Here is a 226450-nt window from a genome sequence, read left to right as displayed (position 1 = left end):
CGTCGATCAGAATACGGCCGCCTTCTACATCGTAAAAGCGCAGCAGGAGATTGACGAGCGTGGATTTCCCGGCGCCGGACCGGCCGACGATACCGACCTTCTCGCCCGGTCGGATCGTCAGCGAAAGGTGATCGATGACGCCCTTGTCCCGACCATAGTGGAAGCTGACATCCTCGAAGCGGATTTCCGGTGCATTGATGGTCAGTGCCGGTGCGTTCGGGCGGTCCACGAGGCCGATCGGCTGCGAGATCAGCTCGGCGGCGTTCTGCACCGTGCCGAAATTGCGCATGATGCCGTTGAACTGGGTCATCAGGCGGCCGAGCAGGAAGTTCAGCCGCAGCACCAGCGCCAGTGTGAAGGCCACCGCGCCTGCGCTGATGCGGCCGGACAGCCAAAGATGAATGCAGAGCGCCGCCATGGTGGTGATCATCACGCCGGACAACAGCGCCAGCGATGCCCGGACCCCGGTGATGAAGCGGGTGAACATCATGGTGGCCGACTGGAAGATGTCGAACCCTTCCCGCATGTAGCGGTCGTTGACATCGTCGCGGCCGAACAGGCGCAGCGTCTGGATGTTGCTGTAGGCATCCACCATGCGTCCGCTCAGCATCGAGGCGGCTTCCGCCGTTTCGCGGGAGTGATAGCGGATGCGCGGCACGAAGAAGCGGGCGAGGAAGGAGAAGATGACGACCCAGACGAGCACGACAAGGGCGAGGCGCCAGTCCAGCCCGCCGATCAGCGCCATCATGGAGATGGAATAGACGGCGACGAACCACACGCTTTCCATCAGCGAGGTCACGAGGTCGCCCGCGGCCTGGCCGCCGGACCAGACTTTTGTGACGATGCGACCGGCGAAATCGTTCTGGAAGAAGGAAATCGATTGGCGCGCCACGTGCTGGTAGGATTGCCAGCGCACCAGATTGTAGAAGCCGGGCGTGATCACCTGCTGGTCGATGAGGGCAGTCGCCATGGTGACTAGAAAGCGCACGAGGCCGATCAGCACCAGCATGCCGGCGAGTTCCCAGCCATGCGCCGCCAGCAGGCCGGACCAGCCGGCCGCCCGCTCGACCGAGGCAAGGATATCGACGAGCCGGCCGACAAACCAGAAGAGCGCCGCCTCGATGGCTGCCGTCAGGCCGCCCAGCACCAGCATGGCGAAGAAGGGGGCTCTCGCCTGGCGCACATAGAACCAGATGAAGGCGATCGTGCCATTCGGCGGGCGCAGATCCCGCCGGGCGGCGAAGGGGTCGATACGGGTTTCGAAGAAGCGGAACAGGGCGTCGATCATGCCCTTGGGTGTAGGCTCTTTCGCGGGCGCAACAAGGCTGCCTCTGCGTTAAATCTTGGCAATCTTCGGCCGCGCGGCTACGGTCGGCAGGGCAGCCGGCTGGTCCTGACGGGTGCAGGACCCGTTACTGCATGCGCCTGCCATAGAGCGCGTCATAGCGACGGTCGACTTTCAACGGGCCAGAGAGGTCGTTGATGACCAGCCGATCGTCATCGGCAAATTCCGCACGCTGCAACGCCAGCTTGGCGCTGCTGTAAAGCTGGCCGGGCGACACGGGCCCGAAGGCGCTGGCGCAACCGATGTGGCAGCGAAGGTCCGGCAGGCCCGAGACAGTGCGACGCGCATGCCGTACGGATCCCGTCACAATACGCCGGAGCTTCTGGCTGATGTCGGTCAGCAGCAGATCATTGTTGGCATCCAGCAGCAGGCCGAGTTCCTCCGGCGACATCCAGCAGGCAAGATCCCCCTCTCCCATCAGCCTTTGTGTCTGGTGACCAAGCGTGTCCAACACGAAATCACGGGCCTTCAGCATGTCCGGCCCGCGATAACCGTCGAGCCCCTTCAGATGGCAGAGCATCAGACTGGAGCCGTCGAGCTTCTGCCCGCCGGTATGCAGGTCCTGCAGGCGGCCCATCAGCACCGAACGCTCGGCAAGACCGTGCAGCGTCACAGGGCTGGAAACGGCGCCCCCAACGGAGGCCGCGACCGGCATGGAGGCGCCCGGCGTTTCCGACGTTGCCACGTGCGATGCGCCAGGCGCAACGCCGTCGGCGGACGGGGCATCTGCGACATCCGGCTTCGACACCGCCAGCCAGCGGGCCAGCGTTTTGAGAAGGTCCGTCAGCCGCTCGCCGGCCCGGCTGTTGACGCCGACCATTCCGACCGCCACATGGGCCAGCTGCGCCTGCGACATGCCGGCACTGGCAGCGAGCAGCGTCTTACTCTTGTCAAGCGCGCGCCCGTCCTCCGCGAAGGCTGTCTCGGCGCGGCTCAGCGCAGCACACACGTCCTGCAGGGAGCGCAACAAGGAAAGCCCCGCCTGCAGGTCGGCGGCCGCGACGAAATGCTGCGGCAGGAACTGGCGGGCAAGCCCCTCCCAATCCTCGGCGGCGATGGGTCGCTTGAGGGCGGCAAAGGCAAGCCGCAGGTCGGCGCGCCGTCCGTCCAGCAGCAGCGTCATCAGTTCGAAATTGACCGGCGTGAGGTCGAGGCCAAGGCGCGTCAGCATGGTCACGGCGTGATGACCGGGACTCGTCACCTCTGGCGGCATCTGCGGGATCATCGGCATTGCGGCATTCTCCCAGACCAGCATGGTCCAGAGCATAGGCGCAAAACCGTTCCAGGAGTTTAAAGGCGTTTGCTAAAATGCGGGATGCAGGCGCATCCTGCGTGATGAGAGGCGGAGGCTATTCCGCCGCCGCCTCCGTTTCCGGTGTCACCTGATCGGCGAGGAAGCCGCCGGACTGGCGCGTCCACAGGTCGGCATAGATGCCGCCTTGACCGACCAGTTCACCATGCGTCCCCTGCTCGACGATCCGCCCCTTGTCGAGTACGATCAGCCGGTCCATCTGCGTCAGTGTCGAGAGGCGGTGGGCGATCGCGATCACCGTCTTGTTCTCGATCAGCTTGAACAGGCTTTCCTGGATGGCCGCTTCCACTTCGGAATCGAGCGCGGAGGTCGCCTCATCGAGGATCAGAACCGGCGCATCCTTCAGGAACACGCGCGCAATCGCGATACGCTGCCGCTGGCCACCGGACAGCTTGACGCCGCGCTCGCCCACATGCGCATCAAGGCCGGTACGCCCCTGCTGGTCGGCAAGGCTCTGGATGAACTCCCAGGCATTTGCGCGCTTGGCCGCCTCGATCACCTCGGCATCGCTTGCCTCCGGACGACCATAGGCGATGTTGTCGCGGATCGAGCGATGCAGAAGCGAGGTATCCTGCGTCACCACGCCGACCAGCGCCCGCAGACTGTCCTGCGAGACCTGCGAGATATCCTGGCCATCGATCAGGATGCGGCCCTTCTCCACATCGTAGAAGCGCAACAAGAGGTTCATCAGCGTGGTCTTGCCGGCGCCTGAGCGACCGACGAGGCCGACCTTTTCCCCCGCCTTGATGGTGAGCGAGAAATTGTCGATGACGCCCTTCTGCTTGCCGTAATGGAAGCGCACATCGTCATAGACGATCTCGCCCTTCGGCGCGGTGAGCGCCTTTGCGGAAGGACGGTCGATGATGTCGTGCGGCTTGGTCATCATGCCCATGCCGTCATAGACCGTGCCGATGCTTTCGAAGAGGGCTGCCACTTCCCACATGATCCAGTTGGACATGCCGTTGACGCGCATGGACAGGCCGATCGCGACCGCCAGCGCGCCGATGCTGACGCTGCCGCCCAGCCAGAACCAGATGCCGAGCGCCGCCACAGAAAACTGCACCAGCACATTGTTGAGGTCGACGGCGACATTCAGCAGCGTGATCTGACGCATCTGCCGATTCACAGTGCCGAGAAACTGGTCCATGCCCTCCCGGGCATAGCGCTCCTCGCGCCCCGCATGGGAAAACAGCTTGACGGTGGCGATATTGGTATAGCTATCCACGATGCGGCCGGTCATCAGCGACCGGGCATCCGCCTGCTCGCTGGAGAGCGTGCGCAGCTTCGGAATGAAGTGGCGGAGAATCAGCAGGTAGATGATCAGCCAGACGAGCAGCGGCAAGCCAAGACGCCAGTCGATGGCCGCCACCAGCGCCAGCATCGAGATGAAGAAGCTGGCGGCATAGACGAAGACGTCGATGATCTTCATGGCCGCATCGCGCACGGCAAGCGCCGTCTGCATGACCTTGGTCGAGACACGACCGGCAAACTCGTTGGCGAAGAATGTCATTGAGTGGCGCAGCAGGAAACGGTGCATCTGCCAGCGCGCAATCATCGGAAAGCTGCCGGCCAGCACCTGGTGCATGGTCAGCGTATGGAAAAGCCCGATCACCGGCAGGCCAACCAGCAGGAGAGCGGCCATGCCGATCAGCCGGCCACTCTCCTGCTGCAGGAAGGTGGCTGGGTCGGCATGGCTCAGCCAGTCCACGATATTGCCGAGGAACTGGTAAAGGAACACCTCGATGACCGCGATGCCCATCGAGCAGAAGCCCAGCACCAGAAGCCACGGCCAGACAGGCTTTGTATAGTACCAGCAGAAGGAGACCAGCCCCTTGGGCGGCAGTTCCGGCTCGCCGGCGGGATAGGGGTTCACACGGGATTCGAACCAGGCAAACATGAATTGGCTCCGTCAATCGGCTCGGTCGCGGCCCACCGCACGCACTGCGCGGGTTAAGATGGTCAGGGCACGACGAAATTCAAACGCTGAGGCCGGGAACCGGCCGCAAAATGGGAATGGGAAGGGGGTTTGCGGAAACCGCGAACGCCGTTTGCCTAGGCTCGGACAATCCAAGCTGGGAGGCGTGTCATCACGGTCATGTCCATGTCTGCCTCCTTTGGCTGGCGTTGAAGATGAAATGCCTGTAGCAGCAAAGGGCGGGCTTGGAAAGCCGAAATCCGACATCTGCCCGGATGGTTCGGCGGCTGTGACGGTTGCGTAACACAGCCTGTGGATGAACCCCGCCCATCAGAGACGGAAGACCATGACGACGCTGCGCATCGCCCTCTACCAGCCCGACATTCCCGGCAATACCGGCACGATTCTGCGGCTCGCCGCCTGTCTCGGCCTTCAGGTCGACATCATCGAGCCGGCTGGCTTCGTGCTCTCGGACAAGAACCTGCGACGCGCCGGCATGGATTATCTGGCAAGCGTCACCATGACCCGCCATGTCAACTGGCAGCAGTTCGAGGACTGGCGGCGGGCAGAAGGCCGCCGCCTCGTGCTCGCCTCCACCAGGGCCGCAGAACGCTACACGGATTTCCGCTTCGCGGATGGCGACATCCTGCTGTTCGGCCGGGAAAGCGCGGGAGTTCCCGATTCGGTGCACGAGACGGCCGATCACCGCGTGATCATTCCGATGGTCGACGGGCAACGCTCCATCAATGTCGCGGTCTCGGCAGCCATGATTGCGGGAGAGGCCATGCGGCAAATCGCCTGGAGCGGGAACCACAGCCCGTAGTGGTATTGGCGGCGAGACCGGTTTGTGAGAGGCTGTTACAGAGAATGCTCATAATGAACAGTATAATCGGTCGCCAGCCTTGGAGAGACATCACATGTTCCCCACCGCATTCACGCACAGCATCACCCAGTTTGCCAGGACTCTCAGCCTTCCCGAGCGCGTGCAGCACTCCCCTCTGCGCAATCTCACGCTGGAAGGCTTTCGGCAGCGCAACACCACGCTGGACTCGCTTTTCTACGACGTAAAATCCATTTCCGCCGAGGAGGCCTTCTATATCAGCAGTTGTCTGGCGGCTGAAGGCGCGATCCTGATCGTGCACCCGAGCGGCGGCCAGCCACTGACGCTCTGCGACACCATTGACGATTTCGTGTTCGGCGGTGGCGTTGGCGTCGATACGCTGGCCGTGGCCGGTGTCGGCAGCTCCGCTCTCGGCTCGGCAGCACTTGCCCGCAACATTGCCGATGCGCTGGGCAAGCCCGTGGCCGTTGTGGTCTCCGGCTATGGCCTCGCCGACGTGGTGACGGAAGCGCTCGGCGGTCATTTCCTGTTCGGCTATCTCAACGGGTTCCGCCATACCTTCGAACGGCTGGACGAGTTCTTCGGACGCCCGCAATTCGGCGTGGCACCCAAGCTCAGTGCGGAAAAGCTGCTGGAGGCGAGCCTCGACATGCAGACGGTCAAGGCGCTGCTGACCGATCCGCGTCTCTCGTTCAACCTTGTCGTCGGCCATTCCAAGGGCAACCTGGTCATCTCGGAAGCACTCTACGCTATCGCCCATAGCGATCTGTCGACGGCCGAGGCACTGGCCAGGACCATGCGGATCATCACGCTGAGCGCCCGCATCGCCATGCCGCGCCCCTTCCGCAACATTGTCGACGTGATGGGCGAATGGGACTGGTTCGGCGAGATCAATTCCCGCCACAGCATCGAATCCGACGAGATCGTGCCGCAGGCAGGGCATCACACCAATACCGAACTGCCGAACCATCTGCCGGTCACCGAGGTGATCCGAAAGATCGTCGGGCTCAGCCCCGCTGAACCTCGCCCCCAGATCGATGCCACCATCCTGCCGTTGCCCTTCAGGATTGCGGCCGCTGCGCCCGCGCTGGAAACGAGCCTTGCGGAACCGGAGGCGGTGGCAGAGACCATGCCTGCCCTGCCCGTCCGCGAAGAAACCCCTGCGGAGGAACCGGCTGTCGAGGCGCAGGCTGTCGCCGCACCCGAAGAGCCCGCGCCGGAGATTGCCACCCCCACGCTCCCGGCGGAAAACACCGAGTCTGCTGCAACGGAAGCAACGGCCGAAACAGACGCGATGACCACACGGCCCCTCGCGGCGGAGTTGGAAGCCGGGAGCCAGACCCTCGAGGCCGTGTCTTCACCGGAAGAGGCGCCGATTGCCGACGCGAAACCGATTGCGGCCGATCCCGTCGAACTGGAGGCCGTCGCAGCCGTCGAACCGGTGGCGGAACCTGAACCGGACAGCCCGCCCCCTGCCCCCGCTCCAGCACGCGCAGCCGGCAGGCCTACCGGCCGCGCCGCACCTCGCAAGACGGGCCGCGGTCGCAAGGGCTGACATGATCGCATGCCGCTGAGGCATGGATCCAGCGCGGCGTCACGCCGGTCACGACGGTGGGCCGCGCAACACATCTGCAAAACGTAAAAGTGCCGATGGCGGCGGAAGCCATCGGCACTTTCCTTCGGACGGACGAGGTGGAACCGACAAGGGGACAGTTCCCGACGTCATCGTCCTGAAGCGGTTTGCGCCTGCGGTCTTTTGCAGGTGCGTTGTTCTTTATCTTCACACCGTTGCGGCAGCACGGCCGCACAGGCGTAACGCCTGCCCACCGGGGCCGTTCTCTCGGCGATCCAGCCGCTCAGAGGAAAAGCGCCAGCGATTGCCCCATGGACGCATTGGTGATGTTGAGACCAATGGTCTGCAACTGCTGCCGGGCGGACTGCGAAGACAGGCGCGCCGCCTCTTCCCCCATGTTGGCATCCACCAGGCGACCGATGCCGGTCTGGGTCACATCCTGAAGCTTCTGCAGAAAATCGGTGTTCGAGGCGATGCGGCGGCTGGTGGAGCCGATCTCCGCTCCGCCATCGATCATGCGCGACATCATGCTGTTCATCGAGGAGATCATACCGTCGATCTCCTCGTTGGTCGTGGTCGAGGACAGCGCGATCTCCTTGGCGCCGGGACCGTTCGGCGTCGTGGAGCCGGCATTCAGCAGGTAGTAGTCATAGGCAGCGCCGGACTGGGTGATGCCGGAATAGGTGCGTGTCAGAACGCCGTCGGCCGCATTGCCCTTGGCGACGAGCGTCGACTTGCCCTTGTCGAAATCGATGACGTTGATCGATACGTCGCCGCTCTTGTCGCTGGTGACGGAGCCAACCATGGACTGCACCTTCGGCGTTTCGCCCGCACCCGTCTTCAGCCAGTTCTGGCCGTTGAAGGAACTGCTGTCGACGACCGTGTTCAGTTGTTCCTTCAACTGGCTGATCTCCTTGTTGACGACCGACTTGTCGACACCGGGGCTCTTCGCCAGGATCAGCTTGGACTGGATCTCGGACATGATGTCGGTGGCCGCCTGCATGCCGACGGATGCGGTGTCGGCAATCGCCGCGGAAAAGGCCTGTGCATCCTCGGCGCTCGACAGCGACAGATTGCTGGACTTCATCGTGGTGGCGATAGACCAGTAGGCAGCATTGTCGGCGGCCTTCTGCACCTCGCGGCCCGACGCCACGCGGCTTGCGGTGTCCGTCACCGCCCGGCTTGTACCGCCCAGAAGCGAAAGCGCCGACGACGCCGTGGGGTTGAGAGAGGTGGAAAACATCAGATCTCCGCTATCCGTTCTTCGTCCGGGGACCTTGCCGGTTCCCGATGCCTGCTACGAATAAAGCAAGAGGCCTTGCCGTCGCGTTTAACGGAAACTTAGAATTTTAGCATACGCAAAATTGCGAATATCCGCTCAGTCGGCGGTGGGCAGGCGACGCATGGTGAACTCGATCCGGTCGCCCTCCAAGGGGCGCCAGCTCTCCACCTCGGTCCAGTAGGCGGCTTTCGGGAAGGTATCGAACCATTCACGGGCCTTCCGGCGCGCGTCCTCGCGGCTGAGACAATAGGTTTCGCGGATGAAATGGCCCTGCTGGTCGCGGCCGGCCGCGGTTTCGGCGCGGTGCCGGCTGATCCTGCGCTTCAAGCCGTCGAGCGGCGGGGATGTGAATTTCGCCATGCGTTCACCCTCCGTGGAAACAAGGTAAGCCGCGCAAGCGCAGATGGCGAGTCGATTCTTGCGGTGCGCCATCGGCGGCGCTGCCTCGCCTGCCGTCACGTCGCGGCATTTGCACGGTTGCCTGCGGCAGAACGGAGGGGTAAGTCGCAAGATGCAGGCCGCGACATGCGCCGAAGCGACCCGAGGAGGCACCAACGCCATGGAAAGACCGCAGATCCCCGCCGGCCTGCCGGATGGCATCGAGGAGAAGAAGGACAAGGCCCGCCAGTGGTTCGAGGCGCTGCGCGACGGCATCTGTTCCGATTTCGAGGCGCTCGAGGACGAACTGACCGGCCCCCTGTCGGATCGCACGCCCGGACGCTTCCAGCCGAAGGACTGGCTGCGCGAGGAGGGACACGGCGGCGGCGGACGCATGTCGATGATGAGCGGACGCGTGTTCGAAAAGGTCGGCGTCCACACCTCGACAGTGCATGGCGAGTTTTCCGAGGAATTCCGCAAGCAGATGCCGGGCGCTTCCGACGATCCGCGCTTCTGGGCCTCCGGCATTTCGCTGATCGCCCACCCCGTCAATCCCAATGTGCCGGCCGTGCACATGAACACCCGCATGGTGGTCACCTCCAGCCAGTGGTTCGGCGGCGGGGCGGACCTGACACCCGTACTCGACCGGCGCCGCACGCAGGATGATCCGGATACGCAGGCCTTTCACCGGGCCATGGAAGAGCCGTGCCGCACCCACGCCGGCGTTGCCGACTACACACGATACAAGGCCTGGTGCGACGAGTATTTCTTCCTGAAGCACCGCAACGAGGCGCGCGGTATCGGCGGCATCTTCTTCGACTGGCTCTACCCGCAGGCGGACAAGGGCGGCTGGGAGGCGAACTTCGCCTTCGTGCAGGATGTCGGCCGGGCCTTCCGCGCGATCTATCCGAAACTGGTGCGCGCCAATTTCAACACGCCCTGGAGCGAGGCTGACCGCGAGGAGCAGCTGGTGCGCCGCGGACGCTATGTGGAGTTCAATCTTCTGTACGACCGCGGCACCATCTTCGGGCTGAAGACGGGCGGTAATGTGGAATCGATTCTGTCCTCCCTGCCGCCGATGGTGCGCTGGCCCTGAGCCGGCGCTGGCGGACGCCACCATTTCGAGGCGGAGCGGGGTAGACGGGACCTTCCGCCGGTTGTGCCTGCGACAAAACACATCACAGCTGCGTTTAGGATACATTCAGGAATTGACAAATACGCGCGTGGCTTCATGCTGCTGATGCCAGATATGGCAGGACTGCATCGGAGGAGGATCGTCATGATCATATCAAAGAGCGTAGCAGTACCCCAGAAGGCCGAAGACGCCCGCAATCTCGACACAACCGAAATGATCGACCGCATGGCAGCGGAGCTTCGTGCCCGCAGCGACACGGACCTGCCGCATTCGTTCTATGTGGCGCAGGTGCGTGGCCAGCTGGCCGGTCGCAAGCAGACTGTAGCGGCTGCCGCACCCGATTCCGCATCGTGGAAGAAGCGGGCGGGCGAAGCGCATCCGTCGGTCTTCCACGCCTGGGCGCTTTCCGAATAGGAGTCCGCGCTCCTCTGCGGCGTTGCCGCAGCTGCCATCCGCTGCCATAGAACACACTTCGGCTCCTGACCTGAGGGCAGTTATGTTGTTTTCGTCTGCGGCGAGAGGCTGGGCGCGAATGGCGAACAGGAGGATCGCCATTCGCATGGCAGAGATGGAACGGCATGGCCTTCCACTTCGTTCAAACGGCAGGCCGGATGCGGCAAGAACCGCATTTCCGGAGCAAACCTTGAATGGAGGATGCCATGAGACTGTTCGAGTGCGGCACGCTGGTGCCGGGTTGTGACTGGCACACGCGCGCCGGCGAGGATGCCGAAGTGGTGCGCCGGACTGTGGACCACATGCGCACGGTCCACGGGGAAACCGTGATCCGCGAGACCATGATCGATAACATCAAGGCGCGCATCCGCGACGACCACACGGCCGGTCAGACGGCATGAGCCGTTCAGCCGTATAAAGCATAGAGGCATCAAACCTTGAAACTGCAGGGCACCCCATGTCCTGCAGTTCCGAGACAGCGCAAATGCGGCGGCAGACGGCGCTCGTGTCAGTCTGCCGGTTTGTCTGCGAGATCCTTGAGCCGGGCCGTCAGCGCTGTCTTGTCCGGCGCAAAATTCCGCTCAAGCCAGAAGGCTTCCAGATCCTGCAACAGCTGGCCGACGCGCGGTCCGGCGGATATTCCAAGCGCCATCACGTCGCCGCCGGTCAGCGGAAAGACGGGCCTGGCGAAAGCGTCCGCGCGGGCCAGCAGCGCCGAAAGTCTGGCGGCCTTGGCCATGGCCTCGGGACTCCCCTCGGCCGCGCGGCGCGCGCTCGCCAGCGACAGGCGCAGCCGCATTATCATCCCGCTCTTTCCATCCCGGTAGAGCATGCGGTCAAGTGCGGTGTGGGCGAGGTCGGCGGAAGGTTCCGGCACGCGTGCCCATTGCAACAGATGTTCGGCCTCCGCATTGGAGAGCCTCCAGCGACGGGCCAGCATTGCGAGACGTTCCACATCCGGCGGCACGATCGCGGCCAGCCTGAGCAGCGGATCGGGCGTCCAGCCCAGCGCCTGCTCGGTTGCGACAAGGCCGTGGATGGCATCGATGCCCCATTTCTCGCTTTCCGGCAGAACGGCGCCCAGCACGCCGGAAGTGCGCATCCACAACAGCGCGCGCGACGGATCGGGAGCCGAGAGAAGCTTCTTCATTTCCGCCCAGATGCGCTCGGCCGATAGCGTGGCGAGCTTGTCCTTGGCGCGGGCCGAGGCCTTCAGCCCCTCGGCATCCGGCCGGCCGTTGCCATACCAGGCAAAGAAACGGAAAAAGCGCAGCACGCGCAGATAATCCTCGGCAATGCGGGTTTCGGCATTGCCGATGAAGCGAAGGCTGCGGCTTTCGATGTCGGGAAGACCGTCGACCAGATCGATCACCGTTCCATCTGCCGTCACATAAAGCGCATTGATGGTGAAGTCCCGCCGGTCGGCATCCACCTGCCAATCGGTCCCGAAGGCAACCGTCGCCCGGCGGCCGTCTGTCTCCACGTCGCGGCGCAGCGTCGTCACCTCGAAGGGACGGCCCTCCACCACCAGCGTCACCGTGCCATGGTCGATGCCGGTCGGCACCGCCTTGATGCCGGCGGCCTTCGCGCGCGCGATCACCACCTGCGGCAGGTTGGTGGTGGCGAAATCGAGATCGCTGATCGGATGGCCCATCAGCGCGTTGCGTACTGCACCGCCCACGATGCGGCCTTCACCGCCCTCGGCATTGAGGAGCGCAAACACCCGTTGCGTCACCGGATCGGTCAGCCAGCTCTGGCCGGCAAGGCTTGTCATGCATACAACCTTTCGTAAAGCGTGCGCAGAATGCCCGCCGTGATGCCCCAGATGTTCCAGTCGCCATAGGGCATGCGGTAGAAATGGCGCACCGTGCCGTTCCATTCGCGGCTGCCGGTCTCGTGGTTGGCGGGATCCATCAGAAAGGCGAGCGGCACCTCGAAGACCTCCGCCACCTCGCCCGGATTAGGCTTCAGTTCAAAACCCCGCTGCACGACGGACAGCACCGGCGTGATCCGGAAACCGGTTGCGGCAAAATAATCCGGCAGGCGGCCGACCGGCTCGACGAAGCGGCGCGCAAGCCCGATCTCCTCCTCCGCCTCGCGCAACGCCGCCATTTCGACGCTGCCATCCTCGGGATCGACGCCGCCGCCCGGAAAGGCGATCTGGCCGGAATGCTTGCGCAGCGACGCGGTGCGCTGGGTGAGGATCACCTTGGCGCCATCGGCATCATCGACCACCGGCACCAGCACCGCCGCATCCTTCAACCTCAACCCCTGCACATGGGTGAGAATGCCGGGATTCAGCCGATGATCGCCATGGTCGGCCGAGGCGATCTCGATGGGGTCGCCGTTCTGGTGGCCGGCGCGACGGCGAAATTCATCGGCGGAATAGAAGGCCGGATTGAGAAGAAGGTCGGTCATTGCGAGAGGCGGTCCAGTTCGTCGGCGGGCATCACGGGAAAGATCGCACCGCCCGAGCGCACCGCAAACATGGCACGCCCCTCGACCGAAACATTCTCGCCCAGAGCCACCAGATCATACATCACGGCGCGCGAGACAAGCGCCTCCAGCCGTCCGCGCACCAGGAGATAGGGTTTGAGCTGCCCCTCCTCCCCTTCCGTCACGAAGCGCAAGGGGTTTTCCGCTCCCGCCTCGACCACATCGCCGACATTGGTGCGGAAGGTGAGAACCGGCTCCCCCTCCCGCTCCGCGACCGTCATCTCCACGGCAAGGAACGGCGCGTCCTCGACGCGGATACCGACTTTTTCCACAGGCGTGACGAGATAGGTGCGACCGTCCTCGTCCTTGCGCAAAACAGTGGAAAACAGGCGCACCAGCGCCGGGCGACCAATCGGCGTGCCGAGGTAGAACCAGGTGCCGTCAGCGCGGATTTCCATGTCCAGATCGCCGCAGAAGGGCGGATTCCAGCGCTCCACCGGGGGCAGGCCCCTCGCTCGGCCACCAGTCTGCTCGGCCGCGCGGGCAATCATTGCCGCAAGGCCCGCGGCATCGCCGGCCGCATGAAAAGTCTCGCCTGCCATAATTTAAGTCACGCTTCCGGTTTATGCGTCCTGTCTCACGAGATAGTCATTCATAACGTGCTTGTCAGCCGCCACCGCGCGAATAAGTTGGTTAGTATGGACAGATCGTGCAACCACGATGATTCCCCGGCCCGGCGCTTTCGGGCATGAGAGCCTGATGGAGACCAGCATGGGCCTGATGACTTCCACCGACGCAGCGCTTGACGAAAAGGCGATCGTCGCCGCCGCCGAACGGGCGCTCGCCGATATCGCCAGCATCCGCGCCGAAGTCTCCAAGGTGATTTTCGGCCAGGAACATGTGGTGGAAAACACGCTGATCGCCGTGCTGTCCGGCGGCCATGCGCTTCTGGTCGGCGTGCCGGGTCTGGCAAAGACCAAGCTCGTCTCGACGCTCGGCACCGTGCTCGGCCTTGATGCCAGCCGCATCCAGTTCACGCCGGACCTGATGCCGTCCGACATTCTGGGCACCGAGGTGATGGACCAGGACGAGACCGGCCGCCGGTCGTTCCGTTTCGTCAAGGGGCCGGTCTTCGCGCAGCTTCTGATGGCCGACGAAATCAACCGCGCCTCGCCGCGCACCCAGTCGGCGCTGCTGCAATCCATGCAGGAATATCACATCACGGTGGCCGGCCAGCGCTATGACCTGCCGGCTCCCTTCCATGTGCTGGCGACCCAGAACCCGCTGGAGCAGGAAGGCACCTATCCGCTGCCGGAAGCGCAGCTGGACCGCTTCCTGTTGCAGGTCGATGTGCTCTATCCCGAACTCGAGGCCGAGCGGCGCATCCTGCTCGAAACCACCGGCCTGTCCGAGGCGAAGGCGAGCGGCGTCATCGATGCGGCGCGTCTGCAGGACATCCAGGCGCTGATCCGCCAGATGCCGGTCAGCGACACGGTGGTGGATGCGATCCTCGCGCTGGTGCGCTCCGCCCGCCCCGGCCAGGGCAACACGATGACCGACCGGCATGTGGCCTGGGGCCCCGGCCCGCGCGCCGGCCAGGCATTGATGCTGTGCGCCCGAGCGCGCGCGCTCTACGAGGGACGGCTCGCGCCTTCGCTCGACGACGTGCATGCGCTGGCCGAGCCGGTGCTGCAGCACCGCATGGCGCTGACCTTCTCGGCCCGCGCGGAAGGCATGACCGTCCGCGACGTGATCGCCGGTCTGGTGAAGCAGGCACGCGGCTGACCGGCGCGTCCTGACGTAAGGCAACAGGAGCAAGAGTGATCGCGTGGCATCCATCGGCCAGATCGTTCCGCAGACCCCCGGCAGCGAAGTTCTGGCACGCGCAAGGCAGCGTGCCATTCTCGTGCCCGATTGCATGGTGGAGGCACGCCGCATCGCCAACACGGTGATTGCCGGCTGGCACGGGCGCCGCAAGCGTGGCATCGGCGAAAACTTCTGGCAGTTCCGCCCCTATAGCGAGGGCGAGAGCCTGTCACGCATCGACTGGCGCCGCTCGGCCCGCGACGACCATACCTATGTGCGCGACCGCGAATGGGAGGCGGCGCATACCGTCTGGCTGTGGGCCGACATGTCGCCCTCCATGATGTACAAATCCACCCTCGGCAGCGTGTCGAAGGAAAGCCGCGCGCTGGTGCTGATGCTGGCACTGGCGGAAATTCTGGCGCGCTCGGGCGAGCGCATCGGCTGCCCCGGCATCATGGAACCGGTCGCGGCCCGCAATGCCGCCGAACGGCTGGCCAGCGCCATCATGCTCTCGCCGCCGCCGGAAGGCCTGCCGGATACGCAGATGATCCGCGGCGCCAGCGACATCGTGCTGATCGGCGATTTTCTCGACGATGCCGACCGGATCATGGCGCGCATCGCGCCGCTTGCCCGCCGCAACCTGCGCGGCCATGTGGTGGAGATCGCCGATCCGGCCGAAGAGACGTTCCCCTATAGCGGCCGTACCGAATTCACCGATCCCGAAACGGGCGAAAAGCTGGTCTCAGGCCGTGCCGAGACGCTGCGCGAGGATTACCAGCGCGCCTATCTGGCGCGGCGCGATCACCTTGGCCAGTCGCTCCGGCGCATGGGCTGGAGCTTCGTCTTCCATCGCACCGATCATCTTGCTTCGGAGGCACTTGCCGCGCTGCACGGCCATCTCTCCGGCAATCCGCCGCAGCTGTCGGGGGCGCGCTGATGGGTCTGCTTGCCTTCGCCAATCCCGCCATCCTGTTCGGACTGATCGCGCTTCCGGCCATCTGGTGGCTGCTGCGGCTCACCCCGCCGCGCCCGAAGGCAGAGGTGTTTCCGCCGCTCGCGATTCTCGCCACGGTTCTGAAGCGGCAGGAAACGCCCTCGAAAAGCCCGTGGTGGCTGACGCTGCTGCGCATGGCCTTAGCGGCGGCCGTCATTCTCGCCATCGCCGACCCCGTGATGAACCCGCGCAGCGCGGCGATTTCCGGTGGCGGGCCGCTGGTGCTTGTCGTCGACAACAGCTGGTCGGCCGCGCCCGACTGGGGACGGAGGGTGGAGACGGCCGATCAGCTGATCGGCGATGCCGAACAGGCCGATCTGCCGGTCTCGATCGTCTTCACGGCGGATGCCACCCACGATGCCGTGCCCGGCAGCGCTTCCAGTGCGCGCGAAAAACTGCGCGCGGCGCGGCCGAAGCCGCTCGTTCCCCAGCGGGCCCTCGCCGTGGACGCCGTGGCCGCGGCGCTGAACGGCACGCGCCCCGGTACGGTCGCATTTCTGTCGGACGGTGTCGCGACGCCGGACGACGGAGCCATGATGACCAGGCTTGCCGGCCTTTCACCGCAGCAGCTCAACCTGATCCAGGGCGACGGCGATGGCGCGGTGGCGCTGACGGACGCCGTGAACACCGCCGCGTCGATGACGGTGACGGCCGCGCGCCTCAGCCGCGAGCATCCGGAAACGCTGAAGGTCAATGCGCTGGACCAGCAGGGCCGTTCGCTCGCCTCTGCCGATCTCACCTTCGCCGCCGGGGCTGCGACCGCGCGTGCCGATATTTCCGCGCCTTTCGAACTGCGCAACGATTTTGCCCGCCTCGCCATCGACGGCAAGGCGACGGCCGGGGCAGCGCATCTGCTGGATGACGGCTTCAAGCGCCGGCGCGTGGCATTGCTGGCGGGTGACGGCGGCAATGACATGCAGCCGCTGCTGCTGCCGCTCTATTACATCAGCCGCGCGCTGCAGCCCTATGCCGACCTGATCGAGCCGCGTGGTGCCGACCTCTCCACCTCACTGCCGGACATCCTGCAGCAGAACCCCTCTGCCATCATCATGGCCGATATCGGCCGCCTTCCGGCGGAAACCTATGAGCCGCTGCAGCAATGGATCGCACGCGGCGGCACGCTGATCCGCTTTGCCGGCCCGCGCCTTGCGGCGGCCCCGGCCGATGATCCGCTGGTACCGGTCATCCTGCGCCGCGGCGAACGCACGCTCGGCGGCGCGCTCTCCTGGGCCGAGCCGCAGCCACTTGCCGACTTCCCGAATTTCGGCCCCTTTGCCGGCATGCCGCGCGCCGAGGATGTGCGCGTGAACCGTCAGGTGCTCGCCGAGCCGACACCCGATCTCGCGGAACGGACCTGGGCAAGCCTTGGCGATGGCACGCCGCTCGTCACCACACGGCAGGTCAACAACGGCCGCATCGTCCTCTTCCACGTCAGCGCGGAAGCAACCTGGTCGAACCTGCCGATATCAGGCACCTTCGTCGAGATGCTGCGCCGTCTCGTGCAGATGGCACGGGCAGGCGGCGCGGTGACGGCAACCGGCGGCCCTGCCGCCGTCGCCGGTGCGGCCCCGGCGGAGACGGTTCTGCCGCCCTTCCGCCTTCTGACGGCTGATGGCGCGCTGACCACCGAGACCGGCACGGCAAAACCCCTGACGCTTGCCGCCGGCCGGACCCCGGGCGCCAGCCCCGACCATCCGCCCGGCCTTTATGGCAGCGAGGACGGCTTTACGGCGCTGAACCTCTTGCCGGCGGGCACGGAGCTGAACCCGGTGGATCTTTCTGCCGCCGGAAGCCTCACTGTGACGCGCGCGGGCCTGATCGGCCGCGAGGCCTGGTCGCTGCGCCCTGCCCTCTTCACGATCGCCTTCCTGCTGCTACTGCTCGACAGCCTGATCGTGCTCGCCATGAACGGCGCGTTTTCGCGTCTGCCGCGCGCGGGCCGCGCGACGGCGGCGCTGCTGATGATCGCGCTTTTGCCCTTTACGCTTGCGACCGGCGAAAGCCGCGCCCAGGCGCCGGGCCAGGACGCCCGCCCCGGCGACGAACAGGCGCTGGAGCGGCTGGACACCACCCATCTCGCCTATGTCGTGACGGGCGAGGCGGATGTGGACAGGCTGTCGGAACAGGGGCTGGAAGGGCTCAGCCAGTTTCTGACCTATCGCACGACGCTGGAACCCGGCGCCCCTGTGGGCCTCGACATTTCGAAGGACGAGCTTTCCTTCTACCCGATCATCTACTGGCCGATTTCGGCCAGCGCGCCGATGCCGACCCAGGCGGCGATTTCCCGCATCGACGCCTACATGCGCAATGGCGGCACGGTGCTGTTCGATACGCGCGACCAGTTTACCGCGCTCGACGCCGGCGGCGGCACCAGCGCCAACAGCCGGCGCCTGCAGGAAATTCTTGCCAATATCGACATTCCGCCGCTCGAGCCGACGCCGGAAAACCATGTGCTGACCCGCACCTTCTACCTGCTCTCCAGCTTCCCCGGCCGTTACACCGGAAGCCCTTTGTGGGTGGAGGCGCGGCAGGATTCGCGCAATTCCGGCAGCAATCTTTCGTCTACGGGTGACGGCGTGACGCCGATCCTGATCACGGGCAACGATTTCGCCGGCGCCTGGGCAATCGATGCCAATGGCGCACCGGTTCTGCCCACCGTTCCGCCGGACGAGATGCAGCGCGAATATGCCTACCGGGCCGGGGTCAACATCATGATGTACATGCTGACCGGCAACTACAAGGCCGACCAGGTGCATGTGCCGGCCCTTCTCGAACGGCTCGGACAGTAGGAGGCAGGACCGATGGAGATTCAGTTCGCCCCCTTCCTGCCCTGGCAAGTGCTGGCCCTGCTTGGCCTGTTTGCCGCCTGTCTCGTGGTCTTCTCGCTGTGGCGCGGGCTGCGCGGCGCGCTGCTGCGAGCGCTTGCCCTTGCCGCCCTTTTGCTGGCGCTCGCCAATCCGACGCTGCTGCAGGAAGAGCGTGCGCCGCTCTCCACCATCGTGCCGGTGGTCGTGGACCGCTCGCAGAGCCAGGACACGGCCGAGCGGCGTGCCCAGACCGATGCGGCACTCGCGCAACTGCGCGACCGGCTGGCCCGTTTCCCGCGACTTGAACCGCGCATTGTCGAGGTGCGCGACGATGCCAGCTCCGACACGCCCTCCACCCGCCTGTTTTCAGCGCTGACCTCGGCGATTTCCGACGTCCCGCCGAGCCGGATCGGTGCGGCCATCTTCATCACCGACGGTCAGATCCACGATCTGCCCGGCATCAATCAGGAACTGGGCTTCAACGCGCCGATCCACGGCCTGATCACCGGCCATGCCGACGAGTTCGATCGCCGTGTCGAAGTGGTGCGCGCGCCGCGTTTCGGCATCGTCGGCGAAGAGCAGGACATGACGCTGCGCGTCTTCGACGACGGCCGCGCCCAGGGCGGCACGGCAACCGTGACGGTGCGCATGAACGGCGAGGTGATTGCCAATCTGCAGGCGACACCTGGCGCCCCGACGCCCTTCCGCTTCACCGTGCCGCGCGGCGGCAACAACATCATGGAATTCTCGGTAGCGGAGCTGCCGGGCGAAGTGACGACCGCCAACAACCGTGCCGTCCATGTGATCGACGGCATCCGCCAGAATCTGCGCGTTCTGCTGGTGTCCGGCGAGCCGCATGCCGGCGAGCGCGCCTGGCGCAACCTGTTGAAATCCGATGCCTCCGTGGATCTCGTCCACTTCACCATTCTGCGCCCGCCGGAAAAGCAGGACGGCACACCGATCAACGAATTGTCGCTGATCGCGTTTCCCACCCGCGAACTCTTCGTCGAGAAGATCAACGATTTCGACCTGATCATCTTCGACCGCTACCAGCATCGCGGCGTGCTGCCGATCCTCTATTACGACTATATCGCGCAATATGTGGAAAATGGCGGCGCCTTGCTCATTGCCGCCGGCCCGGAACATGCAGGTCCGGATTCCATTGCCTCGACGCCGCTGGCGACCGTGTTGCCGGCAGCGCCGACCGGCGACATTCATCAGGCGGGCTTCTTCCCGCGCCTCTCCGAGCTTGGCAAGAAACACCCCGTGACCCGTGGCCTCGACGGTTCGGGAAGCGAGCCACCGGCCTGGGGCCGCTGGTTCCGCACCATCGACGTCGGTCCCGCGCGCGGCGAAACCGTGATGCAGGGCGATGGCGGACGCCCGTTGCTGATCCTCAACCGGCAGGGCCAGGGCCGCGTCGCCATGTTCCTGTCCGATCAGGGCTGGCTCTGGGCCCGCGGCTTCGAAGGTGGCGGCCCGCATGTGGCGCTCTATCGCCGCATCGCCCACTGGCTGATGAAGGAGCCGGAACTGGAGGAAGAGGCGCTGACGGCGCGCGCCGTCGGCCGCACGCTGGAGGCGACCCGTCAGACGATCGGCAACGATCCGGGCCCGGCCACCATCCGCTATCCCTCCGGCCGCACCGCCCAGGTGCCGTTTACCGCTGCCGGCCCCGGTCTCTACCGCATCGAGCAGCGGATGGACGAAACCGGCCTGTTCGAGGTGCGCAACGGGCAGTTTTCGACGCTGGTGCATATCGGCGCGGTGGATGCGCCGGAGTTCAAGGCGATGATTTCGACCACCGCCACCCTTGCTCCCTATGCCGCCAGGACGCGCGGCCTCGTCGCCCGCGTCGAAAGCGGCAGCGGCATCCGCCTGCCGGACCTTCTGCCGGTGCGCGGCGAGGTGCGCATCAGCGACCAGAGCCGCATGGTCATCCGCATGACCGACGAGACGGTGTTGAAGGGCATCGACACGACGCCGCTGTTTGCCGGCTTTGCGGGTCTTGCCGCCCTGCTCGCCGCCATTTCCGCCATGTGGTGGCGCGAGGGGCGCTGACCCCCTCCTCCTCGCCACGGCCTGCCCCATCTGATAGAGCCCCAGGGCAAGACAGAGGAGACAGGCATGGGTTACGAACTGACCGTCACCGACAGCATTTCGCCGGAGGAGGAGAAGGCTGTCGAGGCGCCGCTTGTCGCCTACAACCTCGAAACCTTCGGCCAGAGCGGCAAGCGCGATCTCTCCATTCTGCTGCGCGATGCGGACGGCAAGGTCGAGGGTGGACTGATCGGCTATACGGCGCGCGGCTGGCTCTATGTGCGGCTGCTGTTCATTCCCGAAAACGCGCGTGGCGAGGGGCTCGGCCCACGCCTGCTGACGCTTGCGGAAGAGGAAGCGCGCCGCCGCGGCTGCATCGGCGCCTATCTCGACACCATGAACCCGAAGGCGCGGCGGAGCTATCTCGCATGCGGCTATACGGTGATCGGCGAACACGGGCCGCTGGCGGGCGGCATGTCGATCACCTGGCTCAGCAAACGCTTTGCGAAGGAAGGAGACGGCGATGACCGATGAGAACGGCTGGGACATGTCCGCATCGGCCTGGGTCACCGCACAGGGCGAGAACGGCGACTTCACGCGGCAATTCGTGCTGGACCCCGTCATCGACGCCTGGCTTGCCGGCCGCTCCTTCGCCTCGGCGCTCGATGTCGGCTGCGGCGAAGGCCGCTTCTGCAGACGGCTGAAGGCACGCCACGGCATTGTCGCCGTGACCGGCATCGACCCCACCGAACCGTTGCTTGCCACTGCTCGCGCCAAGGACCCCGCAGGCGATTATCGGCTGGCATCAGCAGAAAACCTGCCCTTCGAGGATCACCGCTTCGATCTCACCGTCAGCTACCTGACGCTGATCGACATTCCCGACATCGAACGCGCCATTGCGGAAATGGCCCGCGTGACGGCACCCGGAGGCACGTTGCTGATCGCCAATCTCAACCCGTTCATCACGGCCTCGGGCGGCACCGCCTGGGTGAAGGACGATTCCGGTGCCAAGCGCTTCGTCAAGGTCGATCGCTATCTGCAGGAGCATTCCGACTGGCAGGCCTGGCGGGGCATCCGCATTCTCAACCACCACCGGCCGCTGAGCCGCTACATGACGCTGCTTCTCGCGGCCGGCCTCAGACTGACGCGCTTCGACGAACCACCGGCCATCGGCGGCCCGACAGAAGCGCGGGCTGCCTATAACCGCGTGCCTTATGCGCATGTGATGGAGTGGACGAAGGCTTGAAACCCGCGCCCTTATTCGGCGGCCGCCGCCAGAGCCTGCGGCTGCCAGTCCTGCCAGGCAATTGAGCCCTTCAGCCGCGCATGCACGCCATCTGTAAGCGGCACCACCAGCACGCGGCCGGGATCGACCGGCCCGGGAAAGGTCAAGGCGCCATAAGCCACCTTCTCGAAGCCGAGCGGCATGTAATAGGGCGGGTCGCCGACGAGGATGACGGCCTCGGAGCCCTTGCGGCGCGCCGCCTCGATGGCGATCCGCACCAGTTCACGACCGATACCGCGGTTCTTGTGGCTGGGGCGAACCGCAAGCGGTCCGAGCAGATGACCGTCCACATCGCCGGCCCGCACGGGGGTCATGCGCACGGAAGCGATGGTTTCGCCGCTGTCGGCGCAGATGAACGACAGCGACCGGTCATGCGGCCCCTGCTCACGGATACGGGCTGAGGATTTGACAAACCGACCGGGGCCGAAGGCTTCAGCATTGATGATGTCGATGATCGCGTCGTGAGACGCATCTTCGGTCAGGTAGACGAGGTCATGGCTGGGCATGAGGAGAAGACACCGGAAAGACGGACAGAACAACGGTTCGGCGCGGCGCCCATGGCAAGGCACCGTGTCAGGCTCGATCAGCGTCGTCGAAGCGTCCGGGTTTCGATCATGTCTTGCTGTTCCTCAATTGGCGCAAGCGAGTAGCAACAAAACCCCATTCCGTCCATCGAAAACACACTGTCTACCGCGGGAGGGGTCGAAATTCCGCATCCGGAATGCCAGATTGTCGACAAGAGAAAAGACAGGGAAGGATAGGCCATGGGCAGGCTGGTGGATGGCGTCTGGCAGGACGTCTGGTACGACACGACATCGACGGGCGGGCATTTCAAGCGATCCGAATCGCAGTTCCGCAACTGGGTGACGGCCGATGGCGCGGCGGGTCCGAGCGGGCGCGCCGGCTTCAAGGCGGAGGCCGGGCGCTATCATCTCTATGTGTCGCTTGCCTGTCCCTGGGCGCATCGTACGCTGATCTTCCGCACGCTGAAGAAGCTGGAGGACCTGATCAGTGTGTCGATCGTTCATCCGCTGATGGTGGAAAACGGCTGGGAATTCCGTCCTGACGACGACCGCGATGCGACGCCGGACCATCTGTTCGACGCGTCGACGCTCTGGCAGATCTATGTAAAGGCCGATCCTCACTACAGCGGCCGCGTCACCGTGCCGGTGCTGTGGGACAAGCGGGAGAACACCATCGTCTCCAATGAATCGGCCGACATCATCCGCATGTTCAATACCGCGTTTAACGGCCTGACCGGCTCGACGGATGATTTCTGTCCGCCGGCGCTGATCGATGAGATCGACCGGATCAACGCGCATGTCTACGACACCGTCAACAATGGCGTCTACAAGGCAGGCTTTGCCACCACGCAGGCAGCCTATTCCGACAGCGTCACACGGCTGTTTGCGACCCTGGACGAGCTGGAAGCGCGCCTCGGCCGGCAGCGTTATCTCGTCGGCGACCGGTTGACGGAGGCGGACTGGCGCCTGTTCACCACGCTGGTGCGCTTCGATGCGGTCTATGTCGGCCACTTCAAGTGCAACATCCGCCGCATCGCCGACTTTCCGAACCTGTCGGCCTATCTGCGCGAGCTTTATCAGGTGGCGGGCGTGGCGGAGACGGTGAACCTGCGTCACATCAAGGAGCATTACTACCGCAGCCACAAGACCATCAATCCGACCGGCGTCGTGCCGCTGGGTCCCGAACTCGATTTCACCACACCGCATGGCCGCGAGCGGCTGGGCACGACCACGTGATCGTCACGCTCACCAGTTGGCGGGCTTCTCCGCTTCGCCGGACAGTTCCGCCAGTCGCCTCAGTGTTGCGGTCGTCACCGCCTCCGGAAGGGCATCGAGCGCAAAGAAGCCGCTCTCGACAATCTCCCGATCCGGCAGGCGGGGCGCCGTCTGGCGCACGGTGGCGCGGTAGAAAACCACATGATCGCGGGGGCTGGCATTGAGGTTGCGGTAGACGTGAAAAAGTTCCGGCTCGCCGATGATTTCCAGATTGCCCTCCTCCCGCAGTTCCTTGGCAAGCGCCGCCTGCACGGTCTCGCCGCGCTCCACGCCGCCGCCCGGCATGTACCAGCCGGGCACATAGGAATGGCGAACGAGGAAGATGCGGCCCTCTTCGTCAAAGCAGGCCGCCCGCACGCCAAGCGTCATGCCGCGGGTGACGGCAAACACCTTGTGCATGAGGAAGACGACGGCGCGGGTGGGAAAACCGGCAATTTCCGGAATGCCCCTCTCACGACCGGCAGGGCTTGCGGGCCGGTTTTCGCCGCTCATCGGTCCCACTCCGGCAATGCGCCTTGCCCGCAGGCCGTGTTGGCTCTATGTCTCCAGACATGTTCACGTTTGCGCATATTTCCGACATCCATCTGGGGCCGCTTCCCCGCCTCACGCTGCGCGAACTGGCTTCGAAGCGCATTACCGGCTTTGTGAACTGGCATCGCAACCGCCGCAAGCATCTTCTGGTCAACACGCTGGATCTTCTGCTGAGCGACATGCGCCAGCGCCAGCCCGACCACCTGATGATCACCGGCGATCTCGTCAATCTTGCGACGTCCATTGAAATCCGGCTGGCCGGCGAGTGGCTGGAAAGCGTCGGCGATCCCCGCGAGACGACGCTGGTGCCCGGCAACCATGATGCCTATGTGCCGGGCGCGCATGATCGCTCGGTACGTCAGTGGTATCCCTTCATTGCCGGCGACGAGAGCCCGGACGACTGGCCGGACGAGGAACACGTCTTCCCGACCTATCGGCGTCGCGGGCCGGTTGCCATCATCGGCTGCTCCACCTCCAATGCCACGCCGCCCTTTTCGGCCGGCGGCTATTTCAGCGCCCGCCAGGCGCGCGAAACGGCAAACCTGCTGCGCCGCGCCGGAGAAGAAGGCCTGTTTCGCGTGGTGATGATCCACCATCCGCCGATCCGGGGCGCCGCCCCCTCGCACAAGCGCATGATCGGCATCCGCCGCTTTGCCGCAGCCCTCTCGCTCGGCGGCGCCGAACTCGTGCTGCACGGCCACACGCATCTCAACACGGTCTATCCGTTGAAGACGCATCATGGCGACGTGCCGGTGGTGGGTATTGCCTCTGCCTCGCAGGGCCCGGGCGGGCACAAACCGCCCGCCGCCTACAACCTCTTTTCCCTATCGGGAGAACCCGGCGCCTGGAACCTGATGTGCGAGCGCTACGGCCTCACCCCCGATGCCGATGCCATTGCGCTCGAACAACGGCGACTATTTTACGGCACCGAAGCGGGACTTGCGCAACGTCCCTCAATTGCGGCACAATTCTGAGCCAGCCTGACGAAAGCCCCACCTGATCTCATTGCGGATCTGATTGATTCGCACCCAGAATCACCACCAGGGACGTTGCACTGTTCTCATGAACGAAATGCCTGCGCAGACCGATATCCGACGCGACCTCGTGGGGCTTCTGCCCCAGCTTCGCCGCTTTGCGGCCGTGCTGGTGCGCGATGCCAACAGTGTCGATCCTCTGGTGGTGCGAACCTGCGAGGCAGCTGTCGAAAAGGCAGCTCAGCCGAAACCCGGCCAGGAACTGCTGCCCTGGGCCTTTACCCTGATGCGTGTGCTGTGGACGGAAGAGACACGCCGGCGCAAGAACCAGGCGGAGCGCGACGACAATGGCCGCCGCGCCGAACCGGGACGCATGTCGCTCGGAAAGCCGGTGCTCGATGCGCTCTCGCGCAGCAGCGCACCGGTGTTCCTGCTGTGCAGCGTCGAAGGTATGAGCTATGCGCAAGCCGCGAGCATCATGGGCATCACGCCCGACGCCGTCGCCGTGCGCATGCTGCTGGCCCGGCGCGAACTGGGCGCCGAGGACAGCAACACCAGCGAACGGAGAGCGTAAGCCGATGGACAGCCTGCGCAACGCGCCCCTCGACATGCGCCTTTCGGCCTTCATCGACGAGGAACTCAATGAAGCCGAGCGGCAGGAGGTGGAGGCGCTTCTCATCGCGGATGTCAACGCCCGTACACTGCGCGATACCCTTGAGAGTGCCGACCGCCTCGGCCGCGATGCCTTCGATGCCATGCTGAAGGCGCCGGTTTCGCTGGATCTCGTGCGCTCGATCAAGACTGCCGCCCCGCCACGGCGTGCGATCAGCCTTCCCGAACCGGCGCGTGCCTCCTGGCGGCCGCAGCCGAGTTTCGGTGTCGCCATGGTCACCTCGCTGCTGATGTTCGGCCTCGGCGCAGGCGCAGGCTACATGGCCGCCGAGCGACCGAACATGACGACCTACGCGGACATGGCGGGCGACCCGACGAAGGCCTGGCTGGACGATGTTGCCTCCTACTACCGGCTCTATTCCCGCCAGTCACGCCATCTGGTGGAAATCCCCGCCAACGAATCGGCCCATATCGTCGAATGGCTGATGGCAACGACCGGGGTTTCCTTCCGGATTCCGGATCTTTCCGCACAGAATCTGGAGTTCATGGGCGCGCGGCTGTTTTCTGCCGGCGGCCGGCCGGTGGGCCAGCTTCTCTATCGCAACACCGAGGGCGAGGTGATCGCGATCGCGTTCACCAAGCTCATTGCGCCACAGGCGCCGGACGCGCAGATGCGCCAGATCATCCGCGACGACATCGGCCTGATCACCTGGCAGGGTCTTCAGGCCAATTACGTCTTGACCGGGCCCTCCTCCGAGGCCACGCTCGATACGCTTGCGCGCACGGTCGCCGGCATCATCTGACGCGAAACACACCTCGTTTGCCCAAACGAAAAGGGCGACCCGAAGGCCGCCCCGTCATCCGTCTCACTTGCCGGCCAGCACCCGGTTCGCGGCGGAGACGATCGCCTCCAGCGAGGCCGTCACGATGTTCTTGTTGATGCCGGCGCCGAACAGCTTTCCACCGGCATGCTCGACCTCGACATAGGCAATGGCCGCGGCATTGGAACCGTGCTGCAGCGAATGCTCCGAATAGTCGGCAACGGAGAGATCGACGCCGAGATAGATCGACAGCGCATTGATGAAGCCGTCGATCGGTCCGGTGCCCTTGCCTTCGATGCGCTTCGTCTCGCCGTTATCGGTGATTTCGGCGGCGACGATACGGATCCCCTTCTGGTCGATGCCGGCCGGATAGGTGTGGTGATCGACGAACTTGATGCGGCCTTCCGGCTGCTCGACGTAGCGCTCGATGAAGCGCTCGTAGATGCGCTTCGAGGGCAGTTCCTTGCCTTCCTCATCGGTAATGCGCTGGATGTCCTCGCGGAACTCCACCTGCAGGTTGCGCGGCAGGTTGATGCCGTAATCCTGCTGCAGAATATAGGCGATGCCGCCCTTGCCGGACTGCGAGTTGATGCGGATGATCGCCTCGTAGGTGCGACCCACGTCCTGTGGATCGATCGGCAGATACGGCACTTCCCACAGCGGCGAGTTCGCCGACTTGATCGCCTTCATGCCCTTGTTAATCGCATCCTGGTGCGAGCCGGAGAAGGCGGTGTAGACCAGTTCGCCGACATAAGGATGGCGCTCCGGAATGGTCATCTCGTTGGAATATTCGTAGACGGCTTTGATGCGCTCGATGTCCGTGCAGTCCAGTTCGGGATCGACGCCTTGCGTGAACATGTTGAGCGCCAGCGTCACCACATCGACATTGCCGGTGCGCTCGCCATTGCCGAACAGCGTGCCTTCCACGCGATCCGCACCCGCCATCAGGCCGAGTTCGGTGGCGGCGATACCGGTGCCGCGGTCATTGTGCGGATGCAGAGAGATGATGACGTTCTCGCGGTTGTCGATGTTGCGGCACATCCATTCGATCTGGTCGGCATAAATGTTCGGCGTCGCCATTTCCACGGTCGACGGCAGGTTGAGGATCAGCTTGTTCTCGGCTGTCGGCTTCACTTCGGCAATCACCGCGTTGCAGATCTCCAGCGCCACCTCGAGTTCCGTGCCGGTAAAGCTTTCCGGCGAATATTCGAAGCGATAGCCGCCGCCGGCTTTCGCCGACATGTCCATGATCATCTTGGCCGCATCGACGGCGATCTGCTTGATGCCCGGCACATCCTTGGCAAACACCACGCGGCGCTGCAGTTCCGACGTGGAATTGTAGAAGTGGATGATCGGCTTGTGCGCGCCTTCCAGCGATTCAAACGTGCGGGTGATCAGCTCCGGCCGGCACTGCACCAGCACCTGCAGGGAAACATCCTCCGGCACGCCCCCCTCTTCCACGCACCAGCGGGCAAAATCGAAATCGGTCTGCGAGGCGGATGGAAAGCCGATCTCGATTTCCTTGAAGCCCATGTCGAGCAGCAGCTTGAACATGCGCGCCTTGCGGTCATGCCCCATCGGGTTGACCAGCGACTGGTTGCCGTCGCGCAGGTCGACCGAGCACCAGATCGGCGCCTTGTCGATCACCTTGGACGGCCAGGTGCGATCCGGAATGTTGATGGTGGGATAGGCCCGGTACTTGCGGGCGGCATCGGGCATGCCCTTCTTGCCGGAAGCGGTGTCGGCGGCAGCGGAAATCTTGGCATCCATGGTCTCTTCTCCTTCGCGTCCAGCGTCGGCGCTTGTGGCCCAAGGCTGTTACAGCGCCGTGACGGTGGATCAAGGCCTCATGCGAGGCTTTTGGTCTTCAAACGGGGATTTTGTGCGAGGAGCTTTTGCCGGCAGGCTCTATCGGCCGCCGGGCGCTCCTCAAAGGACCCGGCAACCGCGGATAAGGCCGAGGAGAAGAAGCGAGTTTAGGGCAAACGACGACGCGCGGTCAGCCATCTGGCCCGCGGCGTATGAAGCAGAAATGGTTTCGCCCGAAATCTTCATGGGCCGAGACATAACGCGAGAAGAATGGCAGCGCAAGGGTGTTATTCGGCGGCGTCCTTACGATGTTGCGCCAGCCTCTCTTCGACCCACCGTTCAATCAATCGGTCGATACCCAGCCCCAGCCGCCCCGCTTCCGCCGCCATTTCGACGGCAGCCGTTTCAGACAATTTGACGAGGAACAGGTCGCGCCCAATGTCACCTGTCTTGGCCGTGGCCCCATCGAGATAATCATCGATGTCGTCACCATCATCGAATTTTCTGTCGAATTCATCAGCCGAGATCTTGCTCATAGATCAACCTTTCCGATTTACGCACCCGCCTCACGGAGATGATTCGGATCCTCTGACCGCGCCAGGTAAAAATACCGGCCCACAGAGCAGGCCCGATTTTGCCTATGCAAATGAACCGGGGCTCTCCCTCGAAGGAGAGCGGAAGCGTCTTCTTCGATCGATCATACCACAAAGCCTGAGCCTCCACGAAATCGATTCCGTGTTTGGCCCTGTTCATCTCGCTTTTGGCTGGGTCGAATTCGAACTGCATCTCATCATCAAATCACAACCATGCAGTGAAATCGAGAAGTTCAGCCCTTCGTCGCCACCCGCTTCAACCCCAGCATCGCAGCGCCGGCCAGAAGCCCCCAGAAGGCGCCGGAGACGCCGGCAAAAGCGGTGCCGGAGGCGGTGACGAGGAAGGTGATGGCGGCGGCTTCACGGGTATCGGCGTCGCGGAAGGCGGCCTGTGCGGCGCTGGAAAAGGCGCCGATCAGGGCGAGCCCCGCCACCGCCTGCAACAGGATCGGCGGCGACAGGGCGACGAAGGCGATGATGCCGGAAGCGAGCAGGCCGAAGAAGATATAGGCGATGCCCGCAACGATCGCTGACCAGTAGCGCCGCTTGGGATCGTGATGCGCCTCTTCGCTGGCGCACATTGCCGCCGTGATCGCCGCAAGGTTCACCGGCACGGCACCGAAGGCCGCGCCAATGGCGGAAAACAGGCCGGAGGCGACGAAAAGCGGGTTCGGCGGCGGCTCGTAGCCGTTCACCTTGAGAATGGCGATGCCCGGAATGTTCTGCGAGGCCATGGTGACGATGAAAAGCGGCACGGCCACCGAGATGAAGCCATGCAGGGTAAAGACGGGGACCACCAGCAGAAGCTGCGGATGAATGGACTGGCCAAGCCTTGACAGCACATCCGGCGGCAGATCCACGCCGAACACCAGCACCAGCGCAAAGGCGAGCAGTGCCGCCGGCACGGCCCAGAGACGCTTCCAGATCACCACCAGCATCCAGGTCGCGACGATCGGCAGGCCGAGCCAGGGATTGAAGGCAACCGCCTTGACCGGCGCCAGGCACAGATTGACGAGAATGCCTGACAGCATGGCATTGGCCAGCGGCGCGGGGATCATCCGGATCGCGCGGCCGAGCGGCGAAAACAGGCCCGACAGCACGATCAGCCCGCCGCAGAGAACAAAGGCGCCAGCCGCCGCCGGAAATCCGCCCTCGATCATGCCGACGCTGCTCAAAAGCGCCGCCCCCGGCGTCGACCAGGCCACGCTGATCGGCATGCGAAGCCAGAGCGGCAGGAGGATGCCGAGCACACCCATCAGCACCGACAGCACCAGCAGCGCGGAGGCCACCTGGTCCGGCCCGGCCCCCATGGCGCTCAGCCCCTGCATGATGACGGCAAAGGAGCTGACGAAGCCGACAAAGGCCGCAAGCAGGCCCATGACCATGGCTTGGATGGAAAAATCTCTGAGCATCGGCACAGTCCGGCTGATTTGAATGTGGGTCGGAGAGCCGAAGCAAATTCCCCGCCGGCTGGCAAGGCGAAAGGGCGTCGACTGCGGTTCCTCACCACAGGCAAGCTGGAGATTTTTCGCGGGACATGGTGAGGTGCGCGTCTATCAGGCACTCATCCGGTCCGGCGCCTGGCCGTCCGGCATCTGCGGTGCGCCGTCGCCGGAAACGGCGTTGCGGAAGCAGACGACGCGGTTGCGCCCGCCCCGCTTGGCGGCATAAAGCGCTTCGTCGGCCTTGGCCATCAGCGCGGTCAGCGAGGTATCCCGGCTGGCCATGCCGAGCCCGAGGCTGATCGTCACGGGTATGCGCTCTTCGTGGAAGACAACGGGCAGCACAGCCACCGCCTGGCGCAGCGTCTCCGCAATCACGCCGGGCTTCACATCCACGTGGCGCGGCAGGAACAGCCCGAACTCCTCGCCCCCCATGCGCGCAAACAGCGCATCGCGGGACAGAAGACCGGCCATGGTCTGCGCGACCATCGTCAGCACATGATCGCCGGCGGCGTGCCCATGGCGATCGTTGACAGCCTTGAAGTGATCGATGTCGATCACCACGAAGGCATCGCCCGGCACGGCGCGCTGCGGCAGGCGGTCATGCAGCCAGCGACGATTGTGGACCCGCGTCAGCGCATCGGTCTCCGACAACCGTATCAATCGACGCTCGACGCGTTCCTGGACAAGGATCACCACGAACATCGAGGTGGCAAACTGGCAGAGGATGAGAACGGAAAAGGTCTGGGCCATCGTCATCAACGCCAGATCCGGATTGATGAGACCGATCGCCATGACAAGCCCGATCAGCGGCTTGATGCAGAGCACCACCGCCAGTGCATGGCGGCTGGAGAGACGCTCCTCCAGCGGATCAGACATCACCACCCAGGCACCGGCCAGCGCAAAGCCGGACATGACGGAGATGTAGGCGATGGCACGATAGATGCCCACCAGATAGAATCCGGTCAAGGCGGCCAGAAGAACCAACACTGCCGGCAACAGAAGAAGCAGCAACCACCGGCCGGCCGGTCGCTCATGCACGAGATTGCGCAGGCTGATCCAGAACAGGGTGTAGGCGAATGGCACGCTGGCGAAACTGAACAGCGTCCAGATGCCACTCCCCCACTGATGCCGCTCGCTGATGCCCGCAAGAAGCGCCCCGGCCGCAACGATGAGAAAGGCAGCCGCCATATTGCCCAGCCCGCGATGCTGAGGGGCGTGCCAGCGCAGGTAAAGCAGACAGATCGCACCGACGATCAGAGACAGAGGATGCAGGACAAGAACGGTCGCAAAATCAAGATGCATGACAACTTCCGGAAACAACCACGTTTCATCCCCATAAGCGACAAAAGTGACATATGGCTAAATGACCGCTTCATTTTCCCGCCTCTCGATCAAGGACAGACGGCTTGCGGGACAGCACAGAGAGATTTTGCCGCACCTGCGCGGCCGCCGGAGCCTTGCCGGATGATGCGCCCCGAGATGGTCGCGACCCGCATCGACGCGTAGCAGCGGAACACGCAGACCGCGGCGCAAAGGCCGGAGAAGCAAGAAAATAACCGTATAGCCACGCCGCATCCGCTGAGGCTCTTGCCTTCCTCCCCCCTTTTGCATAGGACCCCCTCCGACGCATTCGGGGCGTCCCGTTCACTTCCGCCGGAAACGGCTGGGTTCACGAAGGATGAAGCCTTGATCCAGACTCCCTATTATCTCATCGACAAGTCGAAGCTGCTCCGGAACATGGAGAAGATCGCGTTGCTGCGCGAACATTCCGGCGCCAAAGCGCTTCTGGCGCTGAAATGCTTTGCCACCTGGGGCGTGTTCGACTTCATGCGCGACTACATGGACGGCACCACCTCGTCCTCGCTCAACGAAGTGCGCCTTGGCCACGAGCGTTTCGGCAAGGAGACGCACGCCTATTCGGTCGCCTATGCCGATTACGAGATCGATGAGGTGGTTTCGCACGCCGACAAGATCATCTTCAACTCGATCGGCCAGTTGCAGCGCTTCGAAAAACAGTCGGCCGGCATCATCCGCGGCCTGCGGCTGAACCCCGGCGTGTCGTCCTCCACCTTCGACCTGGCAGACCCCGCCCGCCCCTTCTCTCGGCTCGGCGAGTGGGATATCAAACAGGTCGAACCGGTGATGGATCTGATCTCCGGCTTCATGATCCACAACAACTGCGAAAACGGCAATTTCGACCTGTTCGATACCATGCTCGGCCAGATCGAAGAGAAATTTTCGCCCCTTCTGAAGAAGGCCGAATGGGTCAGCCTCGGCGGCGGCATCCATTTCACCGGCGACGCCTATCCGCTCGAACGCTTTGCCGAACGGCTGAAGCGGTTTGCCGGCGACTACGGCGTGCAGGTCTATCTCGAGCCGGGCGAAGCCTCGATCACCCGATCGACCACGCTGGAAGTCACCGTGCTCGACAAGCTCTACAACGGCAAGGACCTTGTCGTGGTGGATTCATCCATCGAAGCGCACATGCTGGATCTTCTGATCTATCGTGAGAATGCGAAGGTCTCCCCCAACCAGGGACCGCATCGTTACATGGTCTGCGGCAAGTCCTGCCTGGCCGGCGACATTTTCGGCGAGTTCGATTTTCCGAGCGAGCTGAACGTGGGCGACCGGATCTCCATCCAGGACGCCGCAGGTTACACGATGGTCAAGAAAAACTGGTTTAACGGCGTGAAAATGCCGGCAATCGCCATCCGCGAACTGGATGGCAGCCTCAGGACGGTCCGCGAGTTTTCATACACGGACTACGAACAAAGCCTTTCCTGAAATTCCTCAGGGCAAAGGTTTCTGACGATTGGACAAGGAGTTGGTCCCCATCATGAAAAAGAACGTGCTCATCATCGGCGCGGGCGGCGTGGCACAGGTCGTGGCGCACAAATGTGCGCAGAACAACGACGTGCTGGGCGATATCCACATTGCCTCGCGCACCAAGGCCAAGTGCGACGCCATCATTGCCTCGGTTCACGAAAAGAAGGCGATGAAGCAGCCGGGCGTTCTCGAAGCCCATGCGCTCGATGCGCTCGACATCGAAGCTACCAAGGCCCTGATCACCAGGCTGGGCACTGAGATCGTCATCAATGTCGGCACCGCCTTCCTCAACATGTCGGTGCTGCGCGCCTGCATGGACACCGGCGTCGCCTATATCGACACCGCCATCCACGAAGAGCCGAACAAGATTTGCGAGACCCCGCCGTGGTACGGAAACTATGAGTGGAAGCGTGCGGAAGAATGCGCTGAAAAGGGCATCACCGCCATTCTCGGCGCCGGCTTTGATCCGGGCGTCGTCAACGCCTATGCGCGGCTCGCCAAGGACGAGTATCTCGACAAGGTGACCGATGTCGATATCGTCGACATCAATGCTGGCAGCCACGGCAAATATTTCGCCACCAACTTCGACCCGGAAATCAATTTCCGCGAGTTTACCGGCGTTGTCTATTCCTGGCAGAAGGGCCAGTGGCAGGTGAACAAGATGTTCGAGATCGGCAAGGATTATGACCTGCCGGTCGTCGGCACCCGCCGCGCCTATCTCTGCGGCCATGACGAAGTGCACTCGCTGGCGAAGAACATGGATGGCGCCGATGTGCGCTTCTGGATGGGTTTTGGCGATCACTACATCAACGTCTTCACCGTGCTGAAATCGATCGGCCTTCTGTCCGAACAGCCGGTCAAGCTCGCCGACGGTTCCGAAGTGGTCCCGCTCAAGGTGGTGAAGGCCTGCCTGCCCGACCCTGCCTCGCTTGCCCCCAACTACGAAGGCAAGACCTGCATCGGCGACTACGTGAAGGGTTTCAAGGACGGCAAGGAAAAGACCGTCTTCCTGTATAACGTCGCTGACCATAAAGAAGCCTATAACGAAGTGGGCAGCCAGGGCATTTCCTACACCGCCGGTGTTCCCCCGGTCGCCGCCGCCATGCTGGTCGCGACAGGCGAATGGGACGTGAAGAAGATGGCGAACGTGGAAGAACTGCCGCCGAAGCCGTTTATCAATCTGCTCAACAAGATCGGTTTGCCGACGCGCATTCAGGACGAGGACGGCGACCGGGCTGTGGCGTTCTGAGCCAAGTTAGAGATGTATTGAGAGATGGGACCCCGCTGGAGGAATTCGGCGGGGTTTTTGTTTGCACCCCATCCCGCCAAACCGGCAGTTGACACCGTGTTCGTTCAGAGAGCGTTTGAAAGGCTTGAAAGCAGAAAGCGGATTCCTGCGATGTCATTGTTCGTTGAAGAGAAGTTGGACGGCCGGATCAGAGGCACCTTCGTCGCTGCCCTCAAGCCGAACGGGACTGGAGTGGTCGTCCTCGGCGGTTCCAGTGGCAGGGTTGACGTTCCCAGAGCGCACCTTTTCGCACGGACGGGCGTTCACGCACTCGCCCTGCAATGGTTCGGCGGACGCAATCAGGCAGCGGGGATATATGAAATCCCGCTTGAAGTCTTCACGGATGCGATCGACTTCCTGATCTCAAAGGGCTGTCAGCGAGTAATTTTTATAGGAACGTCGAAGGGCGCAGAGGCGGCCCTGTTGGCATCAACGTTTGATCACCGCATTCGCGCTGTGATCGCGATCAGTCCAAGCTCTGTCGTGTGGGGCAATATAGGAGCAGGCATCGATGGCATCGCATGGCCCGAACGGTCATCGTGGTCGTTTCGTGGTCAGCCCTTATCGTTCGTCCCCGCCATACTTGATTGGCAACCGGAAGACCGCGAGCACTTGATCTCCTATCGCTCGTTTTTTCAACAATGCCTGGCGCAGAACAACCACGCTGTGGCCTCCGCACGTATCCTGATCGAAAAGGCTCCCGCCGACATGATCCTGATCGCCGGCTGCGATGATGCTCTCTGGCCATCGGAGGTTTTTGCGACGGAACTATCCGCACAACGACGCAATGACAGCAGATTGACGCTCCTTTTGACGGATGCAGACGCGGGGCACCGCATTCTTCTGCCGGGCGAAAACACCCCGAGATCAGCGTTACACGCCCATGGAGGCAATGACGAAGCAGACGCAAGGCTTGGCCGGAAAGCTTGGCAGGCCATACTTCAGGTCCTCTAGGGAACCACCTGGAGCGGCCCACCAACCAACTCCCTTAAATATAAAGCGGGGCCATCCTTCGCCAGGCGCTGGCGCGGTGGGCGCGGCCGTGCCAGATGTGCATCTGGTGCTGCACGCCGTGTTCCTGCAGCAGGTGGCTGAGGTGGCGGTTGTTGTCAAGAAACGGGTCTTCGGCGCCGATCGTCAGCACGATTTCCATCCGGCGCAGGTGGTCGAGCTGCGGGCCGGCGGGAAGGTTGGCGAGAAAGTGGGTCGGGGTGCGGAAATAGACGTCGGTGTCATAATAGCCGCCCAGCAGATCGTCGAAATGTTCCACCTTGAGGGTGAGGTCGTAGCGGCCGGAAAAGGCAACGAGCTTGCGGAACAGATGCGGGTGGCGGAAGGCGAGGCTGGCGGCCTGGAAGGCGCCGAGGCTGCAGCCCTGGACGATGGTGCAGTCATGGGGGTTGCGGGCATTCATCAGCGGCAGCACTTCTTCCAGCACATAGTCCTCGAAGAGCGCGTGGCGGCGGATGCGATCGGCGGGGTGGCGCCAGTGGCTGTAGAAGGTTTCCCCCGCCAGCCCCTCGATGCAGAAGAGCTGCAACTGCCCCGCCCTCACCTTTTCCGAAAGGCTCGCAACGACACCGAGCTGTTCATATTCGAAGAAGCGGCCCTCCCGGGTCGGGAACATCAGAACCTTGGCGCCGGCATGACCGAAAACAAGAAGCTCCATGTCGCGATGGAGCCGTGGACTGTACCAGCGTAGATATTCCCGGATCATGTCACCCCGAAGAACTGCCTGACCTTCTCGGAGAGAAGGTTATGCTGCACCGCAGCGTCAGGATAGTCGAAGTGCCCCGCGTCGAGAATGAAGGTTTCATTAAATTTTGATTTCGCAAGCGCATTGGCCACCGAAAACTGGCAAGGGGGCGCCACCGCCGGATCGAAGCGCGCCGCCGCCACCAGCATCGGCTGGGTGATGCGGGTGGCAGCGGTCGCCGAATCGAAGAGCCGCAGCATCTCGTCCACCTCCGGATGCGTGCGTCGGTAGGCCTGCACGGAGGCCGCACTGCCGGTGCTCGGCAGGGTCAGCCACAGCGGACGGTTGCCGAAGGTCGGCACTTCCAGAAAGCCGCGATCGATGCGCCGGTCGTACGGCATGGCGAGCGCGCCGATGCCGCCGCCAAAACTGATGCCGCTATAGCCGATGCGCCCGGCAAGCTTCGGAAACAGGGTGGAAAGCGCCGAGACCGCGATCCACAGATCCTCCACGCAACCGCCGATCACATAGCGCTCCGGCTTGTCGATGTGGTGCAGCACATGCCAGACGGCATTGCCGGAAATCGGCGGATGCGGGCTTTTCGACATGCCGCGAAAGCAGGGAAAGAGAAGTGCGGCATCCTTGACAGGATAATCGTAATCCGGTGCATCGCGTCCGCCATAGCCATGGCCGACGACGATGCCACGCCGTGCCTCGCGCCCCTTCGGCGTCAAGAGCCAGCCGCCAATGCGCACCCGGTCGGTGGAGGTGAAGCGGATCTCGCGCACATGCCAGTCGTCATGGTCGCTGGCGCCGGGCAGAAGCTCCGGCTGCGGCTTCACCTTCAGCGCCCGCTCGTAACGCCGCGCCCAGAAGGCATCGAACCCCTCCGGCGCCTCGGGCGGCATCAGCGCCAGCAGCGCCTCCAGGCTGTAACCATAGGTCGGATCGAAGGGATAGGGGTGAACGGTCGGAATGCTCATCGCTGGATCTTGCCTTGCAGAACGGGTCCCGGACGGGCGGAAGGCGCCGCCTCTGTCGGGTGTATCGATACGGAAAACCCCGCCGAATCGCTCCGGCGGGGTGCATGTCGAACAGGTTGCCGCGAAAGGCTCAGCCGATTTCGGACTGGCTTTCGACGATCTTCGAGACCAGGCCATAGGCCACGGCGTCTTCGGCCGACAGCCAGTAGTCGCGGTCGATGTCCTTGGCGATCTTCTCTTCCGTCTGGCCGGTGGCCTTGGAGAAGATCTTGATCAGACGCTGGTTCATCTTGATGATTTCGCGCGCCTGGATCTCGATGTCGGAGGCCATGCCGCGGGTGCCGCCGGACGGTTGATGCAGCAGGAAGCGGGTGTTCGGCAGGCAGATGCGGCGTTCCTTCGGCACCGACACGTAGATCAGCGCGCCAGCCGATGCGACCCAGCCCGTGCCGATGATCCAGACCTTCGGCTTGATGAACTTGATCATGTCATGAATCGAATCGCCCGATTCCACGTGGCCGCCGGGCGAGTTCACGTAGATGCGAATGTCTTCGTCGGAGGCGGCGGCCAGAGCCACCAGCTGGGTGCAGACCTTCTGCGCCAGTTCCTGCGTGATCCCGCCATAGATGAAGATCGAGCGCGACTTGAAAAGGTTCGCCTCCGTTTCCTTGCCGAGCGGCAATTCCTTGCTCTTGTCGTCGTCGTTTTCATCAAGCATCGAGCGCTCTCCAATCTCAGTTCCGTAGCTTCGGACATAATGCGTTCGGCGACGTAAAACAATGAGCGAAACACGAGTAAGGTGAATGCCGCCTTCGTCATTTTGCGGATGGACAGATTTTTGGGCACTGCCTAATCTTGCGGCTGACGATGGGTGCCCGCCTCCCGGCATCCGCTCGCCGCCATTTCAGGGGAACCACCATGTTGAAACGCCTTTCGCTCACCGCCGCCATGCTGGCCGCCGCCGCCGCACCGGCCTTTGCCCATCTCGATCCGCTGGAACACGGCTCGTTTGCCGCCGGCCTTTCGCACCCGATCTTCGGCGCCGACCACGTCCTGGTGATGATTTCCGTCGGCCTCTGGGCAGCGCAGATCGCCGGGGATCCGGAGCGGCGGGCCGCTCTCTGGGCCGTGCCGGCCGCCTTTGTCTCCACCATGGCCTTCGGCTTCCTGCTCGCCGTGCTCGGCGTTCACCTGCCCTTCGTGGAGCCGGCAATCCTCGCTTCCGTCATCGGCCTTGGCCTGCTGGTCGCCGTTGCGGTTCGCCTGCCGGTGGCCGCCTCCGCCGCAGTCGTTGCCGTCTTTGCCCTCTTCCATGGCCATGCGCACGGCACGGAAATCGGCGCGGCCGGCGCGCTGGAATTCGGCCTCGGCTTCGTCCTCTCCACCGCCTTCCTGCATGTCGTCGGCATCGGCCTTGGCATCGTCGCCCAGCGCGTGACGCCCGTCGTCGCCCGCATCGTCGGGGCGCTGACGGCACTTGCCGGCCTGTCGCTCGTCTTCGGCGGCTGACCGCTTTTTCGGGGCCGGTTCGCCGGCCCTGTTTACGCCCTCTCAAGCTTACCGAGATTTAAGATTGCTGCGGCTGAAAAAGCCGGAATCCGGCCCTATTTTATTCTCATGCACGGGGACCTATCCGCCCGTCAGGAGATCGCCATGTCACCGGAAGAACGCCAGCTGCTGAATGATCTGTTCCAACGCATCAGGAGCGCCACCGCGACACCGCGGGATGGCGAGGCCGAGCGCCTGATTGCCGATGCGGTGCGCAACGAACCCTCTGCGCCCTATTATTTGGCGCAGGCCGTAATCGTCCAGGAAAAGGGGCTGGAAGCCGCCTCTCGCCGCATCAACGAACTGGAAGCGCGCGTGCGCGACCTGGAAGCGCAGGCAGCCACGCCTGCCGAGGAGCAGCGCGGCGGCTTCCTGAGCTCCATCTTCGGCTCCGGCCAGCCGCCGCGCCCCGCGCAGCGTCCGCAGCAGCCCGCCTATAATCCCATTCCCTCGGCGGCCCCTTCCGCTGGCCCGTGGGGAAGCACGCAGCCGGCCTATGGGGCACCCCAGGCTTATGCGCCGCCGCAGCAACAGCCGGTTGCCGGCCCGTGGGCGCAGCAGGGCATGCGCGCGCCGTCTGCCGGCAGCAGCTTTCTCACAGGTGCGCTCGGCACGGCAGCCGGTGTTGCCGGCGGCATGCTGCTTGCCAATTCACTCAGCGGCATTTTCGGCAACCACATGTCGGGGCTGGGCCTCGGCAATCCTCTGGGGGAAGGTTTTGGCCACGGCCCGATCGAGGAAACCGTGATCAACAACTATTACGGCGATGCGGGCCAGACCACGGTGGCCGATGTGGGCGACAACCTGCAGCAGGCCGGCTATGACGACAATACCGACTGGAACGCCGACGATACCGACGATGGCAGCGACGACAGCGATTTCGTCTGATCGAGACGCCGCCTGAGCAAACGCACACACGAAAGGCCCGGCCTCCTTCGCGCAGACCGGGCCTTTTCGTATTCAGGATTTGATCAGGTGGACCGGATCAGCCGCGGCCGCGATAGGTCGGCACGCCCTGGTCCGGCAGCCACACGCCCTCGGGTGCCGCACCCGTCTGCCAGAAGACGTCGATCGGAATGCCGCCGCGCGGATACCAGTAGGCACCGATCCGCAGCCACTTCGGCGCCAGGAGATCGACAAGACGCTTGGCGATGTAGACGGAGCAATCCTCGTGGAAGGCACCGTGGTTGCGGAAGGAAAACAAAAACAGCTTCAGCGACTTCGATTCCACCAGAAACTCGCCCGGGATGTAATCGATGACGATATGGGCGAAATCCGGCTGGCCCGTCATCGGGCAGAGCGAAGTAAATTCCGGGGCGGTGAAGCGCACCACGTAATCGGTTCCGGCATTGCTGTTCGGCACACGCTCCAGCACCGCCGTTTCCGGGCTGGTGGGGGCATCCACCTGCTTTCCGAGCTGCGAGAGCCCGCTGACATCCGTCATGCTCATCTTACTGACCTTCTACCTTGACCTTGAGCCCATGGGCGCGTTCGCCCTCCGGCTCCACATGAATGGCGAGAGAGGCGCCGGGAATAGCCTCCTTGATCGCATCTTCCAAGCGATCGCAGATTTCATGCGCCTCGCCGACGGCCATGTTGGCGGGAACGACGAGGTGGAAATCGATGAAGGCGGCCGCTCCCGCGCGACGGGTCCGCAGATCATGCACGCCGAGCACGCCGGATGAATTGGTCCGGATCGCCTCGCGGATCGCCTCTTCCTCTTCCGGCTCCACCGCCTTGTCCATCAGGGCGCCCAGCGAATAGGTGATCACCTTGTAGCCCTGATAGAGAATGTTGAGGGCAACGATGATCGCCATGACCGGGTCGAGAATGGCATAGCCGGTCAGCAGCGCCAGCACGAGGCCGATCAGCACACCGATGGAGGTGACCACATCGGAGAGAATGTGCTGGCCATCGGCCTTCAACGCGGGCGAGCGATGGCTGGTGCCGATGCGGATCAGCACCGTTGCCCAGACGGCATTGATGACGCCGGCCAGCGCATTGATGGCAAGACCGAGCACCGGCGCCTCCGGCAGGTGCGGCTCCATCAGCCCGCCCCAGGCTTCCTTGACGATCAGAAGCGCGGCCACCACGATCAGAACGCCCTCCAGCACAGCCGAGAGATATTCCGCCTTGTGGTGGCCGAACTGGTGGTCCTCGTCGGCCGGACGCTGCGCGTAGCGGATCACGCCATAGGCCACCACGGCAGCCGTGACATTGACGGAGGATTCCAGGCCGTCGGAAAGCAGCGCCACCGAACCGGTGACCCACCAGGCCAGGAGTTTCAGCGCCATGACGCCGACCGACAGGGGAATCCCCCACAGGGCCAGCCGCTGCACCAGTTGTTTCTCGTCGTCGGTCATCGTCTTTCCGTGCGCATGCGAATGATTTGCAAGAGGCCTGAAACAGCGAAACCGCCGAAGCGCTCTTGTAGCGCCCGGCGGTTTCGATTTCGTGGCGTCTATCGCTCGGATTGCGCAAAAAGTCAAAGCGCTTCTCAACCGGGGCCGGAATGCCATAAATAGGCCACGACTCCGACCCTTGTTGGCGCCACAGGCCGACGACCCTCAGCGGGTTCGGGCAGCGGGTTCGGGCGGAACAGAAGAATGATCTACAGACGGATTGCCATGCGTGCGGGCCAGACGGTTCTGGCGCTGTCGCTCTCGTTCGGCACCTATCTGTGCGCTCTCCAATGGACGGGCAATTTCCATGAGGTGATCCCCGGACGCTTCTACCGCTCCGCACAGCTTTCCGGCACGGCGCTGAGCCAGGACATCGAGACATACCATATCCGCACGGTCATCAACCTGCGGGGGGCCCAGCCCGGCGCAGGCTGGTATGAGGACGAACTGGCCGTGGCAAGAGCGCATGGGGTGAACCACGTGGATTTTACCATGTCGGCCGAGCGGGAGCTGACGCCCGCGCAGAGCTTTGCACTGGTGGCACTGATGCGCAACGCGGAGGGGCCGATCCTCGTTCACTGCAAGAGCGGCGCCGACCGCACGGGGCTTGCCTCCGTCATGTATCTGCAGCAGATCGCTGGTGTTGATGAAAAGACAGCCGAATGGCAGCTGACGCCGCTGTTCGGGCATCTCAACATTCCCTTCACCGGTGTCTATGCCATGGACGATACCTGGGAGCAGTTCGAGAAACTGGTGGGATTGCCAAGCTGACCGGTCCGGAGCCTTACGGCACGTCAACCCTGCCTCAGCTCAGCAGCAACCCCATCTGGACCACATCGATGAACCGGCCGTCGATACGCACACCATCGCGCGCGATGCCTTCCTCAACGAAGCCGACCTTTTCGTAGAGTGCCCGGGCGCGCAGGTTGTCTGCATGGACATCGAGATCGATGCGGTGCAGCCCCTGCGCCCGGGCCGCATCGATGGTGGCGGTGATCAGCCGGCGGCCGAGCCCGCGCTCGCGATAGCCGGGGACGATCCCCATGCCGAGCGTACCGCGATGGGCATGCACCTCGCGCGGATGACGACGAATATCGCACCAGCCGACAACCCGCCCCTCAGCGAGCGCCACGAATTGCGGATGGCCGTTGCGGATATTGTCCAGCACGAAATCGCGTGTGCCTTCCAGCGGTGGCGCCTCCAGAAAGGAAAGATATCGACGCTCGCGCGCAACGGTATCGAGGGCCGCATGAAAGCCCTCGACATGCGCTTCCCGGATCGGTTCGATGCCGATCGGCTCCATCTTACGCCGCCTGTTCCTTGGCGCGGCGCGACAGCTTGGCCACCACGTTCTCGATCATCCGCATGCCGGCATCGCCGCCGAGCGTCATGATCGATTCCGGATGGAACTGAACGGCGGCCACCGGCTCCCTGGCATGCTCGATGCCCATGATCGTGCCATCCTCGCTTTCGGCGGTGATGATGAAATCGGGGTGCAGCGTCTTCGGATCGGCAAAGATGGAGTGATAGCGCCCCACTGTCACCTCGCGGCCGAGGCCTGCAAACACGATGCCGGGTTCCAGTACGCGGATGCGCGACGGCTTGCCGTGCATGGGAACCGCGAGATGGCGCAGTTCGCCGCCATAGGCTTCCGCCAGCGCCTGGAGACCAAGGCACACGCCGAAGATCGGCAGCCCCTTGGCGCGGGCCGTCCGGATCGTCGTCTTGCAGTCAAAGTCCTTTGGATTGCCCGGTCCGGGCGAGAGCACCACGAGGTCCGGCTTGATCCGGTCATAGATCTCTTCCGGCACCGGCGTGCGCACCGTGGAAACCTCGGCCCCCGTCTGGCGGAAATAGTTGGCCAGTGTGTGAACGAAACTGTCCTCGTGATCAACGAGCAGGATCTTCACCCCCTGCCCGACCGTCTGCACATCGCGGCTGATCTTGGCGGTATTGCCCGTGCGGGCATCCCGGATGGCGGCAATCATGGCGGAGGCCTTCAGTTCGGTTTCGGCTTCTTCTTCCTGCGGATCGCTGTCGTTCAGCAGGGTTGCGCCGGCGCGCACCTCGGCAATGCCGTCCTTGATGCGGATGGTGCGCAACGTGAGACCCGTATTCATGTCGCCGTTGAAGCCGACCATGCCGATCGCACCGCCATACCAGGCGCGCGGGCTCTTTTCGTGTTTCTCGATGAAGCGCATGGCCCACAATTTTGGCGCACCGGTAACGGTGACGGCCCAGGCGTGGGAGAGGAAGCCATCGAAGGCATCCATGTCCGGGCGCAGGCGTCCCTCGATATGGTCGACCGTGTGGATGAGACGCGAATACATCTCGATCTGCCGGCGGCCGATCACCTTGACGGAACCGGGTTCGCAGACGCGGCTCTTGTCGTTGCGGTCGACGTCCGAGCACATCGTCAGTTCAGACTCGTCCTTCTTGGAATTCAGCAGCTTCAGGATCTGCTCGCTGTCGGAGATCGCATCCTCGCCGCGACGGATCGTACCGGAAATCGGGCAGGTCTCGATACGGCGGCCGGAGACGCGCACGAACATTTCCGGCGAGGCGCCGACCAGATATTCCTGATGACCGAGATTGATGAAGAAGGAATAGGGCGACGGGTTGATCGCCTTCAGCCGGTTGGAGATCTGGGAAGGCTTCGAATCGCAGCGCTCCATGAACTTCTGGCCGGGGACCACCTCGAACAGGTCACCGCGACGGAAGCTTTCCTTCGCCTTGACGACGAGTTCGGCATATTCGCCGGGGCGGTGATCGCCCTTCGGCGGGATCATGTCCGTGGTGCGGAAGGGTTCCGGCGCAATCTCCTCCGCCTTGCCGACAGTGGTCCTGTCCTCGCGGGAAAAGTCGTAGCGGTCGATCCAGGCCTTGGCGGCATGATGGTCCACGACGAGGATTTCATCCGGCAGGAACAGCACCATGTCGCGCTGGTCATCGGGACGGGTGAGCGAAAGGTCGATGGAATCGAACTGGAAGGCGAGATCGTAACCGAAGGCGCCGAACAGGCCGATGGCGCTATCGGCTTCCGAATGGAAGAGATCGACGATGGCGCGCAGCACGGTAAACACCGTCGGCATCTTGGAGCGCTCTTCCTCGGTAAAGGCGCGGGTGGGGGCATTGACGGAAAGATCCAGCCTGCGAGCGGTGCGCGCGCCCAGCGTCAGGTCCGGCTCGTGCGACAGGCGCTCTGCGATGAAATCGAGCAGCACCTCGCCACGGCCGTTATAGGCCTCGATCCAGACAGCGCGGCCAAAGGACGAGACACCGAGCGGCGGGTCGACGATGGCCGTATCCCAGCGGGTATAGCGGCCCGGATATTCGTAGTTGGAGGAAAAGACAGCGCCACGGCGTTCGTCCAGCTTGTCCACATAGCTGGACACCGCATCGGCATAGGGGGTTGGCCGACGCTTGCGGCTAACAGTAATCCCGCCGCGGGTCTCATAGACTTCCGAACCGTCGTCTTCGATGATGGTTACCATGCTGTCACCTCTTCCACTTTCCCTTCGGACCCGGTTCTGGAGGAGGCTTTGCACGAAAAAAGCCGCCTCGGGAGTTTCGGGCGGCTTTGTCTCGTCTCAGGACATGACTGGTCAAGGCCGCTGTCAGCGAGCCCACCACCAGATAACCATGATCAGCGACGTTTTCATGCTGATGTGATAGCGCGACCGGCCGGTGCCTGCAAGTCCTGAAATGCGTGTCATTTTTACGCGAACATAGACAAGGCAATGCAATTAGCGATTAAATAATTTTTGTGTGTATTAGTTAATGCGAAAGATCGGGCATTCGCCCGGCAACGCCTGGTCCGGGGGCCATTCGCATGAACATCACAATCTCGCGGTTTCTGGGGCTCTTCGGCCTCACGCTGCTGCTGAGCCTTGGGCTTGCCATCGGCGTGCTGCTCTATTCTCTGCAGCAACTGAAGGTGGACGGCCCGGAATACGAACGCGTCGTCGATGCCAAGGATCTCATTGCCGATATCCTGCCGCCACCGATGTTTCTGGTGGAAGCTTATCTGACGGCCACGGAAACGGCGCGTCATCCGGATGAGACCGATGCCAATATCGAGATCCTGAAGAAGCTCCGGCAGGATTATGACACGCGGATGGCCGTCTGGGCCGGCAAGGACCTGCCCCCCGAGATCCGCACGCATCTGGACACCAAGGTGAAGCCGGCGGCAGAAGCCTTCTGGGACCTGCTGTTCCGTCGCATCGTGCCGCAGTTTAATCTTGCCAAGAATGACGGACGCGATACCAATCTCGCCCCGCTGCGGCGCCAGTTCCAGGTGCAGCGCGCAGCCGTGGTCGAACTGGTCGCCCTCTCTGAGGCCTATCAGAAGAGCGTGGAAGCGCGGGCACGCAAGGCAGACATCACCTATCGCCTGTCGGCCTATGCGGCAAGCCTGCTGGCGTTTCTGGCGTTGATTGGTGGTCTCTTCCTTTTCCGGCGCATGGCCATCACCCCCATGCGCGACATGGACCGCTACATGACCGCGCTGGCCGGTGGAGACTACCAGACTGCGGTGCCGCATCTTAAGCGACGCGACGAGGTCGGCGAGATGGCCAAGGCCGTCGCCCATTTCCGCAAAGCCGCTCTCGAAAAGCAGGCGCTTGAAGAAGAGGCGCGCCGCCAGGCCGAACAGGCCGCCGCCGAACGCAACAACCGGCTGAGCGCCGAGATCGAGCGGGCGGAGACGCTGAACAAGGTGATCGGCGAACTGGGCGCGGGCCTCGACCGGCTGTCGCGCTTCAACATCCACGATACACTGGACCAGCCCTTCCAGGCTGAGTTCGAGGTTCTGCGGCAGAATTTCAACCGCTCGCTGGCCGTCTTCCAGCAGACGATGCGGCGTGTGCTGGGCAAGGCGGACGAGATCCGCGCCAATGCCGAAAGCCTCGACGGCTCCGCCGACAATCTTGCCCGCCGCACCGAACAGCAGGCGGCGGCACTCGAGGAAACGGCGGCGGCCCTCGACCAGATCACCTCCAAGGTTGCCTCCTCCAACGAACTGACCCGCACCACCCGCGTCAAGAGCAGCCATGCCCGCGGCAATGTCGGTCGCTCGGCCGGCGTGGTCCGCGAGGCGATTGCCGCCATGAGCCGCATCGAGGAGGCGTCGCGGCAGATCGGCTCGATCACCGGCGTGATCGATGAGATTGCCTTCCAGACCAATCTTCTGGCGCTCAATGCCGGCGTCGAGGCCGCCCGCGCCGGCGAGGCCGGCAAGGGCTTTGCCGTTGTGGCCCAGGAAGTCCGTGCGCTGGCCCAGCGCTCGGCTGCTGCCGCCCAGGAAATCAGCACGCTGATTGCCCATTCCAACCGCGAGGTGGCCGGAGGCGTCGATCTTGTCAGCCGCACGGGGCAGTCGCTGCAGGAAATCGAGGGCGACATCGTCTCGATCGCCACGGATATCGAGACGATTTCCCAAAGCACCTCCGAACAGTCCGACGTGCTGCAGGCGATCAATACCTCCGTCAACCAGATGGACCAGATCACCCAGCAGAACGCCGCGATGGTGGAGGAAATGAATGCCGCCTCCCATTCGCTGACCGAAGAGGTGGGCGAGATGGTCAGCCTCGTCGGCCAGTTCATCCGTGATGACAACCGGCCGGGTCAGGCCATGGCACCGCGCGCCGCCTGAGGCACCGGTCGACCACAAGAAGCCATGCGAGGACGCCACCAAATGGCGTCTGGCGCGTTTCCTTCCCGAACCAACAGGGAAGGAAGCGCCATGTTCGCCCGTTTTCTTGCTGCCGCAGCCGCCATGCTGCTTTCGACCGGCATGGATCTGCCCGAGACCGGGCCACGCCCCGCCGAAAGGCCGCAAGCCGCAGAGCATGCCTCTGCGCCCGCCGGGACGGCACCGGCGACCGCGCCCGTTCCCGAGGCAAGGCCAGAACCGCCGCAGGACGCCGACAAGGCTTCGTCCGAACCGGCACCGGCTGCGAACACCGCCCCCAATGCTGCCCCTACGAAAGATGGGGAAGAGACGGAAAAGGGCGCGACCGGCGCCGAAACGGAGCCCCCTCCGCCCGCCGTCGAAAAGGAGGATCCGGTGGCGCTGAAGGCCTGCCTTGCGGATCTCGACAGGCTCGGCACGCGCTACGAAACACGCCCCGCCATCACCGGCGAGGAGCCCGGCTGCGGAATTAACAGCCCGATCGTCGTGCGCGAGATCCTGCCGGACGTTCCCCTCTCCGAGGAAACACCGATGCGATGCGAGACGGCGCTGTCGCTGGCCCGCTGGATGGCGGAGACGGTCAATCCTGCCCTGCACATCGCCTTTCCGGACCGGCGGATCACGTCCGTGAAGAATGCCGCCGCCTATTCCTGTCGCAACCGCAACAGCGCCGAGCGGGGCAAGATTTCCGAGCATGCCCGCGGCAATGCCATCGACATCACCGGCTTCGTGCTGGACGACAGGCAGACGATAGCCATGACCCCGCGACAAGAGGATTCCACGCTGACGGGAGCCTTCCAGCGCACTGCGACCGCCGGGGCCTGCCTGCATTTTTCAACCGTGCTGCCGCCCGGCAGCGACGCGACCCATCAGGATCACCTGCATCTCGACGTGCTGGAGCGAAAGGGCGGCTATCGTTATTGCCGGTAGCGATGGGGCAACGGCGGCACAGGCCGGCAAAACACCGCATTCAGCGCCAGCCGCGGTCAGCCGGCCATTTCGCCGAACAGCGGTCCCGGCTGCGCAGCGATCCGGAAGCAGCCTTTGCCCGCGGCCTTGGCCCTGTAGAGCGCCCGATCGGCATCGAGCGTTGCCTGCCGGAGGTCGGTCGCATCGGCGGGGATCAGGCCGATGCCGATGCTGACGCCGATTGTCGACAGACTGCCAGCCACTGGATAGGGCGTCATGAGCCGCCGGATAAGGCGGCTGGCCAGCGCCTTGGCATCCTCCTCACCGACGCAGGCCGTGAGCAGCAGAAATTCGTCCCCACCCAGACGACAGATGGCGGAGCCGGACGGCGCCTGTTCCCGCAGCCGGTCCGCGACCTGACACAGCAGATCATCGCCGGCCACGTGGCCAAGCCGGTCATTGACGGACTTGAAGCCATCGAGATCCAGACAGAGCAGGGCATTGGCCATGCCGCCAGCCAGCATTTCACGTGCCTGCGCATCGAGACCTCGGCGGTTGAGAAGTCCTGTCAACGGATCGGCGAAGGACTGCTTGCGGCTTTCGATCTCGGCGGCAATGGCCCGCACGGTGGTGGCACGCTGCTGGCGCATGATGCCGATGCAGACGATGACGAACAGCAGGCCCTGCAGGGCCAGCAGCGGGGCGAAATCCGGGTTTCGCAGGGCAAACGGCACCTTGTAGGACAGATCGATGATTGCGACCTGGATCAGCGCATAGCGCATGGCCGCAAAATTGCGCGAGACGATGCCGGCACAGGAGCCGAGCGCAGACGCCACCACGATGATGAACATCGGCATGTCATCGCTGAACCCCACCACCGTCGTCGTCGCTGCAATCAGGCTGGCCCACAGCAGACCGCAGGCAAATACGACGTCCGGGGCAAACCGGGTGAACCTGCCATGCATCACACCTAGCCGTGCCAAAAGCGAGAGAAGATCCAGAGCGGCGATAACCAAGAGAACCGGATGGTCGAGACGCGCATAGGCGACCAGCGTCACGCAGATGGAGTTGACGCTGCCGCAGACGATGGCATGCGTCGAATTGGCGATGGTCGCGCCAAGACGATGGCGCATCTCCTCGCTGACGTCGCTGCCCAGGCTGCCGATCCATCTGAGGACCGGCCATCGTGGCGGATCAATGCCGCCGGCTATTCTGTGTGTCATTCAGGGTCTCCGAATGACAGAAGCCTGCCATTCGAGCCTTGAAATCCCCTTAGCGCACACGCCTTGAGTCCTTGCCTGCCACCGATTTTGCCGCAGCGGTTAACGGGTGGTAGACGCGTGTCAACCAGAACCGGGAGTGTCCATCAGAACAATCCTTCCACATGACCCTCGGCATTCAGCCGGATGCGTTCGGCCGATGGTGAACGCGGCAGGCCGGGCATGGTGCGGATTTCGCCTGTTATCGCCACCACGAAGCCGGCGCCGGCAGAAAGCCGCACCTCGCGCACCGGCACCACATGGCCGCTCGGTGCGCCGAGCAGGTCCGGATTGGTGGAGAAGGAGTATTGCGTCTTGGCAATGCAGACCGGCAGGTGGCCATAGCCCTGCTCCTCGAAGCTGCGCAGCTGCTCCAGCACGGCGCGCTCGGCCGTCACCTCGCCGGCCCGGTAGATCTCGCGGGCAACCTTCTCGATCTTGGAAAACAGGGAGAGATCGTCAGCATAGAGCGGCCTGAAGCGCGCGGTGCCGCCCTCGGCGATCTGCGTCACCCGCCGCGCCAGATCCTCGATGCCGGCCGAGCCGTCCGCCCAGTGGCGGCAGAGGATGGCCTCCACGCCGAGCGCCGCCGCATAGGCTTTCACCGCCGCCACCTCGGCCTCGGTATCGGACGAGAAGTGATTGATCGCGACGACGACCGGCACGCCGAACTTCTGGAGGTTCTCGATATGGCGGCCAAGGTTGACGCAGCCTGCGCGCAGCGCCTCGACGTTTTCCTGCGACAGGTCCGGCTTGGCGACACCGCCGTTCATCTTCAGCGCGCGCACAGTCGCGACGATGACGGCGGCAGAGGGCGAAAGCCCGGCCTTGCGGCACTTGATGTCGAAGAATTTTTCGGCGCCGAGATCGGCACCGAAGCCGGCTTCGGTCACCACGTAATCGGCAAGCTTCAGCGCCGTCCGGGTCGCCACCACCGAATTGCAGCCATGGGCGATGTTGGCGAAGGGGCCGCCATGCACGAAGGCCGGATTGTTTTCCAGGGTCTGCACGAGGTTCGGCTGCATGGCATCCTTCAGCAGCACGGCCATGGCGCCATCGGCCTTCAGGTCGCGGGCAAAGACCGGCGTGCGGTCGCGGCGATAGCCGACGATGATGGCGCCGAGCCGGGCTTCCAGATCCTTGAGGTCGGTGGCAAGGCACAGGATCGCCATGATTTCGGAGGCGACCGTGATGTCGAAGCCGGTCTCGCGGGCAAAACCGTTGGAGACACCACCGAGCGGGCCGACGATCTGGCGCAGCGCCCGGTCGTTCATGTCCATCACCCGCTTCCAGGTGATGCGGCGCAGATCGAGATCCAGCGCATTGCCCCAGTAGATGTGGTTGTCCACCATCGCCGAGAGCAGGTTGTGCGCGGCGGTGATGGCATGGAAATCGCCGGTGAAGTGCAGGTTGATGTCTTCCATCGGCACCACCTGCGCATAGCCGCCGCCGGCAGCCCCGCCCTTCACGCCGAAACAGGGGCCGAGCGAGGGTTCGCGCACGCAGATGATCGCCCGCTTGCCGATGCGGTTCAGGCCATCGCCGAGGCCGACCGTCGTGGTGGTCTTGCCCTCGCCGGCCGGTGTCGGGTTGATCGCCGTGACGAGGATCAGCTTGCCGTCCGGCCTCCCCTTCTGGGCCGCGATGAAATCCGGGCTGATCTTCGCCTTGTCATGGCCGTAGGGGACGAGGCTTTCGGCGGGAATGCCGAGCTTCGCGCCGATCTCGAAGATCGGTTGCTTCCTGGCGGCGCGGGCAATTTCGATATCGGACGGCACGGCTCCCATGATGTTCCTCGCAGCAGTTGTTTTGCCTTTCATAGACCATGGCACGGCTGTGTGGAAATGGAGCCCCACAGCCAAAGCCCGGGACAAACGGAAAAGGCGGCGAGGAAAACCCCACCGCCTTTTCCGCACGCAGCAACCGGAGATCAGAAGCGCTGCGTCAGGGAAATCTTGAAGCTGCGGCCCGGCTCCGAATAGAAGGCACGCGCCTGGCTTGCGGCATTGTCGCGCACCGTCGTGTAGTCATAATACTTCTTGTCGAAGAGGTTGTAGATGCCCGCATTGATGCGCAGGCCCTTCACCTGTTCCGGCTCCCACCAGGCAACGAGATCCGTCAGCCCATAGCCGGGCGTCCTGAAGTAGCTGGTCTGTCCGGCCACCGTGCTGATATCGACGTCGTTCTGATTGCGCGAGGCGGCAACGGCGGTGAAATCCAGCCCGACGCCCCAGTGTTCGGTATCGTAACCGATGCTCGCCACGGCCTTTACCGGCGCCACCGACTTCAGATACTTGTCATTGTCGAGGTTTTTGCCGAGCGAGGCGACGAGGCCGCCGCCGAGGCGGATGCCGTTGTCGAAGGTGCGGTGTGCGGAGAGTTCCACGCCGTAGATTTCGGCGCGCGCGATGTTGCGGTACTGGGTGATGTTGTTGCCGTAGTCGGATAGCGCATAGCCCAGCGCCAGCGCTTCGGCACTACTAAGGCTTCGTACGTCGATGAAATTGCGATACCGGTTATAGAACAGGTTGACGCGCCCGCCGAAGGCCTCGTCTCCCAGATTTGCTCCCAACTCGACACCATTGCTGGTTTCCGATTCGAGATCCGCATTGCCGAGCCGAAGATAGGTGCCGGTTGCGCCATAGGAACTGTACAGTTCTCCGGCGGTCGGCGCGCGGAAGGCCATGGACCATTGGGCGAACAGTTCAACCTGCGGCGCCACATCATAGGCCGCGCGCAGTTTCGGTGACAGCCCCGCATCCTCAAAGCCGTCCGGCAGGCTCGGATTGCTAGCATTGCTGGCGAAGGCCTCGGTCATCTTCGGGTCATGCTTCACCCAGTCGAAGCGAACACCGGGCGTCAGGCGCACGCCGCTTCCGCCAAGCGCAATATCGTCGTCCACGTAAAGCCCGACTCTTTGGGTATCAACCTTGGGCGTATCGGCCTGGTTCGTATGAAGGAAATTGCAGGCGGCGAGCGCACCGGTATAGCTGCCGCTGGAAGGCTTCGGACCGCAATTGTCATAGCCCGACGAGTACTGTTCGATGGTGCTGGTGGCGAGATCGAAGCCGAAGGTGAAGCGGTTGTTGAACCCGCCGATCTCCGCCTCGCGCTGCGCAGCACCGATCAGGCCGAAGGTGCGTTCCTCGTTGTCGTTGACGCGGCCGATCGGGCCGATCACCGACGTGGTGCGATAACCCGTATAGCCATCGGCGGTGCGGGTGCGCATAAAGTAGAGCGAGGCCCAGGCATTGTCGAAGAGGCTGTCGTCGCTCTCGCTTTCGAATTTGTAGTCGAGCGATACGCGGTCGCGCTCATTGTCCTTGTGGCCGATATAGTCGCCCGGGCGATAGTTGCCGGTGGTCGACTGAGAGGTCTTCATGTCGGTGTCGCGATCCTTGCGATAGCGCTCGGCCGTGAGGCCGATGGTATGGCCGCCTTCCAGCTGCTGACGCAGCTTGAACAGCAGGTTGTGCTGATCGTAATCGGACGGGTTCGCCTCGGTACGGGTCGTGGAATAGCCACCGACATCGCCGGCCGTCTTGCGCTCATGGCCCTTGCGATAGCTGCCCTGGAACAGGATCGAGGTGTTTTCGATCCGCTTGGCAATCGCGGCAGACCCCTCCCAGCTGCGATCACTGCTGTCATAGGTCGTTTTCGCCAGTGCCCCCCAGTCACGTCCCTCGCCGATCAGATCCTCCGGCTCCAGCGTGCGGTAGGCGATAACGCCGCCGAGTGCACCGGCACCAGCGCGGCTTGAATCGGCGCCGCGCATCACGTCGACGGCGGAGAGCGAGGAGAAGCTGAAGGTATCGACGCCGCCCGTCGCGCTGCGGGTCGGATCGTTGAAATAGGGAACCGGAATGCCATCGATGGTGGACAGCACACGGTTGCCTTCGAGACCACGGATATTCACCGAACCGGTCGTCTTGTTGACGTTTACCCCCGGCTCCGCCACGCGGCCGAGGTCCTCGAGATTGGTGATCTGCTTGTCGGCCAGTTCACGGGTGGTGGTTTCGGTCGCCAATGGCGTATCGGTTGCGCTGCCCTTGGGAGCCGTGACCCGCTCGCCCTTGATGGCGACACGCGGCAAAACGGTGGCCGTCTCCCCTGAGGCAGCCTCCTGGGCAGACGCCTGCACCGCCAGTGCGGCAACGGACAGCGCCGAGCAGGCGAGAAGCGAAAGTTGAAGACGGCGAAGCATTCGAACCCCTTTCGAAAGGCATGAGCGATCGCGCCGAAGCGCGTGCGCCCGACGTGAGATGGCAAGATGGACGATGACCGGGCCAGAGCCTCGCCCGGTTTCCGCCACTTAAAAAACATGATTTATTATGTCAAGATTAAACATGATAAATTTAATCATGTTTCGCGAGGAGCATCATTCGACATCACACTTGTGACCAAGTCGACACATTGTCATGATTTTGTATAAAACCCCGAAGATTCAGGGGCAGAACCTGTGCAGCAGCACTGGACGGGATACTGCGCATGCGCAAAGGTCACGCCACACAAGGTGCAATTGAATGAGACGCGAATACGGAATCAAGCTCGATGTTAGCGCTATCATCTGCATTTCATGCCGATGACGGTTCTTGAGGGCACCAGCCATGCGTCTCACGAAACGTTACCGGGAACCGCCATTCTTTAAGTGCAGACTTTCGAAAATTATGTTGGTTCCTGACACAGTTTGATATACTTCTTGCAGCAGCGGTATTTGTCACACTTTTACCTCCCGAAATTATGATCACGCTCGAACGCCATTCGCTCCTCAGCCAGTCGATCTCAACCGCGGATAGTCGCGAAGCGCTTGCGCGTGCGATGGCACGATTGCCGGCACAATTCGGCTTCAAATACTTCACGCTGATGAACTCGCCGGCTGCGACCGATACGCTGATCGCGCCCCTGGCCGTCGAGACAACCTTTCCCGCCAATTTTGTCACGGAATTCGACGAACTGAAGCTTCTCAAGGAATGCCCGCTGGCACCGATGATGAAGAACATGGTGCTGCCGCTTTGCTGGAGCTGCCATGAAAGCGTCAAGGAAGGGCGAATCCTGAACTTCTCGCCGCGTCTCCTGGCCTTCCTCGGCCGCCACGAGATCTCGACAGGCGTCGCCATGCCGCTCTATTCGGCGGACGGTTCCGTGTTCATGATGCGGCTCGACGGCGATCGACCGATGCTGACGCTGCCCGAACTGAACGAGGTGGGCATGCTGTTTCTGCACGCCTTCACCATGTTCGACCGGCTGCGCCGACAGGAGCCGGTGCAGCAGAAGCTGCTGACCGTGCGCGAACTGGAAGTTGTACGCTGGACGTCCCAGGGAAAGACATCCTCCGAAATTGCCAGCATCCTGTCGCTCTCAGACCACACAGTTAATGCTTATCTCAATAAGGCAATCAAGAAACTCGATTGCGTGAATCGAACCCAGCTGGTAGCGAAAGCCATACGCTTGCGATTGATCAGCTAACGGATTGGGTTCGGGCGTTTTTTAACGCCGGGGAGTGTGAAGCTTTGCTTCAGACACAGAATACACGCGACGACATTGCATTCGGAGAACAGACATTCGGCATGCTGCTGCCGGATTTCGTGCGGCTGTTCTCCACGTTCAACGCTCTCGGTTTCTGGCGGATCGACATCGACAGCGGGCATTCCTTCTGTGATGAGCGAACCGCCGAGATCTACGGTTTCGACTATCGGGACGGCCCGATCGGCCTCATGGAATTCAGCGCCCGCATCCACCCGGAGGATCTCGGCGTGGTGATGGAAAGTCACGAACTGGCAGCCGTCGATCACTGCAGCTTCCAGAAGATCCACCGGGTTCTCCAGCACGGGAACACCTACAAGTTCATCTGTTGTCTTGGCACCTGGCGTGCGAAATCAGACACCGGCGGCGAAATCGTCGGCGTCGTCTTCGACATGCCGAAACAGGCCACCGATCTGCAGCATTTTCCATGACCAGGCCAACCGACGCCTGCATGCTCTGAAAAAACGCCCCGACGGCGAGGCCGCGGGGCTCCATCAGCATCAGCGGTCCAGCACGGCGCGAATCTCGACAAGATTGGATCGAACCCGCAGGATGTAAAAGCCCATCGTCGCCAGATGCGTCGGCATGATCCAGCCGTCTTCGCGGCCATTGGAGATGATTGCCGGCTGGATGCGCAGCGCTGCGCGGAACTGGGCAAGAGTATCGTTGACGAGCGAGGTCAGATTGCGCTCGCGGACCACCTGGCTGAAATCCGCCTGGGCGGCGGAGAGCACGGCATAGTAGCCGTAAAGCTGACCATAGGCGAACCAGAAGCGGTCATCGGCCCGCGTGTCGAACCAGCCGCCATTATAGTTCTCCGAGCGTTCACGCAGGATCGCCGCCGTCGAGCCGAGGTCACTGGCAATGCGATCGACGAACTGCACCAGATTGTCGGCACGACCGTCGAAGGTGGCCGCGCAGGCGGCAAGATCGGTGTTGAACTTGTGCAGGCTCTTGATGGCAGCGCGATAATAGGCCGGTGTCGGCGTCTTGAAGCCGAACGGATCGAGGCCGAAATACCACGAGAATTCATCGAATTGCAGATTGCCACGCGCATCCTGCAGATCGCCGTTGATGCCGGACGCGCCCCGCACGCGGCCAAGCGTATCGACCAGTTCCGCCGAGGTCCGCCGGACCGCCTGGTTGACGCCCCGCTGGAAGCTTGCCTTGTTGTCGAGGAACAGGGTGTGATCCCAGTCAATGCCGAAGAAGCCAAGGCGGTAAAGCAGCATGGAGGAAATCCATGCGTTCTGGTTGACGTTCTGGTCGGTGAGATCGGCCGCCACCTCCACGATCGCCGAGGTCTGGCACTGCCGCGGGACAACCGCAGCCGCCGTGGTTGCCGGGCTCGCACCGGCGGCAGTGCCGGTCACCTGTGGCACAGAACCCGCCGCAGGAACGGGCCGCTCCTGCCCGGCAGCCTGACGCTCGGCAAGCTTGTAACGGTCGACGAAATTGGGATCAAAACCGGTCCAGACCTGCGTCTGCCAGATGAAATAGCCATAGAAGGCGCCAAGCACCACCAGCACCGCGAGGATCGGCAGCTTCACCATCAGGTGCCGCTGGCGATACCAGCCATGCGCGGCCATGAAGGGCCAGGCAATCGCAACGAAAGCGAGACGCACGGCCCGCCCGGCCGCCGCAAGCACCCGGCTGAAAAACTCCGAAACCATCAAGCACCCTCCTGTTGCGAGGCATGAGGTAGGAAGGCGCCTGCCGCTTGTCGAGATGTCGCCTGCCGCGAAGCCGCATAGCGCTGATGGAAAAGATCGCGCAGATGCGCCCGCCTTGTGCGGATGCCACGCACGGAGATGAGGCCGAGTTCACGTCGCTGCGCCTGTCGGGAAAGCCATGGCAGTTGCGGCTGAAGGACACTCAGCAGCACGGGATCGACGCCGCCGACCAGAAGAACCAGCGCTTCCGCTTCAACGCAAAGCAGATTGGCCAGCACATGCACGCTTTTCGACATGTCGATCAGCAGATCGGCGAAATCAAAGCCCAGGCTGCGCCAGCGCGATTGCACAGAAGCGGCCACATCCTCAGCGGCTTGCTGAACAGAACCCGACCCGGACGGCTCCCGGCGCGGCCCCGCATCCAGCCAGTCCTCGCAGGCTGACAGAAGGCGGGCAAGAACGGCGCGCTGGTCTTCAAGGCTGGCGGTCAATGTCTCCGTGCGGCGCAGAAGGATTGCGGCCTGTCCCCCGAACAGCGGATCAGGGACGTTCTGTCGGTGGCCGCGCGAGCGCGCCCCAAACAGCCGAAACAGTCGGAAGGCCGATCGGCGGCTTGCGTCGGCGGGCTGCAGATAGGGTGTGCCGAGGTGATGGATGTCGGCGGCAAGCTCGGCAATGCGATGGGCAAGGGCACTGTCGGCGGCGCGGAAACGCACGCCAAGATCAGCCAGATCCTGTTCCGCAGCATCCGGCGCGTCGATTGCCACCTCGACAAGGTCTGCCGCCTGGGCAGAGGCTTCGGTCGGGTCCGCACGGTGGCCTGCCGCGATGCGTGATCTCTGAGACTGCAGATGCGCCAGCAGGCTTTCCAGCTGCCGACCGATCTCGGCCATCGCCACGTCCGGATCCGCCGTCTGCTGCCTTTCCCCGCCTGTTGCCATGCCCGCGCCCTTCCATTCCAGACTTCCGTCGCCTGCACGCCGCGCCGCGTTGCCGGCAGGCTGGCACTGTAGCATGCCAGGGCCGAAGACCAGACCTCAATTGACGAGACAGTCCGTTTTCCACGACCCGATCAACACATCCGCCGAATGGCCGGCGAGGCACCGGCCCGCTGCGCGCGCCTGTGCCCGTTCCGGCATGCTGGCAGGATCAGAGGCCAAGCTGGGCAATCGCCGCATCCAGGCGATCGCGCGTCTTCTTCGGCATCTTGGCGGCTTTCACCGCATCGAGATTGGCCGGCTTGCCCTCGCCCACCACGACAAGTGCCACCATGCCCATGCCCCAGTGCGGCGAGCACTTCACGACATAGGCGCCTTCCTTGGCGACGGTGACGACCAGTTCCTGGTTCATCTTGCCTTTGAACTCCTCGACGCCTTCCGGCAGCAGTTCCTTGACGGCCGCTGCATCATGGCCCTTGTCGACAGGCACGAAGTGGATGGTATCGCCGACAGCGGCACGGATGGCCGCCGGCTCGAACACCATGGCCTCGCCATCGGCACCCTTGTTCAGCATCTTCACCTCGATATCGGCGGCAAAGGCGGCCGGTGCGGCAAGGGCCGGCCCGAGCGCGAGGAAGCTGGCGGCAAGAACGGATTTCAGTGTCATGTCAGAGGCTCCTTCCAGATGGCCGTGGATACGGCCGCATGCATGGTTCGATCGCTGCTTTACGCAAGGAATCGCCGCCCCGTCTTGACCGAGGTCAAACCGCATTCTGGACACATTGTCGCAAACACCCCCTGCATTTCGGCGCGAATAGGCGTGCTTGCTTGCCTGTCGGAGATATTGATAATGACCGGGGAACAAAGAAGGAGCAACCTCATGCCGGGAACGACCTCGTTGAAATTCGCACTCGCGGCCAGCCTCGCCGCGCTTGTCACGACACAGGCGCTGGCCGCCGAACCTGCAAGCTGTACCAAGGTCCGTTTCTCGGATGTGGGCTGGACGGACATTACCGCAACCACCGCAACCGCCGCCGTGCTGCTGGACGCCCTCGGCTACAAGCCGAGCATCCAGGTTCTGTCGGTGCCGGTCACCTACCAGTCGCTGAAGAACAAGGACATCGACGTCTATCTCGGCAACTGGATGCCGACGCAGGAAGCCGATGTGCGGCCCTTCCTGACCGACAAGTCGGTTGAATCCTTCGGCCCCAACCTTGTCGGCGCCAAGTACACGCTGGCCACCAATGCCAAGGGCGCCGAACTCGGCATCAAGGATTTCAAGGATATCGCTGCCCACAAGGCCGAACTCGACGGCAAGATCTACGGCATCGAGCCCGGCAATGACGGCAACCGCCTGATCCTCGACATGGTCTCCAAGGACACCTTCGGCCTCAAGGGCTTCGAGGTGGTGGAATCCTCCGAACAGGGCATGCTGGCCCAGGTTGCCCGTGCCGACCGTTCCGGCAAGCCGGTCGTCTTCCTCGGCTGGGAACCCCATCCGATGAACACCAACTTCAAGCTGACCTATCTGACCGGCGGCGACGACGTCTTCGGGCCGAACTTCGGCGGCGCGGAAGTCTTCACCAACATTCGCGCCGGTTTCACCACCGAATGCCCGAACGTCGGCAAGTTCATCACCAACCTCAAGTTCACGCTGCCCATGGAAAACGTGATCATGGGCAAGATCCTGAACGATGGCGAGGAGCCGCAGAAGGCCGCGAGCGCCTGGCTGAAGGCCAACCCCGCCGCCATTACGCCCTGGCTTGCCGGCGTGACGACCGTCGACGGCAAGGACGGCCTTGCCGCCGTCAAGGCGAAGCTCGGCCTCTGAGGCTTCTGCTGCCGCCCGCAAGCCGGCCGGGGCACCCCTGCCCCGGTTTATTCGCGAAAGCCCACGGCATACGAACCGGCGGGCGGCATTTCCGATTGTGTCCATCAGCCGCGGCGGGCCTGACCCCGGCCAGGCCGATGTCGCCGAGAGACCGGCGCGCGCCCGCGATTTCGCGCGCCCTTCGCTCCTGCCGAAACCTGACCAGAACGGGAAGAAGTCCTTGGAACTCCTCACCGAACAACGCATTCCCATCGGCATCTGGGCCAAGACCTTCGTCGATTGGCTGACGCTGAATGGCGCCGCCTTCTTCGACTGGCTCTCCGCCGTCCTCTCCGCCGTCATCAACGCGCTGCTCTTCGTGCTGCAATGGCCCCATCCGCTGGCGGTGGTCGCAGCCTTTACCGTACTCTCCTGGCTTCTGCGCCGCTCGATCGGCATTTCCCTCTTCACCTGTCTCGGGCTGCTGCTGATCATCAACCAGGGCTACTGGAAGGAAACCACGGAGACGCTGGCGCTGGTGATCGCCTCGACCGCCGTCAGCATGGCCGTCGGCATTCCCGTCGGCATCGCGGCGGCGCGCCGACCCTGGCTCTACGAGGGGCTGCGGCCGGTGCTGGACCTGATGCAGACCATCCCGACCTTCGTCTACCTGATCCCGGCCCTCATCCTCTTCGGCCTCGGCATGGTGCCCGGGCTGATCGCCACCGTGATCTTCGCCATTCCGGCTCCGATCCGGCTGACACGGCTCGGCATCATCTCGACACCGGATTCGTTGACGGAAGCGGCAATTGCCTTCGGCGCGACACCATCGCAGGTGTTGCGCAAGGTTGAACTGCCGTTTGCCATGCCGCAGATCATGGCGGGTCTCACGCAGACGATCATGCTGTCGCTCTCCATGGTGGTCATCGCGGCACTGGTTGGCGCCAGCGGCCTCGGCGTGCCGGTGGTGCGCGCGCTCAACACCGTCAACATAGCGCGCGGCTTCGAGGCAGGTCTCTGCATCGTGATCCTCGCGATCATCCTCGACCGCATGTTCCGCACCGATGAAGGAGAAGGCGCATGACGGACGCGATCATTTTCGGCAATGTCGACATCGTCTTCGGTGACCGGCCGGAGCGGGCGCTCCCCTTCATGGACCAGGGACGTTCACGCGAGGAGATCAGCAAGGAGACCGGGCTGGTGCTCGGCGTTTCCAAGGCCTCGCTCTCCATTCAGGAAGGCGAGATCCTGGTGCTGATGGGCCTGTCCGGCTCCGGCAAATCAACCCTGCTGCGTGCCGTCAACGGGCTTGCTCCGGTCGTCCGCGGGTCCGTGACCGTCATGACCAAGACCGGCGCGGTCGATCCCTACAAGTGCTCGCCGAAGATGCTGCGCGATCTGCGCATGCACACGGTGTCCATGGTGTTCCAGCAGTTCGGCCTCCTGCCCTGGCGCAGCGTGGCGGAAAATGTCGGCTTCGGCCTCGAGCTCGCAGGCGTCAGCGAAAAGGACCGCAAGGACCGGGTGGCCGACCAGCTCGCGCTGGTGAACCTCTCCAACTGGGCGGACCGCAAGGTGGGCGAACTCTCGGGCGGCATGCAGCAGCGTGTCGGCCTTGCCCGCGCCTTCGCCACCGGCGCGCCGATCCTTCTGATGGACGAGCCCTTCTCTGCGCTCGATCCTCTGATCCGCACGCGTCTGCAGGACGAACTTCTGGAGTTCCAGAGCCGGCTGAAGAAGACAATCCTCTTTGTCAGCCACGATCTGGACGAGGCCTTCCGCATCGGCAACCGCATCGCCATCATGGAAGGCGGCCGCATCGTCCAGTGCGGTACGCCGCAGCAGATCGTCCAGGCGCCGGCAGACCAGTATGTAGCCGAGTTCGTGCAGAACCTGAACCCGATCAACATGCTGACGGCTGGCGACATCATGCGTCCGGGCGCCTCGACCCTGCCGACGCCGGTCACGGCCACGGCGCGTGCCGACACGCCGCTGACCGACATTCTCGACGCCATGGCCCGCCAGCCGGGCCAGATCGGCATTGTTGACAACGGCCTCATCATCGGCACCATTGGCGCTGACGATGTGATTGCCGGCCTGACCCGGCACAGGCGAAGGGACGCTCACAGCCCATGACGACAGAGCCGAGCTCCCTTCTCAGGGAAACGGACGAGGAGGCGCTGATCGACGCCCGAAAGCTCATCCGCTCGGCACGTCACGTCCCTCTCAGCGTGCTGGAGCCGGAGACCGGGTTTCCGGCCGTCAGCCGCGTTCTGCTCGGCTTCGATTTCGACTGCACGCCGGTAATCCTCGTCTCGGGTCTGGCAGGACATGCCCGCGCGCTTGCCGCGGATGCTCGCTGCTCCTTCCTCGCCGGAGAATCCGGCAAGGGAGATCCGCTTGCCCATGCGCGCATCACGGTGTTCTGTGAGGCGCAAGCCGTGACGCGGGAAGGCGAGCTGCACCAGCGACTGCGTCGACGCTTTCTGAACCGCCACCCCAAGGCCGCCCTCTACGTGGATTTTCCCGACTTCCGTTTCCTCCGGCTTGTGCCAATTCGGGCCGCCATGAATGGCGGTTTTGGCAAAGCCTATACGATGAACGGCAAAGATCTTGTGCTTGACGGAACAGAGGACGCCGCCAGCTGGCAGAGGGCGGAAGAATCGATTATGATCAAGTATCGGAATGCGTCTCGCCTTGCGAAAGCCGCGGGCGCACCCGATGATTCGAATTGCCGTATCAGCGGCGTGGATCCGGCAGGTTTTGACATCGTCTGCGACAATCGCGGGTTTCGGTGGGAGTTTCCCTCGCCGGCCACGACGCCGCAGGCGGCTGAAGATTATGTGCGTACAATATCGGTCGCTACATAACCTCTACGTAAAATTTAGGGATATACAATCCTTTCCGAAACTTGCTAGATTTATGATAGATTGTTACCGACCGTGCGGTCGGTCAGCAATTGCTAGGGGATGACCGAGGGATTTAGAGATGACCCAACTCACTGAGCATTCAGCTGCAGCCGCCAATCTGCTGTCTGCCATGGCCAATCCAAAGCGGCTGATGATTCTGTGTTGCCTGGTCAAGGGCGAAGTGGCCGTTGGTGCGCTGGCAACGAAGGTTGGGCTGAGCCAGTCGGCTCTCTCTCAGCACCTTTCCAAACTGCGTGCGCAGAAGCTTGTTAACACGCGCCGCGATGCGCAGACCATCTACTACTCCAGCTCCGCCGAGGCCGTGATGAAGGTTCTCGAAACGCTGGAGACGCTGTATTGCGAGCCTGAGCAGGCCAAGTCTGCAGCGTGATGACAGCGCTGACATGGCGTTGAGATAATTCAAGACTGCACATGCCCTGGGAGTTGGGCAGGCTCAGGCATGTGCGGGATCGATGGTTGATAGGCGCCGCCCGTCTCGGGCTGCGCCTTTTTAATGGCTGCGACATGGCGCAGCAAAGCCATGCAAGGGCGCTGAACAGCGCTTGACGGCTCGCGCGCGCTTGCTAACCTGCCTCGCATGTCTCGCCCCGGGGAACGGGCGACGACCGGGATATGGCCCCCGTTATGGAAAAGAAGGCCATGGAGATCATGATGTCGAACCGCCTGAATACCGCCCCGAACGACTTGCGGGCGTTCTGGATGCCTTTCACCGCCAATCGCCAGTTCAAGAAAGAACCGCGCCTGTTCGTGTCCGCCAAGGACATGCACTATACGACGCATGACGGCCGCCAGGTTCTGGATGCGACGGCGGGCCTGTGGTGCGTGAATGCCGGCCATTGCCGCCCGAAGATCACCGAGGCGATCCGCGAACAGGCCGGCGAACTGGATTATGCACCCGCCTTCCAGCTGGGCCATCCCAAGGCGTTCGAACTGGCGAATCGTCTGGTCGACATCGCGCCCGAGGGTCTGGAGCACGTGCTCTACACCAATTCCGGCTCCGAATCGGTCGATACCGCCCTGAAGGTCGCGATCGCCTATCATCGCGCCAAGGGCAATGGCGCAAAGTTTCGCCTGATCGGCCGCGAGCGCGGCTATCACGGCGTCAATTTCGGCGGCATTTCCGTTGGTGGCATCGTCGCCAACCGCAAGATGTTCGGCACGCTGCTGACCGGCGTCGACCACATGCCGCACACGCATCTTCCCGGCAAGAACGCGTTCACCCGCGGCGAGCCCGAAGTGGGCGGCGATCTGGCGACCGAGCTGGAGCGCATCGTCACGCTGCATGACGCCTCCACCGTGGCCGCCGTCATTGTCGAACCGGTCGCCGGATCCACCGGCGTGCTCATTCCGCCGAAGGGCTATCTGCAGAAGCTGCGCGAGATCTGCACCAAGCATGGCATCCTGCTGATCTTCGATGAAGTCATCACCGGTTACGGCCGCCTCGGCACCCCCTTCGCCTCGCAGTATTTCGACGTCAAGCCGGACATCATGGTCACCGCCAAGGGCCTGACCAATGGCGTGATCCCGATGGGCGCCGTCTTCGTGACCGCCGAAATCCACGACGCCTTCATGAACGGCCCGGAACATCTGATCGAGTTCTTCCACGGCTACACCTATTCCGGCAACCCGATCGCTTCTGCCGCAGCCCTTGCCACGCTCGACACCTACAAGGAAGAGGGCCTGTTCGAACGCGCCGCCGCCATCTCCTCCTACTGGGAAGACGGCCTGCATTCGCTGAAGGATTGCAAGAATGTCATCGACATCCGCAATCTCGGCCTGATCGGCGCGATCGAACTCGATCCGATCGCCGGCGAACCGACCAAGCGCGCCTTCTCCGCCTTCCTGAAGGCCTATGAGAATGGCCTGTTGATCCGTACCACCGGCGACATCATCGCCATGTCGCCGCCGCTGATCGTCGAAAAGCACCATATCGACGAGATTTTCGGCAAGCTGCGCGAGATTTTGAACGCGAATGTCTGACGATCAACGGGGGCGGCGGCGTCATGCGGCCGCCCCACATCGTGCATCTGCGGGAGAGGAGCCCGCTTGCCGTGAAAGCCCTGCTCACCGTTCTGGCCCTGAGCCTTGCCTGTGCGATGCCAGCCGCAGCGGGCGACACCGCAGTGATCGACTGGGGCAAGGCCGGCAAGGGTGAACTGCCAAAGGCCGAGATGCCCAAGAGATCGGCAGAACCGATCACCCCACCCCCAAAACTTCCGGACAGCGGCTTTGACTGCGGCACCGCCACCCGCATGTCCTGGGATCGGGTCGGAGAAGGCACGCGACGCCTCGGGCCGGAAGAGGTGCGCCGCTGCAGCCGCGACGGCTTTTCCTTCGAGATCACGGCGCCGCCGAACTGAAGCCGGCTAAAGAATGCGCTCACGGTCCTCCGGCGGCGCAACGAAGCAGTTCTCACGCCGTCCGAACAAACGGTAGCGATTGCGCGCCAAAAGCCGATAGACCCGGTCGCGCAAGCCGCGCGGCACAAGGTGCAGACAGCAAAGCAGGCTCCAGGGAAAGCCGAGCCCTGCGGCAATGGCCAGGATCGCGCGACTGTCGCGCAAGGCATCCTCTCCCTGAACGAGCAGGATCGTCTGCGGATCAGCGGGATCGATGCCATGCAGGCGGCAGAGCGCCGCGCCCGCCGGGCTTTGCATCGCCGCCAGCCGGAAGCGTTTGCCGTAATCATGGCGCAGCACGAAGCGGGCGCTGGCCGAGCACAGCACGCAGTCTCCGTCGAAGACGATGATCGGCGTGGCGTTGGTATTGCGGGCAGGCGTGTCGGGCATAGCCCTGACATGGGGATGTAACCGCTTCGCTGCAATGGCGGCCCTTGCAAGAGCACGCCGGAACGAGGCGAGGCCGCCCTCGCCGTGCTGCGATGCGAAAACCAAATACCGCCCTGCCCCTTCCCGCCCCCGACCGGTGCCGGTAATCTCTTTCCATTGAATCAGACCGGGGCAGACGATGAGCGATCTTGAGAGCCGCATAGACCAGGGAACGGGCCGCGAACCCGCCGACATCGTGTTGAAGGGCGGGCGCTTCTTCGATCTCGTGACCGGCGAGCTTGTCGCCTCAGACATCGCCATCTGCGGCGACACCATCGTCGGTACCGGCGAGGCCTATCAGGGCAAGCAGGTGATCGACATTTCCGGCCGCATCGTCGTGCCGGGTTTCATCGACACGCATCTGCACATCGAAAGCTCGCTGGTCACCCCGCACGAATTCGATCGCTGCGTGCTTCCCTACGGCGTCACGACCGTGATCTGCGATCCGCACGAGATCGCCAATGTCATCGGCACCGAGGGTATCCAGTTCTTTCTGGATTCGGCGCTGGAAACCATCATGGATATCCGCGTCCAGCTCTCCTCCTGCGTACCGGCCACGCATCTGGAAACGGCAGGCGCCGATCTGCCCATCGAGCGTCTCCTGCCCTTCCGCCACCACCCGAAGGTGATCGGGCTTGCCGAGTTCATGAATTTTCCGGGTGTCATCCACAAGGACCCCGTCTGCATGGCCAAACTCGAGGCCTTCCAGGGTGGCCATATTGACGGGCATGCACCGCTTCTCTCCGGCCTCGGCCTCAACGGCTATCTCTCCGCCGGCATCCGCACCGAGCACGAGGCGACGAATGCAGCGGAGGCCTTGGAGAAGATCCGCAAGGGCATGCACATTCTGGTGCGCGAGGGCTCCGTCTCCAAGGACCTGCATGCACTGATGCCGATCATCACCGAGCGCCTGTCGCCGCATCTGGCGCTTTGCACGGATGACCGCAATCCTCTCGACATTGCCGAGGAAGGCCATCTGGATTTCATGATCCGCACGGCGATTGCCCATGGTGTCGAACCGCTTGCCATCTATCGCGCCGCCTCCATCTCGGCGGCCCGCGCCTTCGGCTTGCGCGACCGTGGCCTTGTGGCACCCGGCTGGCGGGCCGACCTCGTCGTCATCGACAGCCTGGAAAACTGCAAGGCCGAGATGGTGTTTGCCGCCGGTCGGAAGGTTACCGCAGAACTGTTTGCGACCCGCCGCCCGGTCGCCCCGGTCGGCCTCGACAGCGTCCGGGCGCGCCTGGTCAAGGCCGCGGATTTCGCGGTGCCGGTCAAGGCGGAGGACCAGCCGGTCATCGGCGTGCTGCCGGGAAAAATCATCACCGAGCACCGGCGCTACCGCCTGCCCTCCTCCGGCAACCAGACGACCGTCGATCTCGCAAACGACATCATCAAGGTCGCCGTCATCGAACGGCACGGCAAGAACGGCAACCATGCCAACGGCTTCGTGCAGGGCTTCGGCCTGAAGAAGGGCGCGATCGCCTCCACCGTCGGCCATGACAGCCACAATATCTGCGTGGTCGGCGTCAGCGAAGACGACATGGCGGCCGCGGTCAACCGGCTCTCCGAGATCCAGGGCGGTTTCGTGGTGGTGGAAGACGGACGGGTGACCGGCGAGATTGCCCTGCCGGTGGCCGGCCTGATGAGCCTCGAGCCCTATGAGCGCGTGCGCGACACGCTGGTGGAGCTGCGCAAGGCCGCCTATGCCCTGGGCACAACGCTGGCAGAACCCTTCCTGCAGGTCGCCTTTCTGCCGCTTCCTGTCATTCCGCACCTGAAGATTTCCGACCGCGGCATGGTCGATGTCGACCAGTTCCGGCTCATCGACTGACGGCAGCGCTATTCAACGTGACTAGCCGGCTCGTCGTCGGCCTTCAGCACATGGGCAACGGCACGCGCGGCATTGCTGGCGGAGGTGCGGATCGCATCGGAGATCGCCGCGACACGCTCCTTCTCGCGGTTGAATTCCTCCAGCGCCTTGCCGCGCAGCACGGTGCCGGCCGACATGTGCGCCTTGGTCGGATCGGCATAATGATCGCCGACACGCAGCTCGTAATAGAGATGCGGTCCGGTGGAGAGGCCGGTGGAGCCGACATAGGCGATCACCTGCCCCTGAGATACACGCTGGCCGACCTTCAGATCCTTCGGCGTGCCATCGATATGCGCATAGGTCGTCTCGTAGCCGCCATCGTGGCGAATGCGGATGAACTTGCCGTAGCCGCCTTCCCAGGAGATCTTTTCGACCACGCCATCACCGGCGGCGACGATGGGCGAGCCCTTCGGCGCAGCGAAATCCACGCCATTGTGGAACTTGCGCACCTTCAGGATCGGGTGGACGCGCCAGCCGAATCCGTCGCCCAGCCTGCCGGCCGCCACCGGCTTTTCCATCAGTGTCTTGGAAACGGAATGGCCACCATTGTCGTAGAACTCGGCATGGCCATCCTCGGAGGTGCTGTAGCGATAGAAGCGGCGTTCGGTCTCGCCGTCATTGACGGTGACGGAAACCAGTTCGTCGGCATTGTCTTCCGTCTTGCGATAGACCACGTCGAGCTGCGGCAGGTCATCGGACGAGGACCATTCGAGGCCGTTCGTCTTCATCAGCTGCACCACCTGCAGACAGACGCGCGGCGGCACCTTCGACTGTTTGAGATGGGCGATCAGCTTCGGATAATCTCCCGCAGCACGGTTGAGATCGCGGCTTTCCTGCGGGGTAAGTCGGCCGCGGGCGCCGGAGGCTCCCTCAGCGGCAATCGCCTCGGCCAGCATGCGATCATAGAGATGGCGGTCGGTGACCGTCTGGAAGGTGCCGTTGTCGAGTCTCGCGAGAAAGCGTTCCCCCTTGCGGTGCGACACATGGCGGGCAAACACGATCTGCGGCGCGTTCGGACGCTCGGGCCGCTCTTCCAGCAGGATATCCAGTTCCTCGCCGGGCTTTACACTATCGGCGCCCAATTCGCGGGCGAGGTTGACGAAATCCGACTCGGAGACATCCACCGCGCCTTCGATGTTGCGCAGCAGCTCCTCGCGGGCGGGCAGCGAGACGACGCGGCGAATGTGACCCGAGGGTCGCGCCGGCGCAACGCTGACATTGATCGGCTCGCCGCGCACCGGCAGAGGCCGGGCGCTCTTGGCCACGTGCGGCGCCGGTGCATCCGGGCTGCCGCCGGGCCTCAGCACCAGATTGAAGGGATCGCTGGAGGGCGCTTCATCCTCCTGATAGGCCGCGAGCGTGGATGATCCAGCCGGCTTGCTTTCCTGTTCGTCGGAGGAAAGATCGAGCGACACATCGAAATAAGCGGATTTTGCCATGGAACCATCGCTCATGCGCTCGATGAGATCGAGCTTCGGAGCTGCGGCAGCCACGGTCGGCATCCAGACGCGCGCCTGCTTCGGCGTGCTTTGCGGCTTGCGGCGAGCTGTTCTCAGAACCACGGACTGCTTCGGCACGGGGGCCTTGGCAATCGAGAAGGCCATGCATTCCCCGAGAAGGGCGCTCGCCCCCACCGCCAGCAACACCAACGCACAGCTGACGCGCCAATGGCTGACGAAGGAGAACCGGATGACAGTCTGCGCGGGATGGATGAAACCGAATCCGTCCCTATTGCGCTTCGTCAGCGCGCGCGATGTCATAGCCGTCATGCGTACCTGCCCTCTTGAAGCCCGTGCACGACGTTATGGGACTCCGTGGCAAAAATGTGTCACGCGGGGCAAAAGCGACGGGAAGTGATCACTAACGCACCGGAAAGACTTGCCGGACCTCAGGCGCGCAGCAGCACCATCCCGGCATGGTAGAGCACATCGTTGCGGAACTCGCCATCGGCGGTAAAGCCGGTATCGTCCTTGTAGTCGATGTGATTGCCCTTCACTTCATAGCGCCCCTGATAGGCACGCTCGCGGTTGCCGCGGGCCTCGACATAGCGGCCATTGGGCAGGAGTTCGTGGCGAATGTAGCCGTCCCGGGTCACCCAGAGGCCGGAATAGGGATGGGAAGCCATGGCGGGCATCCTTTCGAATCGATCTGAAACGGGAAAAGGTCACGCGAGGGCGACCAAGGCCGCCCTCTGGAAACGGCGTCAGCCGTTCATATATCTGCGGCGCAGATCCGCCTCACGCCGGCGGGAAAGGGATCTGCGATAGCGTTGGCGGATCGTGTCCATCACGTCCACGAACCACATTGCGGGGCTTTCGAGCAGCCGCTGGAAATTCTGCATCTCCGTCTCCTTTCGTTGAAATCTCTGTCGCCGATGGCAGTGCGTTGCGTTTGCCAGGCCAATATGGCGGCCGCGGACTACGAAGCGGTAGACCAGGAGTCCGGGATGATTGCACAAAAATCCGGAAGTTCGGACAAGGCGCTGGAAGCCTCGATGGAACGCTGGTAGATAAATGGACAGAAACATCGGAAATAGCGGCATTTTTAGCCGATGGAGAGAATGACCATCATGCAGGACCTTTCCAACCTCGCAGAGATGATTGCACGACACACCGATGGTGACGGCGTATTGGCAACCGCCATTCCGCGCCTCTCACTGGTGCGCATGTCGAAACAGACGGAACCGATGCAGGGCCTGCAGCAGCCGGCGCTCTGCATCATTGCGCAAGGGCGCAAGCAGGTGCTGCTGGCAGACGAAATGTTCGAATATGGCCCGGCGCGCCACCTGATCGCCTCCGCCGACCTGCCGATCACCGGACAGGTGGTGGGGGCAAGCCCGGACGAACCCTATCTCAGCCTGAAGCTCGATCTCGATCTTTCGGTGCTGGGGGCCATGATGCTGGAAATCCGGCCGCAACCGATCTCGCTGGTGCCGACCAAGAGCTGCGGCAAGGCGCTGTGCCTCAGCAACACCGATCCGAAGCTGCTGGAGGCCGCGTTGCGGCTTGTCCGGCTGCTGGACCACCCGGACGACATTCCCTTCCTGGCGCCGCTGGCCGAACGCGAAGTTCTGTATCGCCTGCTGCGCGGCGATCAGGGCGAAAAGCTGCGCCGCATGCTGATGCCGGACAGCCGACTGGCTCAGGTGAACCGTGCCATTGCCTGGATCCGCCAGAATTACGACAAGCCGTTCAGCATCGACCGGGTGGCAGAGGAGGCGCGCATGAGCACCTCCTCGCTGCACGAGCATTTCCGCGAAGTGACGGCGATGAGCCCGCTGCAATACCAGAAACAGCTGCGGCTGCAGGAGGCGCGACGCCTCATCCTCTCCGAAGCGCTCGATGCGGCAAGCGCTGCCCACCGGGTGGGCTATGACAGCCCCTCGCAGTTCAGCCGGGAATACCGGCGGCTGTTCGGCGCGCCGCCGATCCAGGATGTGTCACGCCTGAAAACCGGGCCGGCGGCCTATGCGCCGGCCTCGGCCTGAGCGATTTCTGCCCCTCAGAGGCGAGCGCAGAAGGCATCGAGCGGCGAAAGCTTCACCACCTTGCCCTCGACCGCCGGGGCATAACCTGGCATCGGCATCGGCTGTGCATCGGCAAAGGCGCCCGTCAGCGGGAAATCCTTGGCCTCGCGGGTCAGGTTGAAGACGAAGAGCAGCCGTTCGCCGCCCTTTTCGCGGATGAAGGCCAGCACGTCGGCCTGCGTGTCGAGGAAGGTCAGATCGCCATTCAGAAGCGCCGCATGCGCCTTGCGGAAGCCGAGCGTGCGGCGATAGTGGTTGAGCACCGAGCCCTCGTCGGCCTCCTGTGCATCGACCGAAAGCGCCATATGCTCCGGCGGCACCGGAAGCCAGGCCTTGGGGCCTTCGCTGAAGCCGCCGAGCGGCTTGCCTGCCTCCCACACCATCGGCGTGCGGCATCCGTCCCGCCCCTTGAAGGCCGGCCAGAAACGGATGCCGTAGGGGTCGCGCAGATCCTCGAAGGAAAGCTCCGCCTCCGGCAGACCCAGTTCTTCGCCCTGATAGAGGCAGATCGAGCCACGCAGGCTGCTCAGCACGCTGATCGCCAGCCGGGCGATCGCCTCGCGCTCGTCCGGCGTCTCCATGAAGCGGCTGACATGGCGCACCACGTCGTGGTTGGAAAAGGCCCAACAGACCCAGCCATTGGTGACGATCTCCTGGCACTTGGAGACGACGCTTCGAATGTGCTCGGCAGTGAAGCGCGGGCTGAGCAGATCGAAGGTGTAGCACATGTGCAGCTTGTCATTGCCGCTGGTGTAGATCGCGAGCGTCGTCAGCGAACGGTCCGCATCGCCCACCTCTCCCACTGTCGTGCGGCAGTCATAGTCGTCGAGCAGCGACCGCAGCCGTTTCAGGAACTCGATGTTCTCCGGCTGGCTCTTGTCATAGAGATGGTTCTGCATCGAATAGGGATTGGTGTCGGTTTCCAGCCCCGTCGAATCCGGATCGTAGACCATCGGCGGATTGTTGCGCAGTTGCTTGTCGTGGAAATAGTAATTCACGGTGTCCAGACGGAAGCCGTGCACGCCGCGATCCAGCCAGAACTTTACGGTGGCCAGCACCGCATCCTGCACATCCGGATTGTGAAAGTTGAGATCCGGCTGCGAGGCGAGGAAATTGTGCATGTAATACTGCTTGCGCACGCCATCCCATTCCCAGCCCGGCCCGCCGAAGATCGATAGCCAGTTGTTGGGCGCCGTGCCATCCGGTTTGGGATCGGCCCAGACATACCAGTCGGCGCGCGGATTCGTGCGGCTGGCGCGGCTTTCCACGAACCATGGATGCCGGTCGGAGGTGTGCGAGATCACCTGGTCGATGATCACCTTGAGGCCGAGCCGCTCGCATTCGGCCATCATCGCATCGAAATCGGCAAGCGTGCCGAACATCGGATCGACATTGCAGTAATCGGAGACGTCATAGCCCATGTCGGCCATCGGCGAGGTGAAGAAGGGCGACAGCCAGATGGCATCGACACCGAGCGAGGCGATGTGCGGCAGGCGCTGGGTGATGCCCCTGATATCGCCAATGCCGTCGCCGGTCGTGTCCTGGAAGGAGCGCGGATAGACCTGATAGATCACCGCGCCGCGCCACCAGTTCGGATCGCCCTTCTGTGCCGTTACCCTTGCCATCTCTGCGTTGCTCCCTGTCATTCAAATCACAGCCCAACCTAGTGAGCTGACGCCAAAAGACAAAGGAAGATCATGACAGAAATGCGAGCCGATCACGGAAAATAGCGGGCTTTTGCGCCGGCGCCTTGCCTTGCCCGGCACTTCACCTTATGCCCAGCAGGCAGAGAGACGGAGGGGACGGTCGTTCATGGCAAGGCGCATTCTTTCGATCGGCGAGTGCATGGTGGAACTGTCGCAGGCGGGTCAGGGCCTGCTGCGCAAGGGATTTGCCGGCGACACCTTCAACACCGCCTGGTATCTGCGCGCCGCCCTGCCCGATGACTGGCAGGTGGACTACCTGACCGGCCTCGGCGACGATCCGCTCTCCGACGAGATGCAGGCCTTCATGGAGAAGGCGGGCATCGGCACCGGCTTCATCCGCCGCATCGCCGGCCGCACGCCGGGCCTCTACCTCATCACCCTGAAGGACGGCGAGCGCACCTTCAGCTACTGGCGCGACAGCGCCGCCGCCCGCCTGCTGGCCGACGATGGCGACCATCTGCGTGCAGCAGTCGAAAGCGCCGATCTTCTCTATTTTTCGGGCATTACGCTCGCGATCCTATCGCCGATTGCCTGCGACACGCTGCTCGCCGAACTGCGTCGCGCCCGTGCAAGCGGCAAGACGGTGGCCTTCGATCCGAACATCCGTCCTCGGCTCTGGGCCGACAAAGTGCGCATGCTGGACACGATTAGCGACGGCGCCCGCGCCGCCTCCATCGTGCTGCCGAGTTTCGACGACGAGGCGCAGCATTTCGGCGATGTCAATGTCGCTGCCACCATCGAGCGCTATCAGGCGCTCGGCGCGGAAAAGGTTGTCGTCAAGAACGGTGCGCAGGGCGCGACCGTCGCCGAAGGCGGGCAGACCATCTTCGTGCCGGCCGTGCCGCCGGAACGGCTGGTGGATACAACGAGCGCCGGCGACAGCTTCAACGGCGGCTTCCTTGCCCGCCTGATGCAGGGGGCAACGCTGGCAGAGGCGGCCGCGCATGGCGCTGCCGTCGCCTCCGTCGTGATCGGCCATCACGGTGCGCTGATCGAGCCCGCCCTGTTGCCGGAGTGACGCACAGACCGGGGCTAGACGCCCTGCCCCGCCATGCGGGCATCGTCCTGACATCCCCCTGTCACAGAAGTCTTCGATAAGGGCCGGGAAGTCACCTGCGACTGCGCGAGTCGGTTGCGCGATGGCAGAGGGGGCGAGGCCAGCATGACCAGAATCACCATCGTCACCGATGCCTGGTATCCGCAGGTCAACGGTGTCGTGCGGTCGATCGAGAACACCAATCGCGAACTGACGCGGATGGGCATCGAGGTCTCGATGATCACGCCGCAGGATTTTTCCAGCGTCCCCTGCCCCACCTATCCGGAAATTCGCCTGTCGGTGGCAAGCTACAGCGCGGTTGCCCGCGCCATAGAGAAATTCGGCCCGACCTCGGTGCATATCGCAACCGAAGGCCCGCTCGGTCTTCTCGCCCGCCGCTGGTGCCTGAAGAACAAGCTGCCTTTCTCCACCAGCTATCACACCCGCTTTCCGGAATATGTCGCCGCGCGCTTTCCCGTGCCGATCCGCTGGCTGCGTGCCTTCGTGCGCTGGTTTCACAATGCCGGCAATGGCTGCATGGTGGCAACCGCCAGCCTGGAACGCGAACTGTCGAAGCTCGGCCTGAAGAACCTGCTGCGCTGGAGCCGCGGCATCGACCAGACGCTGTTTCACCCGCGCCCGCTGGAAGACAATCCCTTCGGCCTGCCCCGCCCGATCTTCATGACGGTAAGCCGCATTGCAGTGGAAAAGAACCTGCCGGCCTTTCTCGATCTCGATCTGCCGGGTTCGAAAGTGGTGGTGGGCGACGGGCCGGAACGGGCCGAGTTGCAGCGCCGCTATCCGCACGTGCTGTTTACCGGCATGAAGACCGGCGAGGATCTGGCGCGCGCCTATGCCCAGGCCGACGTGTTCGTCTTCCCGTCGAAGACCGACACCTTCGGCAACACCATTCTGGAAGCCTTGGCAAGCGGTGTGCCCGTCGCCGCCTTCCCCGTCACGGGTCCTGTGGACATTCTCGAGGATGGCGCTGGCGCTGGCGCGCTGAACGAGGACCTGCGCCAGGCCTGTCTCGATGCGCTTTCCTGCCCGCGCGACAATGCCCGCCGGCTGGCCCGCAACTTCACCTGGGAAGCGGCCTCGAAACAGTTCCTCAACAATGTGCTGATCGCGCAGGGGCGCAAGGCGCTGCCCGGGCGCAAGGGAAGCTTTCGCGCGCTGACCTCCTGAGACCGGCCCAGCGGACCGGTCGTCGGGACCACAGGGATCAGCGCTTCTTGCGTCTGTTCTCGTAGGGGTTTTCCGCCGCCTTGAAATGGATGCGGATCGGAACGCCCGGCATCTGGAAATCGGCGCGCAAGCCGTTGATCAGATAGCGGACATAGCTTTCCGGCAGCGCATCGGAGCGCGTGCAGGAAATCATGAAGGCCGGCGGGCGCGCCTTGACCTGCGTCATGTATTTCAGGCGGATACGGCGGCCGGAGACGGCCGGTGGCGGATGCTGCACCTGCTGTGCTTCCAGCCAGCGGTTCAGCTTGGCCGTGGAGATGCGCTTGTTCCACACCTTGTCGGTGTCGACGATGTTCTGCATCAGCTTGTCGAGGCTGTAGCCCGTCTGGCCGGAGATCGGGACGGCGCGAATGCCGCGCGCCTGCGGCAGCAGCCGTTCGGTCTTTTCGCGCAGATCCGCCAGAACCGCCTGCGGCTCTTCCACCAGATCCCACTTGTTGAAGGCAAGCACCGCGGCGCGGCCCTCGCGCAGCACCAGATCGACGATCTGCAGGTCCTGCTTCTCGAAGGGAATGGTGGCATCGAAGACGATGACCACGGTTTCGGCAAAGCGGATGGCGCGCAGCGTATCGGCCACCGACAGCTTTTCCAGCTTTTCCTGCACGCGCGCCTTGCGGCGCATGCCGGCGGTATCGAACATCTTGATCATGCGGCCGCGCCATTCCCACTCCACCGAGATGGAATCGCGGGTGATGCCGGCTTCCGGGCCGGTCAGCAGGCGGTCCTCGCCGAGAAAGCGGTTGATGAGCGTGGACTTGCCTGCATTCGGGCGGCCGACGATTGCGACGCGCAGCGGCTTCGTCTCGTCATAGAGGGGCTCGATCTCCTCGTCCTCGCCGCCCTCGATCTCGGCCGCGCTGACATCGACATCGGTGACGGCAACGTCATCCTCGTCGTCACCGAAGGCGCGTTCGGGGCCGATCGCCTCGACGATCGCGTCGCGCAGGTCGATCATGCCCTGGCCGTGTTCGGCAGAGATCGGCACCGGTTCGCCGAGCCCCAGCGTGTAGGCATCGTAGAAACCGCCATCGGAACCGCGCGCTTCCGACTTGTTGGCGACCAGCACCACCGGCTTGCCGCGTCGACGCAGCATTTCCGCCAGCGTCTGGTCGACGGGAGTGAGCCCCATCTTGGCATCCACGACGAAGAGCGACAGATCCGCCTCGTCGATCGCCATCTCCGTCTGGGCGCGCATGCGGCCTTCCAGCGTTTCGGGATCGGCCTCTTCCAGGCCGGCGGTATCGATGATGCGGAAGCGCAGGTCGACCAGCTTGGCATCGCCCGGCCGACGATCACGCGTCACGCCCGGCGTATCGTCCACCAGCGCGAGCTTCTTGCCCACCAGACGGTTGAACAGCGTGGACTTGCCGACATTGGGACGCCCGACAATGGCGACAGTGAAGCTCATGGGTCTGGTGCCTTTCTGGCCTTCTCGTTCCGGAGCATCATGCGAAAACGGCACGATGCTCCGGTTTTTGGTCACGCATCGGACCGAAGACCAGTCTCCGGTCTTTGGTCTGATGCTCTAAATTACGGTGCCTTGCCGGATGCGGCAATGGTATCGAGCATGATCTGCGCGCGGTTGGCGACATTGCGCGGTGCGGTGGCATCGCCGGCAATATCCTGGAACCATTGCTTGGCCTTGGCCATGTCACTAGCCTTGTAGGCGGCAAGACCCAGCGCCTCGCGGGCGGAATTGCGCAGCGCATTGCCCGGAACCGCCATCACCTCGACCTCTGCCGAAACCTGGTCATAGGTGCCGGTATCGATCAGAAGGAAGGCGGCGCGCAGCTTGGCGACATCGCGCATGACGTCCGGAACCGCCTTGTCCTTGGAGACGTCATTGAAGGCTGCAACCGCAGCAGCGACATCGCCCTTCTGGGCGAGAAGCGTCGCGGCCCGCATACGCGCCAGCACCGGATAGGCACCGCTGCCATCGGCTTCAAGAGTCTTGAGGGCGGCGAGCGCCTCGTCCGGCTTGTCCTTTGCAAGGTTCAGGGCCGCCAGGAACTGGTCGCCATAGATCGAGGCATTGTGCGAGTGCCAGTATTCATAACCGCGATAGGCCGCCGTGCCGACAACGATCAGCGCGGCCCCGCCGATGATGAAATAGCGAAACCTGCGCCAGACGCCGCTGATCTGCTCGGAACGCAGTTCCTCATTCACCTCGCGGATAAAGCTGTCGTTATCATGTACCATGCCAAACTCCGGCCAGAAGGCGGCCCCTTGCCTCGAAAGCCTGCCTTCTAACCTATTTTGACCGGGATGTAAGGGGGTGAGTTGCGACGGCTTGGCCGTCAAATCGATCCAGTGGATCGATTTGAGCAACGAACGCCTCGAGCCACAGCGAGAGGCCGGGCCGAGGCCCTTCGCATCGCATGCCCCGGCTTTGCCGCATTCCGTCGCGACAAGGCCCCGACACACACTCAGATCGACAGGATCCGTCTTGCGTTGCATTCCTGCCCTCGTTGCCGCTCTTCTTTGCTGCAGTGCATCCGCAGAGTCCGAGGAGAAGCCGAAGCAACTGCTGCTGATCTCCTTCGATGGCGCAGGCAGCAATGCGCTCTGGGCGAGGAGCCGCCAGATTGCGCAGAATGCCCATGCCCGCTTCACCTATTTTCTGTCCTGTACGCTGGTGATCGAGCGGGCGCGGGCGAAAACCTATCAGGCCCCGAACCAGAAAGCCGGCCGTTCCAATATCGGCTTTGCCCAGACACGCGAGGAGGCGCTGACCCGGCTCGACCACATCTGGCAGGCGCATCAGGAAGGCCACGAAATCGCCAGCCACACCTGCGGCCATTTCGACGGCCGCGACTGGACGGAGAGCGACTGGCGCACGGAGATGCAGAGCTTTCGCCGGGTGCTGACGAATGCCTGGGCCGACCTTGGCGCAGAGGGCAGCGAGCCGTCGGGCTGGCGGAACTTCGTTTCCGACATCAAGGGGTTTCGCGCGCCCTATCTCTCGACGTCGGAACCGCTCAATGCGGCAGAGCATGCCGAAGGGTTCACCTATGACGGCAGCGGCATCGGCAAGGGGCCGGTGCTGCCGGAGAGCCGCGACGGCGTGCTGAATTTCGGCCTGCCGCTGATCCCGGAAGGGCCTGACAATCGCAAGATCATCGCGATGGACTACAACCTCTTCATCCGTCATTCCGCCGGCATCGAGAACCCCAGCCGCGCGCCGGAATTCGAGGAGCGTGCCTATGCCGCCTTCCGCGCCGCCTTCGACCGGCAGTATGCGGGCGAGCGCATTCCGCTGCAGGTCGGCTTTCACTTCGTGGAGATGAATGGCGGCGCCTACTGGCGGGCCATGGAGCGGCTGGTAACCGATGTCTGCGGCCTGCCGGATGTCGGCTGCGTGACCTATGGCGAGGCGATTGCGGCGCTGAAGGATCGGCCGCCTTCGAAGCCGGAGGCCGGTTCCGGCCTCTGATCGTCTCACACGGCATTACAGGACAAAGGCCGCAGCGGAAGGCGTCCGCTGGGGCCTTTGTCTGTTTGGGATCAATCCCCTTTTCAGTAGGGCTTGTCGGCTGCCAGTTCGCCGCCCTCGGCCTCGCGCTCCAGATAGCGCTGGTCGATCTCCGGCAGCGGCTGGCCGTCGATGGCCGCCTCGAAGGCCTTCAGGCGCTTGTGGATCGACAGAAGCTCGATGATCGTCGACCAGTAGCTGACAAGATACTGGAAACTGTCGCTCACCTGACCGAAGGCGGTCGCCACCTGCTGCCACAGGCCCATGGTGAGCTTGCCGGCCACGAAGGTGGGGATCAGGATGGTGGTGAGGAAGATCGCGTCCAGCTGGCCATAGGTGTAGCGGGCCACGTTGAAATAGAGATAGTGCCAGTACATGCGGAAGTAGTTGCGGCGCACATTGCCGAACAGCTCGCCGACCGTCACGGGATCGGCGCGGTCCGGATTGTCCTCGCCATAGACGAGTTCCTTGCGGAAGGCCGCTTCGACGCGCTGGTTGCGGAACTGCAGGCCGGGCAGCTTGATGCCGGCAAAGGCCAGAAGCGCGGTGCCGAACAGCGACCAGCCGATGGCCAGCCAGAACAACGCATGCGGCACGGCCCCGATGATCGGCAGGTCGCCGATATTGTCGGACATGCGAAACAGCAGCGGCAGGAAGACGACGAGCGTCATCACGGAGTTGATCAGCGTGACACCCAGCCCTTCGAGAATGTTGGCGAAGCGCATCGTATCTTCCTGGATACGCTGCGAGGCACCTTCGATGTGGCGCAGCCTGTCCCACTTGGACAGGTAGTAGTCGTTCATCGCCTGGCGCCAGCGGAACACATAGTGGTTCGTGAAGAAGGCCGTGACAACGTTGAGAACGATGCTGAGCACGCCGATTTCAAGGAAGCGCAGCTGGTATTCGTAAAGCAGGCTCGTCGTGACGCCCGGCTCCTTCGACATCGCCTTCTGGATGAGATCCCAGAACGGCCCGCGCCAGTTGTTGACGGCCACCGAAATCTGCACCGCGAAATAGGCGATGAACACGATGAAGGCGGAACCCCAGATCGACCAGTTCGACCAGCGATGATGGCGCTCGATCAGCTTCCACGTGCCGCCGAAGATCAGCACGAAGACCGTGAAGTAGATGTAGAACCAGAGATTGTCGGTGGTGAAGAAGAAGGCAAGCCCGATCGGCGGCTTTTCCCCGGCCGGCAGCGGCGGCAAGCCGATGGCGGTGCCGATCTGCGGCCCAACGGTGTACCAGACCACGATGCAGACCAGCGACCAGAGCGCGGCGGAGGTGAAAAACAGTTTGGGCCGTGGAAAGAATGAATGGAACACGGAAGGCGGTTTCCCTTGCTGCGATGCGGCGCCGAAAGCGGCGCGTGTGGGCGGCGAAGGTAAGCTAGTTGGCAGGGGGCGGCAATGCCCATCCGGTTTGCCTTAAGCAATTGTAATATTGTCCAATAGATCTGCCGGACAAAACTGTCCCGGACGGCGCGGCGGCGTGATCGGCATAGAAGAACAGAAATACCGGCGCCGATGTAACGGGAAATTAACCGACTCCTTGTCAGGTATGATAATTGCCCGGGACTGCCTATGGTCCACGTCGCCTGATGATCAGGCCCCTGTTGCGCAATGTTGCCCGAACAATTTCAGTGCCCGCTCCTGCCTTGCAAACTTCAAGGCCGGGTCATGGGACATGAGGTATTTCCTTGTTTCTGTTAAAGCACGTGACAATTCGCACCAAGATCGTGTCGCTCGTTGCCGTGATCGGCCTGCTCGGACTGGTCGGCATCGGAGTCATGGGCGGCGGCTTCCGGGACACGGTCGCGACCTATGACGATTTTGTCTCCACCGATACCTTCGCCGCCGTGGAAGTGGCGCGCATCTCCACCGCAATGGTGGCGGCCCAGACTGCGGCCTACCAGGTGGCGATGTTCGATCCCGCCATCGAGCAGCGGCTCCAGCCGCTGAAGTCCTTTCAGGACGAAGAGGCGCTGATGGCCCGCCGCTTCGAGATGGCCAAATCGCTGACGCCGGAATATGCGGCCGATCTCGACCGCTTCGCCGAGCGTGCACGCGGGCTGCTGGCGGAATTCCGCCGCGCCATCCGCGCGGACGCGGAGGGGCATTCGCAGGAAGCAGAAGCCATTCTTGCGACCGTCGATCCCCAGGTGATTGCCTGGCGCGCGGATATCCGCGACTGGAACAGTCAGCGCATCGATGGCCTGAAGAAGGAATCCCAGGCCATGCAGCGGAATGCCCATGCGACGATCCGCAATGTGCTGATCACCGGCGGCCTTCTGTTTGCCGGCGTCTTCGCCTTGTCGCTGCTGGTTGCGTCGCACGGCGTGATACGCCCAATCAAGACGCTCTCGGCGCGCATGACCGCGCTTGCTGCCGGCGAGACGCGACAGGAGGTCGATGGCATCGACCGACGTGACGAAATTGGAGCCATGGCCCAGGCGGTGGCGGTGTTCCGCGACAATGCGATTGCACGCACCCGTTTGGAGGAGGAGGCAGAGGCCAATCGCAGCCTGTCCGAGCAGGAACGCCTGCAGCGGGAGGCAGAGGCGGCCCGCGCCACTGGCGATGTGCGCCATGCAGTCGACAACCTCGCCGATGCGCTTTCGCGGTTGGCCGATGGAGACGTCTCGCATCGCATCGCTACCCCCTTTACCGAAAGCCTCGACCAGGTTCGCCACGACTTCAACCAGTCGGCCGAAAAGCTGCAGGCGGCATTGCTCGCCGTATCCCGGAACGCGCAGGGCATCGATGCCGGCGCCAACGAGATCAAGTCGGCGGCCAATGACCTTGCCAAGCGCACCGAACAGCAGGCGGCAGCCGTGGAGGAAACAGCGGCGGCGCTGGAGGAAATCACCACGACGGTGAAGGATTCCACCCGTCGTGCGCAGGAGGCCGGCCAACTGGTGGCCCGCACCCGCGCCAGCGCCGAACAGTCCGGCGAGATCGTGCGTCAGGCCATTGCGGCCATGGGCAAGATCGAGAGTTCCTCGGGCGAGATCGGCAACATCATCGGCGTCATCGACGAAATCGCCTTCCAGACCAACCTGCTGGCACTGAATGCCGGCGTCGAAGCGGCACGCGCCGGCGAAGCTGGCAAGGGTTTTGCGGTCGTGGCGCAGGAGGTGCGTGAACTCGCACAGCGCTCCGCCACAGCCGCCAAGGAAATCAAGAACCTGATTTCCGCCTCCAACGGCCAGGTACGCGAAGGCGTGCAGTTGGTCGGTGACACCGGCCGGGCGCTGGAAAGCATCGTGGCGGAGGTGCGCGAGATCAACCAGCATGTCAGCGCCATCGTGGAGGCGGCGCAGGAACAGTCTTCCGGCCTGCAGCAGATCAACACGGCCGTCAACCAGATGGATCAGGACACCCAGAAGAACGCCGCGATGGTGGAAGAGACCACGGCGGCCAGCCATGGCCTTGCCCGCGAGGTGGCAGCCCTGAACCAGTTGCTGTCGCAGTTCAGGCTTGCGGAGGCCGCTGTGCGAAACGAGCCGGGCCGGCCCGTCGCGGCACCGGCCGTGGCAACCCAGCCGGTGCGGTCACCGGCCCGCGCGCTGGGCCGCAAGCTCGCCGCAGCCTTTTCCGGCAATGCCGCCCGGGCACAGGCGACAGAGAACTGGTCAGAATTCTGATCAGGCTCTGAGACCCGATCCCAGGCAAGGCGCGGGCACATCCCCGCCTTGCCTCATTGCAAGTTCAGGCTACCGGCCCTCTGCGGAGATCATGTCGGTGCTGTGCGGCCAAGCACCGGGCGCAGGCAGATCGCTGCCACCACAAGGACGACGGCGGCCATGACGGAGGCGAGGGTGAAGTTTCCACTTGCCTGTGTGGCCCAGCCCGCCACCAGCGGTCCGACAATCTGCCCCGTGCCGAAGGCCGCCGTCATCATGGCAAGCGCCCGCCGCTGGCTTGCCGGGGCCAGAGCACGGGCAAGCTGAAGTCCATACGCCGTGACCGTCATGAAGGTGAGGCCGAGAAGAAGGCCACCCAGAAGAGCGCCGATGACGGGCGGCATCAGCACGGAGGCCAGGACACCGCAGGCCTCAAGCAGAAGGCAGAGCAGCGTGCTCCATCCAAGCCCGATGCGGGCGGAAAACGGCCGCCAGAGGAACAGCGACACACAGGCCGCAAGCCCGGTGACAAGCCAGGCCCCCGCCTCCACCGCCGGCCCGGCGGCCGCCATCCGCACGATGGCCACGAGGAATGTGGCGGTCACCACATAACCGAAGCCGAACAGACCATAGGAGAGCGTCAGCAGCACAAGCGGACGTGTCCAGCGCATCGGCGGCTCGGCCTCCGCCTTTCGACCAGCCGGCGGGCGCGGCAACTGCTGCGCCACATACATGAGCCCGACGAGGACGATCGCCGCGGCAACGATCCAGTCCATCCGCCAGCCATGGGCCGCATCCCCGGCTGCGCGCTGCACAAGGAAGGCGACGACCGAAGACAGGGCAATGCCCGCGCCGACACCGCCGAAATGGATGGCCTGCACCCCATCGCGGCCAAGCGCGTGCGGCAGCACGATGGAGGTGGTGAAGATCATCGCAAAGGCACTGGCGAGACCCGCAAGGCTCCGGATGAGGATGAAGAGCGGCAGGCTTTCGGTCAGCGCCATGGCCAGAAGCAAAAGCGCCGTGGCCAGAAGACCGCCGAGCGCCAGGCCCCGCTCCTGTCCCGCCGCCCAGGACTGGCTGGCGAGCAACGCACCGGCGAGATAACCGGCAAAATTGCCGGCCGCGATCAGCCCCGCTTCGGAGGCCGACAGCGGCACGCCGCTCATCATGCCGGGCAGCACCGGCGTGAAGAAGAAGCGACCAAAGCCCATGGCCGCCGCCATGGCCACAGCCCCGGCAAAGCCGATGCGCAAGGGCGAGGACGTGGGCAAAATCCGAGACATGCTCCCTTCGTCGCAGCAAAGCGGGGCCGGCGCAATGCAGGATTTGTCAAGGAACCCATCAGAACTTGTGATGCAGGCATTGCGTTCGGCAGACGTAATCAGACCCCCTCTTGTCTCACCTCGGCTCACAATCCTGCCGCCTTGCGCAGCGCCTCGGTCATCCGGCTGCGCCAATCCCTGCCCTGGGCCTGAAAACGCTGCAACACCTCCGGCTCGATACGGATGGTCACGGCCACCTTCGGCGCTTCCACCGGCGGGCGGCCGCGTCCGCGGCGGGCAATTTCCCGATCAATGCTCGCGGCCAAGTCCGGAAAAACCTCGGCGAAAGAACGTGCCTCAGCCATCTCCGCCTCGCTTGCCTCCGGCGCATCCGGATCGGAGGCGATCATCCGCTGGATCTCGGCTTCCTCGTCCTGCGTCAGCGGACGCCCGGCTAAAAACTTGGCCGTCATAGCACTCTCCGTTCCCTAATACTTGCGGGCCGCATCGAGATCACTGACAAGGCTTCGGCTCCGACTGGGCGAAACACCACCGCAATGATGATACGACCATAAAACGCGCCGATCGCCATGAAGCGCCCCGACTTGGCGGGAATGACAACGCAGGCGGCAAAAAACTCGATTGTCAGATCGGCAAAGTCCAGACCGTGCTTATCAAGATTGGACAGCCGCTTGCCTTCGTCATAGATGATTTTCATCGAAATTTCCGTACACGGAAAATCTAGCGCACACTGATATAAAAGTACACTTTAATTGCGCGCAAAAAGCCAGCGCGACGATGGGCGGAAAGTCCGCCGCGCCGCCCACACATCGAACTTATCGATCGACGAACAGACCCTACTCCGCAAGCGTGAGAATCAGCGGGCCGTTGCGGGTCACCACGATAGTGTGTTCGAACTGCACGGTCGGAGCGCGGGGATCGCTGTAGAGCGTCCAGGGATCGCCATTGCCGCCGTCCTCGGCCCATTCGCCGCCGAGCGACAGGAAGGGCTCCACAGTGAAGACGAGGCCCTCCTCCATGATGCGGCTCTCATCCGCATCCGGCCAGGTCGGCACCTCGGTCGGCTCCTCGTGCAGGGAGCGACCGATGCCGTGGCTGGCGAGATTGGTGATCAGCGTATAGCGGTTCTTCTTGGCGAAAACGCCGATGGCATTGCCGATGCCGGCGATCGGCTTGCCGGTTTTCACCTGCTGCAGCCCGGTCCACAGCGCCCGGCGCCCATCGCGCAGCAGTTTTTCCACCTCGCGCGTCACCGGCGGCACGGCAAACGAGGCGCCGGTGTCGCCGAAGAAGCCGTCCTTGACGGCCGACACATCGATGTTCACGAGGTCGCCCGCCGCAATCACCCGGCTGCCCGGAATGCCGTGGGCCACTTCCTCGTTGACGCTGATGCAGGTGGCGCCCGGGAACTGGTAGCAGAATTCCGGCGCCGACTGGGCGCCGTTCTCCTCCAGCACCCTGCGGCCGATCTCATCGAGTTCGAGCGTGGTGATCCCCGGTTCCAGCGCCTTTGCCATCACCTCGACGGCCTGGGCGCAGATGCGCCCGATGGCCTTCAGCTTCTGAAGTTCGTCGTCCGAGGTGATGATCATGGGCAGAAATCCGGCTGGTCGTTTTCAGGCGGCCGGTTTCGCGCCATCCTTCGCAGGCGTCAACGCTTTTCTGACGAGCGGTGCGACGCGGGTGCCGAAAAGCTCGATGCCGCGCATGATCTGGTCATGCGGCATCAGGCCGATCGCCATCTGGATCAGCAGGCGGTCATTGCCGAACACCTTGTGGGCCGCGACGATCTTTTCCGCCACCGTTTCCGGATCGCCGACGAAGAGATTGCCGGGGGCCGAGCGGGCACGGTCGAACTGGGCGCGGTTGGTGGGCGGCCAGCCACGCTCGCGTCCCAGCCGGTCCATGACCGCCGCCTGCGGGCCGTAGAACTGGTCCGCGGCCTTGTCGGTCGTATCGGCAACGAAACCGTGCACATTGATGCTGGTCTTCAGCGTCTTCGGATCGTGGCCGGAGCGGCGGGCGGCCTCGCGGTAAAGATCGAAGAAAGGCGCAAAGCGGGCGTAATCGCCGCCGATGATGGCGACCGCCAGCGGCAGCCCCAGCGCGCCGGCGCGCGCCACCGATTGCGGCGTGCCGCCGACGGCAATCCACACCGGCAGCTTGTCCTGCAGCGGACGCGGATAGACGCCGCGACGATTGATCGGCGCGCGCAGCTCGCCCTCCCACTCGACGATCTCGTTGTCGCGCAGCGTCAGCAGAAGGTCGAGCTTTTCCGAAAACAGCCGGTCGTAATCGTTGAGGTCGTAGCCGAACAGCGGGTAGGACTCGATGAAGGAACCGCGACCGGCCATGATTTCCGCACGGCCGCCGGAGAGAAGATCGACGGTGGAAAACTGCTGGAAGACGCGGATCGGATCATCCGAACTCAGCACCGAAACGGCGCTCGTGAGGCGGATGTTCTTCGTCTTTACCGCCGCCGCCGCCAGCACCGTGGAAGGCGAGGACACGGCATAATCCGGCCGGTGATGCTCGCCGAGACCGAACACATCGAGGCCCACCTGGTCGGCCAGCTCGATCTCCTCCAGAAGATGCTGCAGGCGCGTGGCGGCATCCTGTCCGCGGCTGCCGCTTGCAATGTTCGGATCGACATCCGCAAAGGTGTAAAGGCCAAGTTCCATGACGATCCTTCCGTGTGGTTCAAGCCCGCTAGATAGGGAGGGAAAGGTCCGCGATAAACAGGAAAGTTTCGAAGGGGTTGTTCGAAAAACTGGATAATGGCCGATCGCTAATATGAATCCGTTGCCTGACACTTACACTGATCCGCTGATGATGCAGATCAGCCCCACACCGCAAAGGGCAAAAATACCCTGAAATTAAAGGGGAAATGGATTCAATCTATCAGCAAATGCGACTATCCCTCCCAAAAGATTCAGGGTTTTCGCGCCACCCGCCACTTGGGATGCCTGCCTGCCTCCCCTCTCCCGCCGCCCTCTGGCGCATCGACGGGAGAGCGCTATAGTCCGCCGGCATTTGCCACAGGAGGACCCCCATGGCCGATCTTTCCGCCTTCCCCATCACCCGCCGCTGGCCCGCCGCCAATCCCGACATCCTGCAACTGTATTCGACCCCGACGCCGAACGGCGTGAAGGTTTCGATCATGCTGGAGGAAACCGGGCTCGCCTATGAGCCGCATTTCATCAATATCGGCCAGAACGAAACCTGGGGCGAAGAATTTCTCTCGCTGAACCCGAACGGCAAGATCCCGGCCATCCTCGATCCGAACGGCCCGGACGGCACGCCGCTGGCGCTGTTCGAATCCGGCGCGATCCTGATCTATCTGGCGGAGAAGACCGGGCAGTTCCTGCCGAAGGACGCCGCCGCCCGCTACGAGACGATCCAGTGGGTGATGTTCCAGATGGGCGGCATCGGCCCGATGTTCGGCCAGCTCGGCTTCTTCCACAAGTTCGCCGGCAAGGAGATCGAGGACAAGCGCCCGCGTGACCGCTACCTCAACGAGACCAAGCGCCTGCTCGGCGTGCTCGACCAGCGGCTGGATCGCCGTGCCTTCATGATGGGCGATGCGGTGACGATCGCCGATTTCGCGATCGTCGGCTGGATCCGCTCGCTGATCGGCTTCTATGAAGCGCGCGATCTCGTCGAATACGATAGCCGCCCCCACCTTTCCGCCTGGTTCGACCGCATGATGGCGCGGCCCGGCGTGCAGCGCGGCGTGGAAATCCCGGCGCGGCCCTGAGCCTGCCCCGCACGACACCGACACATCAACCCTTTGTGAGCCTGGGCCGCCAAGGGTTGATCCCCGCCTTAACCTTTCGGTAACTCTCTGCCAGAACAATCGCGCGCTGTCGCACCCGTCGCCGTTTCGCGCACGGGATGTATCCACCCGCCATGATCAGGAGAGCCCGATGTCCCGCAAGACATGCGCCCTAGCCGTTTCCGCCGTCCTCGTATCCGCTGCCACCGCCGGCGCGCAGCCGACCCGCATCAACCAGTTCGAGGCCTGGGGCGTCTACGCGCATGGCAATGGCAGCAACCGAAGCTGCTATGTTCTGTCGGTCCCGGTCGCCCAGCAGCCGGCCGGCGTGAACCACGGCGAGAACTATTTTCTGATCGCACCGCAATCCGGCCCCTCACCGCTGATGCCGCAGGCCATCATGGGTTATACGCTGAAGGCGGATTCCCGCATCACACTGACCATCGGCAATGACAGCTTCACGCTGGTGCCGAAGGACAATGCCGCCTGGGTGCGCGATCCCGCCCGCGAGCCGGCGCTCGTCACCGCCATGCGCGGCGGCGCCGAGATGACGCTGAAGGCCACCTCCGCCCGCGGCACCAGCACTGCCTATACCTATTCGCTGAAGGGGGTTTCGGCCGCCCTGCAGGCGCTTCGCAACTGCCGCTGAGACGGCGATACAAACCATTGCCAGCCAAGCCCCTTTGGGCATAACCTCCCTTGCGGCGCCGCAACATGGCGGCCCTGCAAGGGAGGAAGAAACATGGCAAGAACCGTCGTCGTCACCGGCTCCACCAGCGGCATCGGGCTCGGCATTGCCCGCGCCTTTGCCGCCGATGGCGCCAATGTGGTGATCAACGGCTTCGGGAAACCGGACGAGATCGAGGCGGCCCGCGCCGATCTGGACAGCCTCGGCGACGGCAAAGTGCTCTATCACGGCGCCGACATGACGAAGCCCGACGAGATCGCCGACCTGATTGCGCTCGCCGAAAAGAGCTTCGGCACAGTCGATGTGCTCGTCAACAATGCCGGCATCCAGCATGTGGCAAAGATCGAGGATTTCCCGACGGAAAAATGGGATCAGCTGATCGCCATCCTGCTCTCGTCGGCCTTTCACACCATGCGCAACACCATTCCGCTGATGAAGAAGGCAGGCCATGGCCGCATCATCAACGTGGCCTCTGCGCATGCGCTTGTTGCATCGCCCTTCAAATCGGCTTATGTCGCTGCAAAGCATGGGGTCTTGGGTCTGACCAAGACGGCCGCACTGGAATTGGCCGAATTCGGCATTACGGTGAACGCCATCTGCCCCGGCTACGTGTTGACGCCGCTCGTGGAACGACAGATCCCCGACACAGCGCGCGAACGTGGCATCTCGGAAGAGGCGGTCAAGACGGAGGTCATGCTCCGCCTGCAGGCGACGAAGGAGTTCGTCTCCATAGAGGAAGTTGCCGCCACCGCCCTCTTCCTCGCCAGCGACGCAGCACGACAGATCACCGGAACACATATCTCCATCGATGGCGGCTGGACCGCTCAATAATGGTCACAAGGGAACACGCATGACATCAGCCATCCGCTTTGTCCTCAACGGTGAAGAGGTTTCCCTCGGCGACTTCGCTCCCACGGAAACGCTCCTGGATTATCTGAGGCTGAGACGGCGGCTGACCGGCAGTAAGGAAGGCTGTGCGGAAGGCGATTGCGGCGCCTGCACGGTGCTCGTCGGTCGCCTGATCGGCGGCGCGCTGCGCTATGAAAGCGTCAATGCCTGCATCCGCTTCGTCGGATCGCTGCACGGCACGCATGTGGTGACGGTGGAGCATCTGGCGGCCAGGGACGGCCGCCTCCACCCCGTCCAGCAGGCCATGGTCGACTGTCACGGCTCGCAATGCGGCTTCTGCACGCCGGGCTTCGTGATGTCGCTCTACGGGCTGTGGATGGCCAACGAAAATCCGAGCCGCGCCGAGATCGAGATCGCGCTGCAAGGCAATCTCTGTCGCTGCACCGGTTACGAGCCGATCGTGAAGGCCGCCGAACAGGTAGCGGCCGCCAGACCCAGTGCCCTGTTCGATCCGATCGAGCGCGACCGCGCCGAGATCATGGCAAAGCTCTGGACCATCCGCGCCTCCTCCGACACGATCCGGGTTGAAAAGGACAACCGTCAGGCCATCATTCCCGGCACGCTGCAGGCGCTGGCGGAGGTGCTGTCCGATAATCCCGGCGCGACCATCGTCGCCGGCGCTACCGATGTCGGCCTCTGGGTCACCAAGCAGATGCGGCCGATCAATCCCGTCGTGTTCATCAACCATCTGACCGACCTGCAGACCATCACCGAGGACGAGACGGGCCTCGTGATCGGCGCCGGCGTCACCTATGCCCAGGCATTCGAGGTGCTGGAGGCCTATCATCCGGCGCTTGGCCGACTGATCGACCGTATCGGCGGCCAGCAAGTGCGCAACATGGGCACGATCGGCGGCAATATCGCCAACGGCTCGCCGATCGGCGACACGCCACCAGCGCTGATCGCGCTCGGTGCCACCGTCACGCTGCGTTCGACCGCCGGCAGCCGCACGTTGCCGCTGGAGAACTTCTTCATCGATTATGGCAGGCAGGACCGCCAGCCCGGCGAATTCGTGGAAAAGCTGACGCTGCCGCCGCCGGACGACGAAGCCTTCTTCGCCGTCTACAAGATATCCAAGCGCCGCGACGAGGATATCTCCGCCCTTTGCGGCGCCTTCTACCTGACACTCGATGGCGAAGGCTGTGTCGACACCTGCCGCATCGCTTTCGGCGGCATGGCAGGCATACCGAAGCGCGCCAAGGCCGTGGAGGAGACTCTCACCGGCCGGCCCTGGAGCTGGAATACCGTTGCCTCCGTGCGCGACGCCTTCGACGAGGACTACCAGCCGCTGACCGACTGGCGCGCCACCGCCGAATACCGCGCCATCACGGCCAGAAACCTGCTCACCCGCTTCTTCCTGGAAACCGCCGGCCAACCACAGGAACTGGCACGCTTCGAGCCGGAGGAGGCGTGAGGGATGATGATCTATATTGAAGGTCTGAAGAAGAAAAACCCCTCCCCAACCCCTCCCCACAAGGGGGAGGGGCTCAATCTGCCGCACCCTCAGCGTTCACATTTGGCGAAAGCATTGCCGCGAGTCCTCTCCCCCCTTGTGGGGGAGATGGCGGTAGCCAGAGGGGGTCTTTTCCTGGCCGGACAGTGTCATCGCCGCCAGCCGGTTGCTAAACATGTCGTCATCGAAGGAGCCCGCTGATGGACAACACCACCTTCGAAGCCAAGGGCACGATCACCGGCCCCATGCACGCCTCGCTCAAGCACGATTCCGCGCACAAGCATGTCACCGGCAGCGCCGAATATATCGATGACATGCCGGAGCCGGCCGGAACGCTGCATGCGGCCCTTGGCCTCTCCGAGCGCGCCCATGCCGACATTCTTGCCATCGATCTCTCGGCCGTGAAGGCGGCGCCGGGCGTGGTGGCGGTGATCACGGCGGACGACATTCCGGGCGTCAACGACGTCTCCTCCAACGGCAGCCATGACGAGCCGCTGCTCGCCACCACCAAGGTGGAATTTCACGGCCAGCCGATCTTCGTCGTGATCGGCGAGACGCGCGATCAGGCACGCCGCGCGGCGCGTCTGGCAAGGATCGACTACCAGGACCTGCCGCACTGGACCGATATCGACGGCGCGCTGGAAAACGGCGCGCCTCTGGTCGTCAGCCCGATGACGCTGAAGCGCGGCGAACCGGAAACCGAAATGGGCAATGCCCCGCGCCGCCTGACGGGCCAGATGTATATCGGCGGGCAGGAGCATTTTTATCTGGAGAGCCAGATCGCGCTTGCCATTCCGGGTGAGGATGAGGACGTCACCGTCTGGTCCTCGACCCAGCATCCGACGGAAGTGCAGCACATGGTGGCGCATGTTTTGGCCTGCGCCAGCCACGCCGTCACCGTCAACACCCGCCGCATGGGCGGCGGCTTTGGCGGCAAGGAAACGCAGGGCGCGCATTTCGCCTGTCTCGCCGCGGTCGCCGCCAAGAAGCTGAACCGCACCGTCAAATTCCGCCCCGACCGCGACGAAGACATGATGGTGACCGGCAAGCGGCATGACTTCCGCGTCGATTACGAACTGGGCTTCGATGACGAGGGCCGCATCCATGCGGTGGACGCCACTTTCGCCGCCCGCTGCGGCTTCTCCTCCGATCTCTCCGGCCCGGTGACCGACCGTGCGCTGTTCCATGCGGATTCCAGCTATTTCTATCCGCATGTGCACCTGACCTCGAAGCCGTTGAAGACGCATACCTGCTCCAACACCGCCTTTCGCGGTTTCGGGGGTCCGCAGGGCATGGTTGGCGGCGAACGCTTCATCGAGGAAATCGCCTATGCGGTCGGCAAGGACCCGCTCGATATCCGCAAGCTGAATTTCTACGGAGAGCCCGGCTCCGGCCGCACGCTGACGCCCTACCACCAGGAGGTGGAGGACAATATCCTGCTGCGGCTGGTGGAGGAACTGGAGACCTCCAGCGATTACCGCGCCCGGCGTCAGGCGATCATGGAGTTTAATGCCAACAGCCCCGTCATCCGCAAGGGCATCGCCCTGACACCCGTCAAATTCGGCATCTCCTTCACCATGACCGCCTTCAACCAGGCGGGTGCCTTGGTGCATGTCTATTCCGACGGTTCGATCCACCTGAACCATGGTGGCACCGAAATGGGCCAGGGCCTGTATACCAAGGTGGCGCAGGTGGTGGCGGATACCTTCCAGGTGGATATCGAGCGTGTGAAGATCACCGCGACCTCCACCGGCAAGGTGCCGAACACCTCTGCCACCGCTGCCTCCTCCGGCTCGGATCTGAACGGCATGGCGGCTTACGATGCCGCCCGCCAGATCAAGGAGCGGCTGATCGAGTTTGCCTGCCGCAAATGGCAGGTGGCGGCTTCGGATGTAGAATTCCTGCCGAACCGGGTGCGGATCGGCACGGACACGCTGACCTTCGACGCGCTGGTGAAGGCCGCCTATTTCGACCGCGTGCAGCTTTCCGCCGCCGGCTTCTACAAGACGCCGAAAATCCACTGGGACCGCGCCGCCGGCCGCGGCCGGCCCTTCTACTATTTCGCCTATGGCGCCGCCTGCTCGGAAGTCTCGATCGATACGCTGACCGGCGAATATCTGGTGGACCGTACGGACATTCTGCATGATGTCGGCCGCTCGCTGAACCCGGTCATCGACATCGGCCAGGTGGAAGGCGCCTTCGTGCAGGGCATGGGCTGGCTGACGACGGAGGAACTCTGGTGGGATGGCAAGGGGCGCCTGCGCACGCACGCCCCCTCCACCTACAAGATCCCGCTCGCCTCCGACCGGCCGAAGATCTTCAACGTGAAGCTCGCCGAATGGTCGGAGAACCGCGAACAGACCATCGGCCGTTCCAAGGCCGTCGGCGAGCCGCCCTTCATGCTGGGCATCTCCGTGCTGGAAGCTCTCTCCATGGCCGTCGCCTCGATTGCCGACTACACGGTGTGCCCGCGCCTCGACGCGCCCGCGACGCCGGAGCGCGTGCTGATGGCGGTGGAGCGGTTGAAGGCGATGTGATGCCATGCATTGACCGCCTCGCATCAGGCATCCACAACGCCAGTCCCTGTACGATAGGAGCACGCCCGACGAAAATGCCTGCGGGTTTATCGACCGGGGCGCATTCCCCCTCATCCGCCCTTCGGGCACCTTCTCCCCGCTGGGGAGAAGAGGAAGAGTCGCAGCGCTCGCGGTTCCCCTCTCCCCTCGGGGAGAGGTCCGCCGAGCAAAGCGGAGGCTGGGTGAGGGGGCGAACCCGAACCAGAACAACCTTTTGGAACATTCAACCTCGGGGCACACTTCCAATGCGGAGCATGTCCGGCAGGACAGAGGGGTGTGCCACACGGCACACTGCCAACCATCACGCGCGCAACCGCAAAGGACAGGTCTCAAACCCGCGAGGCCGGTCATGAACGCCCTCTCCGCCTTCCTTGCCCATAATACAGACTGCGTCCTCGTCACCGTCACCGAGGCAAAGGGTTCGACGCCGCGGGAGGAAGGGGCATTCATGCTGGTGTCCGCCACCGCATGCTTCGGCACCATCGGCGGCGGGCAGCTGGAATTCATGGCGATCGACAATGCCCGCGCCCTGCTCGACGGCAAAGGCAAGACCGAGATGGACGTGCCGCTCGGTCCGGACATCGGCCAGTGCTGCGGCGGGCGCACGCGCCTTGCCTTCCAGACGGTCACGCCGGACATGGCAGCCGCGCTCATTGCCCGCATGACCGCGGAAAGCGAGGGCTTTGCTCACGTTGTGCTGTTCGGCGCCGGACATGTGGGCCAGGCGCTGGCCCTGGCGCTTGCACCGCTGCCGTTGCGGGTCAGCGTCGTCGAAACGCGGCCCGAGGCGCTGGCGGGGCTGCCGGAGGGTATCGCGGCCCGCGCGGTCGCTCTGCCGGAAGCGGTGATCGACACCCTGCCCGCCGGCAGCGCGGTGGTGATTCTTACCCATGACCATGCGCTGGATTTTCTCATTGCCCGCGCGGCCCTTGCCCGAGGCGATCTCGCCTATGTCGGCATGATCGGTTCGGCGACCAAGCGCGCCACTTTCCGCCACTGGCTGGCGCGAGAAACGGACGGCACGGTATCCGTCGACCGTCTGGTGCTGCCGATCGGCGGAACGGCGGTACGCGACAAGCGCCCGGCGGTCATCGCAGCGCTGGTCGCCGCCGAACTCATCACCGTGCTAGCCGGCTCTGGCGCATTAACCACCACGCACGGCGGCAAAAGCTGACGCTCCTGCGAGGGATCTTGCCGGCAAGGTGGCGGAGGACCGCGCCCGACCCGGCGTCTGCTCGGTTTCGTTGAATGCGGCATTCTACAGGGAGCGGCGTTGCCAGACATCACGCGCCGCATCGAAGGCTGTCGGCAGGGGGCGACGGCTGCGATCGCTGCGTCCATCCTGCATGCCGATATCTGCCTTGAGCCGGTCAGGCATGACTTCAGCATCAAGCCTGTTGCTGCATCTGCTGGCATCGCGTCTCCTGGAAAGCCACATCAGGCGCGCAAGAAAGGCAGCGCACTCGTCCAGAAATCCCGTGGTAATCATCTGTAATCTTTGCATGTTGCGTTCCTTCCCGAGGAAGTATCTAATCGCAACATGCAGGGATTTTGCGGGGCAATCCAATCGAAGCTTCGTCTGCATGGATGAAGAGGCCTGATGCATGAAGATGTCAAAGCAGTTTCCGCTGAATGCCCTGCGGGTGTTCGAGGCGGTATCGCGCCATCTGAGCTTCACCAAGGCGGGTGAGGAACTCGGCCTGACGCAGACGGCGGTCAGCTATCAGGTGAAGCTGCTGGAAGATATGCTGGGGGAAGCACTGTTCCTGCGCCAGCCGCGCAGGATCCATTTGACGGAGGCCGGCAGCCGGCTGGCGCCCAAGGTGTCGGAGGGGTTCGAACTGCTCCGCGCCGCCGTCAACGAGATGCAGGGCGTGGCCGAGGGAACCCTGATCATCCACTCCACCCACACCTTTGCCAGCCACTGGCTGGCGCGTCATCTCGGCATCTTCCAGCTCGACAATCCGACCATTGCGGTCCGGCTGGAAACCTCGCAGCAGGTGATCGATTTCAGCAAGACGGAAGCGGATGTGGCCATCCGCGTCGGCACCGGCGAATGGCCGGGCCTGAAATCGCATTTCGTCCTGCGCAACCATTTTACCCCGATGCTGAGCCCGACGCTGGCCGAGACCATCGGCGGCGTGCGCGAACCGCTGGACCTTGTGAAGCTCAAGATCATCGATCCGAGCGATCCCTGGTGGCGCATCTGGTTCACAGCGGCCGGTCACCCGGATGCGCCGCTGGAAAGCACCTCGCGCAGCCGCCTCGGCTCGCAGGCCGTGGAGGCCGCCGCCGCGATCGCCGGCCATGGGGTAGCGATCCTACGGCCGGATTTCTATCAGGACGACGTGGCGATGGGCCGCCTGATCCAGCCCTTCCCTCTCACCTGCGAGGACGGCTCGCATTACTGGCTGGCCTATCCCGAAACCCGCCGCCACGTGGGCAAGATCCGCGCCTTCCGGGAGTTCCTCAAGAAGACGCTGCCGAGTTTCGATACGAACCCGACCGGCAAGACCGGTTGACTCAAAGCGGCGGCAGCCTTGCCGTGCGGATGCGCTCCCACACATCGTCCAGATGAGCGGGCGGCCCAGCCGGTGATGCAAGAACATCCCTCCGCAGCGCGTCCGGCATACCCTTCACATGCGGCGTCGCGGGCCGCCCCTGGCGCAAAAGCCGCCGCTTCACCCAGCACCAGAACGTGTTTGTGCTCCGGGCAGAACCAGTGGTCCAGACCGCCATGATGGCCTCCGTCATCTGTTGATTTTTTTGTCGTTTCCGGATCGACAAATGCGCCGGTTTGCGGCGAGATACCAATTCAATCTGACGAGCGATCCAGAAAGAGAACTTATCGATGAAACTGTCGCGCCAATTGCCGCTGAATGCGCTGCGCGTCTTCGAGACGGTTGCGCGACTTCGCAGTTTCACCAAAGCCGGCGAGGAACTGGGCATGACGCAGACGGCCGTCAGCTATCAGGTCAAGCTGCTGGAAGAACATGTCGGCGAGATGCTGTTTCTGCGCCAGGCACGGCGCATCGAGCTGACATCGACGGGCGACCGGATGCTGCCCAAGGTCACGGAAGCATTCGGTCTCCTGACCGAGGCGGTGACCGAGGCTCGCGGCCAGGATGCCGGCATCCTGACCATTCATTCCACACCCACTTTCGCGTCCCATTGGCTCGCCCGCCATATCGGCGCATTCCAGGTGCAGCATCCGGGCTTGGCCATTCGTATTCTCCGCATGAACAGATCGGCCGACTTCTTCAGCGACCACGCCGACATTTCCATTCTGCGCAGTGAAGCACCGCCGCCCAACATGGAAAGCCAGGAACTGTTCCGTCTCAATTTCGCGCCGATGCTCAACCCGAAGCTGGCCGAAACAATCGGCGGCGTGACGACCCCGTCGGATCTTCTGAAACTGCCGCTGATCGGCGCCAGCAGCAAATGGTGGGGAATCTGGTTTCAGTCGAACGGCATCGACACACCCCTGCCCGGCACGATCACGATCGATGCCGACGGTGCGCTGGATCTGGAAGGCAGCGCCGCCGTTGCCGGTCACGGCGTGGCGCTGCTGAGCCCGTTTCTTCACCAGGAAGAACTGGAGGCAGGCCGCCTGATGATGCCCTTCGACGTCTTCAAGAAGGACGACCGGAGCTATTGGCTGATCTCCCCGAAAAGCCGCCGCCAATCGGTCAAGGTGCTGGCCTTTCGCCAGTGGCTGCTGAAGGCCCTGCCGCCCCAGATCTTAGCTCCCTCTGGCGCCGCTCAGTAACTCATGTCGGGCGCGTAGAAGCAGCGCAGCGTATCTTCGTTCGGATACAGACAGAGGTGATATTCCGCATCCTGACTGCGCCGCGCCTGACTCTGCGGCACCTTGAAGTCATGCGAGCGGGTCACCAGCCGGTGGTCGCCCGGCTTCAGCATGACCTCGTAGCCGCCTGCGATGACCTTGACGTTGCGCGTCGAGATCATCTGGCAGTCGCCGGTATGATTGTTTCCATTGCAGCAATAGGCTTCGTACTGCCAGCCCGACTGCGCCTCGTGAGCATTGAGGGCAGCGGGAAACGCATACGCATACGCAATCATCGCAATCGTCAGAATGCTTCGCATGAGCTTCTTCTCCGTTGATGAATGCCTTCACCCCGGTGAACCCGCAGTACTCGCCTTCACCGGCTGTCTTGCGTCTGTCATATTAGCGGAACGCCATAATTCGGCGACGGCAATTTTTCGCGATGCACAAATGGGGATGGGAGACAGCCTCGCGCCAGTCTGGAGACGGCGCCGCTTTCCCGCTTCGACGTGCTGCGGCGCACCCTTTTTCCTTTTCTTCGCTGCAAATTTTTCGCAATGTGCCGAGTCGGGGAACGCGAAGGGAATGCAGGAATGTATGAATATGCCATAGCCTGGGAATGGCTGAGCTTTGCCGCACGCTGGCTGCACGTGATCACCGCGATCGCCTGGATCGGATCGTCGTTCTATTTCATCGCGCTGGATCTCGGCCTGGTGAAGCGTCCGCATCTGCCGCCGGGCGCCTATGGCGAGGAATGGCAGGTGCATGGCGGCGGTTTCTACCACATCCAGAAATATCTGGTGGCGCCCGCGCAGATGCCGGAGCACCTCACCTGGTTCAAGTGGGAAAGCTATGCCACCTGGATGTCCGGCTTCCTCATGCTCGCCATCGTCTATTACGGCGGGGCGGACCTGTTCCTGATCGATCACTCCGTTCTCGAATTGCAGCCCTGGCAGGCCATCTGTCTGTCGCTCGCTTCGCTCTCGGTCGGCTGGCTCATCTATGACCAGCTCTGCAAGTCGCCGATCGGCAACAATACATGGGGCCTGATGGCACTGCTCTACGTGGTGCTGGTGGCCATGGCCTGGGGCTATACGCAGGTCTTTACCGGCCGCGCGGCCTTCCTGCATCTCGGCGCCTTCACCGCCACCATCATGTCGGCCAACGTGTTCTTCATCATCATCCCCAACCAGAAGATCGTGGTGGCGGATCTGATCGCCGGGCGCACGCCGGACCCGAAATATGGCCGCATCGCCAAGCAGCGCTCGCTGCACAACAACTATCTGACGCTGCCCGTCATCTTCTTCATGCTGTCGAACCATTATCCGCTGGCCTTCGGCACCGAGTTCAACTGGGTGATTGCCGCACTGGTGTTCCTGATGGGCGTCACCATCCGTCACTGGTTCAACACCACCCATGCCCGCAAGGGAAAGCCCACCTGGACCTGGCTGGTAACGGTGATCCTGTTCATCCTGATCATGTGGCTTTCCACCGTGCCGAAAGTGCTGACGGGTGAAAAGACCGCCAGCCTCTCGCCCATCCAGCAGCGGTTCGTGGCGGATGCGCATTTCGGCGCGGCGCGCGATGTCGTGCAGGGACGCTGCGCCATGTGCCATGCGGCCGAACCCGCCTGGGACGGCATCACCTTTGCGCCGAAGAACGTGAAGTTCGAAACGGATGCGGAGATCGCCAAGCACGCCCACGAAATCTATGTCCAGGCCGGGCGCAGCCACGCCATGCCGCCCGGCAACATCACCGCCATCACGCCGGAGGAGCGCAAGCTTCTGACGGCCTGGTATGAAAGCGCCACCAGCAGCGCCGGAGCATCCCGCTAAATGACATCCCTTCTTCTTCGCGGTCGCCTTCTCTCCTTCCATCGCGCGCCGGAAAGCCTCGCCGATACCGCAAGCTATCTCTACGAGGAGGATGGCGGCCTGCTGATCGAGGACGGGCGGATCGCGAAAGCGGGGCCCTATGCCGCGGTAAAGGCGGTAGCGGCGGCAGAGGTGACGGAGATCGACCATCGCCCGCACCTGATCCTGCCGGGGCTGATCGACACCCACGTGCATTTTCCGCAGATGCAGGTGATCGCCTCCTATGCCGCCAATCTGCTCGAATGGCTGAACACCTATACCTTCCCGGAGGAATGCCGCTTCGTGGAAACGGCACATGCCGAGCGGATCGCCACGCATTTCTACGACGAATTCCTGCGCCAGGGCACGACGACCGCCGTCGCCTACTGCTCGGTGCACAAAAGCTCGGCCGATGCCTTCTTCGCGGAAGCCATGCGCCGCAACATGCTGATGGTGGGCGGCAAGGTGATGATGGATCGCCATGCGCCGCAGGGTCTGCTCGATACCCCTCAGCTTGGCTATGACGAAACCCGCGCCGTGATCGAGCAATGGCACGGCAAGGGGCGCAACCATGTCGCCATCACGCCGCGCTTCGCGATCACCTCGACGCCGGAGCAGATGCGCGCCGCGCAGGCGCTGGCAGAGGAATATCCGGACCTGCACATCCAGACGCATCTTTCGGAAAATCACGAGGAAATCCGCTTTACCTGCGAACTCTATCCCGACGCCACCGACTATACCGACATCTATGCCCGCCACGGCCTGCTCGGCAAAAAGACGCTGCTCGGCCATGCCATCCATCTGTCCGAACGCGAGGCGGATGTGCTGGCGGAGACCGGATCGGTCGCGGTGCACTGCCCGACCTCAAACCTTTTCCTCGGCTCCGGCCTGTTTCCGCTGAAGGCGCTGGCGCGCCGGGAAAAGCCGGTGCGGATCGGCGTTGCCACCGATATCGGCGGCGGCTCCAGCTATTCCATGTTCAAGACGCTGGACGAGGCCTACAAGATCCAGCAGTTGCTCGGCGAACGCCTCGACCCGCTGGAAAGCTTCTACCGGATGACGCGCGGCAATGCCGAAGCCCTCTCTCTTGTCGATCGCATCGGCACTCTGGAGGAAGGTACGGATGCCGATCTGGTGGTGTTGAACGCCGCCGCCACGCCGGCCATGCGGCTTCGCATGGAAACCGTCAGCACGCTGCCGGAAGAACTCTTCCTGCTTCAGACATTGGGGGATGACCGCGCCGTGGTGGAGACCTATGTGGCGGGGCAGGCAGGGAAAAGCACGCTTGTTGCACCGTCTCAGCGGGAGTGATATTTTCTCAAGGCGAATAGTCTCCCGCCGTGCATTGAGATCGTTTGTCGAAAGCCCCAAGGGGCAAAAAGGTGGTGCTGCGCTGAAGGCGGGATTGGACGCCTGGTATCACGAAGTCAGCAAAGCCAACTGGCTCTCATCCGCTGACATCAAGAAGCGTTATGCGCATGCAAGCATTGTCAATTCGCAACGTGTCGTCTTCAACATCAAAGGCAATGACTATCGACTGATCACAGCAGTGGACTTCCAGCGGGGCACGGTTTGGATCAAGTGGATTGGTACACATCGCGACTATAACGATATCGACGCGGCAACGGTGGAATATGAGTGATTTGAAACCTATTCGCAGTGAAGAGGATTACGACAAGGCAATGACGCTGCTCAAGGCGTTGTGGGGAGCGGAAGCCGGTACGCCGGACGGTGACAGGCTTGATGTGCTGGTGACATTGATCGACGCCTATGAAAATGCCCATTACCCGATTGACTTACCCGATCCCATCGACGCGATTTTATTTCGAATGGAGCAGGAAGGTCTGACGCGACAGGATCTCGTTCCCATTCTGGGAAATCCTGGGAGGGTTGCCGAAATCCTCAATCGGACACACCCTCTGTCTTTGGACATGATTCGCCGGCTGCATGCTGAATTCGATATTCCGGCAGAGGTCTTGATCCAGCCAATTCGCTCTGCAAAAGACGCCGCCTGACCGTCCAAGATGCAACATCGCTCTTTCACGTAGGGCTTCCACCCTGCCGAAGTGATAATCAGCGGCAGGTAGACGAAACACATCCGAGGCGTCGTCAGAGCCCTGATGTTGGTGTGACAAACCCCTCGCAATATTGGTGGTTTTTAACTGGCGACATGGCGCGGATATGCTAGTCCTCTTGTGATAATCCGGAGGAAAGCCTATCCCATGTCCAAGCCGCTGACGATTGCCGACCTGAAAGCCCTTGCCCGTCGGCGCGTACCGAAAATGTTCTTCGACTATGCCGACAGCGGCGCGTGGACGGAAAGCACCTACCGGGCGAACGAGGCGGATTTTGCCGGCATCAAGCTCAGGCAGCGCGTGCTGGTGGACATGACGGACCGTTCGCTGAAGAGCGAGATGATCGGCCAGAAGGTGGCCATGCCGGTGGCACTGGCCCCGACCGGGCTGACCGGCATGCAGCATGCCGATGGCGAGATGCTGGCGGCCAAGGCGGCAGAAGAGTTCGGCGTGCCGTTTACGCTTTCTACCATGAGCATCTGCTCGATCGAGGATGTCGCCTCCGTCACGACCAAGCCCTTCTGGTTCCAGCTTTACGTGATGAAGGATCGCGCCTTCATCGAAAGCCTGATCGAGCGTGCGAAAAAGGCCGGCTGCTCGGCGCTCGTCGTCACCGCAGACCTGCAGATCCTCGGCCAGCGCCACAAGGATCTGCGCAACGGCCTCTCCGCCCCGCCGAAATTCACGCCGAAGCATATCTGGCAGATGGCAACGCGGCCGCAATGGTGCCTCGGCATGGCCCGCACCAAGCGCCACGGCTTCGGCAATATCGTCGGCCATGCCACCAATGTCTCGGATCTCTCTTCGCTCAGCGCCTGGACGGCGGAACAGTTCGATCCGCGCCTCTCCTGGTCGGATGTCGCCTGGATCAAGGAGCGCTGGAAGGGCAAGCTGATCATCAAGGGCATTCTGGACGAGGAGGATGCCCGCGCCGCCGCCGATACCGGCGCCGATGCCATCATCGTCTCCAACCATGGCGGCCGCCAGCTGGATGGCGCCCCCTCCTCGATCAGCATGCTGCCGAAGATCGTCGAGGCCGTCGGCGACCGGATCGAGGTGCATCTGGATGGCGGCATCCGCTCCGGTCAGGATGTGCTGAAAGCCGTGGCACTGGGCGCCAAGGGCACCTATATCGGTCGCCCCTTCCTCTATGGCCTCGGCGCCATGGGCAAGGAGGGCGTCGAACTGGCGCTCAGCATCATCGCCAAGGAGATGGACATCACCATGGCGCTCTGCGGCAAGCGGGATATTCGCACGGTGGACCGCAGCGTGATTGCGCATTGCCCGTATTGAGGGCAGTCAGCTTTCACATGTCGCCGTGAGGAAAGCCCCCTCATCCGCCCTTCGGGCACCTTCTCCCCGAGGGGAGAAGGGATAGGCGGCACCGCCGGCGCACCTCCTGAACAGCTTATCCACCTTGAAAGATCGCAATTTTCGCGTTCAATCTATCAAGCTCTGCGTGCACGTTCGAAGATGCATGAGGCGCTCACGATGCATCCCTTCTCCCCTCGGAGAGAAGGTGCCCGAAGGGCGGATGAGGGGGCCGTGCCGGCTGTTCTCGCCCGGCCTACACCAGCCACCCCGTCGCCAGCCCCGCCTCCCAGCTGGCGCGGCCATTCTGCCCGGCCAGCCGTGACTGGCTCATATGATCATAGGGCACCAGGCGAAAGCTGACGGACCAGTCGCCGCCCTGCCTCTCGCAGATCGCATAGGACGCCATCGGCGTGCCGGCCTCGACCCGGTGGTAATAGGGCGTGTCGTCATCATAGGCCGGGCAGCCGACGCTGCCGGGATTGACCAGCAGCCGCCCGTCCGAGAGGCGCACGGCGCGCGGCAGATGCGAATGGCCGCAGAGGATCAGCGATTGCGAAATGCCATCGGCGAGCTTTTCGATCTCGGCACGCGGTTTCAGGCCGACAACGCCGTTCGGCTCGATCCTTTCCATCCAGTAGAGCTGGTCGTCGGCAGGGGTCGCGTGGCAGAGAAACACCTCCTCGCGCCAGACGCGCGAGACGGGCAGCGCACGCAGCCAGTCGAGATGGGCGGGCGTCAGCTGGCGAAAAGCATCGGCCTCCCAGGAATGCATTTTTCCCGCCTCGTGTTCGATCAGATAGCGGTCATGATTGCCGCGCACCGTCGGCAGGTCGAGCGGGACGAGGATATCGGCCGTGCGCCCGGCCTCCAGCGGCCCGGAGAGGCAATCGCCGAGATTGACGATGCTGTCCGGCGCAATGCCTTGGGCAGCAATATCCGCCAGCACCGCTTCAAGTGCCGCGGCATTTCCGTGTATGTCGGCGATCGCGGCAAGTCGCATGTCCCTCAGCTCCCGCGATAGGTGGAATAGCCGTAGGGAGAGATCAGCAGCGGCACGTGGTAGTGGCCGCTCTCGTCGGCAATGCCGAAGCGGATGGGGATCACGTCGAGAAAGGCCGGCTCCGCCAGGGCCGCACCGGTGCGGCGCAGGTAATCGCCGGCATGGAAGACCAGTTCGTAGATCCCCTTGCGAAAGCTCTCGCCGATCAGGATCGGCCCGCCGTCGACACGACCATCGGCATTGGTGGTGACCGTCTTCAGATGCGACCGGCCTTCCCCCTCCAGGTGATAGAGATCGATCACAAGTCCCTCGGCGGGTTTGCCGAGGGCGGTGTCGAGAACATGGGTGGTCAATCCGGTCATGGCCTACTCGCTGATGAGGGGTGCACTGATGAGGAAAGGATCGTCAAAGAAGAATTCCTCCAGATTGTTGCCCGGCCCGTCGCGATCGACAACCAGAAAATCGGAGGGTGCGTCGAGTGTCATCAGCGGATGGTGCCAGACATTGCGGCGATAGTTCACGCCCTGATTGCCCGCGGCCAGAAAGACCTGCGGCTCCGCCGGCCGGCCACCGTCATCCTCGGAGACAACCACCAGATAAGGCCTGCCGTTCAGCGGCGAAAAGCTCTGGCTGCCGAAGGGGTGCCGCTCCATCATCGTCAATTGGTAAGGAAAGGCGCGGGGCTGGCCGCGAAAGATGTTGAGGATCACGCGGGCACCCTCGCCCGCTGCCTCGGCTTCGGCCAGCGCGTGAAAGCGCTCGGTATTGCCGCCATTGATCAGCCTCATGCGCGCCGGATCGGCTTCGATCACATGACCGAAGGGCGCGAAGGTTTCTTGCCGCAACGGGCGGAGGGGAAGGATTTTGGGCATATGGGATCATTCACCTTGGGCGCGGATCTGGCGCAGCATGCTGAGTTGGGAGAGGAGTTGGGGGATCGTTCGGGTGGCAGCCGTCCAGAGCGCCCCGGGATCGATCGTCGCAAACTCCGCCACGATGTGGTGGCGAAGGTCAAGGAGTTCGCGCCATGCGATGTCCGGATGATCGGCCGCAAAGTCGGGAAAGCGTTTCAGAATCTCGGAGACCGTCTCCCCGAGAAGAACGAGGTTCATGCCGACGGCTCGCTGCGTCAGGCGGTCGCGCCGAAACCTGTCGGCCGTTATCCCCTCCAGGAAGCCGTCGACCTCCAAGGCCAGTTCCCTCATTTGATCAAGAGAATCCAGAAGACGTTCCAGATCGCGGCTCATAGAGCGATTGCCTCGGCCAGAATGCGGTCTCTCACGGTCGGCCTCAGCCCCTTGCTGGTGGCAATATCCACGCGCAGATGCAGCAAATGCTCCAGATCATGCTGCAAACCGCCGAGATCCAGGAGCGTGGTCTCGTCCAGCGTATCGACGAGAATGTCGAGATCGCTGTCTTCGCGGTCCTCCGCCCGCGCCACGGAACCGAAGATGCGCGGGTTGGCAAGACGATGTTGCGCCACAAGGGCGCGGATCGCCTCGCGATGTTCATCCAGCACGTCCGATGGCCGCATGGCACTCTCCTGTCGATCCGGGCCGCGCGCGTCCGCACGGCACCGCCCGTGATCATAATCGATCCTCACGCAGACGGCAGCATGCTTTCCAGCCGCAGCAGCGCAATCCGCTCCACCTGTCCGCAGGCCGTGGCAAACTCCTGGGTGCGGCTGTTGTGGATGCGCTTCTCGAAGGCCGCGAGAATATCCTCCCTGGTCAGCCCCTTCACGGCAATGATGAAGGGAAAGCCGAATTTCTGCGTGTAGCTGGTGTTCAGTTCGGTGAAGCGGGCGTGTTCCTCGGGGCTCAGCCGGTCGAGCCCGGCGCCCGCCTGCTCCTTGCGGCTGTCGTCCGTCAGTTCGCCGGCAATGGCGAGGCGTCCGGCGAGATCCGGATGGGCGCGCAGCACGCCAAGCCGCTCCTCCTCAGATGCCACCCGGAAGACGGCGACGAGGGCCGCATGCACGCGGTCCACCGTCAGGTTCTCGCCACGCACGAGGTCATCGTCATAGGCGCGCTCGGCGATGAAGGGCGAGTGTTCGAAGACGCCGCCGAAGCGGTTGATAAAGTCAATTCGGTTCATCTCAAGATCCTCAATCCAGCTTCGATAGGATCGCATGTTCGACCCATGTGCGGTACTTTTCCGAAGCGTCAATGACGGCGTCCTCGATCTCTTCTCGAGACATATCAAAATCATCTGGGATCGAAAAAATTATTTCATGCCTCAGGAGAGCTTGCACTATGTAGAAATACCCCTCGCTGTCCTCATGAAATTCTATCGCGCTCAAATCAAAGTATTTCTTTAAAATTGGATCGACATTTTTATACAAGAAATCCAAGCTTAGACGCCGCGCCGCTTCCCCATAATTTGCAAATCCACCAGGGTGATAAAAATGCTGAACAGCATTTCTCATTTTACGCATTTCATTGAAGCTGTTCAGATCTGGCAACCGATCTTTAAGAACTGCCCACATTACCTTGGGTAAATTATGAAATTCATGGGTTTTAGCCCTCTGAATGATCCGCTCTATATCCAAGTCTTCGCTATTTGCATCATCCAGATCAAACACGTTCTGGAAAATAAGTAGCGGATGCACGTTAGCTATGGCCGCTTTCATGACCAGTTCGCCTGCTTGCGCTGCATTGAGAACCGACACGTTTCCCCAATGTTCATTTCCAGGATCAAGGAAAATTGCATGCATATTCGCCTGAGCAATCGCACATTTGGCGTTTTCCAAGATCCTGTAAGGAATTTCATCAAATATCGCGTGCATAGCTAATCCGCGTACTTCAGATGACATCCGGCTTGTGATGCGCGTGCCAGTGACGGGCGATCTCGATGCGTTTCGGGATCCACACCTTTTCGTGGCCAAGCACATATTCCATGAAGCGCTTCAGCGCGGCGATACGGCCCGGACGCCCGACAAGGCGGCAGTGCAGGCCGACGGACATCATCTTCGGCGCGCCCTCCCGGCCTTCCTGGTAGAGCGTATCGAACGTGTCCTTCAGGTAAGTATAGAACTGGTCGCCCGCATTGAAACCCTGGGGCGTTGCAAAACGCATGTCATTGGCTTCCAGGGTATAGGGAATGATGAGGAACGGCTTGCCGTCGACGCCCTTCACCCAGTAGGGCAGATCGTCCGCATAGGCATCGGAGGAATAGAGGAAACCGCCCTCTTCCTGCACCAGCCGCAGCGTGTTGATCGAGGGCTTGCCCTGATACATGCCGTAGGGGCGCTCGCCGGCCACCTCCGTGTGCAGGCGCACGGCATCGAGAATATGCTGGCGCTCCAGTTCCTCCGGATAGTCCTTGTATTCGTGCCAGCGATAGCCGTGGCTGGCGATCTCCCAGCCGGCCTCGTTCATGGCGGCCACCGCCTCCGGATTGCGCAGCATGGCAAGTGTCACACCGTAGACGGTGCAGGGAACGTTGAGGCCTGTGAAGAGCCGGTGCAGGCGCCAGAAGCCGGCGCGCGAACCATATTCATAGATGCTTTCCATGTTGAGGTTGCGCTGGCCGGGCCAGGCGGCGGCACCGACGATTTCCGACAGCAGGTTTTCCGAGGCCGGGTCGCCATCCAGAATGCAGCTTTCGCCGCCTTCCTCGTAATTGATGACGAATTGCACGGCCACATGCGCGCCGCCCGGCCACTTCGGATCGGGAATATTGCGGCCATAACCGACGAGATCGCGGGGATAATTGTCTGCCACCATCGAAAATCACCTTCTGAAACAAGGTCCTGACGGTAGCACTCACGCCGCAAATGTCGAGACGTTCCGTTGCGGTGCAAACAGGATCGGTTCAGGCGATCTTGCGCGACATGACGCTGCCGAGCGGATGCAGCGAATGCACGAGGAAGGGAGCACCCGGCTCGTTTTCCACGAAGAGCGCGAGGTTGGCAATCTCCAGCGGCCGCTCCAGGAACGGTTCGAAATGGCGGCGCAGCACCTTTTCGAAGCGGCCAATCTCCTGCGGGCCGAGCGGACCGGTCAGCGTCATGTGGAAACGGAATTCGTCCATCACATGCGGATGGCCGAAGCGGTAGAGATTGGCGAACTGCGCAGCCGAAAGATGGCCGGGATCGGCGCGCTCCAGCTCCGCTTCCGTCAACGGCGCGCGAAACGCATCGAAATGCTGCACGACGGCGCCGGCCAACAGATGCAGCGCCTCGGAATGCTCGCACGGCCCCAGCGCGAACCGGTTGCCGAGACGCACCACCTCCAGCTGCGGCAGTCGCACGCGCTCGTGCTGGCCGGCAAAATGCATGAGATTGCGCAGCAAAAGCGATTCGGCAATACCATCGGCCAGCCGGAACGGCGGCTTCAGCGTGCCATGAAAACCATAGCGGCGCGGCACCGCGGTGTTGAAGGCAATTTCGTGCAGGCCAAGGTCGCGGGTTGCCGGCGGCTCCATGGCCTCGCCGGAAAAGGGGTTGCGGCCGAGCCACTGGGCGGCGGCAAGCGTCAGCGGATCACCCGCCGATGGGGTATAGTTGATGGCGTAGCGCATCCGTCACCTTTCTCTCGCCTTTGCCCCCGCACAGCTTCTTGCGGCAAGCATCTAGGTGATTTGCGTGACAGATTGACGACGCGGGATGGGGGTTACGCTCGCATTCCTGCAACTTGAAGATGGTGCGACAGGGCAAATGACGAGGGAATATCTGCGGGCTGTCCGCTTACGCCGGCAAGCGCGACATCGGCCAGCCGATGGGCCAGACCGAAGCTCACCTTGAAGCCGCCAGTCAAAGCAATCACTTGGGCGTGGTCAGGGTGCGGGCCGACCATAGGATCTCGGTCGACCGCCTTCGGCCGTAACCCGGCCCAGCGTTCGACAACCTCTGCATTCTGAAGATCCGGTGACATGTCCCGCGCCCGCGCGATCAACGCATCCAGCTGGCCGTCGGTGGAAAAACCATCCTCGAACTGGTCCTCGCTGGTGCTTCCGATCGCCACATGCCCCCCCTCATGGGCGACCACGTAAAGCCCGTTGAGAAAGATCACGGGACGGGCGGGATCGACATCGGCCTTGAGCAAGGCGGCCTGCCCCTTGACGGCACTGCCGAGCGGGCGGACCAGCGCTTCCCCGCAGGCACCGCCCAACTGTTCCAGCAGCGGGAAGGAGCCGGTACCTGCCGCGATGATGGCATGACCGAAGCCGATGCGTTCGCCGGTTTCAAGCACGGCGGCCTGCGCCTCCAGCGATAGCACCCTTCGGCCATTGATCCGCTGCACGTGGCGGCTGGATTCGATCGAGGCGAGCAGCGCAGCGGTGAGCGCACGCGGCGACACGCGGGCTGCGAGCGTATCGTGCACGAAGCCGGACGGACCAGTCTGCGGGTGGATCCAGGCGGCATCTGGCGATGCATCGAGCAGGGTCCAGGCAAACTGTCGTTCGCCAGCCCGCCAGTGTTCGGCAGCATCCAGCCCGTGGCGTGCGGCAATCGGGCGCAGATGCGGTTTCGGCAGAGGAATGATGCGCCCGCAACGGCGATAGCCGCAGGACAGGCCGGTTTCGGCCTCCAGCCTCTTCACCTCGTCCTCCAGCGCGATCAGCGCATCGAACTGGAATTTCTTCTTCTCGCCGAAGCGGTCGGGCATATGCGGCATCAGCGCGCCGAGCAGGCCGCCGCTGGCGCCAGACGCCGGACGCAGGGCATCGAGCAGCAGCGTGCGGATGCCCTGCCGTTCCGCCTTCACCGCCGCCCAAAGGCCCATGATGCCGCCGCCGACGATCAGCAAATCGACATGGGCGGGAAGCGAGGCGGATTGACCGGAGACGCGCTGAGCACTATCGCCTGCGGATGAACCAAGCTGGCCGATGACAGATACCAATGGCAGATCCTGACGTTTCCGTTGACCATGCGCCAAGCCCGCTCGAATGGCGCGAGGGCGATATGCCTTACTCGAGCCAGTTTGGCGACCATTTTTATTGCCAGACCGATGGCCGTCTCGAATGCGGTTACGTGTTCCTTGACGGCAACGGCCTGCCGGAGCGCTGGGGCGCGGGCGGCATGTTCCGCATCGGCGAACTCGGCTTCGGCACGGGGCTGAATTTCTGCGAGACATGGCGGCAATGGCGCCTGTGGCGCGCCGCGCACCCGGATCGCGCCGGACACCTGCATATGACCTCCTTCGAGCTTTTTCCGATGGCGGCAGCCGAGATCGACCGCGCGCTGTCCCGGTGGCCGGAGATCGACCGGGAACGACAGGCGCTCGCAGCCCATTGGCCGGACAGGCGGGAGGGCCGGATCACGCTGTCGCTGTCAGACGATGTTACGCTGACCGTGGTCTGCGGCCGTGCCGAGCAGGACGTGCCAGCCTGGGAACATCAGGCCGATGCCTGGTTTCTCGATGGCTTTGCCCCTTCGAAAAATCCGGACATGTGGTCGCTGTCGCTGATGCAGGCCGTCTTCGACCATACGGCAGACGGCGGCAGCTTCGCCACCTATGCCGCAGCCGGCTTCGTGCGCCGCAATCTCCAGGCGGCTGGCTTTGCCGTCAACCGCCGGCCGGGTTTTGCCGGCAAGCGGGAAATGCTGTTTGGCCGCAAGGGCGTAACCTCAGGGGCGTGACGCCTCGCCGGTTCTTGCATTCGCCACGCGCCACTGCCGGATCTTGGCCTCCAGGATTTCCGGGCTGATCGGCTTCGACAGATAATCGTCCATGCCGGCGGCAAGGCAAAGATCGCGGTCGCTGTCGAGCGCATGGGCCGTCACGCCGACGATCGGCACATGTCCGCCCTCTTGCGCCTCGATTTCGCGAATGCGTCGCGTTGCCTGATGGCCGTTCATGACAGGCATCGAGACATCCATCAGGATCAGCGAGGGCCGCTGGTTGCGCCAGGCAGCCACGGCTTCCTCGCCGTTCGGCACGATGTGGAACCTGAGGCCCGTCGCCTGCAGGATCTGGGTAAAGACGATCTGGTTGACCTCGTTGTCCTCCGCCACCAGCACATCGAGCGGGCCGGACGGCAGGTCGGCCACTGCCGGAACGTCGACCGGCGGCCGCGCCACCGGTCCCTCCACCATCCTGGCGGGCGCTCTCTCGCCACGCCGGCGCTTCTGGCGACTGGCGCGGATCACGTCACCGATGGTGGAGCGCAGCAGGTTCGAACGCGCCGGCTTCATCAGATGCGCCTCGATCTGCAACTGCTCGAAGGCCTGCTCGCTGCTCGCAGTATCCATCGAGGTGAGGAAGATGATGGCAATCTGCGTCAGTGCCGGATCGTTACGCATGGCAGCCGCCACCTCAAGGCCGCTCATCTCCGGCATCTGATAATCAAGGATCAGCGCATCGACCTCGACGCCCATCGCCGCAGCAGCCCGCAGCAGGCGCAGGCCTTCCTCGCCACTCTCGACTGCGACACAGTCGAAATCCCACATGGCAAGCTGTTCGGTGAGGATCCGGCGGTTGACGGAATTGTCATCGATCACCACCACGCGCGCGCCGCGAATGTTCGCCACCGGCGCCTCGCGGACAGCGCGCGCACTCGCCATGGCAAAGGGAAGCGTCACCGTGAAGACGGAGCCCTGGCCCAGACGGCTTTCGACGGCAATCCTGCCGCCGAACAGATCGACCAGCCCGGCCGTGATCGCAAGGCCAAGCCCCGTACCCTCGTAGCGGCGGGTGGACGACGTGTCGACCTGCGAAAACTTCTCGAAAATCGTCTTCAGCTTGTCGTCGGGAATGCCGAGGCCGGTGTCCTCGATGCGGATCGTCAGCGTGACGCCTTCATCGCCGGCGGGCTCCGAGGTCACATCGATCAGCACATGGCCGCGCTCGGTGAACTTCACCGCATTGCCGACGAGATTGGTGACAATCTGGCGGAAGCGACCGGGATCGCCGATCACCGTGTGATGGGTCGAGGCGCCTCGCACCAGGAGTTCAATATCCTTTTCCGACGCGGACGACGACAGGAGCGTCGCCACATCCTCGACCGCCTCCACGGGATCGAAGACCGCACGGCGCAACGTCATCTGGCCGGCATCGATCTTGGAGAAATCCAGGATGTCGTTAATGATGGTGAGCAGTGCATTGCCGGATTTCACGATGATATCCGTGAACGTCTTCTGGCGGGTATCGAGATTGGATTTTGCCAGCAGTTCCGCCATGCCGAGCACGCCGTTCATGGGGGTGCGGATCTCGTGGCTCATATTCGCCAGGAATTCGGACTTGGCGCGGTCCGCCGCTTCGGCACGGCCGAGCAGGCGCTGCAATTCCCGCTCGCGCATGCGCACGTCCGTCACGTCATCGAACACGGCCAGCCAGTTGCCATTGGCGCTGAGGTTCATTTCCGCGTCGATGAAAGAGGTATCCTCAATGCACAGAGATGCCGAGAAGCCCTTGCCCTCGGTTTCCATCCTTTGCCAGTAATGGAAAGTTTCCTCCGCCTGTTCGGGCGAGCCGAAATCGCCGCGCGCGGCGCAATAGGCAAACACGGCCCGCCAGGGCTTGCCGGCCTGCACAAGACCCGGCGGCACCTGCAGGATCCTCGACAGCGCCTCGTTGCAGAAGACGATCCTTCCCTCACGCAGGATCAGCAGGCCCTGCGACATGACACTCGTCGCATCGTGCATAATGGCGCCGTGCCGCTCGAGGGCCTCGCGCGCCTCCTGCACTTCCTTCTCGCGCTTCTTCACCGTGGTGATGTCGACGAAGCTCAGCAACATCTTGGCGTCCGCCAGATGCTGGCGGGCCATCAGGATGGTCCGCTGGTCGTTCGTCTGGACCTCGACCGGCGCCATCTCGCCCTCGGCATCGAGCGCCTGCATATGTTGTGCGAGCACACCCTGCGCCTCATCGGGATCAGCGCTGCCCATTTCGAAGATGGCGCGGACAAAGGCGCTATAATCGCGCTTGTCACCGGCCTCAGGGTCGGCATCCGCGTGCTCGCCACAGAACAACTGGCGAAAGGTGCGGTTGGCATATTCGAAGCGACGTGCATCATCGAGGATCACCACGCCGACTGTCAGCGAATCCAGGATGGCCTGCACTTCGCGGTGCAGACGCTCCGCCTCCTGCTGGGCACGGCGGACCATGGTCACATCGGTGATGGAGCCGACGATGTAAGGCTCGCCCGCGGGCGAGGAAATACGCGCAAGACGGGTGATGGCAGCCATGCTGCGGCCATCCGCCAGAGGCACATCCTCGGCCTTCTCCGTCGCACCGCCCTCGGCGAGAAGTCGCTCGTTCTCCTCGCGAAAACGCTCGGCAGCCGCCGGGAACATCATGTCTTCCGTCCGGCCCATGATCTTGCTGCGGCTTTCGCCCACCATGGCCTCATAGGCGCCGTTGGCGTAGATCAGCCGGCGCTGGCTGTCACGCAGGAAGACGGCCACAGGCAGGTCCTCGAAGGCTGCGCGAAAGATCTCCGATTCCTCGATCTTGCGGGCCAGTCGCATTTCCTGGACCTTGTATTCCGTCACATCCAGTCTGAGAACGATCAGCCACCCATTGTCCAGCCGACGGTTGACGCTGCGCATCCAGCGGCCGTCTGCCAGCGGCTCCATGGCCTGCCAGTGACGGGCGTGCAGGGTCTCCATGCGTTCCGCGATCCATTCCTCGCGCTGGCGGAGGATCTCCTCGGTTTCCGGCATGTCCTGTAGCTGGAAGCGATAGACCTGCTCCACGAGTTCGCGCAACGGCATCTGGACGCGCAGCGGCGCGCCGAGGCTTTGAAAATACTGATCAAGCTGGGCGTTGTAGTAGAGCAGTGCATCGCTTTCGCTGAAAATGCCGATCCCGGCATCGAGAAGATCGAGCGCCGTGCCCAGCATCTGCAGGCTGACCTGGCCGCGCGCCAGACCGCCGGCCGCATCCTCTTCCCTGGGGCTGTCGCTGCCGGCTTCGGTCGGGATGGCTTCCTGCTGCCAGGCGACCGGCTCGAACACGGCGAACAGATAGGCCCGGTCGTCGTCAGTCACGAAGCGCTCAACGCGCATGTCATGGCGCAAGACACCTGTCTCGTCGCGGCAGGGAGACGTCTCGTCGCTGCCGAACACCAGCGAGCGACGCTGCTTGTCCAGGCTGGCGTCGTCTTCGAGTGAAAGCGCCATGTCTGCTGCCGTGCGACCGGCAAAGGCCTCCCGCCCGACACCGCAGCGGCGCGCATAGGCATCATTGACCGCGACATACCGCAGGCTGCCATCCTTGATGAAAGCCGGAACGTCGAGATCGTTTATCCTGTCGCAGGCGCGCTGCAGAAGTTCCCTATCGCTGCTCAACAGATCCCCCGGCAGATCCCTATCGCGCATTGGACCACGCATGATTCGTATGATGCCGCATCAAAAAGCATGTCACCATGGCTATGGTTAACAAGTCCTTGCGGCAAGCACGGAACGCCTCACCTCGGCCCGCCACGGGCATTGTTCCAGAAAAGGCGTTTGCGCGTCGCATTTGGGTGTAGCGGGGAAAATCAACCTTTGAGACACTTCCGATGGCGCCGGGAGGACAGAAATGAGCCAGATCACGACAGAGGCCGCCACAGAGATCGAAAGCACCGGCACCGAACGACGGAGGCGCAGCGGCGGCCGCGGCGGCGAGCGGACCCGCAAGCCAGCCGGCGGCGACCGCTATCGCCGGCTAGTCAACCGGCTCGCCCGCACCGAGGTGCTGGATGCCGAGGCGCTGGAGCATATCCATGATGCCTCCCTCACCGTACTGGAAGAGGTCGGCATGGACATCATGCTGCCGGAGGCCCGCGCGCGGATGAAGGCCGCCGGTGCCGACGTGAAGGAGGGATCGGACCGGGTACGCTTCGACCGCGGGCTGATCCTCGACATGATCGCCTCCGTGCCCTCGCAATTCACGCTGCACGCGCGCAATCCGGAGCGGAATCTGGCGATCGGTGGCAACAATCTGGTCTTTGCCCAGATCGCCTCTGCCCCCTTCGTGGCCGATCGGGAGGGCGGTCGGCGAGCCGGCAACCAGGAGGATTACCGCAAGCTCGTCAAGCTTGCCCAATGCTATGATATCGTCCACTGCACCGGCGGCTATCCGGTGGAACCCGTCGATATCCATGCCTCGATCCGCCACCTCGACTGTCTCGCCGATCTTGTGCTGCTGACCGACAAGGTGTTTCACTGCTATTCGCTGGGGCGGCAGCGCAATCTCGACGCGCTGGAGATCGTGCGCATCGGCCGCGGCATTTCGGCCGAGCAGCTGGAGGCGGAGCCCTCCCTGTTTACCGTGATCAACTCCTCCTCGCCACTGCGCCTCGATGGCCCCATGCTGCAAGGCATCATCGAGATGTCCTCGCGCAACCAGGTGGTGATCATGACGCCGTTTACGCTGGCCGGCGCCATGGCGCCGGTCACGGTGGCGGGCGCGCTCGTGCAGCAGAATGCGGAAGCGCTGTGCGGGATTGCCTTTTCCCAGATGGTGCGGCGCGGCGCGCCGGTGATGTATGGCGGCTTCACCTCGAATGTCGACATGAAGACAGGGGCGCCCGCCTTCGGTACGCCGGAATACATGAAGGCGGTGATGGCCGGCGGGCAGCTGGCGCGCCGCTACGGCATTCCCTACCGCACCTCAAACACCAATGCCGCCAACACGCTGGATGCGCAGGCCGCCTACGAATCCATGATGTCGCTCTGGGCGCTGACGCAAGGCGGCGGCAATTTCGTGCTGCATGCCGCCGGCTGGACAGAGGGCGGACTGACCGCCTCCTTCGAGAAATTCATCCTCGACGTCGACATGCTGCAGATGGTGGCGGAATTTCTGACCCCGCTCGATGTCAGCCCCGATGCACTGGCGCTCGACGCCATCCGCGAGGTCGGTCCCGGCGGCCACTACTTCGGCACGGGCCACACGCTCGCCCGCTACGAAAGCGCCTTCTACGCGCCGATCCTGTCCGACTGGCGGAATTTCGAAACCTGGACCGAAGCCGGCCGCCCCACCACCTACGACCACGCCAACCGCATCTTCAAGGAAAAGCTCGCAAGCTACGAACGCCCGCCCATCGACCCCGCCATAGAGGAAGAACTGTCCACCTTCGTTGCCCGTCGCAAACAGGAAGGTGGTGTGCCGACCGATTTTTGAGTGTTCTTCAACATGCTTTGAAATCACCGATTTCATACGTCATCCACAAGACAAGGAACAGATCCATAATCTGAAAGTGCCGCCCTGTTTTGGCCTCATGCTCGTTCGATCCTCGCCAAATTCTGTGGTCGGCCCGCGAAAGGACATTGGATGCCGCAACACGTCTTGCCACTCTCACATTTTCGCACCGCAATACTCGCTGCCTCGATCTCACTTCTGAGTACAGTGACACAGGCTGCGGAGATTTTCTGGGCGACCGATCCAGTGAAGCCGGGTCAGACAGTCCAGATAACGGGCATGGACCTTGATACGATCCGCCAGGCGTCCATCAGCCGGCTGGATGACGCGGCGGACAAAAGCGGGTCGAAGCTGGCTCAGTCCGTGTCCCCCGCACTTCAGTCCGACAAGACCCTCACCTATGTAATCCCGTCAACGCTCGCCAATGGTGTCTATGCGCTCACCCTGCTGGACGCTTCCGGCACAAGCATCACCACCCGCATCAACAGCGCCGATATCTACTGGACGCAAGGCGATGCCGGCGAGAGCGCAACGCCGGGTGGCTGGTTGCGCGTCCAGGGGCGCAACATCGCCCGCACGGCTTCGGCACGTCTTGAACTCACCGCAGAAAATGGCCGGATCACGACCATCAATCCGGATGCGCCAGACATCTGGTCGGCCCGATTTGCCATTCCCGCGGACATGAGGACCGGCACCTATCAGGCGCGTCTGTGGAACGGCAATGGCGACGCCTCGACCTGGCAAGATCTGGGATCGATCACGGTGACGGAGAAGCTGGTGCCTCCGCAGCGCAAGATGGAACTGCGCAGCAATCCCGTCGATGGACCGGCGCTTGATGATACGGCGCGCATCAATGCAGCCCTTGCCGGACTGGCCAATCAGGGCGGCGGAACACTCGTCCTTCGATCCGGCATCTACCATCTCAGCGGCGGCATCACGATCCCGGAGGGCGTCACGCTGAAGGGCCAGTCCCGCGAACTGGTCAACCTGATATGGAATGACATGGACCAGCCACCACCGGCCTTGATCGAAGGTTACCGCAATTTTGCCGTCGAAGACCTGACGATCGATGCGCAGCGCCATTTCGACGTGATCAAGGGCGGCTTTGATGCACAAGGCAAGAGCTGGACGGGCGGCAACTTCATACTTCGTAATCTGCTGGTCAGGGCTTCGGCGTTCATGGGGCACCTCAAGGCTGATGACGCGGCAGGCCGCGACAAGGCCCTGACGCTGCAGGAGCGTGACGGCGTCGCGGGTCTTCGACTTGGAGGCAATAATATCGTCGTCGAAGGGTGCGACGTGATTTCCTCCAATCGCTCATTCGTTCTCAACGAGGTCAAGAATGCGCGCATCGAGGGCAACACCTTCACCAATGGGCGCAACGGCTGGTATCACATCGGCGGCTCCCAGCGGATCCTGATGGAAGGTAACCGGATCGTCGGCGGCGACATGCAATCGACCGGCGGCGGCATCGGCAACCTCGGCGGCTACGCGCTCTCCGCCGATATGCTTCTTCGCAACAATAGCTTCGCACGTTTTCTGTCGGTAGATCGGGAGGCCATGACAACCGATGGACCGGGCGGCTATTATGCTGGAACCCTGAGGATGCTTTCGCCCACGACCTTTCAGATGAGTGGCGAGATGGGACGGCTGAAGGATCGATCCTGGATCAACGCCGGCCTTTTCGTCCTGGGTGGTCGTGGCACGGGTCTGGTGGCAACCGTCGTTTCCCGGAAGGACGATATCGTGACGCTCGACCGCCCCATCAGCGACAGGATTGACGACGCCTCCATCGTGACAATCACGCCCATGCAGGAGAACTATCTGATCATCAACAATGATTTCACCGATGTGGGCGCAGCGCAGATCTACGGCACGGGATATCGCCATGTCTTCGCCGGCAACACGATGACCCGGGGCGCCGGCATCCAGATCTCCGGACGACGCTACCAGCATCCCCAGCCGAATTTCTTCATCCAGTTGCTCGACAACACGATCCGCGAGCCCGACCTGACGGGCAAGAGCGAACTGGCGGTTTATGCCCAGCAGTTCGACGGGAACACCTCGATCCTTTCGCTCGGCAATGTGGTACGCGGCAACACGCTCTCCCAGAACGTGATGCTGCGTGTTGCAGGCAACGCAACCACGATACCGCTTCTGCAGGGTATTCTTGTCGAAGACAATGATATCAGCCAGACCGATATCGGCATCACGATCGGCGCCGGCGTCAAGGATCTGACGCTGCGCAACAACAATATCGCGCAGGTTCGCGTGCCCGTGAAGGGAATGCCGCAGCCATAGCCAGCACCCTTCGGCAACGGCGCCTCATGTCGGCGCCGTTGCCCTGTCCATCCAGACGCGGCGGAACCCTTCCGCGCATCAGACGCCTTCCGCCGCCGTTTCGCCACAAATCTCCCAGATTTTCGCCACATCACCACCTGGTCGTGCCGCCACACACGTTGCCTTCGATCCAGGGCTGTCGCCACATGAACGGATGTTCAGACTTATCCTTTTGTTTTTCCATTATTTTGCCGCCTTCACCGAGCATCTTCATCCCGTACCCTGAAGTTCAAGGGTGAAAGGATGAAGGCCATGACCGTACTGAAGACATCCATCACTGCAGGCCTTGTCGCGCTCACGATGACGAGCGCTCTCGTGGCAACGGCGCCAGTTGCAGAGGCGCGCGATCATTTCTGGGCTGGCGTCGCAGCCGGTGCCGTGGGCGGCATCATTGGCGGGGCGATCGCCAACCAGTCCGGGCCCCGTTATGTCGAGCACCGCTATTATGACGTGGCCCCGCCGCCGCCGACCGTCGTCTACGAGCGGACCTACTATCGGGAAGCGCCGCCGCCGCGTCCGCGCTGCCATTTCGAATGGCGCGAAAACAGCTGGGGCGATTCCTACCGGGTCCGCGTCTGCCCTGATTATTGAAGTTTGAATACAGGCGCCGGGCTCCGCTTCCGGCCGCCAGATTCGCAGGGCCCGCCTCGAAATCGATGCGGGCCCTTGACTTTTTGTGTGCAAAGCAGCACATGCAACGCAGCTTTCAACCTTCCGGCCGCCGCGTGAGCTGGCCGAGCGACGAGAATGGATCGCAAGGAAGGCGTAAAGGCGCACACAAAGCACGGCCGGACAAGGCCTGCGCCGAAAGCAGTTTCCCACTTGCAAGTTCCCAATTCACGCGGGGTTCTTGACGCCACAGGCAGACCGGACGGCATGGTGTCGTCAGGATGCGGTCTCTGGCGCCCCCGAAAGGTATTCGACTTGACGAATTTCCACGAGCTCGGCCTCGACAAGCAGATCGTCGCCACTCTCTCCAATCTCGGCTACGAAACGCCGACTCCGATCCAGTCCCAGGCCATTCCGCTTCTGTTGCAGAGCCGCGACATGATCGGCCTGGCCCAGACCGGCACCGGCAAGACCGCTGCCTTCGGACTGCCGCTGATCCAGATGCTGATGAAGGACCCCAAGCGTCCCGACAACCGCACCACGCGCACCCTCATTCTCGCCCCGACCCGCGAACTGGTGAACCAGATCGCCGTCAACCTGAAGAGCTATGTGCGCGGCACGCCGCTGAAGATCAATTCCGTCGTCGGCGGCGCCTCGATCAACAAGCAGCAGCAGATGCTGGAAAAGGGCACCGACATTCTCGTCGCAACCCCCGGCCGCCTGCTCGATCTTGTCAGCCGCAAGGCGATCGGGCTGACCACCGTTCGCTATCTCGTGCTGGATGAAGCCGACCAGATGCTGGACCTCGGTTTCGTGCATGACCTGCGCAAGATCTCGAAGATGGTTCCGAAGAACCGCCAGACGCTGCTGTTCTCCGCCACCATGCCGAAGGCGATCGCGGAACTTGCCAAGGACTACCTCACCGATCCGGTGAAGGTGGAAGTGACCCCGCCCGGCAAGGCCGCCGACAAGATCGAGCAGTATGTGCATTTCGTGGCCGGCAAGAACGACAAGACGGTGCTTTTGAAGGAATCGCTGCGCGCCAATCCGGATGGCCGCGCCATGGTGTTCCTGCGCACCAAGCACAGCGCCGAAAAGCTCTCCAAGCATCTCGAACAGGTCGAGTTCAAGGTGGCCTCCATCCATGGCAACAAGAGCCAGGGCCAGCGTGAACGCGCGCTCAAGGCCTTCCGGGATGGCGAGATCCGCGTTCTCGTCGCCACCGACGTCGCCGCCCGCGGCATCGACATTCCGGGCGTGACGCATGTCTTCAACTACGACCTGCCGGAAGTGGCAGACGCCTATGTGCACCGCATCGGCCGCACGGCGCGTGCCGGCCGCGATGGCATCGCGATCGCCTTCTGCGCACCGGATGAAACCCGCCTGCTGCGCGACATCGAGCGCCTGATGAACATCGAGATCACGGTCGCTTCCGGCGAACGCCCGTCCGAACTGCGCAGCCCCGAGCGGCCGCAGAAGGCGCGTGGCGGCCAGGGCCGTGGCAATGGCCAGCCACGTGAAAGCGGCGCCCGAGACCATGGTGCGCGCGACGGGGGCAACCGCGATGGCGGCCGCAACGCCCGCCGCAGTGCCGCTCCGCGCCCGCAACGTCCGCGCGAGGATGCCTTCGACAGCGATATCGCCGCGACCTCCGATCTCGGCCAGCCGCGCAAGAAGCCGTTCGGCGCCAAGCCGGCGGCCGGCGACAACCGCAAGCGCGGCAATGGCGGCGAAAACCGCCATGCCCCGCTGGGTGCCCATGAAGCCGGTGCCCAGCGCACCCACCGCAACGGCCCGAAGCCGTCCGGCCATCGTGGCGGTGCAAAGCCCGCCAATGGCGGCCCGGTGAAGTTCGGCGGCAGCGACAATGGCGGCCAGCGCCGCCGCGACCGCGCCTGATATCATCGGCCAGGCTCACACCATTCACACCCGCTTCCGGCAATGGAGGCGGGTGTTTTGTTGTCCGGGTTGGCAGCACGCTCTCCGGCAACCTGAGCTGTCATGAACGGGCTTGCAAGGAGGATGGCGCCCTCTGTCTCCGGCATGCATGTCACGCCGACCGGTTCACCAGATAGACGCCCGCCACCACGATCACCGTGCCGGCGATCATCGGTGCCGTCATGGGTTCGCCGAACACCAGCGTCGCCTCGACGGCCACCAGCGGCGGCATCATGTAGAGCAGCGAGGCGGTGCGGGACACCTCGCCGCGGCGGATGAGATAGAGCATCAGCCCGACGCCGCCCATCGACAGGCAGAGCACCGACCAGGCCATCGAGGCAATGGCCGCAAGCGTGGCATCGAAGCGCAGCGCTTCGAAACCGAGTGCCAGCGGCAGCGTGACGGCAACGGCTCCCAGATATTGCCAGACGGCGATGGTGCGCAGGTCGCCCCCACCGAGATGACGCTTCTGATACAGCGTGCCGAGCGTGGCGGAGACCATGGCGGCCAGATTGATCAGCAGCGGCAGGGCGCTGCCGCTCAGGCCCGTCTCGCGGACGGCGGAAAACTGCGGTGAAATCGCCAGCAGAATGCCGATAAAGCCGAGCAGCAGCCCGAGGATCTGCAGCCGCCGCAACCGCTCCCGGAGCAGCAAGGCCGCAAACAGGGCGGTCAGCAACGGCTGCAGTCCGGCGATGATGCCGGAGAGGCCGGCCGGCACGCCCTGCCCGATCGCCCACCACAGACCGGCGAGATAAAGGCCGTGCAGCAGCACCCCGCAGATGAAGGCATGCAGCATCAGGCGCCGCGAGGCCGGCCACGCGGCGCCTGCCCCTTGCGCAACCAGGGCGAAGGCAAGCGCCGCCAGCGCATGCCGCAGGGCAAGGAAGGTCAGCGGATCGGCATGCATGGCGGCGATCTTGGCAACGATCCAGCCGCTCGACCACAAAACGACGAAAATGGCAGGCGCGAAGCGAGACAGCATGGAAAATTCGGCCCCGTGAATGATGCCGCACAAGCGGGCAAGGCAGCGGTAAAGACTGGCTGAATTTCAGTCAAAGGAGAAAAACTGAAGCCTTCGGACAGAAAAACTGACAGCAAGCGCCTGAAAAGGAAGGAAAGGAAAAAGACCCGTCCTGCGAGCATTTGCACAAGCTTTGTGCGCTTTTCACTGACGTCTGCGAAGGCCGATTCCGCCTTTCCAAAGAAATTGCCGCTTCCTTGCGCAGGGTGCTTGCAATGCTCCAGACCTTGTACTTTTATGGTCGAAAACGGGGAATACACCATTGGCATTTGATGAAATGTTGACTGCGGACAACCATCCGCGCCCACCCTACAAGACCTACCAGGAGTGGTATGACGCCCAGGATCCGGCGCATCTGATCCAGAAATCCCGAGACGCCGAGAACATCTTCCGCAAGACCGGCATTACCTTCGCCGTTTACGGTCACGCCGATTCCTCGGAAAAGCTCATCCCCTTCGACATCATTCCCCGCATCATTTCCGCCCGCGAATGGCGCAAGCTTGCCCAGGGCATCGAACAGCGCGTTCTGGCGCTCAACGCCTTCCTCGACGACATCTACCACAAGCAGGAAATCATCCGGGCCGGGCGCATTCCCCGCGCACTCATCGAGAAGAACGATGCCTTCCTGCCGGAAATGATCGGCTTCAAGCCGCCGGGCGGCGTCTACACCCATATCGTCGGCACCGACATCGTGCGCACCGGCGAGGACCAGTTCTACGTGCTGGAAGACAATGCCCGCACCCCCTCCGGCGTCTCCTACATGCTGGAGAACCGGGAAACCATGATGCAGATGTTCCCGGAACTCTTCACCATGAACAAGGTGCAGCGGGTGGAGGATTACCCCTATCTGCTGCGCCAGTCGCTCGCCTCGCTCGCACCGCCCGGCTGCAAGGGTCGCCCACGCGTGGCTGTGCTTACCCCCGGCATCTACAATTCCGCCTATTACGAACATTCCTTCCTCGCCGACACCATGGGCGTGGAACTGGTGGAAGGCTCGGATCTGCGCGTCATCGACGGCAAGGTGAAGATGCGCACCACCCGCGGCTACGAGGCGATCGACGTGCTCTACCGCCGCGTCGATGACGATTTCCTCGACCCCCTCACCTTCCGCCCGGATTCCGCGCTCGGCATTCCCGGCATCATGGATGTCTACCGCTCCGGCAACATCACCATTGCCAACGCGCCCGGCACCGGTATTTCCGACGACAAGGCGATCTATTCCTACATGCCTGAGATCGTCGAGTTCTATACCGGCCGCAAGCCGATCCTCGAAAACGTGCCGACCTGGCGCTGTTCCGAGGCCGACAGCCTGAAATACGTGCTGGAGCATCTGGAAGAGCTGGTGGTCAAGGAAGTGCACGGCTCCGGCGGCTATGGCATGCTGGTCGGCCCCACCGCCTCCAAGAAGGAGCGCGCCGATTTCGCCGAAAAGCTGAAGGCGAAACCGTCCAACTACATCGCCCAGCCCACACTATCGCTCTCCACCGTGCCGATCCTCGTCAACAAGGGCATCGCGCCGCGCCACGTGGACCTGCGCCCCTATGTGCTGGTATCCGACAAGGTGAAGATCATTCCGGGCGGGCTGACCCGCGTGGCGCTGAAGCAGGGCTCGCTGGTGGTCAATTCCAGCCAGGGCGGCGGCACCAAGGACACCTGGGTACTGGAAGATTGAGGGCGTAAGGCAATGCTGGGAAGAACTGCAAACGGCCTCTACTGGATGTTCCGTTACATCGAGCGCGCCGAAAACATCGCCCGTCTGGTGGATGCGGGCCTGCGCGTCTCGCTGACGCGCACGGGTTCTACCGATGGCGACTGGGACGGCGTGCTGCAAAGTGCGGGCGTGCGCGATGCCTTCGGCGAGGTACATGACACGGTGACGGCGGCCAATGCCATCGATTACCTGCTGCGGGATACCGCCAACCCCTCCAGCGTACTCTCCTGCATCGAGGCGGGGCGCAACAATGCCCGCATGGTACGCACCGCACTGACACGCGAAACCTGGGAAGCCACCAACGAGTGCTGGATCGAGCTGAAGCAGCTGCTCGGTCGCAAGGTGAAGGCTGCCGACCTGCCGGAGGCCATCGACACGATCAAGCGGCGGGCCGGCCTCATCCGCGGCGCCTTCCACGGCTCCATGCTGCGCAACGATCTCTACAATTTCTCGCGCATCGGCACCTTCATCGAACGCGCCGATAACACCAGCCGCATTCTCGACGTGAAATATTACGTGCTGTTGCCGGCTGTCAGCCAGGTCGGCTCCTCGCTCGACAATTTCCAGTGGGAATCGATCCTGCGCTCGGTCTCCGCCCACCGGTCCTATGGCTGGGTCTATGATGCGGAATACCGCCCCTCCAACATTGCCGACTTCCTGATCCTCAACGTGCGCATGCCGCGCTCGCTCGCCTATTGCTACGAGAAGATCGTCAGCAACCTGCATTATCTGGAGGAGGATTACGGCCAGCGTCACCGCGCGCATGATACGGCGGCCGCCATCAAGTCCATGCTCAAGCGCGGCTCGATCTCCGACATCATGGACCAGGGCCTGCACGAGTTCCTGGAGGATTTCATCAGCCGCAACAACCAGCTGAGCGCAGACATTTCAGAAGGCTACCGCTTCTACCAGTGAGCGGACCCGGGGGAACGGACAAGCCGTCATGCATTTGAAGATTACGCATACGACCGAATATCTTTACGACGAGCCGGTGGCCTATGCCCTGCAGCGCCTCAGATTGACGCCGCTGCCCGGCCTTGGCCAGACGGTTCTCAACTGGGCGGTTGCAGTGGACGGCGCCAAGGTGGAGGCCGGCTATCGCGACCAGTTCGACAACTGGGTGGAACTCGTGTCCGTGGAGGGCGGCGAGCACCTGATCCGCGTCACCGCGCGCGGCGAAGTGGAAACCGTGGACCGCACGGGCATTGTCGGCCCGCATACCGGCTTCGTGCCGCTCTGGCTCTATCTCAGGGAAACACCGCGCACGAGACCCGGCAAGCTGGTGCGCGATCTGGCCCGCAGCGTGAAGGGCGACAGCGAGCTGGCGCAGATGCATGCGCTGATGGAGGCGATCCACGAGACGGTGGCCTACCAGCCCGGCAGCACCGATTCCGAGACCACGGCCGAACAGGCGCTGGAGGCGAAATCCGGCGTATGCCAGGACCATGCCCATATCTTCATTGCCGCCGCCCGCCAGCTGCATCTGCCGGCCCGCTATGTTTCCGGCTATCTGCTGATGGACGGCCAGATCGAGCAGGTGGCGACGCATGCCTGGGCGGAAGCGCACATCCCCGGCCTCGGCTGGGTGGGGTTCGATGCCGCCAACAAGATCTGCCCGGACGAGCGCTATGTGCGCGTGGCAACCGGTCTCTGCTACCGCGACGCAGCGCCGGTCTCCGGCATGCGCATCGGCTCGGCCGGCGAAAACCTGAAAGTGTCACTGACAGTCGCAGCCGCCGGCACGCAAAGCCAGAGTCAGGTCGAGAGCGGACAGAGCCAGACACAGGCCTGAGCCTTTCGCCCGTGCGCGCCAGACGTTGGGGCTCGTCCCGGCGCGCCATGGGGAGCCGGGCGTTGCCCATCCTCGGCAGAGGCGACGGCGGCTTGTTACCGGGCGGCCCCGGTCTATCAGGGGGAATTTTGCAATGCAGGCAGATCCAGGGTCAGGCCTGACCGTTCTGGCGATACGCATTATGTGCTTATGTTTATCCCGTGGTGAACAGAGCAGCCGGTCGGACCTCTTCGGTCAGGGCGCAACCGGGTCGAACCTGGAGGCCTTGTCGGGTCGTGGAGTTCGGCGACGCGAGCAGAGCCGAACGCAGGCCTGATTTTCGGCGCCGTCATCACCACTGCTGATGCTCAGCTGGCAACGACCCGGACGGCACGCTGATGAATGTGCTGACCAGAAGCGACGCCCGCGCAATCCCGGCGGCCGGAACGTGTCGGTGAATTCGATGGCGCAAGCCTTGCGCCATATCCGGATGCTCTTCTCCGCCTGATCCGGGTGTTGCCACACGAAGGTTTCTCATTCGTGCGGGGCGCATCCATTCCTTCATTTCGGCGCACGGGAGCCGCGCGGCGGCGGACCTCTGTCCGGTCCGCGCAACCGAATTGCCGCAGGAGAGCACATGCTGTTTGGCCGGTCCGTGTTCCAGACCATCCTGACCCGGCTCGATGCCGAGGAACCGGACGAGGTGCCGGAGCCCAGAACACCGGCCTATCGCATCGCCGGCCTCGGTGCTGGCTTCGTCGTGGAGACAGCAGGCGCCGACCTGTCGGACGAGGCTGGCCACGACCTGCTGGCTGGCTTCGATCTTTCCCGGGACCGCGAAGCCGAACCACCACTGACTGCGCCGTCAGCACCCGCCCTTCCCGTCATGCCGGCCCATCTCGCCCGCCTCTCGGAGGCAGAGGTGGCCGAGGATCTGGCCCTGACACCCAACGACACGGCCGAAGATCTGGCCGAGCGCCGTCGCCGCTTCGCCCGGCTCAACCACCCGGACCTCGTCCATCCCGACTTCCGCGATCAGGCCACGCGCCGCATGATGCTGGCGAACATGCTGATCGACCGGGCACTGCGCTTTCCTGCACGATGAGCCCCCCACACAACTTTCCGCGTTTTCCCGATTGATGCGGACCCCGACCTTTGTTATGAACCCTCCACCGGCAAGAACGTTGGCCTTCCAGCGATTCTCGAAAGCACCCGTAGCTCAGCTGGATAGAGTGTTGGATTCCGATTCCAAAGGTCACAGGTTCGAATCCTGTCGGGTGCGCCATTACACATATTTCCGGCATGCCGCCGTGTTGATGCGCCGAAGGTCGCGCATGTAACCTGCCCAGTTTTCCGCGGATAGCTCTCCCTGTTGCTCCATAGATGTTAAGTCTGTGGCGCCATTCATCTTGTTCGTCATAACGTCAATGATCGCTACAGTTTAATTGCCTTGCTCTGCTCGGAGACGCATCGGACCCACTCGACGAATGCCTGGACCGCCGGGCGCTTCGCCGCAGCCGGGGCAACAGTGGCGAAATAGGCGGTGCCAAGATCGAGGGCGCCGTCGGGCCATGCTTTGAGGCTGCCCTCGGAGACAAGGGCATCCGTGATCGAACGCCAGCCGAGCATCAGGCCGCGACCGTCCAGGGCCGCCTGCACTGCCTGGACGTAGTTGTCAAATATGTGCCCCGGTCCTTTCGGCTTGGGCAGGCCGCGTCTGCCAAGATAATCCGTCCAGCCTTCCCAATGGCGTGCCTCGACGGTGCGAACATGGATGAGCGGGGCGATTTCCAGCCCCTCGCCTCTTGCCAGCAGGCTATCGACCAAAGCAGGCCGACCGACGGGGCAGACGGTCTCGTTGAAGAGGCGCAACGTCGTACCGTCGGTCCAGGTGCCGCGACCGTAACGCAGGACGAGGTCTGTGCCGGGCCACATCTGAGGCAGGTCCGTGGGCGGAACCTGGACATTGACGACATAGCCGGGATGGAGAGCGTAGAAATCGCTGAGGCGCGGCATCAACCAGTGGGTGGCAAGCCCCATGGTGCAGGCGACGGTCAAGCGCTGATCTTCGCGGCCCGTGCTGACGCGGATCTCCTCGATGGTATCGACGATCAGGTCGAGGCCGTCTCTTGTGGCGCGAGCGAGCTGCTGGCCGGTTTCTGTGAGCCTGGCCGGCCGTGTCGTGCGGTCGATCAGGACGGCGCCGACATGATCCTCCAGCGCCTTCAGCGCCTGCGTCACCGCGGGCTGGGTGACGTTCAGCGCTGTCGCAGCCTCGCGCATGGAGCCGAGCCGGGCAAACGTTTCAAACGTGGTGAGGAGACGCAGAGGCGGCAGGCGGATCAACTTAATCTCCAGCTTAACCTAGAATTAGCATAATCGCTCTGGCCTCCCCTGGGAAGGCGAATGATGATCGTCAAAACAGATCCAATTTTCCACCGCCCCAACTTAAGGAAATTGATGATGAACATGCATGTTGCAACAGGCGATGTGACCCTGGCAGAGAAAGGACTTCACCTGCCACTTTCCGAGGGGAAAGTGGCCTATTTCAACTATTACTGGCTGCGCGACAATTGCCCTTCCTCCTTTGACAGCGTCACGCGCGAGCGCAGCTTCGACATCTTCCATCTGTCGGCAGCACCTCGCGCTGAGGGCGCCGAGATCGAGAACGGAACTCTGGTGATCCGCTGGGCGGGCGAGAACCACGTCTCGCGCTTCCCGCTGGCGCTCTTGTCGCAATATGCCGAAGGCAAACACCGGGCCGATCCGGCCGACCTGCCGCGCAAGGCGTGGTTCAGCGACCATTACCCTCATATCGCCCGCTTCTCCCAGCCGGAACTGATGCGCGATCCGGCCAAGGTGGCGCAGTGGCTTGAAGCGATGATCGTCGAGGGGCTGACGATCGTGACCGACATGCCGGACAGCGATCAGGGGCTGACTGACACCGTCAAGCTGATGGGGCATGTGCGGCCGACCTTCTTCGGCGAATATTTCGACGTGAAGACGCACATCAACCCGACGAACACGGCCTATACCGCAAAGGCGCTGGAGCTGCACACCGATACGCCGGCGGAAGAACATGCGCCGGGCATCCAGTTCCTGCATTGCCGGGCCAACAGCGTCGAGGGTGGCCTCAGCATCTATTCGGACGGCGTGGCGGTGGCGAACGCCTTCCGCGAGATCGATCCGGAGGGTTTCAAACTGCTCTCGGAAATCGACATTCCCTTCTATTGCGAACACGACACCTATGACATGCGCTCGCGGCAGCGGGTGATCGAACTCGACAAGCACGGTGAAGTCTCGGGCCTGACGATCAGCCAGCACATGGCCGACCTGTTCGACCTGCCGCAGACCGTGCTCGACGATTATTACCCGGCCTTCTGCCGCTTCGGAAAGATGCTGCAGGACGACAAGTTCATGATGCGCTTCCTGATGAAGGCCGGCGAATGCATGGTGTTCGACAACCACCGCATCGTGCACGGGCGGCTCGCCTATTCGGCCACCAGCGGCGACCGCTATCTGCGCGGCTGCTATGCCGACCGCGAAGAGATGCGCTCGACCTACCGGGCGCTGACGACCGAAGGGCGGTTCAAGGCATGAACATGGCGGCTTCCGGAAACGACATCCTCGACGACGCAGCGCTGAAAACGCTGCGTCAGGACCTCGCCGCCGCCTTCCGCCTCTGTCACCGCTTCGGCTGGAGCGAGTCGGTCGGCAACCATTTCAGCGCGGCCGTTTCGACCAATGGGCGGAAATTCCTGCTCAATCCGCGCTGGCAGCATTTTGCCACGATCAAGGCGAGCGACCTGCTCTTGCTCGATGCCGACGATCCCGAGGTGATGAACGGCCCCGATGCGCCGGACCCGTCGGCATGGACCGTGCACGGCACGCTGCACCGGATGCTGCCGGAGGCGCGCGTCATCCTGCATTGCCACTCGCCCTATGCCGTGGCGCTCTCCTGCCTGAAGGACCCGACGCTTCTGCCGCTCGACAACAACACGGCGCGCTTCTTCGGGCGGATCGGCTATGACCTGTCCTTCGGCGGGATCGCCGATGCGACGGAAGAAGGCGAGCGTCTGGCAGAGATGATCCGCGGCAAGGCGGTGCTTGTGATGGGCAATCATGGCGTCTCCATCGCCGGCGAGACGGTGGCCGATGCCTTCGAGGACCTCTATTTCTTCGAGAAGGCAGCGCAGACGATGGTGCTGGCGCTGTCGACCGGCAAACCGCTGGCGGTGCTGTCAGACGAGATCGCGCAAGGGACGGCGGACGGCTGGGTTCCCTATCGCGGCATGGCGGAGAAGCACTTCGCCTATCTGAAATCCTGCCTCGACAAGGACGATCCGGCATGGCGGGACTGACAACAGTAGATCCTGTCATTGCGGTTCCAGGTGGGTCCTGTCCCTCGGACTAGTGTCGCGGGATGAAATCAGCCTGAATCGGATTCTCACTTCCGGCCGTAATGCCAATCGGTCGTCACTTTCGACTGCATCCGGCATCATGTCGCAAATGGCCGAAGCCGGAGGATACCTAACCCGGAAAAACAAGGCGGAAGCGGATCTCTCCCGCCTGCGGGCAGCTCACCTCGGCGGAGCCGCCATGCAGGCGCATGATCGCGTCAACGATGGCGAGCCCCAGCCCATGCGAGGCTGAATTGCCGCTGCGCGCCTGGTCGGCCTGGTAGAAGCGGTCGAACAGGCGATGCAGTTGAACGGAGGAAAGATCGTCCACGGCATTGATGACGTGCACCGTCGCCTGACCTTCGGAGGCATCGGCCCGTATCCGGATAGTGGTGCCTTCCCGGCCATGCCGGATCGCATTGACGATCAGATTGCCGATGGCGCGCCGGAACAGATCTGCACTGGCGCTGGCGGTGCCGGATGCCTCCAGGCTGAACGCCATGTCGCGCTCCAGCGCCAAACCCTCGAAGTAATCGAGGATCTTGCCGAGTTCGCGATCGAGATCGATCGCGGAGCGCTCCACCTGCTGGCGCCCCTCATCGGCGCGCGCCAGAAACAGCATGTTTTCCGAGAGCCTGTTCAGGCTCTCGAATTCCTCGAGGTTCGATTCCAGAATGGCCCGATATTCCTCTGGCGATCGCGGCTGGACGAGCGTGACCTGCGTCTGCCCGATGAGAATGCCGAGCGGCGTGCGGATTTCATGCGCAAGATCGGCCGAGAACTGCGACAGCCGCTGATAGCCATCCGCGAGCCGGTCCAGCATGGCGTTGAAGGCCGCGGCAAGCGCCCGCAGTTCGCTCGGTGCGGTCTTCACGTCCAGCCGCACATGCAACTGGCCCGGATGCACCTCCGCCGCCCGGGTCGCCATCTGGTGTACGGGCTGCAGGCCGCGTTTCAGAAGGCAGAAGGCAATGGCCGCGGCCATCGCCACGCCCGCAAGGGTTGCCATGAAGAAACGGTCGCGAAAGGTGGCCAGCATGGCGCGCTCTTCGCTCATGGGATGGCCGACCAGCACGTCGATCGTGTCGTTCGTCGTCAGCGCACGCGTGCGCACGGAGGCCCAGTAGACCTCGACGCCATCTGTCGTCACCGTCTGCCGGATCAGAGGCCTTTCGGCATCCAAGACAGGCGGAAGCGGAAGCCGATCCGGGTTGACCTCGATCACCGGATCCCCGGAGGAATGGCGGAAAGCGAGCACGTCCCGCTCGGCCCCCAGCATCCGCGCCACCAGCAGGGGACGCTCCTTCAGCTCCTCCAGCGGGTACATCTCGCTGACGAGCCTCGCAAAATAGGCTGCGCGGCCGGAGAGAACCGTCTCGATGCGATGCTCCTGCGCCAGCCTGACCGAGTGATAGAAATAGGTGCCGAGCGCGCCGGTCAGAAGACAGAGGACACCGATGCAGGCGAGAAGAAGCCTGACGATCAGCGAGTTCAGGTGAAGCCGCAACCGCATCATGCTCAGGCGCTCAGACTGTATCCGACGCTGCGGATCGTCGAAATGAGCTTCTGCTGAAAGGGGCCGTCGATCTTGGCGCGCAATCGCTTCACCGCGACATCGACGACATTCGTGTCGCTGTCGAAGTTCATGTCCCAGACCTCGGAGGCGATCTGCGTGCGTGACAGCACCTCGCCCTGCCGCTTCATGAGCAGATGCAGCAGCATGAACTCCTTGTTGGTCAGCGCAATCTCGACACCGTCACGCGTTACCTTGCGGCGCAGCACGTCGAGACGCAGATCCGCGGCTTCGAAGACATCGCTTTCGCGCACGATCCCGCGCCTGAGAATGGTACGGATCCTGAGTTCCAGCTCGACAAAGGAGAACGGCTTCACCAGATAGTCATCGGCGCCGAGGCGAAGGCCGCGAATGCGGTCACTGACATCGTCGCGCGCGGAGAGAAACACGACCGGCATATCGCCGCGCTCGCGGATCCGGTGAATGACCTCCCATCCGTCCATGCCGGGAAGCATCACGTCGAGAACCACCAGATCATAGGACTGCTGCATCGCCATGTGCACGCCATCGGTGCCCGTGCGGGCAAGATCGACGGAATAGCCGCATTCCCGCAAGCCTTTACGCAAATAGTCTCCCGTTTTCGGATCGTCTTCGATGATGAGGATCGCCACGTCGCACAAGCCCTATCGCGCGCATTCAGTCTGCCGCATTTTCTAGCAGCCTATCGGGGTCTTTTTGCTGAACCGTGAATGACAAAATTGTCATTCCGGCGTCACGTTCCGGAGCCGGGCAAAGCGCTAGCGTCACGACGTTCCCATCAACAGGAAGCGGAGTTGGCCCCTATGCGCCTGTCCATGAAATCCTCCCTGCAATCCGCCGTCTTGACGCTTGCCCTTTCCGCAGCCGCAGCCGGCGTCGCCAACGCTGCCGATCCCGTCCGCATCCGCGGCGCGATCACCGCCGTCACATCCGATGGCATAGAGGTCAAGACCCGCGACGGCAAGGATGTTGCCGTCAAGCTTTCGGCAGACACCAAGGTCGCCTCGGTGGTGCTGACCGATCTGTCCGCCATCAAGCCGGACAGCTATATCGGCACCGCGGCCGCGCCGCAGCCGGACGGCACGCTGAAGGCGCTGGAAGTGCACATCTTCCCGGCCTCCATGCGCGGCGCGGGCGAAGGCACGCGTCCCTGGGACAGCGGCAAGGACACGTCCATGACGAATGGCGCCGTCGGCAGCATTGTCGGTTCCGATGGCCGCACGCTGACCGTCAAGTACAAGAACGGCGAGAAGAAGGTGTTCGTGCCGGCCGATGTTCCCGTTGTCAGCATCGAGCCGGGCGACCGTTCGCTGATCGCCTCCGGCGCCAAGCTGGTCATCCTGGCGACGAAGGCGGACGATGGATCGCTGACGGCGCTGTCGGTCAGTGTCGGTGCCAACGGCATCGCGCCGCCGATGTGAGGTGTGCGATGCAGAGGGAGAACCGCTGGTCCGGTCGCACGGCACATCCCGGCGTGATCCGCGTCACGCACTGGATCAACGTCTTCGCTATGGTCTGCATGGTCATGAGCGGGATGGGCATCTACAATGCCCATCCCATCCTGCCCTTCAGGTTTCCGGAGGCCGTGACGCTGGGCGGCTGGCTTGGCGGATCGACCGTATGGCACTTCGCCGTGATGTGGCTGCTGATCGGCAACGGGCTTGTCTATCTGCTGTTCGGAAGTGCAAGCGGTTATTTCCGCGCGCGCCTGCTGAAGGTCGGCCCCCGTGACGTGCTGCGCGATCTGCGGCAGGCGCTGGCCTTCAGGCTTCAGCACCAGAGCGGGGACTACAATGCCATCCAGAAGCTGATGTATCTCGGAGCGCTCCTGCTCGGCGTGCTGATGGTGGCGTCCGGTCTCGCGCTTTGGAAGCCTGTCCAATTTCACTGGCTGACGACGCTGTTTGGCGGTTTCGCCACCACGCGCGTGGTGCATTTCGCCGGCATGGCGGGGCTTCTCGGCTTCGTCTTCATTCATGTGGCGATGGTCGCGATCGTCCCCCGCACCCTGCTGTCGATGAGTGTGGGCACATCGATTTTCGACAAGAAGAAGGAGCCGGGCCGCGATGGACAAGCCTGATCCCAAACGTGATCACAAGCCTGCTTCCGAACCTTTTTCCGGCAGCGCGGGCAAGCAGCCGTCCCAGCCTCGCCGCACGCCGCCGGGCATCGTCATGAAGGATCACCGCAGGCAGCTGGAGAATGTCGGCCGCCGCCTCTTCTTCCGCCAGGGCCTGTCGCTCGGGGCGCTGACCATGCTGACCGGCTGCAATCTGCAGGACGATACGGCGGTCGACAGGGCGCTCTGGGCCATGTCACGCTGGAATGACCGCGTCCAGGCCTTCCTGTTCGACCCCCATCGACTGGCCCCCACCTTCCGGCTGGATGATATCACCGACCCCTTCCCGTTCAACGCCTTCTATGCGGAAGACAGCGTTCCAGACATCGACCTTTCGGACTACCGGCTGACCGTGTCCGGACGGGTTGACAACAAGGCTGCCTGGCGCCTGGAGGATCTGCGGCGCCTGCCGCAGGCCGCGCAGATCACCCAGCATATCTGCATCGAGGGCTGGAGCGCCATCGGCCAGTGGAGCGGCGTCCCGCTCGGCCTGTTTCTGCAACGCATCGGCGCGGATCTCACCGCAAACTATGTGGGCTTCAAATGCGCCGACCGCTACTATTCCAGCATCGACATGCCAAGCGCGCTGCATCCGCAGACCATTCTGGCGCTCGACTTCCGCAATGATCCGTTGCCGCTGAAATATGGCTCGCCCGTGAAATTGCGGATCCCGACGAAGCTCGGCTTCAAGAACCCGAAGCATATCGTCGAGATCTTCGTCACCAACGATTATCCCGGCGGCTACTGGGAGGACCAGGGCTACAACTGGTTCAGCGGGCTGTGACCGGCGGATAACAGGCTGGAACGGACCGTCAGCGATGCAGCCTGATGCGCTTAACCCCCTGACACCCCGGAAACCCGCGGAGATGTTGGCAGACATGCAATGACGTAGCGCGCGATTTCCTGTCCCTCTTCTGCTGATCCACTCCCCTCGTCGCCGCGTAATCACAGGCGTGTGATAATGGAGGCAGCATGCCTGCGGGTGTGAAGAAGGCGGATTTGCCGAGCAAGACCTGTGTCGCCTGTCAGCGCCCCTTTGTCTGGCGCAAGAAATGGGAGCGGGACTGGGCAACGGTGAAATATTGCTCGGAGCGCTGCCGCCGAAGCCGGGGGAACGCGCGATGACGAAGCCGTCCGTTGCAATCATCGGCGCCGGCATGGCAGGCCTGACGCTGGCACGGCGGCTGAGCGCGACGGCGCGGGTAACGGTGTTTGACAAAAGCCGCGGAACAGGCGGGCGTCTGGCCACGCGGCGCACGGAAACGACGGCTTTCGATCACGGCGCACAGTATTTCACCATTCGCGACAGCCGGTTCCACACCGCTCTCGAGCCGTATCTCGAGGCCGGTCAGGTGCAGGCCTGGGCGGCAGCCCTGATGCGGATTGGCGCAGATGGGGCGTCGGAGCGGCTGGCCGATCGCGCGCCGCGTTTCGTCGGGGTTCCGGCGATGACGGCGCTGCCGAAGGCGCTGGCCGAGGGGCTCGATCTGCGACTTGGCTGTCAGATCCTCGCGCTTCAGAAGACAGGCGATGGCTGGCACCTGGCGACGAAGGACAGGACCTTCGGCCCCTTCGACCGCGTGGTTGCCACGGCACCTGCCCCGCAGACACGCCAGTTGATGCCCTTTGCCGCGGCGGATCTTGCAGCACTCGACGGCGTGCGGATGAATGGCTGCTTCACCCTGATGCTGACACTGAAAGAGGGCACGCTGCCGCCCGCGGAAGCCGCGCAGGTGGAGCATCCGGTGATCAGCTGGATCGCCGCCAATCATGGCAAGCCGGACCGCGACACCGCACCGGCACTCGTCGTCCATGCCAACAATCGCTGGGCCGACCAGCATCTGGAGACGCCGCTGGAGACGGTGCGCGACAGCATGATGGCCGCGTGCCGGACGCTGTGTGCGGATTTTGACTGGGACGCGGTTCTGGCGATCGACATTCACCGCTGGCGCTATGCGAATGTGGAAACGCCGCTCGGCCAGCCCTTCCTGCTCGACGACAGTCGCGGGCTTGCGGCCTGCGGTGACTGGTGCGTCGGCAACCGGGTGGAAGCCGCCTTCCTCAGCGCCACGGCGCTTGCCGACGTGATGGAACCCCAGCTTGCGAAGGGATGCTGATCATGTCCACTGCCCTCTCCCGACCGCTTACACGAAGCCTCACCTATGCCGGCGCCCTGCCCTTCCTCATTCTTATGGTGCCCGGCCTGCCGTTCTTCGATGCGGCGGCGCGGCTCTCTGCCTTCCTCGCCTATGGCGCGGTGATTGCGGGCTTCATGGCCGGCACGCTGTGGGGTCTGGTTCAGCGGGAGGACGAGGTGCCGGTCGCGCCGCTGATTGCCAGCAATGTGCTCGCACTCGCAGCCTGGGCCTCACTGCTGCTGTCACCCGGCGAGATTGCGCTTGCCGTGCAGTTCTGCGCCTTCCTCGGCCTCCTCGCCGTCGACCGGCACCTCGCCGGTCAGGGTCTGGAACAGTCTTGGTACTGGCAGCTGCGGCTGCGCATCACCGGGATTGTCTGCCTCGCCTATGCCGTCCGCATCGTGCTGGGCTGAGCCTCACCATTCGATCGGCTGACCATCATAGGCGTAGAAGCGCCCCGTCTCCGCAGCCTCGCGGCCATTGAGAACGGACAGCATGGCGCGCGCGCTTTCCACCGGTTCGGTGCGGGCGTGATTGCCGGAGTATTTTTCCGACAGCGAGGTTGCGACCGTACCGGGATGCAGCGCGAGCAGCACCGACAACGGGTGGCTGCGGGCAAGCTCGATGGAGGCGGTGCGGACGATCTGGTTCAGCGCCGCTTTGGAGGCGCGGTAGGACATCCAGCCGCCCAGATGGTTGTCGCCGATCGAGCCGACGCGGGCCGACAGGAAGGCCATCAGCGCCCGCTCCTTGCGCGCAAGCTTCGGCGCAAGATGCTTGGTCACCAGCGCGGTGCCAAGGGCATTCAGCGCAAACTGCTTCATCATGGCGTCGGAGGAAATCTGCCGCAGCGATTTCTCCGGACCGACCCCATCGATGGTGAGTCCGCCGGTCGCGCAGAAGATCAGGTGGAATTCACCCGTCAGACGTTCGGCGGCGGCCGCGACGCTATCCTCCTGCGTCACGTCGAACCCGTCGATTCTGCGCGACAGGCTGAGCAGCTCGCCACAGGCCGTATCGGCCTGCAGCACCGCAGCCACCGCGCTGCCGATACCTCCGCTCGCGCCGATCACCAGTGCGCGGTAGCCTTGCGGAAGGGATGTCATCAGGGTCATCGGTCTCGTCCTCCTGCCTTAATGGAGGGAACTACGCAGTCAGGTGACGAACGGTTTTCCGTCACACCCGCTCGCCGGCATCGAGCCGCGCCAGAAAGCGCGCGGCACTTTGCCGATAGGCCTGTCGCTGCGCCTCGCTCATCCGCCGCCAGGTGGCGTAGGGCTGGGCCAGCCGATGATTGCCGGCCAGCTTCTCGCCATTGCGATCGAGAAAATCCCAGTAGAGGGCGTTGAAGGGACACGCCCCCTCGCCGGTCTTTACCTTCACGTCATAGCGGCAGGTCCGGCAGTAGTCGGACATCTTCGAGATGTAATTGCCGCTTGCCGCATAGGGCTTGGAGCCCAGCACGCCGCCATCGGCAAACAGGCTCATGCCGATGACGTTGGGCAGTTCCACCCATTCATAGGCATCGGCATAGACCTCCAGATACCATTCATGCACGGCCTGCGGCAGAAGCCCGGCCAGAAGCGCAAAATTGCCTGTCACCATCAGACGCTGGATATGGTGCGCATAGGCATGGTCGATGGTCTCGCCGATCACCGTGGAAAGGCAGGCCATGTCGGTTTGCGCCGTCCAGAAGAAGGCCGGCAGCGCACGGCTTGCCTCCAGAAAATTGCTGTCGCGATAGGCGGGCATTTTCAGCCAGTAGACGCCGCGCACATATTCGCGCCAGCCGATGATCTGGCGAATGAAGCCTTCCACCGCATTGAGCGGCGCGCGCCCTTGCAGCCAGACCCGCTCCGCCGCCCGGCAGACCGCCAGCGGATCGAGAAGGCCGATATTGATGTAGAAGGAGAGAAGCGCATGATTGAGGAAGGGATCGCTTGCCAGCATCGCATCCTGGGTCGCGCCGAACTGCGACAGGTGGTTTTCCAGGAAGGCCTCCTGCAGCGCCTCGGCCTCTGCCCGGGTCACGGCAAACCCGAAATGGTCCAGCCGGCCGATGTGATCGGGAAACCGCGCCTCGACCATGGCAAGCACGGCGCGGGTAACGGCATCCGGTTCGATCCGCCGGCGCTTCGGGCGCAAAAGATCGGCGCTGGCCGGCTTGCGGTTTTCCGCGTCGAAATTCCAGCGGCCGCCGGCCGGCTGCTCGCCCTCCATCAGAAGCCCGGTCTTGCGGCGCATCTCGCGATAGAAAAATTCCATCGTCAGTTCGCGGCGGCCCGCGGCCCAGTGTCGGAACTCGGCATGCGAACAGAGGAAGCGGTCATCCGGGCGGATCTCCACCGGCAGTCCGAAGTCCTGCCGCCAGCCCCTCATCTCCTCCATCAGCCGCCATTCGCCGGCTTCGGTGACGATCACCGCCTGCGGCCGAAGCGCCTCGACTGCGCGCACAACCTCCGCGCCGAGCGAGCCGGCATTGTCCGGATCGTCGAGCGTCACGTAACGGACGTCGAACCCCTTGCCACGCAGTTCATCCGCGAAATGGCGCATGGCGGAAAAGATGAAGGCAATCTTCTGCTTGTGGTGACGCACATAGGTCGCCTCCTGCAGCACCTCCGCCATCAGGACGACATCGCGCGCCGGATCGGCATCGGCGAGGCTGGTCAGAGTGAGGCTCAGCTGGTCGCCGAGAACGAGAATGAGATGGCGGGTCGGCATCAGACGGGTCCGGTGCAGGGGATCTTGCCTGCCCTTACGTGGCCGTCGCCTCAACGGATCGGCAGGCCGGCCCGGTTGACCGGCTTCGGGCTGCCCAGCAGCAGACCCTCCGCTGCAAGTTTCGCCGGCCCGAGCGCCTCCACCATCATGCGCGCCTGCCGGCAGAAGGCATCGGCATTGTCGGCAAAAGCCTGGACATTGGCCGCGATATGCGCCTCCGCCTGCTGGCGGATGCGCCGATCCACCCAGCTCATCTGGCCACCGACCACAAACATCGCCTTGTGCAGCCGCCCGGCGCTGAAATGCAGATCCGGACAGTTTGCATTGGCGACCATGAAGACGGCATAGGCGGCGAAGATGCCGCGCGGATCCTGGGGCTCCGCGGCGGGTGCGACCTGCGGTGTCGAAAGGGCTGCGACGAGAAACACGGTTGCCTGCCACATCGGACGGTCCTCCCGAAGAGGAGGCTACGCCGATGCAGCAGGTAATCAACTGGTAGTTTTCATCTACCTAAAATAGACGTTATTTCTTGCATTTAGGATAGGAAATCAGCATATTTCAGGCCGGCCTGCGCAGGGCGATCACCTTGCCTTCGAAGGCGATTTCCGCCTCTCCGTGCGCCTGCCCGGCAGGCCTTGTGCGGCCGATGGGAAAGCGCAGGATGCCATTGCCTTCCGGCAGTTCGTCCGGGCGGCGGGTCAGCAGATCATAAAGTTCCGGCACAAGCCCGTCGCCATTCTGCTGCGCAAGCTTGTGCAGGCCGATGAAAAGGGACCGGTCGGGCTGATCGTCGTTCATCATTCGGCATTCCGTTCGCTCATGGTCTGCAGCGCGCGCTCCAGACTGGATTTGGACCCGTTGCGCAGCGGGATGAAGGCCTTGGAAAACTTCTTGCAGCCGGTCTTCACCCTCAGACACGCATCATGGCTGATACAGTCGATGGGGCAGAACACGCAGTCGACGGAGGGCAGCAGCGTATCGATGCGCGACACCGCTTCGCGCAGACCGCCATCATGGTGGATCAGTTCCGCGCCGAAATTGCTGGCGATCTCGCGCAGATGCGCCACCTGGCAATCGCGCCCACCGACATAGAGAAAGCTTCTCACGCCGCGCTGGCTCTGCGTCCTCGCCGCCTCCTCGCTGGCGCGCGTCTTCTGTTCCGGCTTGCGCTTGTCCTTCTTCGCCACGGCTCGTCTTCCCTGTCGTCCGAGTCATGCCCTTCAAGGGCGGGTTGGCGGGCACCATAATTAACATGACAAATCGAGTAAAGTATAAACTTGAGCATTCTAATCATGAAATTTCAGGCCGGACCTGACGAAGCGCAAGACGAAAATTTGACCGTTTGATAAATATTTATCCCGTGTTACGCTCGGCCAGTTGCATAGAAATCCATAAAAGAGGGAAGCAACATGCACAGACTGGGAAGCGGTATCGCGGGAGGCCGTCTGGCGCCCGCGGAGTACGACACGAATTTTTCAGACCTTCATCCGCGCTTCGACAAGCATGAGGCGCTGGTGGCATCCGACCGATGCTATTTCTGTCATGACGCGCCGTGCATGACGGCCTGTCCGACCGAAATCGACATTCCGCTGTTCATCCGGCAGATCTCGACGGCAAATCCGCTGGGCGCTGCCCGCACCATCTTCTCCCAGAACATTCTGGGCGGCATGTGTGCCCGTGTCTGTCCCACCGAAACGCTGTGCGAGCAGGCCTGCGTGCGCAACACGGCCGAAGACAGGCCCGTCGATATCGGCCGGCTGCAACGCTATGCCACAGACATCGCGATGGAACAGGGCCGCCAGTTTTTCCACCGCGCCGCCGAAACCGGCAAATTGATCGCCGTGGTGGGGGCAGGCCCCGCGGGCCTTGCCTGCGCCCATCGGCTGGCCATGAACGGCCATTCCGTGGTGATCTTCGATGCGCGGGAAAAGGCCGGCGGGCTCAACGAATACGGGATCGCCAGCTACAAGGCGCCGAACGATTTTGCCCAGAAGGAAGTGGATTATCTGCTCGCCATCGGCGGTATCGAAATCCGCAACGGCATGGCGCTCGGACGCGATTTTTCGCTGCAGGATCTCACCACCCAGTATGATGCGGTCTTCCTCGGTATCGGGCTTGCCGGCGTCAATGGCCTCGGCATCGAGGGCGAGGATCTCTCCGGCGTCGAGGATGCGGTGGATTTCATCGCTGCCCTGCGCCAGGCCAGGGACAAGGCGGAGGTGCCGATCGGCCGGCGCGTGGTGGTGCTCGGCGGCGGCATGACCGCCATCGATGCCGCCATCCAGGCAAAACTGCTCGGCGCCGAGGAAGTGACCATCTGCTATCGCCGCGGCAAGGAGCAGATGAACGCCTCCGAATTCGAACAGGATCTCGCCGCCTCGAAAGGCGTCACCATCCGCCACTGGCTGGCACCGAAGCGCATTCTGGAGCGTGACGGCGCGGTTGCCGGCATCGAGCTGGAATACACCGCGCTGCGCGACGGCCATCTGACCGGCACCGGCGAACTCGGCGTGATTGCCGCGGACCAGATCTTCAAGGCAATCGGCCAGTCGTTCCGGGCAAGCGGCCTCGGCGCGCTGTCCATGGAAAAGGGCCGCATCGTGGTGGACGAGCACTGTCGCACCTCCATGGACCGGGTCTATGCCGGTGGCGATTGCGTCAACCGGGGCGAGGACCTCACCGTTTCCGCCGTGGCGCACGGGCGCGATGCCGCCGACGCCATTCATCTTGCCTTTGCTTCCGCCGGTCAGCCGGCTGTGGCCGTCGCTTGAACCGGGAGATGAACCATGGCTGATATCAGAAACAATTTCGTCGGCATCAAATCGCCGAACCCCTTCTGGCTGGCCTCTGCGCCACCGACCGACAAGGCCTATAACGTGGAACGCGCCTTCAAGGCGGGCTGGGGCGGCGTCGTCTGGAAGACGCTCGGTTCCGAAGGCCCGCCGGTCGTCAACGTCAACGGCCCGCGTTACGGCGCGATCTGGGGCGCCGACCGCCGCCTTCTCGGCTTGAACAATATCGAGCTGATCACCGACCGCCCGCTTCAGGTGAACCTGCAGGAAATGAAGCAGGTGAAAATGAACTGGCCGGACCGGGCGCTGGTCGCTTCGATCATGGTGCCCTGCGTGGAGGAAGAGTGGAGGGCCATTCTGCCGCTCGTCGAGGAAACCGGGGCGGATGGCATCGAGCTGAACTTCGGCTGTCCGCACGGCATGAGCGAGCGCGGCATGGGGTCTGCCGTCGGCCAGGTGCCGGAATATATCGAAATGGTCGTGCGCTGGTGCAAGCAATACACCCGCATGCCGGTGATTACCAAGCTGACGCCGAACATCACCGACATCCGCCACCCGGCCCGCGCCGCAAAACGCGGCGGCACCGATGCGGTGTCGCTGATCAACACGATCAACTCCATCACCTCGGTTGATCTCGACAATTTCACGCCGATGCCGACCGTGGGGGGCAAGGGCAGCCATGGCGGCTATTGCGGCCCGGCCGTCAAACCCATCGCGCTCAACATGGTCTCCGAAATCGCCCGCGATGCCGAAACCCATGGCCTGCCGATCTCCGGCATCGGCGGCGTTACCACATGGCGGGATGCGGCGGAATTTCTGGCGCTGGGGGCCGGCAATGTGCAGGTCTGCACCGCCGCCATGACCTATGGCTTCAAGATCGTGCAGGAAATGATCTCCGGCCTCTCCGACTGGATGGACGAGAAGGGCCACCGCTCGCTGGATGACATCTGCGGCCGCGCCGTGCCGAACGTGACCGACTGGAAATACTTGAACCTCAACTATGTGGCGAAAGCCCGTATCGACCAGGATGCCTGCATCAAATGCGGCCGCTGCCACATCGCCTGCGAGGACACCTCGCATCAGGCGATCACCAGCATGGTGAATGGCGTGCGCCACTTCGAGGTGATGGAAGACGAATGCGTGGGCTGCAACCTGTGCGTCAACGTCTGCCCGGTCGAAAACTGCATCACCATGGTGGGGCTGGAGCCCGGCACGCTCGACCAGCGCACCGGCAAGGTGGTGGAGCCGACCTACGCTAATTGGACCACGCACCCGAACAACCCGATGGCCCAGGTGGCTGCGGAGTAAGCTGAGGTCAGAGATTGGGCGGGGCGCTACGAGGCGCCCTGCTTCTTTCGGTAGGATTGACACGGGCGGGTCGGCAGCTTTGCGCCAACAGCTGCCATTGTGCCTGCCGCAAAACTCCCTATTCTGCGACGTCGTAAAAATCAGGAAAACAAGTGTCGCTTTAATTGGGAATTTTGCGACTTTCTATTCCGATTTTTTAATTAGCGGGCCCTGGAATATGCGCCGCATCCGGAAATTCTTCGTTTTTATTATCGCGGTTATCGTTTTTGGATCTTTCGGGATAACCGGATGGCTGATCTTCAGTCCACCCGATCTGCTGCTGGTCGCTACCGGCTATGCAGCCCAAATGGTTTGCGCGAACGTGTTCATTGCCAAACGCGACGCGGATGCGGTTATCGCAACCGACGTGAAGTTTGCGCTATCGGATGCCGTCAAACGTATGAGGATCAACGTCGATACCGGCAGACAACGTGTCGAAGTGGCATATATGGGCCTGTTCGCCAGACGTCGTGCTCGATACGAAGAGGGACGAGGTTGTACGCTGGACTCAACGGAAGGGGTCGGCTCTCGTGCAGCCGCAATTTCCTTGCCGCCAAAGCATCAAATGCGCTCTGGCCGGCGGGCGACGGGGTGGAATTGTCAGACGACAAACGTTTACTGGCTGTGCTGAATGATCCGGCTCTTCAGGGACCTGGGATGCGCGCGATCGTCGTCGTTCATGATGGGCACATTGTTGGTGAAACCTATGGTGCAGGTTTCGCGCCTTCGACGCCATTACTAGGTTGGTCAATGACGAAGACCGTGAACGCGGCACTGGTCGGCTTGGTGATCAAGGACGGAAAGCTGTCGCTCGATCAGAAAAGTCTATTCTCGCAATGGGCCAATGATGCACGCAAGGACATTTCCGTGGCCGATTTGATGTCCATGACAAGCGGCTTAAAATGGAGTGAAGAAGGCAATTTTCCCGATACATACATATTGGAGGATCTCGCCGAAGATGCGGCGGCTTTCGCGAGAGACCGGCCTCTTGTCGCTCTGCCGGGAACAAAATTCAATTATTCGAGTGGCTCGTCGGTTCTGCTGGCGCGGCTTTGGCAAGATGCGGTTGGGGCAGACGCACAAGCTTTTCCGCAGGAACGATTGTTCAAGCCTCTGGGCATGACCAGTGCTGTGCTTGAGACCGATCCTTCTGGCACATTTCTCGGTGAAGCCCATCTCTACGCCAATGCACGTGATTGGGCGCGCTTCGGTGAATTCCTACGTCTGAATGGGGCTTGGAACGGTGAACAGCTTTTACCGAGCGACTTTGTCGACTACATGCGCTCACCTGTGCAAGCCTCCGACGAGGGACATGGTCCCGCTTACGGTCGCGGACAACTTTGGTTAGGACCGGGTCAGGGGTTTCCCCTACCAGACGACGCGTTCATGATGCAGGGGCATCTGCGCCAGGTGATTGCGATCATTCCCTCGCTAAAACTCGTGATCCTACGCATGGGATTAACACGAGAAGATATCGGCTTCAGCAACGCGAAGCTGCTGCATGCGATTGTCGCGGCGTTACGAAGATCCTGACATTTGCGACAGATCGACCTCATTTGAATTTAAACGGAATTTGTATCGCGGAACTCAGTTGCAAAAACCAGAATTTCGCGACCGATTTATGCGACGGCATATTTCCGCTTCGGGCCGAAAGCGACCACTCCAATTGTCGTCACCGCCAACCTTTTCGCGGTCATACGATGCTACACCTGCAGACTGAGTATCGCCACACCTCCCTTCTCCCCAGCGGGGGTCCGAAGGACGGGGCGAGACCCGTGGTTCGTCCCCGGTTAGGTGCCCGGAGGGCGGATGGCGGGGGCAGCAACCAATGACACCGCCTCACCCCACCTCCGCCAAAGCCCGGCGGACCGTCTCCCCGCCGGCAAGAGGGATCACTGGAAACCGTATCCAGACTTCCGGCGATGGATGAGACACCAGGCCCATTCCAGCGCCTGCCGACGAAAGTGACGATCTGGTAAAATAAGACTGAAGAATTGCTTAATGGAAGATTAAGCTTCTGTTCCTATGCTCAAGCTTTATCGGAACGGGTCTGGATCAGCATTCCATGGTGGAGTCGATGCCGAATATCCTGCGATCCTGGCTGGAAACGCACCGGCAGGTTCGGGACGGATCACGGCCAATCCTGCGCAATTCGGCGCCGTCGGAAGATTTTGGAGAGCTGGACATGCTGATCGACCGGTCGTTCAAGGCGGCCCGGGTCGGCATCTGGGAGTGCAGCCTGCCGGATGAGACGCTTCGCTGGACGGATACCGTGTTCGAGCTGTTCGAGATCGAACCGCAATCGAAGATCAGCCGGGATTATATTGTCTCGCTCTATGCCCCGGAATCGCGGCTGGACCTGAAGGCCGTGCGCGACCGCGCGCTCGAGAGCGGCGAAGGCTTTACCCTCGACGCGCGCATCACCACCGCCAAGGGCAATCTGCGCTGGATCCGCATCACCGCGATCGTCGACCGGATAAACGGCCGTTCGGTGCGGTTGTTCGGCATGAAGCAGGACATCACCGCCGAGAAGGTGATGTTCGAGCAGATCCGTCGCATGACCGAGATCGACAGCCTGACGGGGCTGACCTCCCGCGCCAAGTTCGAGGAGCTGTTTCGGAATGTCTGCCAGCACCCCTTGCCCGAGCCGCATGCCCTGCTGCTGATCGATCTCGACGGGTTCAAGGCGGTCAATGACCGGCTGGGGCATCAGGCCGGCGATGCCTTCCTGCGCCTGACCGCGGACCGTCTTGCCGAGGCCACGCCCGACGCACTGACGCGGGCACGCCTCGGCGGCGATGAATTCGCGATCCTGCATGCCTGGCAGACGCCGGAGGATCTGACCGCGCTGACGCGGCGCCTTGCCGACTTGCTCGATGATCAGGTGTCTCTGGCACGCCACGGGCTGGCGGTCAGCGCCTCCATCGGCGTCGCAGCGATTCGGCCGGACAGCACGCCGGAAGCGATTTTCCTGCGTGCCGACCGGGCGCTCTACAGCGTCAAGGCCGGCGGCAAGGCGGCTTTCGCGCTGGATCTCGCGCCCTGACGCAAAACAGGCCGCCACTGCCCGCCATCACCGCTGCGCGGGCTCCGCCGCCTCCCCCAGGATCTCGATCATCGCCCGCATGGCGCGCGTCACGTGCCGCTCGCGGTGAAGCAGCAGAAAGAAGGGGCGTGTCGGCATCGGAAAGTCCGGCATCCGCAACCGCCCTTGTGCCAGATGCGCCTCCACCGCGCGGAAGGAGAGCACGGCAGCACTGGTGCCGGCTTCCACGGCGGCGATCACCGCCTCGTTCGAGGGCAGTTCCAGCGCCACATCGAGGGCAGCCGGCGCAATGCCCAGACGGCGAAGTTCCTCCTCCAGCGCGGCCCGCGTGCCGGATCCCTGTTCGCGATGGATCCAGGCGGTCTGCAGGAGATCGGCAGGAGAAAGCCCCTGCCCCTTCGTCCAGCGGTGCCGCCGCCCCACCACAAGCACAAGCCGGTCTTCCCCCACCCGCGTGACCGAGAGCGCCGGCTGATCGACACGCCCCTCGACGACGGCAAGATCTGCCTGGCCGGCAAGAACCGCGTCGGTTGCCGCCCGCGTGTTACCGACACTCATCGACAGTTCCACCTGCGGGTAGCGCTCGCGGTAGCGCATCAGCCGCGAGGGCAGCCAGTAGCTTGCCACCGTCTGGCTGGCATGCAGCAGCAGATGCCCGGCCGGAGCGCCGGAGAGATCCTTGAGCAGGCGGGCAGCCTCCCCAGCCTTCTCCAGCACGGCCCGCGCCTCCGGCATGAACAACCGTCCGGCCTCCGTCAGTTCGATCCCGCGCCCGATGCGGTTAAACAGTTTCACCGCATGCCGACCTTCCAGCGCGGCGATCGCGGCGCTGACGGAAGACTGCGTCAGATGCAATTGCTCTGCCGCGCGCGTCACGTGGCTGTTCTCGGCCACCGCCAGAAAAATCCGCAATTGCTCGAGCGTCATGATGATTCAATCGGATTTTACGATTGAAATGATCATATCAATCCGTTGGAACGATGGGAAGCGCCGGCGCATATCTCGGACACCCCGAAGACAGATTGCGAGACACGCCATGCCGAACCGCATCCGACACGCTCATCCCGCCGCCCTCGTCCTTCCTCTTCACGCCCTGCCGCAGCACCACCTTTTGCCGGGACTGGCGCTTGCCGGCGCAATTGCCGTTGCCGCCATGGCCCTTCGCGCCTGGACCGGCATCCCGACGATCTCACCGCTGATCCTGTCGATCGTCATCGGCATGGTGATCGGCAATGTCAGGCGCCCGCACGGGCGCTTCCTGCCGGGCATCGGCTTTTCCCTGAAGCGCCTGCTGCGCATGGGCATCGTGCTGCTCGGGCTGCAGATCACCCTGCCGCAACTGCTCTCGCTCGGCCTGCCGGGCCTTGCGGTCGTCACGGCCACCCTCGCCGCAACCTTCGCCGCCGTGATGCTGGCGGGCCGGCTGCTCGGCGTTGACCGTCGCCTGACCGGGCTGATCGCCGCCGGCACCGCCGTCTGCGGGGCATCCGCCGTGATTGCCGCCAATGCCGCCGTGCGCGGGCGCGACGAGGACGTGGCCTATGCGGTCGCCTGCGTCACCATCTTCGGGTCGGTCTCGATGCTGCTGTTTCCGCTGCTGATGATGCCGCTCCATCTCGATGCCGTCGCCTATGGCCTCTGGTCGGGCGCCACGATCCACGAAGTGGCGCAGGTGGTGGCCGCCACCTTTCAGGCGGGAGATAGGGCCGGCCAGTTCGGCACCATTGCCAAGCTCGCCCGCGTGGTGCTGCTGGCCCCGCTGGTGCTGACGCTGGCGCTGACCCTGTTTCGCCCGCAGGCCGGCGTCAGGGGAAAGAGCGGTGCGGCGCCCTTTCCATGGTTCGTGCTGGGTTTTCTGGCGCTGGTGGTTTTGAACAGCGTCGTGACCATTCCGCCTGCCGCCGCACAGGATGCCGGCCTGCTCGGCACCTTCCTTCTCTCCTGCGGGCTTGCCGCCATGGGACTGCAAACCCATTTCAAGCACCTGGCAGCCCAGGGACTGCGGCCGCTGGCGCTTGGCGCCTTCGGCTGGCTGTTCATCTCCGGCTTCGGCTATGCCGCGGTGCGGCTGGCGGGCTTCTGAGCCGGCTTACGCGCCGCCCTTTTCCACGCCCTTTTCCACCTGCAACCCGCGCAGGAACAGGGTTTCCAGAAAGCGGGCCGCATCCTCGAAGCGGCCCTCGCCGGATTTGTCGCCCAGCACCGCCTGCACCTGCACGTCGAAATCGGCATAATGCTGCGTGGTTGACCAGATGGAGAAGATCAGATGGTGTGGATCGCAGGGGGCGATCTTGCCGGCCTTGATCCAGGCGCGGATCACCTTTGCCTTCTCGTCCACCAGTTCCCGCAACGGTCCTCTCAGCTCATCCTCGATATGCGGCGCCCCCTGCAGGATCTCGTTAGCGAACAGCCGGCTTTCGCGGGGAAAATCCCGTGACATTTCGAGCTTGCGGCGAATGTAGGAGCGGATTTCGCTTTCGGGATTGCCCTCCGGATCGAAGGCGCGCAGCGGCTCCAGCCAGGTAAACAGCATGCGGTCCAAAAGCGTGCGGTGGATCGCTTCCTTGGTGCGGAAATAATAGAGCAGGTTCGGCTTCGACATGCCGGCGGCATCCGCGATCTGGTCGATGGTCGCACCGCGGAAGCCATAGGCGGAAAACACGTCGAGCGCCGCCTCGAGGATTTTTTCCTCCTTCTCTTCCTGAATGCGGGTGCGCCGCTGCGTCTTCGCCGCTCTGGGAATCATCTGCCGTCATGTCTCCTTGTCCGTGTCCTAGCACGGAACGCACGTGCACAAAATTTACCCCGGCAAAATGCCTGCCGGAAACTTGTTCATTTTTTCATCGCTTCCACGATTTTGCGCTTGAGTGCCACCGTGGAAATTGTAAGCTTTTACCAATCGGTCAATTTATCGATGACCCATCCGGCGAAGGCAAGCCCAGGGCGGCCCGAAGCCAGAAGAAGATGGCGCGAAGACCCAAGGGAACAGCAGCCGGACATCAGCACACCCGGCTGAAACAGATGAAGGAATGAACGTATGGTGGCGGCACCAGGCGAAAACCTGCGCGTGAACGGCGACAGGCTGTGGGAAACCCTGATGGACATGGCGAAGGTCGGCCCCGGCATTGCCGGCGGCAACAACCGCCAGACGCTGACGGATGCCGATGGCGAGGGCCGCCATTTGTTTCAAAAGTGGTGCGAGGCGGCGGGCCTGACCATGGGCGTCGACAAGATGGGCACCATGTTCGCCACCCGCCCCGGCACCGATCCGGAGGCGCTGCCCGTCTATGTGGGCAGCCATCTCGATACCCAGCCGACCGGCGGCAAGTATGACGGCGTGCTTGGCGTGCTGGCCGGGCTTGAGGTCATCCGCACGATGAACGACCTCGGCATCAAGACGAAGCACCCGATCGTCGTGACCAACTGGGCCAACGAGGAAGGTGCGCGCTTTGCCCCCGCCATGCTGGCCTCCGGCGTGTTCGCCGGCATGCACTCCCTCGATTATGCCTATGGCCGCAAGGATCCCGAGGGCAAGACCTATGGCGAGGAGCTGAAGCGCATCGGCTGGCTGGGCGAGGAAGAGGTCGGCGCGCGCAAGATGCACGCCTATTTCGAGTATCACATCGAGCAGGGCCCGATCCTCGAAGCCGAGCAGAAGCAGATCGGCGTCGTCACCCACTGCCAGGGCCTCTGGTGGCTGGAATTCACCCTCACCGGCAAGGAGGCCCATACCGGCTCCACGCCGATGGCCATGCGGGTGAATGCCGGGCTTGCCCTGTCGCGCATCATCGAGATGGTGCAGGGGGTTGCCATGGAGGAACAGCCGGGCGCCGTTGCCGGCGTCGGCCAGGTGTTCTTCTCGCCCAATTCCCGCAATGTGCTGCCGGGCAAGGTGGTGTTCACCGTCGACCTGCGCACGCCCTCCCAGGAAAAGCTTGATCGCATGCGGGCGAAGATCGAGGCGGAAGCGGCCAACATCTGCGCACCCCTCGGCGTCGGCTGCTCGGTGGAGGCCGTCGGCCATTTCGACCCCGTGACCTTCGATCCGGTGCTCGTGGAGCGAGTGCGCGGTGCTGCCGAAAAGCTCGGCTACAGCCACATGGACATCATTTCCGGCGCCGGCCACGATGCCTGCTGGGCCGCCCGGGTGGCCCCCTCCACCATGATCTTCTGCCCCTGCGTCGGCGGGCTTTCCCACAACGAGGCCGAGGAGATTTCCAAGGAATGGGCCGCCGCCGGCTGCGACGTGCTGTTCCATGCGGTGGTAGAAACGGCGGAGATCGTGGGGTGAGTGTGTTGATGCATCTGGCCCCCTCATCCGCCCTTCGGGCACCTTCTCCCCGGTGGGGCGAAGGGAGGGAGCCTGTTGCACCGGCATCAACACACGTTGAGCGTTCCACCCGCAGAACAATCAGGCCGGATGAAAACGGCAGCGGCAGACATCCCTTCTCCCCCACGGGGAGAAGGTGGCCCGAAGGGTCGGATGAGGGGGCGGCCCGGATGGCCAAGCAAAGCGTCACCAAGCGCCGCCCCGGCAAGACCAAACATGCCCGACATCTTCGGCAGCTGGAAACCGAAGAGGAACATTACCTCTGGAGTGACCTGAGGGGGCGCCGGCTGAACGGCTACAAATTTGCCCGCCAGATCCCCCTCGGCCCCTATGTCGTGGATTTCCTCTGCCGGGAAAAAGGGCTGGTCGTTGAACTGGACGGCAGCCAGCATGCAGAGAGCCTGCATGACATCGTTCGGACCCGCTGGCTGAACAATCAAGGTTATGCCGTCATCCGCTTCTGGAACCATGAAGTGCTGCGAGAGCGTCTTGCCGTGCTGGAAACCATTCTGGCGGTTCTGGACGGGCGGCTGACGGAAGGCTGCAACACTATCCGTTTTTCGCCGGCAGATCGGAGGGCGAAATGATACGACTCGCCCGTACGCCCCCCTCATCCGCCCTTCGGGCACCTTCTCCCCGAGGGGAGAAGGGAGAGCGCACGCCGTCCCGTCAGAGATCACGCTTGACCCCGCGGGTTGCTGACCTTGCGACCCCAGACCCTTTCCCATCGCTCAGGCACGTTACAACGACGCATACCGTGAGAAAGGGAGCGCATGCGGTGCCAAAGATCCCTTCTCCCCTCGGGGAGAAGGGGCCCGAAGGGCGGATGAGGGGGAACGCCCCATGACAAGCCAAGATTATTCCCGGGAGAGACACACATCATGACCACAGTCATCAAGAACGGCACCATTGTCACCGCCGATCTTACCTACAAGGCCGACGTCAAGGTCGATGGCGGGAAGATCATCGAGATCGGTCCAAACCTTGCGGGCGATACGGTTCTCGATGCCACGGGCTGTTACGTCATGCCGGGCGGGATCGATCCGCATGTGCATCTGGAAATGCCGTTCATGGGCACCTATTCCGCCGATGATTTCGAAAGCGGCACGCGGGCGGCGCTGGCCGGCGGCACGACGATGGTGGTGGATTTCTGTCTGCCCGATCCCGGCCAGTCGCTGATCGATGCGTTGAAGCGCTGGGACAACAAGGCGACGCGCGCCAATTGCGATTATTCCTTCCACATGTCCGTCACCTGGTGGGGCGAGCAGGTGTTCAACGACATGAAGACCGTGGTGCAGGAAAAGGGCATCAACACCTTCAAGCACTTCATGGCCTACAAGGGCGCGCTGATGGTGAACGATGACGAGATGTTCGCCTCGTTCTCGCGCTGCGCGGAGCTGGGCGCGCTGCCGCTCGTCCATGCCGAAAACGGCGACGTGGTGGCCGCCATGCAAGCCAAGTTGATGGATGAAGGCAATAATGGCCCCGAAGCCCATGCCTATTCGAGGCCCGCGACCGTGGAAGGCGAAGCGACCAATCGCGCCATCATCATCGCCGATATGGCGGGCGCGCCGCTTTACGTCGTCCACACCTCCTGCGAACAGGCGCATGAAGCGATCCGCCGCGCGCGCCAGAACGGCATGCGCGTCTATGGCGAGCCGCTGATCCAGCACCTGACGCTGGACGAAACCGAATATGCCCATCCGGACTGGGACCATGCGGCGCGCCGCGTCATGTCCCCGCCCTTCCGCAACAAGCAGCATCAGGATTCGCTGTGGGCCGGTCTTGCCGCGGGCTCCCTGCAGGTGGTGGCGACGGATCACTGCGCCTTCACCACCGACCAGAAGCGCTACGGCATCGGCGATTTCCGAAAGATCCCGAACGGCACCGGCGGTCTGGAAGACCGCATGCCGATGCTGTGGACCTATGGCGTGGCGACCGGCCGCATCACCATGAACGAGTTCGTCGCGGTCACCTCCACCAACATCGCGAAAATCCTCAACGTCTATCCGAGAAAGGGCGCAATCCTGGTCGGCGCCGATGCCGATCTCGTCGTCTGGGACCCGGCCAAGGAAAAGACGATCACCGCGAAAAGCCAGCAGTCCGCCATCGATTACAACGTCTTCGAGGGCAAGACCGTCAAGGGCCTGCCGCGCTATACGCTGACCCGCGGCGTGGTCGCCATCGAGGATGGCGCCATCAAGACCCGCGAGGGCCATGGCCAGTTCGTTGCCCGCGAGCCCTATCCGGCCGTCTCCAAGGCGCTGTCCACCTGGAAGGAACTAACGGCGCCGCGCAAGGTGGAACGCACGGGCATTCCGGCTTCGGGCGTGTGAGCGGCTCGATGACGGCGGTGCGCGCGTTACAGATCCCCCTCCGCCCGGTCGGGCATCTTCCGCCGATGGCGGGAGATGGGGTTGGTGCGCGCGCCGTAAAGCCGATCCTGGGGCTTTCGCTCCTGCAGCGAATCCCGGCCTGGCATCCGGCGGTGTCGTGCCGCCGGGTTATGCCCCACCCGCAAACCTCCCCGATCCGGCACCACGCCCCCGCGGCCCTCAAAACCCAAAAATTCTCAGCCCGCCAGCGCATCCAGCTCCGGCAGAAGCACCACGCTTTCCTGCTCGTTGGGGTCCGTGCGGGCAATGATCGCTGTCGCCGGTTCGTCGAAGGAATTGGCGGGAAGGTGCGGCACGCCGGCCGGAATGTAGAAAAGCTCGCCGGCGCTCACCACCACATGGTGCTCCAACCGCTCGCCATACCAGGTGTCGACCCGGCCGGAGAGCATGTAGATCGCCGTTTCGTGGTTCTCGTGCAGATGCGCCTTGGCCCGCGCGCCGGGCGGCATGGTGAGAATGTGCATGCAGATGCCCTTAGCCCCCACCGTCTCGGCTGCAATGCCTTCAAAATAATTGAGCCCCTGCTTGCCGGCATAGGTCGCGCCTGGCTTCACCAGCCGGCAGGTGGGCTTCGATGATACGTCCATGTCAGAAATCCTCCATCCGGCTCTCCGGCGGCGGCTCCCAAGACCTGCCGGTTCGGCCACAGCCACAGAAGATAGCAGATAAAATGCCCCTGACCATTTCCCAGTCCCCGCCGGAGTGTTTTGCATGACAAGCGCCGCCTCCGTCGTTTCAGCCCGCGATCTGGGTCTCACCTTCGACACCAATGACGGGCCGGTGCATGCGCTGACCGGCGTCAATCTCGATATCCGCAAGGGGGACTTCGTCTCCTTCATCGGCCCCTCCGGCTGCGGCAAGACCACGTTTTTGCGTGTCATTGCCGACCTTGAAAAGCACACCACGGGCTCGATCGAGATCAACGGCATGACGCCGGAAAATGCCCGCCTCGCCCGCGCCTATGGCTATGTCTTCCAGGCGGCCGCCCTTTATCCCTGGCGCACCATCGAAAAGAATATCGCGCTGCCGCTCGAAATCATGGGCTACGGCGCAGACGACCAGAAGAGGCGGATCGCTGAGATGCTCGACCTCGTCAACCTCTCGGGCTTCGGCAAGAAATATCCGTGGCAGCTTTCCGGCGGCATGCAGCAGCGCGCCTCGATCGCCCGCGCGCTTGCCTTCGATGCCGACCTGCTGCTGATGGACGAACCTTTTGGCGCGCTGGATGAAATCGTGCGCGATCACCTCAACGAACAGCTGCTGAAGCTGTGGGACAAGACCAACAAGACCATCTGCTTCGTCACCCATTCCATTCCGGAAGCCGTCTATCTCTCCACCCGCATCGTGGTGATGAGCCCGCGCCCCGGCCGCGTCACCGACGTCATCGAATCCACCCTGCCCCGCGATCGCCCTCTGGAAATCCGCGACACGCCAGAATTCCTGGAAATCGCCCACCGCGTGCGCGAGGGGCTGAAGGCGGGGCATAGCTATGAGGAATAGGCTTCAAGATAAGAGCCCCTTGATGAGGGAGCTGGTCCCATGACAGCCCCCTCCCTCTTCCGCGACCGCATTCTGCCGGTCCTCACCGTGATTGCTGCAATCCTCGTTCTCTGGCACGGGGCAGTGATCTATCTCAATGCGCCCTTCGTGCGGGATCAGGCAGCGCGGGCCGGGCAGAGCGTGACGCTCGGCCAGATCGTCAGCCAGACGCTGAACCAGGAGCGGCCGGTGCTGCCGGCGCCGCACCAGATCATGGCCGAACTCTGGGATACGACGGTCGCAAAACCCGTCACCTCCAAGCGCAGCCTCGTCTACCATGCCTGGGTCACGCTGTCGGCCACACTGATGGGCTTTGGCATGGGCAGCCTGCTCGGCATCGTGCTGGCCGTCGGCATCGTGCACAACCGGGCCATGGACAAGTCGCTGATGCCCTGGGTGATCGCCAGCCAGACGATCCCGATCCTTGCCATCGCACCGATGATCATCGTGGTCCTCAACTCCATCGGCATTTCCGGCCTGCTGCCGAAGGCGCTGATCTCCACCTACCTTTCCTTCTTCCCCGTGGTGGTCGGCATGGTGAAGGGCTTGCGCAGCCCCGATACGCTGCTGCTCGACCTGATGCACACCTATAATGCCAGTTCCACCCAGACCTTCTGGAAGCTGCGCTGGCCGGCGGCCATGCCCTATCTCTTCACCTCGCTGAAGGTGGCGATTGCGATTTCGCTGGTCGGCGCCATCGTCGGCGAACTGCCGACAGGCGCCGTCGCCGGCCTCGGCGCCCGCCTGCTCTCCGGCTCCTATTACGGCCAGACGATCCAGATCTGGGCGGCGCTGTTCATGGCGGCGGCGCTGGCGGCCGTGCTCGTCTCCATCGTCGGGGCAGCCCACGGCCTCGTCCTGAAGCGCATGGGGGTGAAGTCATGAACGCCTATCTGTTTACCGCCCTCCTCGTCTGGCTTTGCGCCTGGGCGCTCAACGAATGGCTGGTGCGGCTGAAGCCTGCCACTCCCGCCGGCCAGCGCGCCATCGGTATCGGCGTGCCGCTGATCTTCGGCATCACGCTGCTCATCATCTGGGAATGTGTGGTGCTCGGTTTTTCCATCCCGCCGATCCTGCTTCCGGCCCCGACCGCCATCTGGGTGAAACTCTCGGGCTCCGTGCCGGTGCTCTGGGCGGATTTCCAGCAGACTTTTCTGAAATCGGTGATCACCGGCTATATCGCCGGCTGCGGGCTGGGCTTCATCGTGGCGATCCTGATCGATCGCTCACCCTTCCTGCAGAAAGGCCTGCTGCCAATCGGCAATTTCGTCTCGGCGCTGCCGGTCGTCGGCGTCGCCCCGATCATGGTCATGTGGTTCGGTTTCGACTGGCCCTCCAAGGTCGCCGTCGTGGTGATCATGACCTTTTTCCCGATGCTGGTGAACACGGTGCAGGGGCTTGCCGCCGCCAGCCACATGGAACGCGACCTGATGCGCACCTATGCCGCCAGCTGGTGGCAGACACTCGTCAAGCTGCGCCTGCCGGCCGCCTGGCCCTTCATCTTCAACGCGCTGAAAATCAACTCCACGTTGGCACTGATCGGCGCTATCGTGGCGGAATTCTTCGGCACGCCCATCGTCGGCATGGGCTTTCGCATCTCCACCGAGGTGGGGCGCGCGAACATCGACATGGTCTGGGCCGAAATCGCGGTGGCCGCGGTGGCCGGCTCGGTCTTCTACGGTTTGGTGGCGCTCAGTGAAAGGGCCGTCACCTTCTGGCACCCGTCCGTCCGCGGTGGGCGGCGGTAACGATGAAAAAGAGGGAACTGAAACAATGAAAGCCAAGATCGCATCGCTGATGCTGGCCGCTGCCGTCTCGCTGACGGCGATGTCGGCCGCCGCCGCCGACAAGGTGACGCTGCAGCTGAAATGGGTGACGCAGGCCCAGTTCGCCGGCTATTACGTTGCCAAGGACAAGGGCTTCTACAAAGAGGAAGGCCTCGACGTCGATATCAAGCCCGGCGGTCCGGACATTGCTCCCCCGCAGGTTCTGGCCGGCGGCGGTGCCGACGTCATCGTCGACTGGATGCCGTCCGCGCTTGCCACGCGCGAAAAGGGTGTGCCGCTCGTCAACATCGCCCAGCCCTTCAAAAAGTCTGGCATGATGCTGACCTGCCTCAAGGAAACCGGCATTGCCAAGCCCGCAGACTTCAAGGGCAAGACGCTCGGCGTCTGGTTCTTCGGCAACGAATATCCGTTCCTGTCCTGGATGGCGCATCTCGGCATCAAGACGGATGGATCCGCCGATGGTGTGAAGGTGCTGAAGCAGGGCTTCAACGTCGATCCGCTCCTGCAGAAGCAGGCCGCCTGCATTTCCACCATGACCTACAACGAATACTGGCAGGTCATCGATGCCGGCATCAAGCCGGACCAGCTCGTCACCTTCAAGTACGAGGACGAGGGCGTCGCCACGCTCGAAGACGGTCTCTACGTGCTGGAAGACAAGCTGAAGGACCCGGCCTTCAAGGAAAAGATGGTGAAGTTCGTCCGCGCCTCGATGAAGGGCTGGAAGTGGGCCGAGGCCAATCCGGATGCCGCAGCCGGCATCGTGCTGGAAAACGACGCGTCCGGCGCCCAGACCGAAAAGCACCAGAAGCGGATGATGGGCGAAGTGGCCAAGCTGACCGCCGGATCCAAGGGCGCACTCGACGTGGCCGACTATGAGCGCACCGTCAAGACCCTGCTCGGCGGCGGTTCCGACCCGGTCATCACCAAGGCACCGTCCGGCGCCTATACGCTCGACATCACCAATGCCGCGCTGAAGTAAATCTCGCTCGGCAGGCCAGATTTGTGTAACGCGCAGCCGTCCGGACAGAATCCGCGGCTGCGCGTTTTCCGTTACACCATGTCGCAATCAGCAAAACCGTCGTTATCCGCGATTGAACGCTCAGCGTGCAGCCGTTAGACTTGATCACGTTTTCTTGTCTGGTGACCTTGTGCAGGCACATCTGCGTAACCACCTGACAGCAGGTTGACGGGGGGGGAATGGGAGCCCGGCCGCTGACGCGCATGCAATGTCATGGCGGATCGGCGGTCGTATCGTGGAGGATGATCTGCGCCCGGCCTTTCAACTGCAGTTGGCATGAATGAAGCAATCGGGTCGGACGGAATGATCATTTCTCGCAAATCGATGACTGCAGTTCTTGTGGCCGGCCTGGCAGGCGGCATGATGGTCGCACCGGCTGCGGCGCAGGAGCCCGCCGCAAAGGCCGAGGAAATCCGCCTTCCCTCCATCGTCGTCACCAAGGCGACGGAGCGGGCGCTCGTCGACAGCGTGGTCGCCAGCGGCACAATACGCCCGGTCCAGGACGTTTTCGTGCAGCCTCTCGTGGACGGCCTCTCGATCAAGACCCTGAATGCCGATGTCGGCGACCGGGTTGCCGCAGGTGCCGTGGTTGCGACGCTGAACAGTGACACGCTGATCCTGCAGAAGAGCCAGCTCGAGGCCAACAAGGCCAAGGCCGAAGCCGCCCTCGCCCAGTATCGCGCCCAGGTGATCGAGGCCGAGGCCAATGCCAAGGACGCCGTCCGCCAGCGCGACCGGGCGATCACGCTGAGCCGCAACGGCACCGTGTCGACCTCGCAGGTTGAACAACTGACCGCGACCGCAGACGCCGCCGATGCGCGCCTCAATGCCGCCCGTCAGGCCGTCAGCGTCGGAGAAGCCGACATCAAGGTGGTCGACACCCAGATTGACGATATCAATCTCAAGCTGGCCCGCACGGATGTGAAGGCGCCGGTCGGCGGCATCATTTCGGTACGCGATGCAAAAGTGGGCGCCATCGCCATGGGATCGGGCACGCCGCTCTTCACCATGATCCGCGACGGCGAGATCGAGCTGGTGGCGGATGTGCCGGAAAGCGAGATCGGCCGGATCAAGGCCGGCCAGATGGCACGGGTCACCGTTGCCGGCACCCGAACGGCGCTGCCCGGCAAGGTGCGACTCGTCTCTCCGCTCGTTGACCAGACCACCCGCCTCGGTTCGGTGCGCATCGTGGTGGACGGCAATTCCGGCGCCAAATCGGGCATGTATGCGAGCGCGCAGATCATCATCCGCGAGACGACATCGCTTGCCCTGCCGCAAGCGGCGGTCAACACCGAACGGGCTGGCGCGATCGTGCGCAAGGTCGAGAACAATGTCGTCAAGCAGGTCGTCGTCGAAACCGGCATTCAGGACCGCGGCTATGTCGAGATCCTGAGCGGGCTCGCCAGCGGCGATGTGGTGGTGGCGAAGGCAGGTGCCTTCGTGCGCGACGGAGACCACATTACCCCGGTCTTTGCCGAAACGCTTGCAGCGAACTGACGGGAACGACGCGTCATGAACTTTTCCGCCTGGTCCATCCGCAATCCGGTCGCACCGCTTCTGGCCTTTGCGCTGCTGGTGTTTCTCGGCATCGGCGCCTTAAACAAGCTGCCGATCACCCGCTTTCCGAACATCGACGTGCCGGTGGTGGCCATCACCGTGACCCAGAGTGGCGCCTCGCCCTCCGAACTGGAAATGCAGGTCACCAAGGAAGTGGAAGATGCCGTCGCCTCGATCAGCGGCGTCGACGAGATCGGCTCCACGGTGACCGACGGGAAGTCGCTGACCTCGGTGCTGTTTCGCATCGAGAAGCCGACCGAGGAGGCCGTACAGGACGTCAAGGACGCGATCGACCGCATTCGCGGCAACCTTCCGGCCTCGGTCGATGAACCGATCGTCTCCAAGGTGGATGTGGAAGGCCAGGCGATCCAAACCTTTGCCGTCTCCTCGCCCAACATGACGCTGGAGGAGCTTTCCTGGTTCGTCGACGACACGATCAAGCGCGCCCTGCAGGGCCAGCCCGGGATCGGCCGTATCGACCGCTACGGCGGCGCCGAACGCGAAATCCGGGTGGCGCTCGATCCGGAAAAGCTCAGCGCCTACCGCATCACCGCCCCCGACGTGAATGCGCAGCTGCGCAGCGTCAACATCGACCTCGGCTCCGGCCGCGGCCAGGTGGGTGGCAGCGAACAGGGCATCCGCACGCTCGGCGATGCCCGCAGCGTCGCCGACCTCGCCAATACGACCATTGCCCTGTCGAACGGCCGGTTCGTGAAGCTTTCCGATCTCGGCACCGTCACGGACACCTATGAGGAGCCGAAGTCCTTCGCGCATTTCAACGGCGAACCGACGGTGACCTTCGCCGTGTTCCGCTCCAAGGGCGCGAGCGAGGTTTCGGTTGCGCAGACGGTTGGAACCCAGCTGGACAAGATCCGCACGGCCCATCCCGATGTCAGCATCCAGATGGTGGACGATTCCGTCTACTTCACCTACGGCAATTATGAAGCGGCGATCCACACTCTGATCGAAGGCGCCATTCTGGCCGTCATCGTCGTGCTTCTTTTCCTGCGCAACTGGCGCGCCACGCTGATTTCCGCCATAGCCCTGCCGCTGTCGGCCATTCCCACCTTCTGGATAATGGACCTGCTCGGATTCTCGCTCAATCTCGTCAGCTTCCTGGCCCTGACGCTGGCGACCGGTATTCTCGTCGACGACGCCATCGTCGAGGTGGAGAACATCGCCCGTCACATCAAGATGGGCAAGACGCCCTACCGCGCCGCCCTCGAGGCCGCCGACGAGATCGGCCTTGCTGTTATCGCGACAAGCTTCACCATCATCGCCGTCTTCGTGCCTGTCTCGTTCATGCCGGGCATTCCGGGCCAGTATTTCATCCAGTTTGGTCTGACGGTGGCGATATCGGTCTTCTTCTCGCTCTTGGTGGCGCGCCTCATCACGCCGCTGATGGCCGCCTATCTGATGCGCGCCGAAGACGCGATGGACGACCATCACGACAATGACGGCCGGATCATGAAGGCCTATACCCGCCTTGTCACCGGCACGACGAAGCGCTGGTACATGCGCTATGCGACACTGGTCGGCGCGATTGCCTTCCTCCTCGGCTCGATGTATCTGCTGTCGCAGGTGCCGGGCAGCTTCCTGCCGCCGGAAGATCGCTCGCGGATCACGCTGTCGGTGGAACTGCCCCCAAGTGCGACGCTGGAGGAAACGTCCGCGACCACCAATGCGCTCTATCAGATCATCAAGCCCATCGAAGGCGTGCACAGCGTGTTTGTCCTCGACGGCAGCACACCGAAGGGTGATCTGGAACTGCGCCGCGCGACGATCAACGTCATTCTCGGCAATATCGAGCACTCGCTGATCAAAACCCTGGTCAACAAGGGGCTGGGTTCCATCCCCTTCATCGGTCCGTCCATCCCGAAAATGGCGATCGAGGGCCGCACACGGCCGCAATGGGAGATCGAGAAGGAGATTTTCGCCAAGGTGCATGCGGTTCCGGATGTGCGCATCACCAAGCTCAACGATCGCGGCGAACGCGAACTCTCGTTCAACTTCCTCGCCGATAACAGCGATGAACTGGATGATGCGGTTGCCCAGCTCGAAAGCCGGCTGCGCGCCTCGCCGATTCTCGCCAATGTGTCCTCCGAAGGCGCCCTGCCGCGTCCCGAACTGCAGATCCGTCCGCGCAAGGACGAAGCGGCCCGGCTCGGCATCACACCGCAGCAGATTTCCGAAACCGTGCGCGTCGCCACCATCGGCGACGTGGACGCGGCGCTGCCGAAGATCTCGCTCGACAGCCGTCTGATCCCCATCCGCTCGCAGGCATCCCTCGACGTGCGCCGTGACCTTCAGGCGATCCGCAATCTCAGGATCAAGACGGCGACCGGCGCGACCGTGCCGCTCGCAAGCGTCGCCGACATCGATTATTCGGAAGGCCCGAGTTCGATCAAGCGCAACAACCGCAACCGCGTTGTCTCGATCGGATCCGACGTGCCGCAGGGAACAGCGCTCGATACGGCAACGGACGAATTCAAGCGGATCGTCGCAGAGACCAAGCTGCCGCCCGGCGTGCGCCTGGCCGAAAGCGGCGATGCCAAGATCCAGGCGGAAATGGTGCAGGGCTTTGCCAATGCCATGCTGCTTGGCCTGCTGCTGGTGCTCGTCGTGCTGATCCTGCTGTTCAAGGACGTGATCCAGCCCTTCACCATTCTCTTCTCGCTGCCGCTTGCCATCGGCGGGGTGGCGCTCGGGCTGATCCTCACCAACAATGCGCTCTCCATGCCGGTGCTGATCGGCATCCTGATGCTGATGGGCATCGTTACGAAGAACGCCATTCTGCTGGTGGATTTTGCCATCGAGATGCGTCGCCACGGCATGGAACGGGTGGCGGCCATGGTGGAGGCCGGCCGCAAGCGCGCCCGCCCGATCATCATGACTTCGATCGCCATGTCGGCCGGCATGCTGCCGTCTGCACTCGGTGTCGGCGAAGGCGGCTCCTTCCGTTCGCCGATGGCGATTGCCGTGATCGGCGGCATCATCGTCTCCACGGTGCTGAGCCTTGTGGTGGTGCCGGCCTTCTTCCTGATCATGGATGACCTGTCGGGTCTGCTCGGCCGCGTCTTCAGCCGCTTCGTGGGCAAGAAGGAAGTGGAGGATCCGGTGCTGAGCGACGAGGAATTGTCGCGCACTGCCCGTGAAAACCAGCGGCGTATTGCCGAGTTGCAGCAGCGGCTGGATGCCCTGCAAAGCAGGACCGGCGAGACGGAACGCACCACAACCTCTGCAGGAAACAATGTTTTGCGCCTGCCGCCTCTTGCCGCAGAATAGGTATTGAAAATCAGCAAAAATTCCGTCGCACCCACAAGGCCCGGTTTGATCGACGTCAAATCGGGCCTTGTTTCGAGGTGCTAATCTTCTCCCCGGTTCGCAGTCCGAAGGGCGATGCAGTGCAAGGGGAGCGACGCAAGATGCTGGACAGAAATCACAGAGCCAATCACCGGGAACGCAGCCTGCTTTCCAAGACGGGTTTCATGCGAGCGCTTTCGCCAAGCGCCCTCGCCCGCCTGCTGGACAGCGCGCACATCACCGCGCTTCCCGCACGCGCAACGATCTTCCGCGAAGGCGAGCCAGCCATGGCCTTCTACGCCTTGCTGAGCGGGTACGTGCGCCTTTACCGCGTCAGCCGCGATGGACGTCAGGCGGATATCCGCATCTGCGGGCCGGGCGATATCTTTGCCGAATGCCTGATCTATGGCGGAGACATCTATCGATTCAACGCACAGGCCGCGGAAAATGTCAGCCTGGCGCGGTTCGACATGCAGGATGTGCGCGAGCTTGCCGAACAGGACCCGACCGTTTCGAAGGCGATCATGGCAACGCTCTCCGACCATCTGCTGTCGACGATGGACTGCGTGGTCAATGACCGGCTCCACACCGCTCCGCAGCGGGTGGCAGACTATCTTCTGACCCGTTGCCCGAGCGACAACGGTCCGGCCTCGATCCGCCTGCCCTATCAGAAGAGCCTGCTGGCCGGCATGCTGGGGCTTGCGCCGGAAGCGCTCTCGCGCGCCTTCTCGTCGCTGCGCCGCACCGGCGTCACCGTGCGCGGCCGCGTCATCCAGATCGGCGACGTGGAGGCGTTGAAGGAAATATAGGCCAACCGGCCGCACGCCGATGCCCGGTCGCCGAAGACCGTCAGGCCGGGCTGAACCGCCAGACGTCACCGGCACGTTCAACCTGCACGAAACCGGAGACATGACCGCCGGAAGCCACCCAGTGCTCGCGGCTGGCGCGCGTGAAGATCGACCGGCGGCTCGCCGCTCCTGCGGCGGGATCGGCATCGTAGATGAAGCAGACATCGGGATCGGCAAGTTGCAGGGACGGCACATGGACCAGATCGCCCCAGAGCAGAAGCCGCCCGTCGCCTTCGCCGATGAGATAGCCGAAATGGCCAGGCGTGTGGCCCGGCATCGCAATCGCCTCGATGCCCTGCAGAACCGGGCCTTCCTCCACCGGCTTCACCCGGTCGCCGTAGGTTGCCAGCAACCGTGCCGCAATGTCGAAACCGCCACTGCGATAGGCGGGAACCGTGGCCTTCAGGGCGGCATTGCCGAAGAAATCGAGATCGGGTTTCGGCACATGGACGTCAGCATTCGGAAAATAGCGCCCCGTTTCGCCAAAAAGGCCGAGCGCATGATCGCCATGCAGGTGGGTCAGCAGCACGCGCACGACGTCGGCCGGCTGAATGCCGGCGGCGGCGAGCGCTTCCCGCCCCAGCCCGAGTTGCGGGCCCCAGAACGGTCCCGTTCCCGCATCGACGAGACTGATGCCGTCCGGCCCCTTGAGCACGAACAGGTTGACGTCCATGTCCACCGTCGGCTTTCCCCAAGCTGCGACCGCCGCATCCCGTGCCGCCTGACTGGTGGCATGGGAAAGGTGCTCGATCGGCGCCTGATAAACGCCGTCGACCAACACGCTCACCTCATAGGCGCCGAACCGCCGCGCCTCAGACATGCTGCAAACCGCCATGCGTTTCGAGGAAGCGGACGATGTGATCGACGCCCTCGCCGCGCTTCAGATCGGTGAAGACGAAAGGCATGCCGGCGCGCTGTCTGCTGGCGTCGCGGTCCATCACGTCGAGATCCGCCCCGACATAAGGGGCCAGATCCTTCTTGTTGATGACGAGCAGATCGGAGCGGGTGATGCCCGGGCCGCCCTTGCGGGGAATTTCCTCGCCCTGACAGGTGGAGATCACATAGATGGTGATGTCGGCCAAATCAGGCGAGAAGGTGGCTGCCAGATTGTCGCCGCCCGATTCGATGAAGACGACATCGAGATCCGGAAAGCGCTCGTTCAGCCCGGCAATCGCCTGCAGGTTGATCGTCGCATCCTCGCGGATGGCGGTATGCGGGCAGCCGCCGGTTTCCACGCCAACAATGCGGTCGGAGGAGAGCGCCTGCATGCGCACCAGCGCCTCCGCATCTTCCTTGGTGTAGATGTCATTGGTGACGACGGCGACGGAATACTGTTCGCGCATCGCCTTGCAGAGCTTTTCCGTCAAGGCCGTCTTGCCGGAGCCGACCGGCCCGCCAATGCCGACGCGAAGAGGTCCGTTTGCGGATGTCATGATTGCTATGCCCTTTCGAGTTCTGGGATCGCAGAATAGCGCCGTCGCTGCGGCGCACAAGGCGGCAAATTTCAGGACCGGAACAGACGCGAGACCTGCACCTCGTGCCGGAGCGAGGCGATGTCGGCCTGCACGGTTGCCGTGCCGAGATCGTCAGGACTGGCGCTTGCCGCCCGCGCCGCCACATCGGCCATCACCGGCTCCAGACGGGCCAGAATCGCCACCCCCTGTTGCTGGCCGGCGACCCCGAGGCGGATGCCGGCCGACACCCCTTGCGACAGCGCCGCATGCAGGAAGGCTGCCAGTGCCGGAACGGCGCCAATAGCATGCGCTTCCGCCACGGCACCAACCGCCACCGGATAGGGGCAGTCGCGTGGCAGGGCGGCGAACACGGGATGCGGCCAGGCGGTGGCGGCTGCGATAAAGGCACGGCCGAGCGACAGCGTTTCCAGATGCCGTTCCGCCGAGCCCGCCAGCGCGAGCCCCAGGTCGGCCAGTTCCGTCAGCGCCCCGGCGTCCCCCTTGGCAGCCTGTGCCTCAGCAAACAGAACCGCATCGTTCCACAGCGTTCCATGCGCCAGAAGCGTCGACAGCCACTGTTCCAGACTTGCCGCGTCGGTGACCAGGCGGTCGTGCACGGCCCGCTCCAGCCCCCCGGAATAGGCAAAGCCGCCGACCGGAAAGGCCGGCGAAAGCCAGGCCATCAGCCGCAGCAGGGCCTGCGTTTCCAGCGCTCCCGGCATCACGGCTCAATCGTGGTGATGGTCGTGGCCATGGTCATGGCCGTGCGCGTGATCATGGCTGTGGCCATGCCCATGATAGGCACCGCGGGCCGGCTGGAAGGGTTCTTCCACATCCGTCACCGTGGCGCCCAGCCCTTGCAGCATGGCGCGGATCACGTGATCGCGCAGAATGAGGATGCGGCCTTCTTCGATCTGTGCCGAGAGATGGCGGTTGCCGAGATGCCAGGCAAGTTCGATCAGATGCAGCGGCGAGCGCGCCTTCACCTCGAACAGCTTTTCCGCCGCCGCCTTCACTTCCACCGTATCGCCATTGTCCAGCACCAGCCGGTCGCCATCGTGGAACAGCACGGCCTCCTTCAGGTCCAGCATCACCATGTCACCATTCGAGAGATGCAGAAGCTTGCGGCGCAGGTGGCGCAGATCGTGCGGAAGCGTGACGGTATCGACGGGCGGATCGGACACTTCGCCGGCCGGACGATAGGAATGGACATGCTGCATGGGATTTCTGTTCCTGTGACTTCGCCGCCATCATTGCCAAGCCGGCCGCACCTGACAAGCGGGATTTTGCAATGCACAGGGGATGGACGGGAAGCGGCATCTCGAAGGCCCCCTCATCCGCCCTTCGGGCAATGGACGGGGCAGCGCATCGAAACGCACCGCCCCCACATAGAAACTCAGGCGGCTTCCTTGCGGCGCAGCGTCTCGAGAATGTTCTGCGGCGAGGAGACGCCGTAGGGATCGCTGTCGCAATTGTCGGAGAAGCCTTCCTCCTCGAACCACTGCTCGACCACGCCATTGTTGATGACGGCGGCATAGCGCCAGGAACGCAGGCCGAAGCCGAGATTGTCCTTGGCGACCAGCATGCCCATCTTGCGGGTGAACTCGCCGGAACCGTCAGGGATCAGCTTGACGTTTTCCAGACCCTGCGACTTGCCCCAGGCATTCATGACGAAGGCATCGTTGACGGAGATGCAGTAGATCTCGTCAATGCCTTCCGCCTGGAAGTCCGGATAGAGCTTTTCAAAATCCGGCAGCTGGTAGGTGGAGCAGGTGGGCGTAAACGCGCCCGGCAACGAGAACAGCACGACGCGCTTGCCGGCGAAGTAATCGCTCGACGTTACGTCCTGCCAGCGGAAGGGGTTGGGACCGCCAATCGATTCATCGCGAACGCGCGTGCGGAAGGTAACATCGGGCACCCTGCGGCCAATCAGCATGGTTCATCTCCTTGAAATTGATAGCGCCCCGGCACATGTGCGGGCTTAACCTACCCTTCCCCCTTAGTGAATTTTTGCGTGCAGCGCAGCATGGAAGGCCGATTTCAACAGCGGCGCATGGGAGCCATGCATAACGCGCATGACGTAAAAGGTGACCGACTGCATCGTCGCAGGCTTCCCATCACCGTCCTTGCGGCAAAACGCTCTCACAGCGCCTTGCGGAAATAGACCACCCGCTGGGTCTCCTGAAAGCCCCAGGCAGCATGAGCCTCATGCGAGACAAGGTTCTCAAGTCTCGCATCCGAGCAGAGTTCCACATATCCCTCTGCCTGCAATTCCGCTTGGATGGCGGAGAGAAGTGCCGCGCCGACACCCAGACGCCGCACCGCCGGCTCCACCCATATTCCTTCCAGAAACGGCACCGGGGTCTGCGTACAGCCATTGGCATAATCGCGAATCGAGACCTCGGCAAAACCGTAGGCCTCACCGGTCGACCCGGCGGCAAGATAGGCCCGATGACGGACATTACCGACCATGGTGACGATCTCCGCACGATGGCCGTCGAGATCAAGGCTCTGCCACAGGCAGGCGCGCATGCGGGACCACACGTCCAGATCCGTCCCGGTCATTTTTCGGATTTCGATGGTCATCGTCGTACCGGTCGACAAAAGAAACAAAGGTAGGCGAGGAACGGAAGAAACAGGCGATCTTTGCGTCTCAGTCTCTGCTTTCCCGCCCGTGCCAAATCCGGACCACGATCAGAGTGTCCTGCGCCTCGTCCAATCTGTAACGAAGAACATAGGCGCCATTGCCGAATGGAATGAAGAGCTGGCGGTCGCCCGGCCGCCCCTCCACTTCCACACCAAGCTTCGGAGTGTCCCGGAGACGAAAAAAGCCGCCCCTGATCGCCAGCATAGCTTTTTGCGCCGCAAGAGGATTCCGCACCAAGAGAAAGCTGCGAAGACGGATAAGATCCTCCCTGGCCTCAGGCAGAACAACAATCTTCACGCAGCGCCGGCCGCCTTATGACCTGCCTCGTCAGCCAAAGACTGAAGCTCCACCATCATGTCCTCGAAGGAAATGCATTCGCCGGTCTCCAGATATCTCGCCCATCGGCGATCATCCTCGGCGAACTCAGCCTCCTGGCGCTCCACATCCTCCGCATGATGCCGCAAAACGCTTTCCGCCAGTTCAGACACGGTCGAGCCTTCGCGTTCCGCGATGACCGCGAGACGCTTTTTCAAATCACCGTCGATGCTGACAGTCTCCTTGATGCTCATGCGACATCCTAGCACAGCCCATCGGCGGACCAAAGAGGCTCTCAAAACAGGAAATACCGCTGCGCCATCGGCAGCACGGTAGCGGGCTCGCAGGTCAGCAGCTCGCCGTCGGCGCGCACCTCGTAGGTTTCCGGATCGACTTCCACATGCGGCGTCAGGTCGTTGTGGATCATCGACTTCTTGGAAATGCCGCCGCGGGTGTTCTTCACCGCCACCAGCTGCTTGGCAACGCCAAGACGGTTGGCAAGGCCGGCATCGAGCGCTGCCTGCGAGACGAAGGTGACGGACGAGTTCGTGCGGGCCTTGCCATAGGCGCCGAACATCGGGCGGTAATGCACCGGCTGCGGCGTCGGGATCGAGGCGTTCGGATCGCCCATGGGGGCTGCCGCAATCACGCCACCCATCAGCACCATGTCCGGCTTCACGCCGAAAAAGGCCGGGTTCCAGATCACGAGGTCGGCGCGCTTGCCGACTTCCACCGAGCCGATCTCGTGGGAAACGCCATGGGCGATCGCCGGGTTGATCGTGTATTTCGCCACATAGCGCTTGACGCGGAAATTGTCGTTGTCGCCGGTTTCCTGGGCAAGCGCGCCGCGCTGGCGCTTCATCTTGTCGGCCGTCTGCCAGGTGCGGATGATCACCTCGCCGACGCGGCCCATGGCCTGGCTGTCCGAGGAGATGATCGAGAAGGCGCCGATATCGTGCAGGATGTCTTCCGCCGCAATGGTTTCCTTGCGGATACGGCTTTCGGCAAAGGCGATGTCTTCGGGGATCGACGGCGACAGGTGATGGCAGACCATCAGCATGTCGAGATGTTCCGCGAGCGTGTTGACCGTGTAGGGCCGCGTCGGGTTGGTGGAGGACGGGATGACGTTCAGCTCGCCGCAGATCTTGATAATGTCCGGCGCGTGACCGCCGCCTGCCCCTTCCGTGTGGAAGGCGTGAATGGTGCGGCCCTTGATGGCGCCGACCGTATCTTCCACGAAGCCGCTTTCGTTCAGCGTGTCGGTGTGGATCATCACCTGCACGTCATACTGGTCGGCGACCGAGAGGCAGCAGTCGATGGCGCCCGGCGTCGTGCCCCAGTCCTCATGCAGCTTCAGCGAGGTGGCGCCCGCCAGCACCATTTCCTCCAGCGCGCCGGGCAGCGAGGCATTGCCCTTGCCGGCAAAAGCAAGGTTCATCGGGAAGGCGTCGGCCGCCTCGATCATCCGGGCAATATGCCAGGGGCCGGGCGTGCAGGTGGTGGCAAGCGTGCCATGCGCGGGGCCGGTGCCGCCGCCCAGCATGCAGGTGAGGCCGCTCATCAGCGCTTCCTCGATCTGCTGCGGGCAGATGAAGTGGATATGCGCATCCATGCCGCCGGCGGTCACGATCTTGCCCTCGCCGGCAATCGCTTCGGTGCCGGGGCCGACAATGATGTTGACGCCCGGCTGCGTATCCGGGTTGCCGGCCTTGCCGATCGCGACGATGCGGCCGTCCTTGAGCCCGATATCGGCCTTCACGATGCCGGAATGATCGACGATCACCGCATTGGTGATCACGGTATCGACGGCCCCGTTGGCACGGGTCACCTGGCTCTGGCCCATGCCGTCGCGGATCACCTTGCCGCCGCCGAACTTCACCTCCTCGCCATAGGTGGTGAAATCCTTCTCCACCTCGATGAAGAGTTCGGTATCGGCAAGGCGCACCTTGTCGCCGATGGTCGGGCCGAACATGCTGGCATAGGCGGCGCGGGAAATCTTGTAGGGCATGGGCTTGCTCGCTCCAGTCTCGCAGTCGGGCTGCCGGCGCCCCTCGCGCCGGACAAGCCCCGGTCATTGTTGGCCGATCGTCTCGGCAAGTTGTTTCAGTTCGTCGGTTCGCACTTCGCTGAGTTCCGCCTTGCAGGCGATCACCAGCATGGGTTCCATCGTGCCGCCGCGGGCGGCAAAACCTTCCGCCGTGCACTGGCCGTCGCGATAGGCGATCCAGGCGCGTTGGGCGGCCAGCAAGGCCTGCTCGCCACCGCGTTGCTCGGCACTGAGGCTCGCATCGCGATCGGCCATCGCCTTGCGGGTCAGCATCCACTGGGCATTCAGGCCCGCATCGGCCTTCTCGAAATCCTTCTGCGCGCACAGCGTCATGTCCGCCTGGGTCACGGCCTTGTCGCAGGCAACTGTCGGCTCCTCGGCGGAACTCGGTCCGTCCACCAGCAGCACGCAGCCGCACAGCATGGAGAGAAGGGCCAGTTTCATGCGCGGCGTACCCTTTCGAAGGCTCTAGAGCTTGCCCATCACCTGCTGGCGAAAACCATAGACCTCGCGCTTGCCGGAGAGCGGAATGAGGGTGACCTCCCGCGTCTGCCCCGGCTCGAAACGCACGGCAGTGCCGGCCGGAATGTCGAGCCGCATGCCGCGCGCCTTGTCGCGCTCGAAGGAGAGACCGGCATTGGTCTCGAAGAAATGATAGTGGCTGCCCACCTGCACCGGACGGTCGCCGGTATTGGCGACCGCCAGCGTCACCGTCGGCTGGCCGGCATTCAGTTCGATCTCGCCCTTGGCGGATATGATTTCACCGGGGATCATCGGCGTCTCCTCAAGCCTGTCAGCGGATCGGTTCGTGGACGGTCACCAGCTTGGTGCCATCCGGAAAGGTCGCTTCCACCTGCACGTCGTGGATCATCTCGGCAATGCCTTCCATCACCTGGTCGCGGGTCACCACATGGGCGCCTGCTTCCATCAGGTCGGCCACGGCGCGGCCGTCGCGGGCGCCTTCCACGACGAAATCGGTGATCAGCGCAATGGCTTCCGGATAGTTCAGCTTCACGCCGCGCTCCAGCCGCCGGCGGGCGACGATTGCCGCCATGGAGATCAGGAGCTTGTCTTTTTCTCTCGGGCTGAGGTTCATGGGTTCCCCAAATTTTCTGCTTTACGTGTTCCAGACTTTCGGCACTGGCGCGCCGTTTCGCAAGAGCGAAATGACAGGCACAAGAATTTTTCTCAGGGAGAAACCGTCCTGCGCGGCAAGCCGGACGATCAGCTTGTCCTGCCAATGGCTTGCCCCCGCATAGCCGGCTTCGAGCAGAGGCCGCAGACGCGGCAGGAAGGCCTCGCAGGCGGGGCCGGAATAGAAGACGGTGGCGAAGGCGACCTTGCCGGAGAGAACCGCAGGCTGGTCGCCGAGCGTTGCGATCTCGCCCTCCAGCCGCACCTCCTCGGCATGGATCAGGCGGCCCGCGCGGCGAATGCGCCAGCGATCGCGAAACAGGCCGCGTTCGGTTCGTTCACCCCTTGCGGTGCGGCCGAGAATGATCGCCTCGACGGCGAGAAATTCGGCGCTCGGCGCCAGATCGACGGAGAGTTCGCGCGTCAGCGAGGCGCGGTCGAACAGGATGCTTTCCTGCGGCAGCCAGGCGACCTTCGCCCCCTCGCCGACCTCCACATGGCTGGAGAGAAACGCCGTATCGGCGGCCGCCTTGTAGATCTTCTCGTTGGCCTGCGTGGTCACGGTCACCTCCGTGCCGGGCCCGGCGCTGAGGCTCCAGTTGAGCCGATCCCCGCCGGTCAAGCCGCCGGAACTGTTGATGAGGATCGCCTCAAGCGAATGATCGAAGGTTTCGGGCAGGCGGATCTTGCCGCAGCCTTCCTGGAACAGTTCGGCAAGCCGGGTGCGGCCCGCCAGCTGCTTCGTTACAAGGCGCCCTTTACCCCGAGCCCGCTGCGGCGCGGCTCCGCCGGCTTGCTGTTGCTGCACGTCATCCCCTCGGCCGTCTGGCCCTCGGTATTCTGGTCTATGGTTGCCGCGTCACCGCAGGCCGCCACCGCCTTCAGCGACGGTTGTGCCGGGTTGACGGTTGCGACCACATTCTGCTGGTCGGCCCGGCGGAAGAAGTCCCACATCCGCGCGGCCGGATCAATATTCGGATCGAAACCCGGGCGGCGCACCGCAGAGACCTGTACGACGCCCGCCGCATCGGTCTTGCTGGCAGCCGCCATCATGCCGGCATTCGGCTGTGGCCGCGGCCAGTCATGCGTGCCTTCGGCAAATTCGAAGGTGGCGATGCGCGCGCCCTTGCCACAGGCATCGTAAAGGCTGAAGGTCACGCCGCCTGCCGTCTCCGCCGTCGCCTTGCCCTTGCAGCCGTCCAGTTCCGTCCAGCGCTGCAGTGCCGCATGGAACCCATATTGCCAATAGGCCTTGCCGCCGCCGGCATAGGGATTCGATTCGTCCTTCACCCCGTGAAAGGCCATGATCGAGACCGGGCGGGCCGGCTGGCAGCTGGTGGCATCCGGCACCCAGCGACCGTCGCGCCGCTCGGTCGGAAGCCCGGCGCGCAGGGAATTGACGAAGCCCGCGCCGGCAAAACCCTCGCCGCCTGCGCACAGATAGGCCGAGATCATGCGCCCGCCGCCGGAATAGCCGGAGGCATAGATGCGGTCGGGGTCGACGCAGTAATCCTGCTTCACCTCGGCAAGGGCCGCCTTGATGAAAGCCACCTCATCCAGCCCGCCCTCGCGAAAGGTGACGCCCGGCACGTTCCAGGCAAAGGTGCCGGGGGCCGAGCCGGACAGGCTGCCCTGCGGGGCGAACACGATGAAGCCCTCGCGCTCGGCCACCTTGTCCCAGGAACTGCGCTGCATCTGGGCGCGCGGAAAGCTGTTGCTGCCGTGGAAATCGAAGACCACGGCCATCTTCTTGTCGCCGGTATAGGCGGGGGGCAGATAGGCCACACCCTGGCGCGTCACGCCCTCCACCTGCAGGGACACGTCATGATAGCCGGCCTGCTGCGGCACGCCGCAGGCAGCCGAGGCCACCACGGTGCCGCCCATGAGAAGGCTCCCGGTCAAAACCAGCCGGGCGAAAGCCCGCTGCGGGAACCGTCCCAAGCGAAATCCATATGCCATCAAGCGCCTCGTAGGGGGAAAGGGCGTAAAAACCGACGACCTGTTAGGTTAAACCGCGCTCGATCTATCATATTAGATACTTCTATTGAACGGCCTTTCGAAAGAAGGCAGCCATGCGATAAAATTGCATCACACTGTCAGATGCCGCCTCGCCTCCGCCGTATCCAGCGTCTCGGCCGGCCCCTCATGCACGATTTCCCCACGATCCATGATGTAGACGTGATCCGCAAGCTCCCGGCAGAAATCGAGATACTGTTCCACAAGCAGGATGGCCATGCCAGTGGAATCGCGCAGATATTTGATCGCCCGGCCGATATCCTTGATGATCGAAGGCTGGATGCCCTCGGTCGGCTCGTCGAGCACGAGGATCTTCGGGCGCGTGACCATGGCACGGCCGATGGCGAGCTGCTGCTGCTGGCCGCCGGACAGATCGCCGCCACGCCGCGACAGCATGGAATTCAACACCGGAAACAGGGCGAAGATATCATCAGGGATGAAGCGTTCCTTGCGCGGCAAGGGCGCAAAGCCCGTCTCCAGATTTTCCTTGACCGTCAGCAGCGGAAAGATCTCGCGGCCCTGCGGCACATAGCCGATGCCGTGCTTGGCGCGCGCATAGGGCGCGAGGCCGTTCAGCACCTCGCCGTTGAAGCTGATCGTGCCGGCACTCACGCCATGCTGGCCGGTGATGGCGCGCAGAAGCGAGGACTTGCCCACGCCGTTTCGCCCCAGAACGCAGGTGATCTTGCCCATGGGTGCGGCGATCGATACGCCCCGCAGCGCCTGTGCCGCGCCATAGTGAAGATTGATGGTATCGACTGTCAGCATGCTGCGCCTCCCTTCTTGCTTGAAAGCGAGGGGCTACCCCCCTCTGCCCTGCCGGGCATCTCTGCAACGATGTGAGGCACGGGATTGGGTAAACAGACCCCTCCCCACAAGGAGGAAAGGGGCTTACCCTGCCTCATCGCCTGCGCCCCCATGGGGCCGAGGCGGCACCGCGAAAGGTCTCCCCCCTTGTGGGGGAGATGGCGGCAGCCAGAGGGGGTTAAAGGCAACAGGTTCCGCATCGCCCTCACCGCCCCAGATAGTTTTCGATGACCTTCGGATCGTTCGATACGAAATCGATCGAGCCTTCGGCCAGCACCGAACCTTCGGCAAGACACGTCACCTTCACGCCGAGATCGCGGATGAAGCCCATGTCGTGCTCGACCACCACCACCGAACGGCTTTTGGCGATTTCCTTGAGCAGGATGGCGGTTTCGGCGGTTTCGGCGTCGGTCATGCCGGCCACGGGTTCATCGACCAGCAGGAGCTTCGGCTCCTGCGCCAGAAGCATGCCGATCTCCAGCCATTGCTTCTGGCCGTGGCTGAGGCTTGCCGCCAGCTCGTCGCGACGATGGGTGAGACGGATGGTGGCAAGAATTTCTTCGATGCGGTCGCGATCCTCGGCCGTCAGCCGGTAGAACAGCGTGGCGAACACGCCGCGCTTGCGGTTCAGCGCCAGTTCCAGATTGTCCCAGACGGTGTGGCTTTCGAACACCGTCGGCTTCTGGAACTTGCGGCCGATGCCGAGCTGGGCGATGTCGGCCTCATCCTTCTTGGTGAGATCGATCAGATCCTCGAACACCACCTGTCCGGTGTCAGGCCGGGTCTTGCCGGTGATGATGTCCATCATCGTCGTCTTGCCGGCACCGTTCGGGCCGATGATCGCCCGCAATTCGCCGGGCTCCACGACGAAGGAGAGCGAATTCAGTGCCTTGAAACCATCGAAGGAGACGGAGACGCCATCGAGGTAAAGGAGCGATTTCGGTCGGGTTTCGCTTCTGACGAGGTTCATCGGGTCTACTCCGCAGCCTGGACCTGGGACGGGGCCCGGTCATCGTTTTCACTGGCGTCCCTGCCGGCTGCCGCCTTCACCGCCCGCCGCGCCGCAAGGACGGACTGGACGGTGCCGACGATGCCTTTCGGCAAAAGCAGCGTCACACCGATGAACAGCGCACCCAGCGCATAGAGCCACAGTTCCGGGAAGGCGCCGGTGAAGAAGCTCTTGCCGCCATTGACCAGCACAGCGCCGATGATCGGGCCGATCAGCGTGCCGCGCCCGCCAACCGCCGTCCACACCACCACCTCGATGGAATTGGCCGGCGCGAATTCACCCGGATTGATGATGCCGACCTGCGGCACGAACAGCGCGCCGGCAATGCCCGCCATCATGGCCGAGACGACGAAGGTGAAAAGCTTGATGTCTTCCACGCGAAAGCCCAGGAAGCGCACACGGCTTTCGGCATCGCGCACGCCGACCAGCACCTTGCCGAATTTCGAGCGGGTGATGGCGGAGGCAAGCACCAGGCAGAGCGCCAGCATCAGTGCGGAGAGCGCAAACAGCACGGCGCGCGTACCATCCGCCTGCACGGAGAAGCCGAGGATTTCCTTGTAGTCGGTCAGGCCATTATTGCCACCAAACCCCATGTCGTTGCGGAAGAAGGAGAGCATCAGCGCATAGGTCATCGCCTGGGTGATGATCGAGAGATAGACGCCGTTGACGCGCGAGCGGAAGGCAAACCAGCCGAACACGAAGGCCAGCAGCCCCGGGACGACGACAACCATCAGCATCGCGAACCAGAACATGTCGAAGCCATGCCAGAACCAGGGCAGTTCCTTCCAGTTGAGGAACACCATGAAATCGGGCAGCAGCGGATTGCCATAGACGCCGCGGCTGCCGATCTGGCGCATCAGATACATGCCCATGGCATAGCCGCCGAGGGCAAAAAAGGCGCCGTGGCCGAGCGAGAGAATGCCGCAATAGCCCCAGACCAGATCGAGCGCCAGCGCCAGCAGCGCATAGCACAGATACTTGCCCATCAGCGACATGGCATAGGTTGGGACATGCAGGGCGCTGTCGGGCGAAAGGAGCAGATTGCTGGCCGGAATGGCCAGGGCCACGGCCGCCAGAACAGCAACCGTCATGACGATGCGACCTTCCAGTGCGCGCAAGATGAAGCTGGTGATCATGCTTCCACCGCCCTTCCCTTCAGCGCGAACAGGCCGCGCGGTCTCTTCTGGATGAACAGGATGATCAGAACGAGCACGAGGATCTTGCCGAGCACGGCGCCGGTCCACGGCTCGAGGAACTTGTTGAGCACACCGAGCGACAGCGCGCCGACCAGCGTGCCCCAGAGATTGCCGACGCCACCGAACACCACGACCATGAAGCTGTCGATGATGTAGGACTGGCCGAGGTTGGGGGAGACGTTGTCGATCTGCGACAGCGCCACCCCGGCAATGCCGGCGATGCCGGAACCGAGCGCAAAGGTGAAGGCATCGACCCAGGGCGTGCGGATGCCCATGGAGGAGGCCATGCGGCGGTTCTGGGTGACGGCGCGCATCTGCAGGCCGAAGGCGGAGCGCTTCATCAGCACCAGCAAGCCGATGAAGATCGACAGCGAGAAGACAACGATCCACAGACGGTTCCAGGTGACCTGCATCTCGCCTAGCTGGAAGGCGCCGGACATCCAGGAGGGATTGCCGACCTCGCGGTTCGTCGGCCCAAAGATCGAGCGGACCAGTTGCTGCAGCACGAGGGAAATACCCCAGGTGGCCAGCAGGGTTTCCAGCGGCCGGCCATAGAGGAAGCGGATCACGCCGCGTTCGATGACAAGGCCGACGGCAGCGGTGACGAGGAAGGCGACCGGCAGCGCAATTGCCAGCGACCAGTCGAACAGATGCGGCGCCGAGGTGCGGATCGCCTCCTGCACCACATAGGTGGAATAGGCGCCGAGCATCACCATCTCGCCATGCGCCATGTTGATGATGCCCATCACGCCGAAGGTGATGGCAAGGCCTATGGCCGCCAGCAGCAGCACCGAACCGAGAGACAGGCCGTACCAGACGTTCTGCCCCATGTCCCAGAAGGCAAGCGTCGTCTGGATGCGGGCAACGGCAGCGTTCACGGCGGGCTTGAGGCCCGGATCCATCGTGGCGGATGCGGTCAGCAGCAGGCTGATCGCATCGCGGCCGCCAATCCGGGCGATGGTATCGATGGCGGCATTCTTTTCCTCGATCGAACGGTCGGACACCAGTACGGAGGCGGCGCGCGCCTCTTCCATGCGGGCCTTCACCTCGCGGTCGGCCTCCTTGGCAAGGGCCGTTTCGAGAAGCGCCAGGTTTTCCGCGGATGGCGCGCGCAAGACGGCATCGGCGGCCGAAAGACGCGCCGCACGATCCGGGCTCATCAGCGTCAGGCCGCCGGTGGCCGCCCGAAGGACGCGGCGCAGCGTGTTGTTGATCTTCAGCTTGTTCAGCGCGCCCTTCGGCGCCTCGCCGACACTCTCGCCGCTCAAGGGATCGATCAGCGCCAGATTGGCGCCGGCAGGTTTGGTGATGAAAACAGCGCCATCGGATTTGCGGGCATAAAGATCGCCGTCGCCGAAGGCATTCAGCGCCGGCACCACGCGTGGATCGCCGGTTGCCGCGATCTGGCCGATCAGATCCTCGGCCTGCTTGAAATCAGCCTTGCCGAGCGCATCGATCAACGCCTTCGGATCGGACTGGGCAAGCGAGGGCGCAACAAGCGCGAGGAGGAGGAAAAGGGTTGAAAGGAAAAGTCGCAACATGATCGTAGCCCCTTCTTGCAGCGGACACAGATTGCGCCGCGCGTGGGGCTCACCCCCCTCTGCCCTGCCGGGCATCTCCCCCTCAAGGGGGAGATCGGCAGGGCAGAGGGGGGTAAGCTTGGTCCAGAACGTTCGATGATCTCGCCGACAGGCTTAGATCAGGCCCCTCCCCCCTTTGCGGGGAGGAGGGGCCATTGACCCGATGCAGCTATCAGCTACCCTTGCCGCCGCACTTGCCGGTGGCAACGTTGAAGTTGCCGCAGGACATCGGCTTGCGCCAGTCGGAGATCAGGTTCTTGGAGTCCGGCAGGTAATCGGACCATTCGTCGCCGACAACCTGCGGGGTCTGCTGGACGATTTCGAACTGGCCGTTGGCCTGGATTTCGCCGATCAGCACCGGCTTGGTGATGTGGTGGTTCGGCATCACGGTGGAATAGCCGCCCGACAGGTTCGGGACGGAGACGCCGATGATGGCATCCAGCACCTTGTCGGTATCGGTCGTGCCGGCAGCCTCGACGGCCTTCACCCAGGCATTGAAGCCGATATAGGCAGCTTCCATCGGGTCATTGGTCACGCGCTTGTCGTTCTTGGTGAAGGCATGCCATTCCTTGATGAATTCGGCATTGGCCGGCGAGTCGACGGACTGGAAGTAGTTCCAGGCAGCCAGATGGCCGACGAGCGGCTTGGTGTCGATGCCGGCGAGTTCTTCTTCACCCACCGAGAAGGCGACGACCGGAATGTCCTCGGCCTTGATGCCCTGGTTGGCGAGTTCCTTGTAGAAGGGAACGTTGGCATCGCCGTTGATGGTGGAGACGACGGCAGTCTTCTTGCCGGCCGAGCCGAAGGCCTTGATCTTGGAAACTTCCGTCTGCCAGTCGGAGAAGCCGAACGGCGTGTAGTTGACGATGATGTCCTCGGCCTTGACGCCCTTCGACATCAGGTAGGCCTTGAGGATCTTGTTGGTGGTCTGCGGATAGACGTAGTCGGTGCCTTCCAGAACCCAGCGCTGCACGCCTTCCTTCTCGGCGAGATAATCGACGGCCGGAATGGCCTGCTGGTTCGGGGCAGCACCGGTGTAGAAGATGTTGCGCGAGGATTCCTCGCCCTCATACTGCACCGGGTAGAACAGGATGGAGTTCAGCTCTTCGAAGACCGGCAGCACGGACTTGCGCGAGGAGGACGTCCAGCAGCCGAACACGGCGGCAACCTTGTCCTGGCTGATCAGCTGGCGGGCCTTTTCGGCAAACAGCGGCCAGTCGGAAGCCGGATCGACGACGACGGCTTCGAGCTTCTTGCCGAGCACGCCGCCCTTCTTGTTCTGCTCCTCGACGAGCATCAGCATGGCATCCTTCAGCGTCGTTTCCGAAATCGCCATGGTGCCGGAAAGCGAATGCAGGACGCCGATCTTGATGGTGTCTTCGGCGGCAAAGGCGCCGTGGAACGCCGTCGTGGACATGATGGCGGCGAGCATTGCGCCGCCGAGCCTTGCCTTGAAATTCATGGTGCGAACCCCTCTTCTCGTTCGTTCCGCAACGGGCCTGTGTTCGGCCGTTAACCGTTGCTTCACGAACTATCGGCTGCTGCACCGCAAAACGGCATACGTAAAATGACGTACACGAGGGGGCGAAAGGGGAAGATCAGAAAAAGGGAAAATACGTGTGGTGCATCCGCGCCCATGGAGCAGCGGACAACAAGCGCCGGGCGCCGGGCTCAGCACCCGGCGCAGCGTGTGAAAGGCTCAGTGTGGCCGGTTGCGGAGCTTTTCCGCCTCGGCATAGAACTTCTTTTCCCACTCGTTGTGGTTATCCAGCCCTTCGCGGATGAAGGGCGTGAAGATCGCCAGGTTCATCAGGCACCAGTTGACCAGGCGGGCCGGGAACTTCAGCGGCTTCACGAAATCCACGAACAGCACCACGCGGGTCTGGTCGGAATGGTTCCAGGCCTCATGCTCATAGGCATCGTCGAAGATCAGCACCTTGCCCTCGTCCCAGTGGCAGATCTGGTCCTTGACGCGGATGGCGATCTTGTCTCGCTGCGGCGGCACGATCATGCCGAGATGCAGGCGCAACACGCCGTTATAGGGGCCGCGATGGGCAGGCAAATGCTTGCCGGGCTCGAAGATCGAGAACATCACCGTGGTCAGCCCCGGGATCTTCTGCATCGCCTTCCAGGTTTCCGGGCAGGCCTTGATGTTCTGCTCCGACTTCACGCCGAAGCCGAGCAGGAAGAAGGTCTTCCAGTTGTTGTCGGTGGAAATGGTCTTCACATCGGTGGAGATGTCCTGGAAGCTGGGCAACTCGTCCTTGCGCTTCAGGATCTGGTCCAGTTCCGCACGAATGGCGGGATAGGCCTTCTCGACCTCCGCAGCCCAGGGGAACGTTGCGTTGTCATAGACCGGGGGATTGCCCAGTTTGGCATATTTCAGATTGAGGCCTTCCGCCCAGGCGACGATCGCCATGAAGAAGCGGGTGATGCGGCTCGGGCGATCCATGGGGGCGATGCCCTGGGTGCCAAAGGTCTGTTCATTCGGAGAAGCGCTGACGGTCGAGGGTTCCACGGGTGGCCACACATGAATGAAAGTTGACGGGACCCGAAAGACCCAGCGGGCAAGGCTTCGGGCGTTCTGCTGCACACACTGAGATGGTGAGCCTGCACGCTGTTGCAAGAGCCTGTGTCACAGTTGTGGCAAACGGGAATCCAGCTTGCAAATCCGTCACAAACCCTCGAAACTGCCCAAACGATCATCATGCACAAATGGACGGCAAGGCACGCATGGCAGCCCGGCAACGCATCATTCCGGTCCGGCGCGACTATAACCGCTGGGTCGCGAACCAGACGCTGGAAGACTATGCGCTGCGCTTCACCGCCAAGAGCGCACGCCGCTTTTCCTCGAGCCGCATTTCGCAGACGGCCATCGGCGCCATTTCCTTCCTCGCGCTGGAGGCGATCGGCGGCGCGATCACCCTCTCCTACGGCACCACCAACGCCTTCTTCGCGATCCTCGCGGCGGCTTTGGCCATGCTCGTCGTCGGCCTGCCGATCAGCCGCTATGCCATCCGCCATGGCGTCGACATCGACCTTCTGACGCGCGGCGCAAGCTTTGGCTATATCGGTTCGACCATCACCTCGCTGATCTATGCGAGCTTCACCTTCATGCTGTTTGCGATCGAGGCCTCGATCATGACGGCGGCGCTGAAGATGGCCTTCGGCATTCCGCCCTGGATCGGCTACATCATCAGCGCCGCCGTCGTCATTCCGCTGGTCATCTATGGCGTGCAGCTCATTTCGCGCTTCCAGCTGGCCACGCAGCCCTTCTGGATCATCCTCAACATCCTGCCTTTCCTGTTCATCGCCTTTTCCGACTGGGAGAAATTCAACCTCTGGCGCAGCTTTGCCGGCATCGATCATTCCAATGCGGTGGTCGGCGGCCCCGCCCCCTTCGATCTTCTGGAATTCGGCGCGGCCTCCGCCGTCATCCTGGCGCTGATGCCGCAGATCGGCGAGCAGGTGGATTTTCTGCGCTTCCTGCCGGCGGAGGGGCAGCGCAAGTGGCGCCACAGGCTCGCCGTGTTTCTGGCCGGCCCCGGCTGGGTGGTGGTCGGCGTGCCGAAACTGCTGGCCGGCTCGTTCCTGGCGGTGCTGACGCTCTCGACCGGCGTACCGGCGCTGGAAGCAGGCGATCCGGCCCACATGTATCTGACGGCCTTCGGCTACATGATCCCCAACGATACGGCGGCCCTTCTGCTGATGGCGGCATTCGTCGTGGTCTCGCAGCTGAAGATCAACGTCATGAACGCCTATGCCGGGTCGCTTGCCTGGTCGAACTTCTTCTCGCGCCTCACCCACAGCCACCCGGGCCGCGTCGTGTGGCTGGTGTTCAACGTGGCGATCGCGCTGCTTCTGATGGAAATCGGCATCTACCGGCTGCTGGAAGCGACGCTCGGCATCTTCTCGATCATCGCCATGGCCTGGCTCTGCACCATTTCGGCCGACCTCTTCATCAACAAGCCGCTGGGACTGTCGCCGCCCGGCATCGAGTTCAAGCGCGCCCATCTCTACGACCTGAACCCGGTCGGGCTCGGCGCCATGCTGGGCGCGACCGCGATTGCGCTGTCGGCGCATTTCGGCCTGTTCGGCCTGCTCGCCGCCTCGCTCTCGACCTACCTGACACTGACGGCCTTCCTCCTCTCGCCACTGATCGCCTGGGCCACCAAGGGCCATTTCTATCTGGCCCGCAAGCCGCGGCATGCCTGGAAGAACCTGACCTCCATCACCTGCTCGATCTGCGAGCATCCCTTCGAACCGGAAGACATGGCCTGGTGCCCCGCCTATGCGGCGCCGATCTGCTCGCTCTGCTGCTCGCTGGACAGCCGCTGCCACGACATGTGCAAGCCGAAGGCCGAGATGAAGGCGCAGATCGGCAGCGTTGCCCGCTCGTTCCTGTCCGATCAGGTGGTGGAGCGGCTGATGACCCGGCTCGGCCGCTATGCGATGACGGCCATCCTGTCGATCTCGCTGATCGGGGGCATCATGGCGATGATCGCCTATCAGATCAGTGGCACCATGCCGGCCAATGCCGAGGTGATCTATGGCACGATCCTGATCGTGTTCTTCGTGTTTGCCATCATTGCCGGCATCGTCTCCTGGTTTTTCGTTCTGGCGCATGACAGCCGGGTGGTGGCGGAGGAGGAATCCTCGCGCCAGACCACCCTGCTGCTCAAGGAGATCGCCGCGCACAAGAAGACGGATGCCGCGCTGCAGAAGGCCAAGGAAACCGCCGAGGCCGCCAACCGCGCCAAGAGCCGCTATGTGGTGGGCCTCAGCCACGAGCTGCGCACGCCACTGAATGCGGTGCTCGGCTATGCCCAGATCCTGGAGCGGGACGAGAGCATTCCGCAGCCGCGCCAGTCGGCGATCAAGGTGATCAAGCGCTCGGCCGATCACCTCTCCGGCCTGATCGACGGACTGCTCGACATTTCCAAGATCGAGGCCGGCAAGCTGCAGGTCTATTCCAACGAGATCAACATCCACGACTTTCTCGACCAGATCGTCGAGATGGTGCGCCCGCAGGCACAGGCCAAGGGGCTGGATTTTATCCACGAGCGGGCCCGCAGCCTGCCGCATTACGTGCGCAGCGACGAAAAGCGCCTGCGCCAGATCCTCGTCAACCTGCTGTCGAACGCCATCAAGTTCACCGAGCAGGGCGCGATCCGCTTCGAGGTCGGCTATCGCAGCCAGGTCGCCACCTTCACGATTGCCGATACCGGCTGCGGTATCGCGGAAAAGGATCTCGGCCGCATCTACGAACCCTTCCAGCGCGGCGAGGCGGACAATGTGCGGCCGATGCCGGGCCTCGGCCTAGGCCTCACCATCACACGGCTTCTCACCAACACCATGGGCGGCGAAATCTCCGTCGTCAGCCGCAAGGGCGAAGGCTCCACCTTCCGCGTGCGGCTGATGCTGTCGGCCGTCGATCGCCCGAGCACGATGCCGGCTGCCGCGCGCCGGATCGTCGGCCACACCGGGCCGCGCCGCACGGTGGTGGTGGTGGACGACAACGAGGACCATCGCGACCTGATGCGCGAGGTGCTGACACCGATGGATTTCGTGGTGCTGACGGCAAAGGACGGGCCGGACTGCCTGACGCTGATCGAGGGCGTTAAGCCTGACCTCTTCCTCGTCGATATCCTGATGCCCGGCATGACCGGCTGGCAGCTGGTGGCGCGGCTGCGCGAAAGCGGGCAGACAGCGCCGATCCTGATGCTCTCGGCCAATATCGGCGACGGCGCTTCCGTTCGCCGCGAGGGCGACGGCCACAACGACACGCTGGCCAAGCCCGTCGATATCCGCCAGCTCTCCGACAAGCTCGCCCTGCATCTCGGCCTGACCTGGATCTATGACGACGAAGGCCTGCCGCCGGCCATGGCGCCGTCCACCCTCGCCCCGCCCGCCGCGCCGAAAAACCCGGGTCCGCGCCATGTGGAGGACCTGATCCAGCTCGGCGAGATCGGCTATATCCGCGGCATCGAGGCAAAACTTGCGGAGCTGGCGCGCCTGCCGGAAAACCGACCCTTTACCGAGGCACTCGGCGCCTATGTTCAAGCCTTCGATCTCTCGGGCTATAGGACCTTCCTCAACCGATTCACCGAGGAAAGAGTTGCCGACGATGTCTGACCTGGCCCTGCCCCGCGATATCGTGCTGCTGGTGGACGACAGTCCCGAAGCGCTCGGCTTTCTCACCGAGGCGCTGGAAACCTCGGGCTTTTCCGTGCTGATCGCCACCACGGGTCAGTCGGCGCTCAACATCGTGGAGCGCATCACGCCGGACCTGATCCTGCTCGATGCGGTGATGCCCGGCATGGACGGGTTCGATACCTGCCGCAGGCTGAAGGCCAATCCGGCCGTCTCGCAGGTGCCGGTGATCTTCATGACCGGGCTGACCGAGACCGAACATGTGGTGCACGCGCTGGAGAGCGGCGGCGTCGATTATCTGACCAAGCCGATCAACATCGACGAGCTGCGCGCCCGCATCCGCGTCCACCTTTCGAATGCCCGCTCGGCGCAAAGTGCCCGCGTCGCGCTCGATGCCGCCGGCCGTCACCTCTTAGCGGTGCGCGGCAATGGCGCGCTCCACTGGTCCACTCCGCAGGCCACCCGTCTCATCAACACGGCGGCCGGCAGCGAGGAAGGTCTTGATGGCGTTGTCAGGCAGATCGCCGGCTGGATGGCCGGTCGCGACCGCCCCGGCTTTGCGCGGGAGGCGACCTTCGCCTTTTCGGATCGCGCCGAGGCCCGGCTGCATGTCGTGTTCCTCGGTGCGATCGGCGCCGACGAATACCTGTTCCGCATTACCGGCGGCAGCAGCCGCGCCGACGATGCGGTGCTGCGCGAACATTTTTCGCTGACGCTGCGCGAATCCGAAGTTCTGCTGTGGATCGCCAAGGGCAAGTCGAACAAGGATATCGGCGATATCCTCGGCCTCTCCTCGCGCACGGTGAACAAGCACCTGGAACAGATCTATGTGAAGCTCGGCGTGGAAAACCGCGCGTCCGCCGCCGTCAAGGCTGCAACCGTCCTGCACGAAGTCTGATCTGCCGGGCGGTACGGCAAAGGCCCGGCGCTGATCGCCCGGGCCTTCCATCATTGCGAACCGAATAGCATCCTGGCGCGAGCAGGCTCAGGCAAAGGCCTCGCGGCGGCTGCGGCGGAACAGCAGGACCACCGTGAAGACACCGGTCAGCACGGTCAGCGGCACCAGAGAAAACATCACGTCGGTCGGCGTTGCGCCGCGGGCGACCAGCAGGCCGGTGAACAGAGGGCCGGCGATGGAGCCGAGGCGGCCGACCGCAACGGCAATTCCGACGCCTGTGCCGCGCACCTCGAAGGGATAGCACTGCGGGGCGGTGGCATAGAGGATCGCCTGCATGCACAGGATCGCTGCACCGACCAGCGCACCACCGACGAGCATCAGCGCCAGCGCGACCGGCAGGATGCCCAGCATGATAAGAGCCGCGGCGGAAGCCGCGAAGGCAAGCAGCACGGGGCCAATGGGACGCGCGCTGTCAAAAATCCGTCCGCCGATCAGGCTGCCTGCGACACCGCCGACATTGAACATCAGCTGCACCAGCGAGGCCTCGCTCTTTTCCAGGCCCCGGGCCACCAGCAGCTGCGGCATCCAGTTCAGGAGGACATAAACCACCATCAGGCCGAGGAAGAAGGCGAGCCACAGAAACAGCGTGCCGACCAGCGATTCCGGCGCAACCAGCTTGGCAAAGCCGCCCGTAGCGGACGACACCTTTTGGCGCGCGACGGCAAGCGGCGGCAGCAGGAGCTGCACGAAGGGGGCCAGCACCAGCGGCATCAGGCCGCCGACGAGGAAGATCATGTGCCAGTCCCCGCCATGCAGGCCAAGGGTTGCAACACCGCTGGCGATCGCGCCGCCGAGCGGCACGCCGGCATACATGATCGAGACCGCCCAGCCGCGGCGCCGCGGCTCCACCGATTCCGCGGCGATGTTGATCAGGTTCGGCAGAGCGCCACCGAGGCCGACACCGGTCAGGATGCGCAGGACCAGCAGCTGTTCGAAACTGGTGGCAAAGACGGTCGCCACGGAAAAGACACCGAAGGTCAGAAGCGACAGCACGAGGCCGGCGCGACGGCCCCAGGTATCGGCGATCCAGCCGCCGGACAGCGAGCCGAAGATCAGGCCAAATGTCGCGGACGACAGGAACAGACCGATCTGGGGCGGCGTAAGCCCGAAGGCCGGCGCGAGTTTCGGCACCGCCACCCCGGCCGCCTGCAAGTCAAAACCCTCGATCACAGCAGCCAGAAAGGCGAGCACCAGCGCCCGCCCTCCGCTTGTGCGGAGCGCAGCAGTCTTCGTCATCTTGAAATCTCTCCCATAGACAGGCAGGCTTGGAGCGGCCGCCACCTCCAGCGCTGTCGGTCCATCACCCTTCAGGATCCGACAGAAACTTCCCCGCGCGCCTCCTCCAAGGCGCGATCCGATCCGGCAGATGTCGCGATAACAGCCAGTTCCAGACAAGCGTCAAATTACCGCTATGCACCATAGCAGTCAACACACTTCTGGCGAGCGATACGTCAGATCGTCTCATCCTCCCGCGATCCGGTACCAAGTGTTTCCACCCTCAGGAGAACCCCATCATGAACCGCTTCGTCATCCTTTCAGGCTGTTCCGGCGGCGGGAAATCCACGCTGCTTGCCGAATTGCAGCGGCGCGGTTTCAGAACGGTGCCCGAACCCGGTCGACGCATCGTCACGCAAGAGCAGGCAACGGCGGGCGAGGCCCTGCCCTGGGTCAACCTGGCCGAATTTGCCCGGCGCGCCATTGCGCTTGCCATGGCGGACCGCGCAGGCCTGCCGGACAAGAGCGGCTGGACCTTCTTCGACCGCGGCCTCGTGGATGCGGCCGCCGCCCTCTGGCAGGCGACAGGCGACGCGTCGGCACTTGATCTCTGCAGGAGGCACCGATACCACCCCACCGTGTTTCTCACACCGCCCTGGCCGGAGATCTACGTGATGGATGGGGAGCGCCGGCACGCCCTTGCGGGAGCGCTTGCGGAATATGACCGTCTGGTCGATCTCTATCCGAGGCTTGGTTACACGATCGTGGTCCTGCCGAAGGTCAGCGTGGCGGAGCGGGCGGATTTTGTGCTGGCCCGGATCGGTGCGGAGGCTGCGGTTTGACCGTCTCCCATGCAAAAAGCCCGGCGCGAGGCCGGGCTTTCCGAAGAGAGGCGAAGATCAGGGATCTTCTGCCGGATCTTACATCTGGAAGTAGCTGTACTTGCCGTCCGGGCCCTTCTTCCACTCGTACATGACATAGTCCGGACGGGTGATGTCGCCCTTGGCATCGAAGCCGATGTCGCCGATGGCGGTCTTGAACGGACCCTTGGCCTTCATCGCTTCGGCCACCTTCTGCGGGTCGTTCGACTTCGCGGCCTTGGCGGCGTCAGCGAAGATCTGCATCGCGGCATAGGAGTAGAGCGTGTAGGCTTCCGGCTCGAAACCAGCCTTGCGGAACTTCTCGACGAGGTCCTTGGCGTTCGGGTTCTGGCGCGGATCCGGCGGGAAGGTCATCAGCGTGCCATTGACAGCGTCGCCGGCGATCGACGCCAGTTCGTTGGAGGTGATGCCATCACCCGACATCAGCGGCGCCTTGACGCCCTGGTCGGCCATCTGGCGCATCAGCAGGCCGGCCTCGGTGTGCAGGCCGCCGAAATAGACGATGCCGACGCCGGCATTCTTCATCTTGGAGATCAGCGCCGAGAAGTCCTTGTCGCCGACGGTGATGCCTTCGTAGATGACTTCCTTGATGCCAAGCTTGTTCATGGCCTTCTTGGTTTCATCAGCAAGACCCTGACCATAGGTGGTCTTGTCATGCACGACGGCGACCGGAACGCCCTTGAACTTTTCAGCAATATACTGGCCGGCAACGGCACCCTGCTGGTCGTCACGGCCGCAGGTGCGGAAGGTGTTCCACAGGCCGCGATCGGTGAACTTCGGGTTGGTGGAGGCCGGCGTGATCTGCACGATGCCGTTTTCGGCGTAAACTTCAGAAGCCGGGATCGAAACCGACGAGTTGAAGTGACCGACAACGAATTTCACGCCATCCGCGACGAACTTGTTGGCAACGGAAACGCCCTGCTTCGGGTCAGACACGTCGTCGCCGAGCACGATCTTGATCTTTTCGCCGTTGATGCCACCAGCTGCGTTGATGTCCGCTGCCGCCTGCTCCGCACCCTTCTGGAGCTGAGCGCCGAAGGCTGCGTTCGGGCCTGTCAGCGGGCCGGCAACGCCGACGAGGACATCAGCCCAGGCAGAACCGCCGAAAGCCATGACGGCCGTCAGCGCCACTGCCGAGAGAAGAGACTTCTTCATAATGTTACTCCCAGTTTTTTGAGCGGGTCGGTGTAAGAACCGTGCGCAAGACCCACCACCCCTGCGCCGGTAACTGGTTCCCTTTTCACAACAATCTGAAGCCGAAAGCCTCAGCCTGTCAATTCTTCTTCTTCCAGGAAAAGGTGCCTGCGCGCTCGTAGAGCCAGTAGTAGTTTTCCACCATCTGGCTCGTGCGGCGCTGCCGGAAACCGGCAATCGCAAAGATCAGCAGCAGCACCACATCCAGCACGTAATAGCCGGCCGCCAGGAACGGTCCCTGGAACAGCGCGAAGTGCAGGAAGCGCATCATCACCCCAAGCAGCAGCACGTAGACGAAGACGAGCGGAAGCTCCTTCCAGCCTTCGGCCACGGCACGCCCCGTGCGCCAGGCCGTCCACAGGCCGATCAGCAGCACGATGAAGCGCAGCACGTAGCGGGCGCCGGTATCGCTTTCAAAGAAAAGCCCTTGCATATCCAGTCTCCCCCATGCGCCTCAGTGGCGCCCGCCTTCCAGATAGGCGGCGCGCACTTCCGGATTGGCCAGCAGTTCCCTGCCGGTCCCGCTCATGGTCACCTTGCCGTTCACCATCACATAGGCGCGGTGCGACAGCTTGAGTGCCGCAAACGCATTCTGCTCGACGAGGAACACCGTCAGGCCTTCCTTCTCGTTCAGCATCCGGATCGCCTCGAAGATCTGCTTGACGATCAGCGGGGCGAGACCGAGAGAGGGCTCGTCCAGCAGCAGAAGCTTGGGACGCGCCATCAGCGCGCGGCCGATGGAGAGCATCTGCTGCTCCCCGCCCGAGAGCGTCCCGCCGCGCTGGCTCTGACGCTCTTTCAGGCGCGGGAAGAGCGCAAAGATCTTCTCCACGTCCTCATCGAAATATTTCAGGTTGTCGAGGCCAGCCCCCATCTGCAGGTTTTCATAGACCGTCATGCGCGGAAAAATGCGACGGCCTTCCGGCGACTGGGCAATGCGGCGGCGCGCGATCAGATGCGTTGGCATCTTGGTGATGTCGGTGCCATCGAACACGACGGAGCCATTGCGGGCCTGCGGGCTGCCACAGATCGTCATCATCAGCGTCGACTTGCCGGCGCCGTTGGCGCCGATCAGGCTGACGATCTCGCCCTGATTCACATGCACGTCGACGCCCGAGAGCGCGCGGATGCTGCCATAATAGGTCTCGACGCCGCTGACCTTCAGAAGCGGTTCGGCTGCGGGATTAACGTTGACCGACATCAGAGCGAGCCCCCGTCGAGTTCTTCATGCATGACCTCTTCCAGCTCGTCATCATCCACGCCGAGATAGGCGGCAATGACCTTCGGGTCGTTCTTCACATGGTCCGGCGTACCGTCGGAGATCTTCTGGCCGTATTCCAGCACCACCACGTGGTCGGAAATCTCCATGACGACAGACATGTCGTGCTCGATCAGCAGGATGGAGGTGCCCGTTTCGTCGCGGATGCTGTTGAGCAGCGTGTTGAGCGCCAGCGATTCCTTCGGATTGAGGCCGGCGGCCGGCTCGTCGAGGCACAAAAGCTCCGGCCCCGTGCACATGGCGCGCGCGATCTCCAGACGACGCTGCGCGCCATAGGGCAGATCGCCGGCCGGATCGTCGGCGCGATCGATGAGATCGGCCTTTTCCAGCCACTGGCGGGCAAGCTCGATCGAACCTTCCGCCTCGCGCTTGTAGGAGCCGATGCCGAGCAGGCCCATCACGGTATAGCCGGACGCCTTCATCAGCTTGTTGTGCTGCGCCACCAAAAGGTTTTCCAGCACCGTCAGGCCCGAAAACAGGCGGATGTTCTGGAAGGTGCGGGCAACCTTGGCCTTCTTGGTGATCTCGAAATCCGAGAGGCGTTCGAGAAGGTGCTGCTCGCCGTTGCGCCGGTTCATGGTGATCATGCCCATGGTCGGCTTGTAGAACCCGGTGATGCAGTTGAAGACCGTGGTCTTGCCGGCGCCGTTCGGGCCGATCAGCGCCGTGATCTCGCCACGCTTGGCTTCGAGCGACAGGTCGTTGATGGCCATCAGGCCACCGAAGCGCATCGACAGATGCTCGACCTTGAGAATGGTATCGCGTGTCATGGTCGTGTTTCCGGAGGTCATCAGCCGTGACCCTCCTTGGTGAAGCTACCCGAGACGGACTTGCGCTCCTTGAGGAAGGCCGTCGGCTGGCGCGAGCCAACGAAGCCGCGCGGCTTGAACAGCATGACGGCGACCATGGCCAGGCCGAAGAGCAGCATGCGGTAAAGTTCCGGCGTGAAATCCTCACCGAACACATGCTTCAGGAATTCCATCTCGCGCAAAAGTTCGGTGCCGCCGACCATCACGATCGCGGCGACCGCGATGCCCGTCAGCGAGCCCATGCCGCCGAGGACGACGATCGCCAGGATGACGGCCGATTCCAGGAAGACGAAGCTTTCCGGCGAGACAAAGCCCTGACGCGCCGCGAAGAAGGAGCCTGCGAAACCGCCGAACATGGCGCCGATGGCAAAGGCCGTCAGCTTGGTCTTGACGGTGTCGATGCCGAGCGAACGGCAGGCGATCTCGTCCTCGCGCAGCGCTTCCCAGGCACGGCCGATCGGCATGCTGCGCAGCTTGATCGTCACGTAGGCGGTAATCAGGCAGAGCGCCAGAATGACGTAGAACAGGAAGATCTTGTAGTAAGCCGAGGACATCGGCAGGCCGAAGGATCTTGCAAAATTGTTCGACGCGCCGACATCGAAGGACCAGATGCCGAAGATCGATGCCTTGGCGATGCCGGAAATGCCTGCCGTGCCGCCGGTCACCTCGGTCCAGTTCATCAGCACGAGGCGGATGATTTCACCAAAGGCGAGCGTCACGATGGCCAGATAATCGCCGCGCAGACGCAGGACCGGGAAACCGAGAATGATGCCCCAGAACGCGGCCAGGATGCCAGCCATGGGCAGAAGCACCCAGAAGGACAGGCCGAAGGTCTGCGACAGAAGGGCGTAGGAATAGGCACCCACCGCATAGAAGGCGACGTAGCCGAGGTCGAGCAGGCCGGCGAGCCCGACGACGACGTTGAGGCCCCAGGCGAGCATCACGTAGATCAGGATCTGGATGCCGAAATTGTCGACGAATTTCAGCGAACCCTGCACACCGTAAAGGCTGACGACCACCGGCGGATAGAGAACCAGCGCCAGCATAGCGATCTTCAGGAAGTTCCTGTGAAAGAACCCCTTGTCGTCGGACACTTCGGGAATGCCGGCTTTGGCCTTGGCGAGCTTGCGCCGGTCAATCCGCGGCTTGAAGAAACCGACGACGAGAAAGCGGCCGATGGCGGAAACCGCCACGAAGATGGCGAGAAGCCCCCAGCGGGTGCGCCAGACCAGCGCGTTGTCGATGTTCTGGTAGGTTTCGATGCCGACATAGAGAAGGAACATGCCGAAGGCCAGAATGCCGGCAAAGAGGCCTTCCTTAACGGCCTGGGCCATCACGCCCGGCGCCGCTTCCTTGGCAGGAGACTGTGCATTGGTCATGGAGTTACACCTTCTCCACTTCGGGACGCCCGAGGATGCCCGTCGGCTTGAAGATCAAGACGAAGGCGAGAATGGCAAAGGTTGCCACATCCTTGTAGGCGATGGAGAAATAAGCGGACCACAGGGATTCGATGAGGCCGATCAGGAGGCCGCCGAGAACGGCGCCGGGAAGCGACCCGATGCCGCCGAGAACAGCCGCTGTGAAGGCCTTGACGCCCGGAATGAAGCCATCGGCGAACGAGGCGACCCCGTAATACATCAGGTACATGGTGCCGGCGACGGCCGCGAGCGATGCACCCATGATGAAGGTGATCGAGATGGTGCGGTCGACATCGACGCCCAGCAGCGCCGCCATCTTGCGGTCCTGCTCGGTCGCACGCTGCGCACGCCCTAGCGGCGTCTTGTTCACGATATACCAGAAGATGGTGAGCAGCACGGCCGTGACGACCACGATGACCATCTGCTTCAGCGACACCGTGACGTCACCGAAGTGGAAGACATCGTTGACCAGCGGCGGGATCGGCTTGTTGCGCGGACCCTGCGTCACCTGGATGAAGTTGGACAGCACGATCGACATTCCGATCGCCGTGATCAGCGGCGCCAGCCGGAACGAACCGCGCAACGGCCGGTAGGCGACCCGTTCGATCGTCCAGTTCCACAGGCTGGTCACCAGCATGGCGACGACCATCATGATGAGCAGCGCGAGCGCCACCGGAATGCCGGCAATGAAGGATGTCAGGATCAGGAAGACGATCAGGGCGGCGAAACCGCCAAGCATGAAGATGTCACCATGGGCAAAGTTGATCATGCCGATGATGCCATAGACCATCGTATAGCCGATCGCGACCAAGCCATAGATAGATCCAAGAGTCAGCCCGTTCAGGAGCTGCTGGATGAAATACTCCATCAATTTTCCCCCGGACGCGATCCATGAAAACAGACGGCCGCGTCTCTTGTATGTGTGGCCCTTACGGGTTCTTCGCTTTTTAAAATTTCATACTGCTTTCCCTCGAAAAGGGAAGTCAAAATGATGGAGCAACGCCAATTACCCCCAACCGGCCCGTTATCTGGCGTCAAACAGGCCAAACGACCTAGAAAATAAGCAGGAAATGACCAAAAAACCGGCCGGTCACCCCTGCCGCATATGCAGGCCGTCAGGGTCGAAGAGCGGCGCCGGCTGCAGAGTCGCCTCGAGCATTTCGCCGAGTACCTCGATCTGCCAGCCGTCGCGCACCTGCGCGTGTGCCTTGGGCACATAGCCCATGGCCACCGAGCAACCCGCCGCATGGGCATAACCGCCGGAGGTGGCCCAGCCGACAACCTCCCCGTTCAGCGAGATCGGCTCGTCGCCCAGCACATCCGCATCGCGGGCCTTTACCACGAGGGTGACGAGCCTGAGCGAACCACCCGACAGCTTTTCCTCGATGGCCGCGGTCTTGCCGATGAAATTCGCCTCCTTCTTGAGCGCCACGAAGCGGCCGAGGCCTGCCTCCAGCGGCCCGTAGAGCGGGCGATATTCCCGCGACCAGCTGCCATAGGATTTTTCAAGCCGCAGCGCGTTCAGGGCACGCAGGCCGAACAGGCGGATACCAAAGGGCTTTCCCGCCTCCATCAGCGTCTCGAACACATAGCGCTGGTATTCCGGCCGCATCCAGATCTCATAGCCGAGATCGCCGGTATAGCTGACGCGGCCGATCAGCACGGGTGCCATGCCAAGCTCCAGTTCGCGGATCGCCATGAACGGGAAGGCTTCGGACGAGAGGTCGAGATGCGTCAGGCTCTGCAGCACCGCGCGCGCCTTCGGTCCCGCGACCGCCAGCCCGACAAGGCTGAGGCCCAGCGCGTCGATCTCCACCGAGCCGTCCTCCGGCAGGTGGCTTTCGAACCAGCGCATGTGGTAATCCTCGGCGATGCCGGAGCCGATCAGCAGGAAATCCTCGTCATCGAGATTGGCGAGCGTGAAATCGCCGATCAGCTTGCCGGCCTCGTTCAGCATCGGGCAAAGCGCCATCCTGCCGACCGGCGGCACCTTGCCGGCCAGCATGTGATCGAGCCACACGGCCGCCCCCTCCCCGCTGACGGAATACTTGGCAAAGCCCGAGGTTTCCATCAGGCCGACGCTCTCGCGCACCGCCCGCGCCTCGGCGCCGACATGGTCGAAATCTGTGGAACGGCGCCAGGAGAAGCGATCCTCCACACCCTCAGGCGCGAACCACAGCGGCGTTTCCAGCCCGTAGGACGCGCCGAATACCGCGCCCTCCGCCTTCAGCCGGTCATAGACCGGCGTCGTCAGCAGCGGGCGCGCGGCCGGCAGTTCCTCGTTGGGATAACGGATCGAGAAGCGGCGCGAATAATTTTCGCGCACCTTCGCATTGGTATAGGCAAGCGTCGCATAATCGCCGTAGCGGCAGACATCCATGGCAAACACGTCAAAACCCGGATCGCCCTCGATGATCCAGTTGGCGAGCGCAAGACCCACGCCGCCGCCCTGGCTGAAGCCGGCCATCACCGCGCAGGCGGACCAGAAATTCGTCATGCCGCGCACCGGCCCGACCAGCGGATTGCCATCCGGCGAGAAGGTGAAGGGCCCGTTGATGATCTTCTTGATACCGGCATTGTTGAAGGCCGGGAAGTGGCGGAAACCGACTTCCAGCTCATTGGTGATGCGCTCCAGATCCTCCGCCAGAAGTTCATGGCCGAAGCTCCACGGCGTCTCGATCGGCGACCAGGGACGGCAATCCTTCTCGTAGGTGCCCATCAGCATGCCGTTGCGCTCCTGGCGGATATAGATCTCGCCGTCGAAATCCACGCAGTGCATCAGTTCCTTGCCGGTCGTACGGTTGAAATCGATGACCTCAGGCATATCCTCGGTGATCAGGTACATGTGCTCCATGGCCAGCACCGGCAGCTCCAGTCCCACCATGCGGCCCACCTCGCGCGCCCAGAGCCCGGCGGCGTTCACCACATGCTCGGCGCGGATCTCGCCCTTGTCGGTAACTACCCGCCAGGTGCCGTCCGGCGTCTGCAGCAGTTCTTCCACTTTGGTGTGCAGATAGATCTCCGCACCGTTCTTCTTCGCGGATTTGGCATAGGCATGGGTGGTGCCGTAAGGATCAAGATGGCCCTCATGCGGATCGAAGACGGCGCCGACGAACTGCTTGGGATCGAGCAGCGGCATCATCTCATAGGCTTCCTCGGCGGAAATCAGCCGCGCCTCGCCGCCGGCATATTTGCCCTTGGCGAGCAGCGACTTCATCCAGTCGAAGCGCTCCGGCGTTGCCGCCAGCATCAGGCCGGAGGTCATGTGCAGGCCGATGTCCTGCCCGGAATATTCCTCGATCTCCTTGTAGAGTTCGACCGTGTATTTCTGCAGCTTGGCAACGTTCGGATCGCCGTTGATCGTGTGCATGCCGCCCGCCGCATGCCAGGTGGAGCCGGAGGTGAGTTCGGAGCGCTCGACCAGCACCACATCCGTCCAGCCGAACTTGGTGAGGTGATAGAGCACCGAACAGCCGACGACCCCACCGCCGATGACGACAACCCTGGCATGATTCTTCATTGCGGACGCTCCCCTTGGCCAAGACGGTTTCGAGGGAGCCTAGAGACAGGCCGCGAGCGGCAATAGTCGTTTTCGCGAAACAAATTGTGCCGTTTGCGGCATGGTGGGACCGGGCACAAGGCCGGCGAACTGCCCCCATAACTTGCTCCGCCCTTCCCCCTCCCATCACAGGGGTGTATCACACCGCCCTTCACCAACCAGCGGAGCGAAAGCCTTGAGCGTTGCCTTCACCAAGGAAGAAAGTGCGGAAACCGCGGCGGAAACCATCCTGCCGGACCGGGTGATTTCGCCGCATCCCAATCTGGTGACGCAGAGTGGGCTTGCTGCGCTGGAGCGGGAACTGGCCGCGGCGCGAGACGCCTATGAGGCGGCAAATGCCATCGAGGATGTGAACGAACGCCGCCGCCAGACGGCCGGCCCGGCACGTGATATCCGGTATTTCGCGGAGCGCCTGCGCACCGCCGATGTGAGGCCAGACCCCGTTTCGACGGCTACCATTGCCTTCGGCAGCACGGTGCGCTTCGCGCGCGACGACGGGCGCGTGCAGACCTATCGCATCGTCGGGGAGGACGAGGCCGACCCCAAGGCCGGCACCGTCTCGCATGTCTCGCCGGTCGCGCGTGCTCTGGTCGGCAAGGCGGTGGGCGATGTGGTGAAGCTTGGCGGGCAGGAACTGGAAGTGCTGGCCATTTCCTGAGCGGCCCGGCCTTCTGCCCCCGTCAACCGGTCCGCACGAAGATCCGGGCGATCATGTCCGTGGCAAAGGCGATGCGCGCGGCCAGTTCGGTCTCAAGCTCCGCCTTGCGCATGTTCAGCATCAGGGCGCGCAGATGGACGGTGCCCAGCACGGTGGACACGAACATGTCCGCGACGATGCGTGGATCGACCCCTTCGGGCAGCCGAAGCGCGGAATCCTGAGCCAGCGCCTGCGTCACATGCCCGAGTGTCTTTTCCACGCAGTCGCGGTGAAACCGCCGCGCCAATTCCGGATATTTGATCGATTCGGCAATGACCAGGCGCGTCAGCGTGATCTGTCGCGGCGACAGGACGAGGGCTGCCAGTTCCTCCAGCATGCGGACCAGCCGGCCGCGCGGATCGCCAAGCGGAGAGACCGAGCGAACCTCGCTCAACGCTATGTCATCATGGCTTTCGACCAGCGCACCAAACAGCGAGGCCTTGTCCGGATAGAACTTGTAAACCGTCTTCTTAGCCATGCCACAGACGCGGGCCACCTCTTCCATGGTTGCATCGCCATAGCCGAATTGCTCGAACACAGACTCCGCTGCCTTCAAAATCAATGTTTTACGCTCGTCGTCCGATAGGCTTGGCGGACGTTTGGCGGCTGCTTGCACCGATGCCATGGCACTCCTTCCCGAGAAACGGCGGTTGACAACAGGAAACGATTGCGTTTCCCTTATTCTGCAAGGAAACGCTATCGTTTCCAGATCATTCTTGCAATCCGTCTTCTGTCCGGAAACCTCGCCAATGCAAACCCATAACCGTGCACTCGCCATCGCCCTGGGCGCCATCTGCGCGCTTGGCCCCTTCGCCACAGACATGTATGTGGCCGCCATGCCGCGCATGGCGGAGGATCTGGCCTCCACTCCGTCCCATATCCAGCTGAGCATGATGACCTACTTCATCGGGTTCACCATCGGCCAGCTGTTCTACGGGCCCGTGTCCGACCGCACCGGGCGCAAGCCGATGATCTACCTGGCGCTGACGATCTTCGTCATGGCCTCGATTGGCTGCCTGCTCAGCGCAACTTCCGGCCAGTTGCTCGGCTTCCGCTTCCTGCAGGGGATCGGCGGCTCGATCGGCATGGTGATAGCCACCGCCTCCATCCGCGACGTGCATACGGGACAGGCGGCAGCAAAGCTGATGTCGGCCGTCGTGCTGGTGCTGAGCATCGCGCCGGTGCTCGCGCCGCTCGCTGGGGGCCTCATCCTGCAAGGGAGCAGTTGGCGCATCATTTTCGCGGCCCTTGCGGGGCTCGGCCTGCTGGTGGCCGTCATCACGGCCGCCATGCTGCCGGAAACCCGCATGGCGGAACTGCGCGCTGCCAGCCGGCCAAGCGCGGCGCTGCACTGGTATGCCCGCCTGCTGGTGACGCGCAGCTTCATTCCCTATGCCGGGGCCCTCGCGCTCGCCCAGGGCGGCTTCTTTGCCTATATCGCCGGCTCCTCCTTCGTGCTGATCAATGTCTATGGCCTCTCGCCGCTGGCCTATGCGGTGATCTTCAGCCTGAACGCGGTCGGCATCGGCATCGGCACCCAGGTCTCGGCGAAACTGGCAACGCAGATCGGCATCCGCGCCATGGTGAAGGTCAGCGCCTCGGTCTCTGCCGCTGCGGGCCTTCTTCTGCTGATGCTGCAGCTTGCCGGCCTGTCCGGTCTGGTCTCAACCTGCGTGCTGGTGTTCGTGATGGTGATGGCGGTCGGCGGCATCATGCCGAGCTGCAATGTTCTCGCCATGGAGGCGCATGGGGCGATTGCCGGCACGGCCGCCGCCCTGATGGGAGCGCTCGGATTTGGCGCCGGAGCGCTCGGCAGCTTTGCCATCGGCATTCTCGATGATGGCACGGCGCTGCCGCTGATCATGGTCATGACGGTTTGCGCGGTGGCCACGGCACTTGTCGCGGTCCTGACCTTTGGCAGGGCCGGTCACCTGCAGAGGGCCGCGGCCTGATTATTCCGGAGAAAACGCCGCCGTCAGCGCAAATTCGCGGCCCATCTCCTTCACCTCCTCAAACAGCGTGCCGGCATAGGAGCGCGGCACGATGATCTCGAAGGCATCCTCGCCCGTGCGGGCGAGATTGCCGGCGACATGGGCGATCTGCATGCTGGCGGACGCGCCGATCGGGAAACGGTCACGGTCAATGTCCACGGCAAGGCACTTGGACAGGATCTTGCGGACATTCGGCCCGGTGATCTGCATCAGCACCCGGCCATCGCTGTGATCGAAAGCGGAGACGCCCTCGATGGCACGAACCAGCCGCAGAAGCGCCTCCGGCCCCACCGAATGGGACACCGCCAGCCATTCGGCCGGACCGCAGATGCGAACGGAGACGCCCTCCAGCGCCTGAAGCGCGGCCTTCACACCGGCCTCGAAGCCGGCATGGGACAGCACGGACAGGATCGTCGGGCGGCGCGCGACCGCCAGATGGTGCGGGTTGGGCTTCGTCTCAAACCCGACGATATGATCTTCCAGAACGTGACGGTGCGCGAAGGAAAGGGTCATGGGCAGCGTCACCTCACACATGCAGGTTCTTGTTGTCGGGATCGACGAAGACCGGCGGGCAGACCTCCGCCAGCACCTCGCTGCCGCGCAGCGCATCCCAGACGACGATCTTCTCGCCATAGCGTTCGCGGCCGGATTTCAGCATGGCAAGCGCGATGAAGGCGTTCAGCGTCGGCGAATAGCAGGCAGAGGACACGAAACCCTGGTCGTTCACCATCGAGGGCTTGGCGTTCTCCTTGAGCAGATGCGCGCCGGCCTTGATCTCGGCATCCGCCTCCACCGGCTTCAGGCCCACCATCTGCAGCCGGTCGGCGGCCGTCAGGCCAAAGCGGGTCGACAGATGCTTGCCGATGAAATCCGGCTTCTGCATCGCCATCATGCGGCCAAGGCCCACATCGTCGGCGGTGGTGCGGCCGTCGAGTTCGTTATGAGTGACATGCCCCTTCTCGATGCGCAGCACGTTGAGCGCCTCCACGCCATAGGCGCAGATGCCCTCCTCATAGCCCGCCTCCATGATCGCATCCGCAACTGCCTCGCCATAGCCGGCGGGCACGGCCAGTTCATAGGCCAGTTCCCCGGAAAACGAGATGCGGAACAGGCGCGCGGCAAGCCCGCCCTTCAGCATCACCTCGCGCGCCGACAGGAAGGGGAAAGCCGCATCGGAGAGATCGTCCTCCACCACCCGCTGCAGGATGATGCGAGCCTTCGGGCCGGCAATCGACATCTGCGCCCACTGGTCGGAGGAGGAGGCGAAGCGCACGTCGAGATGCGGCCAGAGCGCCTGCGCGGCAAATTCCAGATGCGCCATCACGTCCGTCGCATAGGCCGTGGTGGTGGTCAGCACGTAATGGTTTTCCGAAAGGCGGCTGGTGGTGCCGTCGTCATAAACGATGCCGTCCTCGCGCAGCATCAGGCCATAGCGGGCCTTGCCGACGGGAAGTTTCAGGAAGGCATTGCTGTAGACACGGTTGAGGAATTCCGCAGCGCCAAGCCCAAAAATCTCGATCTTGCCGAGCGTCGAGACATCGCAGAGGCCGGCGCTGGCACGCACGGTCCGCACCTCGCGATCCACCGCCTCGCGCCAGGTCTTCTCGCCCTCGCGCGGGAACCAGGAGGAGCGATACCACAGCCCCGCCTCGACGAAGACGGCACCGTTGCGGGCCGCCCAGCCATGCAGCGGCGAGCGGTGCACCGGCCGTGAATGCTCGCCGCGCGCCGTCCCCGCCATCGCGCCGAAGGAAACCGGCGTGTAGAACGGACGGAAGGTGGTGGTGCCGATCTCGGCCGGGGAAACGCCGCGCATGCCGGCCACGATGCCGATGGTGTTGACATTGCCGAGCTTGCCCTGGTCGGTCGCCATTCCGCCGGTGGTGTAGCGCTTGGTCATTTCCACATGCGAATAGGCCTCGCGCTGCGAAAGCCCGAGATCGGCCACCGTCACGTCGTTCTGGAAATCGACGAAGGCCTTGCCCTTCGACCCCGGCACATACCAGAGCGGCGCAAAGGCCGGATCGTAATCTCCGGCGACATCGGGAATTTCGGTCTCGTAGGCGGCAAAGCCGAGATCGCGGGCAAGCACCGTCGCCTTGTCGGCGCCGTCGCGCAGACAGGCGGAGAGACGATCGAGCCCTGCCGCACTGCCGGCCGCCACGAAGGCCGCGCCGACTTCCGGCGCGAGAAAGGCCTGCCGCTCCTCCGACCAGACGGGCCTGGCGCCGCGCTGGCACATCAGATGCACGACCGGCGACCAGCCGCCGGACATGGCGAGCGCATCGCAGGCAATCTCCTCCTCGAAACCGGAGCGGTCGGCGATGATGCTTTTCAGCGCCCGCGTTCCGCGGGTCGAGGTCACGGCTCCGCCGCGGATCAGCCGCACGCTCTCCGGCGCGATGTCGGCGCTCTCCCTGCGGGCGTCGATCAGCGCAGTCACCTCGACGCCGCTGTCGGTGAGGTCGCGCGCCAGGCCGTAGCCGGAGCCACCATTGGTGAAGATCGCCACGCGCTGGCCGACGGCCACGCCGTAGCGGTTGAGATAGGTGCGCGCCGCACCCGCCGTCATGACACCCGGGCGGTCATTTCCGCCGAACACCAGCGGCCGTTCCTCGGCACCGGCGGCGAGGATCGCGCGCTTCGCCACGATGCGCCACAGCCGTTCGACAGGAAGATCCGGCGTCGGGTGCGCCACGTGCTTCTGCACCTTCTCCACCGCGCCAAACACCATGTCGTCATACCAGCCGAACACCGTGGTGCGCGCCATCAGCGTGACGTTCGAAAGCGTCGCGAGTTCCGCCAGAACTTGCCCGGCGAAATCCGCAGCCGGCAGACCGCCAACCACGGCGCTGTCCGACAGCAGCGAACCGCCGAGGCGAAAACCTTCGTCGACAAGGATGACGCGCGCACCGGCGCGACCGGCGGCAAGGGCCGCCATCAGCCCGGCGGGGCCGGAGCCGATCACCAGGAGGTCGCAATGCGCCCAGGCCTTCTCGTAGCGGTCTGGATCTGCCTCGGTGACGAGGCGACCAAGACCGGCCGCCCGGCGGATCAGCGGCTCATACACCTTCTCCCAGAAGGCGGCCGGCCACATGAAGGTCTTGTAGTAGAAGCCCGCCGACAGGAAGGGCGACAACAGGCTGTTGACGGCGCCGATATCGAAGGCCAGCGACGGCCAGCGGTTCTGGCTGGCCGCAGCAAGGCCGTCATACAGCTCGGCCACGGTTGCCCGCGTATTGGGTTCGGAGCGCGCGCCGGCGCCGATGGTGACCAGCGCATTCGGCTCGGCGGATCCCGCCGTCACGATGCCGCGCGGGCGGTGATACTTGAAGCTGCGACCGACCAGCAATTCGCCGTTCGCCAGCAACGCCGAGGCCAGCGTATCGCCCTGCAGGCCGCGATAGATCTTGCCGTCGAAGGTGAAGGAGAGCGCATTGCCGCGGTTGACGAGGCCGCCGGCCGCGAGACGATAGGACACCATCAGGCAACCTCCCCGCTGCGGGCCTTCGCAACATCGGCGGCATCGCGAACGGAGAACACCGTATGGGTGACGTTGTCGCGCTCCACCACCAGCCAGCGGCGGCAGCCGGCGGCATGGTGCCAGTGCTCCTCTATGCGGCCCTTCGGGTTATCGCGCACATAGACATAGGCATACCACGCCTCGGCACCGGCATTCGGCGCGGGGCGGACAGGCACCGCATCGCCGCGGATCGAAAACTCTTCCTTGGGGCGCACCCCGCAATGGGGACAGGTGATCAGGCTTGCCATGGGTTCTTCGTCTCGTCAGTGCAGGTTCGGCTGCGGGCCCTTGCCGCCCTCGTCCACCAGGAAGCCGCGCTGGAAGCGGTCGAGGCGCAGCAGGCGGGCGGTGTAATGCGGCTCGTCCTTCGCGATCAGATGGGCGAAGCAGAAGCCGGAGGCAGGCGTCGCCTTGAAGCCGCCATAGCACCAGCCGCAGTTGAGATAGAGATTGTCGATCGGTGTCCTGTCGATGATCGGCGAGCCGTCCATCGACATGTCCATCACCCCGCCCCAGGCACGCAGCACGCGGGCGCGCGACAGGCCGGGGATCAGCGACACACCCTCCTCGATCGTATGCTCCACGGTCGCCAGATTGCCGCGCTGGGCATAGGAGGAATAGTAGTCGATATCGGCACCAAACACCAAGCCGCCCTTGTCGGACTGCGAGATGTAGAAATGGCCGGCGCCATAGGTGATGACATTGTGGATCACGGGCTTCAGCCCCTCGGAGACGAAGGCCTGGAGCACATGCGTCTCGATCGGCAGATCGAGTCCCGCCATCTTGCCCGTGACCGATGTATGACCAGCGGTGGCGAGCGCCAGCTTGTTGCAGCCGATGAAGCCCTTCGAGGTCTCGACGCCGAGCACCCGGCCGGTCTCGTCGCGGCGAATACCTGTCACCTCGCACTGCTGGATCAGATCGACGCCGCGGCTGTCGGCGCCGCGCGCATAGCCCCAGGCCACCGCATCGTGGCGTGCCGTGCCGGCCCGCTTCTGGTAGAGCCCGCCGAGGATCGGGAAGCGCGCATGGTCGAAATTCAGGTAGGGCATCATCTTGCGCACGCCCTCCCGGTCCAGCAGTTCGGCATCGACGCCGTGCATCTTCATGGCATTGCCGCGCCGCGCATACTGATCGCGCTGGCCGTCGGAATGGAAGAGATTGACGATGCCGCGCTGCGAGACCATCGCATTGTAATTGAAGTCCTGCTCCAGCCCTTCCCAGAGCTTCAGAGAGAATTCATAGAAGGGCTCGTTGCCTTCCAGGAGATAGTTGGAGCGGATGATCGTGGTGTTGCGCCCGACATTGCCGGAGCCGAGATAGCCCTTTTCCAGCACCGCGACATTGGTGACGCCGAATTCCTTGGCCAGGTAATAGGCGGTGGATAGCCCGTGTCCGCCTCCCCCGACGATGATCACGTCGTAATGCGGCTTGGGTTGCGGCTCCCGCCAGGCCGGCTTCCAGTGCCGGTTGCCGGAAAAAGCCTGTTTGACGATCTCGAAAGCGGAATAGCGCATGCGGATATCCTGGAACACTCGCCTCACCTTCGCACATGCACTGCAAAGAACAAGGCCCATCCGCCTCACCTCCTGTCTCTTTTCATGGCGACGCCCACGAAAAGGGCAGCCGTGGCCTCGCGGCCACGCCGCAGCGGCCGGCGCAGCCGAAACACCACCGCCAACAGGGGGATGATCTGAGAGAGTAGTCACGCGATTTCAGTTACTTGGGGTCGTTTTCATCCGCCCCCCTCCGCGCGCGCCTAGACTTGGGGGCAGACGCAAGCGGAGATGAACCATGGCTGATACGACGCCCAATCTGACACTGCCCTACATCCTGCCTTCGCAGGCCCAGAAACACGTGACCCACAACGAGGCGCTGCTGCGCCTCGACCAGCTTGTCCACCTGACCATCGAAGCTGAAACGGCAAGCCCGCCGGCAACGCCGACGGAGGCCAGCCGCTATGCGGTGGCCAGCGGCGCCACCGGCGCCTGGGCAGGCCGCGCCGGCACGATCGCCATCTGGCAGGATGGCGGCTGGAGCTTTCTCGCCCCCCGCGCGGGCTTTCTCGCCTGGTTCCGGTCAACGGGAAAAATCATGGCCTATGGCGGCAGCGGCTGGGTGGAGCCCGGCCTGCCCGATACGCTGACACCGGCCCGGCTCGGCATCGGCGCGACACCTGACAGCAGCAACCGGCTGGCAGTCTCCTCTCCTGCCATCCTTCTGAACCACGCAGGTGCGGGCCATCAGCTGAAGATCAACAAGGCGAATGCCAGCGACACCGCCTCGCTCTTGTTCCAGAGCAACTGGTCCGGCCGCGCCGAAATGGGGCTTGCCGGCAATGACATGTTTTCGGTCAAGGTCAGCGCCGATGGCGCCACCTGGCGCACCGGCCTCAGCATCGATGGGCAGGGACGCGTGACGCTGCCGGCGCGGCCGATGGCGCGCGCCCACCGCGCAGCCGGCACTTCCAGCCCTGCGAGCGGCGCCTCCACAGGATTTTCGACGCTGGCGCTGGAACAGGGCGGGGTGACACTGGGGGCAGCCCTTGCCGGCGGCGGCAATACGCTGGTGGTGCCGGCCACCGGCCTCTACGCACTCGGCCTCACCGTATCGGCAGCCTCGTCTTCCGGTCACACGGTCACCCTGCGCCGCAATGGCAGCAGCACGCTGCTTGGCCTCTCCATCCCCTCGGCGGCTCCGGCAACCACCAGCGGCACGACGCTGGCCAGCCTGACCCAGGGGGATGCACTCAGCCTGACGCATGCCGGGACCGCCGTTCTCGACGAGGGACCGGGACGGACGGAAGTCTGGTTGATGCTCGTCTAGCAACATGCCTGCTGAACCGGCCGGGAGAACGCATTTTCTCTTGGCCGGCGGCCTTCAAACCTTGGAAAAGAACATTCTAATCTTACGAAAGGCAAAACGGGCGGCAGATTCCTTCGAAAAATGTGAGGTGAAATGCATTTCGTCAGCGATTTCCGACAAAACCGTGTTCCCGTTTAGCCAAATGTTAAAATCTGCGTGAGTACGGTCGCTGCCGTGGTCTTGTGTAGTGTAGAGAGTCCAATGACCGAAATGATCCGTCCACGAGTGAAATATGTCATCGGTCCCGATGGCAGCCCCCTGACCATTGCGGATCTGCCGCCGGCCAATACGCGCCGCTGGGTGATCCGCCGCAAGGCAGAGGTGGTTGCAGCGGTGCGCGGTGGCCTGTTGAGCCTCGAGGAAGCCTGCGAGCGCTATACCCTGACGGTGGAAGAATTCCTGTCCTGGCAGTCGTCGATCAACGACCATGGCCTTCCGGGCCTGAGAACGACGCGCATACAGCAGTATCGCCACTAGACGGCAGCTTGCGAGCGGAACATGCCTCTCCCCCGGACGAAGGTCCAGGGGCTTGTTGTCGTTGAGCCGCACGCACCTTTCAATGCATCGACGGCAGGCAGACTGACGGGGCAATGGCCGCCCCGCCGCCACCGGGCAGGCAAGGCTGAGCGAGGACCACCGCCAGCCAGACGCAAGCCCACCGCCGGGCAGAACCGCCGGATCGTGCAAGACGCGCGACAGATTGCGACCTTCCTTTCCCGATCGTGTGCGCTAGCTGTCGGCAGACAGCAGACCGAAAGGGAGATCGCGATGCAGATCATTGAAGACAACGACGCCTCCGGCGGGCGCTACCACGCCACCATCGACGGCTCGACCGCCGAGATGACATTCTCGCGCACCTCGCCGAGCCTCATCATCATCGACCATACGCTGGTACCGGATGCCTTGCGCGGCAAGGGCGTCGGCCAGGCGCTTGCACTGCATGCAGTCGAGGCCGCCCGCGCCGGGGGATGGAAGATCATTCCGCTCTGCCCCTTCTTCAAGGCACAGCTTGAACGGCATCCGGACTGGCAGGATATCCTGAAAAGCTAGGCCCCCTCGCCTGCATCCGTTCGGTTGCCGAATGGCTCGCCGCATGACCGGTGCATGCATCTAGGCGTTGCAAACGGCAAGAAGCGCGCACGCCCCCTCGCGTGCACGCTTCCAAATCCCGTCACGATAACGACATCAGGCGCGGGCGCGCTGATGCCCGTCGCGTTCTTCCAGGGCAGTTGCCTTGGCAAGTTCCGCCTGTGCCTCTTCCAGCGCCAGTTCGGCGCTTTCCTGCTGCACGCGCAATTCGCGAATCGACACCTGCAAGTTATCGGCACGCTGACGCGCCGCCTTGGCGAAGGTTGGATAGGCGAAGTGATTCGGGTCCGTGATGCCCGATTTCTTCTCTTCCAGCGAAATCTGGTGTTCCAGCTCTTTCGCCATGCGTTCGAATTCCGCCATCATCAGCTGTAACTGCTGCAACTGGCGGCGCTTTTCATTCACCTGAAATTCTTTCAGGCGCACAAGGCTGTCACGCGTCTTCATACGCAATACTCCCGTGGATAGCGAGACCCCGGCTCCTTTTCCAATTCCCCCTGAGTCCGAGCTGCAACACTTCGGACTGAAAAATTGCCGCGGCGTTAATGAAAACCCCGTCCGCGGTAACCTTTCATTTACGGGCATCGTTAATGATAGGGACGATCGTTTAAGGGTCCGTAAATGCCATGGCCGATTTCGGCAGACGACAATGATGAGTCGTATGAATCACTTACGAGGAATTCCTCACGAGAAGATTCAGGTATGGCGCTGGCAGATTCACAAGAGAAATCAGGCGAATACCAAGTTTGTTTAACGAATTCCTGTGCCTTGCCAAAGGGAGTCAGAGTTTGTTAACCAATTGGTGTCAGCTTCCAAATCAGGCAACGTCTGGATCCGTCTCGCGTAGGGGGCCATTCATACCTTCGCGGCGGTAAAGGGGAAAATTATGCGGGTTCTACTCATCGAAGATGACAGCGCGACTGCCCAGAGCATCGAGCTGATGCTGAAGTCCGAGAGCTTCAACGTCTACACGACGGATCTCGGGGAAGAAGGCGTCGACCTCGGCAAGCTGTACGACTACGATATCATTCTGCTGGATCTCAACCTGCCGGACATGTCCGGCTACGAGGTTCTGCGCACGCTGCGTCTGTCCAAGGTCAAGACGCCGATCCTCATTCTCTCCGGCATGGCCGGCATCGAGGACAAGGTTCGCGGCCTCGGCTTCGGCGCCGACGACTACATGACCAAGCCGTTCCACAAGGACGAGCTTGTTGCACGCATCCACGCCATCGTCCGCCGTTCGAAGGGCCATGCCCAGTCGATCATCGTGACCGGCGAACTGGTGGTGAACCTGGATGCCAAGACCGTCGAAGTGGGTGGCCAGCGCGTTCACCTGACGGGCAAGGAATACCAGATGCTGGAGCTTCTGTCGCTCCGCAAGGGCACGACGCTCACCAAGGAAATGTTCCTCAACCATCTCTACGGCGGGATGGACGAGCCCGAACTGAAGATCATCGACGTGTTCATCTGCAAGCTTCGCAAGAAGCTGGCAAACGCCGCAGGCGGCGCGAACTACATCGAAACCGTCTGGGGCCGCGGCTACGTGCTGCGCGAACCGGATGGCGGCGAATACGCCGAAACAGCCTGACCCCCCGAACAGACCCGCGATCCGTTAAGCGCCCGGAGCTTGCTCCGGGCGTCTTGCGTTTTTGCACGATGCCGCGCGAATGCCCAAGGCGGCTGGACACGGCAAGGCGACACGGACAGTCCGACCGTCTGCCTTGTCTGCCGACGAAAAGGAAAAGGTTCTGCTGCGTCAGGCAGCGGCGGCATAGGCACCGAACACGGCCGCCAGAATCTTGCGATCGAAGGGTTTCAGCAGGAAATCATCGGCGCCTGCCCGCTTGCCGAGCATCATCTTCTTCAGGTCCGCCTCGATGACGCAGTAATAGATGCGCACGCGCTTGGCCTCGGGCAGCGCCTTGACGCGGGAGATCAGGTCCAGCGCCCCTTCAAGGCCAGCATCGACGATCAGGATAGCCGGCATTTCCGCCTGGCAGCCGATCAGGGCCTCGCGATCGCTACCGGCTTCGGCAACCAGGAAGCCGAGTTCCGAGAGGATGCGCTTGGCAACCGTGCGCACGACATCGGAACTGTCGGCAATCATCAGGCGCTGCATGGTCCACTCCCACCCGGAACGACATCCTGGCCTTGTCTGTGCAAGGCTCGCATTTCAGGATAATTCGTCCCGGCTAATGAAGCGTTACTGACCAGCGCTCCGGTTTACGCCGCCATCTCGGCAATGAAGAGAATGTGGTCGTCCTCCACCACGTGGCTGAGACGCATGCCGCATTCCTCGGCCAGCAGCACCGTGTAATAGGGCTGGATCGTATGCGCATCGGCCAGTTCTTCGGCCGTGCCGTTGCACAGTTCGACATATTTCTGCGGCAGGCGCAGCATGCGACCCTTGACGGTCAGCGTGAAGCGGGCGTCCGTTTCCGGATTTTCGAGCGCGACATCGATCGAGCCGCCGCGCGGAATGGCGCTGTAGGCGACCATGAACAGGTTGAGCAGCAGCTTGACGCGGTTCTTCGGAATGATGGCGCGCGGACCGCTCCAGCTGACCTCGGTCTTCTTTTCGGCAGCAGCAAAATCCTTGGCCGCCTTTTCCGCCTCCCCGGTATCGATCGAGGCGCCGACGGAGCCCGAGGCGCCGAAGGCAAGCCGGGCAAACTTCAGCCGCACGGAGGCATTCAGCGCCGAGGTGCGGATGAGATCGAGCGCATCGGCATCGGCGCCGCCTTCGTCCAGCAGCTCGAGGCCGTTGTTGATGGCGCCGACCGGCGAGATCACGTCATGGCAGACGCGACTGCACAGGAGCGCTGCCAGATCGGGACCGCTGAGGGTAAGGTTCGGATTCTTCGGCATCTTGGGTTTCCTGGTCCTGCGTCTGAAGATGGAGCGTTCTGTCTCACGACAATGTTGCGTGAAGTTGGCATCGCGGCGCGAACCGCCTGTCTTTCCGCCATAATGACACCATTTTTGGTAAACCGGTTGTTAACAGGATCGTCGCAAGATGGTTAAGCCGCGATCGCAGGCATTAATGGATCAATAAAAACGGACAGGCCAATGCGTTTCGAGAGATTTTTCGCCCTCGCCCGATTGTTTGCCGTACCGATGATGGCCCTTCTCGCCGTCATGCCGGTATCGCCGGCACAGGCTCAGCAGCAGTCCGGCGAACAATATTCGGTGCAGGAAATCGTCGATGCCGGGCACAGTTTCTTCGGCAATACCAGCGGTGCGCTTGCCAAGGTGGTCGAGAATGCCTTCCAGAAATATGGCCTGCCGAACGGCTATATTCTCGGCCAGGAAGGCTCCGGTGCCTTCATCGCGGGCCTGACCTATGGCGAGGGCCAGCTCTACACCAAGAATGCCGGCCAGCATCCGGCCTTCTGGCAAGGCCCCTCGCTCGGTATCGATTACGGCGGCCAGGGTACCCGTGCCATGATGCTGGTCTATAACCTTCCGTCCATCGACACGCTCTACCAGCGTTATGGCGGCGTCAGCGGCTCGGCCTTCGTCGTCGCCGGCGTCGGCATGACGGCGCTGCGCAACGGCAATGTGCTGATCGTGCCGATCCGCACCGGTGTCGGCGCGCGCCTCGGGGTCAATGTCGGCTATCTCAAGTTCACCCAGGCCCCGACCTGGAACCCCTTCTGAGACATCCGGGAAATTCGCGCGATCGCGCGGCCTTTGGGACACAGGCGAGGCAGATTTTGCGCCACCCGTTGTCCCGAGGCCCGCGATCCTCTAGCTCTATCTAATATTCGGCACTCCGGGATGGGACGCTCGTGATCCAGTTCGCGCTTCTTTACGGCCTCGGCTTTCTGAGCGCGACCTTGCTGGTCATGGTGCTGGCCTCGCCGGTGCACCGGCGCATCGTGCGCTACACCGAAGACCGCCTCAAGGCGACGATGCCGATCAGCCCCGCGGAGGTGCGCGCCCAGCGCGACATGGCGCGCGCGGTCTATGCCGCCGAAAACGCCCGCACGCGCCAGGAACTGACGGAAGAGCGCGAGAAAAGTCTCCGGCTTCAGCTCGCCTCCGACCGGCTGACGCAGGAGGCCGCCAACCTCGGTGCAAGCCAGCACGAAATGACGATGCAGATCGAGGAGATGAGCATCGAGGCGGCTGACCTGCGGTCGCGCCTGCGGCGTGAGGAGGGCTTCATCCAGCAATTGAAGGAGGCGCTACGCTCGGTCGAAACCGGTGCCGCCGCCAAGGATGCCGAGATCGAGAAACTGCGGGCGCGCGTGCAGAAGCTGACGCTCGATCTCGATCATCTGAACATCAATCTCTCCACCAGCGAAACGGCATCCGAGCACCTCAAGCAGCGGCTGGCCAGCCTGCGCGACGAAGGCGAGAGCCTTCGCGGCGAGCTGAAGCAGATGACGAGACGCGCCAGGGACGCCGAACAGCGACTGTCGCGCGAGGAAGCGCGGGTGGCCCGGCTGGAGGAAAAGCTGGCGCAGGAAGCGGCCGAGAAGGCCGACACCCAGGACGCGCTGGAGCGCCGCCTGCAGGAGATCGAACGGCTGCGCGGCCGCGCCGGCGGAGCCGCCGTCGAATGGCACGAGCCGGTCACCGGCAGCTATCCCCTGCCCCGCAAGAAGGCCATGCAGGCGGAGCGAAAAGCCGTCTCGACAAGACGGCGCGAACCCCGCCTGGAGCGGATGCCGCCGCTCGAGGCACCGACACTCACAGCCCCCTCGGAGGATGCACAGGCCATGGCAGACGTGAAAGAGCAGGCGGATGCACTCAGCCTCCGAAGCGCAAGCCTCGGCGACGCACTGGCCGGGGCGGCAACTCCCGAACGTGATGAGGTCTTGCGCCGCGAACTGGCGGAGATGGCGGCCGACATGGTGGCGTTGACGGCCGCCGCCGAAGGACCCGGTTCGCCGATCCTGTCGATCCTTGAACGCGAGCCCCTGGCCAGCCGCGATGACGCCGACCGGAACGAGACGGATGCGGCAAGCCTTGCCGCCCGCACCCGCCAGTCGATCGCCACGCTGAACGCGGCCGGCACCGAGGCCTGAGGGACAAGTGAGGCGGCGTGTTCTCGGCCGCAGGACGCCTCTCAGATCTGTCCCTGCAACCTTGCGATTTCGTAGAGCGCGACACCGGTGGCTGTCGCCGCATTGAGGCTGTCGAGCCCCGGTCGTTGCGGAATGCGGGCGCTGCCGAAACGATCCAGCACGGCGGCCGGCAGTCCCTCGCCCTCCGTCCCCGTCACGAGCGCCATTCGAGAAGACGGGGCAATGGCGCGGATATCGGTTGCGCCGCGCGGCGAAAGCCCCCAGACGGAAAAGCCGCGCGTCTGCAGCGCCGAGAGCAACGCAAGCGGCGTTCCGCCCCGCCCATAGGGGACACTCAGCACCGAGCCTACGGACACACGCAGCGCCTTGCGATAGAGGGGATCGCAGCAACTGTCGTCCAGCAACACGGCACCGGCCCCGAAGGCCGCCGCATTGCGGAAGATCGAGCCGATATTGTCGTGATTGGAAATGCCGCAGGCAACGACCACAAGCGTGGGCTCGGTCAGCCCGTTAAGGAGATCGTCGATGCCCGGCGGCTCTTCGCGGCGGCCGAGCGCCAGCACGCCGCGATGCAGGTGGAAGCCGGCAATGGCATCGAGCACCGGGCCTGAGGCGACATAGACCGGCACGTCGGGCGGAAACGCTGCGAGAATATCGGCGACGCCCTCCAGCCGGTTTTCGAGAAGCAGGATTTTCTCCGCCCGGATCGCCCCGTTCTTCGCATGGGCAGCGGCCAGCATGCGCAGCACGACCGTGCCTTCCGCGATGAAGGCGCCCTCGCGTCCGACCAGATCCCGCTCGCGGATCTTGCAGAAGGGCGCGATCAGCGGATCGTCTGCGCTGTCGATGCGGATCGGCGCCGGGCGCATGCTCATATCAGCGTTCGGCGACCGTGACATCGGCAACGACACGACCGACAGCGAGGTCGAAGATCATTGCCTTCCGCACGCCGTTGACGGTGCCGTAGAACAGGATCTGGCTGCCGGACTGCGAGACCGACTGCACGGCAAAGCCCGGCGGCAGGTGGACGGTGGCGGAGAGCGGCTGGTCGGCCGGCACCGAAAAGCCCGCCGAGGCCGAAACGGCAGCCGGCGCCGGAGCCGGCTGGCTGCGCACCTTGTAGACAACCGCGATCAACACGGCCATAAGGCTGACGAACATGATGCCGCCGGACACCAGTTGCAGGCGTACCATCTTGCGCCGGACGTTTTCCATCACCGGATCGAGCGGCTCGTCTTCCTGTTGCTCGGGATCGTGATGGGCCATCGTGCGGGCGTCCTTCGGTTTGACAGTCATCGGATACAAGAAATGAACGACCCCTTTAACGAAGGCGCGACGCCAAGGAAAGTGCTCTGCGCCGGCGAGGATGCCGAAGGACGGCTGGATGCGTGGATCACTGCCGAGATGGGCGGCGATTTTTCGCGCAGCCGCATGAAGGCGCTGATCGAACAGGGCGCCGTCACGCTGAACGGCACGCTCTGCACCGAACCGAAGAAGAAGATCGCCGCGGGCGACGTGGTCGAACTCGTGCTGCCGGAACCGGAAGATCCGGAGCCCAAGGGCGAGAACATTCCGATCGAGGTTCTCTACGAGGACGACGACCTGATCGTGGTGGTCAAGCCCGCCGGTCTCGTCGTGCATCCGGCCGCCGGCAACTGGACCGGCACGCTGGTCAATGCGCTGATCCATCATTGCGGCGACAGCCTCTCCGGCATTGGCGGCGTCAAGCGCCCCGGCATCGTGCACAGGCTGGACAAGGAAACCAGCGGCGTGATGGTGGTGGCCAAGAACGACGTGGCGCACCGGCATCTGGCCGCACAATTTGCCGATCATGGCCGCACCGGCGAGCTGGAACGCGCCTATCTGGCGCTCGTCTGGGGCCGGCCGCGCCAGCTGCGCGGCACGATCGACGCGCCGCTCGGCCGCTCCAGCGCCGACCGCACCAAGCGCACCGTCAAGCGCGAGGAAAGCGCGGACGCACGCGAGGCCGTGACGCATTACGAGGTCGTTGAACGCTTCCACGAGACGCCGGACGCCAACTGCCTCGCCTCGCTGGTGGAGTGCCGGCTGGAAACCGGGCGCACGCACCAGATCCGCGTGCACATGGCCCATATCGGCCATCCCCTGCTTGGCGATCCCGATTACGGCGCAGCCTTCAAGACCAAGGCCAACCTTCTGCCGGACGACGCCCGCAAGGTTGTGAACCGCTTCCGCCGGCAGGCGCTGCACGCCTATCTTCTGGCCTTCGAACATCCCCGCAGCGGCGAGGTTATGGAATTCGAGGCGCCGGTTCCCGACGACATGGAAGAGCTGCTCGCGGCGCTTCGCGCCTGACGGCAGCCCGCGGCGCGCCCAAACATCAGAAAATGATCATGCACGGCGTGGACACATCCGCGCCGCACAACCCTACAGCCACGCGCATTACGCCACCCTGGGTCGCATATTTCAGCAATCCCGGCAGCAATATACCCGGTCCGGCTGCGCCCCAATTTCGCTCCAATGCTCTTCCCTCCTTTTCCTCGGCCGGCAAGGCCTTGAAACCCAACATCGTTCAAACCTTGCCGGGACGTGGGGCGGACGATCCGTGTCTTTGTCGCGGCGCCCGAGGAACAACCAGAGAGGGAAGTGACGATGAACGGTGAGAGCCGGAAATTCATCTTCGACGCGCTGCAGGCGGTCGAGGGCTATATCGATCCGCCGGATGCCCTGGTCTTTTCCACCCTTCTCCATAAGCAGCAGCAGGATGGTGCGATCGGCGGCCTGGCGGAGATAGGGATCTATTACGGCCGCTCCTATTTCCTGCTGCGCCACCTCGCCGGACCCGAGAGCAAGGTTCTGGCGATCGATCTCTTCGATCTGGAAGGAGACGAGGACGGCGCACCTGGTCAATATCGCCGCTTCCTCGAGAATGGCGCGCGCCTCGGTCTGCCGGTCGACCACCAGCTGGTGATCCGTGGCGACAGCACGACGCTTCGCCCCTGCGACATTACCAGCCGCGTCGGCCCCGTTCGCTTCTTCAGCATCGATGGTGGTCACCATCTGCACCATGTCGCTGCCGACAGCGCGCTTGCCATGGCCTGCCTTGCCGATCACGGTGTCATCGTCTTCGATGACACCTTCAATCCCGCCTGGCCGGAGGTGACGGTGGGGGTCGCGGATTTCCTGCGCACGCATCAGGACCGTTTCGCCGCCTTCTGCATGACCAAGTACAAGACCTATGTCTGCCGCCGCACCTTTCATGCCACCTATGCCGAAACGATCCGCCAGGCGCCCGACCTCTCTGCCTTCGAGCGGACGGACACCACCTTTCTCGGCTCTCCTGTCGTGCGGCTGCACGACCCGATCCGCAGGCGCATGCTCTACGAGCTGATGCGCCGCTCCGGCATGCGGGGACTTTCCGAGCGGGCCTACCGCTGACATGATCCAGATGCCGCCCTGCACGTAATGCGATAACGAGGACGTGAGCAGAGGGCTTTGCTTGAATCACGGTTGCGCCGCACTTATCTGTCAGGTGGATAGGTGCGGGGTCGAGGGAAGACCCGCACCAGATGGCTCGCCTCCGGGACCGCTCAGATCGTGCCCATGGGAGCCGCAAAAAGATCAGAAGGGGGTGCTTTATGGCCCGCAATACTCTGCCATCGATTACCGCCGGCGAAGCCGGCCTGAACCGCTATCTGGATGAAATCCGCAAGTTTCCAATGCTGGAGCCGCAGCAGGAATACATGCTTGCCAAGCGCTATGCCGAGCATGGCGACCGTGATGCCGCCCATCAGCTGGTGACGAGCCATCTGCGTCTCGTGGCCAAGATCGCCATGGGCTATCGCGGCTACGGCCTGCCGATCGGCGAAGTCGTGTCCGAAGGCAATGTCGGCCTGATGCAGGCGGTCAAGAAATTCGATCCGGAACGCGGCTTCCGTCTGGCCACCTATGCCATGTGGTGGATCAAGGCTTCGATCCAGGAATATATCCTTCGCTCGTGGTCTCTGGTGAAGATGGGCACGACAGCCAACCAGAAGCGCCTGTTCTTCAACCTGCGCCGCCTGAAAGGCCGCATCCAGGCCATTGACGAAGGCGATCTGAAGCCGGACCAGGTCAAGGAGATCGCCACCAAGCTGAACGTCTCCGAGGAAGAAGTCGTTTCGATGAACCGCCGCCTGTCCGGCGATGCCTCGCTGAACGCGCCGATCCGGGCGACCGAAGGCGAATCCGGTCAGTGGCAGGACTGGCTGGTGGATGACCATGACAGCCAGGAAGACGTGCTGATCGAGCAGGACGAGCTGGAAACCCGCCGCCGCCTTCTGGAAAAGGCGCTTGGCGTGCTGAACGAGCGTGAACGCCGCATCTTCGAGGCACGCCGCCTTGCCGAAGATCCTGTCACGCTGGAAGAGCTCTCCGCCGAGTTCGACATCAGCCGCGAGCGCGTTCGCCAGATCGAAGTGCGCGCCTTCGAGAAGGTGCAGGAGGCCGTGCAGAAGGAAGCTCTCGCACAGGCCAAGGCACTGCGCGTCGTCGACGCGTAAGACCTGCGTGACCCTTCGAGCCAACGGCAAGCCGCCCCTCCGGGCGGCATTTTCCGTTATGGCTGCGCGAGACCGCGCCCTGCCGGCTACTCGCTGGAAAGCTGCTGGCGCGAAAAGGCGACGAGCATGAGGGTCCCAAGCACCGCCAGCCAGCCGGCCAGCATGGCAAGGCCGAGCAGGCCTGCCTCGACAGAAGCCTGCGAGAACAGCCAGTCACGCAGCGCCTGCGCGCCATAGGCCGGCAGCGGAATGCCGTCGCTGTCCGAACCGAGATAGACCTGCAGCAGCGAACTGCCGATCGCAAGCAGGAAGGTGGGGATGACGGCCCCCATCAGCGAGCGTGTGGCGACGACAAGGACGAAGGCCAGCGCTGTCAGGACAGCCAGTTCGAGCAGCGCGATCGCAAACGCTGTCGCCAGCAAGGGGAGCGACGCCAGCCGCACGACGACGCCCGCAAGGCCCATACCATTGGCGATGGACAGCATGGCGTTCAGCACCATGTCGCCAAGCACGGCAACGGCCAGACCGGCTGAGATCGCCCCGAGGCAGAGGATGAACTTGGCGGCAAGAAGCCGGCCACGCGCGTGGCGCGGCACCAGCAGCCGCCAGGTGGCGAAGCGATATTCCAAGGAGAGCACGGAGGCCGTGCCGAAGGCATAGAGCAGATGGCCCATGGAATTGCCGGAAAGCCCCATGGCGTGCGCGGCCGAGAGAAACAGATCGACAGGCGCATCATTGTGGCGGCCGGTCCGCATGAGGACCAGCCCCTCCATCAAAAGCTTGAACAGGATGGACAGCAGCGGCACCGACAGGAAGCCCCAGAACAACAGCGAGGGCTGGCGCATCAGCTTCAGCCATTCACCGGAGAGAAGCCCTCTCATGGCCCAACCTCCCGCGTCTGCGACAGAAAGACAGTTTCGAGGTCCGGCTTCACCCATTTGGCCTCGTGGATACGGATGCCGGCAACCGCCAGGGTCCGGATGAGGTCCGGCACCTCCGCCTCCTCCACTCGCACGAAGAGGCCCCCCTCACCCGGTTCGCCGCGCCCGGCAAGGGCGTGCATCACGCGCTCCGGCTCGTCCACCTTCAGCCAGAAGCGGCCCTGCCGGTCGAGAAGCTCGGCCACCGCGCCTTCGGCGGCAAGGCGGCCACGGCGAAGAATGGCGACGCGATCGCAGACGCGCTCCACCTCGTCCAGCAGATGGCTGGACAAAAGGACTGTGATGCCCTCGCGCCGGGCGAGATCCAGAAGCAGCGCGCGCATCTCCAGAATGCCGTCGGGATCGAGCCCGTTGGTCGGCTCGTCGAGGATCACGGCCTCCGGCTGAGAGACGAGAGCACAGGCGATGCCGAGCCGCTGCTTCATGCCAAGCGAAAAACCGGACACCTTCTTGTCGGCTGCCCGGACGAGATCGACGCGCGAAAGGACCGGCGCGACCCGATCTACCGTGCCCGCCTGCCGGGCAAACATCTCCAGATGTTCGCGGGCGGTCAGGAAGGGATAGAAGGAGGGTGACTCGATCAGCATGCCGATGCGGCGCCGGCTTTGCGGACCTGCCTCTTCGCCAAACAGGGAAACCCCACCGCGATCCGGCCGCACCAGGCCAGCGATGATGCGTAAAAGGGTGCTCTTGCCTGCGCCGTTCGGCCCGAGCAGGCCATAGACACAGCCCCTGGGAATGGAAAGCGTCAGATCGTCCAGCGCCTTGATGCTCGCGGCACCGAAGCCGAAAGCCTTGCCGATGGATTTCACCTCGATCGCCGGCTCTTGTCCCTCAGCCACCGCCATGGTCCACCTGCTCTTCGCCTCGATAGCCGGTGATCCACGGCAAGCGCGGCTTTTGTGTGGTCGCGGACGCCCAATCCGGAAACGACTGGATCCGCCGGAGAGGTCTCCGGCGGATCCAGGAAAACGGTCTTGAAAAGGATTACTGGCCCTGTGGCGGCGAGAGCGCGGCCCAGCCGCGGATCGCCTCGTCGAAGGCCTTGATGCCTTCCGGTCCCTTCTGCAGCGTCAGCAGCGCACGGCGTCCTGTTCCATAGATGATCGGCACGTCCAGCCAGTTGCGCGACTTGAGCAGGTCCATGTTGCGGGCGCGGGCATCCGGGAAATCGTTGAGCGCGATCATGTGGAAGTCCGGCGTGATCTTGGCCGGCACGGCCACCAGCGGATCGCCACGGTCCTGCTCGCTCTGCTTCATCGAGATGCGCTGCACGCTTTCGATCGAGCCGCCTTCGAAATTCGGCGGCAAGGAGAAGACGAACTCCACAAGATGGCTGGCCGGCAGCGAAGGATCGGTGTTGCGCTTGAAGGTCAGCAGCGCCGTCATGCCCCGCTCGGGCACGCTGATGCGACCCTGCACGACCGGCTGCGGCTTGCCGTCGTCGCCGGTCTCGTTCTGCAGCGACCAGGTCACGGTGCCGGCGATCGAGGTCAGCGAGGACTGGCCGATCTTTTCCTCGTAGAGGAAGATCTTCTCGCCGGCTGCGGCGGGCGTTGCTGCCGGCGGCGTGCCAGCTGCCGGTGCGGCGGGCGCTGCCGGGTTTGCAGGCGCAGACGGTGCGGCTGCGCCTGCGGCGGGTGCATCGGCACCAGCGGCCGGCGGGCTCGCCTGCGCAATCGACTGGCCTGGCGCCCCGACGGACGGACCGCCCGGGCCCGTATCCACTTCCGTGCCGTTGGCGAGAAGCCGCTGGGTGAACTTCGTCGGACCGGCATTCGCACTGGCGGCCGGCGCATTGGCCGGTGCCGGGGTCGCGCCGTTGCCGGCGGCCGGTGCGGCGGCCGTCGTTGCGCCCTGCGTGGCAGCAGGCGTCTTGGCCGGTTCGACCGGAGGCTGGATGGCGCCACCGGTGACATTCTCGACCAGTTCGTCGAGTGTGGTGCGGTTCTTCCACACCGCAAATCCGCCGCCGGCCGCCAGGCAGAGCCCCACCACGGCAAGCAGGATCTTGCCATAGCTGCGCTTCGGCTTCGGCTGCACCCGGTAGGGGCGCGTCGGCATGGTCATGCCGGCCAGGTCTTCTTCATCCGGCGGCCCATCGGCAGCGCGGGCAGCCTTCGCCTCGCCATCGCGGTCATAGCCGATCAACTGCTCCAGATCATTCCAGGGATCGCCGGCGGCCGCAGCCGCCGGAGCAGCCGGCTTCGGTTCCACCTTGGCCTTGGCCTGTGCATTGAGCGGCTGAAGATAGGTCGCCAGGGGATCATGCGGCTCCGGCTCGGCCGCGCCCCTGGCTTTGGTCGCCGCAGTGGCAGGGAAATCCGGGAAGCCGGTCACCGCCGGCATTTCCACATGCGCTTCGGCACGGGCGGGCTCGTCGAAATGGGCCTCGAACAGTTCGGCCGCTTCGCGGTCATCAAGACCTGCCGCGCGCGCCGGCGTTTCGACGGAAGCAGCGGTCACGCTTTCCCAGTTCTGGTCCTGTTTCCAGCTTGTATCTTCCGGCCAATGCGAGGTCGCGGCAGACTGCGCGTGATCGTCTGCGCCTGCATCATGGGCAGGCAAATCCTGATGCGCGGAGGCATGCCAGGCATGATCGGCAGGCAACGCCTCCGCATGGCTTGTGGCTGCCACCTCGGGCTCGTCGGAGCCAAACGGCTCCTCGGCAATGCTCGGCGCAGTCGACGGCGCGTCGGGCCAGACCGGCGTTGCCAGCGAGCGCGGACGCTGCGGGCCATCATAGACAGGATAGACAGGCTCCGGACGTTCCGGCATCGCCAGCGGCGGTTCCGGCATCCGCGACGCATCGGCTCGCGCAAAGGGCGCGTAGGCCGGTTCGTCATCGGCAAAGGGGTCGCCCGATACGGTGGACACCGGCTGGCCGAACGGCGTGTCGCGACCATCGGGGCCAGAGAACTGCGCTGGAGCCGGTGCCAGGTCGTCGTGTTCAGGCTCGAACCCACGCGATGGCTCTTCAGCCACCTCGGCCGGCGGCGCATAATCCACCGAAACGGCTTCGGATGCATCGGCATAGGCCGGAGAATAGGACGGCTCCTCCGGCTCGACCCGGACAGGCTCGACCCGGACAGGCGCGGCCCATACGGGCTCCTCGTGGCGCGCCTCCCCGAAGACAGCCTGCGAAACGGGCGCCTCTGGCTCCGGCCGCACGGGCGCAGTCTCGGCCTCATCGGCATAGGCGCGATCGTACCCGGCAGCGGAAGACTCCTCCCGCGCATCGTGGACGGGCGCATCGTAGGCGGTCGGCTCCACGTGCTGCGGGGCAGAATAGGCATCCTGCTCTGCCGGTGCAAAATCCCGCTGCGGTTCGGCGTCAGGCGCGGCGACCGGATCGACATGGGCGGATGGCGCAGGCGCGGCATAGACCGGCTCATGCTGCTGCTCTGGCTCGACAGCCGTCTGGGGCTGCGCGGGAAAGGCAAGCGCAGCGGGCGCTGGCTCGTCCAGGGCAGGCAAGGCTTCCGCATGTTCGGCCTCGACCTCCCGGATCGCGGCCTCCAGCTTTTCCATCTGGCGACGCAGCATGTCATCCGTCGGGCGCGGCTTCATGTTCTCCAGCTGCCGCTGGACGGCGCCGCGTGCCTTTTCGTAAACCCGGATGCGCATCTCGGGTGTATTGTTCGCCAGCCCGTCCACGGCCCGGCGAATAACCGCTACAAAATCAGCCATTGATACTTTCTCTTGATCACCGGCTCGACGGCCGAGTGAAAAGGTAGATAGCGCTGAACCTTAGTCTTCAAACGGGTCGGTCACAAGTATGGTGTCGTCCCGCTCCGGGCTGGTGGACAACAGCGCCACCGGGGCCCCGATCAGCTCTTCCACCTGACGCACATACTTGATTGCCTGCGCCGGCAGATCCGCCCATTTGCGGGCGCCGACGGTCGATTCCTTCCAGCCTTCCAGCGTGATGTAGATCGGCTCGACGCGGGCCTGCGCAGCCTGCGCGGCCGGCAGATAGTCGATTTCCTGGCCGTCCAGCCTGTAGCCGACGCAGATCTTCAGCTCGTCGAGACCATCGAGAACGTCGAGCTTGGTGAGCGCGATGCCGGTGATGCCGTTGGTGGCGACCGACTGGCGCACGAGCGCCGCGTCGAACCAGCCGCAGCGGCGCTTGCGGCCCGTCACGGTGCCGAATTCATGGCCCTTTTCGCCGAGGAACTGGCCGATCTCGTCCTTCAGCTCGGTCGGGAACGGGCCCTCGCCGACGCGGGTCGTGTAGGCCTTGGTGATGCCGAGGATATAGCCGAGCGCGCCCGGGCCCATGCCGGAGCCAGCGGCCGCCTGACCGGCCACCGTGTTGGACGAAGTGACGAAGGGATAGGTGCCATGGTCGATGTCAAGCAGCGAGCCCTGCGCGCCCTCGAACAGAATGCGCGCGCCCTTGCGGCGCTCCTTGTCCAGCATGTTCCACACCGAATCCATGAAGGGCAGCACCTGGTCGGCGATGGAGGTCAGCTCCTCCATGATCGTCTTGTGCTCCACTTCGGCGGCACCGAAGCCGCGGCGCAGCGCGTTGTGATGGGTGAGGATCCGCTCGACCTTGCCTTCCAGCGCGTCGAGATCGGCGAGATCCATGACGCGGATCGCACGGCGGCCGACCTTGTCCTCATAGGCCGGGCCGATGCCGCGGCGGGTGGTGCCGATCTTGGTGCCGCTGTTGGTGGCAGCATCTTCGCGCATGCCGTCCAGTTCGCGGTGCAGGGAGAGAATCAGCGTGGCATTTTCGGCGATGCGCAGATTGGCCGGGGTCACTTCGACGCCCTGCACCTTCAGGCGGCCGATTTCGGCGATCAGCGCATGCGGATCGACGACAACGCCATTGCCGATCACGGCCATCTTGCCCGGACGCACGACGCCAGACGGCAGAAGCGAGAGCTTGTAGCTCACGCCATCGATGACCAGGGTGTGGCCCGCATTGTGACCGCCCTGGAAGCGCACCACGATATCGGCGCGCTCGGAGAGCCAATCGACAATCTTGCCCTTGCCCTCGTCACCCCATTGCGAACCGACTACCACGACATTCGTCATATCTTAGCTTTCCTGCTCCGTCGCGAGGCCTCTGGCACCCGCCCAAACCGGCGCATCTATACTGTGTCATTTACGGGAATGCGACCCGTTTGTGACCTTTTCGCCCGTTTTTGCGTGACAGGCCCGCACATCAGCGTTTATTGCGGCAACAAAACGACCGGAAGGCACCGATCTTTCGCGTCAGGTCCGGGAGGGACGCCTTGCATATCAAAGCCTATGCCTACCTCATCGTCGCGACGCTCTGCTGGGGCGGCAATGCCGTGGTGGGCAAGCTCGCCGTCGGACATGTGAGCCCGATGATGCTGACGATGTGGCGCTGGGCGCTGGCCTCAGCCATCATTTTCGCCATCTCGCTGCCGCAACTGAAGCGCGACTGGCCGGTGGCCAAGAGGCATCTGCCGGTGCTGATCTTCCTCGGCGCGGTGGGCTATACCACCTTCAACGTGCTGCTTTACAGCGCCGTGCACTACACCACCGCGATCAACGTCACGATCGAGCAGGCCGGCATTCCCTTTCTGATCTTCCTCGCCAATTTCATCCTGTTTCGCATCCGTGTCTCGCTAGCGCAGGTTCTTGGCTTTTCTCTGACGCTGGTCGGCGTGGCGCTGACAGCCTCGCATGGCGACCTGAAGACGCTTCTTTCGCTCTCCGTCAATTTCGGCGACGGGCTGATGCTGATCGCGGTCGCGGCCTATGCCGCCTATACGATTGCGCTGCGCTGGCGGCCGCAGGTGGACTGGCGCACGCTGATGGCGATCCCGGCCCTGGCAGCGCTTGTCTGCACGCTGCCGCTGGTCGCCTGGGAACATGCGCGCAACACGATGATGTGGCCGGATGCACCGGGATGGATCGCAGTGCTCTACACAGCCGTCTTTGCTTCCCTGGTGGCGCAGATCTTTTATGTGCAGGGCATCATCCATATCGGTGCCAACCGCGCCGGCCTGTTCATCAACCTGGTGCCGGTCTTCGGAACACTGTTGTCGGTGGTGATCATCGGAGAGGAACTGCACCTCTTCCACGTGGTGGCGCTGGTGCTGGCGCTCGGCGGCATCGCCCTTGCCGAACGCGGAAAACCGGCGGAACGATAATCCCGCCGGTTGCTGGGTTTGACAGGCCGCGGCGGCTCAGGCGCCGGGCATGCGGTTGTCCAGAACCATGGTGCCGTTCTCGCTGTCGAGCACCAGAACCCGTTGCATGAAGCCATCGGCGTCCATGAGATAGCCGATGCGAAGGCTGTCTTTGGGCGCACCACGGCGAATCATCTCGTCCTGCTTGATGCGGGCGCAATCGCTGCAGAGGCCGGCAGGCGCGCGATCCCCGGCAAAGCCGTCGAAATAGGAATCCAGCGCGCCAAAACTTTCGTTGACGGCGATGTTGAGGCTCTGCACCGCGGCATAATCCGTCTCGTAGGGTTTTGGCGCGGGCTTGACCGAGGCGACCGCCGCCTGCGGCATCACCCCATGAAAGGCGGAGCGTGCCAGGCCACCCGGCCCTGCGGCCTCGGCCATGCCGGCGATGGAAACGGTCAGTCCCAGGATCGCTGCAGTCAGGAAAGAGGTCTTCATCATGGTCGCCCTGTCGTGTCGAACGGCGTTCTCACCGTTTCGTTTCGGTTCAACGACCCTTGTCTTCCGGGTCGCCCGGAGCCTCTGCTCCAGCCATGGCACAGCTATAATCCCTTTCTTTTTGAAGGGCGTTTAAGCGGATGGCCGCAATTTTAGCGAAACCCGATTTTTTCCCGAATCGAGAATGAGCACAGGCGGCAGTCTGAAAGCGCGCGCAAAAAGGCAACGAGCCGCACGGAATTTGGCGCTTTTCGCATGCGCTCAGATTGGCTTATCGAGGGAGGGTCGCAGAAGGAGAACAGCCATGGGTGAGGCAAAGCGCAAGCCGTTTTACTGGAACGAACTCAACACGCATGATTTTGCAGCCCTTGCGCCGGACACGACGATCGCGGTGCTGCCGATCGCCTCCACCGAGCAGCACGGACCACATCTGCCGATCGCCACCGACGTTGCCATCGCCAACGGCATGCTGGCGGAATTGCAGCGGCAATTGCCTGAGGATCTCGACATCCTGGTGCTGCCCACCCAGGAAATCGGCAAGGCGAACGAACACATCTATGGCCCCGGCACGCTCTCGCTCGGCGCCGACATCCTCATCCCTGCCTGGACGGCGATCGGCGGCAAGGTGGCGGAAGCGGGCCTGCGCAAGATGGTGATCGTCAATTCGCATGGCGGCAATCTCGATATCATGAACATCGTGGCGCGCGAGATCCGCGTGCGGTTCGGCATGGCGGTCGTTGCCACCCAATGGGCGCGCTTCGGCCATCCCGATGGCATGATCAGCGCGCACGAACAGGCCTTCGGCATCCATGGCGGCGAAGTGGAAACATCGCTGATGCTGCATTTCCGCCCCGAGCTGGTGCGGATGGACAAGGCCGAGGATTTCCGCTCGCGGGCGGAGGAGATGAAGGCGCAGTCCCGCTTCCTGCAGCCGCTGCCCCCGCATTCGCTCGCCTGGATCGCCCACGATCTCAACCCGCATGGCGTGGTCGGCAATGCGAGTGCCGGCACCGCCGAAAAGGGGGCCGCCATCTGCCGCCATCAGGTGGCGGGCTTCATCGAACTGCTGCGCGATCTCGAACGCTATCCGCTGTCCAATCTCTACAGCCGCTGACAGCCGCAGGCCTCAGCGCGTCTGCTCGTCCCGCAGGCCTGCCGCGCCGCCCGCCTGGCGCGGCACATGGCCCTTCGCCTCCAGTTCGGCGACCTGCTGGCCAAGCTCGGCCAGCAGGAATTCGATGAACAGGCTCGCCGCCGCATCGAGCGTCGCCCGCGCCCGGGTAAAAATCTTCATCGGCTGGTGCCGGCGACAGGATTCCGACAGAGGCCGGAACACCAGTTCGCCGCGCCGGCATTCGCCCAGCACATCGAGCGGGTTGAGGAAGGTGAGGCCTGTCCCGCGCTTGACCAGATGGCGCAGCGTTTCCGGCGCGCCGGTTTCCACCACGGGCTCCACCGGCACCGGCAGCGGCGCCAGGATGAGGTTGATCATGGTGCGCAGGCTCATGCCGGGCTGGGCGAGCACCAGCGGCTCCTGCACCACCTTGGCAAGATCGATCGGCCCTTCATCCTGCGCCAGCCGATGATCGGGCGGCAGCACGACGCCGATCGGAATATCGAAGCTTGCCAGCGTCCGGAGGCCCGGCGTCGCCGGAATGTTGAAGCCGATGCCGATCTCCACCTCGCCCGACAGCACCGGATTGGCGGTGGTGGTGGCGCCGTCTATGGCAAGCTGGATGCGGATGCGCGGATGCCGCTCCACGAAGCGCGCCACGATCTCCGGCATCGGCCCTGCGGCCAGACCGACCGTCGACACCATCGAGACGCGGCCGGCCTGCGGCATCTTCAGGCCGCGCACCCGGGTTTCCAGCTTGTCATAAGCCTTCAGCACCTCGCGAATATGCTCGATACACAATTCGCCCGCAGCCGTCAGGCGCAGGCCGCGCGGCATGCGCTCGAAGATCGGCACGCCGAGTTCCTCCTCCAGCGCCAGAATCTGGCGGTTGATGGCAGAGGAGGCGACATTCAGCCGAGCCGCCGCCTTGCGGATGGAGCCGCAGCGGGCAATTTCATCGATATACTGGAGCTTGCGGGAGTGCAGCATCGGAAGTCCATTGCTTAAATTTTGTCCATGGCGCACACTTTATGCAAGCCTGCAGCCAGCGCTGCCTGAAAGGCATCAATCCGTGCGAATTTTGATGCTTTTCAAAGCGCGAAAGCAATGGCTGAAATGGAAAAAAGGATGGCGCAGGGACGCGCCACACCACAACAAGGGAACGGTCGGATGGAACAGCTGCGAAAGACACACGCATATCTGGCAGGCCTGGCGCTTGCCTTCGGCCTTGCCGCCGCCGGGTCGGCACATGCGCTGGATGAGGTTTCCTATGGCACCAACTGGCTGGCCCAGGCGGAGCATGGCGGCTTCTATCAGGCGGTTGCCGACGGCACCTACGAAAAATACGGCCTGAAGGTGAAGATCGTGCAGGGCGGCCCGAACGCCGCCAACCGTGCGCTGCTGATTGCCGGCAAGGTGGATTTCTACATGGGCGGGCCGCTGGGTGACATGGACGCCGTCAAGGAAGGCATTCCGATGGTGTCGGTCGCCTCCATCTTCCAGAAGGACCCGCAGGTTCTGCTCGCCCATCCCGGTGTCGGCGTCGACAAGTTCGAGGATCTGGCCAAGCTCGACACCATCTTCATGGGCAAGGACGGCTACGTCACCTACTTCGAATGGATGAAGAAGAACTTCAAGGGTTTTCGCGAGAACCAGTACAAGCCCTACACCTTCAACCCGGCGCCGTTCATCGCCGACAAGAAGTCCGCGCAGCAGGGCTACCTGACCTCCGAGCCCTATGAGATCGAAAAGCAGGCCGGCTGGGCACCGAAGGTCTTCCTGCTCGCCGATGCCGGCTACAGCCCCTATTCCACGATGATCACCACCACGCAGGGCATGATCGACAAGAAGCCGGATGTGGTGCAGCGCTTCGTCGATGCCTCGATCGAGGGCTGGTACAATTACATCTACGGCGACAATAAGAAGGCGAATGACCTGATCAAGAAGGACAATCCGGAAATGACGGATGGTCAGATCGCCTATTCCATCGCCAAGATGAAGGAATACGGCATCCTGGAATCCGGCGATGCGCTGACCAAAGGCATCGGCTGCATGACGGACGCCCGCTACAAGCAGTTCTTCGATGAAATGGTCTCGATCGGCGTCGAGCCGAAGGACCTCGACTACAAGAAGGCCTACACCACCAAGTTCGTCTGCAAGGGCGTGGGCATGGCGCTGAAGAAGTAAGGGGATCGGTATCGCTCGGCGGTGCGCAATGACCTCCTCTGTCCGGCAGGACAGAGGAGGTGAGACGCCCTTACCTTCCGGAAGAACAGCGAAGGCCCGCCCTTTGATCGCGTGACGGAATGACAGATTTGCAATCGCTCGACATACCGCCCGGCTCCTCCCACAAGCGTCCGCTGGTGGTGATGCGCAACGTTTCCAAGAGCTTTTCCAGCGGCACGCTGGCGCTCTCCGACATGTCGCTGACCGTCGAGGGCGGCGAATTCGTTAGCCTGCTCGGGCCGTCTGGCTGCGGCAAATCAACGGCGCTCAGGATCATCGCGGGCCTCGGCGACACGACGACCGGCACCATCGACTGGCCGGCCTCGCGCATCAATGCCAGGGGACTGCCGGAAGGCGATATCTCCTTCGTCTTCCAGGAACCGACCCTGATGCCGTGGCAGACGGTGTTCGGCAATGTCTACCTGCCGCTGCGCCTGCGTGGGGTTTCGAGGGCCCATGCTGCCGATGCCATCATGACGGCACTGGACACCGTCGGCCTCAAGGATTTCGCGAAGGCCTATCCGCGCGAACTGTCCGGCGGAATGAAGATGCGCGTCTCGATCGCCCGCGCTCTGGTGACGAAGCCGAAGCTGCTGTTGATGGACGAGCCCTTTGCCGCGCTCGACGAAATCACCCGTCAGAAGCTGAACGATGACGTGCTTAAGCTGTGGCGGGATACCGGCATCACGGTCATCTTCGTCACCCACTCCGTGTTCGAGAGCGCCTATCTGGCGAACCGCATCGTGGTGATGAAAGCAAGGCCCGGCCGCGTGCATGCGGATTTTCCGTTGCAGACCAGCCTCGAACGGGGGCCGCTCTACCGTGCCTCGGAAGACTATCGCGCGGCCTGCGAAAAGGTGTCGGCCGCCCTCCTCGACGCCATGGGCGGCGAAACCATGGAGATGCACTGATGAGCACGGCCTCTCCCGTCCCGACCGCCGCTTCCGCCGCGAAAAACCGCGAAACGCTGCTGCGTATCCTGATCCCGATCCTTGTCGTCGTGGCGCTGGTGCTCCTCTGGCAGGTGCTGGTGACCGCAACCGGCGTGCCGCAATATATCCTCCCCGGCCCCGGCGCCGTGGCGCAGTCCCTCGTCAAGGACTGGGGCACGCTCGCACCGGCGCTGTGGGTGACGACGCAGATCACCATGGCCGCCCTTGGCCTGGCGCTCATCGGCGGCGTCGGGATTGCCATCTTCCTCATCCAGTCGAAATGGATCGAGACGGCCTTCTATCCGATCGCGGTGATCCTGCAGGTCACGCCGATCGTGGCGATCGCGCCGCTGATCCTCATCTATGCGCCAACCACGCAGGTTGCCCTCCTCATCTGCGCCTTCCTCGTCGCCTTCTTCCCCATTCTCTCCAACATGGTGCAGGGGTTGAAGAGCGTCGACCACAACCTCTTGAACCTGTTCGACCTTTACGGCGCCTCCCGCTGGCAGACGCTGATCTATCTGAAGCTGCCGGCCTCCCTGCCCTACTTCATGACGGGGCTCAGGATCGGCGGCGGACTGTCGCTGATTGCCGCCGTGGTCGCGGAATTTGCCGCCGGCTCCGCCGGTGCCGGATCCGGCCTCGCCTTCCGCCTGCTGGAAGCACAGTACCGATTGAACATCCCGCGCCTGTTTGCCGCCCTCGTGCTGCTCTCGGCGCTTGGCGTGGTGATCTTCGGCATCACCTCCTTCATTGCATGGCTTGGGCTGCACCGCTGGCACGAAAGCAGCGTCCGGAGAGAAAACTGATGGACTTCACCGATCTTCCGAAGGCTCCGCACTTCGTTCTTGCCAATGCCACCCTGCCCGCCATTGCCGTGGAAGGCTTTGCGGCGCCGGCCAAGGAAGGCCTCGTATCCGCCGATCTGGTGATTGCCAACGGCCGCGTCGATGCCATCCTGTCTCCCGGCACGGCGCCCGCCGCGCTGCCGCGCACCGATCTGCGCGACGGCATGGTCTGGCCCTGCTTCGTCGACATGCACACCCATCTCGACAAGGGCCATATCTGGGAGCGCCGCCGCAACCCGGACGGCACCTTCATGGGCGCGCTTGAAAATGTCGGCGCCGACCGCGCTGCCCGATGGACGGCGGAGGATGTGCGGGCGCGCATGGAATTCTCGCTGAAGACGGCCCATGCCCACGGCACCGGCCTGATACGCACGCATCTGGACAGCCTGCCGCCGCAGCACCGTATTTCCTTCGAGGTGTTTTCCGAAATCCGCGAGGACTGGAAGGGCCGGATCGCCCTGCAGGCCGTCTCGCTGCTGCCGCTCGACGCGGTGCTGGACGAGACTGTGTTCGGCGACATTGTCGCGGTGACGAAACGCCATGGCGGCCTGCTGGGCGGCGCGACCCGCATCCTGCCCGACTTCGAAAAGATCCTGGAAACGTTGTTCCGCGCCGCCAGCGACAACGGCCTCGACATCGACCTGCATGTGGACGAGACCGAGGACAAGCAGGTCCTGACGCTGAAGACCATTGCCGAGATCAAGCTGAAGACCGGCTTTGAGGGCGCAGTCACCGTCGGCCATTGCTGCTCGCTGGCGAGACAGGACGACGAGCTCGCCAAACGCACCATCGACCTCGTGGCGGAGGCCGGGCTTTCGGTCGTGTCGCTGCCGATGTGCAACATGTATCTGCAGGACCGCCATGCCGGGCGCACGCCGCGCTGGCGGGGGGTGACGCTGTTTCACGAACTGGCGGCGGCCGGCGTGAAGACCGCCGTCTCTTCCGACAACACGCGCGATCCCTTCTATGCCTATGGCGATCTCGATGCCGTGGAAGTGTTTCGCGAGGCGGTGCGCATCCTGCATCTCGACCACCCGCTGGATGAGGCCGCCCGCGTCGTCACCACCACGCCGGCCGACATTCTGGGCCGGTCGGATCTCGGCCGCATCCGCGCCGGTGCACCCGCCGATCTCGTGCTGTTTTCGGCGCGCCGCTGGAGCGAATTCCTTTCCCGTCCGCAGGCGGACCGCATCGTGATGCGGAATGGCATGGGCATCGACCGCCGCCTGCCGGATTACCGTGACCTTGACCCGATCATGAGCGAGTGACGACATGGCCGATTACGCGAAAATCAAGCAGGAACTCGATGGCATCGCGGTGGAGGACAATCCGGCGCTGGTGCGCCAGAAGAGCCGGGATTTCTACTGGTATTCGCCGATCCTGAAGGCCGAGCTGGACAATGTCACCGCCGATCTCGTCGTCTCGCCGAAATCGGAGGAAGAGGTCATCCGCACGCTGAAGGTCGCGTTTGCGCATGGCGTGCCGGTCACGCCCCGCGGCGCCGGCACCGGCAATTACGGCCAGGCCATGCCGCTGTCCGGCGGCATCGTGCTGAACCTCATCAACATGAACAAGGTCAAGGAAATCCATCCCGGCCGCGTGATCTGCGAACCCGGCATCATCATCGCCGAACTGGACAAGCAGACAAAGGCGCATTCCGGCCAGGAACTGCGCTTCCACCCGTCGACGGCCCAGACCGCCACCATCGGCGGCTTCATCGCCGGCGGCTCCGGCGGCGTCGGCTCCATCCACTGGGGCGGCCTTCGCGATCTCGGCAATATCCTGCGCCTGCGTGTCGTCACCATGGAGGCCGAGCCGCGCGTGCTGGAACTGACCGCCTGGGACCTGCAGAAGGTCAGCCACGCCTATGGCACCAATGGCATCATCACCGAGGTGGAAATGCCGCTGGCCCCGGCCTATGACTGGGTAGACGTGCTGGTCGGCTATGACGACTTCATGGATGCGGTGCGCTTTTCCGACGTGCTGGCCCACAAGAACGGGCTGCTGCTGAAGGAAATCGCACCGATCGCCGCCCCCATCCCTTACGACTATTTCCCGCGCCACAAACCCTTCATCCGCCATCGCGGCCAGTCGATCGTGGTGGTGATGGTGGCGCCCCATTCCATTGATGCATTTACGGCGCTGACAGAGCGCATGAAGGGCGAAATCCTGTTCCGCTCCGACAAGGTGGAGAGCATGAAGGGCATTCCGCATGCCTATGAACTTGCCTGGAACCACACGACGCTGCGCGCGCTGAAGGTCGATCCCACCTTCACCTATCTGCAGGTCCAGTATCCGAGCCCGGACCATGTGGCCAAGGTCGGCAAGATGGT

The 226450-nt window shown here is 63.3% G+C and carries 215 protein-coding genes, 1 tRNA gene and 1 pseudogene (2 of these 217 cut by a window edge); 107 read left to right on the top strand and 110 right to left on the bottom strand.

What is annotated here, in order from left to right; all coding sequences use genetic code 11:
• From F3H95_RS07825 to F3H95_RS07815, 3 genes are all read right to left on the bottom strand, one after another.
• On the bottom strand, positions 1–1288 hold the 5' portion of the coding sequence (locus tag F3H95_RS07825; protein WP_149745479.1) for an ABC transporter ATP-binding protein. 575 nt of this gene lie to the left of the window's left edge; 1288 of the gene's 1863 nt are visible here — the first part of the coding sequence; it begins with the start codon at positions 1286–1288; its stop codon lies off the left edge, out of view.
• Between the two features lie 124 nt (positions 1289–1412).
• On the bottom strand, positions 1413–2612 hold the full coding sequence (locus F3H95_RS07820) for a hypothetical protein (RefSeq protein ID WP_149745478.1): 1200 nt from the start codon (positions 2610–2612) through the stop codon (positions 1413–1415).
• A gap of 82 nt (positions 2613–2694) precedes the next feature.
• Positions 2695–4554, bottom strand: coding sequence for an ABC transporter ATP-binding protein (locus F3H95_RS07815; protein WP_149745477.1), 1860 nt, complete (start codon positions 4552–4554; stop codon positions 2695–2697).
• Between the two features lie 364 nt (positions 4555–4918).
• On the opposite strand from F3H95_RS07815, the gene F3H95_RS07810 reads away from it, so the two are divergent.
• Entirely contained in the window at positions 4919–5395 is a 477-nt protein-coding gene (locus tag F3H95_RS07810) for a tRNA (cytidine(34)-2'-O)-methyltransferase (RefSeq protein WP_149745476.1), read from the top strand.
• 94 nt (positions 5396–5489) lie between these two features.
• Positions 5490–6968: a hypothetical protein gene (locus tag F3H95_RS07805; protein ID WP_149745475.1), complete on the top strand. Its 1479-nt coding sequence runs from the start codon at positions 5490–5492 to the stop codon at positions 6966–6968.
• Positions 6969–7269: 301 nt separating this feature from the next.
• Here F3H95_RS07805 and F3H95_RS07800 read toward each other — a convergent pair whose 3' ends face one another.
• Both F3H95_RS07800 and F3H95_RS07795 read right to left on the bottom strand, forming a co-directional pair.
• Positions 7270–8229, bottom strand: a complete 960-nt coding sequence (locus tag F3H95_RS07800; protein ID WP_149745474.1) for a flagellin — start codon at positions 8227–8229, stop codon at positions 7270–7272.
• Between the two features lie 135 nt (positions 8230–8364).
• Positions 8365–8628 (bottom strand): hypothetical protein, encoded by a 264-nt coding sequence (locus F3H95_RS07795; protein WP_143124542.1) that lies wholly within the window; start codon positions 8626–8628, stop codon positions 8365–8367.
• 199 nt (positions 8629–8827) lie between these two features.
• On the opposite strand from F3H95_RS07795, the gene hemF reads away from it, so the two are divergent.
• The 3 genes from hemF to F3H95_RS07780 all read left to right on the top strand — a co-directional run bounded on the left by hemF (position 8828) and on the right by F3H95_RS07780 (position 10635).
• On the top strand, positions 8828–9742 hold the full coding sequence (gene hemF, locus F3H95_RS07790; RefSeq protein ID WP_149745473.1) for an oxygen-dependent coproporphyrinogen oxidase: 915 nt from the start codon (positions 8828–8830) through the stop codon (positions 9740–9742).
• 183 nt (positions 9743–9925) lie between these two features.
• The gene (locus F3H95_RS07785; protein WP_149745472.1) at positions 9926–10195 is read left to right on the top strand and encodes a hypothetical protein; all 270 of its coding nucleotides are present in this window, start codon (positions 9926–9928) and stop codon (positions 10193–10195) included.
• 245 nt (positions 10196–10440) lie between these two features.
• Positions 10441–10635, top strand: a complete 195-nt coding sequence (locus F3H95_RS07780) for a DUF1059 domain-containing protein (RefSeq protein ID WP_143124537.1) — start codon at positions 10441–10443, stop codon at positions 10633–10635.
• A 107-nt stretch (positions 10636–10742) separates the two neighbouring features.
• Here F3H95_RS07780 and F3H95_RS07775 read toward each other — a convergent pair whose 3' ends face one another.
• Genes F3H95_RS07775 through F3H95_RS07765 form a run of 3 tightly spaced genes read right to left on the bottom strand, consistent with a single transcriptional unit; the run spans position 10743 to position 13272 of the window.
• Positions 10743–12008, bottom strand: a complete 1266-nt coding sequence (locus F3H95_RS07775; RefSeq protein WP_149745471.1) for a CCA tRNA nucleotidyltransferase — start codon at positions 12006–12008, stop codon at positions 10743–10745.
• Positions 12005–12652, bottom strand: coding sequence for a CoA pyrophosphatase (locus tag F3H95_RS07770; protein WP_143124533.1), 648 nt, complete (start codon positions 12650–12652; stop codon positions 12005–12007). The genes F3H95_RS07775 and F3H95_RS07770 overlap by 4 nt, the downstream gene beginning before the upstream one ends.
• On the bottom strand, positions 12649–13272 hold the full coding sequence (locus tag F3H95_RS07765; RefSeq protein ID WP_149745470.1) for a DUF1285 domain-containing protein: 624 nt from the start codon (positions 13270–13272) through the stop codon (positions 12649–12651). Before F3H95_RS07765 ends, F3H95_RS07770 begins: the two co-directional genes overlap by 4 nt.
• 169 nt (positions 13273–13441) lie before the next feature.
• Here F3H95_RS07765 and F3H95_RS07760 point away from each other — a divergent pair, with 169 nt between their 5' ends.
• From F3H95_RS07760 to F3H95_RS07735, 6 genes are all read left to right on the top strand, one after another.
• Complete coding sequence (locus F3H95_RS07760; RefSeq protein WP_149745628.1) at positions 13442–14455, top strand: MoxR family ATPase; 1014 nt, start codon at positions 13442–13444, stop codon at positions 14453–14455.
• Positions 14456–14498: 43 nt separating this feature from the next.
• The gene (locus F3H95_RS07755) at positions 14499–15413 is read left to right on the top strand and encodes a DUF58 domain-containing protein (protein WP_149745469.1); all 915 of its coding nucleotides are present in this window, start codon (positions 14499–14501) and stop codon (positions 15411–15413) included.
• Positions 15413–18259, top strand: a complete 2847-nt coding sequence (locus tag F3H95_RS07750) for a DUF4159 domain-containing protein (protein WP_149745468.1) — start codon at positions 15413–15415, stop codon at positions 18257–18259. The genes F3H95_RS07755 and F3H95_RS07750 overlap by 1 nt, the downstream gene beginning before the upstream one ends.
• Positions 18260–18271: 12 nt before the next feature.
• Positions 18272–20338, top strand: coding sequence for a hypothetical protein (locus F3H95_RS07745; RefSeq protein WP_149745467.1), 2067 nt, complete (start codon positions 18272–18274; stop codon positions 20336–20338).
• A 66-nt stretch (positions 20339–20404) separates the two neighbouring features.
• Positions 20405–20851, top strand: coding sequence for a GNAT family N-acetyltransferase (locus F3H95_RS07740; RefSeq protein ID WP_143124523.1), 447 nt, complete (start codon positions 20405–20407; stop codon positions 20849–20851).
• Positions 20841–21563 carry a class I SAM-dependent methyltransferase gene (locus F3H95_RS07735; protein ID WP_149745466.1) on the top strand — a complete coding sequence of 241 codons (723 nt, stop codon included), beginning with the start codon at positions 20841–20843 and terminating at the stop codon, positions 21561–21563. The genes F3H95_RS07740 and F3H95_RS07735 overlap by 11 nt, the downstream gene beginning before the upstream one ends.
• An 11-nt stretch (positions 21564–21574) precedes the next feature.
• Here the strand turns inward: F3H95_RS07735 and F3H95_RS07730 are convergent, their stop codons facing one another.
• A complete protein-coding gene (locus tag F3H95_RS07730) occupies positions 21575–22108 on the bottom strand; it encodes an N-acetyltransferase (RefSeq protein WP_143124520.1) in 534 nt (177 codons plus the stop codon).
• Between the two features lie 258 nt (positions 22109–22366).
• Between F3H95_RS07730 and F3H95_RS07725 the strand changes: the two genes are divergently transcribed.
• Positions 22367–23362 carry a glutathione S-transferase family protein gene (locus F3H95_RS07725; protein WP_149745465.1) on the top strand — a complete coding sequence of 332 codons (996 nt, stop codon included), beginning with the start codon at positions 22367–22369 and terminating at the stop codon, positions 23360–23362.
• Positions 23363–23371: 9 nt separating this feature from the next.
• On the opposite strand, the gene F3H95_RS07720 is transcribed toward F3H95_RS07725, so the two are convergent.
• Entirely contained in the window at positions 23372–23800 is a 429-nt protein-coding gene (locus F3H95_RS07720; protein ID WP_244617942.1) for an NUDIX domain-containing protein, read from the bottom strand.
• A 152-nt stretch (positions 23801–23952) separates the two neighbouring features.
• Here F3H95_RS07720 and F3H95_RS07715 point away from each other — a divergent pair, with 152 nt between their 5' ends.
• The 3 genes from F3H95_RS07715 to F3H95_RS07705 all read left to right on the top strand — a co-directional run bounded on the left by F3H95_RS07715 (position 23953) and on the right by F3H95_RS07705 (position 26321).
• Positions 23953–24906 (top strand): metallophosphoesterase, encoded by a 954-nt coding sequence (locus F3H95_RS07715; RefSeq protein WP_149745464.1) that lies wholly within the window; start codon positions 23953–23955, stop codon positions 24904–24906.
• An 88-nt stretch (positions 24907–24994) separates the two neighbouring features.
• Positions 24995–25480 (top strand): sigma factor-like helix-turn-helix DNA-binding protein, encoded by a 486-nt coding sequence (locus F3H95_RS07710; protein ID WP_149745463.1) that lies wholly within the window; start codon positions 24995–24997, stop codon positions 25478–25480.
• Positions 25481–25484: 4 nt separating this feature from the next.
• Positions 25485–26321, top strand: a complete 837-nt coding sequence (locus tag F3H95_RS07705; RefSeq protein WP_143124512.1) for an anti-sigma factor — start codon at positions 25485–25487, stop codon at positions 26319–26321.
• A gap of 63 nt (positions 26322–26384) precedes the next feature.
• Here F3H95_RS07705 and leuA read toward each other — a convergent pair whose 3' ends face one another.
• From leuA to F3H95_RS07680, 5 genes are all read right to left on the bottom strand, one after another.
• The gene (gene leuA / locus F3H95_RS07700; protein ID WP_149745462.1) at positions 26385–28109 is read right to left on the bottom strand and encodes a 2-isopropylmalate synthase; all 1725 of its coding nucleotides are present in this window, start codon (positions 28107–28109) and stop codon (positions 26385–26387) included.
• A gap of 326 nt (positions 28110–28435) precedes the next feature.
• Positions 28436–28684, bottom strand: a complete 249-nt coding sequence (locus F3H95_RS07695) for a CopG family transcriptional regulator (RefSeq protein WP_143124508.1) — start codon at positions 28682–28684, stop codon at positions 28436–28438.
• Positions 28665–28934, bottom strand: coding sequence for a BrnT family toxin (locus F3H95_RS07690; protein WP_149745461.1), 270 nt, complete (start codon positions 28932–28934; stop codon positions 28665–28667). Before F3H95_RS07690 ends, F3H95_RS07695 begins: the two co-directional genes overlap by 20 nt.
• 40 nt (positions 28935–28974) lie before the next feature.
• A complete protein-coding gene (locus tag F3H95_RS07685) occupies positions 28975–30153 on the bottom strand; it encodes a benzoate/H(+) symporter BenE family transporter (RefSeq protein ID WP_149745460.1) in 1179 nt (392 codons plus the stop codon).
• A 144-nt stretch (positions 30154–30297) separates the two neighbouring features.
• Positions 30298–31488: a GGDEF domain-containing protein gene (locus F3H95_RS07680; RefSeq protein WP_149745459.1), complete on the bottom strand. Its 1191-nt coding sequence runs from the start codon at positions 31486–31488 to the stop codon at positions 30298–30300.
• Positions 31489–31872: 384 nt separating this feature from the next.
• On the opposite strand from F3H95_RS07680, the gene F3H95_RS07675 reads away from it, so the two are divergent.
• The 3 genes from F3H95_RS07675 to F3H95_RS07665 all read left to right on the top strand — a co-directional run bounded on the left by F3H95_RS07675 (position 31873) and on the right by F3H95_RS07665 (position 35254).
• Positions 31873–32970: a carboxynorspermidine decarboxylase gene (locus F3H95_RS07675; protein ID WP_149745458.1), complete on the top strand. Its 1098-nt coding sequence runs from the start codon at positions 31873–31875 to the stop codon at positions 32968–32970.
• A 52-nt stretch (positions 32971–33022) separates the two neighbouring features.
• A complete protein-coding gene (locus F3H95_RS07670) occupies positions 33023–34261 on the top strand; it encodes a saccharopine dehydrogenase family protein (RefSeq protein ID WP_143124501.1) in 1239 nt (412 codons plus the stop codon).
• A 150-nt stretch (positions 34262–34411) separates the two neighbouring features.
• Positions 34412–35254, top strand: a complete 843-nt coding sequence (locus F3H95_RS07665; RefSeq protein WP_149745457.1) for an acyl-CoA thioester hydrolase/BAAT C-terminal domain-containing protein — start codon at positions 34412–34414, stop codon at positions 35252–35254.
• A gap of 34 nt (positions 35255–35288) precedes the next feature.
• Here F3H95_RS07665 and F3H95_RS07660 read toward each other — a convergent pair whose 3' ends face one another.
• The 3 genes from F3H95_RS07660 to F3H95_RS07650 form a co-directional block, all read right to left on the bottom strand.
• Complete coding sequence (locus F3H95_RS07660) at positions 35289–36017, bottom strand: alpha/beta hydrolase-fold protein (protein WP_143124498.1); 729 nt, start codon at positions 36015–36017, stop codon at positions 35289–35291.
• Positions 36014–36979, bottom strand: a complete 966-nt coding sequence (locus F3H95_RS07655; protein ID WP_143124496.1) for an acetylxylan esterase — start codon at positions 36977–36979, stop codon at positions 36014–36016. Before F3H95_RS07655 ends, F3H95_RS07660 begins: the two co-directional genes overlap by 4 nt.
• 130 nt (positions 36980–37109) lie before the next feature.
• Complete coding sequence (locus tag F3H95_RS07650) at positions 37110–37697, bottom strand: ATP-dependent Clp protease proteolytic subunit (RefSeq protein ID WP_143124495.1); 588 nt, start codon at positions 37695–37697, stop codon at positions 37110–37112.
• Positions 37698–37897: 200 nt separating this feature from the next.
• Here F3H95_RS07650 and F3H95_RS07645 point away from each other — a divergent pair, with 200 nt between their 5' ends.
• A complete protein-coding gene (locus tag F3H95_RS07645; RefSeq protein ID WP_149745456.1) occupies positions 37898–38488 on the top strand; it encodes a HupE/UreJ family protein in 591 nt (196 codons plus the stop codon).
• 144 nt (positions 38489–38632) lie between these two features.
• Positions 38633–39415, top strand: a complete 783-nt coding sequence (locus tag F3H95_RS07640; RefSeq protein ID WP_149745455.1) for a DUF2076 domain-containing protein — start codon at positions 38633–38635, stop codon at positions 39413–39415.
• A gap of 97 nt (positions 39416–39512) precedes the next feature.
• Here the strand turns inward: F3H95_RS07640 and queF are convergent, their stop codons facing one another.
• Complete coding sequence (queF, locus tag F3H95_RS07635; protein WP_143124490.1) at positions 39513–39977, bottom strand: preQ(1) synthase; 465 nt, start codon at positions 39975–39977, stop codon at positions 39513–39515.
• A 1-nt stretch (position 39978) separates the two neighbouring features.
• Complete coding sequence (locus F3H95_RS07630; RefSeq protein WP_143124489.1) at positions 39979–40890, bottom strand: cation diffusion facilitator family transporter; 912 nt, start codon at positions 40888–40890, stop codon at positions 39979–39981.
• Between the two features lie 243 nt (positions 40891–41133).
• On the opposite strand from F3H95_RS07630, the gene F3H95_RS07625 reads away from it, so the two are divergent.
• Positions 41134–41700 (top strand): tyrosine-protein phosphatase, encoded by a 567-nt coding sequence (locus tag F3H95_RS07625; RefSeq protein ID WP_244617913.1) that lies wholly within the window; start codon positions 41134–41136, stop codon positions 41698–41700.
• Positions 41701–41734: 34 nt separating this feature from the next.
• Here F3H95_RS07625 and F3H95_RS07620 read toward each other — a convergent pair whose 3' ends face one another.
• Together F3H95_RS07620 and F3H95_RS07615 are read right to left on the bottom strand one after the other, a co-directional pair.
• On the bottom strand, positions 41735–42232 hold the full coding sequence (locus F3H95_RS07620; RefSeq protein WP_149745454.1) for a GNAT family protein: 498 nt from the start codon (positions 42230–42232) through the stop codon (positions 41735–41737).
• Position 42233: 1 nt separating this feature from the next.
• On the bottom strand, positions 42234–44423 hold the full coding sequence (locus F3H95_RS07615) for an anthranilate synthase (RefSeq protein WP_149745453.1): 2190 nt from the start codon (positions 44421–44423) through the stop codon (positions 42234–42236).
• A 338-nt stretch (positions 44424–44761) separates the two neighbouring features.
• Here F3H95_RS07615 and F3H95_RS07610 point away from each other — a divergent pair, with 338 nt between their 5' ends.
• Together F3H95_RS07610 and F3H95_RS07605 are read left to right on the top strand one after the other, a co-directional pair.
• Complete coding sequence (locus tag F3H95_RS07610; protein WP_149745452.1) at positions 44762–46582, top strand: HAMP domain-containing methyl-accepting chemotaxis protein; 1821 nt, start codon at positions 44762–44764, stop codon at positions 46580–46582.
• A 90-nt stretch (positions 46583–46672) separates the two neighbouring features.
• Complete coding sequence (locus F3H95_RS07605; protein WP_149745451.1) at positions 46673–47551, top strand: extensin family protein; 879 nt, start codon at positions 46673–46675, stop codon at positions 47549–47551.
• A gap of 56 nt (positions 47552–47607) precedes the next feature.
• On the opposite strand, the gene F3H95_RS27630 is transcribed toward F3H95_RS07605, so the two are convergent.
• The 3 genes from F3H95_RS27630 to F3H95_RS07590 form a co-directional block, all read right to left on the bottom strand.
• Positions 47608–48753, bottom strand: a complete 1146-nt coding sequence (locus F3H95_RS27630) for a GGDEF domain-containing protein (RefSeq protein WP_149745450.1) — start codon at positions 48751–48753, stop codon at positions 47608–47610.
• A gap of 143 nt (positions 48754–48896) precedes the next feature.
• On the bottom strand, positions 48897–50576 hold the full coding sequence (locus tag F3H95_RS07595) for a formate--tetrahydrofolate ligase (RefSeq protein WP_149745449.1): 1680 nt from the start codon (positions 50574–50576) through the stop codon (positions 48897–48899).
• Between the two features lie 143 nt (positions 50577–50719).
• Complete coding sequence (locus tag F3H95_RS07590; protein ID WP_149745448.1) at positions 50720–52993, bottom strand: TonB-dependent hemoglobin/transferrin/lactoferrin family receptor; 2274 nt, start codon at positions 52991–52993, stop codon at positions 50720–50722.
• A 536-nt stretch (positions 52994–53529) separates the two neighbouring features.
• Between F3H95_RS07590 and F3H95_RS07585 the strand changes: the two genes are divergently transcribed.
• A complete protein-coding gene (locus F3H95_RS07585) occupies positions 53530–54255 on the top strand; it encodes a LuxR C-terminal-related transcriptional regulator (protein ID WP_143124478.1) in 726 nt (241 codons plus the stop codon).
• 44 nt (positions 54256–54299) lie between these two features.
• A complete protein-coding gene (locus F3H95_RS07580; protein ID WP_143124477.1) occupies positions 54300–54743 on the top strand; it encodes a PAS domain-containing protein in 444 nt (147 codons plus the stop codon).
• Between the two features lie 69 nt (positions 54744–54812).
• Here the strand turns inward: F3H95_RS07580 and F3H95_RS07575 are convergent, their stop codons facing one another.
• The 3 genes from F3H95_RS07575 to F3H95_RS07565 form a co-directional block, all read right to left on the bottom strand.
• Positions 54813–55985: a DUF2333 family protein gene (locus tag F3H95_RS07575; protein ID WP_149745447.1), complete on the bottom strand. Its 1173-nt coding sequence runs from the start codon at positions 55983–55985 to the stop codon at positions 54813–54815.
• Complete coding sequence (locus F3H95_RS07570; protein WP_149745446.1) at positions 55985–56926, bottom strand: hypothetical protein; 942 nt, start codon at positions 56924–56926, stop codon at positions 55985–55987. The genes F3H95_RS07575 and F3H95_RS07570 overlap by 1 nt, the downstream gene beginning before the upstream one ends.
• Before the next feature lie 208 nt (positions 56927–57134).
• Positions 57135–57590, bottom strand: a complete 456-nt coding sequence (locus F3H95_RS07565; protein ID WP_143124474.1) for a pseudoazurin — start codon at positions 57588–57590, stop codon at positions 57135–57137.
• A gap of 213 nt (positions 57591–57803) precedes the next feature.
• On the opposite strand from F3H95_RS07565, the gene F3H95_RS07560 reads away from it, so the two are divergent.
• From F3H95_RS07560 to F3H95_RS07530, 7 genes are all read left to right on the top strand, one after another.
• Positions 57804–58754, top strand: coding sequence for a choline ABC transporter substrate-binding protein (locus tag F3H95_RS07560; protein ID WP_143124473.1), 951 nt, complete (start codon positions 57804–57806; stop codon positions 58752–58754).
• Between the two features lie 220 nt (positions 58755–58974).
• Entirely contained in the window at positions 58975–59817 is an 843-nt protein-coding gene (gene choW / locus F3H95_RS07555; protein WP_143124472.1) for a choline ABC transporter permease subunit, read from the top strand.
• Positions 59814–60869: a choline ABC transporter ATP-binding protein gene (choV, locus tag F3H95_RS07550; protein WP_149745445.1), complete on the top strand. Its 1056-nt coding sequence runs from the start codon at positions 59814–59816 to the stop codon at positions 60867–60869. Before choW ends, choV begins: the two co-directional genes overlap by 4 nt.
• A complete protein-coding gene (locus F3H95_RS07545) occupies positions 60866–61603 on the top strand; it encodes a HugZ family protein (RefSeq protein ID WP_149745444.1) in 738 nt (245 codons plus the stop codon). Before choV ends, F3H95_RS07545 begins: the two co-directional genes overlap by 4 nt.
• A 118-nt stretch (positions 61604–61721) precedes the next feature.
• Positions 61722–62033 carry a metalloregulator ArsR/SmtB family transcription factor gene (locus F3H95_RS07540; RefSeq protein WP_143124469.1) on the top strand — a complete coding sequence of 104 codons (312 nt, stop codon included), beginning with the start codon at positions 61722–61724 and terminating at the stop codon, positions 62031–62033.
• Positions 62034–62314: 281 nt separating this feature from the next.
• Positions 62315–63643 (top strand): aspartate aminotransferase family protein, encoded by a 1329-nt coding sequence (locus F3H95_RS07535; RefSeq protein WP_149745627.1) that lies wholly within the window; start codon positions 62315–62317, stop codon positions 63641–63643.
• A gap of 23 nt (positions 63644–63666) precedes the next feature.
• On the top strand, positions 63667–64023 hold the full coding sequence (locus F3H95_RS07530) for a hypothetical protein (protein WP_149745443.1): 357 nt from the start codon (positions 63667–63669) through the stop codon (positions 64021–64023).
• Between the two features lie 6 nt (positions 64024–64029).
• Here the strand turns inward: F3H95_RS07530 and F3H95_RS07525 are convergent, their stop codons facing one another.
• Positions 64030–64452: a thiol-disulfide oxidoreductase DCC family protein gene (locus tag F3H95_RS07525; RefSeq protein WP_149745442.1), complete on the bottom strand. Its 423-nt coding sequence runs from the start codon at positions 64450–64452 to the stop codon at positions 64030–64032.
• Between the two features lie 178 nt (positions 64453–64630).
• On the opposite strand from F3H95_RS07525, the gene ade reads away from it, so the two are divergent.
• Complete coding sequence (gene ade, locus F3H95_RS07520; protein ID WP_149745441.1) at positions 64631–66325, top strand: adenine deaminase; 1695 nt, start codon at positions 64631–64633, stop codon at positions 66323–66325.
• Between the two features lie 8 nt (positions 66326–66333).
• Here the strand turns inward: ade and F3H95_RS07515 are convergent, their stop codons facing one another.
• The 3 genes from F3H95_RS07515 to F3H95_RS27110 all read right to left on the bottom strand — a co-directional run bounded on the left by F3H95_RS07515 (position 66334) and on the right by F3H95_RS27110 (position 68705).
• Entirely contained in the window at positions 66334–68133 is a 1800-nt protein-coding gene (locus F3H95_RS07515; protein ID WP_143124466.1) for a M23 family metallopeptidase, read from the bottom strand.
• A gap of 119 nt (positions 68134–68252) precedes the next feature.
• Positions 68253–68498 carry an Atu4866 domain-containing protein gene (locus tag F3H95_RS07510; RefSeq protein WP_143124465.1) on the bottom strand — a complete coding sequence of 82 codons (246 nt, stop codon included), beginning with the start codon at positions 68496–68498 and terminating at the stop codon, positions 68253–68255.
• 69 nt (positions 68499–68567) lie between these two features.
• A complete protein-coding gene (locus F3H95_RS27110) occupies positions 68568–68705 on the bottom strand; it encodes a hypothetical protein (protein WP_185969757.1) in 138 nt (45 codons plus the stop codon).
• Positions 68706–68924: 219 nt separating this feature from the next.
• Here F3H95_RS27110 and F3H95_RS07505 point away from each other — a divergent pair, with 219 nt between their 5' ends.
• Positions 68925–69851 carry an AraC family transcriptional regulator gene (locus F3H95_RS07505; RefSeq protein WP_342782384.1) on the top strand — a complete coding sequence of 309 codons (927 nt, stop codon included), beginning with the start codon at positions 68925–68927 and terminating at the stop codon, positions 69849–69851.
• 14 nt (positions 69852–69865) lie between these two features.
• Here F3H95_RS07505 and F3H95_RS07500 read toward each other — a convergent pair whose 3' ends face one another.
• Positions 69866–71515 (bottom strand): alpha-glucosidase family protein, encoded by a 1650-nt coding sequence (locus tag F3H95_RS07500; protein WP_149745440.1) that lies wholly within the window; start codon positions 71513–71515, stop codon positions 69866–69868.
• Between the two features lie 187 nt (positions 71516–71702).
• Here F3H95_RS07500 and F3H95_RS07495 point away from each other — a divergent pair, with 187 nt between their 5' ends.
• Positions 71703–72614 (top strand): sugar kinase, encoded by a 912-nt coding sequence (locus tag F3H95_RS07495; protein ID WP_149745439.1) that lies wholly within the window; start codon positions 71703–71705, stop codon positions 72612–72614.
• Positions 72615–72758: 144 nt separating this feature from the next.
• Entirely contained in the window at positions 72759–73820 is a 1062-nt protein-coding gene (locus tag F3H95_RS07490) for a glycosyltransferase family 1 protein (RefSeq protein ID WP_143124462.1), read from the top strand.
• A 37-nt stretch (positions 73821–73857) separates the two neighbouring features.
• Here F3H95_RS07490 and der read toward each other — a convergent pair whose 3' ends face one another.
• On the bottom strand, positions 73858–75288 hold the full coding sequence (gene der / locus F3H95_RS07485) for a ribosome biogenesis GTPase Der (protein ID WP_143124461.1): 1431 nt from the start codon (positions 75286–75288) through the stop codon (positions 73858–73860).
• A gap of 122 nt (positions 75289–75410) precedes the next feature.
• The gene (locus F3H95_RS07480) at positions 75411–76079 is read right to left on the bottom strand and encodes a tetratricopeptide repeat protein (RefSeq protein ID WP_149745438.1); all 669 of its coding nucleotides are present in this window, start codon (positions 76077–76079) and stop codon (positions 75411–75413) included.
• A 247-nt stretch (positions 76080–76326) separates the two neighbouring features.
• Here F3H95_RS07480 and F3H95_RS07475 point away from each other — a divergent pair, with 247 nt between their 5' ends.
• A complete protein-coding gene (locus tag F3H95_RS07475; protein ID WP_149745437.1) occupies positions 76327–77313 on the top strand; it encodes a polysaccharide deacetylase family protein in 987 nt (328 codons plus the stop codon).
• Positions 77314–77396: 83 nt separating this feature from the next.
• Here the strand turns inward: F3H95_RS07475 and sbmA are convergent, their stop codons facing one another.
• Positions 77397–78677: a peptide antibiotic transporter SbmA gene (gene sbmA, locus F3H95_RS07470; protein WP_143124458.1), complete on the bottom strand. Its 1281-nt coding sequence runs from the start codon at positions 78675–78677 to the stop codon at positions 77397–77399.
• Positions 78678–79051: 374 nt separating this feature from the next.
• Here sbmA and F3H95_RS07465 point away from each other — a divergent pair, with 374 nt between their 5' ends.
• Positions 79052–80998 (top strand): HAMP domain-containing methyl-accepting chemotaxis protein, encoded by a 1947-nt coding sequence (locus tag F3H95_RS07465; RefSeq protein ID WP_149745436.1) that lies wholly within the window; start codon positions 79052–79054, stop codon positions 80996–80998.
• Positions 80999–81087: 89 nt separating this feature from the next.
• On the opposite strand, the gene F3H95_RS07460 is transcribed toward F3H95_RS07465, so the two are convergent.
• The 5 genes from F3H95_RS07460 to F3H95_RS07440 all read right to left on the bottom strand — a co-directional run bounded on the left by F3H95_RS07460 (position 81088) and on the right by F3H95_RS07440 (position 84944).
• Positions 81088–82263, bottom strand: coding sequence for a YbfB/YjiJ family MFS transporter (locus tag F3H95_RS07460; RefSeq protein WP_149745435.1), 1176 nt, complete (start codon positions 82261–82263; stop codon positions 81088–81090).
• Positions 82264–82388: 125 nt separating this feature from the next.
• The gene (locus tag F3H95_RS07455; RefSeq protein WP_149745434.1) at positions 82389–82715 is read right to left on the bottom strand and encodes a BrnA antitoxin family protein; all 327 of its coding nucleotides are present in this window, start codon (positions 82713–82715) and stop codon (positions 82389–82391) included.
• Positions 82712–82960 (bottom strand): BrnT family toxin, encoded by a 249-nt coding sequence (locus tag F3H95_RS07450; protein WP_149745433.1) that lies wholly within the window; start codon positions 82958–82960, stop codon positions 82712–82714. Before F3H95_RS07450 ends, F3H95_RS07455 begins: the two co-directional genes overlap by 4 nt.
• 139 nt (positions 82961–83099) lie before the next feature.
• On the bottom strand, positions 83100–83855 hold the full coding sequence (gene map / locus F3H95_RS07445) for a type I methionyl aminopeptidase (RefSeq protein WP_143124453.1): 756 nt from the start codon (positions 83853–83855) through the stop codon (positions 83100–83102).
• A gap of 24 nt (positions 83856–83879) precedes the next feature.
• The gene (locus tag F3H95_RS07440) at positions 83880–84944 is read right to left on the bottom strand and encodes an LLM class flavin-dependent oxidoreductase (protein ID WP_143124452.1); all 1065 of its coding nucleotides are present in this window, start codon (positions 84942–84944) and stop codon (positions 83880–83882) included.
• A gap of 371 nt (positions 84945–85315) precedes the next feature.
• On the opposite strand from F3H95_RS07440, the gene F3H95_RS07435 reads away from it, so the two are divergent.
• The 7 genes from F3H95_RS07435 to xdhC all read left to right on the top strand — a co-directional run bounded on the left by F3H95_RS07435 (position 85316) and on the right by xdhC (position 92838).
• Positions 85316–86020, top strand: coding sequence for a glutathione binding-like protein (locus F3H95_RS07435; RefSeq protein WP_143124451.1), 705 nt, complete (start codon positions 85316–85318; stop codon positions 86018–86020).
• A gap of 169 nt (positions 86021–86189) precedes the next feature.
• Entirely contained in the window at positions 86190–86687 is a 498-nt protein-coding gene (locus F3H95_RS07430; RefSeq protein ID WP_143124450.1) for an invasion associated locus B family protein, read from the top strand.
• 93 nt (positions 86688–86780) lie between these two features.
• Positions 86781–87557 (top strand): 3-hydroxybutyrate dehydrogenase, encoded by a 777-nt coding sequence (locus F3H95_RS07425; protein WP_143124449.1) that lies wholly within the window; start codon positions 86781–86783, stop codon positions 87555–87557.
• Positions 87558–87576: 19 nt separating this feature from the next.
• The gene (gene xdhA / locus F3H95_RS07420; protein ID WP_149745432.1) at positions 87577–89049 is read left to right on the top strand and encodes a xanthine dehydrogenase small subunit; all 1473 of its coding nucleotides are present in this window, start codon (positions 87577–87579) and stop codon (positions 89047–89049) included.
• Positions 89050–89052: 3 nt separating this feature from the next.
• Positions 89053–89289 (top strand): hypothetical protein, encoded by a 237-nt coding sequence (locus tag F3H95_RS07415; protein ID WP_149745431.1) that lies wholly within the window; start codon positions 89053–89055, stop codon positions 89287–89289.
• Positions 89289–91625, top strand: a complete 2337-nt coding sequence (gene xdhB, locus F3H95_RS07410) for a xanthine dehydrogenase molybdopterin binding subunit (protein WP_149745430.1) — start codon at positions 89289–89291, stop codon at positions 91623–91625. The genes F3H95_RS07415 and xdhB overlap by 1 nt, the downstream gene beginning before the upstream one ends.
• Before the next feature lie 388 nt (positions 91626–92013).
• On the top strand, positions 92014–92838 hold the full coding sequence (xdhC, locus tag F3H95_RS07405) for a xanthine dehydrogenase accessory protein XdhC (protein ID WP_149745429.1): 825 nt from the start codon (positions 92014–92016) through the stop codon (positions 92836–92838).
• Positions 92839–92922: 84 nt separating this feature from the next.
• On the opposite strand, the gene F3H95_RS07400 is transcribed toward xdhC, so the two are convergent.
• Complete coding sequence (locus F3H95_RS07400) at positions 92923–93249, bottom strand: hypothetical protein (protein WP_149745428.1); 327 nt, start codon at positions 93247–93249, stop codon at positions 92923–92925.
• Between the two features lie 19 nt (positions 93250–93268).
• Here F3H95_RS07400 and F3H95_RS07395 point away from each other — a divergent pair, with 19 nt between their 5' ends.
• Together F3H95_RS07395 and F3H95_RS07390 are read left to right on the top strand one after the other, a co-directional pair.
• Entirely contained in the window at positions 93269–94186 is a 918-nt protein-coding gene (locus F3H95_RS07395) for a LysR substrate-binding domain-containing protein (RefSeq protein ID WP_143124443.1), read from the top strand.
• Between the two features lie 329 nt (positions 94187–94515).
• The gene (locus tag F3H95_RS07390; protein ID WP_143124441.1) at positions 94516–95433 is read left to right on the top strand and encodes a LysR substrate-binding domain-containing protein; all 918 of its coding nucleotides are present in this window, start codon (positions 94516–94518) and stop codon (positions 95431–95433) included.
• Here the strand turns inward: F3H95_RS07390 and F3H95_RS07385 are convergent.
• Positions 95427–95771: a hypothetical protein gene (locus tag F3H95_RS07385; protein WP_149745427.1), complete on the bottom strand. Its 345-nt coding sequence runs from the start codon at positions 95769–95771 to the stop codon at positions 95427–95429. The genes F3H95_RS07390 and F3H95_RS07385 overlap by 7 nt on opposite strands.
• A 273-nt stretch (positions 95772–96044) precedes the next feature.
• Between F3H95_RS07385 and puuD the strand changes: the two genes are divergently transcribed.
• The 5 genes from puuD to F3H95_RS07360 all read left to right on the top strand — a co-directional run bounded on the left by puuD (position 96045) and on the right by F3H95_RS07360 (position 100672).
• The gene (puuD, locus tag F3H95_RS07380; protein WP_149745426.1) at positions 96045–97286 is read left to right on the top strand and encodes a urate hydroxylase PuuD; all 1242 of its coding nucleotides are present in this window, start codon (positions 96045–96047) and stop codon (positions 97284–97286) included.
• Positions 97287–98615: a guanine deaminase gene (guaD, locus tag F3H95_RS07375; RefSeq protein ID WP_149745425.1), complete on the top strand. Its 1329-nt coding sequence runs from the start codon at positions 97287–97289 to the stop codon at positions 98613–98615.
• Positions 98590–98946 carry a type II toxin-antitoxin system HigB family toxin gene (locus F3H95_RS07370; protein ID WP_244617912.1) on the top strand — a complete coding sequence of 119 codons (357 nt, stop codon included), beginning with the start codon at positions 98590–98592 and terminating at the stop codon, positions 98944–98946. The genes guaD and F3H95_RS07370 overlap by 26 nt, the downstream gene beginning before the upstream one ends.
• Positions 98939–99319: a transcriptional regulator gene (locus F3H95_RS07365; RefSeq protein ID WP_149745423.1), complete on the top strand. Its 381-nt coding sequence runs from the start codon at positions 98939–98941 to the stop codon at positions 99317–99319. The genes F3H95_RS07370 and F3H95_RS07365 overlap by 8 nt, the downstream gene beginning before the upstream one ends.
• Before the next feature lie 207 nt (positions 99320–99526).
• Positions 99527–100672 (top strand): alpha-hydroxy acid oxidase, encoded by a 1146-nt coding sequence (locus tag F3H95_RS07360; RefSeq protein ID WP_149745422.1) that lies wholly within the window; start codon positions 99527–99529, stop codon positions 100670–100672.
• Between the two features lie 274 nt (positions 100673–100946).
• Here the strand turns inward: F3H95_RS07360 and F3H95_RS07355 are convergent, their stop codons facing one another.
• The 10 genes from F3H95_RS07355 to F3H95_RS07310 all read right to left on the bottom strand — a co-directional run bounded on the left by F3H95_RS07355 (position 100947) and on the right by F3H95_RS07310 (position 107539).
• Entirely contained in the window at positions 100947–101693 is a 747-nt protein-coding gene (locus tag F3H95_RS07355; protein ID WP_149745421.1) for a metallophosphoesterase family protein, read from the bottom strand.
• A 5-nt stretch (positions 101694–101698) separates the two neighbouring features.
• Entirely contained in the window at positions 101699–102055 is a 357-nt protein-coding gene (uraH, locus tag F3H95_RS07350; RefSeq protein WP_149745420.1) for a hydroxyisourate hydrolase, read from the bottom strand.
• Between the two features lie 3 nt (positions 102056–102058).
• The gene (locus tag F3H95_RS07345; RefSeq protein ID WP_149745419.1) at positions 102059–102565 is read right to left on the bottom strand and encodes an ureidoglycolate lyase; all 507 of its coding nucleotides are present in this window, start codon (positions 102563–102565) and stop codon (positions 102059–102061) included.
• Positions 102566–102571: 6 nt separating this feature from the next.
• The gene (locus F3H95_RS07340) at positions 102572–102940 is read right to left on the bottom strand and encodes a HepT-like ribonuclease domain-containing protein (RefSeq protein ID WP_149745418.1); all 369 of its coding nucleotides are present in this window, start codon (positions 102938–102940) and stop codon (positions 102572–102574) included.
• Positions 102937–103227 (bottom strand): nucleotidyltransferase family protein, encoded by a 291-nt coding sequence (locus F3H95_RS07335; RefSeq protein ID WP_143124431.1) that lies wholly within the window; start codon positions 103225–103227, stop codon positions 102937–102939. The genes F3H95_RS07340 and F3H95_RS07335 overlap by 4 nt, the downstream gene beginning before the upstream one ends.
• Positions 103228–103292: 65 nt before the next feature.
• Positions 103293–103790, bottom strand: coding sequence for a 2-oxo-4-hydroxy-4-carboxy-5-ureidoimidazoline decarboxylase (gene uraD, locus F3H95_RS07330; protein WP_149745417.1), 498 nt, complete (start codon positions 103788–103790; stop codon positions 103293–103295).
• Positions 103791–103800: 10 nt separating this feature from the next.
• Positions 103801–104481: a hypothetical protein gene (locus F3H95_RS07325; RefSeq protein WP_188134319.1), complete on the bottom strand. Its 681-nt coding sequence runs from the start codon at positions 104479–104481 to the stop codon at positions 103801–103803.
• A 16-nt stretch (positions 104482–104497) separates the two neighbouring features.
• Positions 104498–105421 carry an allantoinase PuuE gene (gene puuE, locus F3H95_RS07320; protein WP_149745416.1) on the bottom strand — a complete coding sequence of 308 codons (924 nt, stop codon included), beginning with the start codon at positions 105419–105421 and terminating at the stop codon, positions 104498–104500.
• Between the two features lie 88 nt (positions 105422–105509).
• Positions 105510–106217 (bottom strand): DUF1045 domain-containing protein, encoded by a 708-nt coding sequence (locus F3H95_RS07315; RefSeq protein WP_149745415.1) that lies wholly within the window; start codon positions 106215–106217, stop codon positions 105510–105512.
• A gap of 92 nt (positions 106218–106309) precedes the next feature.
• The gene (locus F3H95_RS07310; protein ID WP_280177829.1) at positions 106310–107539 is read right to left on the bottom strand and encodes an FAD-binding oxidoreductase; all 1230 of its coding nucleotides are present in this window, start codon (positions 107537–107539) and stop codon (positions 106310–106312) included.
• Between F3H95_RS07310 and mnmD the strand changes: the two genes are divergently transcribed.
• On the top strand, positions 107539–108279 hold the full coding sequence (gene mnmD / locus F3H95_RS07305; protein WP_149745414.1) for a tRNA (5-methylaminomethyl-2-thiouridine)(34)-methyltransferase MnmD: 741 nt from the start codon (positions 107539–107541) through the stop codon (positions 108277–108279). The two genes, F3H95_RS07310 and mnmD, sit on opposite strands and share 1 nt — an antisense overlap.
• On the opposite strand, the gene F3H95_RS07300 is transcribed toward mnmD, so the two are convergent.
• A complete protein-coding gene (locus F3H95_RS07300) occupies positions 108268–111930 on the bottom strand; it encodes a response regulator (RefSeq protein ID WP_244617911.1) in 3663 nt (1220 codons plus the stop codon). The genes mnmD and F3H95_RS07300 overlap by 12 nt on opposite strands.
• 232 nt (positions 111931–112162) lie before the next feature.
• On the opposite strand from F3H95_RS07300, the gene F3H95_RS07295 reads away from it, so the two are divergent.
• From F3H95_RS07295 to F3H95_RS07280, 4 genes are all read left to right on the top strand, one after another.
• Positions 112163–113746: a trimethylamine methyltransferase family protein gene (locus tag F3H95_RS07295; protein ID WP_149745412.1), complete on the top strand. Its 1584-nt coding sequence runs from the start codon at positions 112163–112165 to the stop codon at positions 113744–113746.
• Positions 113747–114043: 297 nt separating this feature from the next.
• Complete coding sequence (locus F3H95_RS07290) at positions 114044–116065, top strand: right-handed parallel beta-helix repeat-containing protein (protein WP_188134318.1); 2022 nt, start codon at positions 114044–114046, stop codon at positions 116063–116065.
• A gap of 291 nt (positions 116066–116356) precedes the next feature.
• Complete coding sequence (locus F3H95_RS07285; protein WP_143124423.1) at positions 116357–116695, top strand: hypothetical protein; 339 nt, start codon at positions 116357–116359, stop codon at positions 116693–116695.
• 285 nt (positions 116696–116980) lie between these two features.
• Positions 116981–118612 (top strand): DEAD/DEAH box helicase, encoded by a 1632-nt coding sequence (locus F3H95_RS07280; protein ID WP_244617910.1) that lies wholly within the window; start codon positions 116981–116983, stop codon positions 118610–118612.
• Positions 118613–118763: 151 nt separating this feature from the next.
• Here the strand turns inward: F3H95_RS07280 and F3H95_RS07275 are convergent, their stop codons facing one another.
• Complete coding sequence (locus F3H95_RS07275) at positions 118764–119636, bottom strand: DMT family transporter (RefSeq protein ID WP_149745409.1); 873 nt, start codon at positions 119634–119636, stop codon at positions 118764–118766.
• Positions 119637–119937: 301 nt separating this feature from the next.
• Here F3H95_RS07275 and F3H95_RS07270 point away from each other — a divergent pair, with 301 nt between their 5' ends.
• The 5 genes from F3H95_RS07270 (at position 119938) to F3H95_RS07250 (ending at position 124442) form a co-directional block, all read left to right on the top strand.
• Positions 119938–121347 (top strand): circularly permuted type 2 ATP-grasp protein, encoded by a 1410-nt coding sequence (locus F3H95_RS07270; RefSeq protein WP_143124420.1) that lies wholly within the window; start codon positions 119938–119940, stop codon positions 121345–121347.
• A 12-nt stretch (positions 121348–121359) separates the two neighbouring features.
• Positions 121360–122301 carry an alpha-E domain-containing protein gene (locus F3H95_RS07265; RefSeq protein ID WP_143124419.1) on the top strand — a complete coding sequence of 314 codons (942 nt, stop codon included), beginning with the start codon at positions 121360–121362 and terminating at the stop codon, positions 122299–122301.
• Between the two features lie 28 nt (positions 122302–122329).
• The gene (locus F3H95_RS07260; protein WP_149745408.1) at positions 122330–123178 is read left to right on the top strand and encodes a transglutaminase family protein; all 849 of its coding nucleotides are present in this window, start codon (positions 122330–122332) and stop codon (positions 123176–123178) included.
• A 616-nt stretch (positions 123179–123794) separates the two neighbouring features.
• A complete protein-coding gene (locus tag F3H95_RS07255; protein WP_149745407.1) occupies positions 123795–124262 on the top strand; it encodes a hypothetical protein in 468 nt (155 codons plus the stop codon).
• 103 nt (positions 124263–124365) lie between these two features.
• Positions 124366–124442: transfer RNA gene (locus F3H95_RS07250), tRNA-Arg, on the top strand.
• Between the two features lie 149 nt (positions 124443–124591).
• Here F3H95_RS07250 and F3H95_RS07245 read toward each other — a convergent pair.
• Complete coding sequence (locus tag F3H95_RS07245; protein WP_149745406.1) at positions 124592–125503, bottom strand: LysR substrate-binding domain-containing protein; 912 nt, start codon at positions 125501–125503, stop codon at positions 124592–124594.
• A 117-nt stretch (positions 125504–125620) separates the two neighbouring features.
• On the opposite strand from F3H95_RS07245, the gene F3H95_RS07240 reads away from it, so the two are divergent.
• On the top strand, positions 125621–126757 hold the full coding sequence (locus tag F3H95_RS07240) for a TauD/TfdA family dioxygenase (RefSeq protein ID WP_149745405.1): 1137 nt from the start codon (positions 125621–125623) through the stop codon (positions 126755–126757).
• A complete protein-coding gene (locus tag F3H95_RS07235; protein ID WP_149745404.1) occupies positions 126754–127518 on the top strand; it encodes a class II aldolase/adducin family protein in 765 nt (254 codons plus the stop codon). The genes F3H95_RS07240 and F3H95_RS07235 overlap by 4 nt, the downstream gene beginning before the upstream one ends.
• 169 nt (positions 127519–127687) lie before the next feature.
• Here the strand turns inward: F3H95_RS07235 and F3H95_RS07230 are convergent, their stop codons facing one another.
• Both F3H95_RS07230 and F3H95_RS07225 read right to left on the bottom strand, forming a co-directional pair.
• The gene (locus F3H95_RS07230) at positions 127688–129073 is read right to left on the bottom strand and encodes a heavy metal sensor histidine kinase (RefSeq protein WP_210248538.1); all 1386 of its coding nucleotides are present in this window, start codon (positions 129071–129073) and stop codon (positions 127688–127690) included.
• A gap of 2 nt (positions 129074–129075) precedes the next feature.
• Positions 129076–129741 (bottom strand): heavy metal response regulator transcription factor, encoded by a 666-nt coding sequence (locus tag F3H95_RS07225; protein WP_143126808.1) that lies wholly within the window; start codon positions 129739–129741, stop codon positions 129076–129078.
• 171 nt (positions 129742–129912) lie between these two features.
• Here F3H95_RS07225 and F3H95_RS07220 point away from each other — a divergent pair, with 171 nt between their 5' ends.
• The 6 genes from F3H95_RS07220 (at position 129913) to F3H95_RS07195 (ending at position 133779) form a co-directional block, all read left to right on the top strand.
• Complete coding sequence (locus F3H95_RS07220; RefSeq protein WP_143126807.1) at positions 129913–130530, top strand: hypothetical protein; 618 nt, start codon at positions 129913–129915, stop codon at positions 130528–130530.
• A gap of 8 nt (positions 130531–130538) precedes the next feature.
• The gene (locus F3H95_RS07215) at positions 130539–131189 is read left to right on the top strand and encodes a cytochrome b/b6 domain-containing protein (protein WP_149745403.1); all 651 of its coding nucleotides are present in this window, start codon (positions 130539–130541) and stop codon (positions 131187–131189) included.
• Positions 131190–131283: 94 nt separating this feature from the next.
• Positions 131284–132012 (top strand): molybdopterin-dependent oxidoreductase, encoded by a 729-nt coding sequence (locus F3H95_RS07210; protein WP_149745624.1) that lies wholly within the window; start codon positions 131284–131286, stop codon positions 132010–132012.
• Between the two features lie 188 nt (positions 132013–132200).
• Positions 132201–132353, top strand: a complete 153-nt coding sequence (locus F3H95_RS07205; protein ID WP_188134317.1) for a DUF2256 domain-containing protein — start codon at positions 132201–132203, stop codon at positions 132351–132353.
• Positions 132350–133345, top strand: coding sequence for an FAD-dependent oxidoreductase (locus F3H95_RS07200; RefSeq protein ID WP_188134316.1), 996 nt, complete (start codon positions 132350–132352; stop codon positions 133343–133345). Before F3H95_RS07205 ends, F3H95_RS07200 begins: the two co-directional genes overlap by 4 nt.
• Before the next feature lie 2 nt (positions 133346–133347).
• The gene (locus F3H95_RS07195; protein ID WP_188134315.1) at positions 133348–133779 is read left to right on the top strand and encodes a DUF3429 domain-containing protein; all 432 of its coding nucleotides are present in this window, start codon (positions 133348–133350) and stop codon (positions 133777–133779) included.
• Between the two features lie 3 nt (positions 133780–133782).
• On the opposite strand, the gene F3H95_RS07190 is transcribed toward F3H95_RS07195, so the two are convergent.
• The 5 genes from F3H95_RS07190 to F3H95_RS07170 all read right to left on the bottom strand — a co-directional run bounded on the left by F3H95_RS07190 (position 133783) and on the right by F3H95_RS07170 (position 137274).
• Entirely contained in the window at positions 133783–134472 is a 690-nt protein-coding gene (locus F3H95_RS07190) for an SDR family NAD(P)-dependent oxidoreductase (protein WP_149745622.1), read from the bottom strand.
• A gap of 70 nt (positions 134473–134542) precedes the next feature.
• Positions 134543–136087, bottom strand: coding sequence for a cryptochrome/photolyase family protein (locus tag F3H95_RS07185; protein ID WP_149745400.1), 1545 nt, complete (start codon positions 136085–136087; stop codon positions 134543–134545).
• Positions 136088–136137: 50 nt separating this feature from the next.
• Positions 136138–136530, bottom strand: a complete 393-nt coding sequence (locus F3H95_RS07180) for a hypothetical protein (protein WP_143126801.1) — start codon at positions 136528–136530, stop codon at positions 136138–136140.
• Between the two features lie 115 nt (positions 136531–136645).
• Positions 136646–136885 carry a hypothetical protein gene (locus F3H95_RS07175; protein WP_244617939.1) on the bottom strand — a complete coding sequence of 80 codons (240 nt, stop codon included), beginning with the start codon at positions 136883–136885 and terminating at the stop codon, positions 136646–136648.
• Positions 136885–137274, bottom strand: coding sequence for a DUF2325 domain-containing protein (locus tag F3H95_RS07170; protein WP_143126799.1), 390 nt, complete (start codon positions 137272–137274; stop codon positions 136885–136887). The genes F3H95_RS07175 and F3H95_RS07170 overlap by 1 nt, the downstream gene beginning before the upstream one ends.
• A gap of 222 nt (positions 137275–137496) precedes the next feature.
• On the opposite strand from F3H95_RS07170, the gene F3H95_RS07165 reads away from it, so the two are divergent.
• The 5 genes from F3H95_RS07165 to F3H95_RS07150 all read left to right on the top strand — a co-directional run bounded on the left by F3H95_RS07165 (position 137497) and on the right by F3H95_RS07150 (position 143272).
• Positions 137497–138858: an NAD(P)-dependent oxidoreductase gene (locus F3H95_RS07165; protein ID WP_149745399.1), complete on the top strand. Its 1362-nt coding sequence runs from the start codon at positions 137497–137499 to the stop codon at positions 138856–138858.
• 15 nt (positions 138859–138873) lie between these two features.
• Positions 138874–140187, top strand: a complete 1314-nt coding sequence (gene preA / locus F3H95_RS07160) for an NAD-dependent dihydropyrimidine dehydrogenase subunit PreA (protein WP_149745398.1) — start codon at positions 138874–138876, stop codon at positions 140185–140187.
• Positions 140188–140266: 79 nt separating this feature from the next.
• Positions 140267–140857: a hypothetical protein gene (locus F3H95_RS27105; protein WP_188134314.1), complete on the top strand. Its 591-nt coding sequence runs from the start codon at positions 140267–140269 to the stop codon at positions 140855–140857.
• A gap of 26 nt (positions 140858–140883) precedes the next feature.
• The gene (locus F3H95_RS07155) at positions 140884–141759 is read left to right on the top strand and encodes a serine hydrolase (protein ID WP_188134313.1); all 876 of its coding nucleotides are present in this window, start codon (positions 140884–140886) and stop codon (positions 141757–141759) included.
• 532 nt (positions 141760–142291) lie between these two features.
• The gene (locus F3H95_RS07150) at positions 142292–143272 is read left to right on the top strand and encodes a GGDEF domain-containing protein (protein ID WP_244617909.1); all 981 of its coding nucleotides are present in this window, start codon (positions 142292–142294) and stop codon (positions 143270–143272) included.
• Positions 143273–143299: 27 nt separating this feature from the next.
• Here F3H95_RS07150 and F3H95_RS07145 read toward each other — a convergent pair whose 3' ends face one another.
• Positions 143300–144199 carry a LysR family transcriptional regulator gene (locus tag F3H95_RS07145; protein WP_149745396.1) on the bottom strand — a complete coding sequence of 300 codons (900 nt, stop codon included), beginning with the start codon at positions 144197–144199 and terminating at the stop codon, positions 143300–143302.
• A gap of 109 nt (positions 144200–144308) precedes the next feature.
• Here F3H95_RS07145 and F3H95_RS07140 point away from each other — a divergent pair, with 109 nt between their 5' ends.
• The gene (locus F3H95_RS07140; RefSeq protein ID WP_149745395.1) at positions 144309–145355 is read left to right on the top strand and encodes a putative sulfate exporter family transporter; all 1047 of its coding nucleotides are present in this window, start codon (positions 144309–144311) and stop codon (positions 145353–145355) included.
• A gap of 6 nt (positions 145356–145361) precedes the next feature.
• On the opposite strand, the gene F3H95_RS07135 is transcribed toward F3H95_RS07140, so the two are convergent.
• Positions 145362–146018 carry a TetR family transcriptional regulator C-terminal domain-containing protein gene (locus tag F3H95_RS07135; RefSeq protein ID WP_149745394.1) on the bottom strand — a complete coding sequence of 219 codons (657 nt, stop codon included), beginning with the start codon at positions 146016–146018 and terminating at the stop codon, positions 145362–145364.
• 291 nt (positions 146019–146309) lie between these two features.
• Here F3H95_RS07135 and F3H95_RS07130 point away from each other — a divergent pair, with 291 nt between their 5' ends.
• The 3 genes and pseudogenes from F3H95_RS07130 to hydA all read left to right on the top strand — a co-directional run bounded on the left by F3H95_RS07130 (position 146310) and on the right by hydA (position 149938).
• Positions 146310–147563 (top strand): Zn-dependent hydrolase, encoded by a 1254-nt coding sequence (locus F3H95_RS07130; protein ID WP_149745393.1) that lies wholly within the window; start codon positions 146310–146312, stop codon positions 147561–147563.
• 152 nt (positions 147564–147715) lie between these two features.
• Positions 147716–148189: pseudogene (locus F3H95_RS07125) on the top strand (DUF559 domain-containing protein); the annotation flags it as partial.
• 294 nt (positions 148190–148483) lie between these two features.
• Positions 148484–149938, top strand: coding sequence for a dihydropyrimidinase (gene hydA, locus F3H95_RS07120; protein ID WP_149745392.1), 1455 nt, complete (start codon positions 148484–148486; stop codon positions 149936–149938).
• A 236-nt stretch (positions 149939–150174) separates the two neighbouring features.
• Here hydA and F3H95_RS07115 read toward each other — a convergent pair whose 3' ends face one another.
• Complete coding sequence (locus F3H95_RS07115) at positions 150175–150585, bottom strand: cupin domain-containing protein (protein WP_149745391.1); 411 nt, start codon at positions 150583–150585, stop codon at positions 150175–150177.
• 124 nt (positions 150586–150709) lie between these two features.
• Between F3H95_RS07115 and F3H95_RS07110 the strand changes: the two genes are divergently transcribed.
• The 7 genes from F3H95_RS07110 (at position 150710) to F3H95_RS07080 (ending at position 160011) form a co-directional block, all read left to right on the top strand.
• Positions 150710–151498 carry an ABC transporter ATP-binding protein gene (locus F3H95_RS07110; RefSeq protein WP_149745390.1) on the top strand — a complete coding sequence of 263 codons (789 nt, stop codon included), beginning with the start codon at positions 150710–150712 and terminating at the stop codon, positions 151496–151498.
• A 39-nt stretch (positions 151499–151537) separates the two neighbouring features.
• Positions 151538–152422: an ABC transporter permease gene (locus F3H95_RS07105; protein WP_143126787.1), complete on the top strand. Its 885-nt coding sequence runs from the start codon at positions 151538–151540 to the stop codon at positions 152420–152422.
• Entirely contained in the window at positions 152419–153285 is an 867-nt protein-coding gene (locus F3H95_RS07100) for an ABC transporter permease (RefSeq protein WP_143126786.1), read from the top strand. The genes F3H95_RS07105 and F3H95_RS07100 overlap by 4 nt, the downstream gene beginning before the upstream one ends.
• A gap of 25 nt (positions 153286–153310) precedes the next feature.
• Positions 153311–154303: an ABC transporter substrate-binding protein gene (locus F3H95_RS07095; protein WP_143126785.1), complete on the top strand. Its 993-nt coding sequence runs from the start codon at positions 153311–153313 to the stop codon at positions 154301–154303.
• Between the two features lie 399 nt (positions 154304–154702).
• Complete coding sequence (locus F3H95_RS07090) at positions 154703–155839, top strand: efflux RND transporter periplasmic adaptor subunit (protein ID WP_244617938.1); 1137 nt, start codon at positions 154703–154705, stop codon at positions 155837–155839.
• A gap of 15 nt (positions 155840–155854) precedes the next feature.
• On the top strand, positions 155855–159184 hold the full coding sequence (locus tag F3H95_RS07085) for an efflux RND transporter permease subunit (protein ID WP_149745388.1): 3330 nt from the start codon (positions 155855–155857) through the stop codon (positions 159182–159184).
• Between the two features lie 140 nt (positions 159185–159324).
• A complete protein-coding gene (locus F3H95_RS07080; RefSeq protein ID WP_143126782.1) occupies positions 159325–160011 on the top strand; it encodes a Crp/Fnr family transcriptional regulator in 687 nt (228 codons plus the stop codon).
• A 40-nt stretch (positions 160012–160051) separates the two neighbouring features.
• On the opposite strand, the gene F3H95_RS07075 is transcribed toward F3H95_RS07080, so the two are convergent.
• The 20 genes from F3H95_RS07075 to F3H95_RS06980 all read right to left on the bottom strand — a co-directional run bounded on the left by F3H95_RS07075 (position 160052) and on the right by F3H95_RS06980 (position 176707).
• Entirely contained in the window at positions 160052–160870 is an 819-nt protein-coding gene (locus F3H95_RS07075) for an MBL fold metallo-hydrolase (RefSeq protein ID WP_149745387.1), read from the bottom strand.
• Positions 160863–161483, bottom strand: a complete 621-nt coding sequence (gene ureG / locus F3H95_RS07070; protein WP_143126780.1) for an urease accessory protein UreG — start codon at positions 161481–161483, stop codon at positions 160863–160865. The genes F3H95_RS07075 and ureG overlap by 8 nt, the downstream gene beginning before the upstream one ends.
• A 71-nt stretch (positions 161484–161554) precedes the next feature.
• On the bottom strand, positions 161555–162226 hold the full coding sequence (locus F3H95_RS07065) for an urease accessory protein UreF (protein ID WP_149745386.1): 672 nt from the start codon (positions 162224–162226) through the stop codon (positions 161555–161557).
• Positions 162227–162232: 6 nt separating this feature from the next.
• Entirely contained in the window at positions 162233–162724 is a 492-nt protein-coding gene (gene ureE, locus F3H95_RS07060; protein WP_143126778.1) for an urease accessory protein UreE, read from the bottom strand.
• 176 nt (positions 162725–162900) lie between these two features.
• The gene (locus F3H95_RS07055) at positions 162901–163437 is read right to left on the bottom strand and encodes a peroxiredoxin (RefSeq protein ID WP_188134337.1); all 537 of its coding nucleotides are present in this window, start codon (positions 163435–163437) and stop codon (positions 162901–162903) included.
• A 209-nt stretch (positions 163438–163646) separates the two neighbouring features.
• Positions 163647–164090, bottom strand: coding sequence for a GNAT family N-acetyltransferase (locus tag F3H95_RS07050; protein ID WP_149745384.1), 444 nt, complete (start codon positions 164088–164090; stop codon positions 163647–163649).
• A gap of 67 nt (positions 164091–164157) precedes the next feature.
• On the bottom strand, positions 164158–164448 hold the full coding sequence (locus F3H95_RS07045) for a type II toxin-antitoxin system RelE/ParE family toxin (RefSeq protein WP_149745383.1): 291 nt from the start codon (positions 164446–164448) through the stop codon (positions 164158–164160).
• Positions 164445–164720 (bottom strand): ribbon-helix-helix protein, CopG family, encoded by a 276-nt coding sequence (locus F3H95_RS07040; RefSeq protein WP_149745382.1) that lies wholly within the window; start codon positions 164718–164720, stop codon positions 164445–164447. Before F3H95_RS07040 ends, F3H95_RS07045 begins: the two co-directional genes overlap by 4 nt.
• 41 nt (positions 164721–164761) lie before the next feature.
• On the bottom strand, positions 164762–166474 hold the full coding sequence (ureC, locus tag F3H95_RS07035) for an urease subunit alpha (protein ID WP_149745381.1): 1713 nt from the start codon (positions 166472–166474) through the stop codon (positions 164762–164764).
• 63 nt (positions 166475–166537) lie between these two features.
• The gene (locus F3H95_RS07030) at positions 166538–166957 is read right to left on the bottom strand and encodes a lysozyme inhibitor LprI family protein (protein ID WP_149745380.1); all 420 of its coding nucleotides are present in this window, start codon (positions 166955–166957) and stop codon (positions 166538–166540) included.
• A 24-nt stretch (positions 166958–166981) separates the two neighbouring features.
• Positions 166982–167287 carry an urease subunit beta gene (locus F3H95_RS07025; protein WP_143126771.1) on the bottom strand — a complete coding sequence of 102 codons (306 nt, stop codon included), beginning with the start codon at positions 167285–167287 and terminating at the stop codon, positions 166982–166984.
• Between the two features lie 19 nt (positions 167288–167306).
• Complete coding sequence (locus F3H95_RS07020; RefSeq protein WP_143126770.1) at positions 167307–167609, bottom strand: urease subunit gamma; 303 nt, start codon at positions 167607–167609, stop codon at positions 167307–167309.
• 21 nt (positions 167610–167630) lie between these two features.
• Entirely contained in the window at positions 167631–168455 is an 825-nt protein-coding gene (locus tag F3H95_RS07015) for an urease accessory protein UreD (protein ID WP_143126769.1), read from the bottom strand.
• Positions 168392–169531 (bottom strand): PHB depolymerase family esterase, encoded by a 1140-nt coding sequence (locus F3H95_RS07010; protein WP_188134312.1) that lies wholly within the window; start codon positions 169529–169531, stop codon positions 168392–168394. Before F3H95_RS07010 ends, F3H95_RS07015 begins: the two co-directional genes overlap by 64 nt.
• A 204-nt stretch (positions 169532–169735) precedes the next feature.
• On the bottom strand, positions 169736–170431 hold the full coding sequence (gene urtE / locus F3H95_RS07005) for an urea ABC transporter ATP-binding subunit UrtE (protein ID WP_149745378.1): 696 nt from the start codon (positions 170429–170431) through the stop codon (positions 169736–169738).
• A gap of 244 nt (positions 170432–170675) precedes the next feature.
• On the bottom strand, positions 170676–171440 hold the full coding sequence (gene urtD, locus F3H95_RS07000) for an urea ABC transporter ATP-binding protein UrtD (RefSeq protein ID WP_149745377.1): 765 nt from the start codon (positions 171438–171440) through the stop codon (positions 170676–170678).
• Positions 171441–171445: 5 nt separating this feature from the next.
• The gene (urtC, locus tag F3H95_RS06995; RefSeq protein ID WP_149745376.1) at positions 171446–172615 is read right to left on the bottom strand and encodes an urea ABC transporter permease subunit UrtC; all 1170 of its coding nucleotides are present in this window, start codon (positions 172613–172615) and stop codon (positions 171446–171448) included.
• The gene (gene urtB, locus F3H95_RS06990) at positions 172612–174216 is read right to left on the bottom strand and encodes an urea ABC transporter permease subunit UrtB (RefSeq protein WP_188134311.1); all 1605 of its coding nucleotides are present in this window, start codon (positions 174214–174216) and stop codon (positions 172612–172614) included. The genes urtC and urtB overlap by 4 nt, the downstream gene beginning before the upstream one ends.
• A 211-nt stretch (positions 174217–174427) precedes the next feature.
• A complete protein-coding gene (gene urtA / locus F3H95_RS06985; RefSeq protein ID WP_143126764.1) occupies positions 174428–175717 on the bottom strand; it encodes an urea ABC transporter substrate-binding protein in 1290 nt (429 codons plus the stop codon).
• Between the two features lie 237 nt (positions 175718–175954).
• Complete coding sequence (locus F3H95_RS06980) at positions 175955–176707, bottom strand: aspartyl/asparaginyl beta-hydroxylase domain-containing protein (protein ID WP_244617907.1); 753 nt, start codon at positions 176705–176707, stop codon at positions 175955–175957.
• A 281-nt stretch (positions 176708–176988) separates the two neighbouring features.
• Between F3H95_RS06980 and F3H95_RS06975 the strand changes: the two genes are divergently transcribed.
• Complete coding sequence (locus F3H95_RS06975; protein WP_143126762.1) at positions 176989–180390, top strand: ATP-binding protein; 3402 nt, start codon at positions 176989–176991, stop codon at positions 180388–180390.
• Positions 180383–181306, top strand: coding sequence for a response regulator (locus F3H95_RS06970; protein ID WP_149745375.1), 924 nt, complete (start codon positions 180383–180385; stop codon positions 181304–181306). The genes F3H95_RS06975 and F3H95_RS06970 overlap by 8 nt, the downstream gene beginning before the upstream one ends.
• 87 nt (positions 181307–181393) lie before the next feature.
• On the opposite strand, the gene F3H95_RS06965 is transcribed toward F3H95_RS06970, so the two are convergent.
• Entirely contained in the window at positions 181394–182602 is a 1209-nt protein-coding gene (locus F3H95_RS06965) for an MFS transporter (protein WP_149745374.1), read from the bottom strand.
• Positions 182603–182880: 278 nt separating this feature from the next.
• Here F3H95_RS06965 and F3H95_RS06960 point away from each other — a divergent pair, with 278 nt between their 5' ends.
• Positions 182881–183423, top strand: coding sequence for an AAA family ATPase (locus F3H95_RS06960; protein ID WP_149745373.1), 543 nt, complete (start codon positions 182881–182883; stop codon positions 183421–183423).
• Positions 183424–183501: 78 nt separating this feature from the next.
• Here F3H95_RS06960 and F3H95_RS06955 read toward each other — a convergent pair whose 3' ends face one another.
• The 7 genes from F3H95_RS06955 to F3H95_RS06925 all read right to left on the bottom strand — a co-directional run bounded on the left by F3H95_RS06955 (position 183502) and on the right by F3H95_RS06925 (position 191682).
• Positions 183502–184617 carry a branched-chain amino acid ABC transporter substrate-binding protein gene (locus F3H95_RS06955; protein WP_143126758.1) on the bottom strand — a complete coding sequence of 372 codons (1116 nt, stop codon included), beginning with the start codon at positions 184615–184617 and terminating at the stop codon, positions 183502–183504.
• Positions 184618–184735: 118 nt separating this feature from the next.
• Positions 184736–185089, bottom strand: a complete 354-nt coding sequence (locus tag F3H95_RS06950; RefSeq protein ID WP_149745372.1) for a DUF6867 family protein — start codon at positions 185087–185089, stop codon at positions 184736–184738.
• A 21-nt stretch (positions 185090–185110) separates the two neighbouring features.
• A complete protein-coding gene (locus F3H95_RS06945) occupies positions 185111–185857 on the bottom strand; it encodes an ABC transporter ATP-binding protein (protein WP_143126756.1) in 747 nt (248 codons plus the stop codon).
• Positions 185857–186726 (bottom strand): ABC transporter ATP-binding protein, encoded by an 870-nt coding sequence (locus F3H95_RS06940; RefSeq protein ID WP_149745371.1) that lies wholly within the window; start codon positions 186724–186726, stop codon positions 185857–185859. Before F3H95_RS06940 ends, F3H95_RS06945 begins: the two co-directional genes overlap by 1 nt.
• The gene (gene livM, locus F3H95_RS06935) at positions 186726–188123 is read right to left on the bottom strand and encodes a high-affinity branched-chain amino acid ABC transporter permease LivM (protein ID WP_143126754.1); all 1398 of its coding nucleotides are present in this window, start codon (positions 188121–188123) and stop codon (positions 186726–186728) included. The genes F3H95_RS06940 and livM overlap by 1 nt, the downstream gene beginning before the upstream one ends.
• Positions 188124–188127: 4 nt before the next feature.
• A complete protein-coding gene (locus tag F3H95_RS06930; RefSeq protein ID WP_143126753.1) occupies positions 188128–189030 on the bottom strand; it encodes a branched-chain amino acid ABC transporter permease LivH in 903 nt (300 codons plus the stop codon).
• A gap of 222 nt (positions 189031–189252) precedes the next feature.
• Complete coding sequence (locus F3H95_RS06925) at positions 189253–191682, bottom strand: FAD-dependent oxidoreductase (protein WP_149745370.1); 2430 nt, start codon at positions 191680–191682, stop codon at positions 189253–189255.
• A 214-nt stretch (positions 191683–191896) separates the two neighbouring features.
• Here F3H95_RS06925 and greA point away from each other — a divergent pair, with 214 nt between their 5' ends.
• Positions 191897–192379 (top strand): transcription elongation factor GreA, encoded by a 483-nt coding sequence (greA, locus tag F3H95_RS06920; protein WP_143126751.1) that lies wholly within the window; start codon positions 191897–191899, stop codon positions 192377–192379.
• 22 nt (positions 192380–192401) lie between these two features.
• Here greA and F3H95_RS06915 read toward each other — a convergent pair whose 3' ends face one another.
• On the bottom strand, positions 192402–193043 hold the full coding sequence (locus F3H95_RS06915) for a TetR/AcrR family transcriptional regulator (RefSeq protein ID WP_188134310.1): 642 nt from the start codon (positions 193041–193043) through the stop codon (positions 192402–192404).
• A gap of 124 nt (positions 193044–193167) precedes the next feature.
• Between F3H95_RS06915 and F3H95_RS06910 the strand changes: the two genes are divergently transcribed.
• Positions 193168–194370, top strand: a complete 1203-nt coding sequence (locus F3H95_RS06910; RefSeq protein WP_143126749.1) for a multidrug effflux MFS transporter — start codon at positions 193168–193170, stop codon at positions 194368–194370.
• On the opposite strand, the gene F3H95_RS06905 is transcribed toward F3H95_RS06910, so the two are convergent.
• From F3H95_RS06905 to F3H95_RS06890, 4 genes are read right to left on the bottom strand one after another with little or no spacing between them, the layout of a single operon-like run.
• A complete protein-coding gene (locus tag F3H95_RS06905; RefSeq protein ID WP_143126748.1) occupies positions 194371–194922 on the bottom strand; it encodes a sarcosine oxidase subunit gamma family protein in 552 nt (183 codons plus the stop codon).
• Positions 194923–194935: 13 nt separating this feature from the next.
• On the bottom strand, positions 194936–197893 hold the full coding sequence (locus F3H95_RS06900; RefSeq protein WP_149745368.1) for a sarcosine oxidase subunit alpha family protein: 2958 nt from the start codon (positions 197891–197893) through the stop codon (positions 194936–194938).
• Positions 197893–198180 carry a sarcosine oxidase subunit delta gene (locus F3H95_RS06895; RefSeq protein WP_149745367.1) on the bottom strand — a complete coding sequence of 96 codons (288 nt, stop codon included), beginning with the start codon at positions 198178–198180 and terminating at the stop codon, positions 197893–197895. Before F3H95_RS06895 ends, F3H95_RS06900 begins: the two co-directional genes overlap by 1 nt.
• Before the next feature lie 15 nt (positions 198181–198195).
• Positions 198196–199449, bottom strand: coding sequence for a sarcosine oxidase subunit beta family protein (locus F3H95_RS06890; protein WP_149745366.1), 1254 nt, complete (start codon positions 199447–199449; stop codon positions 198196–198198).
• Between the two features lie 277 nt (positions 199450–199726).
• Between F3H95_RS06890 and F3H95_RS06885 the strand changes: the two genes are divergently transcribed.
• The 3 genes from F3H95_RS06885 to F3H95_RS06875 all read left to right on the top strand — a co-directional run bounded on the left by F3H95_RS06885 (position 199727) and on the right by F3H95_RS06875 (position 201847).
• Positions 199727–200758: a DUF2793 domain-containing protein gene (locus F3H95_RS06885; RefSeq protein ID WP_149745365.1), complete on the top strand. Its 1032-nt coding sequence runs from the start codon at positions 199727–199729 to the stop codon at positions 200756–200758.
• A 240-nt stretch (positions 200759–200998) separates the two neighbouring features.
• Positions 200999–201274 (top strand): DUF1153 domain-containing protein, encoded by a 276-nt coding sequence (locus F3H95_RS06880; RefSeq protein WP_006725852.1) that lies wholly within the window; start codon positions 200999–201001, stop codon positions 201272–201274.
• A gap of 291 nt (positions 201275–201565) precedes the next feature.
• Positions 201566–201847: a GNAT family N-acetyltransferase gene (locus F3H95_RS06875; RefSeq protein WP_143126743.1), complete on the top strand. Its 282-nt coding sequence runs from the start codon at positions 201566–201568 to the stop codon at positions 201845–201847.
• A 135-nt stretch (positions 201848–201982) separates the two neighbouring features.
• On the opposite strand, the gene F3H95_RS06870 is transcribed toward F3H95_RS06875, so the two are convergent.
• Positions 201983–202333, bottom strand: coding sequence for a flagellar export protein FliJ (locus tag F3H95_RS06870; protein ID WP_143126742.1), 351 nt, complete (start codon positions 202331–202333; stop codon positions 201983–201985).
• Between the two features lie 439 nt (positions 202334–202772).
• On the opposite strand from F3H95_RS06870, the gene ctrA reads away from it, so the two are divergent.
• The gene (ctrA, locus tag F3H95_RS06865; RefSeq protein ID WP_143126741.1) at positions 202773–203474 is read left to right on the top strand and encodes a cell cycle two-component system response regulator CtrA; all 702 of its coding nucleotides are present in this window, start codon (positions 202773–202775) and stop codon (positions 203472–203474) included.
• A 168-nt stretch (positions 203475–203642) separates the two neighbouring features.
• Here the strand turns inward: ctrA and F3H95_RS06860 are convergent, their stop codons facing one another.
• Positions 203643–204005 (bottom strand): response regulator, encoded by a 363-nt coding sequence (locus F3H95_RS06860; protein WP_149745364.1) that lies wholly within the window; start codon positions 204003–204005, stop codon positions 203643–203645.
• 104 nt (positions 204006–204109) lie between these two features.
• A complete protein-coding gene (locus F3H95_RS06855; protein WP_143126739.1) occupies positions 204110–204754 on the bottom strand; it encodes a histidine phosphotransferase family protein in 645 nt (214 codons plus the stop codon).
• A gap of 201 nt (positions 204755–204955) precedes the next feature.
• Here F3H95_RS06855 and F3H95_RS06850 point away from each other — a divergent pair, with 201 nt between their 5' ends.
• Together F3H95_RS06850 and F3H95_RS06845 are read left to right on the top strand one after the other, a co-directional pair.
• Entirely contained in the window at positions 204956–205546 is a 591-nt protein-coding gene (locus F3H95_RS06850; protein ID WP_143126738.1) for an EipA family protein, read from the top strand.
• 131 nt (positions 205547–205677) lie between these two features.
• Entirely contained in the window at positions 205678–206922 is a 1245-nt protein-coding gene (locus F3H95_RS06845) for a hypothetical protein (protein WP_149745363.1), read from the top strand.
• Between the two features lie 41 nt (positions 206923–206963).
• On the opposite strand, the gene F3H95_RS06840 is transcribed toward F3H95_RS06845, so the two are convergent.
• On the bottom strand, positions 206964–207791 hold the full coding sequence (locus F3H95_RS06840; protein WP_149745618.1) for an RNA methyltransferase: 828 nt from the start codon (positions 207789–207791) through the stop codon (positions 206964–206966).
• 7 nt (positions 207792–207798) lie between these two features.
• The gene (locus tag F3H95_RS06835) at positions 207799–208188 is read right to left on the bottom strand and encodes a hypothetical protein (protein ID WP_143126736.1); all 390 of its coding nucleotides are present in this window, start codon (positions 208186–208188) and stop codon (positions 207799–207801) included.
• Between the two features lie 42 nt (positions 208189–208230).
• Between F3H95_RS06835 and F3H95_RS06830 the strand changes: the two genes are divergently transcribed.
• From F3H95_RS06830 to rpoH, 3 genes are all read left to right on the top strand, one after another.
• Positions 208231–209256 (top strand): RluA family pseudouridine synthase, encoded by a 1026-nt coding sequence (locus F3H95_RS06830; protein WP_149745362.1) that lies wholly within the window; start codon positions 208231–208233, stop codon positions 209254–209256.
• Positions 209257–209553: 297 nt separating this feature from the next.
• Complete coding sequence (locus F3H95_RS06825; protein WP_149745361.1) at positions 209554–210339, top strand: class I SAM-dependent methyltransferase; 786 nt, start codon at positions 209554–209556, stop codon at positions 210337–210339.
• 200 nt (positions 210340–210539) lie between these two features.
• Positions 210540–211442 (top strand): RNA polymerase sigma factor RpoH, encoded by a 903-nt coding sequence (gene rpoH / locus F3H95_RS06820; RefSeq protein ID WP_143126733.1) that lies wholly within the window; start codon positions 210540–210542, stop codon positions 211440–211442.
• 86 nt (positions 211443–211528) lie between these two features.
• On the opposite strand, the gene F3H95_RS06815 is transcribed toward rpoH, so the two are convergent.
• The 4 genes from F3H95_RS06815 to F3H95_RS06800 all read right to left on the bottom strand — a co-directional run bounded on the left by F3H95_RS06815 (position 211529) and on the right by F3H95_RS06800 (position 217432).
• A complete protein-coding gene (locus F3H95_RS06815) occupies positions 211529–212323 on the bottom strand; it encodes a hypothetical protein (protein WP_149745360.1) in 795 nt (264 codons plus the stop codon).
• Positions 212320–213231, bottom strand: a complete 912-nt coding sequence (locus tag F3H95_RS06810; protein ID WP_149745359.1) for an ABC transporter ATP-binding protein — start codon at positions 213229–213231, stop codon at positions 212320–212322. Before F3H95_RS06810 ends, F3H95_RS06815 begins: the two co-directional genes overlap by 4 nt.
• A gap of 139 nt (positions 213232–213370) precedes the next feature.
• Entirely contained in the window at positions 213371–216073 is a 2703-nt protein-coding gene (locus F3H95_RS06805) for a hypothetical protein (protein WP_149745358.1), read from the bottom strand.
• A 60-nt stretch (positions 216074–216133) separates the two neighbouring features.
• Complete coding sequence (locus tag F3H95_RS06800) at positions 216134–217432, bottom strand: adenylosuccinate synthase (RefSeq protein ID WP_143126729.1); 1299 nt, start codon at positions 217430–217432, stop codon at positions 216134–216136.
• 200 nt (positions 217433–217632) lie between these two features.
• Between F3H95_RS06800 and F3H95_RS06795 the strand changes: the two genes are divergently transcribed.
• On the top strand, positions 217633–218520 hold the full coding sequence (locus F3H95_RS06795; protein WP_149745357.1) for a DMT family transporter: 888 nt from the start codon (positions 217633–217635) through the stop codon (positions 218518–218520).
• A 36-nt stretch (positions 218521–218556) separates the two neighbouring features.
• Here the strand turns inward: F3H95_RS06795 and F3H95_RS06790 are convergent, their stop codons facing one another.
• Positions 218557–219000 (bottom strand): transglutaminase-like cysteine peptidase, encoded by a 444-nt coding sequence (locus F3H95_RS06790; RefSeq protein WP_149745356.1) that lies wholly within the window; start codon positions 218998–219000, stop codon positions 218557–218559.
• Between the two features lie 301 nt (positions 219001–219301).
• On the opposite strand from F3H95_RS06790, the gene F3H95_RS06785 reads away from it, so the two are divergent.
• Positions 219302–220111 (top strand): creatininase family protein, encoded by an 810-nt coding sequence (locus F3H95_RS06785; protein WP_143126726.1) that lies wholly within the window; start codon positions 219302–219304, stop codon positions 220109–220111.
• A 12-nt stretch (positions 220112–220123) separates the two neighbouring features.
• Here the strand turns inward: F3H95_RS06785 and F3H95_RS06780 are convergent, their stop codons facing one another.
• Positions 220124–221101 carry a LysR family transcriptional regulator gene (locus F3H95_RS06780; protein ID WP_143126725.1) on the bottom strand — a complete coding sequence of 326 codons (978 nt, stop codon included), beginning with the start codon at positions 221099–221101 and terminating at the stop codon, positions 220124–220126.
• Positions 221102–221281: 180 nt separating this feature from the next.
• Here F3H95_RS06780 and F3H95_RS06775 point away from each other — a divergent pair, with 180 nt between their 5' ends.
• The 5 genes from F3H95_RS06775 to F3H95_RS06755 form a co-directional block, all read left to right on the top strand.
• Entirely contained in the window at positions 221282–222298 is a 1017-nt protein-coding gene (locus F3H95_RS06775; RefSeq protein WP_143126724.1) for an ABC transporter substrate-binding protein, read from the top strand.
• 119 nt (positions 222299–222417) lie between these two features.
• On the top strand, positions 222418–223248 hold the full coding sequence (locus F3H95_RS06770) for an ABC transporter ATP-binding protein (protein ID WP_149745354.1): 831 nt from the start codon (positions 222418–222420) through the stop codon (positions 223246–223248).
• The gene (locus F3H95_RS06765) at positions 223248–224078 is read left to right on the top strand and encodes an ABC transporter permease (protein ID WP_149745353.1); all 831 of its coding nucleotides are present in this window, start codon (positions 223248–223250) and stop codon (positions 224076–224078) included. The genes F3H95_RS06770 and F3H95_RS06765 overlap by 1 nt, the downstream gene beginning before the upstream one ends.
• Positions 224078–225385, top strand: coding sequence for a cytosine deaminase (locus F3H95_RS06760; protein ID WP_149745352.1), 1308 nt, complete (start codon positions 224078–224080; stop codon positions 225383–225385). The genes F3H95_RS06765 and F3H95_RS06760 overlap by 1 nt, the downstream gene beginning before the upstream one ends.
• A 4-nt stretch (positions 225386–225389) precedes the next feature.
• On the top strand, positions 225390–226450 hold the 5' portion of the coding sequence (locus F3H95_RS06755; protein ID WP_149745351.1) for an FAD-binding oxidoreductase. 355 nt of this gene lie beyond the right edge of the window; the window shows 1061 of its 1416 coding nt (coding positions 1–1061); it begins with the start codon at positions 225390–225392; its stop codon lies beyond the right edge, outside the window.

Origin of the sequence: Rhizobium sp. RU35A, from assembly GCF_900156005.1 — a bacterium.
GTDB lineage: Bacteria > Pseudomonadota > Alphaproteobacteria > Rhizobiales > Rhizobiaceae > Neorhizobium > Neorhizobium straminoryzae.
Note: the sequence above shows the minus strand (reverse complement) of the source record. Positions and strands in the feature narration are given on the sequence as shown.

Excerpts from the sequence above, each read along its gene's own strand:
- F3H95_RS07820 (WP_149745478.1), bottom strand. The coding sequence starts at position 2,612 with ATGCTCTGGACCATGCTGGTCTGGGAGAATGCCGCAATGCCGATGATC.
- F3H95_RS07815 (WP_149745477.1), bottom strand. The coding sequence starts at position 4,554 with ATGTTTGCCTGGTTCGAATCCCGTGTGAACCCCTATCCCGCCGGCGAG.
- F3H95_RS07810 (WP_149745476.1), top strand. The coding sequence starts at position 4,919 with ATGACGACGCTGCGCATCGCCCTCTACCAGCCCGACATTCCCGGCAAT.
- F3H95_RS07805 (WP_149745475.1), top strand. The coding sequence starts at position 5,490 with ATGTTCCCCACCGCATTCACGCACAGCATCACCCAGTTTGCCAGGACT.
- F3H95_RS07800 (WP_149745474.1), bottom strand. The coding sequence starts at position 8,229 with ATGTTTTCCACCTCTCTCAACCCCACGGCGTCGTCGGCGCTTTCGCTT.
- F3H95_RS07795 (WP_143124542.1), bottom strand. The coding sequence starts at position 8,628 with ATGGCGAAATTCACATCCCCGCCGCTCGACGGCTTGAAGCGCAGGATC.
- hemF (WP_149745473.1), top strand. The coding sequence starts at position 8,828 with ATGGAAAGACCGCAGATCCCCGCCGGCCTGCCGGATGGCATCGAGGAG.
- F3H95_RS07785 (WP_149745472.1), top strand. The coding sequence starts at position 9,926 with ATGATCATATCAAAGAGCGTAGCAGTACCCCAGAAGGCCGAAGACGCC.
- F3H95_RS07780 (WP_143124537.1), top strand. The coding sequence starts at position 10,441 with ATGAGACTGTTCGAGTGCGGCACGCTGGTGCCGGGTTGTGACTGGCAC.
- F3H95_RS07775 (WP_149745471.1), bottom strand. The coding sequence starts at position 12,008 with ATGACAAGCCTTGCCGGCCAGAGCTGGCTGACCGATCCGGTGACGCAA.
- F3H95_RS07770 (WP_143124533.1), bottom strand. The coding sequence starts at position 12,652 with ATGACCGACCTTCTTCTCAATCCGGCCTTCTATTCCGCCGATGAATTT.
- F3H95_RS07765 (WP_149745470.1), bottom strand. The coding sequence starts at position 13,272 with ATGGCAGGCGAGACTTTTCATGCGGCCGGCGATGCCGCGGGCCTTGCG.
- F3H95_RS07760 (WP_149745628.1), top strand. The coding sequence starts at position 13,442 with ATGGGCCTGATGACTTCCACCGACGCAGCGCTTGACGAAAAGGCGATC.
- F3H95_RS07750 (WP_149745468.1), top strand. The coding sequence starts at position 15,413 with ATGGGTCTGCTTGCCTTCGCCAATCCCGCCATCCTGTTCGGACTGATC.
- F3H95_RS07745 (WP_149745467.1), top strand. The coding sequence starts at position 18,272 with ATGGAGATTCAGTTCGCCCCCTTCCTGCCCTGGCAAGTGCTGGCCCTG.
- F3H95_RS07740 (WP_143124523.1), top strand. The coding sequence starts at position 20,405 with ATGGGTTACGAACTGACCGTCACCGACAGCATTTCGCCGGAGGAGGAG.
- F3H95_RS07735 (WP_149745466.1), top strand. The coding sequence starts at position 20,841 with ATGACCGATGAGAACGGCTGGGACATGTCCGCATCGGCCTGGGTCACC.
- F3H95_RS07730 (WP_143124520.1), bottom strand. The coding sequence starts at position 22,108 with ATGCCCAGCCATGACCTCGTCTACCTGACCGAAGATGCGTCTCACGAC.
- F3H95_RS07725 (WP_149745465.1), top strand. The coding sequence starts at position 22,367 with ATGGGCAGGCTGGTGGATGGCGTCTGGCAGGACGTCTGGTACGACACG.
- F3H95_RS07720 (WP_244617942.1), bottom strand. The coding sequence starts at position 23,800 with ATGCACAAGGTGTTTGCCGTCACCCGCGGCATGACGCTTGGCGTGCGG.
- F3H95_RS07715 (WP_149745464.1), top strand. The coding sequence starts at position 23,953 with ATGTTCACGTTTGCGCATATTTCCGACATCCATCTGGGGCCGCTTCCC.
- F3H95_RS07710 (WP_149745463.1), top strand. The coding sequence starts at position 24,995 with ATGAACGAAATGCCTGCGCAGACCGATATCCGACGCGACCTCGTGGGG.
- F3H95_RS07705 (WP_143124512.1), top strand. The coding sequence starts at position 25,485 with ATGGACAGCCTGCGCAACGCGCCCCTCGACATGCGCCTTTCGGCCTTC.
- leuA (WP_149745462.1), bottom strand. The coding sequence starts at position 28,109 with ATGGATGCCAAGATTTCCGCTGCCGCCGACACCGCTTCCGGCAAGAAG.
- F3H95_RS07695 (WP_143124508.1), bottom strand. The coding sequence starts at position 28,684 with ATGAGCAAGATCTCGGCTGATGAATTCGACAGAAAATTCGATGATGGT.
- F3H95_RS07690 (WP_149745461.1), bottom strand. The coding sequence starts at position 28,934 with ATGCAGTTCGAATTCGACCCAGCCAAAAGCGAGATGAACAGGGCCAAA.
- F3H95_RS07685 (WP_149745460.1), bottom strand. The coding sequence starts at position 30,153 with ATGCTCAGAGATTTTTCCATCCAAGCCATGGTCATGGGCCTGCTTGCG.
- F3H95_RS07680 (WP_149745459.1), bottom strand. The coding sequence starts at position 31,488 with ATGCATCTTGATTTTGCGACCGTTCTTGTCCTGCATCCTCTGTCTCTG.
- F3H95_RS07670 (WP_143124501.1), top strand. The coding sequence starts at position 33,023 with ATGAAAAAGAACGTGCTCATCATCGGCGCGGGCGGCGTGGCACAGGTC.
- F3H95_RS07665 (WP_149745457.1), top strand. The coding sequence starts at position 34,412 with ATGTCATTGTTCGTTGAAGAGAAGTTGGACGGCCGGATCAGAGGCACC.
- F3H95_RS07660 (WP_143124498.1), bottom strand. The coding sequence starts at position 36,017 with ATGATCCGGGAATATCTACGCTGGTACAGTCCACGGCTCCATCGCGAC.
- F3H95_RS07655 (WP_143124496.1), bottom strand. The coding sequence starts at position 36,979 with ATGAGCATTCCGACCGTTCACCCCTATCCCTTCGATCCGACCTATGGT.
- F3H95_RS07650 (WP_143124495.1), bottom strand. The coding sequence starts at position 37,697 with ATGCTTGATGAAAACGACGACGACAAGAGCAAGGAATTGCCGCTCGGC.
- F3H95_RS07645 (WP_149745456.1), top strand. The coding sequence starts at position 37,898 with ATGTTGAAACGCCTTTCGCTCACCGCCGCCATGCTGGCCGCCGCCGCC.
- F3H95_RS07640 (WP_149745455.1), top strand. The coding sequence starts at position 38,633 with ATGTCACCGGAAGAACGCCAGCTGCTGAATGATCTGTTCCAACGCATC.
- queF (WP_143124490.1), bottom strand. The coding sequence starts at position 39,977 with ATGAGCATGACGGATGTCAGCGGGCTCTCGCAGCTCGGAAAGCAGGTG.
- F3H95_RS07630 (WP_143124489.1), bottom strand. The coding sequence starts at position 40,890 with ATGACCGACGACGAGAAACAACTGGTGCAGCGGCTGGCCCTGTGGGGG.
- F3H95_RS07625 (WP_244617913.1), top strand. The coding sequence starts at position 41,134 with ATGATCTACAGACGGATTGCCATGCGTGCGGGCCAGACGGTTCTGGCG.
- F3H95_RS07620 (WP_149745454.1), bottom strand. The coding sequence starts at position 42,232 with ATGGAGCCGATCGGCATCGAACCGATCCGGGAAGCGCATGTCGAGGGC.
- F3H95_RS07615 (WP_149745453.1), bottom strand. The coding sequence starts at position 44,423 with ATGGTAACCATCATCGAAGACGACGGTTCGGAAGTCTATGAGACCCGC.
- F3H95_RS07610 (WP_149745452.1), top strand. The coding sequence starts at position 44,762 with ATGAACATCACAATCTCGCGGTTTCTGGGGCTCTTCGGCCTCACGCTG.
- F3H95_RS07605 (WP_149745451.1), top strand. The coding sequence starts at position 46,673 with ATGTTCGCCCGTTTTCTTGCTGCCGCAGCCGCCATGCTGCTTTCGACC.
- F3H95_RS27630 (WP_149745450.1), bottom strand. The coding sequence starts at position 48,753 with ATGACACACAGAATAGCCGGCGGCATTGATCCGCCACGATGGCCGGTC.
- F3H95_RS07595 (WP_149745449.1), bottom strand. The coding sequence starts at position 50,576 with ATGGGAGCCGTGCCGTCCGATATCGAAATTGCCCGCGCCGCCAGGAAG.
- F3H95_RS07590 (WP_149745448.1), bottom strand. The coding sequence starts at position 52,993 with ATGCTTCGCCGTCTTCAACTTTCGCTTCTCGCCTGCTCGGCGCTGTCC.
- F3H95_RS07585 (WP_143124478.1), top strand. The coding sequence starts at position 53,530 with ATGATCACGCTCGAACGCCATTCGCTCCTCAGCCAGTCGATCTCAACC.
- F3H95_RS07575 (WP_149745447.1), bottom strand. The coding sequence starts at position 55,985 with ATGGTTTCGGAGTTTTTCAGCCGGGTGCTTGCGGCGGCCGGGCGGGCC.
- F3H95_RS07570 (WP_149745446.1), bottom strand. The coding sequence starts at position 56,926 with ATGGCAACAGGCGGGGAAAGGCAGCAGACGGCGGATCCGGACGTGGCG.
- F3H95_RS07565 (WP_143124474.1), bottom strand. The coding sequence starts at position 57,590 with ATGACACTGAAATCCGTTCTTGCCGCCAGCTTCCTCGCGCTCGGGCCG.
- F3H95_RS07560 (WP_143124473.1), top strand. The coding sequence starts at position 57,804 with ATGCCGGGAACGACCTCGTTGAAATTCGCACTCGCGGCCAGCCTCGCC.
- choV (WP_149745445.1), top strand. The coding sequence starts at position 59,814 with ATGACGGACGCGATCATTTTCGGCAATGTCGACATCGTCTTCGGTGAC.
- F3H95_RS07545 (WP_149745444.1), top strand. The coding sequence starts at position 60,866 with ATGACGACAGAGCCGAGCTCCCTTCTCAGGGAAACGGACGAGGAGGCG.
- F3H95_RS07540 (WP_143124469.1), top strand. The coding sequence starts at position 61,722 with ATGACCCAACTCACTGAGCATTCAGCTGCAGCCGCCAATCTGCTGTCT.
- F3H95_RS07535 (WP_149745627.1), top strand. The coding sequence starts at position 62,315 with ATGTCGAACCGCCTGAATACCGCCCCGAACGACTTGCGGGCGTTCTGG.
- F3H95_RS07530 (WP_149745443.1), top strand. The coding sequence starts at position 63,667 with ATGCGGCCGCCCCACATCGTGCATCTGCGGGAGAGGAGCCCGCTTGCC.
- F3H95_RS07525 (WP_149745442.1), bottom strand. The coding sequence starts at position 64,452 with ATGCCCGACACGCCTGCCCGCAATACCAACGCCACGCCGATCATCGTC.
- ade (WP_149745441.1), top strand. The coding sequence starts at position 64,631 with ATGAGCGATCTTGAGAGCCGCATAGACCAGGGAACGGGCCGCGAACCC.
- F3H95_RS07515 (WP_143124466.1), bottom strand. The coding sequence starts at position 68,133 with ATGACGGCTATGACATCGCGCGCGCTGACGAAGCGCAATAGGGACGGA.
- F3H95_RS07510 (WP_143124465.1), bottom strand. The coding sequence starts at position 68,498 with ATGCCCGCCATGGCTTCCCATCCCTATTCCGGCCTCTGGGTGACCCGG.
- F3H95_RS27110 (WP_185969757.1), bottom strand. The coding sequence starts at position 68,705 with ATGCAGAATTTCCAGCGGCTGCTCGAAAGCCCCGCAATGTGGTTCGTG.
- F3H95_RS07505 (WP_342782384.1), top strand. The coding sequence starts at position 68,925 with ATGACCATCATGCAGGACCTTTCCAACCTCGCAGAGATGATTGCACGA.
- F3H95_RS07500 (WP_149745440.1), bottom strand. The coding sequence starts at position 71,515 with ATGGCAAGGGTAACGGCACAGAAGGGCGATCCGAACTGGTGGCGCGGC.
- F3H95_RS07495 (WP_149745439.1), top strand. The coding sequence starts at position 71,703 with ATGGCAAGGCGCATTCTTTCGATCGGCGAGTGCATGGTGGAACTGTCG.
- F3H95_RS07490 (WP_143124462.1), top strand. The coding sequence starts at position 72,759 with ATGACCAGAATCACCATCGTCACCGATGCCTGGTATCCGCAGGTCAAC.
- der (WP_143124461.1), bottom strand. The coding sequence starts at position 75,288 with ATGAGCTTCACTGTCGCCATTGTCGGGCGTCCCAATGTCGGCAAGTCC.
- F3H95_RS07480 (WP_149745438.1), bottom strand. The coding sequence starts at position 76,079 with ATGGTACATGATAACGACAGCTTTATCCGCGAGGTGAATGAGGAACTG.
- F3H95_RS07460 (WP_149745435.1), bottom strand. The coding sequence starts at position 82,263 with ATGTCTCGGATTTTGCCCACGTCCTCGCCCTTGCGCATCGGCTTTGCC.
- F3H95_RS07455 (WP_149745434.1), bottom strand. The coding sequence starts at position 82,715 with ATGACGGCCAAGTTTTTAGCCGGGCGTCCGCTGACGCAGGACGAGGAA.
- F3H95_RS07450 (WP_149745433.1), bottom strand. The coding sequence starts at position 82,960 with ATGAAAATCATCTATGACGAAGGCAAGCGGCTGTCCAATCTTGATAAG.
- map (WP_143124453.1), bottom strand. The coding sequence starts at position 83,855 with ATGATCATCACCTCGGACGACGAACTTCAGAAGCTGAAGGCCATCGGG.
- F3H95_RS07440 (WP_143124452.1), bottom strand. The coding sequence starts at position 84,944 with ATGGAACTTGGCCTTTACACCTTTGCGGATGTCGATCCGAACATTGCA.
- F3H95_RS07435 (WP_143124451.1), top strand. The coding sequence starts at position 85,316 with ATGGCCGATCTTTCCGCCTTCCCCATCACCCGCCGCTGGCCCGCCGCC.
- F3H95_RS07430 (WP_143124450.1), top strand. The coding sequence starts at position 86,190 with ATGTCCCGCAAGACATGCGCCCTAGCCGTTTCCGCCGTCCTCGTATCC.
- F3H95_RS07425 (WP_143124449.1), top strand. The coding sequence starts at position 86,781 with ATGGCAAGAACCGTCGTCGTCACCGGCTCCACCAGCGGCATCGGGCTC.
- xdhA (WP_149745432.1), top strand. The coding sequence starts at position 87,577 with ATGACATCAGCCATCCGCTTTGTCCTCAACGGTGAAGAGGTTTCCCTC.
- F3H95_RS07415 (WP_149745431.1), top strand. The coding sequence starts at position 89,053 with ATGATGATCTATATTGAAGGTCTGAAGAAGAAAAACCCCTCCCCAACC.
- xdhB (WP_149745430.1), top strand. The coding sequence starts at position 89,289 with ATGGACAACACCACCTTCGAAGCCAAGGGCACGATCACCGGCCCCATG.
- xdhC (WP_149745429.1), top strand. The coding sequence starts at position 92,014 with ATGAACGCCCTCTCCGCCTTCCTTGCCCATAATACAGACTGCGTCCTC.
- F3H95_RS07400 (WP_149745428.1), bottom strand. The coding sequence starts at position 93,249 with ATGCAGACGAAGCTTCGATTGGATTGCCCCGCAAAATCCCTGCATGTT.
- F3H95_RS07395 (WP_143124443.1), top strand. The coding sequence starts at position 93,269 with ATGAAGATGTCAAAGCAGTTTCCGCTGAATGCCCTGCGGGTGTTCGAG.
- F3H95_RS07390 (WP_143124441.1), top strand. The coding sequence starts at position 94,516 with ATGAAACTGTCGCGCCAATTGCCGCTGAATGCGCTGCGCGTCTTCGAG.
- F3H95_RS07385 (WP_149745427.1), bottom strand. The coding sequence starts at position 95,771 with ATGCGAAGCATTCTGACGATTGCGATGATTGCGTATGCGTATGCGTTT.
- puuD (WP_149745426.1), top strand. The coding sequence starts at position 96,045 with ATGTATGAATATGCCATAGCCTGGGAATGGCTGAGCTTTGCCGCACGC.
- guaD (WP_149745425.1), top strand. The coding sequence starts at position 97,287 with ATGACATCCCTTCTTCTTCGCGGTCGCCTTCTCTCCTTCCATCGCGCG.
- F3H95_RS07365 (WP_149745423.1), top strand. The coding sequence starts at position 98,939 with ATGAGTGATTTGAAACCTATTCGCAGTGAAGAGGATTACGACAAGGCA.
- F3H95_RS07360 (WP_149745422.1), top strand. The coding sequence starts at position 99,527 with ATGTCCAAGCCGCTGACGATTGCCGACCTGAAAGCCCTTGCCCGTCGG.
- F3H95_RS07355 (WP_149745421.1), bottom strand. The coding sequence starts at position 101,693 with ATGCGACTTGCCGCGATCGCCGACATACACGGAAATGCCGCGGCACTT.
- uraH (WP_149745420.1), bottom strand. The coding sequence starts at position 102,055 with ATGACCGGATTGACCACCCATGTTCTCGACACCGCCCTCGGCAAACCC.
- F3H95_RS07345 (WP_149745419.1), bottom strand. The coding sequence starts at position 102,565 with ATGCCCAAAATCCTTCCCCTCCGCCCGTTGCGGCAAGAAACCTTCGCG.
- F3H95_RS07340 (WP_149745418.1), bottom strand. The coding sequence starts at position 102,940 with ATGAGCCGCGATCTGGAACGTCTTCTGGATTCTCTTGATCAAATGAGG.
- F3H95_RS07335 (WP_143124431.1), bottom strand. The coding sequence starts at position 103,227 with ATGCGGCCATCGGACGTGCTGGATGAACATCGCGAGGCGATCCGCGCC.
- uraD (WP_149745417.1), bottom strand. The coding sequence starts at position 103,790 with ATGAACCGAATTGACTTTATCAACCGCTTCGGCGGCGTCTTCGAACAC.
- F3H95_RS07325 (WP_188134319.1), bottom strand. The coding sequence starts at position 104,481 with ATGCACGCGATATTTGATGAAATTCCTTACAGGATCTTGGAAAACGCC.
- puuE (WP_149745416.1), bottom strand. The coding sequence starts at position 105,421 with ATGGTGGCAGACAATTATCCCCGCGATCTCGTCGGTTATGGCCGCAAT.
- F3H95_RS07315 (WP_149745415.1), bottom strand. The coding sequence starts at position 106,217 with ATGCGCTACGCCATCAACTATACCCCATCGGCGGGTGATCCGCTGACG.
- mnmD (WP_149745414.1), top strand. The coding sequence starts at position 107,539 with ATGGCAGATCCTGACGTTTCCGTTGACCATGCGCCAAGCCCGCTCGAA.
- F3H95_RS07295 (WP_149745412.1), top strand. The coding sequence starts at position 112,163 with ATGAGCCAGATCACGACAGAGGCCGCCACAGAGATCGAAAGCACCGGC.
- F3H95_RS07290 (WP_188134318.1), top strand. The coding sequence starts at position 114,044 with ATGGACCTTGATACGATCCGCCAGGCGTCCATCAGCCGGCTGGATGAC.
- F3H95_RS07285 (WP_143124423.1), top strand. The coding sequence starts at position 116,357 with ATGACCGTACTGAAGACATCCATCACTGCAGGCCTTGTCGCGCTCACG.
- F3H95_RS07280 (WP_244617910.1), top strand. The coding sequence starts at position 116,981 with ATGGTGTCGTCAGGATGCGGTCTCTGGCGCCCCCGAAAGGTATTCGAC.
- F3H95_RS07275 (WP_149745409.1), bottom strand. The coding sequence starts at position 119,636 with ATGCTGTCTCGCTTCGCGCCTGCCATTTTCGTCGTTTTGTGGTCGAGC.
- F3H95_RS07265 (WP_143124419.1), top strand. The coding sequence starts at position 121,360 with ATGCTGGGAAGAACTGCAAACGGCCTCTACTGGATGTTCCGTTACATC.
- F3H95_RS07260 (WP_149745408.1), top strand. The coding sequence starts at position 122,330 with ATGCATTTGAAGATTACGCATACGACCGAATATCTTTACGACGAGCCG.
- F3H95_RS07255 (WP_149745407.1), top strand. The coding sequence starts at position 123,795 with ATGCTGTTTGGCCGGTCCGTGTTCCAGACCATCCTGACCCGGCTCGAT.
- F3H95_RS07240 (WP_149745405.1), top strand. The coding sequence starts at position 125,621 with ATGAACATGCATGTTGCAACAGGCGATGTGACCCTGGCAGAGAAAGGA.
- F3H95_RS07235 (WP_149745404.1), top strand. The coding sequence starts at position 126,754 with ATGAACATGGCGGCTTCCGGAAACGACATCCTCGACGACGCAGCGCTG.
- F3H95_RS07230 (WP_210248538.1), bottom strand. The coding sequence starts at position 129,073 with ATGATGCGGTTGCGGCTTCACCTGAACTCGCTGATCGTCAGGCTTCTT.
- F3H95_RS07220 (WP_143126807.1), top strand. The coding sequence starts at position 129,913 with ATGCGCCTGTCCATGAAATCCTCCCTGCAATCCGCCGTCTTGACGCTT.
- F3H95_RS07215 (WP_149745403.1), top strand. The coding sequence starts at position 130,539 with ATGCAGAGGGAGAACCGCTGGTCCGGTCGCACGGCACATCCCGGCGTG.
- F3H95_RS07210 (WP_149745624.1), top strand. The coding sequence starts at position 131,284 with ATGAAGGATCACCGCAGGCAGCTGGAGAATGTCGGCCGCCGCCTCTTC.
- F3H95_RS07205 (WP_188134317.1), top strand. The coding sequence starts at position 132,201 with ATGCCTGCGGGTGTGAAGAAGGCGGATTTGCCGAGCAAGACCTGTGTC.
- F3H95_RS07200 (WP_188134316.1), top strand. The coding sequence starts at position 132,350 with ATGACGAAGCCGTCCGTTGCAATCATCGGCGCCGGCATGGCAGGCCTG.
- F3H95_RS07195 (WP_188134315.1), top strand. The coding sequence starts at position 133,348 with ATGTCCACTGCCCTCTCCCGACCGCTTACACGAAGCCTCACCTATGCC.
- F3H95_RS07190 (WP_149745622.1), bottom strand. The coding sequence starts at position 134,472 with ATGACATCCCTTCCGCAAGGCTACCGCGCACTGGTGATCGGCGCGAGC.
- F3H95_RS07185 (WP_149745400.1), bottom strand. The coding sequence starts at position 136,087 with ATGCCGACCCGCCATCTCATTCTCGTTCTCGGCGACCAGCTGAGCCTC.
- F3H95_RS07180 (WP_143126801.1), bottom strand. The coding sequence starts at position 136,530 with ATGTGGCAGGCAACCGTGTTTCTCGTCGCAGCCCTTTCGACACCGCAG.
- F3H95_RS07175 (WP_244617939.1), bottom strand. The coding sequence starts at position 136,885 with ATGAACGACGATCAGCCCGACCGGTCCCTTTTCATCGGCCTGCACAAG.
- F3H95_RS07165 (WP_149745399.1), top strand. The coding sequence starts at position 137,497 with ATGCACAGACTGGGAAGCGGTATCGCGGGAGGCCGTCTGGCGCCCGCG.
- preA (WP_149745398.1), top strand. The coding sequence starts at position 138,874 with ATGGCTGATATCAGAAACAATTTCGTCGGCATCAAATCGCCGAACCCC.
- F3H95_RS07155 (WP_188134313.1), top strand. The coding sequence starts at position 140,884 with ATGCGCGCGATCGTCGTCGTTCATGATGGGCACATTGTTGGTGAAACC.
- F3H95_RS07150 (WP_244617909.1), top strand. The coding sequence starts at position 142,292 with ATGGTGGAGTCGATGCCGAATATCCTGCGATCCTGGCTGGAAACGCAC.
- F3H95_RS07145 (WP_149745396.1), bottom strand. The coding sequence starts at position 144,199 with ATGACGCTCGAGCAATTGCGGATTTTTCTGGCGGTGGCCGAGAACAGC.
- F3H95_RS07140 (WP_149745395.1), top strand. The coding sequence starts at position 144,309 with ATGCCGAACCGCATCCGACACGCTCATCCCGCCGCCCTCGTCCTTCCT.
- F3H95_RS07135 (WP_149745394.1), bottom strand. The coding sequence starts at position 146,018 with ATGATTCCCAGAGCGGCGAAGACGCAGCGGCGCACCCGCATTCAGGAA.
- F3H95_RS07130 (WP_149745393.1), top strand. The coding sequence starts at position 146,310 with ATGGTGGCGGCACCAGGCGAAAACCTGCGCGTGAACGGCGACAGGCTG.
- hydA (WP_149745392.1), top strand. The coding sequence starts at position 148,484 with ATGACCACAGTCATCAAGAACGGCACCATTGTCACCGCCGATCTTACC.
- F3H95_RS07115 (WP_149745391.1), bottom strand. The coding sequence starts at position 150,585 with ATGGACGTATCATCGAAGCCCACCTGCCGGCTGGTGAAGCCAGGCGCG.
- F3H95_RS07110 (WP_149745390.1), top strand. The coding sequence starts at position 150,710 with ATGACAAGCGCCGCCTCCGTCGTTTCAGCCCGCGATCTGGGTCTCACC.
- F3H95_RS07105 (WP_143126787.1), top strand. The coding sequence starts at position 151,538 with ATGACAGCCCCCTCCCTCTTCCGCGACCGCATTCTGCCGGTCCTCACC.
- F3H95_RS07100 (WP_143126786.1), top strand. The coding sequence starts at position 152,419 with ATGAACGCCTATCTGTTTACCGCCCTCCTCGTCTGGCTTTGCGCCTGG.
- F3H95_RS07095 (WP_143126785.1), top strand. The coding sequence starts at position 153,311 with ATGAAAGCCAAGATCGCATCGCTGATGCTGGCCGCTGCCGTCTCGCTG.
- F3H95_RS07090 (WP_244617938.1), top strand. The coding sequence starts at position 154,703 with ATGATGGTCGCACCGGCTGCGGCGCAGGAGCCCGCCGCAAAGGCCGAG.
- F3H95_RS07085 (WP_149745388.1), top strand. The coding sequence starts at position 155,855 with ATGAACTTTTCCGCCTGGTCCATCCGCAATCCGGTCGCACCGCTTCTG.
- F3H95_RS07080 (WP_143126782.1), top strand. The coding sequence starts at position 159,325 with ATGCTGGACAGAAATCACAGAGCCAATCACCGGGAACGCAGCCTGCTT.
- F3H95_RS07075 (WP_149745387.1), bottom strand. The coding sequence starts at position 160,870 with ATGTCTGAGGCGCGGCGGTTCGGCGCCTATGAGGTGAGCGTGTTGGTC.
- ureG (WP_143126780.1), bottom strand. The coding sequence starts at position 161,483 with ATGACATCCGCAAACGGACCTCTTCGCGTCGGCATTGGCGGGCCGGTC.
- F3H95_RS07065 (WP_149745386.1), bottom strand. The coding sequence starts at position 162,226 with ATGCCGGGAGCGCTGGAAACGCAGGCCCTGCTGCGGCTGATGGCCTGG.
- ureE (WP_143126778.1), bottom strand. The coding sequence starts at position 162,724 with ATGCAGCATGTCCATTCCTATCGTCCGGCCGGCGAAGTGTCCGATCCG.
- F3H95_RS07050 (WP_149745384.1), bottom strand. The coding sequence starts at position 164,090 with ATGACCATCGAAATCCGAAAAATGACCGGGACGGATCTGGACGTGTGG.
- F3H95_RS07040 (WP_149745382.1), bottom strand. The coding sequence starts at position 164,720 with ATGAGCATCAAGGAGACTGTCAGCATCGACGGTGATTTGAAAAAGCGT.
- ureC (WP_149745381.1), bottom strand. The coding sequence starts at position 166,474 with ATGCCCTACAAGATTTCCCGCGCCGCCTATGCCAGCATGTTCGGCCCG.
- F3H95_RS07030 (WP_149745380.1), bottom strand. The coding sequence starts at position 166,957 with ATGAAACTGGCCCTTCTCTCCATGCTGTGCGGCTGCGTGCTGCTGGTG.
- F3H95_RS07025 (WP_143126771.1), bottom strand. The coding sequence starts at position 167,287 with ATGATCCCCGGTGAAATCATATCCGCCAAGGGCGAGATCGAACTGAAT.
- F3H95_RS07020 (WP_143126770.1), bottom strand. The coding sequence starts at position 167,609 with ATGAACCTCAGCCCGAGAGAAAAAGACAAGCTCCTGATCTCCATGGCG.
- F3H95_RS07010 (WP_188134312.1), bottom strand. The coding sequence starts at position 169,531 with ATGGGCGGCACCGTGGTGGCCTCGGCTGCCTGCGGCGTGCCGCAGCAG.
- urtE (WP_149745378.1), bottom strand. The coding sequence starts at position 170,431 with ATGCTGACAGTCGATACCATCAATCTTCACTATGGCGCGGCACAGGCG.
- urtD (WP_149745377.1), bottom strand. The coding sequence starts at position 171,440 with ATGAACCTCGTCAGAAGCGAAACCCGACCGAAATCGCTCCTTTACCTC.
- urtC (WP_149745376.1), bottom strand. The coding sequence starts at position 172,615 with ATGATCACCAGCTTCATCTTGCGCGCACTGGAAGGTCGCATCGTCATG.
- urtB (WP_188134311.1), bottom strand. The coding sequence starts at position 174,216 with ATGTTGCGACTTTTCCTTTCAACCCTTTTCCTCCTCCTCGCGCTTGTT.
- urtA (WP_143126764.1), bottom strand. The coding sequence starts at position 175,717 with ATGAATTTCAAGGCAAGGCTCGGCGGCGCAATGCTCGCCGCCATCATG.
- F3H95_RS06980 (WP_244617907.1), bottom strand. The coding sequence starts at position 176,707 with ATGGATCGCCCGAGCCGCATCACCCGCTTCTTCATGGCGATCGTCGCC.
- F3H95_RS06975 (WP_143126762.1), top strand. The coding sequence starts at position 176,989 with ATGGCAGCCCGGCAACGCATCATTCCGGTCCGGCGCGACTATAACCGC.
- F3H95_RS06970 (WP_149745375.1), top strand. The coding sequence starts at position 180,383 with ATGTCTGACCTGGCCCTGCCCCGCGATATCGTGCTGCTGGTGGACGAC.
- F3H95_RS06965 (WP_149745374.1), bottom strand. The coding sequence starts at position 182,602 with ATGACGAAGACTGCTGCGCTCCGCACAAGCGGAGGGCGGGCGCTGGTG.
- F3H95_RS06960 (WP_149745373.1), top strand. The coding sequence starts at position 182,881 with ATGAACCGCTTCGTCATCCTTTCAGGCTGTTCCGGCGGCGGGAAATCC.
- F3H95_RS06955 (WP_143126758.1), bottom strand. The coding sequence starts at position 184,617 with ATGAAGAAGTCTCTTCTCTCGGCAGTGGCGCTGACGGCCGTCATGGCT.
- F3H95_RS06950 (WP_149745372.1), bottom strand. The coding sequence starts at position 185,089 with ATGCAAGGGCTTTTCTTTGAAAGCGATACCGGCGCCCGCTACGTGCTG.
- F3H95_RS06945 (WP_143126756.1), bottom strand. The coding sequence starts at position 185,857 with ATGTCGGTCAACGTTAATCCCGCAGCCGAACCGCTTCTGAAGGTCAGC.
- F3H95_RS06940 (WP_149745371.1), bottom strand. The coding sequence starts at position 186,726 with ATGACCTCCGGAAACACGACCATGACACGCGATACCATTCTCAAGGTC.
- livM (WP_143126754.1), bottom strand. The coding sequence starts at position 188,123 with ATGACCAATGCACAGTCTCCTGCCAAGGAAGCGGCGCCGGGCGTGATG.
- F3H95_RS06930 (WP_143126753.1), bottom strand. The coding sequence starts at position 189,030 with ATGGAGTATTTCATCCAGCAGCTCCTGAACGGGCTGACTCTTGGATCT.
- F3H95_RS06925 (WP_149745370.1), bottom strand. The coding sequence starts at position 191,682 with ATGAAGAATCATGCCAGGGTTGTCGTCATCGGCGGTGGGGTCGTCGGC.
- F3H95_RS06915 (WP_188134310.1), bottom strand. The coding sequence starts at position 193,043 with ATGGCATCGGTGCAAGCAGCCGCCAAACGTCCGCCAAGCCTATCGGAC.
- F3H95_RS06910 (WP_143126749.1), top strand. The coding sequence starts at position 193,168 with ATGCAAACCCATAACCGTGCACTCGCCATCGCCCTGGGCGCCATCTGC.
- F3H95_RS06905 (WP_143126748.1), bottom strand. The coding sequence starts at position 194,922 with ATGACCCTTTCCTTCGCGCACCGTCACGTTCTGGAAGATCATATCGTC.
- F3H95_RS06900 (WP_149745368.1), bottom strand. The coding sequence starts at position 197,893 with ATGGTGTCCTATCGTCTCGCGGCCGGCGGCCTCGTCAACCGCGGCAAT.
- F3H95_RS06895 (WP_149745367.1), bottom strand. The coding sequence starts at position 198,180 with ATGGCAAGCCTGATCACCTGTCCCCATTGCGGGGTGCGCCCCAAGGAA.
- F3H95_RS06890 (WP_149745366.1), bottom strand. The coding sequence starts at position 199,449 with ATGCGCTATTCCGCTTTCGAGATCGTCAAACAGGCTTTTTCCGGCAAC.
- F3H95_RS06885 (WP_149745365.1), top strand. The coding sequence starts at position 199,727 with ATGGCTGATACGACGCCCAATCTGACACTGCCCTACATCCTGCCTTCG.
- F3H95_RS06880 (WP_006725852.1), top strand. The coding sequence starts at position 200,999 with ATGACCGAAATGATCCGTCCACGAGTGAAATATGTCATCGGTCCCGAT.
- F3H95_RS06875 (WP_143126743.1), top strand. The coding sequence starts at position 201,566 with ATGCAGATCATTGAAGACAACGACGCCTCCGGCGGGCGCTACCACGCC.
- F3H95_RS06870 (WP_143126742.1), bottom strand. The coding sequence starts at position 202,333 with ATGAAGACGCGTGACAGCCTTGTGCGCCTGAAAGAATTTCAGGTGAAT.
- ctrA (WP_143126741.1), top strand. The coding sequence starts at position 202,773 with ATGCGGGTTCTACTCATCGAAGATGACAGCGCGACTGCCCAGAGCATC.
- F3H95_RS06860 (WP_149745364.1), bottom strand. The coding sequence starts at position 204,005 with ATGCAGCGCCTGATGATTGCCGACAGTTCCGATGTCGTGCGCACGGTT.
- F3H95_RS06855 (WP_143126739.1), bottom strand. The coding sequence starts at position 204,754 with ATGCCGAAGAATCCGAACCTTACCCTCAGCGGTCCCGATCTGGCAGCG.
- F3H95_RS06850 (WP_143126738.1), top strand. The coding sequence starts at position 204,956 with ATGCGTTTCGAGAGATTTTTCGCCCTCGCCCGATTGTTTGCCGTACCG.
- F3H95_RS06840 (WP_149745618.1), bottom strand. The coding sequence starts at position 207,791 with ATGCGCCCGGCGCCGATCCGCATCGACAGCGCAGACGATCCGCTGATC.
- F3H95_RS06835 (WP_143126736.1), bottom strand. The coding sequence starts at position 208,188 with ATGGCCCATCACGATCCCGAGCAACAGGAAGACGAGCCGCTCGATCCG.
- F3H95_RS06830 (WP_149745362.1), top strand. The coding sequence starts at position 208,231 with ATGAACGACCCCTTTAACGAAGGCGCGACGCCAAGGAAAGTGCTCTGC.
- F3H95_RS06825 (WP_149745361.1), top strand. The coding sequence starts at position 209,554 with ATGAACGGTGAGAGCCGGAAATTCATCTTCGACGCGCTGCAGGCGGTC.
- rpoH (WP_143126733.1), top strand. The coding sequence starts at position 210,540 with ATGGCCCGCAATACTCTGCCATCGATTACCGCCGGCGAAGCCGGCCTG.
- F3H95_RS06815 (WP_149745360.1), bottom strand. The coding sequence starts at position 212,323 with ATGAGAGGGCTTCTCTCCGGTGAATGGCTGAAGCTGATGCGCCAGCCC.
- F3H95_RS06810 (WP_149745359.1), bottom strand. The coding sequence starts at position 213,231 with ATGGCGGTGGCTGAGGGACAAGAGCCGGCGATCGAGGTGAAATCCATC.
- F3H95_RS06805 (WP_149745358.1), bottom strand. The coding sequence starts at position 216,073 with ATGGCTGATTTTGTAGCGGTTATTCGCCGGGCCGTGGACGGGCTGGCG.
- F3H95_RS06800 (WP_143126729.1), bottom strand. The coding sequence starts at position 217,432 with ATGACGAATGTCGTGGTAGTCGGTTCGCAATGGGGTGACGAGGGCAAG.
- F3H95_RS06790 (WP_149745356.1), bottom strand. The coding sequence starts at position 219,000 with ATGATGAAGACCTCTTTCCTGACTGCAGCGATCCTGGGACTGACCGTT.
- F3H95_RS06785 (WP_143126726.1), top strand. The coding sequence starts at position 219,302 with ATGGGTGAGGCAAAGCGCAAGCCGTTTTACTGGAACGAACTCAACACG.
- F3H95_RS06780 (WP_143126725.1), bottom strand. The coding sequence starts at position 221,101 with ATGCTGCACTCCCGCAAGCTCCAGTATATCGATGAAATTGCCCGCTGC.
- F3H95_RS06775 (WP_143126724.1), top strand. The coding sequence starts at position 221,282 with ATGGAACAGCTGCGAAAGACACACGCATATCTGGCAGGCCTGGCGCTT.
- F3H95_RS06770 (WP_149745354.1), top strand. The coding sequence starts at position 222,418 with ATGACAGATTTGCAATCGCTCGACATACCGCCCGGCTCCTCCCACAAG.
- F3H95_RS06765 (WP_149745353.1), top strand. The coding sequence starts at position 223,248 with ATGAGCACGGCCTCTCCCGTCCCGACCGCCGCTTCCGCCGCGAAAAAC.
- F3H95_RS06760 (WP_149745352.1), top strand. The coding sequence starts at position 224,078 with ATGGACTTCACCGATCTTCCGAAGGCTCCGCACTTCGTTCTTGCCAAT.